Raw genomic sequence first — 208,064 nt, 5'->3', positions numbered from 1 at the left:
GTGAGCATCGAGGCGTCCACCGCGGAGGAGCCCTCGACGACGGTGCCGTCCGTCGCGATCTTCTCCCCCGGACGCACCACGAACCGCATCCCGGGGGTCAGCCGGTCCACCGGCAGCCGGACCTCGGAGCCGTTCCGCAGCACCGCCACGTCCTTGGCGCCCAGCCCGAGCAGGGCGTGCAGCGCGGCGCCGGCGCGGCGCTTGGAGCGGGCCTCCAGGTAGCGGCCGAAGAGGATCAGCACGGTGACCGCGGCGGCCGTCTCCAGGTACAGGGTGGAGGAGGCGTCGGTGGCGCCGATCGACAGCGAGAACTCGTGGCGCATGCCCGGCATCCCGGCCCGGCCCCAGAACAGGGCCCAGCACGACCAGCCGAAGGCGGCCAGCGTGCCGAGCGAGACCAGGGTGTCCATGGTCGCGGCGCCGTGCTTCAGGTTGGTCCAGGCGGCCCGGTGGAACGGCAGCCCGCCGTAGACGACGACCGGGCCGGTGAGGGCGAAGGCCAGCCACTGCCAGTTGGCGAACTGCAGGGACGGGATCATCGACAGCATGACCACCGGCACGCTGAGGACGGCGCTGATCAGCAGCCGGTCCAGCAGCGGGTCGGCCGCGGGCTCCGCCGGGGCGGGGGCCGGCCCGGCGGGCGCGGCGGCCGGTTCGACGGCCGGCGGTGCGGGGAGCTCGGCGGTGTAGCCGGTGTTCTCGACGGTGCTGATGAGGTCGGCGACGCTCACCGCCGGTCCGAAGTCGATCCGGGCCTTCTCGGTCGCGTAGTTGACCGTGGCCTCGACGCCCTCCATCCGGTTGAGCTTCTTCTCGATCCGGGCCGCGCACGCTGCGCAGGTCATCCCGCCGATCGACAGCTCGACGCGGTCGCGTACCGGGGCGGTGCCGTCCTGGTCACGCGGGCCGCCCGGGCCGGCGGCGGTGGTGGCCGGGGTGGCGGTGCTCATGCTGATCAGCTCCTTGGGGAGGGCGTACGGCGGGGGCCGGGGCGAGCGGCCCCCGCCGCACCGCGGGGCTCAGACGGACCGGCCGACCAGCTCGTAGCCGGCCTCGTCGACGGCCGCGCGGACCTGGTCGTCGTCGAGCGGGGCGGCGGAGGAGACCGTCACGGTGCCGGCCTTGGCGTCGGCCGCCACCTGGGTGACGCCGGCCAGCGCGGTGAGCTCCTTGCTGACCGAGCTCTCGCAGTGGCCGCAGCTCATGCCGGTCACGGTGTAGGTGATGGTGCTGGACATCGGGGCCTCCGGGAGGTCTGTTCGGCCGCGGGCGTGCGCCCGGGCTCCCACTCTTGATGACACCATACCCCTGCGGGGTATTCCCCGAAGGGGGTGGTGCGGTGCGGATCGCATCGGGGACGCGGTCCGACAGCAGAGCGTATGCGCCCGGACACGCTGCGCCCGAATCCGCGCCGCGTGGCGCGGGCGCGTCCCGGGCGGCCGCCTCCCGGGGGGTGCGGGCGATGAGCGTCCGTTATGTTCGAGAGGTGTTCCCGATCCGCCGAGCCCAGTCGCCCGCGGCCCCCACCGCCACGGGACTGCCGCCGGAGCGGCGGCGCGGCGCGCTGCTGGCGGCCGACCTCCAGGACGTACCGCTCTGGCGCCGGGCGAGCCCCGCGCTGATCGCGATCGTCCTGGTCGGGCTGGCCGACCTGCTCTCCGGCAAGGACCGCTACCTCGCCCCGCTGATGACGGTCGTCCCCACCATCGCCGCGCTCACCCTGCGGCCGCTCGAACTGCTGATGGTCTGCCTGCTCGGCCTGTTCGCGGTCTTCGGCCTCAGCCACTACGACGAGGTCGACAACGTCAACGACGAGCGCTTCCTCTACGGCGCGATGGTCAGCTATCTGCTGCTCACCGTGTTCTCCGCCTGGGTGGCCAAGATCCGCATGCGGCGGGCCGCCGCCTTCGCGGCCGTCAGCTCCGTCGCGGAGGCCGCCCAGCGCGCGCTGCTGCGGCTGCCCGGACCGGTGGTCGGTCCGCTGCACCTGGCCGTGCGGTACGTGTCCGCCGCCGACGCCTCCCGGATCGGCGGGGACCTCTACTCCGTGCTGGAGACCCCGCACGGCACCCGGGTGGCGGTCGGCGACGTCCGCGGCAAGGGGCTCGGCGCGGTGCAGACCGCCGCCGTGGTGCTCGGCGCGTTCCGGGAGGCGGCCTACGACGAGGCCGGGCTGCGCGGGGTCGCGGCGCGGATCGAGGCCAGCGTCGAGCGGCACGCCCCGGACGGGGAGTTCACCACCGCGCTGTTCGCCGAGTTCCGGGTGCCGGGCGTGATGCAGCTGCTGCAGTACGGGCACGTCCCGCCGATCCGGGTGGACCACGACGGCGGCGCGCACGTGCTGCACGCGCCCGACCCGTGGGTTCCGCTCGGCCTGGGCCGGCTGGCCGTCGGCGAGCCGACCACCTGGGAGCAGCCGTTCGGGCCCGAGGACGTGCTGGTGCTCTGCACCGACGGCGTGATCGAGGCGCGGCACCGCGAGCACGGCGACTTCTACCCGCTGGCGGAGCGGGTCGGCCCGCTGGTCCGGGGCGCGGCCCGCTCCGCGACGGAGCTGGAGGCGGCGGTCGGCCGGGTCTACGCCGACCTGCTGGAGCACACCGGCGGGGAGCTGCGCGACGACGCGCTGCTCCTGCTGATCTCCCGGACGGACCGGTAGGGCCGGGGCCGCTCCGGGGCTACTCCGCGCCGACCACCTCCGCCAGGGCGCGGAAGAGCAGGGCGGTGGAGGTGGCGCCCGGGTCCTGGTGGCCGACGCTGCGCGGGCCCAGGTAGGAGGCGCGGCCCTTGCGGGCCTGGAGCGGCACGGTGGCCAGCGCGCCCTGCTCGGCCGCGTCCGCCGCGGCCCCGACGGCCCGCGGCAGGTCGGCGCCGGCCGCCACCGCCTCGGCGTACGCGGCCAGCGCCGGGGTGTAGGCGTCGACGATGGTCTTGTCGCCCGGCTCCGCCTTGCCGAGGGTCTGGACCGCCCGCAGCCCCTCGGCCAGCGCCTCGCCGAAGGCGGCCGGGTCGGCCGGCCCGGGCAGTGCGGCGCCCAGCGCGCGGAAGGCCTTGCCGTACAGCGGGCCGGAGGCCCCGCCGACCTTGGAGATCAGCGTGCTGCCCGTTTTGCTCAGGACCGCCCCCGGGCTGTCGGGGGCGAGCGAGTCCAGTGCGGTGAGCACGGCGGTGAAGCCGCGCCGCAGGTTGCTGCCGTGGTCGCCGTCGCCGATCGCGGAGTCCAGCTCGGTGAGCCGCCCCTGTTCCTCGTCGACCGCGGCCGCGATCGCGCGGACCCAGGCCTCGGCCAGTGCGGTGTCGAAGTCCATGACCGTCTCTCCTCCGTCAGGCCCGCTTGAGGGCGGGGGTGTCCACCGGGGCGTCCCAGAGTTCCAGCAACCGGGCGTCGGCCTTGGTCAGGGTGAGCGAGAAGCCCGCCATGTCCAGGCTGGTCACGTAGTTCCCGACCAGGCTGCGGGCCACCGTGATGCCGCGCTCGGCGAGCCGGGCGGCGACCTCGCCGAAGACGACGTACAGCTCCAGCAGCGGGGTGCCGCCGAGGCCGTTCAGCAGGGCGATCACCTCGTCGCCGGCGCTCAGGTGGTGGTCGGCGAGCACGGTCTCCACCACCTCGGCGGCGAGCTCACGGGCCGGACGGAGCTTCTCGCGGCGGCGGCCGGGCTCGCCGTGGATGCCGACGCCGACCTCGATCTCGTCCTCCGGCAGGTCGAAGCCGGGCTTGCCGGCGGCCGGGGTGGTCGCGGCGGTCAGCGCGATCGCGAACGACCGGGAGGCCGCGTTGACCCGGGCGCCCATGGCGGTGACCTCCTCCAGCGCGGCGCCGCGCTCGGCCAGCGCGCCGGCGATCTTCTCCACCACCACCGTCGCGCCGGTGCCCCGGCGGCCGGCCGTCCAGGTCGAGTCCTCGACCGCGACGTCGTCGTCGACCAGCACCGTGCGGACCTCGATGCCCTCCTCGGTGGCGAGCTCGGCGGCCAGCGCGAAGTTCATCACGTCGCCGGTGTAGTTCTTGACGACGAAGACCACCCCGGCGCCGGAGTCGACGGCCTTGGCGGCGGCCAGCATCTGGTCCGGCACCGGGGAGGTGAAGACCTCGCCGGGGCAGGCGGCGTCCAGCATCCCCGGGCCGACGAACCCGCCGTGCAGCGGTTCGTGGCCGGAGCCGCCGCCGGAGACCAGGGCGACCTTCGACGCCGCCGGGCGGACCGCGCGGGTGATCACCCGATGCGCGATGTCCACCGTCAACTCCCGGTGGGCGGCGGCGATTCCGGCCAGGGCGTCCTCCAGGACGCTCTCCGGGGTGTTGATCAGCTTCTTCACGGCGCTTCGCTCCCTCGGCAGACGGTGCTGACCCGACGCTACGCCAGACGGGGGTGCCCGGCACGGGGTGCGACACGCCCCCGGGCGGCCCGCGGTACGACACGCGGGGCCGGCCGGCCCCCTCCCGCGGAGCGCCGGGGCGGTCGTAGGGTCGGCGGTATGAGCGACTACGTGGGCATCGTCCTGGTCTCGCACAGCGCACAGCTCGCCGCCGGGCTGCGGGAGCTGCTGGCGGAACTCGCCTCCGGTGCGGTGCGGGTGGTGGTGGCGGCCGGGACGGAGGACGGCGGGCTCGGGACCAGCTACGACCTGATCGCCCGGGCCGTCACGGAGGCGGACGGCGGGGCGGGCGTGGTGGTGCTGGCCGACCTCGGCAGCTCGGTGCTGACCGCCGTCACGCTGCTGGAGGACGAGCCGCGGCCCGGGGTGGTGCTGGTGGACGCCCCGTTCGTGGAGGGCGCGGTCGCGGCCGCGGTGACGGCCTCCACCGGGGCGGGCGTCACCGAGGTGGCCGCGGCGGCCGAGGAGGCGCGGGCGTTCCGCAAGCTGTAGCGGGCGGCCCGCGCGGCTGGCGCCGGTGCGCGGCCGGTCCTGGGCGCGCGGTCCGGCCCCGGCTACTTGGCGTCGGCGTAGCAGTCCACCACGGCGGTGGTGAGCGGGAACCGGACCGGGGTGTCCCCGAAGACCAGCCGGCGGGCCTCGTCGGCGGACTCGGCGACGGCGGCGGCCACCTCGTCGGCGAGGTTCGCCGGGGTGTGCACCACCACCTCGTCGTGCTGGAAGAACACCAGGTGCGGCCGGTCGTCCGGGCCGGTGGCGGGCAGCGCGTTCAGCCGGCGGCGCAGTGCCGCGAGCAGGGCGAGCGCCCAATCGGCCGCACTGGCCTGGATCACGAAGTTGCGGGTGAAGCGGCCCCGGGCCCTCGCCGAGCGGCCGCCGGCCTCCCCGGCCGTCTCCGGCGCCTCGGTGAGGTCGAGCCAGTCGGCCGAGGGCGGCGGGCAGGCCCGGCCGAGCCGGGAGGCGACCACACCGCCGTCCTCGCCGGTCCGGGCGGCCGCCTCGACGTAGCCCATCGCGGCCGGGTAGCGCCGGCGCAGGGTGGCGAGGAGCACGCCGATGTCCCCGCTGGTCTGGCCGTACATGGCGCCGAGCAGACCGAGCTTGGCCTTGTCGCGGTCCCCCTGGAAGGCGGAGGCGGCCAGCGCCTCGTAGAGGTCCCCGCCGGCGGCGGTGCGGGCCAGGCCGGCGTCCTGGGAGAGCGCGGCCAGGACGCGGGGCTCCAGCTGGGCGGCGTCGGCGACGACCAGCAGCCAGCCCGGGTCGGCCACCACGGCGCGGCGCAGGATGCGCGGGATCTGCAGCGCGCCGCCGCCCCGGCTGGCCCAGCGGCCCGAGACCACGCCGCCGACCACGTACTCGGGGCGGAACCGGCCGCCGCGGGCCCAGGCGTCCTGCCAGGCCCAGCCGTGCGCGGCGTGGATCCGGGAGAGCTCCTTGTAACGGATCATCAGCGCGGCGGCCGGGTGGTCCACCGCCTTCAGCTCCCAGGACCGGGTGGATCCGAGCTGGACGCCCCGGTCGGCGAAGGCGCGCAGCACCTGGCTGTGCGAGTCGGGGTTGAACGGCCGGCCGCCGAGGGCCTCCTGGAGCTCGACGGCCAGCTCGGCGAGCAGCCTGGGCTGGGTGTTGGGGACGGTCGGACGGGGGCCGAGCAGCTCGGTGAGCAGCCGGTCGTGGACGTCGGTGCGCCAGGGCAGGCCGTCGTGCGCCATCTCGGCGGCCACCAGCGCGCCGGCCGACTCGGCGGCGACCAGCAGCCGGAACCGGGCGCGGTCACCCGGCTCGGCGATCGCGGCGAGCCGGCGCTGCTGCTCGGCGTGGACGGCCGCCACGGCGGCCAGCGCGTCGGCCCCGGGCGGGAGTTGCAGCCGGTCGGGGGCGAACAGGGTGTCCTGGCCGTCCCCGGAGTCGGCGGAGCCGGGCTCGGGCAGGTCGGCCGGGACGGGCCGCCCGTTCAGCCGGGCCCAGGCGGCGCCGAGCGAGCGGGGCGCGCCGAACCGGCCCTCGTACGCCAGCAGCAGGGCCTCGGTCAGCCGGAGGTCGTGGCAGCGGGCGAGCCGGTCGGGCAGCCGGGGGAGCAGCGGCGCGTAGGCGCTGTCGGCGGCCGCCCAGACCCAGCGCGGGTGCTCGGCGGCCTCCCGCTCGGCGACGGCGGCCGCGAGGTCCGCCACGGCGGCGGGCGGCCCGAGCGGGGCCCCGGCGTCGTCGAGGGGGAGCAGCCGGCCGCCGGGGCCGTGCGGGTCGGGGACGAGGGCGATCCGGGGTGCCACGGGGGCTCCTCCTCTCGGGCGTACGGGCTGCGGACCTCGACGGTAACCGGTGGGTACGACAACCGGCGCAGGCGCGCGTGCCGATCCGTGCGCCCGTGCGCCGACGGTGCGCCGCCCGCCGGGCCGGACGCGTGTGCCCGGCCGTTGCCACGGCGTAGGGTCGGCGAAATGACCGAGAACCCGTTCTTCAAGCCCAGCACCCTGGTCTACGAACTGCCTCCCTTCGCCGAGATCCGGGAAGAGCACTACCTGCCCGCGTTCGAGCGCGGGATGGCCGAGCAGCTCGCCGAGATCGCCGAGATCGCCGCCAATCCGGAGCCGCCGACCTTCGACAACACCCTGATCGCGCTGGAGCGCTCGGGTGCGCTGCTGAAGCGGGTCCGGGCGGTCTTCGACAACCAGGTCTCCTCGGACACCACCCCGGGCGTGGACCGGCTGGACACCGAGATCAGCCCGAGGCTGGCGGCCCACCGGGACGCGATCCACCTGGACGCCGCGCTGTTCGCCCGGATCGAGGAGCTGCACGGGCGACGGGACGGGCTCGGCCTGGACGCGGAGTCGCGGCGGCTGCTGGAGCGGCGGCACACCGCCTTCGTCCGGGCCGGCGCCCGGCTCGGCGCCGCCGACCAGCGGCGGCTGCGCGGGCTGAACGCCGAACTGGCCGCCGGCGCCTCGGCGTTCCGCCGCAACGTGTCGGCGGACTCGAAGGCGCGGGCACTGGTGCTGGACTCCGCGGCCGAGCTGGCCGGGCTCTCGCCGGACGCGATCGCCGGCGCGGCCGCGAACGCCCGGGCGCTCGGCCACGAGGGCAAGTACGTGCTGAACCTGAAGAACTTCTCCAACCAGACCGAGCTGGCCTTCCTCACCGACCGCTCGGTGCGCGAACGCCTGCTGGCGGCCTCGCTGGGCCGGGCGGCCGACTCCAACGGCCCGCTGGCGATCCGGATGTCCGCGCTGCGCGCCGAGCGGGCCCGGCTGCTGGGGTACGACACGCACGCGGCCCACGTGGTGGCGGACGAGACGGCCGGCACCGTCGAGGCGGTCGACGCGCTGCTGACCCGGCTGGTGCCGCCGGCGGTGGCCAACGCGCGGCGGGAGGCGGTCGAGCTGGCCGCGGCGGCGGCCGTCGACGGCGTCGAGGAGATCGCCGCGCACGACTGGGCGTACTACTCGGAGCTGGTCCGGCAGTCCTCCTACCAGGTGGACGCGGCCGCGCTGCGCCCGTACCTGGAGCTGGAGCGGGTGCTGCGCGACGGGGTCTTCTTCGCCGCGAACCTGGCCTACGGGGTGACCTTCACCGAGCGGCCGGACCTCCCGGCGTACCACCCGGACGTGCGGGTCTTCGAGGTGTTCGAGGAGGACGGCGGCTCGCTCGGCCTCTTCCTCGCGGACTTCCACGCCCGGGCGTCCAAGCGCGGCGGCGCCTGGATGGACGAACTGGTCACCCAGTCGCGGCTGCTGGGCCGGCGGCCGGTGGTGATGAACAACCTGAACGTGCCCCGCCCGGCCCCGGGCGAGCCGGTGCTGCTCTCCTGGGACGAGGTGCGCACGCTGTTCCACGAGTTCGGCCACGCGCTGCACGGGCTCTTCTCGGACGTGCGCTACCCGTACTTCGCCGGGACGGACGTGCCGCGGGACTTCGTGGAGTTCCCCTCGCAGGTCAACGAGATGTGGATGGTCCGGCCCGAGGTGCTGGCCAACTACGCGAAGCACCACGTGACCGGCGAGCCGCTGCCGGCCGAGCTGGTCGAGCGGATGGCGGCGGCCGACGGCTTCGGGCAGGGGTTCCGGACCGTGGAGTACCTGGCGGCGGCCCTGCTGGACCTGGCCTGGCACACCGTGGCGCCGGGCCAGGAGATCGCGGACGCCGAGGAGTTCGAGGCGCAGGCGCTGGCGAAGGCCGGGCTCGCGGTGGCGGCGATCCCGCCGCGCTACCGGACGGCGTACTTCTCGCACATCTTCGCCGGCGGGTACAGCGCGGGGTACTACGCGTACATCTGGTCCGAGGTGCTGGACGCGGAGACGGTGGACTGGTTCGAGGGGAACGGCCGGGGGGTGCGGGAGAGCGGCGAGGTGTTCCGCCGGGAGCTGCTTTCGCGCGGGGACAGCCGGGACCCGCTGGACTCCTTCCGGGCGGTGGTCGGGCGTGACCCGAGGACCGGGCCGCTGCTGGCCCGCCGCGGTCTGGCCTGAGCCGGTTCGAGCCCGGTGCCGGGCCTCGCGCGGTGGCCCGTCCCGTGGGCCTGGGTTCTCGTGGTCGGGGCGGGCCACCGGGCCTCAGCGGGGCGTGACGGTCACCGTGACCGGGGTGCCCGGGCGGGTGTGCGGCAGGCGGATCCGGGCGGTGCCGGCCCGGCCGCCGGCCGGCTGGTCGACCTCGACCCGGGCCGCCGGCGTGACGGTGATCCGCGCACCGGCCGGGAAGGTGGCGGCGGGCAGCACCAGGTCGGTGGTCCGGCCGCTGCCGTCGGCGTTCCAGCGCACCACGTGCCCGCCCGCCGCGGCGCCGGTGCGCACGGCCGTCCCGGCGACCGCCGCCGGGTAGGGGCCGAAGACCGGCTCGTCGCCGGGGGCGGGCCGGCCGGCCGGATCGAACGCGCAGTAGCCGCCGTTGCCCCGGCACCAGTACCACATCGTCCAGCCGGCGGCGAAGCCGTCCATGGCGGCGACCTGACGGCGGACCAGCTGGGAGTTGCCCGGGGTCCGCGCGTCCGGCGGGCCCCACTCGCCGACCAGGACCGGCAGGCGGTGCGCGGCGGGGTAGGCGGTGATCGCGGCGGTGTAGTTCTCGACGAAGCCGCCGGAGGGGTCCCAGTCGGCGCCGCCCTCGACCGCGGTGTCGTAGAAGTGCGGCGCGTAGCCGAGCCGGGGCGCGCCGGGGCGCGGGTCGCCGAAGCCGGGCAGCCGGGTGGGGACGCCCTGGCCGACCAGTACCGTCGGCTCGACGAACAGCCAGGCGCGGGAGTCCATGCGGCGCACGGCCCGGATCAGCCGGCGGTACATGTCGGCGAGCCGGCCCTGTTCGAGGGCGGCGGAGGAGGCGGCGAGCACGGCCGGGTCGGTCGGGTCGCCGTCCACCGGGCCGAACGGCTCGTTGAACAGGTCGTAGCCCAGCAGCGAGGGGTGGCCGCGCAGTTCGCGGGCCAGCCGGGTGTAGAAGTCGGCCTGCCAGGCGCGCAGGTCGGGGTCGTCGTAGAGGTGGCGGAAGGCCGCCTGGACGGCGGGCTGGAAGTAGCCGGCGAACCAGTCGTCCGGGTCCGGGGTGAACGGCAGGCCGTCGTCGCGGGTGGCCCAGAGCGGGACGCCGCGGTCCCCGCCGCCGAACTTGGGCCCGTAGACGTCCTGGTGGAAGTCGACCAGGGCCAGCACGCCGTAGCGGTCGGCCCAGTCCAGCACCCGCTGCACGCGGTGCAGTTCGGTCGGGTCGAGGTGCCCGCGGACGGGCTCCAGCCTGGTCCAGGAGACGGCCACCCGGACCAGGGTGAAGCCCTGGGCGGCCAGGGACGCGACGTCCTGTTCGGTGGCCTCGGCGTACTTGTCGAGGTTGAAGCCGCGGAGCCGCAGCCGGCGGCCGGTGGCGTCGGTGAGGTCGGTGGTGCCGTCCGGCGCGGTGGCGGTGCCGGTGGGGAACCCGGCCCGGAACGGGGCCGGTGACCGGGAGGCGTCCGGCGACGCGGCCAGGGCGGGGGTGGGGGCGGCCAGGGCGGCGGTGGCGGCGAGTAGGAGGGCAACGGCGGTGCGGCGCAAGCGCATCGGTACCTCGCGGGAGCTCGCGGAGCGTGGGGGTGGGGCCCGATGATGCCCGAACTGGCATGCACAGCACAAGAGTTCAGCTCGGCGCCGGGTCCTGCGCCGGGGCCGGCAGGGCGGCGGTCGGCAGGTCGGCGGCGGCGGCCAGCCGGCCCCAGAGGAGGTCGGCGAGCGCCTGCACCATCCGGGTGCGCGAGCACGGTCTGGACTCCAGCCACCAGTCCCCGGCGGCCAGCACCATGCCGGTGATCCCCCGGCCCCAGGCCTCCGCGAGGAGTTCCCGGTCGGCCCCGAGGTCCACCTGGCTCTGCACGGCCCAGGTGATCTCCTCGGCGATCTGCCGCAGCGCCGGGGCGAGCGCGTTGCCGACGCCGGACGGGTCGCCGGGCTCGGGGTGGGTGAGCAGCCGGTAGACCTGCGGGCGGGCCTCGATCCCGGCGAGGTAGGTGTCCAGCACGTGCTCGACGCGGTCGCGGCGCTCCAGCGGTTCGCTCAGCGCGGCCCGTACGGCGGTCAGCAGACCGCTGGTGTGGCGCTCGGTCAGTGCCCGGATCAGGCCGTTCCGGTCGCCGAAGTGGCGGTAGAGGATCGGCTTGGTGATCCCGGCCTCGGCCGCGATGGCGTTCATGCTGGCGCCCGGGCCCTCCCGCTGGACCACCCGGTCGGCGGCGTTGAGCAGCTGCTCCCGGCGGGGTGCGTCGGAGGGCGGCATGAGGTCTCCTGGCGGGTCTGGCCGACGGGGGTTGCGGCTACGGGGTGGTGCGGGCGGTCGGGCGGAGCGGTCGGGGGCGTACGGGGGCGTGGCGCGGGGCAGGCGTGCCGCGGAGCTGCCCGGCGGGGGCGTCCACGGCCCCGGGGCGTTGACATTCCTACCTATGAGTAGCAGACTCCCCGCGATGTTACCCCCGGTAACACCTGTCCGACACCCCCACTGCCCGCCCTTGCATCCGCCGCCCCGCCGGGCGGCGAGGGGCCCCTTCGACCGGAGGCATCATGAGCACGTTCTCGCTGGACCCGGGCGCGGACCAGCTCGCCGTACGCGACTGGCTGCACGGCTTCGCCGCCGACGTGATGCGCCCCGCCGCGGCCGAGTGGGACGAGCGCGAGGAGACCCCCTGGCCGGTCATCCAGGAGGCCGCCAAGCTGGGGATCTACTCCCTGGACTTCTACGCCCAGCAGTACTTCGACCCCTCCGGCGTCGGCATCCCGATCGCCATGGAGGAGCTGTTCTGGGGCGACGCGGGCATCGGCCTCTCGATCGTCGGCACCACGCTGGCCGCCGTCGCCGTGCTCGCCAACGGCACCGACGAGCAGATCGGCACCTGGGCGCCGCAGATGTTCGGCACCCCGGACGACCTCAAGGTGGCCGCCTTCTGCTCCTCCGAGCCGGACGCCGGCTCCGACGTGTCCGCGCTGCGCACCCGGGCCGTCTACGACGAGGCCAAGGACGAGTGGGTGCTGAACGGCACCAAGACCTGGGCGACCAACGGCGGGATCGCCGCCGTCCACGTGGTGGTGGCCGCCGTCGACCCGGCGCTCGGCGCGCGCGGCCAGGCCTCCTTCGTGGTGCCGCCGGGCACACCCGGGCTGAGCCAGGGGCAGAAGTTCAAGAAGCACGGCATCCGCGCCTCGCACACCGCCGAGGTGGTCCTGGACGGCGTCCGACTGCCGGGGCACTGCCTGCTCGGTGGCAAGGAGAAGCTGGACGAGCGGCTGGCCCGGGCCCGCGAGGGGGCCAAGCGCGGCGGCGGCCGGGGCAACGCGGCGATGGCCACCTTCGAGGCCTCCCGGCCGGCCGTCGGGGCGCAGGCGATCGGCATCGCCCGCGCCGCGTACGAGGTGGCGCTGGACTACGCGAAGACCCGGGTGCAGTTCGGCCGCCCGATCATCGACAACCAGGGCGTGGCCTTCCAGCTGGCGGACATGAAGACCCGGATCGACGCCGCCCGGCTGCTGGTCTGGCGGGCCTCCTGGATGGCGGCGAACAACCAGCCGTTCACCGCTGCCGAGGGCTCGATGTCCAAGCTCTACGCGGGCGAGACCGCCAAGTGGGTCACCGCGCAGGCGATGCAGATCCTCGGCGGCAACGGCTTCACCCGCGAGTACCCGGTCGAGCGGATGCACCGGGACAGCGCGATCTACTCGATCTTCGAGGGCACCAGCGAGATCCAGCGGCTGGTGATCGCCCGGGCGATCTCGGGGATGCCGATCCGCTGAGTGCGGCGGGGCCGGGCGGCGCGACCGGCGGGTGCGCCCGTGCGTCCGTCCGGCCCGGGCCGGTCAGAACCGGGGCGGCCGGCCCTCCAGGAAGGCGGCGAGACCCTCGCGGACGTCCGGGGCCTCCCGGGAGCGGCGCTCCCAGGGGCGCAGCGCCTCGGCGGCCCGCTCCGGCGGGACGGCCAGCGCGGCCTTGACCGCGCCGATGGTCTGCGACGAGCGGGTGGTCAGCAGCCGGGCGAACTCCAGCGCCCCGGCGTCGAGTTCGGCGCCCGGCAGGACCCGGTCGGCGAGACCGAGCGTGAGGCACTCCCGGCCGGTCACCAGCTCGCCGGAGAAGAGCAGGTACTTGGCCCGCGACGGGCCCACCAGGCGGGCCAGCCGAAGGGTCGGCACCGCCGGGTAGACCACCCCGAGCTTGGCCGGGGTGATGCCCAGCCGGGCGTCCTCGGCGACGAACCGCAGGTCGCAGGCGACGGCCAGCTGACAGCCGCCGCCGACGCAGGCGCCGTGCACCACCGCGACGGTCGGATGCGGGAAGTCCGCCAGCGCCTCCTCGGCCGCGACGTTGACGGCGTGGTAGTCGTCGGCGCGGTCCGGGTCGGCGTAGATCCCGGACAGTTCGGCGATGTCCGCGCCGGCGCTGAAGGTGCCGCCCGCGCCGGTGACCAGCAGGGCCCGCAGACCGGGCTGCTCGGCGAGCCGGAGCAGGACCTTCGGTAGGGCCTGCCAGATCGCCAGGGTGACGGCGTTGCGCCGGTGCGGCCGGGCGAACTCCAGCACCGCGACGCCGTCCCCGCCGGTGTAGGCGTGGAGGCCGTCGACGTGGGTGGGCAGCGGGGAGCGGTCCCGCGTGAGCAGCGGCTGGTCCATGCGCACCTCCGGAGTTCGTGGTGCGGACACTCTCTCAGGCGCGGCCGCGGCCCCGTCGGGCGGACCGTCCGCCGCTGGGCGGCGAACGGTCAGGCGGGCCGGGTGCCGTAGTCGCCGAGGCCGTGCTCGGCCAGGTCGAAGCTGCGCCGGGCGTTCTCCAGGGCCTCCGGCAGCACGTCGGCGGCCCGTTCGCCGGCCAGCATCCGGCGGTGGTTCTCGTTGGTCAGCGCCAGCCGGACGCTCATCAGCTGGGCGGCCGCGACCTGGGCCCGGAGCCGGTCGCCGGCCGGGTCCTGGGCGAGCAGCTCGGCGGCGAGCAGCTCGTTCGCCGCCCGGCCCCACGCGGTGGTCGCGCGCAGGGTCAGTGCCGGTGTCCGGTGGATCAGGCGGATCACGTCGAGCACGAAGCGGTCGTCGCTCAGACCGGTGGCCGGGTCGAACCGCTCCAGGCCCGCCGCGAACCCGGCGCGCAGCGCGGCCACCGCCGAGACGCCCGGGGCACGGTCGCGGACCGCCTCGGCGGCCTCGCCGGTGTGCCGCTCCATCGGGCTCATGACCAGGTCTTCCTTGGACGGGAAGTAGTTGAAGACGGTCATCTTCGAGACGTCGGCCGCCGCGGCGATCTCGGCGACCGACACCTCGTCGAAGCCGCGCTCGGCGAAGAGGGCGATCGCGCTGTGCCAGATCCGACGGGCCGTCTGGCGCTTCTTGCGCTCGCGCAGGCTCAGTGCCGCGTCCGCGGCCGCCTCCACTGCCTCGGGCCCGGTGGTCGTGCTGCGCTCTGCCATGGCATGACTGTACCAGGATCAAAGATCGACCGGGCCTAATGATGGACTGTGACGAACCATTGACTCCAGCAAACAATTGACCGGGTCAAAAATACCTGCCATGGTGAGGGCGTGCCGCCGAGCCGCACCTGTCCGGTGCGGTCCGGTCCGTAGCCGAATGCCCGAATTCCACGATCCCCGGGGGGACTTCCCATGGCCGCCACCGCGCCGGCAGCAGCTCTGATGACGGAGCCCCAGCGCAAGCTGGGCATGCTGCTCTGCCTGATCACGATCGTCCTGGCGGTGCTCGACATGAACATCGTGTCGGCCGCCACCGTGCCGATCGTCCAGGACCTCGACCCCGTCCACGGCGTCGACCGACTGCCCTGGCTGGTGAGTGCCTTCGCCCTGGCGGCGACGGCGCTGCTGCCGCTCTACGGCAAGCTCTGCGACCTCTACGGTGCCAAGCGGGCGCTGCTGGGGGCGGTCGGCGTCTTCCTGCTCGGCTCGGCGCTCTGCGGAGCGGCCCAGTCGATGACCGAGCTGATCGCCTTCCGGGCGGTCCAGGGCATCGGCGGCGGCGGGCTGATGAGCGTGACGATGGTGGTGATGGCGCAGCTCAAGGACCCGGACGACGCCAAGGGCGGCGGTGGCGGCGTCGGCGGCATCGTGGGCGGCGCGGGCATGGCCGTGGGTCCGCTGATCGGCGCGCTCCTGGCGGACCACCTCGACTGGCGCTGGATCTTCTACATCAACCTGCCGCTCGGCCTGCTCGTCCTGGTCGGCTCCGCGCTCGTGCTCAAGCTTCCGCGTTCGGCCGGCCGGCGCGGCCTGGACTTCCTGGGCGCCGCCCTGGCGGCCGCGTTCGCCACCGGGCTGCTGCTGGTGACCGAGTGGGGCGGCAAGACCTACGCCTGGACGTCGCCGGAGATCCTCGGTCTGGCCGCCGCCACCCTCGCGGCCCTCGGCCTCTTCCTGTGGCGCCAGGCCACCGCCGCCGAGCCGGTCCTGCCGCTCTCGCTGTTCCGCATCCCGGAGATCCGGATCGGCTTCGCGGTGCAGGGGCTGGTCGGAATGGGCCTGATGGGCGCGATCATGTACGTGATGCTGTACCTGCAGGTGGCCCGCGGGGTCGCCGCGACCTCCGCCAGCCTCTATCTGATCCCGATGGCGCTCGGCATGACGGCGGTCGGTCTCGCGGCCAACCGGTTCGCCGCACGGGGCTGGTCGGTCCGGGCGATCCTGGCCTCCGGCGCCGCCTGCGCCACGGTGGCCCTGCTGCTGCTCGGGCTGAGCGGCCCGGACACCTCGCTTTGGCTGGTGCGGGCCGAGCTCGTCCTGCTGGGCCTCGGCCTCGGCCAGTTGATCGGCCGCCTCATCACCGTCGTCCAGGAGGCCGCTCCGGCCCACCAGCTGGGTGTCGCCACCACCGGTGTCCGGTTCTTCCAGACGCTCGGCAGCGCGCTGGGCGCCGCGCTCTTCGGCACCGTGCTGGCCCGGGTCTTCGACAGCGGCGAGCCCGGTCCCGCGCTCGGTGCGGTGGGCCGGCTGACCGGCGCCGCCAGGACGCACGCGGTGCACAGCTTCATCGGCGCGGTGGACGTGGTGTTCCTCTCGGCGGCCGGGGTGATGGCGCTGGTCCTCGTCCTGGCCCTGCGGCTGCGGCCGCGCCCGGTGCCCGAGCCGGTGGCGCAGGGGCAGGCGCTGGCCGCCTGAGCGGGGTACGGGGTAGGAGCGGTGCGGCGCGGGAGTGGTGCGGCGCGGGGCCCGGTGGACGACCGTCCACCGGGCCCCGCGCCGTGCGCCGCCGTCAGCCGGTCGGCTGCCACTCGTGGGCGAGCAGCGACCAGATCTCGGAGTCCTGGTGGACGCCGTTGACCAGGTACGACTCCCGCAGGACACCGTCCAGCCGCATGCCCAGCCGCTGCGCGAGCGAGCGGCTGCGGAGGTTGGTCGGGCTGGTGTGCCACTCCAGGCGGTGCAGGCCGCGGGTGGTGAACGCGTAGTCGACCAGGTGGCGGACGGCGGCGCCGACCAGGCCCCGGCCCTCGCCGGCGGGCTCCGTCCAGACGCCGATCTCGGCGACCCCGGCGACGGCGTCGAAGGAGACGAACATCGTGCCGCCGACCAGCGTGCCGTCAAGCCAGATGCCGTAGAGCCGGCCGGCGTCGGCGGCCTGCCGGTCGGCGTAGCCCTGCAGGGTGGCGCGGGCCGACGTCAGGTCGGTGGAGCGGTGGGCCCAGGTGATCCACGGGTTCATGTGGTCGCGGGCGCGGTCCATGTGGGTCAGGAACTCGGCGGCCTGCCACGGTTCCAGAGGGCGCAGTTCGGCACGGTCGGCGAGCGGGACGGCGAACATCGGCGGGCCTTTCGGGCGGGGCCGGGTGGGGGGCGGGGGCGCGGCCCGGCCGTTCCGGCATACATAACAAACGTTTGGTAGATACCATACCGCCTATGACACCAGCCCGGGGAGACCATGAAGCCCGCCGCGAGGACGTCTCCGAGGCGGTCTGGCGGGTGCTCTCCTCGCGCGGCTTCGAGGGGCTGACGCTGCGTGCGGTGGCCGCCGAAATGGGCGCCTCCACCGGTTTGTTGACGCACTACTTCCCCAACAAGCGGGCGCTCGTGGCACACGCCCTCGACGTACTGGACCGGCGTTCCCAGCAGCGGCCGCGCCGGACCGCCCCGGCGGACGGCAGCCCGCCGCCGCCCGCCGGACTGCCCAGGCTGCGGGCGGCTCTGCTCGACATCCTCCCGCTGGACGGGGCCGGCACGGCCGGCAACCGGATCTGGGTCGGCTCCTGGGACGTCGCGCTGGCCGACCCGGAGCTGGCCGCCGCGCACGCGGCCCGCTACGGGCGGGCGCGGGCGCTGCTGGCCGAGTCGGTGGCCGCCGCGCAGCGGCTGGGGGAGCTGCCGGACGGCGTGGACGCCGGGCAGCTCGCCGCGGGGGCGCAGGCCTTCGCGCTGGGGCTGGTGGTGCAGGCGCTGTTCGCCCCGGCGGAGTTCCCGCCCGAGCGGCAGGTGGCGCTGCTGGACGCCTATCTGGCGGGGCTGCCCGGAGCGGCCGCCGGCCAGGGTTGAGCGGCGCCGAGCGGGACCTCGCGGCGCCGGGGACGGCCCGCGGCTGCCGCCCCCGGCGCGGCACCGGAGGCGAGCGGCGTGGCGGCCCCGGGGGGTGTTGTCTGATTCGCCCGTTGTTTCCGTTCGGGCCGTACGACCGGTTCGTACCGGTGTTTCCCCCGGTGTCGTTTCCGCCCCCGCCACGACACGCATTGTCACGGGCTATGCGCGTTCGGTACACGGGATTTTCCGGCGGCCCGGCCGGGCAAAGCCCTCGCTGAGGGCGTGGCCTGCGGGAATTCGGTGCGGTGCCCCCAGCAGGATTCGAACCTGCGACCTACCGCTTAGAAGGCGGGTGCTCTATCCGCTGAGCTATGGGGGCGGGACGGACGGCGCCCTGATGGGCGTGACCGTTGCCGGGATCGGGCGACGAGCGCGCGGGGCGCCCGCTGTCCGGCCCCTGCCTGAGGGTGGGGTGGGGGTTGGCGGGGCCTTGCCCTGTCGGGGACAGGATAAGGGTGTCCAGAACCTCGGCCGGGTGTAACAACACCGTCGCGGGTGTGTCGGCTTCGGTGGAGCGGTCCGATAATCGCAGGTGACGGCCGTGCGTGCAGCGGTCTGGCCCGCTTCGGCGCCGGACGTTGTGCAGTCGTTACGGGGCTGCCGCCCCACCCGTTATGGATTCGGCACGGAGAAACTACCGGCCTCGGCGCGGGTGGGGGGCCGTATTCGGGTTCGTTCGGTCGGATGACGTGGGCGGACGGCCGGGCAGGCCACCCCTGGGGGTGCGCGGGGGCGGCGGGAAGCGGGGCGTTTGTTGTCATGGCCCCGTAGAAGCCAGGCCGAAAGTAGGACCGAAAGGGCCGAAATTCACCCCTGTGAGTGACACCGGTTTTCCACAGGGCCGACTTGTCCACAGGATTTCCGATCTGCCTGGTGCGGATTTCCCGGGAAGCGCACTCTCAACTCGCACCGGTCGATTCCGTACGGTGCATCCGGGAGAACGGAGCGTGTTCTGTGAACGAGACCCAGGTGACGGTCATCGGCAATGTCGCGACCGAGGTGAGCTGCACGCGGACGGCGGACGGGGTGGCGGTGGCCAACTTCCGGCTGGCGTCGACGGAGCGCCGGTACGACCGGCTGCGGGAGGCCTGGGTGGACGGCGAGACGCAGTGGGTGACGGTGACGGCCTGGCGGGCGCTGGCCGCTCATCTGATCGGCTCGCTGTCGAAGGGTGATCCGGTGGTGGTGAGCGGGCGGTTGAGGGTCCGGGAGTGGATGGACGGTGAGGCGCGGCGCAGCAGAGTCGAGATCGACGCCCGGTCGGTCGGGCACGACCTCAGTCGTGGCACCGCCGTCTTCACGTGGGGTGCGGCCTCGCGGGCGGAGCCGGCGGAGGGTCGGGAGGTGTCCGTGGGCGAGGCGGTACCGGGCTGGATCGCGGACGCACTGCAGGCGCGGAGGGCGGCCGTCGACCCGCCGGTGGCACCCCTGTTGGCGGTCGCCGGGGTCGGGGCGCGGGTGGACGGCATGGGAACGGAGGGTGACGCCCTGGCTTCTTCGGTCTGACCGTCGACCGGTCTCAACTGTCGACAAATATGTTGATCGAGACGGTTGTTGCGCTCACGCGTGCAAACATCGGACCGGTTAAGTGAAAGATTGGAAGTTTCTGGCTGATCGTCAGCTTGTGTGGATGATGGGAGCATTGATAACGATACAGATACGGAATCGTCCTGATTTCGCATGGGGGTTTGCGCGCCTCCCTGGCTCAATAGGATTCGTCTGGTTCACACACGTGCAGCGGCGCCACAGGGGGCGCGGCAATGCAAGGCGGGCAGCCCATCGGCATGGCCCGGCCCGGAGGGATCCCAGATGTTCCAGAGGCAGGGGCGGAGTCTTCCGCGCATAACCACTGTCATGCTCACGACCAGCGTAGCGCTGGGCGGGAGCCTGCTCGCAGCCGGTGCGGCGGCTGCGGCCGACGCACCGGGTGCGGGCGTCACGGCGGTGATCCAGCCGACCATGCAGAGCGAGGAGATCGCCATCGAGGGCGGTCACTCCGTTCAGGGCGGTCTGTTCACCCTCAAGACGGCCAACGGCGAGCTTCGTACGTACTGCATCGACATCGACCACCCGGTCAACATCGAGAGCAGGGTCGAGTACCAGGAGTCGGACTGGAAGTCGAGCTCGCTCGGCCGCAAGGAGAAGGCTCAGGACGCCGCCAAGATCCGTTGGATCCTGGAGAACTCCTACCCGCAGGTCACCGACCTCAAGAAGCTGGCCGACGCGGCCGGCATCAAGGACGGTCAGCTCACCGCCGACGACGCCGCCGCGGGCACCCAGGCCGCGATCTGGAAGTTCTCCGACGGCAAGAACGCCACCCCGGTCGACGCGCAGGCCAAGAAGCTGCGCGACTACCTGGTCAGCGACGCCAACAAGGGCATCGCGGCCGAGCCCAAGCCCTCGCTGAGCCTCACGCCGGACTCGGTGTCGGGCAAGCCGGGCAACAAGCTCGGTCCGTTCACCATCAACACCAGCGCCTCCGAGGTGAAGCTCGCGCTCTCCGGCGACGCCGCGGACAAGGCGAAGCTGGTCGACAAGGACGGCAAGCCGGTCACCGGCCTGACCGGCCCGGTCGCCAAGGACACCCAGCTGTTCCTGGACGTGCCGGCCGGCACCCCGGACGGCACGGCCACGGTGACGGCCTCGGCCGAGACCGTCGTGCCCAACGGCCGGGTCTTCCTGAGCAAGGGCTACACCCCCGAGAAGCACAGCCAGACCATGATCCTGGCCGGCTCCACCAAGCTCAGCGTGGTGGACGCGGCCAAGGCCGCGTGGAAGGCCGGCAAGGGCCCGCTGCTGGACAGCAACGCCCAGGTCGAGTGCGACTCCAACGGCGTCCGCGTCAACGTCGCCAACGGCGGCGACGAGGCGGCCTCCGTGACCGTCGCGCCGGGCAAGACGGTCACCGTCCAGCCCGGCAAGATGGAGAGCGTGCTGGTCCAGGTCAACGAGGACACCGCCTACGACATCAAGGTGACCGGCCCGAACGGCTTCACCAAGGAGTTCAAGGGCATCCTGGACTGCAAGGTCACCAGCGTGACCACGCCGACCGCCACCCCGTCGGCCGGCACCAGCGCCACGGCCACGCCGACCCCGAGCGGTACCGGTACGCCGACCGCCGCTCCGTCCAGCTCCTCGGCGCACCCGGCCCCGGCCGCCAGCAGCCCGGCTCCCGGCACTACGGGCGGCCTGGCCGCCACCGGTGGTAACGACGCCACCCCGATCCTCGCCGCCGTCGCCGGTGGCCTGGTCGTGGCGGGCGGTGCCGCGGTCTTCGTCCTGCGCCGTCGCGGTCGCCACGGTCGCAGCGCCGCCTGAGGCAGCGCCGCACCGGTACTGAAGTAGTACTGAACGCAGTGAAGGGCGCCCGGCCTGCTCCGGCAGGGCGGGCGCCCACCACCCGGCCCGGTTCACCGCACTCGCTGCGGGGAGCCGGGCCGCGGTGCGTCCGGCGGGGCCGCGCCGGGCGGTGGTGGCCGGGGCCGGGGCGGGCGTCCGGGGCGGGATACCCCAGTGGGGCAAGGCTGGCGGTTCGGGCTCTCGGCCGGGTGCGGCACAATGGAAGGCTGCAAGCCGAATTACTCCCGACGACGCCGGAGCGATCTCACGTGGCGGAATACATCTACACGATGCGCAAGGTACGCAAGGCGCACGGAGACAAGGTCATCCTTGACGACGTGACGCTCAGCTTCCTCCCGGGGGCGAAGATCGGCGTCGTGGGCCCCAACGGCGCGGGTAAGTCCACCGTGCTGAAGATGATGGCCGGCCTGGAGCAGCCGTCCAACGGCGACGCCTTCCTCTCGCCCGGGTTCACCGTCGGCATGCTGCTCCAGGAGCCGCCGCTCGACGAGACCAAGACCGTTCTGGAGAACGTCGAGGACGGCGTCAAGGAGATCAAGGGGAAGCTCAACCGCTTCAACGAGATCGCCGAGCTGATGGCCACCGACTACTCGGACGCGCTGCTCGACGAGATGGGCAAGCTCCAGGAGGACCTGGACCACGCCAACGCCTGGGACCTCGAAGCCCAGCTGGAGCAGGCCATGGACGCGCTGGGCTGCCCGCCCGGCGACTGGCCGGTCACCAAGCTCTCCGGTGGCGAGAAGCGCCGCGTGGCGCTCTGCAAGCTGCTGCTGGAGGCCCCCGACCTGCTGCTGCTCGACGAGCCCACCAACCACCTGGACGCCGAGTCGGTGAACTGGCTGGAGCAGCACCTGGCCAAGTACGCCGGCACCGTCGTCGCCGTCACCCACGACCGGTACTTCCTGGACAACGTGGCCGGCTGGATCCTGGAGCTCGACCGCGGCCGCGCGATCGGCTACGAGGGCAACTACTCCACCTACCTGGAGAGCAAGCAGTCGCGCCTCAAGGTCGAGGGCCAGAAGGACGCCAAGCGCGCCAAGCGGCTCCGCGAGGAGCTGGAGTGGGTCCGCTCCAACGCCAAGGGCCGTCAGGCGAAGTCCAAGGCGCGTCTGGCCCGCTACGAGGAGATGGCGGCCGAGGCCGACAAGATGCGGAAGCTGGACTTCGAGGAGATCCAGATCCCGCCGGGCCCGCGTCTGGGCAGCATCGTCATCGAGGTCGAGAACCTCAACAAGGCCTTCGGCGAGAAGGTCCTGATCGACGACCTGAGCTTCACCCTGCCGCGCAACGGCATCGTCGGCATCATCGGCCCCAACGGCGCCGGCAAGACGACGCTGTTCAAGATGCTGCAGGACATGGAGACCCCGGACTCCGGCACCGTCAAGGTCGGCGAGACCGTCAAGATCAGCTACGTCGACCAGAGCCGCGCCAACATCGACCCGAAGAAGACGCTCTGGGAGGTCGTCTCCGACGGCCTGGACTGGATCAACGTCGGCCAGGTCGAGATGCCGTCCCGCGCCTACGTCTCGGCGTTCGGCTTCAAGGGCCCGGACCAGCAGAAGCCGGCCGGCGTGCTCTCCGGCGGTGAGCGCAACCGCCTGAACCTGGCGCTCACCCTCAAGCAGGGCGGCAACCTGCTGCTCCTCGACGAGCCCACCAACGACCTGGACGTCGAGACCCTCTCCTCGCTGGAGAACGCGCTGCTGGAGTTCCCCGGCTGCGCCGTGGTCATCTCCCACGACCGCTGGTTCCTGGACCGGGTGGCCACCCACATCCTCGCCTACGAGGGCGAGAGCAAGTGGTTCTGGTTCGAGGGCAACTTCGAGTCGTACGAGAAGAACAAGATCGAGCGGCTGGGCGCCGACGCGGCCCGTCCGCACCGGGCCACCTACAAGAAGCTGACCCGAGGCTGACACCCAGCTGTCACAACGGCCCGGCAGACTGCCCCCCGGGGGGGCGGCCTGCCGGGCCGCGGCCCACCGGCCGTCACCCGCCGGCGGGTCACCGGACATCGAGGAGAACACCCGTGGCACGCCACATCTACGCCTGTCCGCTGCGTTGGTCCGACATGGACGCCTTCGGGCACGTCAACAACGTGGTCTTCCTGCGCTACCTGGAGGAGGCCCGGATCGACTTCATGTTCACCCAGGCCGCCGCGGCCGGTGCGGGGGAGTTCGCGGGCGGCTCGGTGGTGGCCCGCCACGAGATCGACTACAAGCGCCCGCTGGTGCACCGGCCCGAGCCGGTCACCATCGAGACCTGGGTCACCAAGATCGGCGGCGCCTCGCTGACCGTGTCGTACGAGATCAAGGACACCGCCGAGGACGGCACCGAGACGGTGTACGTCCGGGCGTCCACCGTGGTCGTCCCCTACGACCTGGCCGAGGGCCGCCCGCGCCGGATCAGCCCGGTGGAGCGGGAGTTCCTGGGCCGCTTCACGGACGACGACCGCGGCGCGGACGGGCGCAGCCGGGACGGACGCAGCCTGGACGCCGCGGCGGCCTGAGCCCCCGGCCCGGACCACCACCCATCACCGATACACGGATTCGAGCTGAAGCGCGTTGACCCCCACCGCCGCCCTCGCCCTCGCCGACGCCGGGGAGGCCGCCGACCTGGGCGCCTTCCTGGTCCGTCTGCTGCGCTTCGACCGGGCGGCGGCGGTGCGCCTGCAGGCGGTGGCGAAGCAGGCCGGCGGCGACGGCGTGCTGGCCGTCTTCGGCCGGCTGCCGCTGGGGAGCTCCGGCGCGCTGGCGGTCCGGACCGCGCGGCTCGCCGGGCCGGTCGGGCCGGCCGACCGCACGGTCTCGGCGGGGCAGTTGCTGGACGGCCTGGACAGTGCCGGGAACACCGTGGAGCTGCCCGCGCCCGTGACCGGTCCGGCCTGGGCCGGCCTGTTGCCGCCGCGCTCCGGCTGGCGCCCGGTCGGCGAGCCGCCGGTGGCCGAGGTGTACCCCGAACTGATGGCCGGGGTGCGGGAGTTCCGTGAGCGCAGCGAGGCCGTCCCGGCGCACCACCGGACCCGTGCGGTGCTGGACGGGCTGGCCGACGAGATCTGGTCCCGGCCGGTGGGCGCCCTTCCCGAGCTGCCGCTGCGCGCCGCGCACGCGGCCTATGTGATCGGGTTCCTCAAGCCGGGTGCGCCGCTGACCGTGCACCGCGCCGGTGGCTGGCTGCGGTTGAGCGCGCCGGCGGGGTCGGTGGCGGTGCGGACCGCGGCGGCGCCCGGGGCCGGGCTCGGGCTCAGCCCGATGCGCTAGACCCCGATGCGTCGGACCGGATGCGCTGGAAACCGGATGCGCCGGACCTCGATGCGCTAGACCCCGATGTGCGGGGCCAGGGCGCGGGGCCCCAGGCGAAGGGGCCCGGGTCAGCCCTCGGTGTTGACCATCGAGGCGGCGGCGTAGGTGAGGTAGTCCCACAGCTGCCGCTCGGCGTCGGCCGGCAGCGCCAGCTCGTCCACCGCGGCCCGCATGTGCTTCAGCCAGGCGTCGTGCGCCGCGCGGTCGACCCGGAACGGCACGTGCCGCATCCGCAGCCGCGGGTGCCCGCGCTGCTCGCTGTAGGTGCGCGGGCCGCCCCAGTACTGCATCAGGAAGAGCGTGAGGCGCTCCTCGGCCGGGCCGAGGTCCTCTTCGGGGTACATCGGCCGCAGCAACTCGTCCCCCGCGACGCCCTGGTAGAACCGGTGCACCAGTCGCCGGAAGGTCGGCTCGCCGCCGACCTGTTCGAAGAAGGTCTCCTCGCTGAGCGTGCCACGCCGGATCTCTTTCACCCGACCATGGTCGCAGACGGCGGCGGGGCCGTACACCGGGACCTGGGGACCAGGACCGGGGGCGTACGGCCCCGCCGCCGTCAGCGTTCGGCTCAGGCGTCCTCCCAGCGGAAGAACCGCCAGGCGATCGCGGTGAGCACGGCGGCGAACGCCAGCAGCCCGCCCATGGTCGGCAGCGCGTCCATCACGCCGCCGCCCCGGGAGAGCACCGACTGCGCCGCGGTGACCAGGTGCTTGAGCGGCAGCGCCTCGGAGACGGCCTTCAGCCAGGTCGGCATGTCATCGGTCGGGAAGAACGAGCCGGACAGGAACGACATCGGCAGCACGATGATCTGCGAGATGCCGTTGGCGGCCTCCTCGGTCTTCGCCAGCGACCCGGCCAGCAGGCCGATCGACATGAAGGCGATCGTGGCGCAGACCACCAGCGGGATGATCAGCCACCAGTCGCCGGTGAGCTTCAGCCCGAAGAACGGCATGGTGGCGACGACGAGGAAGACGGCGGTCTGGACCAGGGCCGTCAGCACCGAGACGGCGATCCGGGAGGCCACGATCGACCCGGCGCTCACCGGGGCCAGCCGCAGCCGCCGCAGCACCTGCTTCTTCCGCCAGGACACCAGGGTCAGCGAGGCACCGAACACCGCGCCGGTGGCCACCGCCCAGCCGAGCAGGCCGGGGGTGAGGAACTGGATCGGCTTCAGCGAGTTGTCCTCGACCTGGCCGGCGTCCAGGACGAAGGCGGCGGGCTTGCCGCTGGCGGCCTGGTTGGCCTGCTGGACGACCGAGTTGACGATGCCCTGGACGGAGCCGGCGCGGACCTGGTCGGCGGCGCTGAAGCGCAGCACCACCTTGCCGTCCGGGCCCTCCTTGATCATCGCGTCCAGGTCGCCCTTGCGGACCTTCTCCAGCGCGGCGGCCTCGTCGTCGCCGCGGCTGATCGTGAGGACCTTCTCCAGCGCGGCCCGGCCGTCGCCCTGCACCGAGTCCAGCACCTGGACCGCGCCGACCTGCGCCACCTTGGCGTGCGGGCTGGTCGCGCCCTTGAGCAGGGTGCCGAACAGCAGCAGGAACATCAGGGGGAAGAGGATCACGAAGAAGACGGCGGTGCGGTCCCGGAGGAAGGCGACCACCATCACCCGCGAGAGGCTGGCGAACGCGCTCACCCGCTCGCGCTCCGGCTGCCCGGCGGGCGCGCCGGCGGGTTCGGGCGTGCGCTGGGCCGGAACGGCCGCGTCCCGCGTGCGTTCGGCGCTCATGCGCGGTACTCCCGTCCGGTGAGCTGGAGGAAGACGTCCTCCAGGGTGGCGCCGCGGACTTCGAGTCCGCGCAGCGCGTTCTGCTCGGCCAGCACGGCGAGCACCGGGGCCGGCAGGCGGGTCGAGACCGCGAGCGAGACGCCGTCGTCCTCGACCGAGGCGATCTCGGCGCCGGTCGCGTCGAGCAGGTCACGCACCCGCTCGACGGTCAGCAGCCCCGACTCCACGCTGATCCGCACCGTGTCGTCGATCTCGCGGACCAGCGCGGCCGGTGCGCCGGTGCGCAGGACCTTGCCGTGGTCCATCACCGAGACGCGGTCGCAGAGCACCTCGGCCTCGTCCAGGTAGTGGGTGGTCAGCACGACCGTGCGGCCCTCGGCGTTGATGTCCCGCAGGAGGTCCCAGAGATTGCGGCGGGCCTGCGGGTCGAGACCGGTGGTCGGCTCGTCCAGGAAGACCAGCTCCGGGTCGTGGGCCAGCGCGCAGGCGATCGAGAGGCGCTGGGCCTGACCGCCGGACATCTTGTCGGTCATCACCCCGGCCGACTCGGTGAGGCCCACCCGCTCCAGCATCGCGTCGGCCCGCTTGGGGCCGACGCCGTAGAAGGAGGCGAAGGTGCGGATCGTCTCCCGCGCCGTCAGTTTGTTGAAGAAGGACGAAGCCTGGAACTGCACGCCGATCCGCGGCAGCAGTTTCGCGTTGCGCGGCCAGGGCGCCATCCCCAGCAGTTCGATCCGGCCCTCGTCGGGCTTCCGGATTCCCTCCAGAATCTCCAGTGTGGTCGTTTTCCCGGCGCCGTTCGGGCCCAGGATCCCGTAGAACTCGCCGACCTCGACGGTGAGGGACACCCCGTCGACGGCCTGCACATCCCCGTACCGCTGACGGATTCCGTCGGCGGATATAGCTGCAGTCATGTGGCCTGAGCGTAGGGGTACACGGGGTGTGCTGGGGAGACCGGGCGGACGTGATTTGAAGATCATTTTGCCGGGCCGCCGGGCCGCCGACCAGGGGTCCGGACCGTGCGTGTACGGGGTGACGGGCCACTGCGCGCGGTGGCGGACGCCGAGGGGCCCGGGCGGGAGCAGACTCCCGCCCGGGCCCGGGCGTCAGGGGCCCGACCTCGGGGTCAGGCGCGGTGCAGGGTGATGGTGGTCCACGCCCCGATGTGGATCCGGTCGCCGTCGTTCAGCGGCACGGCGGTGTGCGGGGTGAGCGACTCGGCGCCGCCGTTCATCGTGGTGCCGTTGGTGGAGTCCTGGTCGACCAGCACCCAGCTGCCGTCCGACTGTTCGGCGAGCAGCGCGTGCTGGTGCGAGGCGCCCGGGTCCTCCGGCGGGACGGAGAGGTCGATCTCCGGCACGGTGCCGCGGTGCTGGCTGCGCCGGCCGATCCGCAGCTGGCCGCGGCCGGTCAGCGGGATGCGCCGCTCGGGGCAGTACGGGGGGAAGAAGAGACCCGCGGCCTCCGGACCGCTGCGGGCCATCATGTCGGTGAAGTAGTCGCGGTCGGCCGAGACCACGGCGATCCAGTTGGTCCGGACCGGCTCGGGCTGCGCGCCCTGGTACGGCGGCTGGTGCGCCTGCTGCTGGGCCTGCTCCGGCTGCGGGGCGGGCTGGGGCGGCTGCGGGACCTGCTGACCGTGCGGGTGCTGCTGCGGAGCCTGCGGCGGCTGCGGGGCCTGCGGCGGCTGCGGCAGGACCGGCGGGGCCAGGTTGAACGAGGTGCCGAACTCGGCGCCGCGCCCGTTCGGACCGGGCTGGGCGTAGACCGGACCGGAGTCCTCGCGCGGCCGCTCCTGGTAGGGCTGCTGCTCCTGGTAGCCGGACTCCTGGTACGGGGCCTCCTGGTAGGGGCGCTCCTGGTACGCGGCCTCCTGGTACGCGGCCTCTTGGTAGGGCTGCTCCTGGTGCCGTGCCTCCTGGTACGGCTCGCCGCCGAGCTGCGGGTAGCCGTAGGCGGGCCGCTGCTGCTGGGCGTGCGGCGGCTGCGGCTGCTGGGCCGGCGGCTGGGGGCCGCCGTACGCCGCCGGGATGTTCAGCGGGTCGGGTCCGGGCCCGCCCGCCGGTGCCCCGCCGGACGGCGGGGGCTGGCGCCGCGAGGGCGAGGAGAGGTCGTAGTCGTACCCGCACTCCTCGCAGAACCGGCCGGTCTGCGGGCTGCGGCAGATCGGGCAGACCACCAGGCCTTCGGTGAGGTCCGGGAAGCCCTGCGCGCCCGGCGGGACGGCGCCCGCGCCCGGCTGCTCGGGGCGCGGCTGCACCGGCCCGCCGAACGGCGCGCCGCCGTGGCCGGGGTGCCCCTGCCCGCCGTGCGCCCCGGGGCCGCCGAAACCGTCGTGCCCGCCGTGACCACCGTGCGCCGCCGGTGCCCCGGGCGCGCCCGGGTGGGTGCCGGGCGGCGGCGGGATCGGCGGTGGCGGTGTCATCGGAAAGCCGCAGAAGTCGCACCAGTCCTCGGCCTGCGACTCGTGCCCCCTCGGGCAGATCGGCATCAGGTCCCCCCTCGATTTCCAGCCAGCTGGGGCAGCGTCCGGCCGGGCCGCGGCCCCACCGGTACTTCAGCGGTCATTTCTTCACACGGACGGTTTTGGTCGACCGGGTCTCAAGGGTCATCGAGTCGGCCTCACTCACATTCTTACGGAACCGAACCGTACCCTCCTTCGGGTCGACCACGTCCACCACCTTCTGCAGCAGCTTGAAGGTGCCCTCGTTCCCGGTCGCGTGGGCGATCCGGACGGCGGCGCCGAGCTTGGCGGTGGCGCGGTCGACGTCCCCGGCGCGGTGCGCCTCCAGGCCCTCCTGGATCGAGGAGGCCAGCTCGGCCTGCCCGGTGTAGTGGGCGACCTGCGGGCTGATCCGGGTGGACGAGGCCAGGTCGTCCGTCCAGACCGCCTTGACCAGGCCCTGCGACAGCACCTCGGGGGTGCTCCCGGTCTGCGGCGGCAGGACGAGGCTGATCCGGGCGGCGAGCATCTCGTTGCCGACGGCGGCGGCCGGGACCTCCACGCAGACGTGGTAGTCGCGGCTCTCGTCCCCCCAGGAGCCGGTCGGGTAGTCGCCGGCCCGCGGCCCGGCCTCGGTGCGGCGGCCGGTGAGGTCCTCCACGGTGGGGGCGACCTGCTTGACGAAGGTCACCACGGCGTTGGCCGGCGTCCAGATCCGCAGCGCGACGTCGGCGACCTGCTTGCCCATGGCGCCTTCCATCATGGAGCGGAAGTCCTCGGCGAGGCCGGACGGTTCGGCGACGATGTCGACGGTGCCGAGCAGCGCGGAGGAGATCCGGCGCAGTTCGTCCACCCGCCAGTCGGTGCCGACGCCGCGGCAGTCGGCGGTGAAGTGGCCGGTGACGCGCTCGATCACGCGCTCCAGGTCGGCCGCGGACTCGTGCTCGTTCTTGCCGTCGGTGAGCAGGATGGCGTGCCGGATGGCGATGTCACGGCGGGTCAGGAAGAGCGCGTCGGCCTTGGCGAGCCAGGTGCTCATGGCGGTGCCGCCGGCCGCGCTGAGCCGGCGCAGCGCCTCCTTGGCCTGGGCCCGGGTGGCCGGCGAGGCGGTCGCGAGGCCGCCGTCGCCGGGGAAGATCTCCCGGGCCTCGTGGGTGCCGGCCACCACGGCGAAGGCGACGCCGTCGCGGACGGTGTCGATGGCGGCGGCGGTGGCCTCCCGGGCGCCGCGCATCTTGCTGGCCGGGTAGTCCATCGAGCCGGAGCAGTCCACCATGATCACCACGGCGGCGGAGTGCGCTCCCGCGTCCAGCGGCCCGCCGTCGGTCACCCCGAGCGGTCGGCCGCCGGAGGTGCCGCCGCCGGTCGCGGTGACGGTGACGATGGCGTTCACCTCGCGGGCGCCGTCGGCGAGGAACGCGTTCTGGAAGATCTCCACGTCGAACCTGGGCAGGTTCGGCTTAGCCAGTGTTGCCATGGGCCGGTGGCTCCCGTCGGGTGGTCGGATGGTGCGAACGGTCGGTGGAGTGGGCCGCGGCAGGGCGTCAGCCCAGCGGCGGCTGCGGCGGGCGCGGCGGGACGCCGGGCCGCGCGGGGGGAGCCGGCGGGGCCGGCGGCAGGGGCGCGGCGGGCGAGCCGATCACCGGCAGGTCCGGCAGCGTCGGGTCGTGGTCCTCCTCGTCGTCCGCCGGTCCGCCGGCGGGGGCGGCCGCCGGGCGGAGCACCGGCAGGTCCAGGGCGGTGGCGGTGCGCTCGTCCTCGGCGTCCGGCCACGCCGCACCGGCCAGACCGGTCGGCGGGTCGATCGGCAGCACGGCGACGGTGATGTTGTCGTGCCCGCCGGCCGCGACCGCGAACTTCACCAGCGTCCGGGCGGCGGCGAGCGGCTCGGTCCGGGCGTCCTGGCGCACGTAGAACGCGAGGTCGGTGGCGGCCTCGGCGTAGTTCCAGAGGCCGTCGGTGCAGATCAGCAGCACACCGGGGACGTGCGGGGTGAAGTCCAGGGTGTGCGGGACGACCTCCTCGGCGTCCGCGCCGAGCCAGCCGGTGATGGCGTGGGCGCGCGGGTCCGCGTAGGCCTCGGCCTCGCCCATCAGCCCGGCCTCGACCATCCGGGCGGCCCAGGAGTCGTCCTGGGTGAGCCGGAACGGCTCGGCGGCGACCCGGTCGTCCGGGATCCAGTACGCCCGGGTGTCGCCGACCCAGCCGATGGTGACCCGGCCGCCGGAGGCTATGGCGCTGACGTAGGTGCAGGCCGGTGCGTTGACGTCGGGCCGGGCGGGCGCGCCGCCGTCCTCGGCGAGCGCGGCGACGGCGGCGGCCGCGTCGGCGATCGCGTCGCGCATCGCGGCCTCGGGGTCGCGGCCGGCCTCCAGCGCGGTCAGCAGGGATTCCGACGCCGCGTCGACGGCGGTCTCGGAGGCCTGGTCGGGCCGGTCGGAGGAGGAGACCCCGTCGCAGACCACGGCCACCACGACCGGCTCGCCACCGGGCAGCGAGGTGGCGGCGACGGTGAAGGAGTCCTCGTTGCGGTGGTGGCGCAGACCGCGGTCGCTGACCCCGGCGACGCCCCCGAGGGCCTTCTCCATGTGGTCGCGCGGGCGCGGCTGGGCGCCCCCGCAGGCCTCGCAGTAGCCGTCGGAGGTGACCTGCGGCAGGCCGCAGTGCACGCAGCCGGGGCCGCCCTGGGCGGGCACCGCCGCTCCGGGCGCGGCGGCGGGCACCACCGGCACCGGCACGGTCGGCGCGTGGTCCGCCCCGCCGGCGCCCTGGGCGGCGGACCAGCTCGCGGGCATCGCGCCCGGAGCCGGACGGCCGTTCCGGCTCGCCCCGCAGGAGCCGCAGTACGCGTCCTCCTGGTCCAGCGGCTCGGAACAGCTCTGGCACACGGTCTGCTGCGGCATTGCTACACCCACGTTCTGGGGCGGGCGCGGTTGGCCCGCTCCACCATCTCGATCCTGATCTCGGCCCGGTCGGCCAACCGGGCGAGTACCCGGTAGGACTGCTCCAGTGCGAGCCGCAGTTCCCGGTCGGCGGCCGGCCGTCCGAGGACGGTGACCTCGCCGGTCGTCGCGGTCCCACCGGTCCCGTCCGCCCCGCTCGCGCCGGCCGTTCCGCCCGCCTGCCCGGCGCCGCCGGGCGAGCCGGCGGACACCCAGCCGAGCGCGCTGTCGAGCACCTCGACGGAGAGCTCCTCGCGGGTCCGGTCGTCCAGCCGCAGGGCGGTCAACTGCTCGGAGCAGGCGCCGAGGTCGGCGCCGAGCGGGTCGGTGGCGGGCCGTTCGCGCAGCCGGGCCCGGACGGCGGCGATCCGGGCGGCGGTGAACTGGCTGGAGGTGGCCGGTACCGACTCCAGCGCCCGGACGGCGCCGGGGCGGTCCCCGTCGGCGAGGCGGACCCGGGCCAGGCCGAAGGCGGCGCTGAGGTAGGCCTGGTCGGTCGTCCACACCAGGCGGTAGAACTCGGCCGCGTCGCCGCCGTCGCCGAGCAGTTCGGCGCAGATGGCGAGGGCGAGCTTCGGGGCGGATTCGCCGGGGAAGGCGTCGTAGACGGCGTCGAAGGCCTCGGCGGCGGCCCGCAGCCTCGCCTCGTCGGGTTCGCCGGGGGACCCGGGACCGGAGGAGCCGCTGACGGAGTCGACCAGGGCGACGAGGCCGCGGTACCAGACCACCCGCCAGTCGTCCGGGTGGTCCTTCTCCAGGGCGGCGAGCATCCGGTCGGCGTCGGCGCGGCTGCGCAGTTCCAGGTGGGCGCGCAGTTCGCGCAGCCGGCGCTCGGTGGAGACGGCGGGGGCGCCGGCCAGCGCGGCGAGTGCCTCCGCCGGGTCGGCGGCCAGCAGGGCGGCCAGGAAGCCCGCGTTCGGGTCGTTCGGGTCGACCCGGGGGACGGGCAGCGCCAGGGCGGCGGCGGCCGGGTCCAGCGCGGTCACCCGCAGCTCGCCGCGGCGCACCGCGGGGAGCACCAGCTCGGTGTCGACCACCCGCAGTTCCGGGCCGAAGAGGGTGGAGAGGGCGGGGCGGGGCCGCTGGTCCTGGAGCGCCAGCACCTCGCGGAGCACGCCGGTGAGCTGGTCGGCCATCTCCTCGGCGGAGCCGAAGCGGCGGGCCGGGTCCGGGTCGGTGGCGCGGACCAGGAAGCGGTAGTAGGACTCGTACTCGGCGAAGGCCGGCACCGACTCCGGCCCGGGCAGGCTCTCCCGGTAGGTGGTGCTGTAGCCCTGGAAGTCGAAGGTGAGCACGGCCAGCGTGCGGGCCACCGTGTAGAGGTCGGAGGCGGGGGAGGGGCCGTCGGTGGCGATCTCCGGGGCCTGGTAGCCGATGGTGCCGTAGATCGGGCCGTCGTCGTCGAGGCGGCGGACGGCGCCCATGTCGATGATCTTGAGCGCGTCGCCGCTCTGGATCACATTGTCGATCTTGAAGTCGCAGTAGACGAGGCCCCGGCTGTGCAGGTACCCGAGCGCCGGCAGCGCCTCCAGCGCGTACGCGATGCCCTGTTCCACCGGCAGCGGCAGCCGCCGGCCGTCCGGCGCCCGGCGCTCGTTGGCGATGTCCTTGAGCGACTTGCCGCCGACGTACTCCATCACGATGTAGCCGTCGGTGGAGCCGGTGCGCAGGTCCGGGTGCTCGGCGAAGTTGATGATGCGGACGATGTTGGGGTGGTCCACCTCGGCGAGGAAGCGCCGCTCGGCCACGGCCACCGCGAGCGCGTCCTCGTCCCCGGTGTCCAGCAGGCCCTTGAGGACCACCCACTTGTCGTTGACCCGCCGGTCGATGGCGAGGTAGATCCAGCCGAGCCCGCCGTGCGCCAGGCAGCCGACCACCTCGTACTGCCCGCCGACCAGGTCCCCCCGGCGGAGCTTGGGCGTGAACGAGTACGGCGTGCCGCACTTGGTGCAGAAGCCGTCGGGGCGCCCCGGCCGGCCGTTCTTCTCCCGGCCCACCGGGGTCTCGCACTTGGAGCAGAACCGCTTGCGCTCCGGCACCTCCGGGTCGGCCAGCACCGCCGCCGTCGGATCGGCCGCCGGCACGGTCGGCACCGTCACCAGGCCGGCGCCGAGCCGGTGGCGGGTGCCCGCGCTGACGCTGCCCCGGCTGCTGCGCACCGAGACCGAACGACCGCTGCCGGTCCGGGTGGAGCGGTGCGAGCGGGAGCGGCCGGACAGCGAGCGGGACGAGCCGGTCCGGGAGGAGCGCACCGAGTCGGGGTCGACCCGCGCGGACGGCACGTACGGCTGGGTCAGTCCGGTGTCACCGCCGGGGGCGGTCAGGCCGCACTCGTCGCAGTACCCGTCGTCGTCGATGGTTCCGGCGCACTCCCGGGGGCAGGGCGAGCCGGGGCCCGCCGCGGCCGTGCCCACCGGGGCGGCGGCGCCCGCCGGGGAGCCCGCGGCCGCAGGGGAGCCCGCGCCCGTCGGGGCGAGCCCGCACTCGTCGCAGTAGCCGTCCGCGTCGATCGTCCCGTCGCCGGTGCACTCCGGCCGTACGCACGCCTGCGCCATGAACCTCAGCCCCCCAGTCCGTGTTGCTGTGTCTGTCCGTCGACCGGCCCGGCGCCGGGCGGCTCGGCCTGCGCCGGCCGCAGCGACTGCTGGAAGCGGGCCACCGCGCCGGCCGCCGCCCGCAGGTCGCAGGGCGCGCTCCAGAGCAGCCAGCGGGCCTTCTCGTAGCGCTCGATCACGACCGGGTCCTCGGCCACCCGCAGCCGGGCCGCCATCGCCTTGTACGCGTCCAGGCGCCCCCGCAGCTCGGAGCGGACGGCCAGCGGCTGGGTCACCTCGGTCAGCGACTGCCGGGCCCGGCCCAGCTCCTTGGCGGCCGCGTCCTCCAGCGCGTCCAGCAGCGGCGCCAGCCGGTGCCACTGGCCGCTCTGGCGCAACTCCAGGGCCAGCACGATCTGTTCGCGCAGCGCCGAGGCCGGTCCCGGCACGGCCGGCACCTCGGTGGCGGCTATCTTCGCCAGCACCTCGCCGCGCGCCCGGCGGGCCTGCGCCAGCGTGGCGTCGGCTCGCTGCAGCAGGTCGCCGACGCCCTGCAGCCGTTCCTCCGCGTCGTCGCGCAGTCGCAGCAGGTCCTCCAGCTCGACCCGGACGCCGTCCAGCGCCCGGCCGGCCCGGTCGAAGCGCTCGGTGTCCACCACGCCGGACGGTGTGGCGAGCGCGGTGCCGTCCGGGCGGGTGCCGCGCTGGGCCGGTACCCGGGCCGGGCGCCAGAGCGCCAGCGGGTCGCCGCGCACCTCGGTCCGCAGCTCCGTCAGATCGGCTTCGAGCCCGGCCAGGTCGTCGCCGAGCGGGTGGTTGCCGGTGTGCACGCCGAGCGAGGCCGCCAGCGTCTGCACCCGGCGCAGTTCGGCCAGCAGCAGGTCGATCCGGGCGGGCAGCGCCGACCAGACGGCATCGGCGGCGCTCACCACCTCCAGCACGGTGGCGTACCAGGAGTTCATCCTGGTCATCAGGTCGTCCAGGCTGACCCGCTCGACCAGCTTGGCGGGTGCGCCGAGCAGCTGCGGGCCGTCCGGCACCGCGCCGCCGGGCACGGTGACCGCCTCGCCGGTGAGCAGTTCGCTCAGCTCGGCGAGTTCGGCCGCGCCCGGTCTCGACCGGCGGGCGCGCACCGCGCGGGCCGAGGCCAGGGCCTCCGAGTAGCGGTCGAACAGCGACCAGAGCAGCGGCAGGCCCTGCCCGGCGACGGACCAGCGCTCCTGCGTCCGCCCGGTCAGCGCGGCGCCGTCGAGCAGCCGCAGACCCGCGTGGTCCTGGAGCGAGAGCAGCGCCGACTCGACCGCGTCGCGGTCCGCGCCGAGGCGTGCCAGCGCACGGTCGACCTCCTCCCGGCTCAGTACCGGGCCAGCGGAAGCTGCCAACGCCCTCTCTCCTTCTCTGTCCTGGATCGTTCTCGCTGCCCCGGACCGATCCGCCCCGACCCTAGCCTGTGGCCGCGGGGGCGGACCGGGGCCGGGCGCCGACGGGCCGTCATCGGGCCGTCATCGGTTCCTCGGGGGGCGCCGGGGTCGCGCCGGGCCGGTCAACGCTGCGCCGGCCAGTAGTGCTCGGCGTCGTTCAGCATGTACGGCTTGAGCCAGCGGTCGTACGCCGCCCGCCACGCGCCGCTCGCGTGGTAGTCGGCGAGCACCTGGTTCACCCGCGCGGTCAGGTCGGTGCTGTTCTTGAGCATCGCGACGCCCATCACGGCCGGCCGGACCTCGCCGTCGACCAGCCGGACGGTCTGGTCCTGGGCGGCCTGGCTGGCCGCGAGGCCGTCGTCGGTCATGGTCGCGTCGACCTTGCCGAGCTGCATCAGCACCAGGCAGTCCAGGTGGTTCTCCACCGAGACGATCTTCGCGACCTTCGGACGGGACTTCAGCTCGTCCTCGGCGGAGGAACTGGTCGCCGCGCAGACGGTCTTGCCGTCCACCGCCTCGTCGATCGTCCTCGCCGCAGACGCCTTGGGGACCACCACGCGCTGGCTGGTGTTGAAGTACGGCTTGGAGAAGGCGATCTGCTGGAGCCGGTCGCAGGTGATGGTCATGGTCCGGACGATCAGGTCGACCCGGCCCTCCTGGACGAACTTGACCCGCTCGGCGGTCGGGACGGCCTTGAGGGTCACCTTGTCCGGATCGCCCATGATCGCGGCGCCGATCGCCCGGGCGAGGTCGATGTCGAAGCCCTCGATCTGGCCCGTGTTGGGGTTGCGGGAGCCCCAGCGGAAGCTGTTCTGGTCGACGCCGATCACCAGGCTGCGCTTGGCCTTGACGGCCTTCACCGCCGGGCCGTCCTCGCTGCTCGGCGGCACGCTCTGGTAGACGTCGCAGTCGTTGCCGGCCTGCTCCTGCCGGGGCGCCGTGGCCGGCGCGGCGGCGCCCGCCGACAGCACCGCGCCCTGCGGGCCGCCCGCGCCGAGCACCGCCGCGCAGCAGGCGAGCAGCGCCACCGCGGTGGCCGATCCGGCCCGTACCGTTGTCCTGCCCATCGTGTCCGTCCCCCTTCTACCGGTACTCGGCCAGTCGCCGGCCGAGGCCGCGCAGGGCCGCGGCGGCGGCCACCAGGGCCAGCACCGCGACCGCCGCGGCGGCGGTGCGCAAGTCCCCGTCGGTGCCCTCGGCGGCCCGTTTGAACTCCTGGAGCTCGGTCGCGGCGGCCTGCGCCAGCCGCTGGTCGGTGGCGTTGAACGCGGCGTCGGAGGTCTTCGGCACGTCCGCCTCCTTGACGGTCACCGTGGCGTCCAGCGCGCCCTGGTAGTCCGCCTCGACGTTCTCCAGGTTGCTCGCCGCCTGGTGCCGCTCGCGCCACTGGTCGTACTGCCGCACGGCGTCGAGGATGGCCGCGCCGGCGTCCTCGGGCGCCAGCCGCCGGGCCTCGGCCAAGGTCCCGGCCGTCCCGGGGCGACCGGTGTCGGAGCTGAAGAGGTGCTCGGTGGTCTTCGACCAGAGGTCCGCGTACTGGGTGCTGGAGCCGCGGGCCACCAGGTGGAGGTTCTCCGCCAGCCGGGCGGTCAGCACGTCGACCCGGGCGGCGTTGAGGGCCTTCAGCGGGTTGGCGCCGTCGATCTGGCTCTTGCGCAGCGTGGAGTTGGCGCCCGTCCCGGCCACCGTCAGCCAGAGCACCGCGGCCAGTACGGCGGCGGTCGAGCCGAGCAGCCCGATGTTGAACACCCGGTTGGTCCGCCGGTAGAGCGTCGTCTGCACCCAGACCAGCGCGGTGAGCGTCACCACGCCCAGCCCGTACGCGGCCCAGGGGATGGACTGCGCCTCGGCGTAGTCGTCCGCCAGCGCCTGGTTCTCGGCGGCGCTGAGCTGGGCCGCGGCGGGCAGCAGCACGGTGCGCATGTGGTCCGAGGCGTGGCGCAGGTAGGCGCCGCCGAGCGGGAAGCCCTGGCGGTTGTCGGCCCGCGCCGTCTCCACCAGGCCGGCGTACACCGGGACCTGCTGGTTGAGCGTGGCGAGCCAGCCCTGGGCGGGGGAGGAGGTGGTGGTGCGCGCCGCCGCCTCGGCGATCAGCCGGGACGCCGTCGCGAGGTCCTGTTCGTAGCGGTCCCGGACGGCCTTCGGCTCGGCGCCCGCCAGCAGGAAGCCGGTGGCCGCCGTGGTGTCCGCGTCGGCCAGCGAGCGGTGGATGTCGGCGGCCGCCTGGCTCAGCGGCTGGCTGTACGAGACCACCCGTTCCGCCGCCTGTGCGCGGGAGTTGACCTGCCAGGCGGTGAGCGCGCCGAAGGCCACGGTGAGCACCGCCAGCAGCGCACCGGCCAGCCGCAGCCGGCCCGGTGCCGTCCGGGTGGCGCGGCGCAGCCGGCCGAGCGGGCCGGTCTCCCGGGCCGCGGCCGTGCCGCCGGGCCGCGCCGGCGCCACCGTGCGGGGCCGCTCCGTACGTACTGGTGTCGCCACCGGCCTCACCCTCCCCTGTGGCCGGCTCCGTCATCCGGGGCCCGGCCGTTGCCAGCAGTATGGCCGTCACTCCCCGCGGCCACACCCGACTTGCGCCGATCTTGAGCATCGCGGGGGCCCGGTCCAGGGCCCCGCTCCGCGGGCACTGCTGCGATCACTGGTACGAGTGCGGCCGACCACGGGATCGAGCCCTGCCGGCGGCCGCCAGGGCTCGCCGGGGTCCGTCGCCCCGGTGCGCGGGGCGGGTCGGTGATCGGGTCGACGCGGGATGCACCCTATGCGGTTCCCCGGACAGTCGGAGGGGAGGGGTCCGGTTGTGCCGCCCCGGTCTCCGGAAGGGCCGTCCGTACCATGGCGGCATGCGACTTCTGGGAACGATCTCCGCCGACCGTCCGCTGCTCGTCGTCGCCGTCCGGGAGGAGGCCGCGTACCTGGGTGACCGGCTCCCGGTCCTGCTGACGGGCATCGGCAAGGTCAACGCGACCGCCGCGCTGGCGACCGTCCTCGCCCGTGGCGAGCACCCCTCCGAGGTGGTCAACCTCGGCACCGCGGGCGCGTTGCGCTCCGGCTGGGCGGGCACCCACACGGTCGTCCAGGTGATCCAGCACGACCTCGACAGCCCCGCGCTGCTGGAGCTGACCGGCCGTACCTACGGCGCTCCGCTGATGGTCGGCAAGGGGGACGGCCCGGTGCTGGCCACCGGCGACCAGTTCGTCTCCGGCGCGGCCGCCCGTGACCGGCTCGCCGAGCACGCGGACCTCGTCGACATGGAGGGCTACGCCGTCGCCACCGTCGCCCACCGGGCCGGACTCTCCGTGCGGCTGGTGAAGCACGTCAGCGACGAGGCCGGCGAGGGCGCCGTGCACTCCTGGCGGGAGTCCGTCGACGACTGCGCCCGCCACCTCGGGGACTGGGTCCACCACCAGGGCTGGTGACGGGAGGGCTCGTTAGCCTGGCGGGCGTGACCGACAACACCGCCGCGAACGAGCACCGTGACGTCCGCCCGCCGGGCCTCGACGCCGACGAACCGACCACCCTGCTGACCTTCCTGGACTACCTGCGCGAGGCCGTCATCGGCAAGACCGACGGCCTCACCGACGAGGACGCCCGGCGCCCCGGCGTCGCCTCCGGCACCAGCCTGCTCTGGCTGGTCCGGCACCTCACCGCCGTCGAGCTCAACTGGTTCCTCTGGGCCTACCGGGGCGAGGGCGACGAACCGTGGGACGACGAGGCCGCCTCGCCCGGCGACGAGACGGTGGCCGGGTCGGTCGCCGCCTACCGGGCCGCGATCGCCCGCGCCAACGAGGTGATCGCCGCCGCCTCCGACCGGCTCGACCGCCCCGGGGTCCGGTCGCTGCGGCCCGGCGCCGAAGCGCCGTCGATGCGCTGGCTGCTGGTCCACATGATCGAGGAGACCGGTCGGCACGCCGGCCACGCCGACATCATCCGCGAGCAACTGGACGGCTCGGTCGGCCGGTAGGGCCCTGCCCGGACCCCGCTCCGCCCCCGGACCCCGTTGCCGGGCACCCGCCCGCGGCGCGACACCGGGGGCGGGTGCGCCCGCACCTGACGGACAGTGGAATACTCCCCCGCGCACCGCGGCGCCGTCTCGACGGCGCCGCGCGCTTTCACACATGGGGGATTCGGAAGTTCATGTCATCGTCAGCCAGATCCACGCGTTCCGCCCGGGCCGTCCTCGGGGCGTCGGTCCTCGCACTCACCCTGCTCGGCACCTCGGCGTGCGGGCCGGACAACAGCTCGGCGGACACCGCCGCCGCGGCGGGCGCGCCGGCCCTCGGCCTCCCCGCCAACCTCGACGACCTGAAGAAGTGGAAGTTCGAGGACTGGGAGAAGTGGGCGAAGGACTACGCCCTCCCGGCCGCCACCAAGGGGTTCTGGACCCTGGAGAAGCTGCTCCAGGCCAAGCCGAACGAGCCGATCGAGCCGCCGGCGCCGCAGCCCGCGGGCACCCAGGCGCCCGCCCAGCCGTCGGCCCCGGGACCGAGCACCCCGGCGGCGGGCAGCAAGCCGCCGGCCGGCCAGCCCACCCAGCCGGGGCACCCGACCACGCCGGCCGCCGCGACCACCCCGGCGGCGCCGAAGCCGTCCAACACCCAGCAGCCGGCCTCGCAGGCCCCGGCGCCGCCCAAGCAGCCCGCGCAGCAGCCCTCCCAGGCCCCGGCCCAGCCTTCCCAGCCCGCGCAGCCGCCTTCCCAGCCCGGGCAGCCGTCGGCCCAGCCCGGGCAGCCGCCCGCGCAGCCCGCCGACAACGGCAACGACCCGCTGCCGAAGACCGTCAACGCCCAGCCCCTGCAGCACCCGTACACCAAGCTCGCCGTGCACGGGAAGCTGTTCGCGGACGAGCCGGGCGCCGGCGCGGCCGGCGGCGGTCTGGGCCGCTCGCAGTGCTCGGCGACCGTGGTGGCCGACCCGGCCCACCCCGGCAAGAGCAACCTGGTCTGGACGGCGGGCCACTGCGTCCACCAGGGCAAGGGCGGTTCGTTCTACGGCAACATCTCCTTCATCCCGGCCTTCAACAGCAATGCCGCGATGAGCGGTGGCAAGCAGGCGGACGAGTCCCAGTACGCGCCGTTCGGCATCTGGGGCGCGACCCAGGCGGTGACGTCCCCGCAGTGGAAGGCCGAGGGCGGCAAGACCGGTGACGCGGCCACCCACTACGACTTCGCGGTCATCCGGGTGAAGCCCGCGGACGGCGCGAAGTCGCTGGAGGAGACGGTCGGCGGTGCGGTGCCGGTCTGGTTCAACGCGCCGCGCGACCAGCTGAGCGTCACCGAGTACGGCTACCCGGCCGCCCCGCCGTTCGACGGCATGGAGCTGAACCGCTGCGAGAGCGGCAAGCCGGGCCGGCTGTCCTACGAGCCGACCCGCCCGCCGATGCTGGTCATCGGCTGCACCATGACCGGCGGCTCCAGCGGGGGCGGCTGGCTGGCGGTCAAGGACGGCAAGCCGGCGCTGGTCAGCAACGTCTCGGTCGGGAAGCACACCGGCGACCCGATGTACCAGGCCGGCCCGTACCTGGACGACGTCGCCGCGGGGGCGTACGACTTCCTCTCCAAGAAGGGCTGATCCCCCGGCAGCCGCCCCCGCACCCCGGTGTGCGGGGGCGGCCGCCGCCGGGTCCTGTCGGTGCCTGGAGGGACTGCCGGGGCGGGGTTTCGTCCTGCTCGACGCGGTGGAGGGCACGGCCCATGAGGCGCTGATCAGCTGACCGCCGCCGCCAGGACTGCGCCGGTGGTGACCACCTTGGCGAAGCGCATCGCGTGCAGCACCGTCGCGGTGGCCCGGGCGAGTTCGGCGGCCGGCACGGTCACGCCGTCCGGCCCGGCCATGTCGAAGGTGTGCATGGCATCGGTCGGGAAGATCGTGTCGTACCCGAGGTTGCCCGCCATCCGCGCGGTGGTCTCGTTGCACACGTTCGTCATGATCCCGACGATGACGACCTGGCGGGCGCCCCGCTGCCGGAGCCAGGCGTGCAGGTCCGGGGTGCCGTAGAAGGCGCTGTTCACCGGCTTGGTGATGTGCAGGTCCGCCTTGACGTCCGCCACCACGTCCTTCAGCTCGTACCCCGGGGTGCCCGGCGCCAGCGGCCCGGTCTGCGAGGCGTGCTGCACCACCACGACCGGGCGCCCGGTCTCCTGCCAGGTGCCGATCAGCTCGCCGATCCTCCGCTCGGCCTCCGGGTTGTCCCGCTCGCCCCAGAACGCGTGGTCGTCGAAGCCCTTCTGGACGTCGATGACGACGAGTACGGCGTCGGAGTCGATGGTGAGCGGGGCGTCGAATGCGTCGGTGTTCGTCATGCGTCCATCGTGTCGGCGCCCGGGCAGCCCGGGTGAGGGGCGCCGGCGCCACCCGTCGATCGATTCCTGCCACCGCGCCCGGGGCGCCCGGGCGCCCTTCGTCGCTAGATTTCTGCCATGCGGACTGTGGGTTGCCTGATCTTCGAGGGCGTGCGGGCGTTCGACTACGCGGTGATCGGCGAGGTGTGGTCGAACCGGCTGACCCGGCCCGGGCTGCCCGCCTTCGACCTGCGGGTCTGCGGGCCGCAGGGCGCCCGGGTGCGGCTCGGCGGTGGGCTGGAGCGGGTGCCGGACTTCGGCCTGGAGACGCTGCTGGAGTGCGATCTGGTCGTCGTCCCGGGGATGGAGCGGCTGAACGAGCCGCGCGACCCGGCCGTGCCGGCCGCCCTGCGCGCCGCCCACGAGGGCGGTGTCACCGTCGCCTCGCTCTGCGCGGGCGCCTTCGTCCTCGCCGAGGCCGGGCTGCTGGACGGCCGGACCGCCACCACCCACTGGGCGCTCGCCGGCGAACTGGCCCGGCGCTTCCCGGCGGTGGACGTCCGCCCGGAGGTGCTCTTCACCGGTGAGGGCGGGCTCTGGACCTCCGCCGGGGTGGCGGCCGGCATCGACCTCTGCCTGCACCTGGTGCGCGCCGCGCACGGCCAGCAGGCCGCCGCCACGATCGCCCGGGCGATGGTCACCGCGCCCTTCCGGGCCGGCGGGCAGGCGCAGTTCATCCCGTCGCCGGTCCCCGAGGACGCCGGCGGTGACGACGTCCTGGCCCGGGTCCGCGCCGAGGTCCTGGCCGCCCTCGACACCCCGTGGACGGTCCGCGGGATGGCCGGGCTGGCGCTGATGTCGGAGCGCTCGTTCGCCCGCCGCTTCGTCGGCGCGACGGGCACCACGCCGCTGCGCTGGCTGCTGGAGCAACGCGTGCTCCTGGCCCAGCGGTTGCTGGAGGAGACGGACCTGCCGGTGGACGCCGTCGCGGTCCGCTGCGGCTTCGGTGCGGCGGTGTCGCTGCGGCCCGTCTTCGTCGCCCGGGTCGGGGTCGCCCCGCGCGAGTACCGCCGGGCCTTCCGGGGGCGCGAGGGGGATCAAGGGCCGGCGGGCGCCCCCGGGCCGACGCGGGAGGCCAGTCCGTCCAGCAGGTTGGCCAGGCCGAACTCGAACAGGGTGTCCAGGTCCAGGTCGTAGCCGTTCGGGAGGTCGGCCATCAGCCGGCCGAACACCGGGAAGCGGCCGGAGTCGGCGAGCGCGCCGATGACGGGGAGCTGGCGGTCCATCCACTGGTCCTCGGTGACGCCGGTGGCGGCCCGGGCCTGGTCCTCGCGCTCCAGGTTGACGGCGATGCCCTCGATGTAGCTGTACAGCAGCACGTGGATGTCGAGCATGGCCGGCGCGGAGAGGTCGTGGCCGTCGAGCGCGGCGAGCGCCCATTCGGCGTGCACCAGCAGGTTGGGCAGCAGCAGCGGCCGGGTGACCGGGCTGAGCTGCGCGAGCCAGGGGTGGCGGCGGAACAGGGCCCAGAGGGTGCGGGCGCCCAGCTCCAGGCGGGGCCGCCAGCCGGCGGGCGGGTCGGCCGGGTAGCGGGCCTCGCCGAACGCCGCGTCGGCGGCCAGCATGACCAGCTCCTCCTTGCTGGTGACGTAGCGGTACGGCGACATCGCGGACACCCCGAGCCGCCCGGCGACGGCGCGCATCGAGAGCGAGCCGAGCCCTTCGGCGTCGGCCAGCTCCAGCGCGGCCCGGACGATCCGCTCCCGGCTCAGCTCGCCGTCCCCGGCGGGCGCGCGGTCCGGTGCGGGGGTGGTGGCGGCTGCGGTGGGCGGGGCGGGCACGGGCGCGACGGCAGCCGCGGCCGGCGCGACCGCCGGAACCGCCACGCCCGGTCCGGTCGGTCCGGTCGGGCCGCCGGCCACCACGGTGCCGACCCGGGCCCGGGCCTCCACCAGCCCCTCCAGCCGCAGCACGGTCAGCGCCTTGGTGGCGGTGGCGAGGGCGACGCCCCACTCCTGGGCGAGCCGGCGGTTCGAGGGCACCCGCTCGCCCGGGGCGAGCGTGCCGGTGGCGATCCGCCGTCGGAGGTCGGCGGCGATGCGCCGGTAGGGCGGGTCCGGGTCCGTGGCCATGCTGTCGACTCCTCGGAAGATCTTTTCGCGGTCGTCCGCCCTGTACTAGCTCAGAGCCGACCGGCCGAGATGCCTGCCGAAAGGCTTGCTGTACTAGCACAGATGCGGCCTAACCTGCTGGTCAGGCCCTTGTGTGCCTCTGGATTTACGTCGTACATTCAGAGCGTGAGCTGCGCGCGAGTAGCTTGCTTACAGCGTACAGACACAGGCGTCCGGGTGACCGGTCGCGAACAGGGGGAGTTCCTCATGCAGACCGTCCTCGTCTCCGGTGGCGGCATCGCCGGCCTCACCCTCGCCCACTGGCTGCGCCGCAACGGCTTCGCCCCGACGGTGGTGGAGCTCGCCGCCGCCCCGCGCCGTGGCGGCCAGGCCGTCGACATCCGGGGCGTCGCACTCGACGTCGTCGACCGGATGGGTCTGACCGGGCCGATCCGGGCCGCCCGGACCCGGATGCGCGGCATGTCCGTCCTCGACGCCGACGGCAACGAGGTGCACCGCTCCACCGAGGCCACCTACAGCAGTGGCCGGCTCGACAGCGACGACGTCGAGCTGCTGCGCGAGGACCTCGTCGCCCTGCTGCACGAACACGCCTCCGAAGGCGTCGAGTTCGTGAGCGGCGACAGCATCACCGGGCTCCGGGAGGACGAGCACGGCGTGCACGTCACCTTCGTGCACGGCGCGCCCCGCACCTTCGACCTGGTGGTCGGCGCGGACGGCCTGCACTCCGGGGTCCGCAGGCTGGCCTTCGGCCCCGAGGAGCGGTTCCTGCGCCACCTCGGCTCCCACGTCGCCATCTTCGGCGCGGACAACTTCCTCGGCCTGGAGGACTGGCAGGTCTGGCAGCGCGACGGCCACGCCGGCTACGGCATCTACCCGGTGCGCGGCAACCGCGAGCTGCGGATCACCTTCGGCTACGGGAGCGACGAACCGGCCGTGCGCGACATGGCGGTGGCCAGGCGGCAGGTCGCCGAGCGGATGGGCGCGCTGCGCTGGGAGACGCCCCGGCTGCTGGCCGCGCTGGAGCGGGCGCCCGACTTCTACGCCGACGTGATGGCCCAGGTGCACCTCGACCGCTGGTCCGTCGGCCGGACCGCCCTGGTCGGCGACGCCGGGTACTGCGCCTCGCTGCTCTCCGGTCAGGGCACCAGCCTCGCGCTGGTCGGCGCCCATGTGCTCGCCGACGAGCTCGGGCGGGAAAGGGCGGCGGGCGGGGGCCACCGCGCCGCCTTCACCCGCTACGAGGAGCGGATGCGCCCCTTCGTGGCCCTCAACCAGGCGCTGGCCACCGAGAACCCCGGCGGCCCGCCGGCCGAGGAGTCGGTCGAGCGGGCCAAGCACGCCATCGCCCTCGACCGCTGAGCGGCTCGGGCGCCGAGCGGGCGCAGGGGCAGGGGCAGGGGCTCAGGGTCGAGGAGGCCCCTAGAAGTCGCCCGCCCGGCGCAGGACGAGGTCGGCGACGGCCTCCCAGTGCGCGTCCGGCGCGGTCACGACGAGGTGCCCGGCGCCGCACGGCAGCGAGGCGCTGGTGCAGCCGTGGGACCGGTACCCCGCCACCCGGGTGGCGACCCCGTCCAGGCGGAGGGCGACCTCGTGGCGGACGGGCCCGAGGTCCTCCGGGAACGTCCCGTGGTCGATCCTCCCGGAGTTGGCGAGGAAGACCCAGAGCTCGGACTCGGGCGTGCTGAACGGCCGGACCCGGTGGCTCTTCGGCAGCGGCCGGGAGGTCTGGACGGTCGCCATCAGGTCGGTGCCGCGGTGGTAGCCGACGTCGAGGCAGTGGAGGAACCCGTCCGAACTCTGCCGCCCCAGCAGGGTGAACCACCCGGCCGGGGCGTCGCGGAGCACGGCGACCGGCTCGCCGAACTCCTCGGCGGTCTCCCGGTCGGGCGTCCGGATGCCGGGCGGGCGCCGGTCGTCGCTGTGGAACACGGCTCCCCCAAGTGTGTGCTGCACGGGCCGACTTGGCCCAGTACACCACGGCGGTCGGGTCCCCCGGGGCCGGGTCGGGCGGTCACCGGGAGGGCGTGACCAGCCCGGCCTCGTAGGCGGTGATCACGAGCTGGACCCGGTCCCGGGCGCCCAGCTTGGCGAGCAGCCGCGACACGTGCGACTTGGCGGTGGCCACCGTGATGAAGAGGTCCTCGGCGATCTCGGCGTTCGACCGGCCGCGCCCGACCAGGGTCAGCACCTCCCGCTCCCGCTCGGTGATGCCCTCGACCGTCGGGGGCGGGCCCTCCGGGGCGGCCCCGGGGCGGGCGGCCCCCGGGCGCCCGACGAAGTCCGCGATCAGCCGGCGCGTCACGCCCGGCGCGATCAGCGCGTCGCCGTCGGCGACCACCCGGACCGCCGCGAGGATGTCGTCCAGCGCCATGTCCTTGACCACGAAGCCGCTCGCCCCGGCCCGGCTCGTACCGGTGGCGACGACGAAGCCCAGGAGCGCGTCCACCGCCAGGAAGGGCAGGAACTGGCTCTGGTAGGTCAGCGCCAGGTGCGGACCGCCGGAGTTCCCGGTGCCCACCACCACGAGGGCGGAGCCGAGCAGAGCCATCGTCAGCGCCAGCAGCGGCATCCTCCGCAGCACACCGACGAGCAGGCTCACGGCCAGCAGCGACCCGACGGCGTGCAGCGCGTGCGGAGCCCGCGGCGTGGCCCCCGCCAGCAGGGCCGTCGCGAGGACGTAGACGGAGCCGCCCACCCAGGCCGCGACCCGCGTGCCGGTCACCGGCACGGCGCCTCTCGGCCGGGGCGTGGGCGCGGCGGTGCGCGGGGTGATCGTTCCGACGTTCATGCGGCGAGGTTAGCCAGCGGCCGGCCACGCGGCATCGGCCCGGGGGCGTACGCCCGTGGGCGGATCCCGCCGGCCGAGGTGTCGCCCCGGGCCCGATGCCCGGACGAGGTCCGCCCGGGCAGAGTCGACCTCGTGATCGAAGTCAAGGAACTCACCAAGCACTACGGCGGCAGGACCGCCGTCGACCGTCTCACCTTCACCGTGCGGCCGGGCCGGGTCACCGGATTCCTCGGCCCCAACGGTGCCGGCAAGACCACCACCCTGCGGATGATCCTCGGCCTGGACGCGCCGACGGCCGGCACCGCCACCGTCGGCGGCCTCCCCTTCCGCACCCACCCGCGCGGCCTGCGGCACGTCGGCGCGCTCCTCGACGCCAACCAGGTGCACGGCGGACGCAGCGCCGCGGCCCTACTGTCCGCCCTGGCCCGCAGCAACGGCATTCCGCTGCGCCGGGTCGACGAGGTGCTGCGGGAGGTGGGGCTGGCCGAGGCGGCGGCCCGCCGGATCGGCGGGTTCTCGCTGGGCATGAAGCAGCGGCTCGGGATCGCCACCGCCCTGCTCGGCGACCCGCCCGTGCTGGTCTTCGACGAACCGGTCAACGGCATGGACCCGGAGGGCGTGCTCTGGATGCGCCGGCTGTTCCGGCGCCTGGCCGCCGAGGGGCGCACGGTGCTGCTGTCGAGCCACCTGATGTCGGAGATGGAGCACACCGCCGACGACCTCGTGGTGATCGGCCGGGGCCGGCTCCTCGCCGCCGAGCCGGTCGGGGAGTTCGCGGCCCGCAGCACCGGCCGGGGCGTCGTGGTGGGCACCCGGCAGGCCGCCGAACTGGCGGCGGTGCTGACCGCCGCGGGCGGCTCGGTCGCACCGCCGGACCCGGCCGGTACCGGGAGGCTCACCGTGACCGGACTGCCGGCGGACCGGATCGGCGCGCTCGCCCTGGAGCACCGGATCCTGCTGGACGAACTGACCACCCGGAACGCCTCCTTGGAGGAGGCCTTCATGGAACTCACCGCCGACAGCGTCGAATACCTGGCAGGAGAGCCCCGATGACCACGTCCACGGCCGCCCCGGCGGCAGCCCCCGCAGTCGCCCCCGCAGTCGTCCCGGCGGCTGCCTCTCCCGTGCGCTTCGGAGATCTGCTCGCCTCCGAGTGGATCAAGATGCGGTCGCTGCGCTCCACCCCGTGGGCGATCGCGGTCACCACGGTGTTCGTCATCGGCTCCGCCGTCGCGGCGACGATGGCGGCGCACGACGGCGACGCGGTCCCGGGCGCGCCCCGCGAGTTCCTCCCCTTCAACGCCTTTCCGGCGGCCGGGTACTGGACGCTGATGCTGGTCGCCGCCACGATGGGCGCCATCACCGTGGTGAGCGAGTACAGCAGCGGGCTGATCCGCACCACCACGGTGGCCGTCCCCGCCCGTGGCCAGGTGGTCCTGGCCAAGGCGGCCGTCACCGCCGCGCTGTGGACCGCGGTCGGCGCGGTGACCGCCGTCGGCTCCTTCCTGGCCTCCCAGGCCGTGCTGGGCGGGGGAGCCCCGGCCACCCACCCCGGGCTGGCCCGGGCCCTGGTGGCGTGCACCCTGGTGGCCCCGATCTGCGCCCTGGTCGGGCTGGGTCTCGGGGTGCTGATCCGGCACACCGCCACCACCGTGGTCACCGGGGTCTTCACGCTGGTGCTGCTGCCCCCGATGTTCTCGGAGGGCACGCGCTGGTCGGCGGACGTCAACCACCTGATGCCGTCCACCGCCTGGCGGCGCCTGGTCCAGAGCTGGCCGGCGGATCCCGACTCCCTCGCGTACACCGCGACCGTCCCCGGCTCGTGGGCCGTGTACCTGCTCTGGCCGCTCGTCGCCGTCGTGCTCGCGGTGGTCGTCGTGCGGCGCCGGGATGTCTGAGCAGCTGCTGCGGAGACCGTGGATGACGCCGAGTCAGGACAGGCGGCGTCCGAGAATTGACCCATGGAAGTGGGTCGGAAATGCACCCTGGCCCGGGTCTATCGACTGCGTAGAGTCGTAGACACAAGGCCACGGCGAGAGACCGGGGCCCACCACCCGAAACACGGAGAACGACTGTGAACACCGCTGCGAACCTCATCCCGGCCGCCGCCGACCTCAAGCCCGTGCTGACCCGCGCGGCCGAGGCCGAGACCACCAGTGACCCGAGCAGCGTGATGACCCTGCTGGCCGACTGCGGCACCGACGGCAGCTCGATCACCAGCTACCGTTCGACCTTCGCGAAGGGCGCGGTCGGCGCCCCGGCCCACTTCCACACCCGGGCCTCGGAGCTGTTCTTCGTGATCGACGGCTCGCTGCAGGTGCTGGTCGAGAACGAGATCAAGGTCCTCGGCGCCGGCGACCTGCTGCTCGTCCCGCCGCACACCCCGCACGCCTTCGCGGCGGCGCCCGGCTCCGAGGCCGACGTGCTCTTCGTCTTCACCCCGGGCATGCCCCGCTTCGACTACCTGCGCCTGCTCGGCCGGGTGATGCGCGGCGAGGCGAGCCCGCAGGAGATCAAGGACTCCTCCGAGCAGTACGACAACCACTACGTCGACAGCCCGCTCTGGCGCGCCACCCTCGACGCCGCGAAGTAACGGGCAGCGGTAGTCGTCGACCGGGGGAGGAGCGGCGAACGGGGTGGCAGCCCTCAGCGCCGCCACCCCGCCCGGGACTTGCGCCGCATGGGGCATCGGTACGCACGGGCCGATGGGTTGAGCCAAACCCCACGTTGGGGGGAAACCGTTGCGGGGCGCACGGTGAATGCGCCGGGGTGGCGCTGCCGTCAGACGGCGATGACGCCGGGAGCACGACCGAAGGCGGGACCGGTGTACTCGGGCCCGGGGGCGACCAGGGCCCAGACGAACTTGCCCACCCCGCCCGCACGCGGGCGGCAACCCCACCGGTCCGCGAGCTCGTTGACGAGGAGGAGGCCCCGCCCGTGCTCGTCGTCGGTGGCGGAGAGCCGGGCGGTCGGGCGGCCGGTGCCCGCGTCGTGCACCTCGATCCGGAGCCGGTCGGTGATCAGCGCGAACCGGACCTCGATCATGCGGTCCGGCGGCGCGTCACTGTGCTGGACGGCGTTGGCGAAGAGTTCGCCGAGCAGCAACTCGCCGACGTCCGAGTAGCGTTCGCCCTGCGGCATCCCGGCGAGATAGGCCCGCAGCATCAGCCGGGCCAGCGGGGTGCACGCGGGCCGGGAGTCCAGCCGCGCCGCGAATTCACGCGGTCGACGGTGCTGGGGGCCGAACAGCCGGCGGTCTACGCAGTTCTTGGACATGGCGTGGCTACCTCCTGGGGCGATGGGGGAGTGGAAGCGGCTCGCGGGACGGCGCGTGGTCACGCGGTGCAAGCAGAAGATTGCGTTCCGGCATCAATCATCGAGGGGACGGAGGTACGGTGACGACCAATTCGGCGTGACGGGGGGTCCCGCCACGAGAGGGGGCGGGGATGTCACATCGGAAGGGCCGCTCGGGGCCGACCGCCAGTTCGGCCGAACTGTTCGGCGAGGAGCTGCGGTTCGCCCGAGAGGCGGCCGGGCTCACGCAGGAGGAGCTGGGCAGGCTCCTGCACTGCGACCGGACGGTGGTCACCAAGTCGGAGGGCGGTAAGCGCAAGTTCCCGGTCGAGCTGCTGGAGGAGGCGGACAGGGCGCTGCGGACGGGAGGCCTGCTCGCCCGGCTGTACGAGCGGGTCGACTGGAACGCGGAGGTCGAGTACCCTGACTGGTTCCAGAGGTTCGTGGAACTGGAGGCTGCGGCAGTGGCCGAGAGAGTCTTCCAGTACGCCCGGATCAATGGGTTGCTCCAGTGCGAGGAATACGCCCGTGCGCTGTTCAGCCTGGGAGAGGCCCGTGACAATGCGGAGCTGCTTGCCGAGCGTGTGTCAGCTCGGCTGAGCAGGCAGGACCGCTTTCTCGCGTCCGACGGTCCGTTGCTGCTCGTGGTCCTCCATGAGAGCGCCATTCGCAATGTCACTGGAGGGCCGGGTGTCATGCGGGCCCAGATGGAGCACCTTCTCGCGATGAGCGACCGGCCCAACGTCGGCATCCAGGTGGCGCCCTTCCAGAATGCGGGGGTCAGGCTTCCATCTGTCTCAATGTTCCTTCTGGAGATGGTAGATGGGGTCGAGTGGCTCTACTCGGAGAGCCTCGTTCGAGGGCACTTCAGCGAGGAGCCGGCGGTCGTCTCGGAGCATCGGCGCGACTATGATCTCGTGCGCGGGGAAGTACTCTCGGCCAGCGACTCCCGCGCGCTGATCGCCGAGGCGATGGAGGAGTACCGGGATGACGAAGTCCGAGTTCGCCGCAGCCGCTTGGCTGAAGAGCAGCTACAGCGCCGATCACGGCGGCGAGTGCATCGAGGTGGCCCCCGGATTCCCCGGCCTCGTGCCGGTGCGTGACTCGAAGGACCCCGACGGGCCCGCCCTCCTCTTCCCCGCCTCCGCCTGGGACTCGTTCCTCGCCGCCGTCCGGGCCGGCGACTTCCCCGTCTGACCGGTCGGCCAACTCCGGTCATCCGCCAACTGCGGCCGAACAATCTCGATCACTCTGCGTGTTCCGCTGGTGCGGTGCGTGATCAAACCATTACGGTCGCCAACTGTGCGCACGTGATCCCCGTTCGACTGGACCGAGGCGGTAGTCATGACACAGGAACCCCGGATCGACGTAGCCCTGACCCTCAAGGGGGGCCAGGCGGAACCCAGCCAGGCGGAGGTGGCGGAGCTCGCCGCCTCGCTGACGACCGACGTGTGGTTCGCCTCCGCGCTGGAGCGCTCGGCTCCCGGCGGGCGCCAGGCCGACGTGGTCTGGGAGCTGACCGGCGCCGAGTACAAGGGCCAGGCCGCGAAGGGCAAGGCGGCCGTCTACTACGCCAACCCGAAGCTCGGCCTGCGCAAGCCCTTCCTCTTCGCGGACGGCTTCAGCTACGGCCCGAGCAAGCTCCCCGAGCTGTTCGCGTACTTCAACCAGCCCTACGACGACAAGCAGGGGCTCTTCGACCAGCTGCTCGCCCGGGGCTTCGACATCGTCCTGCTCGGCTTCGAGGAGCGGCACACCCACATCCAGGCCAACGCCGAGGTCGCGATCGCGGCGATCCAGAAGCTGATCGACGAGCGGGTGGGCGACGAGCGGCTGACCGTCGGCGGGGTGAGCATGGGCGGGATCGTCACCCGCTTCGCGCTCGCCAAGCTGGAGACGCAGAAGATGGACCACCAGACGGAGACGTACCTCTCCTTCGACTCGCCCCACAACGGCGCGTGGATCCCGCTGGTGCTCCAGCAGATGGCCTACTTCTTCGAGGACTACACCCCGGCGGGCCCGGACGGCGCGAAGCAGGCCGACCTGATCCGCAGCCCCGCCGCCCAGCAGCTGCTCTGGGCCTGGGTGGAGAACTCCAAGTACTCCGGGCCGGTCGCCACCTCCAGCCCGCTGCGCGAGGAGTTCCTGGCGGACCTCAAGCGCTTCGACGAGTTCCCGTCGATCCCGCGCAAGCTGGGCGTCTCCAACGGCCGCCGCGACGGCGTCGGCCGCCCGCTGCCGGCGGGCGAGGTCGCCTTCGACTGGCAGGCCCTGATCGCCAGCGCCACGGCCCGCTTCCAGCCGGAGCGGGGCGAGGAGCAGCCGATCGGCGGCATGCACCTCGGCCTGGCGATGCGCCGCAGCACCACCACCGAGGTCCCGGCGCTGGACGGGGCGCCCGGCGGCACCCTGGACTCCTTCGGCAAGGTCGCGGACGCGCTGAAGGCGAAGATCTCCGAGGACTTCCGCAGCGGCGCCTTCGTGCCGTCCGTCAGCGCGGCGGCGCTGGACTTCGACCCGGTGCGGTGGAACGTCGACGTGAACCTCTCCATCACCGACGCGGACCTCGACCGGGGCCACCTGGACGAGGTCGCCTTCGACGACGACAACACCGTGCACAGCAACGGGTCCCCCGTGCTGCTGGACTGGATCGTGGAGCGCCTCGCCGGCTGATCCCGGCGGCCCCACTGACCTGGTTCGGAGCACCCGCGCGGATGGGCTACGATTTACCTCATCACCCAGATGCGCGGGTGGCGGAATAGGCAGACGCGCTGGATTCAGGTTCCAGTGCCCGAAAGGGCGTGGGGGTTCAACTCCCCCCTCGCGCACACTTGGTCGTCAGACCAGCAGAAGGCCGGTCGGCCCGACTCACGTCGGGCCGACCGGCCTTCTCGTTGTCCCGGGGGTCACCGCCTCGGGCGGCCGGCCTTCCGGACCTCGTCGTGGACGGCCCAGGCGTCGGCGACCGGGCCGAGGTGGCCGAGCTTGTCGGGGTTGAGGACCAGGCGGATGGCCTGGATCCGGCCGTCGAGCACGTCGAGCGACAGCGCCTGCAGCACCCTGCCGTCCCGGTCGCGGAGGATCGCGCCCGGCTGGCGGTTGACCTCGTGCGGCTCGCAGGTCACGTCGACCAGCGCCAGCCGGGGGAAGAAGGCGGCCAGCAGTCGGGCCACGTTCCCGGCGCCGACGATGGCCCTGGCCAGCTGCGGGGTCTTGCCGCCGCCGTCGCCGACCATCGTCACGTCGGCGGCCAGCAGCTCCTGCAGACCGGCCACATCACCCTCGCGCAGGGCCTCGAAGAACCGCGCCGACAGCTCCTCCTGCTCCGTGCGGACCGCCTCGAAGCGCGGCCGTCCGGCCTCCATGTGCCGGCGGGCCCGCACCACCAGCTGCCGGCAGGCGGCCTCGGACCGGCCGACCGTCGCCGCCACCTCGTCGTACCCGAAGCCGAACACCTCCCGGAGCACGAACGCCGCCCGCTCCAGCGGGCTGAGTCGCTCCAGCAGCAGCAGCGCCGCCATCGACACCGAGTCCGCCAGCTCCGCCGACCGCGCCGGGTCCTGGTAGGGGTCGTCCAGCAGCGGCTCGGGGAACCACGCGCCCACGTACGCCTCCCGCCGCACCCGGGCCGAGCGCAGGACGTCGATCGAGATCCGCGTCACCGTCGCCGACAGGAAGGCCCTGACCGACGCGGGCCGGGTCGCCGAGCCGTCGTAGCGCAGCCACGTCTCCTGCACCGCGTCCTCGGCCTCGCTCACGCTGCCCAGGATGCGGTAGGCGATCGAGAACAGCAGCGACCGCAGCTCCTCGAACTCCTCGACCTTGCTCACGCCGGATCCCCTCTCCTGATCGTCCGAACCATCCGCGGGCGGGAGCCCGTCGCCCCCGCCCGTCGCGTACTCAGTGGAACTGACCGACCTCGTACTCGCCGGCGGGCTGCCGGGTGATGACGTTGAGCCGGTTCACCATGTTCATGAGCGAGACCAGCATCGTCAGGGCGGCCAACTGCTCCTCGTCGAAGTGCGCGGCGGCCCGCGCCCACACCTCGTCGTCGACCCCGCCGGCCGCGTCCGCGACCCGCGTCCCCTGCTCCGCCAGCTCCAGCGCGGCCCGTTCGGCCTCGGTGAAGACCGTCGCCTCCCGCCACGCCGCCACCAGGTTGAGCCGCACCGCGGTCTCGCCGGCGGCCGCGGCCTCCTTGCCGTGCATGTCGATGCAGACCGCGCAGCCGTTGATCTGGCTCACCCGCAGCGCCACCAGCTCCTGCGTCGCCGCCGGCAGCGGTCCGTCCTTGAGCGTCCTGCCCAGCGCCATCAGGTGCCTGAAGGCCTTCCCGGCGGCCGGGGTGGCGAACAGGCTCAGTCGCGTCCATGGGGTGCTCCTCCGTTGTCGTCCGTCCCTGCACCCCTTGAGACGGACTGGGCGGCCGGGTTGTGACACGCACGGATGTGACCCGCGTCTCCGCGTCGCCGGTGCGTCCCGCGGGGCGCGAAATTGGCGATCAAGGCGGGGCCGTCGTCGCTAGACTCCGCCTGCCCAGGAGCTGCTGTGACGGTCACGGCAGTCGGGCGTTCCAGACCTTGGGGGGTACGTATGAGCATGCTGCCGTCAGGCAGACGCGTGCGACAGAGACGGAGGGGAGCGGGCATCGCCGCTCCGGGGACCCTGCTGCTCGCCGTGCTGGCCGCACTGGTGGGCCAGATCGCCCCCGCGGCGGCGGCCACACCGCCGGGCGCCTCGGCCTCCGCCGCGCCGTCGGCCGCTTCGCCGGCCACGCCCGCCGCACCGTCCGCGAGCCCGGGCACGGCGCCCGCCGCCGGCCCGAAGGCCGCGCCCACGATGGACCCGAAGACCGAGCAGGCGGCTGCGGCCCGCGAGCTCGCGGAGGCCGGGCCGACCGGCGCCTGCCCGGAGACGCTGACCGCGGGGACGGTGGTCACCTGCACCCTCGGGGGCTACCAGAGCGCCACCCTCTCGTTCACCCTGACGCAGGCCCAGGACCTCGTGTTCGTCCAGGCCGTCGGGTCGAGTGGCGGAGCGGGGATCTACCAGTCCCTGGCCGCCCCGGACGGCACCGCGGTGACCTGCGAGAGCCCGTCGGGCGGGCCCACGTGGGGGAGTTCGCTGCTGCGCTGCGCCACCGGCCAGGCCGGGACGTACAAGCTCACGGCCCGCGACGGCAGCGGTCAGCAGAACGGCCTCGCGGTCTCGTACCTGCCGCTGCTGTCGCCCGGTTCCTGCAAGGCGGCGAGCGGCACCGACCTCGCGCTCGGCGCTCCGACCGCGTTCCACGGTGAGCTGCCGGTCGGCTCGTCGGGGCACTGCTTCGCGCCGGCCGAGCTGGCCGCCGGGGACGTGCTGCGGCTCCACTCGTCGGTCTACCAGACCGCGGAGGACGTCTACGACGCCACCGGCAAGCGGGTCTGCACCACCTACGGCACGAGCGAGTCCACCGAGCTCGACTGCACGCTCGCCGGTCCGGCCCCGTTCCGGGTGACGACGCAGCAGGTCTGGGGCTCGGCCCAGACGTACGACCTCACCCTGGCGCGGCTCACCCGCCCGGAGGGCTGCCCGGTCGTGGACGCCCAGGCGTTCGGCGTCGCCCCGGACCTGAGCCCGGTCGCGCGCTGCCGTGCGCTGCGGTTCACCGAGCAGGCGCCGTACTCGTTCGCCGCGCTCCGGGCCGACGGGTCCGAGCTGTACGGCGGACTGTTCGCCGCCGACGGCACCCAGCAGTTCGGCGGCTGCGCGACGCACGCCGGCTGTCAGCTCCCTCCCGGGACGTACACCTGGGTGGTCGAGGGGCGCAGCCCGAGCGTCGGCGCGTTCGGGATGTCCTTCCGCTCGGACGCGGAGACCCGGGGCTGCACCCCGGCCAAGGACGACGGCCTGGTCTCCGGCCCGGCCACCGGCACCTTCGGCGCCCAGGGCGCACAGGCCTGCCGCACCCTGCCGACGGCCTCCGGGAACGGTCTCTACCTGCTCGACCGGCCACCGACGGGCGGGAGCAGGACGAGTGTCACGGTCTACGACGCGGCCGGTGCGGTCCAGTGCGACCACGTCGTCTGCAAACTGACCGGTACGGCGCCGTTCCGCGCCGTCCTGAGCGGCACGGCGAACCAGGCGTACCAGCTGGTGATCCACCGGACCGGTGAGACGGCCGGCTGCGCCGCCTGGTCGCGGAGCGGGTACGACGGCTCCTGGGGCGCGGAGGTCACGCTGACCAACGAGCTGCCGCAGGCGTGCCTGGCCCTGCCCGCCGATCAGCACTCCACCGCCGAGATGGCCGACTACACCAACACGCAGAACCAGCTGAACGCCGCGCTGGAGATGGTCGACCCGCAGGGCAACGTGGCCTGCTCGACGGCTTCGAGCTCGGTCATCACCTGCCCGCTCACGGCCGGCGTGTCCTACACGGCGCTGCTGACCAACCTGCGGTGGGGCGACAGTTACAAGCTGGTCCGCCGGGACATCTCACCCAGCGCGGACTGCCTCGCACCCGTCTCGACCACGGCCGGTGGCCGCTCCGTCCCGATGGACCTGCACTCCGCGCTGGACGCCCGGTGCGTCCGGGTCACCGCCGCCGCCACGGACAAGTTCTGGCTGGGCTCGCGGCCGACCGGTGGCTCGGTGCAGGCGCAGGTCCTCGACGCGGACGGCAGGAACGTCTGCGTCCAGGGCGGTGTCTCCTGCAAGGTCACGGGCTCCACCTCCTACACCGTGCTGGTGCTCGCGGCCGGCTACCAGGGCAAGGACATCCACGTCAACGTGGACACCTGGAAGGTCGGTACGGCGGACGGCTGGGCCGCGGAGTGCACCGCCCACCCGCTCCCGGCGGACGGCTTCCCGGTGCGGAGCGGGGTGCTCACCGAGTCGTCGTCCGGCTACTGCGCGGTGATCGACATGAAGCCGTCGCAGTCCTTCAGCGTCTTCGGCACCAGTAGCGCCGTCGGTGGGGACCAGCCCTACATCTCCCTCGTGGGACCGGCGATGTGGGACGGCTACGACCTCAGCTACCAGTGCAGCGGCAGCTACGGCCAGTTCGGCACCCGCTGCCAGACCACCCAGAGCGCCGCCGCGGGGCAGGCCGTCCTGGTGGTCAGCGCGGCGAAGGCGGCGACGCCGGTCGAGTACAGCATGCAGGGAGCCTGCGGCGTCTTCGACTGCAGCAGGCCCCGGGTGGAGGTCCTCGGCTCGATCAGTCCCGCGACCGGCGCGGCCGGGACGCAGACCCAGGCCGTGCTGCGCGGCAGCAACCTCACCCTGGGATCCAAGGTGAAGCTGAGCCGCAACGGCTCCTGGAGCAGCACCCAGCCGTTCGTCAAGCCCATCTCGGTCAGCCCGGACAGCACGTCGCTCACCGTCCTGGTCGACACCAACGGCCTGGAGCCGGGGAGTTACGACCTGCTGCTGGACGCGGGCGGCACGGGCAGCGGCCTCACCAAGGCGTTCACCGTGACGCCCGCGGTGGCGGCGGCGAAGGGCCGGTTCGTCCCGGTCACCCCGGCGCGCATCCTGAACACCGTCTCGGGCGTCGGTGCTCCCGCCGGCCGGCTCGGCCAGGGCGGCGTGGTGTCGCTCCAGGTGACCGGCGTGGGCGGCGTCCCCACCACCGGCGTCACGGCGGTCGTGATGAACGTGACGGCGGTCAACCCCTCGCAGAACAGCGCCGTCTCGGTGTACCCGAGCGGCCAGGCGGTGCCCGACCTGCCGACGGTGAGCTTCGCGGCCGGGCAGAACGTGCCCAACCTGGTGACCGTGCCGCCGGCGAACGGGAAGGTGGACCTCCGCAACGCGTGGGGCTCCGTCGACCTCGGCGTCGACATCGCCGGGTACTACACCGACAGCGGGGCCGGCGCCCTGCTGAGCCCGGTCACCCCGGCGCGCATCCTGAACACCGTCTCGGGCGTCGGCGCTCCCGCCGGCCGGGTCGGCGGGGGCGGCGTGGTGCCGCTCCAGGTGACCGGCGTGGGCGGGGTCCCGGCGACCGGCGTCACGGCGGTCGTGATGAGCGTGACGGCCGTCAACCCCTCACAGGTCGGCTATGTGACGGTCTACCCGAACGGTCAGGCGGCGCCCGACGCGTCCAACCTGAACTTCACCGCCGGGCAGAACGTGTCGAACCTGGTGACCGTGCCGGTGGTGAACGGGAAGGTGGACATCCGCAACGCCTGGGGCTCCGTCGACCTCGGCGTCGACGTCGTCGGCTACTACGGCGGTACGGGCGCGAGCTACTCGGCGGCCCGGCTGGTGCGGTTGCTGGACACCCGGGACGGCGAGGGCGCCCGCGCCGGTGCGCTGGGCGGGGCGGAGGACATGGTGAGCCTGAAGGTGGCCGGCGTGGAGGGCGTGCCCGCGACCGGCGTCACCTCGGTGCTGTTGAACGTCACGACGGTCTGGCCCACCGAGACCAGCTTCCTGACGGTCTATCCGCACGGGATCGACCGGCCGGACGCCTCGAACATCAACTACCGGCCGGGCACGGTGGTGTCGGCCCTGGTGATGGTCCCGGTGGTGGACGGCCGGGTGTCGTTCGCCAACCAGTGGGGCTCGACCGACGTGGTCGCCGATCTGATCGGCTACTTCTCGGCCTGATCCCCGGGCTGGTTCCCGGTCTGATCCCCCCGGCCCGCTTCCGCGCGGCCGCACGAGGGCCGGTCGGCCCGACACTCCGTCGGGTCGACCGGCCCTTCGCCGTCCCGGGCCTTCGCCATCCTGGGCCTTCGCCATCCTGGGCGGGCCCGGGCCCGGGCCGGGGTGGCTACGGCAGCTCCTGCTCGGCCCAGATGGTCTTGCCGTTGCGGGTGTAGCGGCTGCCCCAGCGGCTGGTGAGCTGGGCGACCAGGTACAGGCCCCGGCCGCCCTCGTCGGTGAGCCGGGCCCGGCGCATCCGCGGCTGGGTGGCGCTGGGGTCTGAGACCTCGCAGGTCAGCCGCTCCGCCAGGATCAGCCGCACCTCGACCGGGCCGCCGGCGTAGCGGATGGCGTTGGTGATCAGCTCGCTCAGCACCAGCTCGGTGGTGAAGACGAGCTCCTCCAGGCCCCAGTCGCGCAGCCGCGCCGTCGCACTCCCGCGGACCCGGGCGACGGCCGCCGGGTCGGCCCCCACCGACCAGGTGGCGGTGGCGTCGGTCGGCACCGCCCGGGTGCGGGCGAGCAGCAGGGTGACGTCGTCGGCCAGCCGGTGCGCCGGCTGACCGTCGACGATGGCGCGGCCGAGCTCCCGCAGCGGTGCGGCGGCGGCGCCGGGGCGGGCCATCCGGCTGCGCAGTTCGGCCAGCCCCTCGTCGAGGTCGCCCCCGTACCCCACGATCAGCCCGTCGGTGTAGAGCGCCAGTACGCTTCCCGGCGCCAGCTCGACCTCCGCCACCTCGAACGGCAGACCGCTGACGCCCAGCGGCGGGCCCGGGCGCACCGGCACGTACTCGACGGTGCCGTCCGGCGCCGCGACGGCGGGCGGCGGGTGTCCGGCGGAGGCCATCGCGCACCGCCGCGAGACCGGGTCGTAGACGGCGTAGACGCAGGTGGCGCCGAACGGGCCGGTCCGCTGACCGGCGGGCCACTCACCGTCCTCCTCCGGCCTCTCGCCCTCGATCAGCAACTGGCAGACCAGGTCGTCGAGATGGGCCAGCAGCTCGTCGGGTTCCAGGTCGAGGTCGGCGAGGGTCCGGACGGCGGTGCGCAGCCGGCCCATGGTGGCGCTGGCCTCCAGCCCGTGGCCGACCACGTCCCCGGCGACCAGCGCGACCCGGGCCGAGGAGAGCGGGATCACGTCGAACCAGTCGCCGCCGACGCCGCTGGCGGTGTCCGTGGGCAGGTAGACGCTGGCGGTGGTCACGGCGGCGGTCTCGAAGTGCGCGGGCGGCAGCAGGCTGCGCTGGAGGCTGACGGCGGCGCGGTGCTCGCGGGTGTAGCGGCGGGCGTTGTCCAGCGCGAGGGCGGTGCGGGCGGCGATCTCGCGCAGCAGGTCCAGATCGGCCGGTTCGTAGGCGAGGCGGCCGGCGGCGCGGTGGACGGTCACCCGGCCGAGGAGGCTGCCCCGGGCGCGCAGCGGCGCGGTCATCGTGCCGGCCGTGCTCGGGGAGGCGTCCGCGGTGGTCGGGGCAGGAGGGCCGGCGGGGGCGATCGGTGAGCCCTCGGTGTCGAACTCCACGGCAGTCGTCTCCGCCACCCGGTCCAGTCCCGCGTCCTCCAGCAGGTCCGCGTCCCCGGTGACGGCGGTCCGGCGGAGCAGCAGCCGGCCGTCCCGGCCGGGCGCCGGCTCCTCGCCGGTGAACACCGCCTCGGCGATCTCGACCACGGCCAGGTCGGCCAGCCCGGGCGCCAGGACGGCGGCGAGGTCCCCGGCGGTGCCGGTGACCGAGAGCGATCCGCCGACCGCCGCCGTCGCGCGGTGCAGCACGGCGAGCCGCTCGCCGGAGCGGTGGAGCGCGGTGACGTCGGTGAACAGCGCCGTCACCCCGATCACCTGGCCGTCGGCGGCCTGCAGTCGGAAGGCCGAGATCGCCATCGCCGCGCCGCCGCCCGGCTCCTCGATCGTCCGCACCAGCTCCCCGGAGATCACCAGCGGCCGGCCCGTCCGCAGCACCTCGTGCAGTTGCGCTTCGACCGCCTCGGCGCCCTCGGGCTCCAGGAAGTCCCCGAGGCGCCGTCCGGTCAGGTCCGGCGGGAGGCCGGAGTAGGGGAGCAGGTGGGTGTTGGTCCTGACCAGTCGCAGCTGGGTGTCGAACACGGCGAGGCCCACCCGGTCCTGGAGGAACAGCTCCCGGGTGAACGCCTGGTCCTGCCGCCACTGGGTGACGAGTTCGGCGGGGGCGCCGAGCAGGAAGTACCGGGCCGCGCCGGACGGCTTCCGGCCGTCGCTGTCCTCCAGCGGGAGCACCTGGAAGACGATCCCCAGCTCCTCGCCCCGGCCGGAGCGCACCAGCGCGGTGCCGGACCAGGTGTCGGAGGACTGCTCCGGGGACTGCGGCGCCGCCGGCTCGGCGGAGGCCGCCCGCTCAGCTGCCGCCGCGCGCTCGGTCCGGCGTTCGGCCAGCAGGGCGGTCCAGGTGGCCGGGTCGGCCAGCAGCTCACGGACCGGGCGGCCGCAGACCTCGGAGGCGGGCAGGGACAGCAGCTGCTCGGCCTCCCGGGTCCAGCGGACGATCCTGCCGTCCGCGTCCAGCAGGGCACCGGCCGCGCTGTCGACGAAGGGGGGTCGTCGGCTGTCCATGGTGCGCACCTCGGATGTGTCGTGCGGTCTCGGCCGTCTGCGGTTCGTCCGTCCGTCCGATGGTCACCCTCCCTCCGGCCGTCGGGCCGCGTGCCGCCGCAGGCCCCCGTCCGGGTGATGTGCTGCCGCGCCGTCGCCGGGCCGCCGGGTCACCGCCCGCCGGGCAGGGGCGGCGGCAGAGCCGGCGTCCGCCGGGGGGACCGGGTGCCGGGCGCGGCCCACCGGTGACCGGGGGCCGAGGGGGAGGAGGTCCACCGTGCTCATCCGGTCGCTCCTCTCCTCCGGCCGCGAGCGCGCCGGTCCGTACTCCCCGCTGCCTGGCCCGGGGCTTCTCCATCATCCCTCCGGCGCGCGTCGCCGCCAGTCACGGCGGGCTACCGGCGGCGGTCGGGCCGGGGCCTGTGCGGGGCCCGGGCCGAGGTGTCCCGTCAGGCGTTGCCGGGGTGTCCCACGGGCTCGGGGTGTGGTCGGTGCGCCGGGCCGGGGCCCGTCCCGGCCCGCGAGGCCCGGGCCGTCACCGACCGGACACACGAAGGGGCCCGCTGGGCCGAACCGGCGAGTAACACTACGCTGAGCCGCCTCGATCCCGAGCCGTCGTGCCGGCCACCGCGAGCGGCCGGCCCGGGCCCCGACCACGCAGGAGGCACCATGACGATCCCGACCCGGGCACCGGCACCGGCACCGGCCCCGATCCCGGTCCGGGTCCGTGCGCAGGCCGCCGCCGTCCGCGCGGCCTACGCGCTGCCGCGGCCGCTGCGCCGGCTGATCGCCGGGGCGCCCGTCCGACGGGACGGCCAGCGGCTGGCCCTCGACGCCCAACTGCTGCTGAGCCTCCAGCGGATCTCCGGGAACCACCTGGTCAGGCCCGCCGGAGTGGCGGCGTCGCGGGTCGGGCTGGACCACGGCCGCCACCTGGTGAGCGGTCCGGTGATCGAGCCGGTGGCCACCCGCGAGATCCGGATCCCGGTCGAGTACGGCGAACTGCCGGCCACCCTGTACACGCCGGACGGCCTGGCCGCCCCGTCCGGGCTGCTGGTCTTCTTCCACGGCGGCGGCTGGGTGCTCGGCACCCGGACCAGCCACGACAACACCGCGCGCTTCCTCGCCCGGCACGCGGGTGTCCGGGTGCTCTCGGTCGAGTACCGGCTGGCCCCGGAGCACGTCTTCCCGGCCGCCGTGGACGACGCGCTGGCCGCCTTCGACCACGCCCACGCCGAGGCCGCCGACCTCGGCGTGGACCCGGACCGGATCGCGGTCGGCGGCGACAGCGCCGGCGGCAACCTGGCGGCCGTCACCGCCCAGCTGGCGGTCCGGCGCGGCGGGCCCGCGCCCGCGTTCCAGCTGCTCTTCTACCCGGCCGTCGACGCCTCCCGGCACCGGCCGTCCCGGGAGCTGTTCGCCGACGGGTTCCTCCTCACCAGCGCGCACATGGACTGGTTCGCCGACCACTACGCACCCGAGGGCGTGGACCGCTCGGACCCCCGGCTCTCCCCGCTGCTCACCCCCGACCTGACCGGCCTGCCGCCCGCGTACATCGCCACCGCGGGCTTCGACCCGCTGCGCGACGAGGGGGAGGCGTACGCCGAGCGGCTGCGCGAGGCGGGCGTGGTGGTCGCGCTCAGCCGCCAGCCCGACCTGATCCACGGCTACATCAACTACCTGGGGATAGGCCGGCGGTTCCGCGAGGCCACGGCGGAGGCCGCCGGGGCACTCCGGCTGGCGCTCAGCCCGAACGCGTGAAACCCCCAGGAGCCTGAGGGACCGCAACGCCCGAGGGACCACAACGCCTGACGGTCTGCCACGCCTGACGGCCCGCAACGCCCGAGGGGACGCGACGCCTGGCGGGCCGCCGTGCTGACGCGCCGCCCGGGTTCCGCCGGAGGCCGGTGCGCGAGGGCTTCTCGCGCCCGGCCTCTTATTGTACTCTCCGTCTAATAAGCGGGGCGGGCGGGAACCCCGCGCAGGGCACGCACCTGGAGGCAGCCATGGCTCACCCCGGCACGGCAGCAGGGATCCACGCTCACACCTCGGCCGACGACGACGTCTCGAAGCGACTGCTCGACTCGGCCGCGACCCTCTCCTACGACCCGGCGACCGAGATCGACTGGGACGCACCGCTCCCCGAGGACGGCTACGGGCTCAACCCCGAGTGGAGCACGCTCTACGGCACCCGGCTGTGGGACGAGATGACCGAGCGGCAGCGGGTCACCCTCACCCGGCACGAGGTCTGCTCGATCATGACCACCGGCATCTGGTTCGAGATGATCCTGCAGCAGATGGTGCTGCGCGACCAGTACCTGAAGAACCCGGCCAGCGCGGAGTTCCGCTTCGCCCTCACCGAGATAGCCGACGAGTGCCGGCACTCGATCATGTTCGCGCGCGCCTGCGAGAAGATGGGCGTCCCGCAGTACCGGCCGGCCGCGGTGATCGCCCAGGCCGGCCGCCTCTTCAAGGCCACCGCCAAGGGTGAACTCGCCTACGGCGGGATCCTGGTGGCCGAAGAGGTGCTCGACGTCATGCAGCGCGACTGGATGCGCGGCGAGAACGTCCTGGACATCGTCCGCGGGACGTCCCGGATCCATGTCGTCGAGGAATCGCGGCACATGAAGTTCGCCCGCCAGGAGATCCGCGAGCGGCTGCGCGGCGCCGGCCGCGCCCGTCGGCGGGCCGCCGGGACCGGCATCGCGGTGGCGGCCTACGTCATCGTCAGCAGCATGGTCCACCGGGGCGTGTACCGGGCCGCCGGGCTGGACACCGAGCGGGCGCTGGCCGAGGTGCGGGCCAACCAGCACCGCAAGGCGATGATGCGCACCAGCTCCAGCCACCTGATGGCCTTCCTCGGCGAGGCCGGGCTGCTCAACAGCTCCGCGGCCGCGGTCTACCGCCGCGTCGACATGCTCTGACCCGAGCCGACCCGAGCCGACCCGAGCCGACCCGAGCCGACCCGAGCCGGCGCTCGCCGACGCGACCGCGACGCCGCCCCGTCCCGACCCCGTCCCGACCCCGATTCGTCCCCGATTCGTCCCGACCCCGAGAGCCGGCCGACGCCCGCGCCGACCGGCTCGACGCCTGCGCCCGACCCGACCCGGCGTGACCCGACCGCCCCCCCACGCAGCGAGGACCCCACCCGGCCATGGCCTACGCGATCACCCAGACCTGCTGCAACGACGCCTCGTGCGTGTCCGTCTGCCCGGTCAACTGCATCCACCCCACCCCGGACGAGCCGGAGTTCGGCAGTACCGACATGCTCTTCATCGACCCGGTCGCCTGCATCGACTGCGGCGCCTGCGCGGACGCCTGCCCGGTCGACGCCGTCTACCCCGTCGACCGGCTCGCCGGCCCCGACACCGTCTTCGGGGAGCTCAACCGCGACTACTACCGGGACCACCCGGCCGACCACAGCTGGGGGGCGCCGACCTTCCCCCGGAGCCTGCCGGACGACCTCGGGCCGCTGCGGATAGCGATCGTCGGCACCGGCCCGTCCGCGAGCTACACCGCCCAGTCGCTGCTGCGCACCACCGGCGCGGAGATCACCATGATCGACCGGCTGCCGGTCGCCGGCGGCCTGCTGCGGCACGGCGTCGCCCCCGACCACCAGTCGACCAAGCGAATCGCCGAGAGCTTCGCGAGCGTGTTCCACCACCCCCGGCTGCGGGTCCACCTCAACGTCGAGATCGGCAAGGACCTCAGCCACGCCGAACTGGCCGCCCACCACCACGCGGTCGTGTACGCGGTCGGCGCCGCCACCGACCGCCGGCTCGGCCTGCCCGGCGAGGACCTCCCCGGCAGCCTGCCCGCCACCACCTTCGTCGGCTGGTACAACGCCGACCCGACCGTCCCGGCCGAGGCCGTCGACCTCTCCGCCGAGCGGGCGGTCGTCGTCGGCAACGGCAACGTCGCCGTGGACGTCGCCCGGATCCTGCTGCTCGACCCGGACCGGCTCGCCGCGACCGACATCGCCGACCACGCCCTCGCCGCCCTGCGGGACAGCCGGGTGCGGGAGGTGGTGCTGCTCGCCCGCCGGGGGCCCGAGCAGGCGGCCTGGACGCGGTCCGAGTTCCTCGCGCTCCAGCACCTGCCCGGCGTCGAACTCGTCGTCGAGGACCACCCCGAGGTCCGCGCCGCGATCGCCGCCGCGCCGGAGGGCTCGAAGGCCGCGCTGCTCGCCGGGCTGCCGCTGGAGCACGTCGACGGCGGCGAGCCGCCGCGCCCCGGCCGCCGGATCGTGCTGCGCTTCTTCGCCGCGCCCACCGAACTCCTGGGCACGGGCCGCGTCGAGGGCGTCCGGCTCGGCGGGACGGCGCTCGTGGCCGGCCCCGACGGTCCGCGTGCCGAACCCACCGGCGAGCACGGCACCCTCCGGGCCGGGCTGGTGGTGCGGTCCATCGGCTACCGGGGCGTCCCCGTGCCCGGTCTGCCCTTCGACGCCGCCGCCGCGGCCGTGCCGCACCGGGGCGGCCGCGTGATCGACCCGGAGACCGGCCGGCCGCTGCCCGGCACCTACGTCGTGGGCTGGGCCAAGCGCGGCCCGTCCGGCGGGATCGGGGCCAACCGGGCCTGCGCGCAGGAGACCGTGGACGCCCTGCTGGACGATGCCGCGGCCGGTGCGCTGCCCGATTCGTCCGGCACCCGACGGGAGTTGGCCCGGCTGGTCCGCAGCCGGCGGCCGGACGCCGTCGGGCTGAAGCAGCTGCGGGCCATCGACCGCGCCGAACGCGCCCTCGGTGAGGCCGCCGGCCGCCCCCGGGTCAAGTTCGCCACCCTCCCCGCCCTCCTGGCGGCCGGCCGCCGCTGACCCCCGGGCCCGCTCCCGGGCCCGCCCCCGCGCCCGCCCGGGCCCCGGCCAGTCGTCGCCCGGTCCCGCGCGAGGGCGCCCGGCCGCGCGCGGGTTCGCTGTTCCGGCCGCAGCTGGCGCGGGTTGGCGTAGCAAGCCGGTGGTGAGGCGCCCGGCCCGGGAGCCGCCGGCCCGCCGATGGGTCCGCACCGGGCGGGACCGGCCCGCCCGGTGCGGGTCCGCTGATCGGCCTCAACGCCCCAGGACGGCGCCGCCGTTGACACCGATGACCTGGCCGGTGACGTAGCCGGCCTCCGGGGAGGCCAGGTAGGCGACGGCCGCCGCCACGTCCTCCGGGGTGCCGGCCCGGCCGACCAGGGTGGCGGCGATCTTGTCGGCGTGGAACTCCGGCGTCCAGCCGCTGCCGAAGATCTCGGTGGACTCGACGTAGCCGGGGGCGAGCATGTTGACGGTGATGCCCTCCGGGCCGAACTGCCGGGCGAGGCCGAAGCCCCAGCCGTGCAGGGCGGCCTTGGCGGCGGCGTAGGAACCGGCCGAGTGCGGGCCGGCCCCGCCGCGCTGGGCGGCGGCGGAGCTGATCAGGATCACCCGGCCGCCCGGTCGGCGCAGCCGGTCGGCGAGCGCGCCGGTGAGCAGGACGGCGGACAGGAGGTTGGTGTCCAGGTCCCGCCGCCAGGCCTCGGCCAGGGCTTCGAGGGAGGCGTCGGCGGGCGGGGTGATCACCGCGCCCGCGTTGTTGACCAGCACGTCCACCGGGCCGAGTGCCGCGATCGCCTCGGCCGCCGCCGCGACCTCGGCGGCCACCGTGAGGTCGGCCGCGACCGGCACCACGTCGCCCCCGATCTCCCCGGCGGCCTTCGCCAGCACCTCGGCCCGTCGTCCGACGATCGCCACCCGGTAACCGCGTCCGGCGAGTTCGGCGGCGACGGCCCGGCCGATCCCCGTCCCGCCGCCCGACACCACCGCGGTCCGTCGCTGCTCCATCGTGTGCGCCCCCTGCTCCTGCGTCGATCGACGACCCCGGCCCGGATCCTACCGAACGGTAACTTCCCGGCGGGTCCGAACGGCCGGCTCATGCGCCCGATCGGGCCGGCCCGCCGGCCCCGCCCGGGTGGAGCGGCTTGCCGTACACCGTCGAGCCGAGCCGGACGGTCATCCCCACCCGCTGGTACAGCGCGAGCGCGCCGGTCTCCGAGTGCGTCCACAGCGTGCACGCCCGCCGGCCGCGCCGGTGGAACGCGGCGAACGCCTCCCGCAACAGCGCCCGGGCGACGCCCCGGCCGCGGTGGTCCCGCCGGACCGCGACCCGCTCGATGTAGCCCTCGCCGGTCTCCGGCAGGTCCAGCGACAGCACCGCGCCGACCATCTCCCCGGCCGCGAACGCGACCGGCGAGAGCGCGGGCGCGAAGGTGTCCCGCTCGACGGTGTGCCGCGCCCACTCCTCGTAGGGCTTGCGCCGCACCTGCCACTCGTCGAACGCGTCCTCGGTGAGCCGGTACGCGGCCCGCTCGTCGCCGGCGCGGAACGGCCGGACGGTGATCCCGTCCGGTGGTACGGGCGCCGCCGGCCCGGCGGGCAGCGCGATCTCCAGCAGCCACTGCGTGACGAACGGCCCGTACCCGCGCGAACGCAGCAGCGCGTCGGCGGCGCGGTCGCCGTCCCGGACGGTCTGCGAGAGCCGCTCGCTGCCCAGCTCCCGGGCCCGCGCCTCGACCCAGTCGAGCAGCGCGCCGCCCAACCCCTGTCCCCGGTGCGCCGGGTGGACGTCCACCTTGCTCCGCCTACCGCCGTGCACCCAGGCCCGGGCGACCACGGTGCCCGCCGCGTCCAGCACCAGCAGCGTGTCGCGGGCCGGGTCCAGACCGGGCAGGGCCAGGTCGGCGGCCACGCCGTCGACCGCGTTCTCGGCCCCGCCGCCGGCGCCGCCGGGCAACTCGCGTTCGCGGGCGGCGACCAGCCGGTGGATCGCCGGTGCGTCGGCCGGGGTGGCGGCCCGGCTCCGGTAGTGGGCCGGGAGGGACGGCAGCGGAAGTCGGGGCATGCCGCGACTCTGCGCCATCGGCGGCCGCCCTGTCGACCGGATCGGGCGAGCCGACCCGGCCGGACGGGGCCCGGGGCCGCCTCCGGCACGATCGGGTGCGGAGGCGGCCCACTGGCCCGAGGCCGGTCGTCACCCTACGGACGGGGCATCGACCGCGTCGTTCGACCGGCCACGATCCCCGGCGGCGTGCGCCGCCGTCGATGCCCATCCCACACCATGAAGTGCGGTTGAGGTCAAGGCCGTACGGCGCGGGAAGTCGGCCGGTCCGACTTCTCGCGCGGCCGCGGTCACGGTGGCGGAAAAGGCCGCGGCGACGACACGGCTGCGCGGCCGCGGTCGCCGGGAGAAGGCCCGGCACCCGCGCCGCCACCGCCCCCGGCGCCCGCCGCACGAGGACCGCCCCCGACGGGTGTGCGGACCTGTCGGGGGCGGAGTCTCGGGGGCCTGCGATGGGTCATGCGGCGACCGGGTGGGCCGGGTCGTACGCCTCGCGCACCCGGGCCTGGGCCGCCGGCCCGGCCGCGAGGTGGTCGAGGCCGAGCAGCGCGGCGCCCAGCACCGGCGGCGCCACGACGACCCGCGGCTCGGCCAGCGGCGCCGCCGCGGCCAGACGCGCCGTCAGGTTGTCGAGCAGCAGCGGCTGCCGGGAGGAGAGCACCCCGCCGCCGAGCACCAGCGGGGTGGGCTCGTCCAGCAGGTCCAGGCGGCGCAGCGCGACGACGGCGAGCCGGGTGATCTCGTCGGCCTGCCGGTCGATCAGCTCCAGGGCGACCGGGTCGCCGGTCTCCGCCACCGCGAACAGCACCCGGACGATCTCGTGCAGCCGCCCGAAGGGCAGGTGCCCGAGGTGGATGGCCTCGGCGACGGTGCCGGTGTCCGGCAGGCCGAAGTGCTCGGCGATGGCGCGGGCGAGCCCGGTCGGGCCGCCGCGGCCGTCCTCGGCGCGGACGGCGTGCCACATGCTGCTGACGGCGAGGCCGCTGCCGCCGCCCCAGTCGCCGGTCAGCTCGCCGAGGGCGGGGAACCGGGCGGTGCGGCCGTCGGGCAGCAGGCCGACGCAGTTGATGCCGGCCCCGCAGACGACGGCCACGCCGCGCGGGCCGTCGGTGCCGGCCCGCAGCAGGCCGAAGGTGTCGTTGACGACGGTGTTGCTGAGGCCCCAGGGGTGCGACTCCAGGGCGGTGCGCAGGGCGGCCTCCTCCACCGGGAGGTCGGCGTTGGCGAGGCAGGCGCTGACGTGGGTGGTCAGCACACCGCTGCGGAAGGTCAGCCCGGCAGCGGTGGCCGCCTCCTCGACCAGCGGCGCGAGGCCGGCGACGGCCGCCGCGCCACCGATCTTCTGCGGTGCGAAGCCGCCGCCCCGGGCGGCGCCGAGCACGGTGCCGTCGGCGCCGATCAGGGCGACGTCGGTCTTGGAGTTGCCCGCGTCGATGGCGAGAACGCCGGGCAGTAGTGGTTCGGGCTGGTGGGTCATGAGGTCCCCGCGGCTCGTACGTGGCCCGGCCGTTGTCCCCGGCCGGGGGTGGTCGGTCTCCTCGCGGCCCGGCGGGCCGTCGCCGCGGTCGGCGGCGACGGCGGCCGGGGGCGCGGGCCGGACGGAACGGGCACGTCAGGCCCAGGCGAGGTGCTCGCGGTTGTGGGCGAGCAGCCGGTCCGTCAGCTGGTCGGCGAGTTCGATCTGGCCGACCAGCGGGTGGGCGAGCAGGGCGTCGAAGACCCGGTCGCGGCCGCCGTGCAGGGCGGCGTCGAGGGCGAGCCGCTCGTACGAGGTCACCGCGGCGATGAGGCCGGCGTACAGCGGCTCGACGGGGCGCTGCGGCAGCGGGCGCACGCCGGCGGCGTCCACCTCGGCGGGCACCTCGATCACGGCGTCGTCGGGCAGGAACGGCAGCACGCCGTCGTTGCGGGCGTTCACCACCTGCACGGACGTCCCGCCGCCGGTGCCCAGCAGGGCGGAGATCAGCTGGACGGCGGCCTCGGAGTAGAACGCGCCGCCGCGCTGCCCGAGCAGCTCCGGCTTGGTGTCCAGGGCCGGGTCGGCGTACATCTCCAGCAGCTGCCGCTCGATCTCGGCGACCTCGGCGGCCCGGGAGCCCTTGACCTTCAGCTCCTCCACGACCAGGTCGTGCTGGTAGAAGTACCGCAGGTAGTAGGAGGGCACCACGCCGAGGCGCTCGACGACGCGCCGCGGCAGCCGGATGTCGTCCGCGATCTCCTTGCCGAAGCCGGTGAGCAGCTCCGGCAGCACCTCGCGCCCGGTGGTCGCGCCCGGGGCGTCGAGCAGGGTGACGCCGCGCTCCCAGGTGAGGTGGTTGAGGCCGACGTGGTCGAGGCGGATCAGCTCGGGGTCGACGCCGAGGTGCCCGGCGAACCGCCGCTGGAAGCCGATCGCGACGTTGCACAGGCCGACGGCCTTGTGCCCGGCGCGCTGCAGCGCCCGGGTGACGATGCCGACCGGGTTGGTGAAGTCGATGATCCACGCGTCGGGGTTGGTCCGTCGGACCTTCTCGGCGATGTCCAGCACCACCGGCACCGTGCGCAGGGCCTTGGCCAGGCCGCCCGCCCCGGTGGTCTCCTGGCCGACGCAGCCGCACTCCAGCGGCCAGGTCTCGTCCTGGTTGCGGGCCGCCTGCCCGCCGACCCGCAGCTGCAGCAGCACCGCGTCGGCGTCGGCGACGCCCGCCTCGACGTCGGTCGTCGTGGTGACCACGGCGCCGTGCCCCTGCTTGGCGAAGATCCGCCGGGCCAGCCCGCCGATCAGCTCCAGCCGGTCGGCGGCCGGGTCGATCAGGACGAGTTCGGCGATCGGCAGGGTGTCGCGCAGCCGGGCGAAACCGTCGATGAGTTCGGGGGTGTACGTCGAACCGCCACCCACGATGGCCAACTTCAGTGCGGACATCAGCCCTTGACCCCTGTCAGTGTCACGCCTTCGATGAAGGCCTTCTGTGCGAAGAAGAAGAGGACGATCACCGGCGCCATCACCAGCAGGGTGGCGGCCATGGTGAGGTTCCAGTTGGTGTGGTGGGCGCCCTTGAACGACTCCAGGCCGTAGGAGAGGGTCCAGGCGTCGGGCTTGTTGCTGGCGTAGATCTGCGGGCCGAAGTAGTCGTTCCAGCAGTAGAAGAACTGGAACAGGGCGACGGCGGCGATGGCCGGCTTGGCCATCGGCAGCACGACCTTGAGCAGGGTGCGCAGGTCGCCGCAGCCGTCGATCCGGGCCGCCTCGATGTACTCCTTGGGGATGGTCATCAGGAACTGCCGCAGCAGGAAGATGGAGAAGGCGTCCCCGAAGGCCATCGGGATGATCAGCGGCCAGAGCGAGCCGCTCAGCCCGAGCTCCTTCGCCCAGAACAGGTACATCGGGATGATGGTGACCTGCGGCGGCAGCATCATCATCGAGATGACGGCCATCAGCGCCAGATTGCGGCCCCGGAAGCGGAACTTGGCGAGCGCGTAGGCCACCGGCAGGCTGGAGACGATGGTCAGCGCGGTGCCGAGGCCGGCGTACAGCAGGGTGTTGCGCCACCAGGTGAGGAAGCCGGGCGTGTTCCAGACCTTGGCGTAGTTGCCCCACTCCCAGGAGGTCGGCCAGTAGTCCGTGGTGAGCGCCTGGTTGTCCGTCATGACGGAGGTGAGGAAGGCGAAGACGAACGGCAGCAGGAAGAACAGCGTGGCGGCGATGGCGAGCGAGTGCACGGCCACCCAGTTGAGCAGCGCGCGGCGGCGGGCGGCGCGGGCGGCGGCGGTGGGGGCGCCGCGCCTGGCGGGCCCCTTCGCGGGGGCCTGCGCCGTGAGGGTGGAGCTGAGAGTCATGATCGTGTCCTCACTGGGCCCTAGTCGTCGTTCGACATGAAGCCGGACTTGCGGCGGAGCAGGATCGAGGTGACCGCCATCGAGATGGCGAACAGCACCAGGGCGACGACGCACGCCGCGCCGTAGTTGAAGCGCTGGAAGCCGAGGTTGTAGACCATCTGCGGCAGGGTCCAGGTGGAGCCCTGCGGGTAGCCGGGTTCGAACTGCTGCCCGGAGTTGCCCGCGTTGCCGCCGGCGACCTTCCCGGCGACGATCGCCTGCGTGTAGTACTGCATGGTCTGGATGACGCCGGTGACCACCGCGAACATGATGATCGGCGAGATGTTCGGCAGGGTGACGAACCGGAACCGCTGGAGCGGGCCGGCGCCGTCCAGTTCGGCGGCCTCGTACTGCTCCTTCGGGACGTCCAGCAGGGACGCCATGAAGATGACCATCAGGTCGCCGATCCCCCACATGGCGAGCATGGTGAGCGAGGGCTTGGACCAGGACGGGTCGGAGAACCAGCCGGGCTGCGGCAGTCCGATCTCGCCGAGGAAGTGGTTGACCGGGCCGGTGCCGGGGTTGAGCAGGAAGGCGAAGGCGACGGTCGCGGCCACCGGCGGTGCCAGGTACGGCAGGTAGAACGCGGTGCGGAAGAAGCCGGCGCCGGTCTTGACCTTGGTGATCAGCAGGCCGATGCCGAGGCCGAAGGCCACCCGCAGGCCGACCATGATGAAGACCAGCCAGACGGTGTTGCGCAGGCCCTGCCAGAACGCCGGGAGGTCGTTGAAGACGTAGTCCCAGTTCTGCAGGCCGGTGAAGGCCGGCGAGCCGAAGCCGTTGTACTTGGTGAAGGAGAAGTAGACCGTCGAGATCAGCGGGTACAGGAAGAAGACGCCGAAGCCGATCAGCCAGGGGGAGAGGAAGGCGAGGGTGCGGGCCGCCTCCCGGCGGCGCTTCCGGCGCAGCAGGTGCTGCGTGGAGGGCGCCGCCGGGTCGGTCGATCCGGGGCCCTTGCGGGTGCCGAACGCGAGTGACATGGGAGCTCCGTGGGCCGCTGGCTACTTGGCCTGGGCGATGGCGGCGTCGATCTCCTTGGCGGTGGCCGTCAGGCCGGCCGGGAGGTCCTTCTGCTGACCGGACTCGTAGGCGTAGCCGAGGTTCTGCAGCGACACGATGTACGCGCCGCCGTTGACGCTCGCCGGCGTGGTGCCGGAGTGCTGGTTCTTGGCGATGTCCAGGAAGGTCTTGAAGTTCGCGTCGCTGATCAGCTTCGGCGAGTTGAGCGCGTCGAAGGTGCTCGGCACGTTGTGGATCGCGTTGGCGAAGCTGACCACCGCGTCGGTGTCGGTGGTCAGGAACTTGACCAGCTCCCAGGCGGCGGCCTGCTTCTTGCTGGTGCTGGCGATGCCGACGATGGTGCCGGTCTGGTAGCCGCGGCCGTAGGTGTCGACCTGGTCGTCCGGCACCGGGAACGGCGCGGTGGCCCACTCGAAGTCGGGCTTGTTCTCGGCGAGCGAAGCGGTCCGCCACTCACCGTCGATGGCCATCGCGACCTGGCCGGTGTGGAAGGGGTTCTTGGCGCTGAACTCCTCGCCGAAGGTGGCGCGGAACTTGTCCAGCTTGTCGTAGCCGCCGAGCTTGTCGACCAGGCCCTTCTGCCAGGTCAGCATCGAGGCGATCTTGGGGTCGGTGGCGAGGTTCGACTTGCCGGAGCCGTCGAAGTAGCTGGGGCCCCACTGGCCGAGGAAGTGCTCGGTGGTCGACTCGTAGCCGTGGTAGAGCGGCATGAAGCCGAGCTGCTTGTAGCCGTCGCCCTCGGGGACGGTCAGCGCGGCCGCGGCGGCGGCGAACTCGCTGAAGGTCTTCGGCGCGGCGGTGATGCCGGCGGCGGCGAAGGCGGCCTTGTTGTAGTACAGGCCGAAGGCGTCGCCGAGCAGCGGCAGCGAACACTGGTTGCCCTGGTACTGCGTGTAGTTGAGCATCGCGGCCGGGAAGGTCTTGGCCGCGTCGATGTTGTCCTTGGCGAGGAAGGGCTTGAGGTCGGCGAAGGCCTTGGTCGAGCAGAACATGCCGACGTTGTTGGTGGTGAAGGAGGAGACCACGTCGGGGGCCGCGTCGCCGCCGGCCCGCAGCGCCTGGTTGACCTTGTCGTCGGCGATGTTGCCGGTCGTCTTGACGTGGATGTTCGGGTGGGCCTTCTCGAAGGCGGCGATGTTGTCGTTGATCGCCTTCACCTCGGAGTCCTGGCTCCAGCCGTGCCAGAAGCTGATGGTGACGTCCTTGCCGGAGGCGGAGTCGTCGCTGCCGCCGCCGTCGCTGGACCCGGTGCAGGCGGTGGCGAGCAGGGCCAGTACGGCGCTGCCGGTCACGGCGGCGATCGTCCGGCGGCTTCTGCGAGAGGTGGTGGAGTGCACTTCGAGATCCTCCTGGGGGCGCGCGGGCAGGCGTCATTGCCTCTGGTCCCGCGTAAGGGGGTTGGGGGAGAGGTGTGCAGGGGCTTTGGTGCAGGGCTTCGGTGCGGTGGGAACCGGCGGTGGGCGTGCGGCGGGGGCCGCGGTGGGACGGCCTTCAGTGCGTGGAGAAGACCGCCTCGCGAGCGGCTGCCAGGGCGCGTTGCAGTGCGCCGAGCAGGACGGGTGAGCCGGGCAGGGCACTGCTGCGGACCTCCGGCCGGGCGATCGAGATCCGGGCCAGCTCCTCCTCGACGAGGGCGCGCAGCCGCTCGCCGCCCGCGTTCGGCACGCCGCCGGAGACCACCACGAGCTCGGGGTCCACGACGGCGACGATCGCGGCCAGTCCGACGGCGAGCCGGCCGGCCAGCGCGGCGAGGAACTCGTCGCCGGCCCCCGGGGTCGCCAGGGCCTTGGCGAGCGACTCCTCCGCGCTGGGCGCGCCGAGCCCGTACTCGCGGGCCAGGGCCCGGACGGCGGGTGCGCCGGCCAGCTCCTGGAACCCGCCGGAGTTGCGGCGGCGGACGTCCCGCACCACCGGCGAGCCGGGGACGGGCATGTAGCCGACCTCCCCGGCGCCCCCGGTGAAGCCGCGGTGCAGCCGGCCGGCGATCACGATCGCCGCGCCGATGCCCTCGCCGGCCCAGAGCAGGACGAAGTCCTCGAACCCGCGCGCCGCGCCGGAGGCCTGCTCGGCGACGGCGGCCAGGTTCACGTCGTTCTCGATCGACACCGGTGCGCCGATCGCCTCGGAGAGGTCCTGCACCAGTCGCGGGGAGTGCCAGCCGGGCAGGTGGGAGGCGTAGCGGAGCTTGCCGGTGACGGGGTCGGGCGCGCCGCCGACGCCGATCGCCACCGTGCGCAGGGCGCCCTCGGCGAGCCCGGCGGCCCGGACCGTCCCGGCGACGGCCGCCGCGACCCGGGTGACCGTCTCGGCGGCGGTCCAGCCCTTGGTCGGTACGACGTGCTCGGCCAGCGTGACGCCGGTGATGTCGGCGACCGCGATCCGGGCGTGGCTGTTGGTGACGTCCAGGCCGGCGACGTGACCGGCGGCCGGGTTCACCTGGTACAGCTGCGCGTTGGGGCCCGGCCCGCCGGCGGTGGTGCCCACCGGCAGGACGAGCCCGGCCGCCTCCAGGCGGGCCAGCAGCTGGGAGGCGGTGGGCTTGGAGAGGCCGGTCAGGGTGCCGATCTGGGTCCGCGAGAGCGGGCCGTTCTCCAGTAGCAGTTCGAGGGCCGCGCGGTCGTTGATGGCGCGCAGCAGGCTGGGGGTGCCGGCGAGGGGGGCCTTGGCGGATGGTCTGCTCACGACGCGGATCCTCCTCTCCTGACACGTCACGGTGATCACCGGGTGGGCTCGAAGCGAACTGTTAGGAAACTTTCCAGTCGCTTGGACAGGACCGTACGGTCCTCGTCAGGAGGGTGTCAATGGTCCCTCCGGCGGTGGATGCCGAAGCGTTACCGGGCAGCGCGAAGCCCCGCTCCCCGATGTCCGGGAGGCGGGGCTTTGCTCCGGTTCGCGCCGCGCTCCGGCGCCGTCGGCGCCCGGGTGCGCGGGTCGCCCGGGCCGGGCGGCGGGGCCGTCGGCGTCCGGGCGCCCGGGCCGTCAGGGCGCCTTGGAGGCGTCGTCGGCGGGCTTGACGGGAGCCGGTATCGGCGCCGTCGCGAGGTAGCGCGGCGAGGCCGGGTCGGCCAGCGCGGACGGCGGGGCGGTGTCGGCGGACGGTGTCACCGAGGCGGCCGTCAGCACCACCCCGGAGGCCGCCGCCCCGGTGGCCGCGGCGACGCCGGCGGCGGCCGGCGGCTCCTCCTTGACCTTGATCCCGGCCTGGTCGAACGCGGTCTTCAGCCGGTGCCGCAGCGCCCGGGCGACCGACAGCGCCTTGCCCGGGGCGGTGCGCGCCTCGACCCGCAGCACCACCGAGTCCACCGCGACGGACTCCACGCCCAGGATCGAGACCGGCGCCCAGACCAGCTCGTCGAACGGCGCCTCCTTGGCCAGCGTCTCCGCGGTCTCCTGGATCAGCGCCTCGACCCGGGCCAGGTCCTCCTTGTAGCCGACCTGGACGTCCACCGAGGCGGTCGACCAGCCCTGGCTCATGTTGGCGATCCGCTTCACCTCGCCGTTGCGGATGTACCAGATCTCGCCGCCCGCGCCGCGCAGCTTGGTGACCCGCAGGCCGACCTCCAGCACCGTGCCGGTGGCCACCCCGGTGTCGATCTCGTCGCCGACGCCGTACTGGTCCTCCATGATCATGAAGACCCCGGAGAGGAAGTCCGTGACCAGGTTGCGGGCGCCGAAACCGATCGCCACACCGGCCACACCGGCACTCGCCAGCAGCGGCGCCAGGTTCACGCCGAGCGCCGAGAGGACCATCAGCGCGGCCGTGCCCAGGATGCTGAACGACGCGACGCTGCGCAGCACCGAGCCGATCGCCTCGGAGCGCTGCTGCCGACGCTCGGGGTTGACCACCCCGGTGTTGGCCAGCAGCCCGCCGAGCCGGCCGGGCTCCTCGTCGGCCTCGTTCGGCTTGATCATCCGCGCTATCAACTGGGTGATCAGCTTGCGCACCACGGCCCGCAGCACCAGCGCCAGCACGACGATGAAGACGATCCGCACCCCGCCGGCCAGCCAGTCCTGCCAGTGCGAGTCGAACCAGCCGGCCGCCTGCTTGGTGGTGTCGCTGACCTCCTGCGCGCTGGTCGGGATTCTGAGGTCGAACTGCGGCAGCTGCGGGGCCGTGGGGCTCGGGGACGGGCTCGGCGGCGTGGACGAGAGCGTCGTGGACGCGTCGGCGAGGAGACCGGCGGCACCGGACCTGAACACGTGCGGGGACCTTCCTGCAGGGGGCGTGGCACAGCCCGCCGACGCGGAAGCACACCCGGGGCCTGCGGACCGTCCGCCTTAGCCTATCCGCCGTCCGGCCGCGCCCCGGACACGCCGGGCGGCCGCCACCCGCCCGGCGGGAGCCGCTCCGGGGCGCGTGACCACGGGCCGGACGCCCCGTCAACGCCCCGGCACGCCCCGGGTCGGGCCCCCGGGCGACCCCCGCGCGGCCCCCGAACGGTGCCGGGACGGCCCGGGCGCCGTCCGGGCGGCACCCGGGTGGCCCGCTGCTCCGAGCGGGCGAAGGGTCCTCCGGGAGGGCACCCGGGTGCAACCAGTCCTTCGCCCGGGCATATCGGGTATGACAGAACCCACACCCGGAGTTCACATCCGCTCCGTTACACAGGAGTGGTGGCGCCGTACAAAGGCGTAAGGCGACACTGGGGGAGATCACGCACCCGTTGCGCGGTCGAACCGCTCGTCCCGGCGCGAGCCACGCGCCGCAGGCGTCCAAGGAGGCATCCGTGCCGCATGTCCTGGTCCTCAACGCGTCCTACGAGCCGCTCGGCGTCGTATCGATGCGCCGCGCACTCATCCTGGTCCTCAACCACAAGGCGGTCAGCCTGGAGGACTCGGGAGTCACTCTGCACAGCGCCACCAGCGCCCTTCCGGCGCCGTCCGTCGTCCGTCTGACCCGCTTCGTCCGGGTCCCGTTCTGCGGGCCGGTCCCGCTCACCCGCCGGGCGCTGTTCGCCCGCGACCACGGCCGCTGCGTCTACTGCGGGGCCGCCGCCACCAGCGTCGACCACGTCATCCCGCGCAGCCGGGGCGGCCAGCACCGGTGGGACAACGTGGTGGCAGCCTGCCGCCGCTGCAACCACACCAAGGCCGACCGCCACCTCACCGAACTCGGTTGGCGGATGAAGCGCCCGCCCGCCCCGCCCAGCGGCCTGGCCTGGCGCATCATCGGCACCGGGATCAAGGATCCGCGCTGGCGGCCCTACCTGGAGCCGTACGGCGGCGGCGACCAGCTGCACGCCCCGCAGTGGGCCGAGTACGAGCACCACGACCATACCGAGGCCGCGCACGCGCTGCCGCTCACCCGGGCGCACGGCGCCCACGCCGCCCCCGTCCGCCGCGGTGAGCAGGCCGAACCGCTCTCCGCCTGACCCCGCTCCACCAAGGGCTTGCCCGTCATATCTCCGGTACGCCTCATGGGCCGCCGCGCACCCCGTATCGGGGAGCGCGGCGGCCCGCCGTTCGAGGGCCCGTCACGGCGGGCGCGACCTCCGGGCCCGCCCGGCCCGGCACGGCCCCGCGCGGCGGGCTCCGCTACGGCTTCCGCGCGGCTACGGCTTCCGCGTGGCTACGGCTTTCGCGCGGCTACGCCTTCCGCGTGGCCACGGCTTCCGCGCGGCCACGGCTTCCGCGTGGGCTACGGCTTCTGCGAGGGCGATCCGGACGGCGTCACCGGTGCGGTGGTCGCGGGCGGGGCGGCCGGCACCGCGGGCGTGGCCGGTACCGCCGGGGTGCCCGGTGTCGTGGCCGGCTGCCCGGCCGCCGCCGGGTCGGTGACGGCGTACAGCTCCACGCCCCAGAGCGAGTAGCCGTACTTGGTCGCCCGGGCGACGCCCTGGACCCGCAGGAACTTCGCGTCCGGCGCGTCGAACCGCACCGTCTCGTTGCCGCCCTTGCCGTCGTCGACCGTCGCCACCGTCGTCCAGGAGACGCCGTCCGCCGAGGCCTGGATCTTGTACGAGGAGGCGTACGCGGCCTGCCAGTGCAGCACCGCCGAGCCCAGGTGGGCGGCCTTCGGCAGCTCCAGCTGGACCCAGGCGTCGTCCTTGGCGGGGGAGGACCAGCGGCTCTTCGGGTCGCCGTCGGCCACCGCCGAGGCGGGGAAGGCCGAGGTCTCGTCGGCCGAGGAGGCGGCCTTCGCGGTACCGGCGAGGTCCGGGCCGCCGGTCGGCGGCACCACGTGCACCTGCAGCACCTGCCGCACGGTGGTCGAGCCGGTCACGAACTGCACCGGCACCTGGTAGGTACCGGACGGCGTCCCCGGCGCGGCGCTGATCAGCAGCGGCACGCCCACCCGGCCGCCGCGCGGCACGCTCACCCCGGAGGCCGGCGCCACGGTCAGGCCCTTGGCCACGGCCGGCACCTCGGTGCGCAGCTCGCCCACCGCGCCCTCCGGCCGGCCCGCCTCGATCATCGCGCGGGCCTGCACCGGCGCGGCCGCGCCGGTCACCACGTCCAGCGCGGCGTCCGCCAGGCTCAGCCGGGCGGCCGGGGCGTCCGCGTACCAGGGGATCACCTGGTTGACGACCGGCGGCTCCCCGCCGGGCTTCCAGGCCAGCCGGAAGGCGTCCGCGCTCTGGCCGCCGGCCGGCAGCTCGTTGTAGCCGGGCTGCACGGTGCCGATCTCCGCCCAGCTGCCGTCGGCGCGCCGCACCGAGACGGTGGCCGAGGCCCGCACGGTCGGGTCGGTGAGGACGGTCAGCCGGTCCAGCGGCCGGGCCGCGCCCAGCTCGACGGTGAGCGGCTCGTCGGCGGCGGTCGGCGCGGTGGCCGCCCGGTAGGCGGTGTCCGGGTTGCCGTCCAGCACGGCGCCGGCCGAGGCGCCGGGCAGCGCGGCCGGGCCGCCGGTGACACTGGCCGGGGCCTCGTCCGGCGCGGTCACGGTGAACTCGCGGACCGCGACGGCCGTCTTCTGGGCGGCGGTGGCCCGCAGCCGCACCCCGCGCACGACCGCCCCGCCGGGCAGCTGGGCGGTGACGCTCTTCTGGTTCCTCACCTGGGCGAGCTGCTTCCAGCCGCCCTCGCCGGTGGAGTACTCCAGCACCCCGTCGTGGATGTAGTCGTCCAGCGCGTTCTGGCCGTCCGGGCCGCTGCCCCAGGAGCCCATCAGCACGGTGACGCTGCCGACCGGGCGGCCGCCGCCGAGGTCGAGGCCCACCGAGTCGCCGGGCTGCGGCGGCGCCGAGCTCCAGTAGAAGGTGTCGGCCACGCCGTCGGTCATCAGCGCCGGCAGGTGGTCGTGCGCGGTGCCCAGGGTGGTGGTCGGGGCGGCCCCGCCGCCGACCACGCCGGCCCAGTTGTCGGCGGCCCGCACGGCGCGCTCCAGGAACGGGCCGAGCACGCCCGCCCCGACCGTCGCCGGGCTCTGGGCGAGCTGCTCGCGCAGCTTGTTGAGCTCCACCCGGGCCCGCCAGGCCGCCGCGCCGTCGCCGCCGCGCTGGGCCAGCAGCATGTCCAGCGCCGCCTGGCCGGCCAGGCCGTAGTCGCGCAGCGGGGCCAGCCAGGCGCCGGCCTCGGCGGCCAGCGGGGCGGTGGCCGGGGTGGCGCTCAGGGTCTGCTGGGCGCCCGCCATCGCGGCGAAGGACTCCCGCAGCGGGGCCGCCGCCTCTATCAGCCGGGCGAGGTCGGGCGCCGCGCCGGCGTTCGGCTCGGCGGTCGCCCAGAAGCGCTCCAGCAGCGGGTTGAGGTAGCCGGACTCCTCCTTGGACAGCGGTGAGGAGGAGCTGTTGCCGGCCAGCGCGGTGACGGAGGCCAGGACCGCCCCGGCCGGGGCGGCGGTGGCGCCGGCCGGGCCCGCCAGCGAGCGCAGCGCGGCCTGCCAGGAGTCCTCCGGCTTGTACCCGCCCGGGTTCCAGGCGAAGTCCCCGGCGGTCGCCAGGGCGATCCGCGAGGCCACCGGCTGCTCCATCGCACCGGTCAGCATGACGGCCGACCGGGTGGCGACCTCGGCGTCCCGGCCGGTGTAGGCGCCGAGGAAGAGCCTGTCCGGGTTGGCGTCGTTCACCGGGTAGTTGTCCATGGTGACCAGCGGGTGCCCGTACAGCTCGGCGGTCTCGGCGGCCTGAGCGCCCGTGATCTTCTCCGGGATCACCCCGACACCGCTCCAGGCCACCTGCACGCCCGCCGGCAGCGCCGCCGCCAGCGCCTTGCGGTACGGCGTGGAGCCCTGCTGGTGGTACTCGGTCGGCACCACGGACAGCGGCGCCAGCCCCGGGTGCTTCGCGATCAGCCGGTCCTGCACCTTGGCCGCCAGCTCGGCCTGCGCCTTGGCGGCGGCGGCCGGACCGGTGCCGTACTTGGAGCGGTCGTCGCCGCAGTGCCACTCGTCGTAGGAGACGTCCAGGAACTGCAGCTGGAAGGCGGTGAAGCCGAGCGCCCGCAGCCCGTCCAGCTTGGCGACCAGCGCGTCCGCGTCCTTGGCCGAGCTGTAGCAGAACGACTGCCCCGGGTCGATCGCGTAGCCGGCCGTCACGTGGTTCGCCCCGGCCCGGGCGGTCAGCGCCTTGAGGTCCTCGGCCCGGGCCGCCGGGTAGGCGTCGCGCCAGCGGGAGAGCCGGTACGGGTCGTCACCGGGGGCGTAGAGGTAGAAGTTCTGCTTGGAGCGGCCCAGGAAGTCCAGCTGGTCGAGGCGCTGCTGCTGGCTCCACGGGGTGCCGTAGAACGCCTCCGCGGTACCGCGCACCGGTGCGCCGGACGGCCAGTCGCGCAGCGTGATCCCGGGCAGCCCGAGACCGGCCGCGCCCGGCGCCTGCCCCTGTCCGGCCGGTACGGCGGCCAGCAGCTGGCGCATGCTCTGCGCCGCGTAGAAGGTGCCCGCCTGGTCGGCCCCGGCCAGCACCACCACGCCATACGTCCCGCCGCCCGGGGCCGGCAGCTGGCCTGCCGAGAGCACGTACCCGCCGGCCGGCATCCCCGCCGTGGAGGGCGCACCGCCGTCCTTGCCGCCGGCCGCCGCGGTCAGTTCGCGCAGCGCCCGGTCGACCTCGCCGCCGGCCTCCTCGGCCGGTCCGCCGACGTAGACCACCAGCGATCCGGCGGCCGGCGTCCCGGCCTCCGCCTGCGGCGTCACCGTGGTGGCCCCGGCCACGCCCAGCACCTCGCGCACGGTGTCCACCGCGCCGTGGTCCGCCTTCGCCGAGGTCACCAGCGTCACCGCGGCGGGCACCGTGACCGGCCTGCCGGCCACGCTCTGCTCCTGCGGCCGCGGGAAGACCTGAGGGTTGCTCACACTGCCCAGCGGCGTCTGCGCCGCGGTGCTCACCACGTCCGACCCGGGGCTGTAGGCGTACGCGGCCGGGCCGCTCACCAGCAGCCCGCCGACCACGGCCGCGGCCGAGAGCGTCGCCGCCACCTGCAGCGTCCGGCGCCGGCTCGGCGTCCAGGCCCGGGCCCGCTCGGCCCGCACCGACGCCAGCAGCGGCTCCGTGCCCTTGAGATCCGCGATCAGCCGGTCCGCCGTCCGGGGCGCCAGCTGACGGCACGTCCGCGCCGTCGCCCGCCGCGCCGCCAGCGCCGCCGGGTGCTGCAACACGTCCCGCAGCGCCGGACTCTGCTCCAGCTGCTGCCTCAACCGCCGCCCCGCGGCGACGGACACTCGGGCTTGCACAGGAGCCTCCTCGCCAGGCATCGACCACAACGCGCCAAAGCCCACCAGTTGGCCATGCCGGTGTCAACGTCACCGACGGGTATGCCAAGTTTGTCCTTTTTGTACTTTCATCACCCTGCTGCCGGAAACCCCCCGGGTCCGTTCCGCCGATCACTCGGCGGAACGGACCCGGGGGGCTGCTCATGCTCCCGGTCGGGAACCGGGCATCACGACAGCGGTGGGGCGGGGAGGACGGCTGTCCTCAGTGCGGAAACGATCCACTGCTGGGACGCGCCGGGGTGGCAGTCCCAGAGCTGCAGCCGGTTCCCGTTGGTGGCACTCCAGCCCGGCAGGTCCAGACAACGGCCGGAATCCGGGTGGAACAGTGTGTTGTCGGCGAGGGGGATCCACTTCTGCGATTCGGTGCCGTTGCAGGTGCGGTACTCCATCTTCACGCCGTTGTCGCGCCCTGCTCCGACCGGCGTCAAGCATCCGCCCAGCACCCGGACCGTCCCGTCGTTGCCGAGCGAGAACTGCTGGGAGGTGTCACCGTGACAGTCCCAGAGCTGAATCGGGGTGCCGTCGGCGGTCCCGAAACCGGCGTCGTCCGCGCACATCGACGGGTTGACGGCGGACTGGACGGTGCTCCTGGCACCGGAGGCGGCCGGTCCGACCGCGAACGGGTAGACGGCGGTGCTGCTGATGCTCCCGTCGAAGCTGGTGCTCGCGGCCGACTGGTACTTGTACCGGCCCAGCGCGAACGGCCCGGAGGACGGCGGGCTCTCGTTGTCCTTGTGATAGCCCGTCGCGGCGAGCACACCGTCGACGTACAGCGACATCAGTCCGGTGCCCGCGTTGTACGAGGCGGTGAGTCTGGTCCAGACGCCCGGTCGGACCGCCGCTGAGGCGTTCGTCGTGCTCGTCCAGTGATAGGGCCAGTTGTCGTCGTCGCCGTAGGCGAGCGCGAAGACCCAGTTCCGCCCGGCGCCCTCGCTGTACAGCATGAAGTTGCTGCCGTGGGTGGTGTCCTGGCTCGCAACCACACCCCCGCCGGAGCCGGACTTGGCCCAGCTGGAGACGGTGAAGCTCTTGCGGGTGTCGACCACCGGGCCGGACATGGTGATCACCGAGCTGTCCGCAGGGCCGAACCTCGCGACCGTGGTGCTGCGCCCGCCCACGGTGTCCTGAGCCCAACCGACCCGATCGGCGCGGGCGTTCGTCCGGCCTTGGCCGTCGGTGACGGAGTCGGTGCCGTTCGGGGCGGCCAGCCAGTTGCCGATCGGCCGGTTGAGGTTGCCGAGCACGACCGGTTCCGCGGCCAGCCCGGTGACGGTCGGGCCGCTCTTCGGGGTGCCTGCGGACGTGGAGCCGACACCACTCCAGACCACCAACTGCTTGTTGGTGTCGACAGCCCAGAGATCGGGGATTCCGTCACCGGTGAGGTCACCGTCGCTGCCGATCTTCGGGTACAGCTTCGCATCGAAGCCACCGCCGATCCAGCCTTGCGCGGGGTCGGCGAACGCGGCGGCGTCGAACGTGGAGCCGTTCTTCTTGAACGCATACGCGTGGATGGTGCCGTCGACCTTCGAACGGGTCCAAAGGGTAGGCGTGTCCGAACCCTTGGCGGGTCCTGGGGCTATCAGGTCGTAGGAGCTCCAGTCCTGGTTGTTCTGAGAGAGCAGGAATGCCGACCCCAATTGCTGAGTGCCGTCCGCACGAGCCAGCCACAACCTGCCGTTGTCGATGTAAAGCACGGAGGTACGGGGAAGGCCCAGCAGCCCTGTGCCACGCTTGATCGGCGTGTCCCCTTCGGGGGAGCCGAAAGCCGCGATCTGCGTGACGGTCGACCAGTTGGTCCCGGCGCCGTAGTCGGCGCAGGAGATCGGTGTGGCATCCGCCAGCATGCATTCCGTGGGCTTGAGCAGCTCGACGTTGGCCTGACTGTCGAAACGTCCGACTATTCCGTCGTTGGCATACAGGCGGGCGATAGGATCCCCGGGCACGTGTGCGATCAGATCGTCGTAGTTCTGGTCGGTGAACGAGCCGCGGTGGGTGACGTCGACGCCCTCCCAACCGCCACCGCCGGGTGCACCGGCGTTCAGGGCGCCCGCCGCGCTGTGGGGGTCCGTTCCGGCCCCCGTCAGCCGCAGGTTCCCGGCGCCATCGGGAAGCAACACGTCCGGGTTGGAGTCGTAGTCGAGGTCACCGTAGACCGGTGCGGGGCCGGCGGGGTTGTGCGGGACGTAGTAGGTGTACGCGACGGGCTGGGACATGTTGCCGGCGTTGTCCTGGGTTTGCAGGTAGAGGAAGTTGGTGCCCCAGCGCCACGGCGTCAGCGACAGCTGGTAGGCCCCTGCGCCGTTCATCTTGACGATGTTTCCGCCGTCGTTGCAGTTCCATCCGGTGGCCGCGGCCTGGACCGGGTCGGCGGTCCAACGGGCGCACGCCAGACCCGACGACCGACCGCCGGTGGCCGGCGCGGGGTCGGTACCGGTGAGCGTGAACGTGCCCTCCTGGCCGACGAGCTTCGGGTGGCCGCCGAGCGTGCCCGACTCCGGGAAGTCCGTCGAGGTGATCCTGGCGGTCGGCGGCGTCCGGTCGATGCGCAGGAAGCACATGTCGGTGTTCCCGCTGTGCAGTGTTCCGTCGTCGGTCACGCCGTACCAGCCGTACTGGTGGCCGTCGATCAGTGAACCGACGTCGAAGTTGACCCGACCGGAGCCGGCACCCCACCCGGTCTCGTATGTCTTGGACGAGCCGCCGTCGTCGTCGTCCCAGATCTTGAACGTGGTCCAGAGCTGCTGGCCGGTCGGCGACCAGGTGTCGGCGCTGATGTTGATGTCGGTGTTGGCCCCGATCCACCCCGGGTTGTCCCAGGGATTGACGGTGCCGCGGGTCTTGCAGGCATCGAAGACGGCATCCTCGGCGAAGCCGGGCGTGGGGCTGGTCGCCGGCGTGCTGACGAGCGGCGCGATGTCGTAGGTGACCACGACGTGCGGGTTGTTGGCGAACCGCTGCCGGTAGTACTTGTTGGTCTCGTCATCGGGGGAGAAGGCGAAGGTCCAACCTCCCCACTTCTCGGCGGCCGCCCGGGCCATCAGGGAGGTCACGTCGAACTCGACCCCGCCGGCGCCCTTGAGCCAGGTCGTGGTGATTTTGGAGCAGGCGGCCCCGATCGGTCCCTTGCCGCACGGCTGGGCGTTCCAACGGGTCCACTGGTTGATCGGGTTGTCGTTGCCCGAGCCGGTCGAGTACAGGTTCATCGGTGTGGACGTGCTGGGGCTGGACGAGCGCACCACGTTGGCGTAGAGCGTGGCGTTCAGCACCGTGGAGTTCCAGAACTGCGAACTGAGGCCGAGCTGGAAGTAGGCCCGCTCGCGTCCCTTCCGCTCACAGGGGTTGGCGCTGTCGACGTAGTCGCAGTACCCGGCGGCCGGCTTGTCCTGGTCGTAGACGGTGCCGTTGTACTCCGGGTTGTCCGGCCAGCCCTCCTGGACCTGGGCCCAGGCCTGGGCGCCGTTGTCGACGCTCGGGTTCCAACCCGGGTCGATGTACCAGGGGCCGGTGCCCTGTCCGAGAACCGTCGTGTCGGGCACCAGGTCGATCCCGCTGCCGCTCACGGTTGTGGCGACCGGCGCGATCTTCGCATGGTCGCCGGGTGCCTCCGCGCTCGAGGGCACCGGGCCAGTAGTGCTGTCCGCCTGCGGTGCCTCGGCGGATTTTCCGAGGGTCGTCGGCTGCGCGGCGGCCGGTGCGGCTGCGGAGTCCCACATCACCGGGACCGGGGCGGTGAACCTGACCTTGCCCTCGGCGTCCTCGGCCGTCAGGTTGCCGTGTGTGTCGGCCTTGACCATCAGACCGTCGCCGGAGACGTCCAGGTGGAACTGCTTGACCCGAGGGTCGGCCGCCGCCGTCACCGTACGGACGATCAGAACCTGCCGCCAGCCGCCGGCCGCGGTGGCGCTCAGCTGCAGATCGACGTCCGGCAGGACGGACCGGTACAGGGCACTGTCGCCGTCGAGTTGGGGCTTGGGGAGGTCGAAGGGAGCCTTGAACGCGAGCTTCTTCCCGTCCGACGTCGTCATGGTCGCCATCGGACCCTTGCCGCCTCCGGAGAACGTCAGCGCGGAGGGGACGGCGGCAGGAGTCAACGTGCCGTCGGACGCGGTGCGCAGGGTCGCATCGATGGCGCGCCACGTTCCGTCGTTGTTCCTGACGCGTTCCGCCACCGGACTGGAGTCGGTGGTCAGCGTTCCGTCGGGGTTGGCCGAGGTCAGGCTCCCCGCGCTGGTGAGTCTGTCGACCACGACGGGCTTGCCGGTGCTCTTCGCCTGAGCCGTCGCCTTCGCGACGGCCGCCGCCTGCTCGCCCTGCGCCGGCTTGGCAGGGTGAGCGGGCCAGGAGGGATCGGCGGGTCCGTGGTGGCGATCGGACACCGGAGCGGCTGCCGCCGTCTGAGGGGCAACCAGCACGGTGGTGCCGAGGGCGAGGGCCGAGGCGCAGGCGAGTGGGAGAAATGCTGCCCCGAACGTCCGACTTGCCGTAGTTCGCCTGCGAGACATGAGTACGGACGGTTTTGACCTTGGCATGAGTACCTGTCATCCGAGTGAAGTGAGCAGGGTCGTCCGCACGCTGCCTTCACGTCCGCTTCGCTGTCAAAGCGTTTTGTCGACAGGGTGTCCGGGTTGTCTCGGCTGGTGATGCATTGGCCACGAAGTGACTCTGATCACATCCGACGATCCCAGAAAACTACTACCTGTGATCGAACAAGTGCACATAGGGTGCCGGATGTCCTGGGCTGATGCATGGGCCTTTCGGGGCCTCGGCACTCTGTGGGGGGATCAGTTGTCTCGACGTGCAAGTTTGTTCACCCGACCACATCGCTCGCGCGTTGCTGCGGCAGCCGCCTTGGCGGTTCTGATGTCAATCGTGACGATTCCCTCGGCGGAAGCGGTTGCCAAGGCGGTCAAGGACGAGAAGATCTGGGAACCGCCGAACACCCCGGTGCCGGTGACCAAGCCGGTGACGGGCACCGATGCCAAGGTGGCGGGTCATCGGCCCGACCCGGGCGCCAAGTGGACACCGCCTGCCGACTCGAGCCCGCCGTCCGGCAGAGCCGTCGCAGTGCTGGAAAGCACCGCCGGGAAGGCGCTTCCGGCGCAGCCCGAGGCGAACGCCGCCTCCGGGTCCACCGCCTCCTCGCCCGTTCAGGTCGGATCGTTGCCGGTCTGGGTCGCCCGGACACAGACGTCGAAGCAGGCGGCCAAGAGTGTGCCGCTCGCCCCGGCCCCGGGAGGCCCTGCCGCGCTCCAGGTCGAGGTGGCCGACCGCGGCCGAACCGACGCGGCAGGGGTCAACGGCGCGCTGGTCGCCCTCACCGACGCCGGCGAGGGCGGTGCGGCCGGTCGCGTGCAGGTCGGGATCGACACCACCTCCTGGGCGAAGAACGCCGGCGCCGACTGGGCTTCCCGTGTCCACGTCGTGCAGCTGCCCGGCTGCGCCCTGACCACACCCGGCCTGCCCGGTTGCACCAGGCGCACGCCCGTACCCTCCCAGCGTGACGGCGAGTCCGGCCGCCTGCTCGTCGAGGTCGACGTGCCGCAGACCTCGGCCGCCTCGGGTAAGTCGCTCTCCTCCAGCGCCTTCGCCGCGCCGCAGTCGGGAGGCGGCCCGGCGATCGCGCTCGCGGTCGAGGCCGCCTCTGCCGGCAGCGCCGGCGACTTCGCCGCCTCGCCGATCACGCCGTCGGCCTCCTGGCAGGCCGGAGTCAACGCGGGTAACTTCACCTACGGCTACACCGTCGAGCTGCCCTCCGCGCTCGCGGGCGCCGCGCCCAGCGTCTCGCTCGGTTACGACTCCTCCGCATCGGACGGCAAGACGGCATCCACCAATGCCCAGCCGTCCTGGGTCGGTGAGGGCTGGGAGTGGCACCCGGGTTCCATCACCCGCGGCTACAAGGGGTGCAAGGACGCCGGCATCGACAAGTCGGGCGACCAGTGCTGGGGCGGTGACCTGCTCCAGCTCTCCCTCGCGGGCCATGCCGGGCTGCTGGTCCGGGACGACACATCCTGCGAGTGGCACCTCAAGGGCGAGGACGGCACCAAGGTCGAGCGGCTGACCGATCGGAACAACGGTGCCTGGAACGGCGAGGCTTGGCGGGTCACGACCGTCGATGGCACGCAGTTCTATTTCGGTGCCAACCACCTGCCCGGCGGCGACGGTTCGGACCAGGCCAGCAACTCGGTCTCCACGGTGCCGGTCTACTGGCCGGGCGGCCAGGACCCGTGTCTGAGGTCGGGTTCGCCGGCCACCAACTCCTGGTCACAGATGGGCTGGCAGTGGTCACTGGACTACGTCGTGGACCCGCACCAGAACCTGATCAGCTACCGCTACGAGCAGGAGCAGAACCACTACGTCCAGAGCGGGGGCCAGAACGACGGCAACGGCCCCCGGGTCCAGTACCAGCGCGCCAGTTACCCGGTCTGGGTCGGCTACGGTCAGCGACTGCCCGACCAGATCGCGGCGAAGGGCACGGCCAAGCCGGCCGCCCAGGTGTGGTTCCGCACGGCCGAGCGCTGCCTGCCGGGCGGCGACATCACCTGCGAACCGTCCCAGCGGACCAAGTCCAACGCGAAGTTCTGGCCGGACACTCCGATCGACCAGAACTGCGACGCGAGCGGTGAGTGCACCGTCTACTCGCCCACCTTCTGGTCAACCAAGCGCCTGACGAAGATCGACACCGAGGTCTGGGACGGCTCCGCGTTCCGGCCGGTCGACTCCTTCGCTCTCAACCAGTCGTTCCAGGACCCGGGCGACGGCACGTCGCCGGCGCTCTGGTTGGACTCGGTCCAGCGCACCGGGAGCAACGGGAGGGCTCCCATCACGCTGCCCGAGGTCTTCTTCGAGCCGCTGCAGATCGCCAACCGTGTGGACGGCAGGATCGTCCGTCCGGACGGTACCTCGGCATCCGTCGAGCCCTTCAAGCGTCCGCGCATCCAGAAGATCACTACCGAGACCGGCGGTCTGATCAACGTCGTCTACGGACCTGCCGAATGCTCGCGTGCGGCCGGCCGGATGCCGTCGTCCGAGGACGGCAACACGATGGCCTGCATGCCGGTGAAGTGGTACTTGCCGGGGCAGTCCGCGCCGGATCCGGTGAACGACTGGTTCAACAAGATCGTCGTCCAGTCCGTCTCCTCGCAGGACACGGTCGCGGGCGCCGTCTCCGTGGTCACCAACTACGTGTACGGCGGCGGAGCGGCCTGGCACCGCAACGACTCCGAGCTCGCCGACCCGAAGGCGCGCACCTGGGACCAGTTCCGCGGCTACGCCACGGTGACCACCCTCTCCGGCAACGGCAGTGACGTCGAGGCGCCCAGGACCAAGACCGTCTCGACCTTCCTGCGCGGCATGGACGGCGACATCCTGGCCAGTGGGACCACACGGACGGTCGACGTCACTGACGTGCACGGTGGCACGATCAAGGACCAGGACGCTCTCGCCGGGTACATCCGCGACACCGCCAACTACGAAGCGGAGAACGGAAGCATCGTCTCCACGGTGGTCTCCGACCCTTGGCTCGGCGCCGTGACAGCGACCCGCACCCAGTCCGGCGGCATGCCGGCCCTCACCGCGAGGGCGGTCAACACCTCGAAGGTGACCAGTCGCGAGAAGCTGGTGAACGGCTGGCGTACGAGCGAGAAGTCCACCGACTACGACGACACCCTGCTCTCCCGGCCGACCGTCGTGAGGGACAACGGCGATCTGGCCCATCCCGAGCAGTTGCTCTGCACCTCGTTCAGCTACGCCACCGGTCCGGGTGGTGCGTTGAGCCAACTCGCGTCGCGGACCGTCGTACTCAAGGGCACCTGCGGTCCGACGGCCACCAAGGACAACACGGTCGCCGACACCCGGGCCTACTTCGACGGGCTGCCGTTCGGTCAGGCGGGGGCCAAGGCGGAGCAGACCGCGACCGAGGTACTGGAGCGCTACGACACCTCCGGAAAGCCGGTCTACAAGCCCACGGCCCGAGCGAGCTTCGACGCCTACGGCCGAGTGGTCAGCACCGTCGACCCGAGTCGCACCGACGCCACCCATGCCACCGGCGCCGAGACCAGGACGGCCTACTCGCCGGCCTCCGGCCAGCTACCGACCCAGATCACCAACACCAACCCTATGGGATGGCAGACCGTCGCCACCCTGGACGTCGGCCGCGGCTCGGCGCTCAGGATCCGGGACGAGAACGGGCGCGTCTCGGAGCAGGAGTTCGACGGACTCGGCCGTTCGGTCGCGGGCTGGAGCCCCGGCAACGACCGCAGTACGCACCAGAACCGCCCGAACCGGAAGTTCTCCTATGCGGTCAACGGAGCCAACGCACCCTCGCAGGTGCTCACCCAGGCACTGATGGGCGACCTGGAGACCTACACGTCGAGCTACACCATCTATGACGGCCTCGGCCGGATCCGTCAGACCCAGGCCAGCGCTCCATCGGGTGTCGCCGGGCGCATGATCACCGATGCTCTGTTCGACTCCCACAGCTGGCAGACCAAGACCAGCGCCGCGTACTACAACGACCAGGCGGCCCCGAGCGGCCAGCTCTTCCTGCCCAACGGCGGGGTGACCCCGGACAGCAAGATCCCGTCGCAGACCGTGCAGAAGTACGACGGCATGGGCCGCGTCACGGACTCGATCTTCCAGTCCCACGGCATCGAGCAGTGGCGCAGCCGCACCGAGTACGCGGGGGCGGACGAGATCCGCACCATCCCGCCGACCGGGGGGTACGCGACCGCGACCGTCATGGACGGGCGCGGGAACACCGTCGCCCTTCGCCAGTACAAGGCGAACACCCCGACCGGTGCGTACGACGAGACGACGTACGGCTACACGCCTGAGGGCAAGGAGGCCTGGCGCAGGGATGCGGCCGGGAACCTGTGGACCTATGAGTACGACCTGCTCGGCCGCCCGGTGAAGGGCACCGACCCGGACTCGGGAACGGGCACCACGACCTACGACGACAGCCGGAACCTCGTCACGGTCACGGACTCCCGGGGCAAGAGCGCCACCAGCGTCACCGACCTGCTCGGTCGCACCGTCGCGGCCTACGAAGGTCCGGCCGTCGACCCGGCCAAGCAGGTCGCGGGGTGGACCTACGACAGCCTCGCCCTCGGCAAGCCCACCTCCACCACCCGGTATGTCGGCGGTTCGAGCGGAGCAGCGTACAAGTCGGAGATCACCGGCTACGACATCGGCTATCGCGAGTCGGGGGCCAAGACCACGGTTCCGGCGGTCGAAGGCAAGCTGGCCGGTACCTATCTCACCGAGAACACGTACGACAAGGCCGGTCGGCTGGCGAGCACCCTGATGCCCGCCGTGGCGGGCCTGCCCAGAGAGCGGCTCAAGTTCGCGACCGACACCGTCGGTCAGCTGACCGCGATGTCGAGCACGGTCGGTGGCGATCCGTCGACCACCTTCATCGCGGGAGTTCGGTACGACCCCTACGGACGGGCGTTCCGCACGACACTCGGTCCTGGCGGGGCCAATCTCGTCGCCACAACCGTGATCGACGAAGCCACGGGCCGGGTCACCCGCTCGATCCTGGACAAGGAGAACGCTCCGACCGCGAGCGTCGACGTCGTCGACTACACCTACAACGCGCTCGGCCAGGTCACTTCGGCCCGCAACGCCCAGGACGGTGAGGCCGCCGACCTGCAGTGCTTCAACCACGACTACCTCGGTAGGCTGACCCAGGCCTGGACGGACACCGGCACGCAGACGACGCTGTCGCAGCCGAACGTCCCGGCGGTCGGCTCCTGCGCCAACGCCAACGGCCCGGACCTGAATGCCGGCAGGCCGAGTGTGGGCGGCCCGGCTCCGTACTGGCAGCAGTACGAGTACGACCTGATCGGCAACCGCACCAAGCTCGTCAAGAAGGACGTCGACGGCGACACCGGCAAGGATGTCGTCACCACCCAGACGTTCGGCAGCGGTCCGAACACCCCGTCCTCCGATCCACGTACGGGCGGCGGCACCGGCGGTCCGCACGCGCTGATGAAGTCCACGGAAGCCGGCCCGGACGGGACCGCGGTGACCTCCTACACCTATGACGCCGCGGGCAATACGACGTCCGTCACCGACACCCCGGGCACCAAGACCCTGACGTGGAACGCCCAGGGCAAGCTCGATCAGATCACCGGGACCGGGCAGAGCGCCGGCACCAGCTACCTGTACGACGTCTCCGGCAACCAGCTGATCCGCCGGGACCCGGGGAAGACGACCCTCGACCTCGGCGCCGACCAGCTCACGCTGGACACCACGACCGGGGTGGTCACCAACGTCCGCTCCTACGGGGCACCCAACGGCCTCTCCATCACACGGACCACCACCGACGGCACGTCCACGCTCGCCTACCAGAGTTCGGATCCGCACGGCACCAACGGTGTCCAGTTCGACGCCTACGACCTCTCGCAGGTCCGCCGGCCCACCGACCCGTTCGGCAACGAGCGCGGCGCCCAGCCGGGCGCGGGGATCTGGGCCGGTGACAAGGGCTTCGTCGGCGGCACCAAGGAGAAGGCCACCGGCTTCACCCTCCTCGGCGCCCGCGAGTACGACTCGAGGACGGGCCGCTTCATCAGCCCCGACCCGATCACGGACGCCGGCGACCCCCAGCAATGGAACGCGTACGCGTACGCCAACAACAGCCCCATCAACAAGTCGGACGCCAACGGCCTGAAGGTCGGTTGTGACAACCCCGACGAGTGCAGGAACAACCACGAGCCTCGTGCCAACGGCCAGGCGGTCGACGCGGTATTCATCTACAGCCCTCCCGGCCCGATCGAGCCGCCTGACGCAGGGGTGCAGAAGGCTCTGGCGAAGCAGGACGCCGCCGACCAGGTCGTCAAGGAGGGCAAGCGCAAGCGCGACGAGATCGTGCACAAGGTCGTCGACCTGATCGGCGAACTGATCGGCTTCAACGACGCTCGGGACTGCTTCACCAAGGGCGACGTGATGGCCTGCGTCAACACCGCGCTCAACGCGGTGCCCTGGGGCAAGCTCTTCAAGGCCATCAAGGTCGGCATCAAGGCCTTCAAGATCTACAAGGAGATCGACAAGGCCTACGACATGATCCGCTCCGGCGAACGCGCCGCAGCGGAGGCCAGTCAAGCCGTCGTCGCAGCCAGGACGGCGGCCGCAGAAGCGAAGGCGGCGGAAAGAGCCGCAGCCAAGGCCGCAGAAGAGAAGGCGGCGAAGGAAACGGCTTCTGATGCTGCTGGGGTCGAATCGGGAGCAAGTAAGGCAGAGTCGGATGCTGAGGTTTCCCCGAAGGAGAAGGATGGCGGAGCGGAGGTATCGGCCGATACGGAATACGCCGGAGGGCATGAAGGGAATGTATGGGCTGACCGGGCCACCATCGAAGCTGCTACTGGTAAGTCATCCACTTCGCGCACCCGCGCGCTGGCTTCCGTTGTGGCCGAGGATTTTAAGGATCTGAACTTCACTTACATTCCTCAATATAGTCCGACTGCGAATACCGGAATGGCGAAGAAGGGTGTGGGGACGCAGATTGGGCGGAAGAGGTTCTCGAGTCGAAATGACCTAAGGAATACGGTGGTCCACGAGGAACTTCATCACCGATGGTATGCTCGGGGAATAACAGGTCACCATCCGCGTGATGGCTCTGGTGCATCTCAGCGCTTCTATGACACAGTCGACAGGTATATGCAAATGAGGGGATGGGCGGAATGATCGAGCAGGGGGTGCGGGTCAGTCTAAAGTGCACAAACTGTGGCGCTGATGTCCGTGGCTGGAATGCCCAAGTGATCCGGGTGGGTTCACTGGGTTGGGTCTCTGAATGGGAATGTGAGTCCTGTGGGCTTGTCAGTGACGATGGCGGATCTGGGCCTGGCCCGCAGTGGCTGCGCAATTCTGTAATGCGTGAGCATGGCGCAGTGCGGCTTAGGGTTGTCTCTATAGGGCCTCGACGTGCTCTTGTGATCAAAGAGATCAGGCGGGTGCTGGGTCTGACTATCGGCGATGCCGTCGCGCTGCTGGCGGAACTGAATTCTGCGGGGATCACGCAGACCGCAGCCGAGGCTAAGTTTCTCAGGCGGGCCCTCGAGGTTGCTGGGGCAGAATGTTTCGAGGAGCCGATTTTCGCTCGATCATGAGTTGCTGGGATCGGTAGGCCTCAGGTGTCAGGCAGGGCGAGCTGTCTCGCGAGTGCGTGATGGTGCTTCGGGCACGCTGACCCGAGGGGTCGCCGCAGTGTGATGCTTCGTCCGTGTGTCGCACCGGGTGACCGGGGTGTCACGCGGGTAGGACTGTGGCTGTTCTGACCGGGCGTTGCCGAGACATCGCAGGAGCCGCGAGTGGCCGCTTATCTCGACCGTGACGGAGCCGACGGCCTGGAGGTGCCCGCGCAGGACGCGCCGCCGCCTCCCGCCGAGCTGGTCGCGCTGGCGCAGGCGTACGGGGTGGACACGGCCCTCCAGCCGTCGGCGCGGACCCTGGTGGCGGTGCTGGCCGCGCTGGGCGTGGAGGCGGGCACGCCGGAGGCGGCCCGGGCGGCACTGGAGCGCCACCGGGCCGGGCAGCGGGCCCGGCTGCTGCCGCCCTGCGTGGTGGTGCGGGCGGGGCGGCGGACGGCGCTGGACGTGCCGGCGGACGCCCGGCTCAGCGTCGAGCTGGAGGACGGCGGCGTCTGGGAGCTGCCGCGCGGGCACTCGCACTGGCTGCCCGCCGACCTGCCGCTCGGGCGGCACCGGCTCAGCGCGGTGACCGACGGCACGCGCCAGGACGCCCATCTGATCGTCGCCCCGGAGCGGCTGCCGCAACTCCCCGGCCGCGGCTGGGGCTTCCTCGCGCAGCTCTACTCCGTGCTCTCCGACCGCTCCTGGGGCATGGGCGACCTCGCCGACCTCGCCGAACTCACCCAGTGGGCCGGGAGCCTCGGCGCGGGCTTCGTGCAGATCAACCCGCTGCACGCGGGGCTGCCGGGCACGCCCTCCGACCCGTCCCCCTACCGGCCCTCCTCGCGCCGCTTCGCCGACCCCGTCCACCTGCGGGTCGAGGCGGTACCCGGGTACGCGTACCTGACGGGCGAGCAGCGGGCCGAGGCCGAGGAGCTGGGCCGGCGCGCCGCCCGGCTGCGCGCCGAGGTGCTGGGCCACGACGGACTGATCGACCGGGACGCCGTCTGGGCGCTCAAGCGCCGCGCCCTGGAGCTGCTGCACGAGGTGGAGCCCGGCACGGGCGCCCGGGCCGCCTACGAGGCCTACCGGCGGCGGGAGGGCGAGTGGCTGGAGCGGTACGCGCTCTGGAACGCCCTCGCCGAGGTGCACGGCGCCGACTGGCACGCCTGGCCGAAGGGGCTGCGCCATCCGGACAGCCCGCACGTCGTCCTCGCCGCCGAGGAGCTGGCGGACCGCGTGGAGTTCCACCGCTGGCTCGCCTGGCAGGTCGACCGGCAGCTCGCCGGGGCCCAGCAGGCCGCGCGCACCGCCGGCATGGCCGTCGGACTGATCCACGACCTCGCCGTCGGCGTCCACCCCGACGGCGCCGACGCCTGGGCGCTCCAGGACGCGCTGGGCGGCGGCATCTCGGTCGGCGCCCCGCCGGACGCCTTCAACGCCCACGGCCAGGACTGGGGCCTGCCGCCCTGGCGCCCGGACGCCCTGGCCGCCTCCGGCTACGCCCCGTACGCGGAGCTGCTGCGCTCGGCGGCCCGGCACGCGGGGGCGATCCGGATCGACCACGTGATGGGCCTGTTCCGGCTCTGGTGGGTGCCGGCCGGCCACCCGCCGACCGAGGGCGCCTACGTCCACTACGACGCCGAGGCGATGCTGGGCGTGCTGGCCCTGGAGGCGCACCGGGCCGGCACGGCGGTGATCGGCGAGGACCTCGGCACCGTGGAGCCGGGCGTCCGCGAGGAGCTGGCGGCGCGCGGCGTCCTGGGCACCTCGGTGCTCTGGTTCGAGCGGGACTGGCAGGCCGGGGGCGAGATCCTGCCCCCGGAGCGCTGGCGGCCGGGCAGCCTGGCCACCCTGACCACCCACGACCTCCCGAGCACCGCCGCCCGGCTGACCGGCGAGCACGTGGAGCTGCGCCACCGGCTCGGCCTGCTCGCCAGGTCGCTCGACGAGGAGCAGGCGCAGGCGGCGGCCGAGCTGGCCGAGTGGCGGGCCGAGCTGACCCGGCTGGGCCTGCTGGCCGAGGGCGAGGAGCTCTCGGCGGCGGCGCTGTACCGCTTCCTGCGGGCCACCCCGGCCGAGCTGGTCGGCCTCTGGCTGCCCGACCTGGTGGGGGACCCGCGCCCGCAGAACCTGCCCGGCACCTGGGACCAGTACCCCAATTGGCGGCTGCCGGTCGCGGACGGCTCCGGCCGCCCGGTGACGCTGGACGAGCTGGCCGCCGCCCCGGCCGCACAGGCCCTGACCGGCGTTCTGCGGGCCGCCGGCGGGCAGGCCCGAAAGGCCGACCCCGCCGAGCGCGGCGACGTAAGCGGCGGGTAAGTTGAGCAGCGTGGACAAGAGGAACGCTTTGCGAGCCGGCGCGGTCACCGCAACGGTCACGCTGATGATGCTGCTGTCGTCGCCCGCCATGGCCCTCTCCCGGGACGACGGCGACGACCCGGGTAGCGGCCTGAGCGTCGCCCAGACCCTCGGCCTGTACGTGCTGCTGCCGATCGTGGCCTTCGTGGTCATCGCCGGCCTCGCCGGGCTGCCGTACGGCAGCAAGGACAAGAAGAAGTAACCGAGGGCTTCCACCCGAGCCTGGTACAACGCCCGAGGGGGCGCCGGACATCGTCCGGCGCCCCCTCGGGCGTCAGTGGGGTCCCGGGGCTCGGCCCCGGGACCCCGACCGGCTCAGTGCCCCGCTGCCCGGGCGCCCGCCGCCCGGTCGGCGGCCTGCGCCTTGATGGCGCGCTCGACCCCGGCGCGCTGCTCGATCACCCGGCGACGCAGCGCCGGCGCCGGCTCGGCCGTGCTCAGCCAGGCGTCGGTGGCGTCCAGCGTGGCCTGCTCGACCTGCAGCGACGGGTACAGCCCCACGATGATCAGCATCGCGATCTCGTGGCTGCGGCTCTCCCAGATGCCCTTGAGCGCCGCGAAGTACTTCGCGCCGTAGGGCGCCAGCAGCGCGCGCTGGTCGGCCTGCTGGAAGCCGGCGATCACCGCGTCCTGGACGTAGTTGGTGAGCTTGTCCGACTCCATCACCGAGGCCCAGGCCGCGGCCTTGGCCTCGGCGGTCGGCACGGCGGCGCGGCAGCTGGCGGCGTGCTCCTGGCCGGCCGCGGTGTTGTCGCGGGCCAGCTCGGCCGCGATGGCGGCCTCGTCGGCGCGGCCGGTGGCGGCCAGCCGGCCGAGCAGCGTCCAGCGCAGCTCGGTGTCCACGGCCAGGCCCTTGATCTCGACCGAGCCGTCCAGCAGCGCGGCGAGCAGGTCCAGCTGCCCCTCGCTGCGGGCGACGGCGGCCAGCGCGCGGGCCCAGGCCAGCTGGTGGTCGCTGCCGGGCTGGGCGGCGCGCAGCTGCTCCTCGGCGGCCTCGGCCCAGCGGGCGAGACCCTGCTCGCTCCACGCCGGGTCGGTGTAGGCGTCGAGGGCGAGCTTGACCTGGCGGTGCACCGACTGGACGACGCCGATGTCGGACTCCCGGCGGAGGCCCGAGACGGCCAGCTCCAGGTAGTCGCGGGCGGCCATCTCGCCGTCGCGGGTCATGTCCCAGGCGGACGCCCAGCACAGGGCGCGCGGCAGCGAGTCGGTGAAGCCGCCGAGGTGCTCGGTGACGACGGCCAGCGAGTCCTCGTCCAGGCGGACCTTGGCGTAGGAGAGGTCGTCGTCGTTGAGCAGGATGACGGCCGGGCGGTGCCGGCCGACCAGCTCGGGGACCTCGGTGCGCGGACCGTCGACGTCCAGCTCGATCCGGTCGGTGCGCACCAGCGTGCCGTCGGCCAGCTCGTAGAGGCCGATGGCGATCCGGTGCGGGCGCAGGACGGCCTCGCCCTTGGCACCGGCCGGCAGCGCGGGGGCCTCCTGCAGCACGGCGAAGGACTCGATCTCGCCGTCGGTGTTGAGGGTGAGGGCCGGGCGCAGCACGTTGATGCCGGCCGTCTCCAGCCACGCCTTGGACCAGGCCTTGAGGTCGCGCCCGCTGGCCTCCTCCAGTGCGCCGAGCAGGTCGGCCAGGCGGGTGTTGCCCCAGGCGTGCCGCTTGAAGTAGGCCTGCACGCCCTGGAAGAAGGCGTCCTGGCCGACGTACGCCACCAGCTGCTTGAGGACCGAGGCGCCCTTGGCGTAGGTGATGCCGTCGAAGTTGACCTGGACGTCCTCCAGGTCGCTGATGTCGGCCATGATCGGGTGGGTGGACGGCAGCTGGTCCTGCCGGTACGCCCAGGTCTTCATCTGGTTGGCGAAGGTGGTCCAGGAGTGCGGCCACTTCGAACCGGGGGCCTCGGCCTGGCAGACGGCCTCGGCGAAGGTCGCGAACGACTCGTTCAGCCAGAGGTCGTTCCACCACTCCATGGTGACGAGGTCGCCGAACCACATGTGGGCGAGCTCGTGCAGGATGGTCGCGGCCCGCGCCTCGTACGCGGCGTCGGTCACCTTGGAGCGGAACACGTACTGGTCCCGCAGGGTGACGGCGCCCGCGTTCTCCATCGCGCCGGCGTTGAACTCCGGGACGAACAGCTGGTCGTACTTGGCGAACGGGTAGGGGAAGTCGAACTTCTCCTGGAAGTAGTCGAAGCCCTGCTTGGTGACCTCGAAGATCGCCTCGGCGTCCAGGAACTCGCGCAGCGACGGGCGGCAGTACACGCCCAGCGGGACCTTCTGGTCGCCGTTCTCGTAGCTGTCGAAGACCCCGACGTACGGGCCGGCGACCAGTGCCGTGATGTAGGAGGAGATCCGGCCGGTGGGCTCGAACGTCCAGACCTGGCTGTCGCCCTCGCCGACCGGGGTCGGGGTGGGCGAGTTGGAGACCACTACCCAGCCGGTGGGCGCGGTCACCGTGAAGGCGAACGTGGCCTTGAGGTCGGGCTGCTCGAAGGTGGCGAAGACGCGGCGGGCGTCCGGCACCTCGAACTGGGTGTACAGGTAGGTCTCGTCGTCGACCGGGTCGACGAACCGGTGAAGGCCCTCACCGGTGTTGGTGTAGGCGCAGTCGGCGACGATCCGCAGCTCGTTCTCGGCGGCCAGGTTCGGCAGCGTGATCCGGCTGTCGGAGAAGTTGGCGTTGTCGAGCCGCTCGCCGTTGAGGGTGATCTCCTCGACGCTCGGCGCCACGAGGTCGATGAAGGAGGACGCGCCGGGGGTGTTGGCGCTGAACCGGACCACGGTGGTGGACCGGAAGGTGCCTCCCTCCCGGGCCGAGCTCAGGTCGAGCTCGATGTCGTACGCGTCCACGTGCAGGAGGTCGGCCCGGGTACGGGCCTCCTCACGGGTGAGGTTGGTGCCGGGCACTCGCAGGACTCCTTCGTCAGGCTGATGCTTCGCATCCTCCCATGCCCGGCGCGCGGCGCCCGGGGAAATGTTCGAGGGCGGGGCGGAACAGGCGGGTTGGCCTGTTCCGCCCCGCCCTCGACCGGGTCGGGCACCGGGGCGCTACGCCCCCGGCGTCACTTCTTCGCGTACTTGACCACGGGCGCGTCCGAGCCCGCGCTGCGGGCGAAGCCGTACAGCGAACCGTCCGACTGCAGCACGTACTCGGTGGTGCTGGAGCCGATGAAGTCGGAGTTCTTCTGGCTGGTGATGGTGCCGAGTTCGGTCACCGCGCCGTCGGCCGGCGCGAGCGTGACGATCTTGGCACCCTTGCCGTAGCCCATGTCCAGCACGGCCCGGACCTTGCCGTCCTTGTCGGTGCCGGAGACCAGCCGGATGCCGTCGTTGGTGCCGCCGGTGGACGACCAGAGCCGCTTGCCGGTCGTCAGGTCGTAGGCGTTGACGGCGGGCTTGCTCGGGTTGGTCTGGACGTACAGCGTGGTGCCGCTGACGACGTTCTGGGTGAACGCGTCCGCCTGGCCGGAGAGCCGCAGGCTGTCCGCCCCGGGCTCCTTGACCGACATCGGGGTCATCGGCTTGTTGCTCTTGTCGAACGGCAGGATGTAGTCGCCGTTCGGACCGCTGGTCACCAGCAGCACCAGCGGCTGGTCCGAGACGACCTTGTCGATGCGCTCGATGCTGCCGGTGAACGGGACCGGCGCGGGGCTGGTGGTCTTGCCGGTGTCGGTGTCGACCAGCACCAGCTGCGACTTGGGGTTGGCGTTGGAGCCGTAGCAGCGGTCGCTCACCGCGATCTGGGTGCCGGCGACCTTGCCGTAGACGTTGCAGTCCTTGTCACGGGGCTGGAACTGCCAGACCGGCGAGCCGTCGGCGATGTTCACCGCGCCGGCCACGTTGCCGCCGATGCCGATGACCTTCTCGGTGACGGTCAGGGTGGGCGAGGACATCCGCTCGGTGCTGACCTTGGCCGACCAGAGCAGCTTGCCGGTGCTGATGTCGACCGCGCCGACGGTGGAGCAGTCGCTGTCACCGGTGTTGAGCGCGACGGCGGCGATGTGCTTCGAGTTCACCCCGTACGAGACGGCGCAGAACTCCTTGCTGCCGGCCGGCGGCGCGAGCGTCCACAGCTCCTTGCCGTCGGCCGAGTTGAGCGCGCGGATGCCGTAGCTGTCGGCGCGCACCACGGCCTTGTCGGCGCCCCAGATGCCGAGCAGCTGCGAGCCGCTGGCCGCGTTGGCCGGCTTGGCGGCGGTCCAGGCGAGGCTGTAGGAGCCCGCCTTGCCGCCGCTGCCGCCGCCGGTGCCCGCGGAGGGGTCGGTGGTCGAGCTGTCGGTGGTGCCGCCCGTGCTGCTGGTGCCGCCGTCCGCGGACGGGGTGTCCGGGTCCTTCTTGTTCTCGGTGAACAGCACGACCAGACCCGCGACGATGGCGATCGCCAGCACACCGCCGATGATGCCGCCCCAGACCATCACCGGGTTGCGCCGCTTGGGCGGCGCCGGCACCGGCGCGCCGGGGAAGGCGTACCCGGGCTGCTGCTGCGGGTAGCCGTACCCGGCTCCGCCGTCGGCCGGCGGCGGAGCGGTGTAGCCGTACTGCTGGCCGGCGTTGGGGGCCGGGAACGGGGGCTGGGCCGGGTTGTACGGGCCGGCCGGTGCGGCGCCGGGCGGCGGCGGGGCACCCTGGGCGGGGAAGGCGGCGGCGGTGGGCGCGTAGGCGTACTCGCTGCCCGGGGCCGGCGGCTGCCCGGGTGCGGCGCCCGGCGCGGCCGGTCCGCCCTGCCCGGGGACCGGAGCCCCGTCGAGCTGTGTCATCTGGTTCGCCACGGCGGCCGGGTCCACGCCTCCCGGCGTGCGGCCGAGCGAGACGCCCCGATTGTCCTGCGGCCCGGTACCGGGTGTGTCGCCTGCCCCCGGCGTAGGGTGATCCCCTGCCATCTGATGCCCCGTCATGTCTGGAAGCGTCCCCCGGCCGGTCACGTCCGTGGCCGGTGGGACGGGTGAGAATGGGCACCATGGTACGGGTGGGCGGTTTTCGGCCGGTCGCAGGAGCCCGGCAGGCCGCGCGTCGCGGCTCTGAGCTGGGGCCCCGTCGCCGGCGCCCGGCCCCCCGGCGGTACCCCGCCCCGCGCCCGGTGGCACACCTCCCGGCGCCCGGTGGCACACCTCCCGGCGCCGTGCGAGGCCCCCGGAGCAGTCCACCGGGACCACCTTCCCCACCCCTTCCCCACTCCGCCCCCGCGGTAGCCGCGCCACCCGACGCCGTCAGGCCCTAGGCTTCAGGAGTTGAAGGGATCGCCCGGCGGAGGGGTTCCCTCGCCCTTGGAAGGGTGGATCATGGCGACGGACACACCGGGTTCGCAGTCCTCACTGCACCGGGCCAACCTGGAGCGGGTGCTGCGCGCGGTACGGATGGCCGGCTCGCTGACCCAGGCCGAGATCGCCCGCGCCACCGGCCTCTCGGCGGCGACCGTGTCCAACATCGTCCGGGAGCTCAAGGAGAGCGGCACCGTCGTGGTCGCCGACACCTCCTCCGGCGGCCGCCGCGCCCGCAGCGTCTCGCTCAGCGGCGACGCCGGCATCGTGGTGGGGATCGATTTCGGCCACACCCACCTCCGGGTCGCCGTCGGCAACCTCGCGCACCGGGTGCTCGCCGAGGAGAGCGAGCCGATCGACGTCGACGTCTCCGCGGCCCAGGGCTTCGACCGCGCCGAGGCGCTGGTGGACCGGCTGCTCCAGGAGGCCGGCTTCCGCCCGGACAAGGTGATCGGCGTCGGCCTCGGCGTCCCCGGCCCGATCGACGTGGAGACCGGCGCGCTGGGCTCCACCGCGATCCTGCCCGGCTGGACGGGCATCGCCCCGGGCCGGGAGCTGGCCGAGCGGCTCGGCATGCCGGTGCACGTGGACAACGACGCCAACCTGGGCGCGCTCGGCGAACTCGTCTGGGGCGCCGGCCGCGGTCTGAGCGACCTCGCCTACATCAAGGTGGCCAGCGGCGTCGGCGCGGGACTGGTGGTCAACGGGCAGATCTACCGCGGCCCGGGCGGCACCGCCGGTGAGATAGGGCACATCACGCTGGACGAGGCCGGCCCGGTCTGCCGCTGCGGCAACCGCGGCTGCCTGGAGACCTTCGTCGGCTCCCGCTACCTGCTCGGCCTGCTCTCCTCCACGCTCGGCCAGGACCTGAGCGTGCCCCGGGTGGTCGAGCTGGCCCACCAGGGCGACCTCGGCTGCCGCCGGGTGATCGCCGACGCCGGCCGGCAGATCGGCACCGGTGTCGCCACCCTCTGCAACCTGCTCAACCCGCGCCGGGTGATCCTCGGCGGGGACCTCGCCGACGCCGGTGAGCTGGTGCTCGGCCCGATCCGCGACTCGGTGGCCCGCTACGCCATCCCCAGCGCGGCCCGCCAGCTCTCGGTCGTCCCGGGCACCCTGGGCGGCCGGGCCGAGGTGCTCGGCGCGCTCGCCCTGGTGATGAGCGAGATGGACGACTCCAGCCCGATCGGGCGGTCCGTACAGGCGTCCGTCGCCCGGCCGTGAGTGCCGGCCGGTCCGCGGCGGTCCGACCGTCCGTGTCCGGCGCCGACCGGGTCTGCCGCCCTTCGACCGTCCGTGCCCGCCCCCGGACCCTCCGTGGCCGCGGCACGCCGCGAACGGCGAGTACGGGCCGCCGGCACCGGGCACCCCGCTCGGTGTCCGGTAGGCGGACATTAGACTCGACCGGTCGGCGCACCGCCGAGACCGATCGGCGCGACGGCACACGGGCAGCGAGGCCCGTCGGACCGCCCGCGGTCCGCGACTTTGAACGAGGAGGAACGGGTGGCCCTGCTGACCCGCATTCGGGGACCGCGCGATCTCGACCGGCTCACGCCCGGACAGCTGGCCGCGCTGGCCCAGGAGATCCGGACCTTCCTGGTGACGGAGGTCTCCAAGACGGGCGGCCACCTCGGGCCCAACCTCGGCGTCGTGGAGCTGACCGTCGCGCTGCACCGGGTCTTCGACTCGCCGCGCGACCGCATCCTCTTCGACACCGGCCACCAGAGCTACGTCCACAAGCTGCTCACCGGCCGCCAGGACTTCTCCCGGCTGCGGATGAAGGACGGCCTCTCCGGCTACCCCTCCCGCGCCGAGTCCGAGCACGACGTCATCGAGAACTCGCACGCCTCGACCGTGCTCTCCTACGCCGACGGCCTGGCCAAGGCCAACCAGCTCCAGGGGAAGAAGGACCCGGTCGTCGCCGTGATCGGCGACGGCGCCCTCACCGGCGGCATGGCCTGGGAGGCGCTCAACAACATCGCCGACTCCAAGGACCGCCCGCTGGTCATCGTCGTCAACGACAACGAGCGGTCCTACTCCCCGACCATCGGCGGGATGGCGAACCACCTGGCCACGCTGCGCACCACCCAGGGCTACGAGCGCTTCCTCTCCTGGGGCAAGGACGCCCTGCAGCGCACCCCGGTGGTCGGCCAGCAGCTCTTCGAGACGCTGCACGGCGCCAAGAAGGGCCTCAAGGACTTCATCGCCCCGCAGGGCATGTTCGAGGACCTCGGCCTCAAGTACATCGGCCCGATCGACGGCCACGACCTCACCGCCCTGGAGTCCGCGCTCACCAAGGCGCGTGGCTTCGGCGGCCCGGTGATCGTGCACTGCCTCACCGAGAAGGGCCGCGGCTACCACGCCGCCGAGAACAACGAGGAGGACCGCTTCCACGCGGTCGGCGTGATCCACCCGGAGACCGGCCTGCCGATCAAGAGCGCCGGCAAGGACTGGACGTCCGTCTTCGGCGAGGAGATGGTCGCGCTCGGCCGCGAGCGCGAGGACATCGTCGGCATCACCGCCGCGATGCTCCACCCGGTCGGCCTGGCCCCGTTCGCCAAGGCCTTCCCGGACCGGATCTTCGACGTCGGCATCGCCGAGCAGCACGCCGTGACCAGCGCGGCCGGCATGGCCACCAACGGCCTGCACCCGGTGTTCGCGGTCTACGCGACCTTCCTCAACCGGGCCTTCGACCAGGTCCTGATGGATGTGGCGCTGCACCGGCTGGGCGTCACCTTCGTGCTGGACCGGGCCGGTGTCACCGGCACCGACGGCGCCTCGCACAACGGCATGTGGGACATGTCGATCCTCCAGGTCGTCCCCGGTCTGCGGCTCGCCGCCCCGCGCGACGCCGACCAGCTGCGCGCCCAGCTGCGCGAGGCCGTGGAGGTGGAGGACGCCCCGACCGTGGTCCGCTACTCCAAGGGCACGGTCGGCCCGGCCGTCCCCGCGGTCGGCCGGATCGGCGGCATGGACGTGCTGCGCGCCCCCGAGGCCCCGGCCGAGGAGCGCCGCGCCGACGTGCTGATCGTCTCGGTCGGCGCGATGGCCGCGACGAGCCTGGAGGTCGCCGACCTGCTGGCGGCCGAGGGCGTCACCGCCACCGTGGTGGACCCGCGCTGGGTCAAGCCGGTGGACCGTGCCCTGCCGGGCCTGGCCGCCGAGCACCGCGCGGTCGTCACGATCGAGGACAACGGCCGCGTCGGCGGTGTGGGCGCCGCCGTGGCGCAGGCGCTGCGCGACGCCGAGGTGGACGTCCCGGTGCGCGACTTCGGCATCCCGCAGGAGTTCCTGGACCACGCCTCGCGGCCCGAGATCCTCGCCGAGATCGGTCTCACCGCCCCGGACATCGCCCGCAAGGTGACGGCCCTGGTCTCCCGGCTGGACGGGGCGGCCGTCCGGGCCTGAGCCGCCCGGTCCGCCGCCGTTTGCCACAACTGGGCAACAGTTCGCCGCAAGACAGGCTGATAATCGCACTGAAAGGCGGGACCGGCGCTGCCCGCGCCGATCCCGCCCGGTAGGTTGTCATCCGTGCCGACCCCCACCCGCCCCCGCCTCGTCGGGCTTGCCGAGCGCCTGCCCGACCGCGTCCGCCAGGGTTACTGGACGAGGCTGGTGCCGGTGCTGGCCCTGGTCGCGCTCGCCACCCACATCCCCTCCTTCGTCCGGCCGGTCTGGAGCCCCGACGAGGGGTTCCTGGCCACCCAGGCCCGGATGCTGGCGGACGGCGGCGTCCTCTACGACACCGTGGTCGACCGCAAGCCGCCGCTGCTGCCCTGGCTCTACCAGGCCTGCTTCGCCGTCTTCGGCTCCGCCTCGCTCTGGCCGCTGCGCACCCTGGCCGTGGTCGCCCACCTGGTCACCGCGATCCTGCTGGCCTCGATCGCCCGCGGCCGCTGGGGCAACCGGGCGGGCGCCGGGGCGGGTCTGCTCTACCTGCTGGTCTCCATCGGGCTCTCCCCGGAGGACACCCAGGCGGCGACCTTCGAGGTCTTCATGCTGCCCGCCATGGTGGCCGCCTTCCGGTACGCCGAGCGCCGCCGCTGGCTGGCCGCCGGCATCGCGGTGGCACTCTGCTCGCTGACCAAGCAGACCGGCGGCGCCGTCCTGCTGCCGGTGCTCTGGATGCTGTTCCAGGACGCCCGCCGGCGCGGGGTCCGCTGGCCGCCCGCCCTGTTCAAGATCGGATTCGGCTTCACCCTGCCGATAGCGCTGGTCGCGGTGATCCTCACCAAGCCCAAGGGCTTCCTGTTCTGGGTGGTCACCGGCAGCGGGGACTACGCCTCGGTGGGCGGCGCCTGGCTGCAGATGGCCGGCCGCGCGCTGGGCAACTCGGCGATCCTGGTCGGCGCCGGCCTGGGCTTCCTGCTGCCGGTCGGTCGCCGGCTCTGGCTGAAGCACCGCCACCGCCCGCTGCCGGTCGCCGGGGAGGAGCACGGCTCCACCACCGACCTCTGGGTCTGGCTGCTCTCCTCGGTGGTCGCGGTCAGCGTCGGGTTCCACTTCTTCGGCCACTACTACCTGCAGCTGATGCCCCCGCTGGTGCTGCTGGGCACCGGCGCGGTCGCCACCTCGGCGATCCGCTGGAAACCGGTCCTGGTGTACACCACGGCCGCCGCCACGGTGTTCTGGGGCCTCGCGCTGGCCTGGCCGGGGGAGCGGCTCACCCGGACCACCGAGGTGGCCACCGCGGTCGCCGCGCAGAGCAAGCCGCAGGACACCGTGCTGGTCTGGGGCATGCACCCGGAGCTGTACTGGCTGGCCGACCGCAAGCCGGCCACCCGCTACCTGACCGCGGGCTTCCTGACCAACTTCAGCGGCGGCAAGGACGGCAACGCCAACGTCGGCGAGCAGTTCAGCGTCAGCAACGCCTGGCAGACCTTCGACCGGGAGATCGCCAAGGGCCTGCCCGAGATCGTCGTGGACGACTCCGGCCTGGCGCCCTACCAGCCCGGCATGATCCCGAAGATCGAGAACCTGCTGGACACCCACTACGAGATGGTCGGCGTCTTCGCCGACACCGTGGTCTACCGCCTCAAGCGCTGACCGCGCCCGGCGCGCGACAGGGCCCTCGCGCCCGCGCCCCGGGCTCCCCGGGCTCCCCGCCCCGCCGAGAGTGCCCGCCGCGCCCCACCGCCCCCGCCACGACGCGCGGGAGCCCCGGTGACCCTGAGGTCACCGGGGCTCCCGCGTCGTACGGGGCCTACGCCTCAGGCGGGCACCGAGGCCACGCCGGGGGCGAGGAACCGCTTGCCGTTCACCCGCTCCGAGACGCCCTCACGGTCCAGGTACGGGGTGATCCCGCCCAGGTGGAAGGGCCAGCCGGCGCCGGTGATCATGCAGAGGTCGATGTCCTGCGCCTCGGCGACGACACCCTCCTCCAGCATCAGGCCGATCTCCTGCGCGACGGCCTCCAGAGCGCGGTTCAGCACCTGCTCCTCGGTCAGCACGGTGTCGCCGAAGGTGAGCAGCTCCAGCACCTCGGGGTCGAGCACCTGCTTGCCGTCGACCCAGGTGTAGAAGCCGCGCTTGCCGGCCTTGACCACCCGGCCGAGGTTCTCGGAGACGGTGAACCGCTCCGGGAAGGCGCCGCGCAGCGTCTCCGAGACGTGCAGCGCGATGGCCGGGCCGACCAGCTCCAGCAGCACGATCGGGGACATCGGCAGGCCGAGCGGCTCGACGCCCTTCTCGACCGTGGCGATCGGGGTGCCCTCGTCGATGATGTCCTGGATCTCGCCCATGAAGCGGGTCAGGATCCGGTTCACCACGAACGCCGGGGCGTCCTTGACCAGCACCGAGGTCTTCTTCAGCTTCTTCGAGACGCCGAAGGCGGTGGCCAGCGCGGCGTCGTCGGTCTGCTCGCCGCGGACGATCTCCAGCAGCGGCAGGATCGCGACGGGGTTGAAGAAGTGGAAGCCGACGACCCGCTCGGGGTGCTTCAGCTTCGAGGCCATCTCGGTGACCGAGAGGGAGGAGGTGTTGGTCGCCAGCACGCAGGTCGGCGAGACCACGTTCTCCAGGTCCGCGAAGACGTTCTGCTTGACGCCCATCTCCTCGAACACGGCCTCGATCACGAAGTCCGCGTCGGCGAAGCCGGCGGCCTTGTCGAGCGAGCCGGTGACCAGGCCCTTGAGCCGGTTGGCCTTGTCCTGGCCGATCCGGCCCTTGCCGAGCAGCTTGTCGATCTCGGCGTGGACGTAGCCGACGCCCTTGTCGATGCGCTCCTGGTCGATGTCGGTGAGGACCACCGGCACCTCCATCCGGCGGGCGAACAGCAGCGCCAGCTGCGAGGCCATCAGACCGGCGCCCACGACGCCGACCTTGGTGACCGGGCGGGCCAGCGACTTGTCCGGCGCACCGAACGGGCGCTTCGCCCGGCGCTGCACCAGGTTGAAGGCGTAGATGCCGCTGCGCAGCTCGCCGCTCATGATGAGGTCGGCCAGCGCCGCGTCCTCGGCGTCGAAGCCGGCCTGCAGGTCGGCGTCCTTGACCTGCTGGATGATGTCCAGCGCCTTGTAGGCGGCCGGGGCCGCGCCGTGCACCTTGGAGTCGGCGACCAGCCGGCCCCAGGCGACGGCGTCGTCCCAGGCCTTGCCGCGGTCGATCGCCTCGCGCTCGACCACGACGTCGCCCGTGAGCACCTTGGCGGCCCAGAGCAGCGACTGCTCCAGGAAGTCGGCCGGCTCGAAGATCGCGTCGGCGATCCCCAGCTCGAACACGTCCTTGCCCTTGAGCTGCTTGTTCTGGCTCATCGAGTTCTCGATGATGACCTTGATCGCCTTCGAGGGGCCGATCAGGTTCGGCAGGATGGTGCAGCCGCCCCAGCCGGGGACGAGGCCCAGGAAGACCTCCGGCAGCGAGAACGCCGGAACGCCCGCGCTGACGGTGCGGTAGGTGGCGTGCAGGCCGACCTCGACGCCGCCGCCCATCGCCGCGCCGTTGTAGAAGGCGAAGGAGGGGACGGGCAGCGCGGCGATCCGCTTGAAGACCTCGTGGCCGCCCTTGCCGATGGCCAGCGCGTCCGCGTGCTCCTTGAGGATCTCGACGCCCTTGAGGTCGGCGCCGACCGCGAAGATGAACGGCTTGCCGGTGATCGCGACACCGGCGATCGTGCCCGCGGCGGCCTCGGCCTCGACCTGGTCCAGCGCGGTGGACAGCTTCAGCAGCGAGCCCGGGCCGAAGGTGGTCGGCTTGGTGTGGTCGAAGCCGTTGTCCAGGGTGATCAGGGCCAGCCGGCCGGCCTGCAGCGGCAGGTCCAGGTGGCGGACGTGCGCGGTCGTGACGACCTCGCCGGGGAACAGCTCGGCGCCCTGCTGCAGCAGCTCAGTCGTGGTGCTCATGGTCACTTACCACCCTCGAAGTGCGGGTTCTCCCAGATGATGGTGCCGCCCATGCCGAAGCCGATGCACATCGTGGTGAGGCCGTAACGGACGTCCGGGCGCTGCTCGAAGCGGCGGGCCAGCTGGTTCATCAGGCGCACGCCCGAGGAGGCCAGCGGGTGGCCGAAGGCGATCGCACCGCCGAACGGGTTGACCCGCTCGTCGTCGTCCGCGATGCCGTAGTGGTCCAGGAAGGCCAGCACCTGGACGGCGAAGGCCTCGTTGACCTCGAAGGCCTGGATGTCGTCGATGGTCAGACCGGCCTTGGCCAGCGCCTTCTCGGTGGCCGGCACCGGGCCGATGCCCATCACCTCGGGCTCGACGCCCGCGAAGGCGAACGAGACCAGGCGCATCTTGACCGGCAGGCCGAGCTCCTCGGCGACGTCCTCGGCGGCCAGCAGCGACGCGGTGGCGCCGTCGTTCAGACCGGCCGAGTTGCCCGCGGTGATGTTGCCGTGCGGGCGGAACGGGGTCTTCAGACCCGCCAGCGACTCCATCGTCGTGCCCGGGCGCATCGGCTCGTCCGTGGTCGACAGGCCCCAGCCGGTCTCGCCGACCTCGGGGTTGGAGTTGCGGACCGAGATCGGCACCAGGTCGGGCTGGATGTCGCCGTTGGCGTACGCCTTGGCGGCCTTCTCCTGCGAGCGCACGGCGTAGGCGTCGCAGCGCTCCTTGGTGATGTGCGGGAACCGGTCGTGCAGGTTCTCCGCGGTCATCCCCATGAACAGGGCGGACTCGTCGACGAGCTTCTCGGACACGAAGCGCGGGTTCGGGTCGACGCCCTCGCCCATCGGGTGACGGCCCATGTGCTCGACGCCGCCGGCCACGACCACGTCGTACGCGCCGAAGGCGATGCCGCCGGCGGTCGTGGTCACGGCGGTCAGCGCGCCCGCACACATGCGGTCGATGGCGTAACCGGGAACGGACTTCGGCAGGCCGGACAGCAGGGCCGCGGTGCGGCCGATGGTCAGACCCTGGTCGCCGATCTGCGTGGTGGCCGCGATGGCGACCTCGTCGATCCGCTCGACGGGCAGGTTCGGGTTACGGCGCACGAGCTCCCGGATGCACTTGACGACGAGGTCGTCGGCGCGCGTCTCGTGGTAGATGCCCTTCGGGCCGGCCTTGCCGAACGGGGTGCGGACGCCATCGACGAAGACGACGTCCCTCGCGGTACGAGGCACGGGGGCTCTCCTCCCAGGGACCAACAGGTTGAGGTGGGCAGGCTGCCGCCGTCCGTCGCACGGGGGCACGTGAGCGGCGCTGCTTCACCGTCATGCTACCCGCCGGTAACCAACCTGCCCAGGCCCGACGGCCGGTTCACCCCGTGTGTCCCCCGACACGTCCTCCCGGCGGAGCCCGGGAGCGGTGGCGCCGGGGCGCGCGGTCGGCCGCCCGGACACGACGGAGGGGATGCCGTCGCACGACGGCATCCCCTCCGCCGCGGCAGCGTTCCGCCGCTGCCACGGTCTCCGGTCCGGCCCGCGGGCTACTCCGGCTCGACCTCCGCGGCCTTGACGAAGGCCGCGGCCACGACCGGTGCCACCAGGTCGACCTGCCACTGCCGGGCGCCCAGCCGGCGCAGCGCGGCGGCCACGCCGACCGCGCTCGGGTCGGCCGGCGGCTCCCAGGAGACCCGGCGGACGAGGTCCGGCGTGATCAGGTTCTCGGCCGGCAGGTTGCGCGCCTCGGCCAGCTCGCTCACCGCGGCCCGGGCCCCGGACAGCCGGGCGGCCGCGACCGGGTCCTTCTCGGCCCAGGCGCGCGGCGGCGGCGGGCCGTCGTGCGGGGCGGCGGCCGGCGGCAGCTGGTTCTCCGGGACCTCCCGGCCCCGCTGGACGGCGGCCAGCCACTGCTCCAGCTGGCGGCGGTGGACCCGCGGCCCGAAGCCCTGGACGGCCTGCAGGGCGGCGATGTTCAGCGGCATGGCCAGCGCGGCGTTGACGATCGCGGCGTCCGAGAGCACCCGGCCGGGCGAGACGTCGCGCTCCTGCGCCAGCCGGTCCCGGGTCAGCCAGAGCTCGCGCACCACGGCGAGCTGGCGGCGCCGGCGGACCTTGTGCAGCTGCGAGGTGCGGCGCCAGGGATCGGTGCGCGGGGCCGGGCGGGGTGCGGCGGCGATCGCCGCGAACTCCTCCAGCGCCCAGCCGAGCTTGCCCTGGGCGTCCAGCTCCTGTTCGAGTGCGTCCCGCAGCTCGACCAGCACCTCGACGTCCAGAGCGGCGTAGCGCAGCCACGGCTCGGGCAGCGGGCGGGTGGACCAGTCGACGGCGGAGTGCTCCTTGGCCAGGCTCAGCCCGAGCACGCTCTCGGTCATCGGTCCGAGGCCGACCCGGGCGAAGCCGGCGATCCGTCCGGCCAGCTCGGTGTCGAAGAGCCGCTGCGGCCGCATCCCGACCTCGGCCAGGCAGGGCAGGTCCTGGGTGGCGGCGTGCACCACCCATTCGGTGTCCGCGAGGGCGGCGCCGAGCCCGCTGAGGTCGGGGCAGGCGATCGGGTCGATCAGCGCGGTGCCGGCGCCCGCGCGGCGCAGCTGGATGAGGTACGCCCGTTGGCCGTAGCGGTAGCCGGAGGCTCGCTCGGCGTCCACGGCGACCGGTCCGGTGCCCGCTGCGAAGGCGGCGACGGTGGCGGCCAGCGCCTCCTCGTCCGCCACGACTGGCGGGATCCCCTCCTTCGGTTCGAGGAGCGGGACCGGGGCTGCTTCTTCTTGGGTGGCTGCTACGGCGTCGGTCACTCACCAAGGGTACGACGGACCTCGGGGCCAGGAGTGTTGTCGGACTGGTCAGACCGGGTTCGTGACTATGCCACCGGGCGGCCTGCGCCGTCCCCGCTCCCGTGGTCCGGGACCGGGGGCGGTCCGGAGCGGCCGCGGGGGTCGGTGACGCCGCCGCGGGGCCGTCCGGACGCCGCTGCGGCGGTCCTGGAGGAAACGTTCCTCCAGGACCGCCGCAGCGGCCCACCGATCGCTCAGTGGATGATGCCGGTGCGCAGCGCGACGGCGACCATCCCGGCCCGGTCACCGGTGCCCAGCTTGCGGGCGATCCGGGCCAGGTGGCTCTTCACGGTGAGCGCGGACAGGCCCATCGCGACGCCGATGGCCTTGTTGGACTGGCCCTCGGCGACCAGCCGCAGCACCTCGACCTCACGGCCGGAGAGCTCGCGGTAGGCGGACTGCTGGGTACCCGGCGCGCCCGGCGCACCGGGAGCTCCGGGGGCGCCCGGCGCACCGGCGGCACCGGGCATCCCCGGCATGCCGGGGCGGCGCATCCGGCCGGCCAGACCACCCGCGCCGAGCGGCAGGCCGGGGCGACCCGGCATGGCCACGTTGGTGCGGGTGCCGGTGACCACGTAGCCCTTGACGCCGCCGGCCAGCGCACTGCGGACCGCGCCGATGTCGTCGGCGGCGGAGAGCGCGAGGCCGTTGGGCCAGCCCGCGGCGCGGGTCTCGGCCAGGATGGTCAGCCCGGAGCCGTCCGGGAGGTGGACGTCGGCGACGCAGATGTCGCGTGGGGTGGAGACCCGGGGGCGGGCCTCGGCGATCGAGGACACCTCGATCACGTCTCGGACGCCGAGCGCCCAGAGGTGGCGGGTGACGGTGTTTCGGACACGGGGGTCAGCGATGACCACCATGGCGGTGGGCTTGGTCGGCCGGTAGGCGACCACGTTTGCGGGGTGCTCAAGAAGGACCGACACCAGGCCTCCTGCGGGGAGTGGCGGACGGAACCCCGATGGGGCGGTCGGAGTGTTCCGCGTTTGGAAAGGGTCACAGTCTGCTTCGGCAGCTACCGTGCCCGGCTTTAGCGAAAGATCACGATCTAGTGAGTAACAATACGGACAAATCGCGCAGGTGACTGATGCGACATGCCTGGAATTCGTACAAAATCGATCAGAGTCGGCATGAATCGGTCACGTCAGGCATCGCGTCAGGCCGGACAAATCGCCGCAGAGCGGGTCCGAAGCCACACTCCGTCAGCCCTGGGGGTGGCGCTGGGTCCGGTACCGCCGCCGGCGGCCGCGGACCACCCGTCAGTGCGAGCGCGGGCGCCGGCGGGCGGGCATCGGGACCACCCCACCGAGTGACGGCACGTCGACGGCCGGCTGCGGCGCGGGCGCGACCGGCGGCAGACCGGCGCTGATGCACAACAGGTCCCCCCAGGCGGCCAGGTGCCGCTCGAAGCGGCCGTCGGCCGGCGTCCAGGAGGCCCGGATCTCGATCTCGGTGGACGACTCGCGGTCCGCCAGGGCGCCGAAGTACTGCGAGGCGCACCTGGTCACCGTCCCGGACGGCTCCGCGTACCCGGCGCCGTGCGCCTGCAGCGCGTCCATCAGCCAGGCCCAGCCGACCTCGGAGAGCATCGGATCGCCGGCCATCTCCGGCTCCAGCTCGGCCCGGGTCATGGTCACCACGCGGAAGTCCCCGTTCCAGGCCTCCTGCCCGGCCGGGTCGTACAGCAGCACCAGCCGGCCGTCGGCCAGCTCGTCGCCGTCCACCTCCACCGAGGCGGTCAGGGCGAACGCGTGGGGGGCGAGCCGGCGCGGCGCCGGGGCGGGGGAGAGTTCGAGCTCGGGGCGCAGCCGCGCCGCCGTCAGAGCCTCGACCGCGGCCCGGAACTCGCTCGGCGCCGCCCCCCGACCCGTTCCGCCACCTGTTCCGCCACCCTGTGCGGGGTGCCCGCCGACCGCTGCCATGCCCCGAAGACTAGGTCGAAGGCCGGGGTAATCGCCGCAACTTCTGCCCGCGCGGCGTGCCGGGACGGCAAACCGACCAGATCTTGGAGGAACCGACGAGACCGGGCGGGGAGCCGGGTCCGGGGCGCGTGCGAAGATTTGAACCGTGAGCGAGACAACGGCAGACACCACGGCAGTCACTCAGGCAGGCACCCCCACCGGTCAGCAGCCCTCCGTGCGACGCGGCGCCGCGCACGACTCCGCGTTCCTGCGGGCCTGCCGGCACGAGCCGGTGCCCCACACCCCGGTGTGGTTCATGCGCCAGGCCGGCCGCTCGCTGCCCGAGTACCTGAAGGTCCGCGAGGGCATCCCGATGCTGGACTCCTGCATGCGGCCCGAGCTGGTCAAGGAGATCACCCTGCAGCCGGTCCGCCGGCACAAGGTCGACGCGGCGATCTTCTTCAGCGACATCGTGGTGCCGCTCAAGGCCGTCGGCATCGACGTCGACATCAAGCCCGGCATCGGCCCGGTGATCGCCGACCCGATCCGCACCGCCGAGGACCTCCAGCGGCTGCGCCCGCTGGAGCCGGACGACGTCCCCTACATCACCGAGGCGGTCGGCCTGCTCGTCGACGAGCTCGGCGGCACCCCGCTGATCGGCTTCGCCGGCGCGCCCTACACCCTCGCCAGCTACCTGATCGAGGGCGGGCCGTCCAAGAACCACGAGAACACCAAGGCCATGATGTACGGGCAGCCCGAGCTGTGGGCCGCCCTGCTCGACCGGCTGGCCGACATCACCTCCGCCTTCCTGAAGGTGCAGATCGAGGCCGGCGCCTCCGCCGTGCAGCTCTTCGACTCCTGGGTGGGCGCGCTCGCCCCCGACGACTACCGCCGCTCGGTGATGCCGTCCAGCACCAAGGTCTTCGACGCGGTCGCCGGGTACGGCGTGCCGCGGATCCACTTCGGCGTCGGCACCGGTGAGCTGCTCGGTCTGATGGGCCAGGCCGGCGCGGACATCGTCGGCGTGGACTGGCGGGTGCCGCTGAACGTCGCCGCCGAGCGGGTCGGCCCCGGCAAGGGGCTCCAGGGCAACCTGGACCCGGCCGTCCTCTTCGCGCCCACCAAGGCGGTCGAGACCAAGGCCCGCGAGGTGCTGCACGCCGCCCAGGCGCTCGGTACCAGCGGCCACATCTTCAACCTCGGCCACGGCGTGCTGCCCAGCATGGACCCGGACGCGCTCAGCCGGCTGGTCGCCTTCGTGCACGAGGCCAGCGCGCGCTGACCGACGGCGTGGCGGGTCCCCGGGTGCCGGGGGCCCGCCACCGTCGTGCTCAGGCCTCCCGCCGTTGCGCCTCCTCCTCGTTCGCCGTCTCCCCGCTCTCCCCGCTCTCCCCGCGCCGCGGCGGCTCGGTGGGCTTCGGCGGCAGTGCGGGCGTCCGGCGCCGCCGGACCAGCCGGAGCACCGCCACCACCGGCACGAGCACCAGCAGGAACGGCGTCGCCGCCGCGACCGCGACCGTCAGGGCGCGCACGATCGCGACCAGGACGTCCCAGCCGCCGCCGAGGCCGGAGCCGACCGAGTGCCAGAAGCCGTCCTTCTTCGCCGGGGCGGCCTCCCCGTCCGGTGCCCTGGTCTCCGTCCTCTGCCGCACGTCCAGCGTGACCGTGGAGAGCGACGTCTTCGCCGACAGCTCCTTCAGCTGCTTCTGCAGCGACTCCAGATCCGCCTCGCGGCGGCTCAGCTCGCCCTCCAGGCTGGTGATCTCGGCCAGCGTCTTCGCCTGCGCCATCAGCGCCCGGACCCGGTCGACGCTCGCCTGCTGGGTCTGCACCCGGCTGCCGACGTCGGCGACCTGCTGGGTCAGGTCGTCCGCCTGGCTGCGGCGGGACAGCACCTCGCCCAGCCCGGCCAGCTGGTCCAGGGTCTGCTGGAACGCCGCCGACGGCACCTTCAGCGTCAGCTGACCGCTCTGCGGTCCGGCCACGCCGTCGGCGGGCTGCCCGCCGCTGCCGGTCACCGTCTCGCTCGCCACGTACCCGCCGACGGCCAGCGCCAGCTCGCGCGCCCGCGCCAGCGCGGCGTCCGCCTTGGCCACCCGTACCGACAGCTGCGCGCTGTACGCGATCTGCCGGGTGTCCACCACCGGCACCGCGTCCGACGCCCCGGCGGCGGCGCCCGGAGCGGGCGCGGCCTTCGGCGCCGCCGACGCGGCCAGGCCCGGGGCCGCCGCATCGCCCGCCGGGGCCGCGGCCGACCTCTCCCTCGCCCCGCCACCGTCCGCGCCGCACCCACCGGCCAGGACCGCCACCACGGCCACCGCCGCCAGTGCCCCCGCTCCGCGCCGTCCTCGTCCCACGACCCACCCCTCCCAGTCCACGGTTGCGGCACCGCGTCCTCCGGCGCCCGGACCATTCGACGGCCGCCGCCCCCGATCGGACCCGCCCCGGAGGTCGCAGCTCGATCACGACTCGGCCGCACGCCGGTCAAGGCCCCGGCCCGCCGTCGCTCGTTCGGGTCGGCGGAGGGCCGCGGGCCGCCTCCCACACGCCGGCCGGGATCTTCCGGGGGCGGTTGCGGCGGCCGTGCCGTTCGCCGTCGATCTCGACCTCGACGGTCTCGTGCCTGTCCGGAAGCGGGCGGATTGAGGCATTGATGTAAGGACCTGCGAGACTGCGGGGCATGTCGCAAGCACAGGTCGTCGTGATCGGTGGCGGTATCGCGGGGCTGGCCGCGGCCGCTTTTCTCAGCGGGGCGGCCGGCGGGGCCGCGCGGGCGCGGGTGACGCTGCTGGAGGCGTCCGACCGGCTCGGCGGGAAGCTGTACGGGGGAGAGGTCGGCGGGGTCCGGGTGGACCTCGGGGCCGAGTCGATGCTGGCGCGGCGGCCGGAGGCGGTCGAGCTGGCGCGGGCGGTCGGGCTGGGCGGCGAACTGGAGCCGCCCACCACCGCCAAGGCCGCGATCTGGACCAGGGGCGCGCTGCGGCCGCTGCCCGGCGGCCAGGTGATGGGCGTCCCCGGTGACCTGGTGGCGCTCGCCGCCTCGGGGGTGCTCAGCGCCGATGGCCTGGAGCGGGCCCGGCACGAGGGCGCCACCGAGGTCGGGGACGATGTCGCGATCGGGCGGTACGTCGCGGACCGGCTCGGGCGCGAGGTGGTCGACCGGCTGGTCGAACCGCTGCTCGGCGGCGTCTACGCCGGGCACGCCGACGAGATCTCGCTGCGCGCGGCCGTGCCCCAGCTGCTGGAGATCGCGCGCGGCGGGGGCTCGCTGGTCGAGGGCGTGCACGAGCTCGCCAACCGGCCGCGCACCGTCGGCACCCCCGTCTTCCAGGGCCTGCGCGGCGGTCTCGGCACGCTGCCCGAGGCGGTCGCCGAGGCCTGCGCCCGGGCCGGTGTCGAGCTTCGTACCCGTACCGCGGCGGAGGGGCTGCACCGGACCCCGGGGGGCTGGCGGGTGGTGACCGCCGGGGGCGGGGCACTGGGGGCGGACGCCGTGGTGCTCGCGGTGCCCGCGCCCGCCGCCGCCCGGCTGCTGCGCGCGGACGCGCCGGGGGCGGCCGTCGAGCTGGACGCGGTCGAGTACGCGGGGATGGCACTGGTCACCCTGGCGTTCCGGCGGGCCGAGCTGCCCACGCCGCCGGCCGGCAGCGGTTTCCTGGTGCCGCCGGTGGACGGCCGCCGGATCAAGGCGTCCACCTTCTCCTCCAACAAGTGGGGCTGGCTGGCGCGTTCGGCCCCCGACAGCTTCGTGCTGCGCACCTCGCTCGGCCGGCTGCGCGAGGAGCAGCCGCTGGAGCTGTCGGACGAGGAGCTGGTGGCGCGGTCGCTGGCCGATCTGGGCGAGGCGATCGGTCTGACCGCCCGCCCGTACGACACCGCGGTGACCCGCTGGCGGGCCGGCCTGCCGCAGTACCCCGTCGGCCACCTCGACAGGGTGGCCCGGATCCGGGCCGCGGTCGGCCGGGTGGGCGGGCTGGCCGTCTGCGGCGCGGCCTACGACGGCGTGGGCATCCCGGCCTGCGTCGCGAGCGCGCGGGCGGCCGTCGCCGCGCTCGACGAACTGTTGACCCCGGCGACCGGGGAGAACGTCACGGAGAGGACAATGGGCGCATGACTGAGACCGTTGAGCAGCAGCCGGAGCAGCAGCCCGAGAAGAAGAAGGCGCGCGACCTGAACCAGGTCATCCGCTACACCATGTGGTCGGTGTTCAAGCTCAAGGGCGAGCTGCCCGAGGACCGCACCGCGCTGGCCGCCGAGGTCGACGAGCTGTTCGCGCAGCTCGCCGCGAAGGACGTCACCGTGCGCGGCACCTACGACGTCTCCGGTCTGCGGGCGGACGCCGACATCCTGGTCTGGTGGCACGCGGCGGACTCCGACGACCTCCAGGAGGCGTACAACCGCTTCCGCCGCACCGGCCTCGGCCGGGTGCTGGAGCCGGTCTGGTCCAACATGGCGCTGCACCGCCCGGCCGAGTTCAACAAGTCGCACATCCCGGCCTTCCTGGCCGACGAGCGCGCGCGCGACTACGTCTGCGTCTACCCCTTCGTCCGCTCCTACGAGTGGTACCTGCTGCCGGACGCCGAGCGGCGCGCGATGCTCGCCGAGCACGGCCAGATGGCGCGCGGCTACCCGGACGTGCGGGCCAACACGGTCGCCTCGTTCGCGCTCGGCGACTACGAGTGGCTGCTCGCCTTCGAGGCGGACGAGCTGCACCGGATCGTCGACCTGATGCGCGACCTGCGCCCGTCCCGGGCCCGGCTGCACGTCCGCGAGGAGGTCCCCTTCTACACGGGCCGCCGCAAGCCGGTCAGCGAGCTGCTCAACGGCCTGGTCTGACGTCTCCGCCCGAGGGGCCGGCCGTTCCCGTCGAGGGGAGCGGCCGGCCCTCGGCCGTCGGCGGGTCAGCTCCGGTGCGGGCGCAGGGCCGCGCGGAGGCGGGCGTCCGGCAGCGCGACGGAGCCGATCATCGCGACGGCGGTGAGCAGCTCGCGCTCGTCGTCGTCGGTGAGGCCGTGCTGGCGGGGCGGCCGGACCTCGCGCAGCACCTCCTGGCCGACCGGGGAGGCCCAGCGGGTGTAGGGGTAGACGTCGACCCGGGCCATCAGCAGGGTGCCCGCGGTCAGCACCAGCGGCAGGGAGAACCAGGCCAGCGGTGCCAGCGCGTCGCCGCCGGAGAAGCCGCCGACCGCCAGCGCGGCCGCCAGCAGCACCAGCGTGAGCAGCATCGCCTGCCGGACCTGGCGGATCACCAGGACGGTCTGCCGCTGCACCGGCGCCGGGGTGGCCAGACCGGCCAGTGCGAGGCGGCCGCCGATCTCCAGCACGGTCGGGTGGACGGACATCACCCGGCGCAGGTCGTCCGTCCGGCACTGGCCCCCGGGCCCGACGGCGGCGACCACCGCCCGCTCCAGGCGGCTGCGGCCCCTGGGGTCGACGACGGTGGTCCAGCCGGTGTGGGCGAGGTGCAGCCGGCCCCGGGAGGCCATCAGGACCAGGGCCAGTTCGACCACCCGGTCCGGGCCGCCCGCCAGGTAGGCCGTCTCGTACAGGCCGATGCCGACCGCCTCGGGCGGCCGGGGCCCCTCCTGCCCGGCGAGCGCGTCGGCGGTGGCGGTCATCCGGACCAGCCGGATGCAGGAGAGCACCGCGCTGACGCAGGCCGGGATCAGGAAGAGCAACCACATGGGCCCGTTGTAGACCTGCCCCCGCTCCGGGCGGAACGCCTTTCCGGTGCGCGATATCGAACTGTGACTCGGGAGGGCGGTGGGTCTCAGGATCCGCAGCTGCTTCCGCCGCCGCAGCTGGAGGAGGATCCGCAGCTGCTGGAGCCGCCGCCGCAGCTCGACGAGGAGGAGCCACAGCTCGACGAGGAGGAGCCGCAGCTGCTGCCGCCGCAGCTCGACCCGGACGAGCCCGAGCCCGAATCGGAGCCGCTGCCGCACCAGGTGACGCCGCCGCAGGAAGTGCCGGAGGAGCACGAGGTGTAGGTGGAGGACGAGGAACCGCCCGTCGCCGCGGCCTTGGCGGTCGCCAGGTCGGCCGCCGCCGCGGCGAGCATCGTCTCCTGGAGCTCCGCGTCGTCCAGCCCGGAGGCGGCCAGCCCGCTGAGCGCGACCGCGCCGAGCAGGACGCCGCCGGCCGCCCGCGGTGCCAGGCCGGCACTGGGCTTCCACGGCTTGCCGACGGACATCAGGGCGAGCTGACGGCGGCCGGCCGGGGTGATCCGCCCCTTGAACGGCCAGGTCACCAGCAGCGTCACCAGACCGAGGACCACCAGCACGGACGGGAGCCAGAGGACGGGGCGGTCCGCCTCCCCGTGGTCGACCGCGTGGGCGACCACGGTGGTCACCACCACGCTCAGCAGGGCGAGCCAGAGCAGCCGACGGGCCACCTTGGCCCGGTGCATCAGGGCGGGGTTGCGCAGCAGCCCGCGGTTGGCGAGCCCGTCGCCGAGCTGCTGGACGGCGGGGGCGCGCATCACCGCGCGCCGCAGCGGGGCGAGCTCCCGCTGCCCGGTCGGCCCGACCGCCTCGATGATCGCCTCGTCGAGGGCGTCGTAGGCCTTCCGGGTGGTCAGCGTGACCAGGCCGGCCCGGTTGACGACGACGCGGCCGGCCTGGTGCATCCGGACCAGGGCGGTGTCGAAGACCCGGCCGGGGCCGCCGGAGAGGAACGCGGTGTCCAGCAGCGGCAGTCCGCGGCCGGGCAGGCCCTTGACCTGCGGTACCCGCCGGACCCGGCCCTTGGTGTACGAGGCGTACGACGCGGCCGCGACCAGCAGCAGCGCCGGTACGACGAAGAAGGTGTTGTGCCACATGGGCGGTTCCCCCGGAATGGTGTGGGTGGTTCTGGTTCAGTGCCGCGGGCCGGGCCGCAGGGCCCGGCGCAGGCGGGCGAGCGGCCCCTGCGGGCGCTCGGGCGCGGGGCCGTGGAGCCACCGCTCCAGGGCCCGCCGCTGCTCGGGGTCGAGCGTTGGGTCGAGCGCGGGGCCGGGCTCGGGGCCGGGCTCGGAGCCGGGCCGCCCGGAGTCCGGGCGGGTGCCCGGCTCGTCGGTGAGCGCCCACGCGGCGAAGGCGCGGGCGTCGGTGCGGTAGCCGCCGGTCTGCGGGTGCGTCCGCGCGTAGGCGAGGAACAGCGGCCCGTACCGCCGGCCGAGCAGGCGGGGGAGCTCCGGGGCCACCTTGGCGGTGGTGTCCCGGCGCTTGGCGGCCAGACCGGCCGACTGGGCGCGGACCTGGGCCGGGTCGAAGCCGGGCGGGACGGGCCCGCCGGCCACCAGGGCGGTCAGCAGTTCCTCCTGGCGCCGGGCCAGCGCGGCGCGGGCGGCGGTGAGGTCGTGGGCCTCGCCGGTCGGGCCGGTCATCCGGCCCGTCCCCCGTCCAGCACGCGGCGGATGGCGTCCAGTTCGGCCGCCAGCTCGGCGGGCGGCGGGAAGTTGGCGTCCCGCTCCAGCAGGACGCCGGGCGGTGCGACCCGGTCGCAGAGCTCGGCCAGCACCTCCAGCACCGGTTCGGTGACGGGGTGGGCGTGGGTGTCGTGCCAGACGCCGTCGATCATGGTGCCACCGGCGACGTGGACGTAGGCCAGCGCCTCCAGCGGCAGGCGGTCCAGTTCGGCGGCCGGGTCCAGGCCGAGGTTGACCCGGTTGGTGTGCAGGTTGGCGACGTCGATCAGGAGCCGGACACCGGTGCGCTCGACCAGCTCGGCGAGGAACTGTCCCTCGGTCAGTTCGTCGTCCGGCCAAGCCAGCTGGGCGGCGATGTTCTCCAGGGCCAGCGGCACCGGGAGCCGGTCCTGCGCGATCCGGACGTTCTCGGCGACCACCCTGAGGGCGTCGCGCGAGCGGGGCACCGGCAGCAGGTGCCCGGCCTCCAGGCCACCGGCCCGGACGAACGCCAGGTGCTCGGTCACCAGCGGGGAGCCGAGCGCGCCGGCCGCCTCCGCGAGCCGGTCGAGCCGTGCCGGGTCGGGCCGGTCGGCGCCGCCGAGGCCGAGCGAGACGCCGTGCGGGACCACCGTCACGCCGCGGGCCCGCAGGATCCGCAGCGACTCGGGGAGGTGGTCGGCGCAGACGTTCTCCGCGACCACCTCGACCCAGTCCAGGCCGGGCTGGCGCTCCACGACGGTGTCGATCTCGCCGCGCCAGCCCAGGCCGACGCCGAGCGCGGTGGGTGCGGGACCGGCCGTACCCGCCGGTCGTTCGGCGGCCCTGGTCGGAGCGGCGGGCGTCCTGCGCCGGACGGCAGGAGAGGTCATGGGTTCGCCCCCTTCGGAGGGCTGGGTGGGAAGCCGTCGGCCGACGCGGGCATCGTCGCCAGGGTCGGGCCGGGCCGTGCTGCTGAGGATGTCCCCGGTGGGGGCGGCTGCCAAGCCCCATCCGGTCTTCTCAGAGCATTATTTGAGCTTGTCGACCCGGTGATGAGGGACTTTGGTCCCGTCCCTGTCACCGGCCCCCCGGACGGGGCGGAAATTCGGAGGCGAACCGGTCGGCGGGGCGGTTACGGTACCCGCCCATGACGACGCTGACCGTGCGTGACTTCCGCCCCGCCGACGCCGAGGCCGCCGCGGCCGCCCACCGGGCGGGCCGCGAGCACCTGCTCCTCACCCCCGAGGTCTTCACCTGGCTGAACGCCCGCCGGGCCACGGGGGAGCACTTCCGCACCTTCGTCGCCGAGCTGGACGGCGAGGTGGTCGGCTCGGTCCGGTGCGGTGTGGTCGTCGGCACCACCACCCGGGGCATCGGGTACGCCAACGGCAGTGTGCTGCCGGCCTTCCGGCGCCGCGGGGTCTTCACCGCCCTGCTGGCGGCGGCCGAGCGGCACCTGGCCGGGCACGGCGTGGTCGAGCTGCACAGCTGGGTGGACGAGGAGCCGGCGTCACGCGCCTTCGCCGTCGCCCGCGGCTTCACCGAGGGGCGGCTGGCCCACTTCGCCGGCCGGGACCTCGCCCGGCCGCTGCCCGCCGTCCCGGCACTGCCGCCAGGGGTCGAGCTGCGCCCGGCCACCGACTGGGCGGACGACCCGTACCCGATCTTCGTGATCGAGGCGGACGCGGCCCTGGACGAGCCGGGCGAGATCGCGATGGACGCCGCCGACTACGAGGCGTTCCTGACGGGGGACTGGGCCCGCCCGGACCTCGACCGCGAGCTGACCGTGGTGGCGGTGGTCGACGGCGAGCCGGCCGCGTTCAGCGCGGTGCAGACGGACGGCGCGGAACGCTACTGGTCGGCGTTCACCGCCTGTCGGCGGGCCTTCCGGGGCCGGGGGCTGAGCAAGCTGGCCAAGACCGAGTCGCTGCACCGGGCCCGGGCGGCCGGCTACCGGTGGGCCTACACCAGCAACGACGCCACCAACGCGCCGATGCTCGCGATCAACGCGTGGCTCGGGTACGAGCGGTGCGCGAGCGAGCGGAAGTTCACCAAGCGGTCGGAGGGGTGACGGGCCGGGAGGGAGCGGCCGGTTTTGGTCACTCGAAAGAGTGAATCCGGCGCACTTCCCCCGCGCTGCGCCGGGTGGACCGCCGTGTCGGGAGTCCCCGGCGTTCTGTGCGGGCATCACCTCACGGCAGACAGTTCGTGCCCGAGTCTTCCTCGGTGGGGGATGCTATGGAGATCCTGCTTCAGGTCCTGGTCGGGTTCGTTCCGGCCGTGATCGGCTTTCTCGCGGCCCGCTCCCTCGCCCGGACCAGACTGTTCCTGCGGTACGGCTTCCTCCGGGTGCTGCTCGCCCCGTACGGCCGGGTCCAGATCGTCACCCCCAGCATCGAGGCGGCGGCGTTCGCGTTCGCGAAGGACGGCCGCCCGCTGATCAGCCGGGGGCCGAAGAACGTCCTCTTCATGCCGATGGCCGAGGCCCGGGCGATAGCCCAACTCACCGATCTGCTGAGGAAGATCAACCGGAAGGCGACGATAGAACTGGTCACCGCCGGGGCGCAGGACCCGAGGATGCCGACCTTCTCGATCGGCGGACCGAGCGTCAATCCGTACGCGGCGACCGTGCTCGGCGCGGGATTCCCGGACTTCTGCATCGAGTACCCGGACGCGGCCCGGGCCCGCTGGGGCGGAATGACCTTCGAGGCGCAGTACAACGCGGCCGACGAGTTGATCCGGGACCACGGTTTCGTCTTCGTGACCCGGACGTCGCGGCAGGCGCCCTGCGTCGTGCTCTGCGGGGTCTTCGCCTTCGGCTCGGCGATGGCCGTGGAGGCGCTGGCGGCCGCCACCCGGAAGTCGCCGCTGGCGGCGATCTTCCGCGCGGGGGAGAAAGGATTCGTCGCGGTCGAGGGCCGGGTGATCGGTCTGGACACCGTCGATGTGACCGTCGAGGTCTGCCGGTTGCTGCCGGTGGTATGAGCGGACGGCGCCCCGGGTGCGGCGCCGCCGGCCTTTCCGGCAGCTCGGGGCGGCCTTCCCGTCCTGCCCCTTGAGACGAAGTGGTCCAGACCGCACGGGTGCGAAACGGGACAGGTCGGGAGGGTCTGGGGCGCGAAGTGGCTTGAATCGCCGGTGTTTTGCTTCACTGTCATCACATCATCGGCATAATCGCGCCCATGACGATCAGCCGCGCGAACGTGAGCGCGATTGCCGAGGACCTGTATGTGTGGCTTCCGCCGAAGCGCGGCTGGGGCCTGGCCAACTGCGGGCTGCTCACCTCACCGCGGACGGCGCTCTGGATCGACACGCCCTACGATCCCTCCCTCGCCGCGGAGTTCCTCGCGCAGAGCCGGCAGCGGCTGGCCGACGGGGTGGACATCGACCGGGTGATCGTCACCCACGCCAACGGCGACCACCTCTGGGGCGCCGGGGTGGTGCCCGACGCCGAGGTGATCGCCACCCGAGAGGCGCTGGAGCACATCCACTGGGAGCCGACGCCGAAGCAGCAGCACGCGCTGGTCGCGGGCAGCGACCCGGCCTCGCCGCTCGGCGGCTACCTCCGGGAGCACTTCGGCCCGTTCGACTGGTCGCAGACCGATCCCGTCCACCCGCACACCGTCTTCACCGGTGAACTGGAGCTGCGGGTGGGCGAGTACCCCGTGCGGATCACCGGGCTGCCGGCCGCGCACACCGGCGGCGACCTGCTGGTCCACCTGCCGCACCAGCGGGTGGTGTTCACCGGCGACGTGATCTTCGGCTCGACGCCCGAGCAGCCCGGAGACCACCCCTCGCACTGGGCCGGACCGCTGGAGAACATCATCGGCGCCTGCGAGCAGGCGCTGGCCACCGGCGCCGAACTCTTCGTCCCCGGCCACGGTCCGGTGCTCGACCGGTCCGGCGTGGAGGCCCACATCGGTTACCTCGGGTACGTGCGCGGCCGCGCCCACGCACTGCACCGCGCCGGGATACCGGCCCTGGACGCGGCCCGGCGGATCATCGCCGAGCAGCGCCACCCCGAACTCGGCCTGCCCGAGAGGCTGGTGCTCACCGTCGCGGCCGAGTACCGGCACCTGGACGGCAGCGCGGTGCCGAACGTCCTGGAGGCGATGGGCCAGGTCGCCCTGGTGGCGCGGGAGCTGGCCCAGGACGCGGGCCGGGTGTCGACGCCGCGCCCCCGGCGGTTCCCCTCCTCACCGGCCTGACCACCTGTCGCCGAGGCTCCGCCACCGGCACCTCCCCACCCCTTCGAGCGAGGACTTCCGAGGACTTCGATGACCCAGATCGCGCTGCTGGCCCTCGCGGTGGCCACGGTCGCCGCGCTCGCGGCGGCCGCCGTCCTGGCCCGCGGACGCGCCCGGGCACTCGCCCGGGCCACCGCCGCCGAGGCGGCCACCGTCCACAGCGAGGAGCGCACCCGCACCGCCGAGGGCCGGCTGGCCCGGGTCGAGCAGCAACTGCGCGAGGCCCAGACGGCCGCCCGGCGGGCGGACGAGGAGGCCCGCCGGGTCGAGACCAGGGCGCTCGCCGCCGAGGGCCGGGTCCGGGAGGCCGAGCAGCGCACCGCGGCCGCCGACCACCGTGCGGCCGAGGCGGAGCTGCACGCCCGGGCGGCCGAGGACCGCACCGCGGAGGCCGGCCGGCAGCTCGCGGCCGCCCAGGGGCGGTCGGCCGCGCTGCTGGCCGAGGTCGGCCACCTGGCCGAGGAGCGGGTGGCGGCCGCCGCGCTGCGGCTCAGCCACCCCAACGCGCCGGACACCGGGCCGCTGGACGCGAGGGCGGCCGGTCCGGAGGCGGTGCGCGCCCTCCAGGCCGTGCTGGACGCCTCGGTCGCGGCCGTCACCGGTGAGCGCGAGCGGGTCGACGCCGCCGCCCGGGCCGCGATGCGCGGTGCCACCTCCAAGATCCAGACCCTGCTGTACCAGATCCAGAGCCTGGTCCAGCAGCTCCAGCACGACAACGACGACCCGCGGCTGCTGGAGGTCGACTTCCGCAACGAGGTCGCGCTGCGCCGGATCCAGACCATCGCGGTGCTCTGCGAGGCCTGGCCCGGTCTGGCCCGGACCGACTCGCCGCTGGCCGAGGTGGTGGTCGGGGCGCTCTCCCGGGTGCCCGGCTACGCCCGGATCAAGGTGGCCAACCACCTGCGCGAGAACCGGCTCGCCGTGGTCGCCCGGGCCGCCGAGCCGCTCGCCATCACGATCGCCGAGCTGCTCGCCAACGCCGCGTCGTACTCGCACCCGGAGACCGATGTGCCGGTGACCGTCCAGCAGGGCGGCCGCGGCGCCCTGGTGATCATCGACGACAGCGGCATCGGGATGGAGGAGGACCAGCTGCGCCGGGCCCGCCGGCTGCTGGCCGGTCCCTCGGACGTGCTGCTGACGGAGCTCGGCAACCCGCCGAAGACCGGCTTCGCGGTGGTCGGCAAGCTCGCCCGGCAGTACGGGTTCTCCTGTCACATCGAGCCCTCGCCGTACGGCGGCATGCGGACCATCGTGCGGATCCCGGCCGCCCTGCTGACGGTCGTGGACGAGGAGCAGCCGCTCTCGGTGCTCACCCCGCTGCCGCTGCGGGCGGGCGCCGGCCCGGCTCCCGCGCCCACCGTCCAGGCGGTGCCGACCCCGCGTGCGGGATCCGATGATCCCACCGGGCAGGACGTGCCGGAGTGGCACGACGTGCCGGACGGGCACGACACGCCGACCCGGCACCCGGCGCCGGCCATGCACGTCGTGCCGCCGGTACGGGGGGTGACCCCCGAGGACAGCGGTCTGCCGAGCCGGCGCCGGCGCCGACCGCTCGGCCCGCAGGTGCCGGAGGCGGCCCGGCCCTCCGGCGGGGCGGCCGCGCCGGAGGGTGCCGCGGACGGCGCGGCGCGGTCCGCGGCCACCGGCCGGTCCGCCCGGACGCCCGAGCGGGCGGCCGCCTGCTGGGACGCCCTGCAGCAGGGCACGGGCTCAGGCCGCGCCGCCGTCGCGGAGGCGGCCGCCGCGGGCACCTCGCCCGGCGGGGCCCCGGCCCCGACCGCCACCGGAGCCGCCACCGACCCGGCGGGCACCGGCACGACGGGTACCGCCCCCACGAGCGCCGCCACCACGAGCGCCGCCCCCACGAGCACCACTCGCGCCGAGGCCACCGGAGCGGAGGCCGCCGACCACACCGGCTCCGCCGACCGCTCGGACCGGACCGGCCGCCACCCCGCCCAGACCTCCGAAGGAGCCGAGCAGTGAGCACGCCCAGCCCTACCGCCACCGATGAGATCTCATGGGTGCTGACCCCGCTGCTGGAGCTGCCGGGCGTCCTGCACGCGGTGATCGCGACCGGTGACGGCCTCGTCGAGGGCGCCTCGGCCGGCCTCGGCCGAGCCTCGGCGGAGCGGGTCGCCGCGATGACCGCCACCGTGCACGCCGCCGCCCGCGCGTTCACCACCGCCTTCACCGACGTCGAGCAGCCCCGGCTGGCGCAGACGGTGGTGGAGTCCGAGCTGGGCTTCGCCATCGTCGTCCCGGCCGGGGTGAACACCTCACTGGCGGTGTTCACCACGCCGGAGGCCCAACTCGGCAACGTGGCCTACCAGATGCAGGTGCAGGTCGCCGCCCTGGGCCGCGCGCTGGCGAGCCCGGCCCGGCAGCAGGACACCACCGCCCGGTCATGACCGCCGTACCCCGCAGGCGGATGGTCCCCGCCTACCTGGCCACCGGCGGCCGGACCAGGCCCGGCACGGCGGGCTTCGAACGGCTCACCGTCCTGTACGCGGCCGGTGCGGAGCCGCCGCAGGACGTGGAGGACGAACACCGGCGGCTCTGGGAGCTGCTGCGACCGGGCGCACTGACCGTGGTGGAGGCCGCCGCCCACCTGCGCCTGCCGGTCAGCGCCACCGTCTTCCTCGCGGCCGACCTGGTCGAGGCGGGCTGCTTACAGGCCCGTGCCCCGATCCCCCGCGCACAGCAGACCGACCGCTCCATCGTCGAGAGGCTCCTCGTTGGACTCCGCACGCTCCGGTAGCCCGACCGGCCGGACCGACCGGGTGGGCTACCTGCCAGACCGGGACCAGACGCTGATGAAGCTGGTGGTCGCCGGCCCGTTCGGCGTCGGGAAGACCACGCTGATCCGCACCCTGTCGGAGATCCCCACGCTGCACACCGAGGAGGCGATGACCGAGACCGGTGCCCCCGTCGACGACGCGGAGGGTCTGCCGGGCAAGACCACCACCACGGTGGCGGTCGACTTCGGTCGCCTGACGCTGCCCGGGCAGGTGGTGCTCTACATGTTCGGCACCCCCGGGCAGCGCCGGTTCTTCCCGCTCTGGCAGGACATCGCCCGCGGCGCCCTCGGTGCCCTGGTGCTGGCCGACACCCGCCGGCTCGCCGACTCCTTCGAGATCATGGACATGGTCGAGGAACAGGGGCTGCCCTACGCGGTCGCCGTCAACTGCTTCCCGGGCGCGCCCGCGCACCCGATCGAGGTGCTCCGGGCCCACCTGGACCTGCACGCCGCCACCCCGCTGGTGCTCTGCGACGCCCGTGCGCGCGGTTCCAGCCTCGACGCACTGATCGCGCTGACCGAGCACGTGCTGCACGGTCTGCCCGCCACACCCGACGCCGCCCCGGAGCAGCCGTGACCAGCACCGACGAAGCGACCGCCACCGACGCGGCCCCCACCGACGAGGCCCCCACGGCCGCCGGCTCCGGCAGCGCGCGCGGCACCCGGCCGGTGCCGATCTACGGCCCGGCCTTCGCCGCCGACCCGCAACTCGTCTACGAGCGGCTGCGCCGCTACGGCGCCGTCGCCCCGGTGGAGATCTCGCCCGGCGTGGAGGCCCTGCTGGTCACCGACTACCAGGCCGCGCTGGACCTGCTGCGCGACACCGACACCTTCTCCAAGGACTCCCGGGCCTGGCAGCAGACCGTCCCGCCGACCTCCCCGCTCCTGCCGGTGCTCGGCTACCGCCCCACCGCCTTCTTCAGCGACGGCGAGGTGCACGCCCGCTACCGCCAGGTGATCACCGACGGCCTGGCCCTGCTCGAACCGCACCTGCTGCAGCGCCGGGTCGCCGAGGTCGCGCACCGGCTGATCGACGCCTTCGTGGCCACCGGTTCGGCCGATCTGATCGACGAGTACGCCCGGCAGCTGCCGGTGGCCGTGTTCAACACCTGGTTCGGCGTCCCCGAGGAGCACAGCGCCCGGCTGGTGGCCGGCATCGCCGGCATGATGGAGTCCACCGAGAAGGCCGTCGCCGCCTACGGCGACCTCGTCTCCGTGGTCACCGGCATGGTCGCCGAGCGGCGCGAGCGCCCCCGGCACGACCTCACCTCGTGGTTCCTCACCCACCCGGCCGGGCTGGACAACGACGAGGTGGTCCGGCAGATCACCCTCACCATGATCGCCGGGAACCAGCCGACCACCAATCTGATCGGCAACGCGCTGATGCGGCTGCTCACCGACGCCCGGTACGCGGGATCGCTGTTCGGCGGCGCCATGACGGCCTACCAGGCGATCGACGAGGTGCTCTGGCACGACCCGCCGCTGGCCAACCTCTCCGCCCACTACCCGCGCTACGACATCACCTTCCACGGCCGGGAGATCCCCGCCGGCTCGCTGGTGCTGGTCTCCTACGGGGCCGCCAACTCGCAGGCCGCGCCGCCCACCGACGGCACCGAGCTGCGCAGCGGCGAGTCCGCCCACCTGGCCTGGGCGGCCGGCCCGCACGCCTGTCCGGCCCGGGACCCGGCGCTGCTGATCGCGATCACCGCGATCGAGCAGCTCACCAGCCGGCTGAGCGACCTCGAACTGAGCACCGGCGCCGAGGACCTCCTCTGGCGCCCGGGCCCGTTCCACCGCGCCCTGCTCCACCTCCCGGTGCGCTTCCAGCCGGTCGGCGGATAGCCGCGGGCCCGGGCGCCGAACCGGCTCCCGGGCCCGCGTGCCGTGCCCTGCTCAGCTGCCGTCGGCCGGGCGCAGCCTCAGCGAGACGCTGTTGATGCAGTAGCGCTGGTCGGTCGGCGTGCCGTAGCCCTCGCCCTCGAAGACGTGGCCCAGGTGCCCGCCGCAGCGCGCGCAGCGGACCTCCACCCGGCGCATGCCGAGCGTGGTGTCCTCGATGTACTGCACCCGGTCCCCGGCGAGCGGGGCGTAGTAGGACGGCCAGCCGCAGTGGCTGTCGAACTTGGTCTCCGAGCTGAACAGCTCCGACCCGCAGGCGCGGCAGCTGTAGACCCCGACGGTCTTGGTGTCGGTGTACTCACCCGTGAACGGGCGCTCGGTGCCGGCTTCGCGGAGCACGTGGTACTCGTCGGGGCTCAGCTCGGCGCGCCACTCGGCGTCGCTCTTCTCGATCTCGTAGCTCATCGCAGACTCCCGGTCGGCAGGTCTCGGACGTCGGTGCCAACGCTCGCGAGGTGCCGGAGGATTTCCGGCCCGAGGTTGGTGACGTCACCGGCGCCCATGGTGAGCAGCAGGTCGCCCGGGCGGGTCAGGCCCGCCAGCAGGGCGGGGGCGGCGTCGAACGCGTGCTCGGCGGTGACCTCGGCGCCGGCCCGCTTCGCCGCGTCGATGATCAGCTCGCTGGTGACGCCGGGGATCGGGTCCTCGCGGGCGGGGTAGATGTCCAGCACCACCGAGGCGTCGGCCAGGGCGAGCGCCCGGCCCATCTCCTCGGCGAGCTGCTGGGTGCGGCTGAACAGGTGCGGCTGGAAGACCACGAGCACCCGCCCGGCGCCGTCCAGGCCCTCCCGGATCGCCTCCAGGTCGGCGGTCATCTCGGTGGGGTGGTGGGCGTAGGAGTCGATCACCTGGACGCCGGCCGCCTCGCCCTTGAGCTGGAGCCGCCGCCGCACGCCGGTGTAGGCGCCGAGCGCCTTGGCGAGGTCGGCGGCCGGCACGCCCAGGGCGACGCCGGCGGCCAGCGCCGCGACCGCGTTGTGGGCGTAGTGCCGGCCGGGCACCGAGACGGTGAAGGTCAGCTCGGCGCCGTCCAGCCGGACGGTGACCTCGCTGGTCATGCCGTGCGCGACCACCGACAGCACGCGGACGTCGGCGTCCTCGGCCGCGCCGACGGTGACGACGTTCAGGCCCTCGCGGCCGGCCACCCGGGAGGTCAGCTCGCGGGCGCCGTCGTGGTCGGCGGAGACCACCAGGGTGCCGCCGGGGGCGATCCGGCCGACGAAGGTCTCGAAGGACTCGTAGATCTCCTCGATCGAGGCGTAGTTCGCGTGGTGGTCGAGCTCGACGTTGAGCACGATCGCCACCTCGGGCGCGTACTTGTGGAAGCTGCGGTCGCTCTCGTCGGCCTCCGCGACGAAGATCTCGCCGGTGCCGTGGTGGGCGTTGGAGCCGGGCGCGTCGAGGTCGCCGCCGATCGCGTACGAGGGGTCGAGGCCCAGCTCGCCGAGGGCGACGGCGAGCATGCTGGTGGTGGTGGTCTTGCCGTGGGTGCCGGCCACGGCCAGCGCCCGGCGGCCGCCCATCAGCGCGGCCAGCGCGTCGGAGCGGTGGACCACCGGGACGCCCCGCTCGCGGGCGGTGGCCAGCTCCGGGTTGTCCGCGCGGATGGCGCTGGACACGACCACGCTGCTGACGCCGTCCGGCACGTGCTCGGCGGCGTGGCCGATGTGCACGACGGCGCCGAGCGCGCGCAGCGCCAGGACGGTCTCGGACTCCTTGGAGTCGCTGCCGGAGACGCTGGCGCCGCGCACCGCGAGGATCTTCGCCAGGCCGGACATCCCGGCGCCGCCGATACCGATGAAGTGCGGGGCGTGCAGGTCGTGCGCGGCGTCGTTCAAGGCAAGGCTCCGTACGGGCGGGGGCAGACAAGGGGCAGAGCGGGTACAGCGGGTACGTCGGTCGGCGGACCAACGGGCGAATCGTCCTCGCGGACGGGCCGCAAGGACGATTCTGCACCACCGGCGGGTCGGGTCAGGAGTCGCTGGCGAACAGTCGCAGGACGGGGACACCCACCTTGTGCCGGGCCTGGGAGGCCCAGTCGCGGTGGAAGAACTCCTCCACGAAGTGCGGCGAGGTGAGCACCACGACCTCGTCGGCCCGGTGCTCCTCGACCACCGCGCGCAGCCGGTCCAGCGGCTTCTCCTCGACCAGCTCGCCGATCGCCTCCGCGCCGGCCTGGCGCAGGTGGCGCAGGCTGTGGGCGAGCGATTCGCCGGCCACCGTCGGCTCGTGCTCGGACTCGTCGTGCTCGCGCACCACCTTGTCGAGGTGGCCGAGGGCGACGTCGTCCAGCGCCCTCAGCAGCTCGTCCTGTCTGCCGCGCGGCTGCATCAGGACGACGAAGGACACCTTCTCGTCGCTGTGGAGTGTGGTGACGAGCTCCACATCGGCGTCGGAGAGCGCCTTTTCGATCATCAGTACCGTCTTGAACACGTGAGTCCCTTCCAGTGACCGGCCCCCGGGCCCCGGCATCGCATCCCATACTGCCCGGCGGGAAGCTTTCCGCATGCTGCCCCGCGACCCTGCGGGCCACGCGGGTGGAGCTCCTGAAGGAGAGCGGGATCACTGTCCGGCGGTCACGGGGGCCGGTGACGCGGCTTGCGGGTGAAGACGCAGGTAGCGGGTGAAGAGGAATCCTTTCTGCTCGATCAATGAGACCAGTCGCATCCGCTGCACGTCAGGCATTTCCGCATCGTGGATGATGCGCGGCGCGTCGCCGGCCGTGACCAGCGGTGCCACCGACAGGCACAGCTCGTCCAGCAGGTCCGCGGCGGCCAGCTGCCCCAGCAGCCGTGGACCGCCCTCGCTCAGCAGCCTCGTCCACCCCCGCTCGGCCAGGGCCGCGACCGCGGCGGGCAGGTCCACCGAGCCCTTCCCGGCCACCACCACGTCGGCCACCTCGGCCACCGCCCGGCGGCTGTGCGCCGGCGCGTCCTCGGTGGTGATCACCACCGTCCGCACCAGCGGCTCGGTGAACAGCGGCGCCGCGAGGTCAAGCCCCAGCGAGCGACTGACGATCGCGATGACCGGGGCCGGGGCCTGCCCGGCCGCCGCCCGCGCCGCGGCGAAGTCGGCCCGGGCCCGGCCCGGCCGGTACCCCTCGGCGCGGACCGTCTCGGCGCCCACCAGCACCACGTCCGACAGCGCCCGCAGCACTCCGAAGATCCGTTTGTCGGCGTCCCCCGAGAGCCCCTCGGACAGGCCCGCCAGCTTCGCCCCGCCGTCCAGGCCGGCCACCATGTTGGCCCGCAGCCACGGCCGGCCGTGATTCACCTGCTCGGGGTACGCGTAGACGGCGGCGAGCGACTCCAGCGACGCGGGATCGGCGAACGGCCGGGACAGCGGACTGATCAACTGTTGCATGCCGTCCAGTCTCGTCGCCCGGGGCCCGGCGATCCACCGGCGGCCCTCGGCCCGAGCGGTGCGCCGGCAGGCGTACCCTCTAGTACCGTGCCCGCAGCCCCACTCCCCGACGCGCCGACCGAGCCGATAGCGACCGCAGACGTGGCCACCGCTCCCCTCGCGCTCACCGACCGGCGCCCCGTCGTCCCCGCCGAGCGCCTGGTGGCCGAGATGGTCCCGCCACCGCGCTTCTCCCTCGTCAGCTTCGGAACGTACCTCCCGGACCCGAACCAGCCCAGCCAGTACGAGGCGGTCCAGGTCCTGGAGCAGTTCGCCGGCACGCTCAACGCCGGAGACGGCGGCGCCCCCAAGCGCAGCTGGTTCCGCCGTACGGCCCCCGTGCCCACGGGCCCGGCCGGCGTCTACCTGGACGGCGGCTACGGCGTCGGCAAGACCCACCTGCTGGCCTCGCTCTGGCACGCGGCCCCCGGCCCCAAGGCGTTCGGCACCTTCGTCGAGCTGACCAACCTGGTCGGCGCGCTCGGCTTCCAGCAGGCCGTCCGCACCCTCTCCGACCACCGCCTGCTCTGCATCGACGAGTTCGAGCTGGACGACCCGGGCGACACGGTGCTGGTCTCCACCCTGCTCGGCCGCCTGGTCGACAACGGCGTCAAGCTCTGCGCCACCTCGAACACCCTGCCGGAGAAGCTCGGCGAGGGCCGGTTCGCCGCCGCCGACTTCCTGCGCGAGATCCAGGGCCTCTCCGCGCACTTCCGCCCGATGCGGATCGACGGCCAGGACTACCGCCACCGCGGCCTGCCGGCCGCCCCGCCGCCGTACGACGACGAGACCGTCGCCGCCGTCGCCGCCCGCACCCCGGGCGCCTCGCTGGACGAGTTCTCCGCGCTGCTCGACCACCTCTCCGCCGTCCACCCGAGCCGCTACGGCGCGCTGCTGGACGACGTGCAGGCGGTCTGCCTGCGCGGCGTGCGGCAGGTCGACGACCAGTCGACCGCGCTGCGCCTGGTCGTCCTCGCCGACCGGATGTACGACCGCGAGCTGCCGATCACCGCCTCCGGGGTCCCCTTCGACCAGGTCTTCCCCGAGGAGATGCTGCGCGGCGGCTACCGCAAGAAGTACCTCCGGGCGGTCTCCCGGCTGGTCGCGCTGGCCCGGGACAGCGCCAAGTAGGCACCGGTTGTCAGTGGTGGGTCGTACGGTGGACACGTGCGACCCATCACGAGTATTGAGCGCTCAGAGACGCCCTTCGAGGTCGTCAGCCCCTTCCAGCCCAATGGCGACCAGCCAGCGGCGATCGCCGAGCTGGAGCGCCGGATCCGCGCGGGGGAGAAGGACGTCGTCCTGCTCGGCGCCACCGGCACCGGCAAGTCGGCCACCACGGCCTGGATGATCGAGAAGCTGCAGCGCCCCACCCTGGTGATGGCGCCGAACAAGACCCTGGCCGCCCAGCTGGCCAACGAGTTCCGGGAACTCCTGCCGAACAACGCGGTCGAGTACTTCGTCTCGTACTACGACTACTACCAGCCCGAGGCGTACGTCCCGCAGACGGACACCTACATCGAGAAGGACTCCTCGATCAACGAGGAGGTCGAGCGGCTGCGCCACTCCGCGACCAACTCGCTGCTCACCCGCCGGGACGTGGTCGTCGTCGCGTCCGTCTCCTGCATCTACGGCCTCGGCACCCCGCAGGAGTACGTCGACCGGATGGTCCGGCTCAAGGTGGGCGAGGAGATCGACCGCGACGTGCTGCTGCGCCGCTTCGTCGACATCCAGTACACCCGCAACGACCTCGCCTTCACCCGCGGCACCTTCCGGGTCCGCGGCGACACCATCGAGATCTTCCCGGTCTACGAGGAGCTCGCCCTGCGGATCGAGATGTTCGGCGACGAGATCGAGTCGCTGTACACTCTGCACCCGCTGACCGGCGAGATCATCAGCCAGGACGACTCCGTCCACGTCTTCCCCGCCTCGCACTACGTGGCCGGCCCGGAGCGGATGGAGCGGGCGGTCAACGACATCGAGAAGGAGCTGGCCGAGACGCTGGCCCGGATGGAGAAGCAGGGCAAGCTGCTGGAGGCCCAGCGGCTGAGGATGCGCACCACCTACGACATCGAGATGCTCCGCCAGATCGGCACCTGCTCGGGCGTCGAGAACTACTCGATGCACTTCGACGGCCGCGCGCCCGGCTCCCCGCCGAACACCCTGCTCGACTACTTCCCGGAGGACTTCCTCCTGGTCATCGACGAGTCGCACGTCACCGTCCCGCAGATCGGCGCGATGTACGAGGGCGACGCCTCCCGCAAGCGCACCCTGGTCGAGCACGGCTTCCGGCTGCCCTCCGCGATGGACAACCGCCCGCTCAAGTGGGAGGAGTTCCTGGAGCGGACCGACCAGACCGTCTACCTCTCGGCCACCCCCGGCGCGTACGAGCTGTCCCGCGGCGACGGCCAGGTCGAGCAGATCATCCGCCCGACCGGCCTGATCGACCCCGAGGTGATCGTCAAGCCGACCGAGGGCCAGATCGACGACCTGGTGCACGAGGTGCGGACGCGGGTGGAGCGGGACGAGCGCGTCCTGGTCACCACCCTCACCAAGAAGATGGCCGAGGACCTCACCGACTACATGCTCGGCCTGGACATCCGGGTCCGGTACCTGCACAGCGACGTCGACACGCTGCGCCGGGTCGAGCTGCTGCGCGAGCTGCGGGCCGGCCGGTACGACGTGCTGGTCGGCATCAACCTGCTCCGTGAGGGCCTCGACCTGCCCGAGGTCTCCCTGGTGGCGATCCTGGACGCGGACAAGGAGGGTTTCCTGCGCTCCGGCACCTCGCTGATCCAGACCATCGGCCGCGCGGCCCGCAACGTCTCCGGCCAGGTCCACATGTACGCGGACCGGATCACCCCCTCGATGGCGAAGGCGATCGACGAGACCAACCGCCGCCGGGCCGTGCAGCAGGCCTACAACAAGAAGCACGGGATCGACCCGCAGCCGCTCCGCAAGAAGATCGGCGACATCCTGGACACCCTCGCGCGCGAGGAGGTCGACACCGACGAGCTGCTCTCCTCCGGCTACCGGGCGGGGGGCAAGGGCAAGGCCCCGGTGCCGGCGCTGGGCGCGGACCGCAAGCCCGCCAAGAGCCTGCCGGCGGCCGAGCTGGCCGAGCTGATCCAGTCGATGACGGAGCGGATGCACGCGGCCGCGACGGACCTCCAGTTCGAGGTCGCGGCCCGGCTGCGCGACGAGGTCAAGGAGCTGAAGAAGGAGCTCCGCCAGATGCGCGAGGCGGGTATCGCGTAGGGCCGGTCGCGGCCCGCGCCGGGCTTGGCCGGATCCGGTACCGGTCAAGCCCGGCGGTGTCTCAGCCTTGCCACAAACGGGTAGACGCTGACGGACGCGGCCGACCGCAGGCCCTAGGCTGGCCTGCGGTGCCGCCCGGGACGGGCGGTCGCATCAGGGGGCCTCAGCCGGGGGACGGCAAGGGGGTGTTCCACCGTGAAGCCGGCGCGGATACCGACCGCCCGGCTGGGCAGAGAGGACAAGGCCGTGTCGGTGAACCTTGCCAAGGGGCAGCAGGTCAGCCTGCAGAAGGGTTCGGGCGAGTCGCTGACGGTCGTCCGGATGGGGCTGGGCTGGAAAGCGGCGCCCAAGCGCGGCCTCTTCGGCAGCCGGACGCGACAGATCGACCTGGACGCCTCGGCGCTGCTGTACGCCGAGCAGACCCCGTCCGACGTGGTCTTCTTCCAGCACCTGGAGAGCAACGACGGCTCCGTCCGGCACACCGGGGACAACCTGGTCGGCGGCACCGGGGCGGGCGACGACGACGAGTCGATCCTGGTCGACCTGGCCCACGTACCGGTGCACATCACCCAGGTGGTGTTCACGGTCAGCTCGTACACCGGGCAGACCTTCGCCGAGGTGCAGAACGCGTACTGCCGGCTGGTGGACGACTCGACCGGGCTGGAGCTGGCCCGCTACGAGCTGGCCGGCGGCGGCCCGCACACCGGGCAGATCATGGCGAAGGTGTTCCGCGAGCCGTCCGGCGGCTGGGGGATGCAGGCGATCGGCGCGCCGGCCCGGGGCCGGACCTTCCAGGACCTGCTGCCGGCCATCGAGCCCTTCCTCTAGCGGGCGGGGCCCCGGCCGGCGGCAGGCGCCCCGGGTAGTTCTTTACCTTCTTTACCTTCTCTTGGTTCTTCTGTTAGCCTCGTGGGAGCGGAGGGGAGTATTCCCTCGCAGTTGTCCCGTCATCACGGGCGCCCACCTGGCGGCGTCCCGGGGCGCTGGTCCGCGGGCGCCGCACATGCGCCCGGCGGGCGGAAGAGACCTCCGGCAGTGACGATGACTGTCTCGCCTACCTGCCGGAGGAGCAGTAGTGGACGTTTCCGTAAGTTTGTGGATCGGCACGATCGGTGTGCTGTTGGCCCTGATCGTGGCCGACTTCTTCATCGGCGGCCGCAAGCCGCACGAGGTGTCGGTCAAGGAAGCCGGTGTCTGGACCACGGTCTGGATCGTGCTGGCCGCCGTCTTCGGCGGGTTCCTCTGGTGGCACTCCGGCTCCAAGCCGGCCGGTGAGTTCTTCGCCGGGTACATCACCGAGAAGTCGCTCAGCGTCGACAACCTGTTCGTGTTCATCCTGATCATGGGCAAGTTCGCGGTGCCGAAGATCTACCAGCAGCGCGTGCTGATGTTCGGTGTGATCATCGCCCTGGTGCTGCGGGCGGTCTTCATCGCCGGCGGCGCGGCCCTGGTGGCGCAGTTCTCCTGGGTGTTCTTCATCTTCGGCGGCTTCCTGGTCTGGACGGCCTGGAAGCTGATCAAGGAGGCCCGGGCCGACGAGGAGGACGAGGAGTTCGAGGAGAACCGGCTGCTCAAGTCGATCGAGCAGCGCTTCCCGTCGACCGACAAGTACCACGGCACCAAGCTCTTCATCCGGGAGAACGGCCGTCGGCTGATGACGCCGATGCTGATCGTGATGCTCGCGATCGGCACCACGGACGTCCTGTTCGCGCTGGACTCGATCCCGGCGATCTTCGGCCTGACCCAGGACCCGTACATCGTCTTCACCGCGAACGCCTTCGCCCTGATGGGGCTGCGCCAGCTGTACTTCCTGATCGGCGGGCTGCTGAAGAAGCTGGTCCACCTCTCGTACGGCCTGTCGGTGATCCTCGGCTTCATCGGCGTGAAGCTGGTGCTGCACGCGCTGCACGAGCAGGGTGTGCACGTCCCCGAGATCGGCATCCCGTTCTCGCTGGGCTTCATCGTGGTGGTGCTGGCCGTCACCACGGTGACCAGCCTGATCGCCGCGAAGAAGCAGGAGCGGGCCGACGAGGCTCCGGAGAAGATCGACGCCTGATCCCCTGTTCCCCCGGGACCCCCGGGGGGCCAGGGCGGCGGGCCCGCGACCGAGCAGTGGTCGCGGGCCCGCCGTTCGTCGTACCGGGGCTACCAGCCGCGCTCGCGCCACTCCTGGAGGTGCGGGCGCTCGGCGCCGAGGGTCGTGTCCTTGCCGTGGCCGGGGTACACCCAGGTCTCGTCCGGCAGCACGTCGAAGATCTTCTCGTTGACGTCCCGGTAGAGGCTCTCGAAGGCGGCCCTGTCGTCCCAGGTGTTCCCGACGCCGCCTGGGAAGAGGCAGTCGCCGGTGAAGACGTGCGGGTGGCCCTGGGGGTCGTCGTAGACCAGCACGATGGCGCCGGGGGTGTGCCCGACCAGGTGCCGGACGGTCAGCTCGATCTGCCCGAACCGCAGCGGCTCGCCGTCCTCCAGCAGCAGCTCGGTCGGGACGTCGATGCCCTCGGCGTCGTACCGCCCGGCGGCGGTGCGGGCGCCGGTCGCCGCGACCACCTCGGCGAGCGCGCCCCAGTGGTCGTGGTGGCGGTGCGTGGTGACCACGGTGGTCAGCTCGTCACCGACCGTCTCCAGCAGCACCGGCGCGTCGGCGGCGGCGTCGATCAGCAGCTGCTCGTCGGTGGCCCGGCAGCGCAGCAGGTAGGCGTTGTTGTCGTACGGGCCGACGGCCGCCTTGGTGATGATCAGGTGGGCCAGCTCGCGCACGTCCGGCGGCCCGCCGACCTTGACCGCTCCGTGGTACGTCATCCGTCCGCTCCTCGTCGTTCCGGGGCCGCCGTCGGCATCGCCCCTGCTGCCAGCATCGTCGCGCGGCCGGGCCGCGTCTTGTGGATCTTCCCGCGCCGGGGCCCGGCCCGCTGCGGGTGCCCGCCCCGCGTCAGCCCAGCGGCGGGAGCGCGGGCAGCGCGGCGCGGCCGTCGGCGAGCTGGTCGCCGCCGCGGTGGACCTGCAGGCCGTCGCCGTCGGAGCGGCCGGAGAGCCAGGCGGCGAGCGCCCGCACCGGGCCCTCGGCGGTCAGTCCGGGCCCCTCGCCGGCGGTGCCGATCACGGCCCGGTCCTCGGTGTCGTCGGCGACCAGCTCGACCGCGGGCAGGCCCTCGGCGCCCGCCAGCCGGTCGGACAGGCGCCGGAACTCGGCCACCGCGAAGGGCTCCGGCCAGTGCGCGGGGGAGTAGCCGGCGGCCAGGTCGACGTGGTGGTACTCGACCTCCATCAGCCGCTTCCACGGGATGTCGGCGGCCGGGAAGACGTAGCCGGTGCGGTGGCGCACCGAGGCCGTCCAGGCCCCGGGCGCCAGCGCCGCGGCGGCCGCGGCGAACCGCTCGTCGGAGTCGCGCAGGTCGTCGAGCTGGACGTCGAGCGGGCGGTCGGCGCCGTCCTCGATGCCCTGGTCACGGGCCTCGTCGCTGGGGTACTGCGGGATGTCGGTGGCGGTCCGGGCGCCGTCGAGCAGATTGACCAGCGAGTCCGCGTTGCGGGCCAGGTGGGCCAGGACGTGGCCCCGGGTCCAGCCCGGCAGGGCGGAGGGCTCCGCGAGGGCCTCGGGCTTCAGTCCGGCCACGGTGTGCAGCAGGTGCCCGGTGCTGGTGGCGACCAGCCGGAGCCGCTCGTCGGCGAGGTCGGCGGCGGTCTGGGGGTCGGTCATCGGTGGCGGCCTCCGTCGGAGTGGTCGGCAGCGTTGCCCGCACGGGCACTCGCTCGTTGACGAGGGTGACGCTATCTCCGATGTCACGGCTGAGCAGGGCTTTTCTCGAACAGACCCGGTCAACGTCGAGCAGGTCTCTCACTCGATCGGGTGGACTCCGCTGGACAAGGTCGAGAATCGAACGCCTGAGCTATAGGCTGGCAGGCGCATCCTGGAAGAAGTACACCTCTCACGCAAAGCCATCTCGCCCCGGAGAAAGGCGCCAGAAGCAGTGGCCGACCGCCTCATCGTCCGCGGTGCTCGCGAGCACAACCTCAAGAACGTCTCGCTCGACCTGCCCCGCGACTCCCTCATCGTCTTCACGGGCCTCTCCGGCTCCGGCAAGTCCTCGCTCGCCTTCGACACGATCTTCGCCGAGGGCCAGCGCCGATACGTCGAGTCGTTGTCCTCCTACGCCCGTCAGTTCCTCGGGCAGATGGACAAGCCCGACGTCGACTTCATCGAAGGCCTCTCCCCGGCCGTCTCGATCGACCAGAAGTCCACCAACCGGAACCCGCGCTCGACCGTCGGCACCATCACCGAGGTCTACGACTACCTGCGCCTGCTGTTCGCGCGGATCGGCAAGCCGCACTGCCCGCACTGCGGCCGCCCGATCGCCAAGCAGTCCCCGCAGGCGATCGTGGACAAGGTGCTGGAGCTCACCGAGGGCACCCGGTTCCAGGTGCTCAGCCCGGTGGTGCGCGAGCGCAAGGGCGAGTTCGTCGACCTCTTCGCCGACCTCCAGTCCAAGGGCTACGCCCGGGCCCGGGTGGACGGCGAGACGGTCCAGCTCGCCGAGCCGCCCAAGCTCAAGAAGCAGGAGAAGCACACCATCGAGGTGGTCATCGACCGCCTCACCGTGAAGAGCAGCGCCAAGCGCCGGCTGACCGACTCGGTGGAGACGGCCCTGCGGCTCGGCGGCGGCATGGTCGTGCTCGACTTCGTCGACCTCCCGGAGGGCGATCCGGAGCGCGAGCGGATGTACTCCGAGCACCTCTACTGCCCGTACGACGACGTGTCGTTCGAGGAGCTGGAGCCGCGCTCGTTCTCCTTCAACTCGCCGTTCGGCGCCTGCCCGGACTGCTCCGGCCTGGGCAACCGGATGGAGGTCGACCCGGAGCTGGTCGTCCCCGACGAGGAGAAGTCGCTGGACGAGGGGGCCATCCACCCCTGGTCCGGCGGCCACACCAAGGAGTACTTCCAGCGCCTGATCGACGCCCTCGCCGGCGAGCTGGGCTTCCGGACGGACCTCCCCTGGGCCGGGCTGCCGGCCCGCGCCAGGAAGGCGCTGCTGTACGGGCACAAGCACCAGGTCGAGGTGCGCTACCGCAACCGCTACGGCCGGGACCGCTCCTACACCACGGGCTTCGAGGGCGCGGTGCCGTTCATCCAGCGCCGGCACACCGAGGCGGAGAGCGACAGCAGCCGCGAGCGCTTCGAGGGCTACATGCGCGAGGTGCCCTGCCCGACCTGCCGGGGCACCCGGCTCAAGCCGGTCGTGCTGGCCGTCACCGTCGAGGGCCGGTCCATCGCGGACGTGTCGGCGATGTCGATCAGCGACTGCTCGGACTTCCTCGGCGCGATGAAGCTCAACGCGCGGGACAAGCAGATCGCCGAGCGCGTCCTGAAGGAGGTCAACGAGCGGCTGCGGTTCCTGGTCGACGTCGGCCTGGACTACCTCTCGCTGAACCGCGCGGCCGGCACCCTGTCCGGCGGCGAGGCCCAGCGGATCCGGCTCGCCACCCAGATCGGCTCCGGCCTGGTCGGCGTGCTCTACGTGCTGGACGAGCCCTCGATCGGCCTGCACCAGCGGGACAACCACCGGCTGATCGAGACCCTGGTCCGGCTGCGGGACATCGGCAACACCCTGATCGTCGTCGAGCACGACGAGGACACCATCAAGATGGCCGACTGGGTGGTCGACATCGGCCCGGGCGCCGGTGAGCACGGCGGCAAGGTGGTGCACTCCGGCTCGCTCAAGCAGCTGCTCGCCAACAAGGAGTCGCTGACCGGCCAGTACCTCTCCGGCAAGCGGTCCATCCCGATCCCGGCCACCCGCCGCGAGCGGGACAAGAAGCGCCAGCTGACCGTCCACGGCGCCCGCGAGCACAACCTCAAGGACGTCACGGTCGGCTTCCCGCTCGGGACGTTCACCGCGATCACCGGGGTCTCCGGCTCCGGCAAGTCGACGCTGGTCAACGACATCCTCTACACCCACCTCGCCCGGGAGCTGAACGGCGCCCGCAGCGTGCCGGGCCGGCACACCCGGATCACCGGCACCGACCAGGTGGACAAGGTCGTGCACGTCGACCAGTCGCCGATCGGCCGCACCCCGCGCTCCAACCCGGCCACCTACACCGGCGTGTTCGACCACGTCCGGCGGCTCTTCGCCGAGACGCAGGAGGCCAAGGTCCGCGGCTACCTGCCCGGACGGTTCTCGTTCAACGTCAAGGGCGGCCGCTGCGAGAACTGCTCCGGCGACGGCACCATCAAGATCGAGATGAACTTCCTGCCGGACGTCTACGTGCCGTGCGAGGTCTGCCACGGCGCCCGGTACAACCGGGAGACGCTGGAGGTCCACTTCAAGGGCAAGTCCATCGCCGAGGTCCTGGACATGCCGATCGAGGAGGCGATGGACTTCTTCGAGGCCGTCCCGGCGATCGCCCGGCACCTGCGGACGCTCAACGACGTCGGCCTCGGCTACGTCCGGCTCGGCCAGTCCGCGCCGACCCTCTCCGGTGGTGAGGCGCAGCGCGTCAAGCTCGCCTCCGAGCTGCAGAAGCGCTCCACCGGGCGGACGGTCTACGTGCTGGACGAGCCCACCACCGGTCTGCACTTCGAGGACATCAGCAAGCTGATCAAGGTGCTCTCGGGTCTGGTGGAGAAGGGCAACACGGTGATCGTCATCGAGCACAACCTCGATGTGATCAAGACCGCCGACTGGATCGTCGACATGGGCCCCGAGGGCGGCTCCGGCGGCGGCATGGTGGTGGCCGAGGGCACGCCGGAGCAGATCGCGGCGGTCTCCGAGAGCCACACCGGCAAGTTCCTCCGGGACATCCTCCCGGGCGAGTTCACCGACGCCCCGGCGCCGGTGAAGGCCCCGCGCAAGCGGGCGGTCGCCAAGAAGAAGTAGCGCCGCGAGGTCGGCGGCACGACATCGGCCCGGCCGACCCCCGTTCGGGGGGCGGCCGGGTAAGGGCCGCATAGAATCACCGCCGACCGGCGCCGCGGGGGGACCCGCGGCGAACCGCAGCGACTCCAGGAGCGAACCACATGTCCGAGGCCCCCGAGAGCCCGCTGGGCGAGAACCCCGCCACCTCCCGCCGCACCCTGCTCTGCGGTGCCGCGGCCGTCCTCGCCGCAGGCGGCGGCACGCTGGCGGTCGCCGGCTGCTCCTCGTCGTCCTCCTCCACCTCCACCTCCTCCGGGCCCAAGACCCCGGTGGACGTCGGCCCGGCCACCGCCGTGCCGGTCGGCGGCGGCACCGTCTACCGGGACAAGAAGATCGTGGTGACCCAGCCCAACGCCGGTGAGTACAAGGCGTTCAGCGCCACGTGCACCCACGCCGGCTGCATCGTCGACCAGGTCAAGAACCAGAAGATCCAATGCCCCTGTCACGGCAGCATGTTCGCCATCACCGACGGCGCGGTGCTGGACGGACCGGCGCCCACCCCGCTCCCCGCCTACTCCGTGGCGGTCGAGGGCGGCAACCTCAAGGTGACCCCGAGCTGAACCAGTTGATCTCCCCTCCGCAGCCCCGGCCCGACTCGGTACGGTGGACCCATGGCTGACCCGTCCACCTACCGCCCCGCACCGGGCGCGATCCCGACCTCGCCGGGCGTCTACAAGTTCCGCGACGCCCACGGGCGGGTCATCTACGTCGGCAAGGCCAAGAGCCTGCGGCCCCGGCTGTCGTCCTACTTCCAGGACCTCGCCGGGCTGCACCCGCGGACCGCGACGATGGTCACCACGGCCGCCTCGGTGGAGTGGACGGTCGTCGCCACCGAGGTCGAGGCGCTCCAGCTGGAGTACTCCTGGATCAAGGAGTTCGATCCCCGCTTCAACGTCAAGTACCGCGACGACAAGAGCTATCCGGAGCTCGCGGTCACCCTCGACGAGGAGTACCCGCGGGTCCAGGTGATGCGCGGGGCGCACAAGAAGGGCGTGCGCTACTTCGGCCCCTACGGGCACGCCTGGGCGATCCGCGAGACGGTCGACCTGCTGCTGCGCGTCTTCCCCGTCCGCACCTGCTCCAACGGCGTCTTCAAGCGGGCCCGCCAGGTCGGCCGGCCCTGTCTGCTCGGCTACATCGGCAAGTGCGCCGCGCCCTGCGTCGGCAAGGTCTCGGCCGAGGAACACCGCGAGCTGGCCGAGGACTTCTGCGACTTCATGGCCGGCCGCACCGGCAACTACCTGCGCCGGCTGGAAGAGCAGATGCGGGAGGCCGCCGCCGACCTGGAGTACGAGAAGGCGGGCCGGCTGCGGGACGACATCGGGGCGCTGAAGCGCGCGATGGAGAAGAACGCCATCGTCCTCGCCGACGCCACCGACGCCGACCTGCTCGCCCTCGCCGAGGACGAGCTGGAGGCGTCCGTCCAGATCTTCCACGTCCGCGGCGGCCGGGTCCGCGGCCAGCGCGGCTGGGTCACCGACAAGGTCGAGGACGTCGACACCGCGGCCCTGGTCGAGCACGCCCTGCAGCAGCTCTACGGCGGCGGCGACGGCGCCGTGCCGCGCGAGGTGCTGGTGCCCGCGCTGCCGGAGCCCGCCGAACCGGTCCGGGAGTGGCTGACCGGCCTGCGCGGCAGCCAGGTCGACCTGCGGATCCCGCAGCGCGGCGACAAGAAGGACCTGATGGCCACCGTGCAGCGCAACGCCCAGCAGGCGCTGGCGCTGCACAAGACCAAGCGCGCCTCCGACCTCACCACCCGCAGCCGCGCCCTCCAGGAGATCGCCGACGCGCTGGAGCTGGACTCCGTCCCGTTGCGGATCGAGTGCTTCGACATCTCGCACCTCCAGGGCGAGGACGTGGTCGCCTCGATGGTGGTCTTCGAGGACGGCCTGGCCCGCAAGAGCGAGTACCGCCGGTTCCAGATCAAGGGCTTCGAGGGCCAGGACGACGTCCGCTCGATGCACGAGGTGATCGGCCGCCGGTTCCGCCGCTACCTCCAGGAGCGCGAGCAGACCGGGGAGTGGGCCGTTCCCGAGGCGGACGACCCCGGCGCGCCCGCGGAGGCCGGCGCACCCGGGCCGCACGGCGCCGCCCGCGGGTCCGACGACCCCGACGGCCCGGAGGTCGTGGTCGGCCCGGTGGACCCGGAGACCGGCCGCCCGCGCCGCTTCGCCTATCCGCCGCAGCTGCTGGTCGTCGACGGCGGCCAGCCGCAGGTCGCCGCCGCCAAGCGCGCCCTGGACGAGCTCGGCATCGACGACGTCGCCCTCTGCGGCCTGGCCAAGCGGCTGGAGGAGGTCTGGCTGCCCGGCGAGGAGGACCCGGTGGTCCTGCCGCGCAGCAGTGAGGGCCTCTACCTGCTCCAGCGGGTCCGCGACGAGGCGCACCGGTTCGCCATCACCTACCAGCGCAGCAAGCGGTCCAAGCGACTCACCGCCGGGGAGCTGGACTCCGTCCCCGGCCTCGGCGAGACTCGCCGCCAGGCGCTGCTCAAGCACTTCGGCTCGCTGAAGAAGCTCCGGCTGGCCACCGTCGACGAACTCTGCGCCGTCCCCGGCATCGGACGCCGGACGGCGGAGACTGTTGCGGCGGCGTTGTCGTCCCGTCCATCCGCGACACCCGCCGTGAACACCGCCACCGGCGAGATCATCGATGACGGCGCCGTCCCGGCCGGCCCGGCGGCCGGCACCGGGACCGACGCCGCACCCCAGACCGCACCATTCCAGGAGACGCCATGACGGCCGACGCCGTCCGTCAGCCGGCGCGCCCCGCGTTCACTCGCCCGAGTGAGCAGGGGAAGCGTGGCCGTGCCGCGCGCGTTCTCCACAGCAGAACCACCGAGAGCGGGGAACCGAAGTGACGATGTCCGACGATGGCGGCACCGCCCGGCCACTGGCCGCGGGCGAGAACGTGCCGGAGCTGGTGATCATCTCCGGGATGTCCGGAGCCGGCCGGTCGACGGCGGCCAAGTGCCTGGAGGACCTGGGCTGGTTCGTGGTGGACAACCTGCCGCCGGCCCTCATCCCGACCATGGTCGACCTCGGCGCCCGTTCCCAGGGGAACGTCGCCCGGATCGGCGCCGTGGTCGACGTCCGCGGCCGCCAGTTCTTCGACGACCTGCTCACCTCGCTGGACGAGCTGGAGAAGCGCGGCGTCCGGCTGAGCGTGGTCTTCCTGGACTCCTCCGACGACGCCCTGGTCCGGCGCTTCGAGAGCGTGCGCCGCCCGCACCCGCTCCAGGCCGATGGCCGGATCGTGGACGGCATCGCCCAGGAGCGAGACCTCCTGCGCGAGCTGCGCGGCGAGGCCGACCTGGTGATCGACACCTCCAACCTCAACGTGCACCAGCTGCGGGCCAAGTTGGACGCCCAGTTCGCCGACCACGACGAGCCCGAGCTGCGCGCCACCGTGATGTCCTTCGGCTTCAAGTACGGCCTCCCCGTCGACGCCGACCTCGTGGTGGACTGCCGCTTCCTGCCGAATCCGCACTGGGTGCCGGAGCTCCGCGCCCGGACGGGCACCGACGCCGACGTCGCCGACTACGTGTTCCAGCAGCCCGGTGCCAACGAGTTCCTCAACGGCTACGCGGAGCTGCTGCGCATCATCACCGAGGGGTACCGCCGCGAGGGGAAGCGTTACATGACCCTTGCCGTAGGCTGCACCGGTGGCAAGCACCGCAGCGTCGCGATGTCCGAGCGGCTGACCAAGCGTCTGATCGCGGACGGCGTCGAAACGGTGCTGGTCCACCGTGACATGGGACGGGAGTAGCCGCCTCACGCCCTGCCGGGCCGCCGGTGGAGGCCGGCGGCGGGCAAGAGGAACGCGAGGTAGGTGTGACGGGATACGTGCCCGGGCGGCAGCTGCAGAACAAGACCGCCGACCGGACGGGGGTCCCGTCACGCGGCGCGTCGCCCAACCGGCCGCGGACCGGCCAGGTCCGCACCAGCCCGGCCCGTACCAACCAGGCACCCCGCGGCAACCAGGCGCCCCGGATCGCCGCCCTCGGCGGCGGTCAGGGGCTCTCGGCCTCGCTCTCCGCCCTCCGCCGGCTCACCACCGACCTCACCGCCGTGGTCACCGTCGCCGACGACGGCGGCTCCAGCGGCCGGCTGCGCGAGGAGCTCGGGGTGCTGCCCCCGGGCGACCTCCGCAAGGCGCTGGCCGCGCTCTGCGGCGACGACGACTGGGGCCGGACCTGGTCCGAGGTGATCCAGCAGCGCTTCACCGGCTCCGGCGGCCTGGGCGGCCACGCCGTCGGCAACCTGCTGATCGTCGCGCTCTGGGAGAAGCTGGGGGACCCGGTCGCCGCCCTGGACTGGGTGGGCCGGCTGCTGAACGTCCAGGGCCGGGTGCTGCCGATGTCGGCGGTACCGCTGGACATCGAGGCGGTCGTGCGCGGCCACGACCCGGCCAGCCCGGGCGAGCTGTCCGCCGTCCGGGGCCAGGCGAGCGTCGCCGTGACGCCCGGCACCGTGCAGTCCATCCGGCTGCTGCCGGACGGGCCGCCGGCCGTCCCGGAGGCCGTCACGGCCGTCCGGGAGGCGGACTGGGTGGTGCTCGGGCCCGGCTCCTGGTTCACCAGCGTGCTGCCCCACCTGCTCGTCCCCGAGCTCGCCGAGGCGCTCACCGAGACCCGCGCGCGCCGGCTGCTCACCCTGAACCTGGCCCCCCAGCCCGGCGAGACGGAGGGCTTCACCCCGCAGCGCCACCTGGAGGTCATCGCCGACCACGCACCCGCCCTCGCGGTGGATGCGATCCTGGTGGACGAGCGCGCCGTCACCGGCGGCGCCTTCGGCCAGGCGGACCTGGCCGGCCTGGAGAAGGCCGCGGAGCGGATGGGCGCGGCCCTGGTGCTCGGCCGGGTCGCCCGTACCGACGGCACGCCGCGACACGACCCGGAGCTCTTGGCCGCCGCGTACGACCGGATTTTCCGGACACATGGAAGGATCGGGCCATGGCGATGACTCCAGCGGTGAAGGACGAGATCAGCCGGCTCCCGGTCACCCGGGCCTGCTGCCGCAAGGCGGAGGTCTCGGCGATCCTGCGTTTCGCGGGCGGGCTGCACATCGTGAGCGGCCGCATCGTGATCGAGGCGGAGCTGGACACCGGGGCGGCAGCGCGACGCCTGCGCAAGGACCTCCTGGAGATCTTCGGACACTCCTCGGACCTGGTGGTGATGGCGCCCGGCGGTCTGCGGCGCGGCAGCCGCTACGTGGTGCGGGTGGTCAAGGACGGCGAGCTGCTGGCGCGGCAGACCGGTCTGGTGGACGGCCGCGGCCGGCCGATCCGGGGCCTGCCCCCGGCCGTCGTCTCCGGGGCGACCTGTGACGCGGAGGCGGCCTGGCGGGGCGCCTTCCTGGCGCACGGCTCGCTCACCGAGCCCGGCCGCTCCTCCTCGCTGGAGATCACCTGCCCCGGCTCCGAGGCGGCCCTCGCCCTGGTCGGCGCGGCCCGCCGGCTCGGCATCCCGGCCAAGGCCCGCGAGGTGCGCGGCGTCGACCGGGTGGTGATCCGGGACGGCGACGCCATCGGCGCGCTGCTGACCCGCCTCGGTGCCCACGAGTCGGTGCTGGCGTGGGAGGAGCGGCGGATGCGGCGCGAGGTCCGGGCCACCGCCAACCGCCTGGCCAACTTCGACGACGCCAACCTGCGCCGCTCGGCCCGGGCCGCGGTCGCGGCCGGCGCCCGGGTGCAGCGCGCGCTGGAGATCCTCGGCGAGGAGGTGCCGGACCACCTGGCCGCCGCCGGCCAGCTGCGGATGCAGCACAAGCAGGCCTCGCTGGAGGAGTTGGGCGCCCTGGCCGACCCGCCGCTGACCAAGGACGCGGTGGCCGGCCGGATCCGCCGGCTGCTGGCGATGGCCGACAAGCGCGCCTCCGAGCTCGGCCTGCCGAGCACCGAGGCCAATCTGACCGACGAGATGGCGCTCAACTAGCGATCACAGCCAGTGACGACAGACCAGCCGGTGTCCGGATTCCGGGCACCGGCTGTGCCGTGTCCGGACGGTGCGGCCGGGGGGCTCCGGACCGGTCCGCGCGGGCCGTGACCAACTGCCCCCGACGGCAAGGACGGAAGCCCTGCTCGCACCCTCTTGACACGCCACGCCAAGGCGTCCGACCCGGCCTGATGTGCCCTCCCAGGCCTTGGAGAGGTAGGGTCATAGGCGGTCGGGGACCTCCCAAATTCCACCCCGTCGGCATAGCTCCGGCGTACCTAACGAGGAGATCGGTTCGTGACGATCCGGGTAGGCATCAACGGATTCGGCCGCATCGGCCGCAACTTCTTCCGTGCGGTCAAGGCTCAGGGCGCGGACATCGAGATCGTCGGTGTCAACGACCTGACCGACACCAAGACCCTGGCGCACCTGCTCAAGTACGACTCGATCCTGGGTACCTTCCCGGGCGAGGTCTCGCACACCGAGAACAGCATCACCGTCGACGGCAAGACCTTCAAGGTCATCGCCGAGCGTGACCCGGCCAACCTCCCCTGGGGCGAGCTGGGCGTGGACATCGTGATCGAGTCCACCGGCATCTTCACCAAGGCCGAGGCGGCCAAGAAGCACATCACCGCCGGTGCCAAGAAGGTCATCATCTCGGCGCCCGCCACCGACGAGGACGTCACCATCGTGATGGGCGTCAACGACGAGAAGTACGACGCCGCCAAGCACGACGTGATCTCCAACGCCTCCTGCACCACCAACTGCGTGGCGCCGCTGGCGAAGGTGCTCAACGAGAACTTCGGCATCGTCAAGGGTCTGATGACCACGGTGCACGCGTACACCAACGACCAGGTCACCCTGGACTTCCCGCACAAGGACCTGCGTCGCGCCCGCGCCGCGGCCCTCAACATCATCCCGACGTCCACCGGTGCCGCCAAGGCCACCGCGCTGGTCCTGCCGGAGCTGAAGGGCAAGCTGGACGGCACCTCGCTGCGCGTCCCGGTCCCGACCGGTTCGATCACCGACCTGGTCGTCACCCTTGAGCGCGACGTCACCGTCGAGGAGGTCAACGCGGCCTTCCAGAAGGCCTCCGAGGGCTCCCTCAAGGGCATCCTGCAGTACACCGAGGACCCGATCGTCTCCTCCGACATCGTGAACTCGCCGTTCTCCACGATCTTCGACTCGCTGATGACCATGGTCCAGGGCAACCAGGTCAAGGTCTTCGGCTGGTACGACAACGAGTGGGGCTACTCGAACCGCCTCGTCAACCTGACCACCCTCGTCGGCGGCCAGCTCTGACGCAGCGGGAGCTGACGTGAAGTAGGGGGGAGGGCCCGGACACCGCACGCCGTCCGGGCCCTCCGTCTGCGCACCCTCGAAACTCAACTCCCAGGCGGCCCGCCGTTGTGCCGCTGCCAACAGCGCAACCATCTCCCCAGGAGACCGAAGACCGTGAAGACCATCGAAGACCTCGACGTCGCCGGCAAGCGCGTGTTCGTCCGCGCCGACCTCAACGTCCCGCTGTCCGACGGCACGATCACCGACGACGGCCGGATCCGCGCCGTCGCCCCGACCATCGCCAAGCTCGTCGAGCGCGGTGCGAAGGTCGTCGTCGCCTCCCACCTCGGCCGCCCGAAGGGCGAGCCCGACCCGCAGTTCTCCCTCGCGCCGGTGGCCGCCCGCCTCGGCGAGATCCTCGGTACGCCGGTCTCGTTCGCGACCGACACCGTGGGCGAGAGCGCGAAGGCCACCGTCGCCGCCCTGGCCGACGGCGAGGTCACGCTGCTCGAGAACCTGCGCTTCAACACCGGTGAGACCAGCAAGGACGACGCCGAGCGCGGCGCCTTCGCCGACGAGCTGGCCGCGCTGGCCGAGCTGTACGTCGGCGACGGCTTCGGCGCCGTGCACCGCAAGCACGCCTCGGTGTACGACCTGCCGGCCCGCCTGCCGCACGCCGTCGGCGACCTGATCGCCGCCGAGGTGGCCGTGCTCAAGCGGCTCACCGAGGAGGTCGAGCGACCGTACGTGGTCGTCCTGGGCGGGTCCAAGGTGTCCGACAAGGTCGGCGTGATCGAGAACCTGCTCGGCAAGGCCGACCGCATCCTCATCGGCGGCGGCATGGCGTACACCTTCCTCGCGGCCCTGGGGCACGAGGTCGGCATCTCGCTGCTGCAGAAGGACCAGATCCCGGTCGTCCTGGACTACCTGGAGCGGGCGAAGGCGAACGGCGTCGAGTTCGTGCTGCCGGTGGACATCGCGGTCTCCGGGTCGTTCCCCGACACCAAGACCCACAAGCCGGTCGAGGACTTCGCGGTCGTCGACGCCGACAAGATCCCCGCGGACAAGGAGGGCCTGGACATCGGCCCGAAGACCCGGGAGCTGTTCGCGGCGAAGCTGGCCGACGCCAAGACGGTGTTCTGGAACGGTCCGGTCGGTGTCTTCGAGCACCCGACCTTCGCCGAGGGCACCAAGGCCGTCGCGCAGGCCCTGCTCGACAGCGACGCGTTCACCGTGGTCGGTGGCGGCGACTCCGCCGCGGCCGTCCGCATCCTGGGCTTCGACGAGACGAAGTTCGGGCACATCTCGACCGGCGGTGGCGCCAGCCTTGAGTACCTGGAGGGCAAGACGCTCCCCGGTCTCGCCGCCCTGGAAGGCTGAGGCAATGACTGAGCGTCTCCCGCTGATGGCGGGCAACTGGAAGATGAACCTCAACCACCTTGAGGCCATCCAGCACACCCAGAAGCTGGCGTTCGCGCTGGCCGACAAGGACTACGAGTCGGTCGAGGTCGCCGTTCTGGTGCCGTTCACCGACCTGCGCTCGGTGCAGACCCTGGTCGACGGCGACAAGCTGAAGATCAAGTACGGCTCGCAGGACATCTCGCAGCACGACTCCGGTGCCTACACCGGCGAGATCTCCGGCCCGATGCTGTCGAAGCTGAAGTGCACCTACGCGGTGATCGGCCACTCGGAGCGCCGCCAGTACCACGGCGAGAACGAGGAGATCGTCAACGCCAAGGTCAAGGCCGCCTACCGCAGCGGGGTCACCCCGATCCTCTGCATCGGCGAGCCGCTGGAGATCCGCAAGGCCGGCACCCACGTCGAGTACACCCTGGCCCAGCTCGACGGCGCCCTGCAGGACGTCCCGGCCGACCAGGCCGAGTCCGTCGTGGTCGCCTACGAGCCGGTCTGGGCGATCGGCACCGGAGAGGTGGCGACCCCCGAGGACGCCCAGGAGGTCTGCTCGGCCATCCGCAAGCGGATCGCCGAGCTGTACGACGCCCCGCTGGCCGAGAAGGTCCGGGTGCTCTACGGCGGCTCGGTCAAGTCCTCCAGCGCGGCCGGCCTGATGGCCAAGCCGGACGTCGACGGCGGCCTGATCGGCGGTGCCTCCCTGGACGCCGACGAGTTCGTCAAGATCGTGCGGTACCGTGACCAGGCAGTAGGCTAACGCCGCCGCAGCAACGTAGGCTTTGGGGCCGGACCGCATCGTGCGGCCCGGCCCCTTCGCCGAAGATACGAGAGAGTTGGTCCCGCCGTGGTTCTCGGGTTCTCGATTGCCCTGATCATCTTCAGCCTGCTGATGATCCTCCTGGTGCTGCTGCACAAGGGGAAGGGCGGCGGCCTGTCCGACATGTTCGGTGGCGGCGCGATGTCCACCGGCGGCGGCTCGGCCGTGGCCGAGCGCAACCTGGACCGCATCACGGTCATCGTGGGTTTCGCCTGGTTCGCGTGCATCATCGTGCTCGGCCTGGTGCTCAAGTACAAGAGCTGACGTATCTCTGACGCCCTGTCGCCCCGCGGCCTATGCTGGAACGGTCCGGGGCGGAGTCGGTGACGGTGCATCCTTAACTCCTGCTTACACTAGGACGACTTTAGCCACCGACGCGCACCGCGGCGGGTCGGCGCACCAGCACGCAGGGAGTCAGACCGTGGCAAGTGGCAACGCCATCCGTGGCAGCAGGGTCGGAGCCGGCCCGATGGGCGAGGCGGAGCGCGGCGAATCCGCCCCCCGCAACCGGATCTCCTTCTGGTGTGCCAACAAGCACGAGACCCGTCCCAGCTTCGCCGCGGAGGCGGTCATCCCGGACACCTGGGACTGCCCGCGGTGCGGGTTTCCGGCCGGTCAGGACGAGCACAACCCGCCGGCCCCCTCGCGCAACGAGCCCTACAAGACCCACCTCGCCTACGTCCGTGAGCGGCGCACCGACGCCGACGGCGAGGCGATCCTCGCCGAGGCGCTGGCCAAGCTGCGCGGTGAGATCTGAGCACCTGACCGACGCCGAAGGGCGCCACCGTGGAGAACGGTGGCGCCCTTCGTCATGCCGTCGGGCCGAACGCGGTCAGGCCGAGGCCGGCGGGTACAGCTGCGGCGGGAGCTGAGCCGCCGCCGCGCGGTCCAGCAGCCACAGGGTCCGGCTCCGTCCGTGGGCGCCCGAGGCGGGCGCCTGGAGCTCGCCCGGGCCGGACAGGGCCAGTGCCACGGCGCCGGCCTTGTCCTCGCCGGCCGCCAGCAGCCAGACCTCGCGGGCCGCCCGGATGGCCGGGAGGGTGAGCGAGATCCGGGTCGGCGGGGGCTTGGGCGCACCGCGCACGCCGACCACCGTGAGCCCGGTCTCCCGGACGCCCGGGTGCTCGGGGAAGAGCGAGGCGACATGGGTGTCCGGGCCGACGCCGAGCAGCAGCACGTCGAAGGCGGGCACGCCGAGGCGGTCACCCGGACCGGCGGCCTTGGCCAGCTCCTCCGCGTACCGGGCCGCGGCGGCCTCGACGTCCGAGCCGTCGACGCCGTCCGAGGCGGGCATCTCGTGCACCCGGGCCGGGTCGAGCGGGACGGCGTCGAGCAGTTCCGCCCGGGCCTGGACGGCGTTGCGCTCGGCGTTGTCGGCGGCGACGAAGCGCTCGTCGCCCCACCAGAGGTCCAGCCGGGCCCAGTCGACCGCGTCCCGGGCGGGGGAGGCGGCGATGGCGGCGAGCAGCGCGTTGCCGTTGCGCCCGCCCGTGAGCACCACCGAGGCGGTGCCGCGGGCGGCCTGGGCGTCCACGATCCGGGTGATCAGCCGGGCCGCGGCCGCCTGGGCCATCAGCTCCTTGTCCCGGTGGACGACCAGCTGCGGGGTCGCCGCCGTCACGAGGACGCCTTCTTGCCGGTGCGCTTGGCCGGGGCCTTCTTCGCCGGGGAGGCCTCCCCGGCCGGCTCCGACGCGTCCTGGACCTTGGCGGTCACCCGGGTCGGGTTGGCCACCGCGGCCTCGGAGACCACCGCCCGGGTGGCCTCCTCGGCCGCCTCGGTCTCGGCGGTGTCCGGCTGGCTCAGCCGCTCGACCGGCGTGCGGACGGCCGTCGCGTAGATGTCGTCCGGGTCGAGCCGGCGCAGCTCCTCCGCGATCAGCTCGGACGTCTCGCGACGCTTGAGCGCCACCTGGCGGTCCGGCGAGCCGGGCATCGACAGGGTGCCCATCAGGCCGTCCGGGCGGTCCAGGGTGATGTCCCCGTCCTTGGTGCGCAGGTGCACCGCGGTGATGCCCGGGCCGCCGGTGACGACCCGCTCGACCGGCACGTGCAGCCGGTTGTGCAGCCAGAGGCCGAGCAGCTCGACGCTGGGGTTGTACGACTCGCCCTCGACCACCGCGGAGGTGACCTCGGAGGGTCGCTGGTCCAGTGCGGCGGCCAGCATCGAGCGCCAGCCGGTGATCCTGGTCCAGGCCAGGTCGGTGTCGCCCGGGGTGTAGCTCTGGGCCCGCTGGGCGAGCTGGCCCACCGGCGACTCGGCGGTGACGGCGTCGGTGATCCTGCGCTGGGCGATCGAGCCCAGCGGGTCCTGTGCCGGGTGCAGCGGCGCATTCTCGGGCCACCAGACCACCACCGGGGCGTCCGGCAGGAGCAGCGGCAGGACGACCGACTGGGCGTGCGCGGCGAGCTCGCCGTGCATGCGCAGGACGACCGTCTCGCCGGAGCCGGCGGCGGTGCCGACCAGGATCTCGGCGTCCAGGCGGGTCTCCGCGCGCGCCCGGGGCGAGCGCCCGGCGCGCTTGATGACCGCCAGGGTGCGCGAGGGGTGCTCGCGGGAGGCGTCGTTGGCGGCCTTGAGGGCGTCGTAGGCGCTGCCCTCGTCGGTCACGATCACCAGGGTGAGCACCATGCCGGCGGCGGTGGAGCCGCTGGCCCGGCGCGCCTCCATCAGGGCTGCGTTGATCTTGCTGGACGTGGTGTCCGTGAGGTCGATCTTCATGGCCGGCGCCAGCTCCTGCCGTCTCGTGCGAGCATCTCGTCGGCCTCGACCGGACCCCAGGTCCCTGCCGGGTACTGGGCGGGCTTGCCGTGGTCGTCCCAGTACTTCTCGATCGGGTCGAGGATCTGCCAGGAGAGTTCGACCTCCTGGTGGCGCGGGAACAGGTTGGCGTCGCCGAGCAGCACGTCGAGGATGAGCCGCTCGTAGGCCTCCGGGCTGGACTCGGTGAAGGACTCGCCGTAGGCGAAGTCCATCGTGACGTCCCGGACCTCGAAGGAGGTCCCCGGCACCTTGGAGCCGAACCGCACCGTCACGCCCTCGTCCGGCTGGACCCGGATGACCAGGGCGTTCTGCCCCAGCTCCTCGGTCGCGTAGGAGTCGAACGGCAGGTACGGGGCGCGCTGGAAGACCACCGCGATCTCGGTGACCCGGCGGCCGAGCCGCTTGCCGGTGCGCAGGTAGAACGGCACCCCGGCCCAGCGCCGGTTGTTGATCTCCAGCTTGATGGCCGCGTAGGTGTCGGTCTTGGAGTCCGGGTTGATGCCGTCCTCGTCGAGGTAGCCGAGCACCTCCTCGCCGCCCTGCCAGCCGGCCGCGTACTGGCCGCGCACGGTGTGCTTGCCCAGGTCGGCCGGGAGCTTGACGGCGCTGAGCACCTTGAGCTTCTCGGCCACCAGCGCCTTGGGGTGGAACGAGGCCGGCTCCTCGATGGCGGTGAGCGCCATCAGCTGGAGCAGGTGGTTCTGGATGACGTCGCGGGCCGAGCCGATGCCGTCGTAGTAGCCGGCCCGGCCGCCGATGCCGATGTCCTCGGCCATGGTGATCTGCACGTGGTCGACGTACGACCGGTTCCAGATCGGCTCGAACATCTGGTTCGCGAAGCGCAGCGCCAGGATGTTCTGGACGGTCTCCTTGCCCAGGTAGTGGTCGATCCGGAAGACCTCGTCACGGGGGAAGACCTCGTGGACGATCCGGTTCAGCTCCTGGGCGCTCTCCAGGTCGTGGCCGAAGGGCTTCTCGATGACGGCGCGCCGCCAGGAGCCCTGGGGCGGGTCGGCCAGGCCGTGCTTCTTCAGCTGCTGGACGACGGTCGGGAAGAACTTCGGCGGTACCGAGAGGTAGAACGCGAAGTTGCCGCCGGTGCCCTGGGCCTTGTCGAGCTCCTCGATGGTCGCCCGGAGCTTGTCGAAGGCGTCGTCGTCGTCGAAGGTGCCGTGGACGAAGCGCATGCCCTTGGCGAGCTGCTGCCAGACCTCCTCGCGGAACGGGGTCCGGGCGTGCTCCTTGACCGCGTCGTGGACCTCCTTGGCGAAGTCCTCGTCCTTCCACTCGCGGCGGGCGAAGCCGACGAGCGAGAAACCCGGCGGCAGCAGGCCGCGGTTGGCCAGGTCGTAGATGGCCGGCATGAGCTTCTTGCGGGACAGGTCGCCGGTGACCCCGAAGATGACCAGGCCGGACGGCCCCGCGATGCGCGGGAGCCGCCGGTCGGTGGGGTCACGAAGCGGGTTGACGGGAGCGGCGGGAGCGTCGCTCGGGTCCGAGTCCGACGTCAACTCAGGGAAATCAGTGCTCACTGGATGTGCTCCGCTTTCGTGCGCTGGCTGTGAGCAGGGGTCACTTCTCGTCGGCGAACGAGGCGAGCGAGGCGGTGACGGTGTCGAGCAGCTCGTTCCAGGACTGCTCGAACTTCTGGACGCCCTCGTCCTCCAGGACCTGGACCACGTCGTCGTAGTCCACGCCGGCGGCGGCGATGGCGGCCATCACCTCGGTGGCGTCGGCGTAGTTGGCGACGATGGTGCCGCCGGTGATCACGCCGTGGTCGCCGGTGGCCTCCAGGGTGGCCTCGGGCATCGTGTTGACGGTGCCGGGGGCGACCAGCTCGGTGACGTAGAGGGTGTCCGGCAGGGCCGGGTCCTTGACGCCGGTGGAGGCCCAGAGCGGGCGCTGCGGCTTGGCGCCGGCGGCCTCCAGGGCCTTCCAGCGGTCGCTGCCGGCGGTCTTGCCGTCGACGCTGCCGAAGACCTCCTCGTACGCCTGGTAGGCCAGGCGGGCGTTGGCCAGGGCGGCCTTGGAGCGCAGCTGCTTGGCGTCGCCGCCGACCTCGTCGAGGCGCTTGTCGATCTCGGTGTCCACGCGGGAGACGAAGAAGGAGGCGACCGACTCGATCTGCGAGAGGTCCAGGCCCTTGGCCTTGGCGGCCTCCAGACCGGTCAGGAAGGCGTCGATCACCGCGCGGTAGCGCTCCAGCGAGAAGATCAGCGTGACGTTGACGCTGATGCCCTTGCCGATGACCTCGGCGATCGCGGGCAGGCCGGCCTTGGTGGCGGGGATCTTGATGAAGACGTTCGGGCGGTCGACCAGCCACCAGAGCTGCTTGGCCTCGGCGACGGTCGCGGCCGTCTCGTGGGCCAGCCGCGGGTCGACCTCGATGGAGACCCGGCCGTCGCGGCCGTTGGAGGCGTCGTAGACCGGGCGCAGCACGTCGGCGGCGTCCCGGACGTCCGAGGTGGTGATCATGCGGACGGCTTCGTCGGTGGTGACCTTGCGGACGGCGAGGTCGCGCAGCTGGCCGTCGTAGGAGGAGTCCCCGCCGCCGATGGCCTTCTGGAAGATGGTGGGGTTGGTGGTGACGCCCACCACGTGCTTGTTCTGTACCAGCTCGGCGAGGTTGCCGGTGTTCAGTCGCTTCCGGCTGAGGTCGTCCAGCCAGATCGCCACGCCTTCGTCGCTGAGGCGCTTCAGTGCGTCAGTCATGGTGCTCAGTCCTTCTTCTGTCTTCATCTGTCTGTGGGGTCGTCAGACGGGCCGCGTACCCGCTGTGCGGGCGGGCACGCGGCCCAGGCGGTACTAGCGGTTGACGGCTTCGAGCGAGCGCAGGGCGTTGTGCGCCTCCGCGACGACCCGCTCGGCGGTCAGACCGAACTCCTCGAAGAGCACCTGGTAGTCGGCGGAGGCGCCGAAGTGCTCCAGCGAGACGATCCGGCCGTGGTCGCCGACCAGCTCGCGCCAGCCCTGGGCGATGCCGGCCTCGACCGAGACGCGGGCCCGGACCGACGGCGGCAGCACGCTGTCGCGGTAGGCCTGGTCCTGCTCCTGGAACCACTCGAAGGACGGCAGCGAGACCACGCGGGTCGCGACGCCCTCGGCCTCCAGGACCTCGCGGGCCCTGACGGCCAGCTGGACCTCGGAGCCGGTGGCGAGCAGGATCAGCTGCGGGTCGCCGGTCGACGCCTCGGCCAGGACGTAGCCGCCCTTCGCGGTGCCCTCGGCGGAGCCGAAGACCTCGCGGTCGAAGGTCGGGACGTTCTGGCGGGTGAGCGCCAGGCCGACCGGGCCCGGGTGGCTGCTGTGCCGCTCGACGATGGTGCGCCAGGCGACGGCCGTCTCGTTGGCGTCGGCCGGGCGGACCATCGACAGGCCCGGGATGGCGCGCAGCGAGGCGAGGTGCTCGACGGGCTGGTGGGTCGGGCCGTCCTCGCCGAGGCCGATCGAGTCGTGCGTCCAGACGTAGGTGACCGGCAGCTTCATCAGCGCGGCCAGGCGGACGGCCGGGCGCATGTAGTCGGCGAAGACCAGGAAGGTGCCGCCGAAGACCCGGGTCCCGCCGTGCAGCGCGATGCCGTTCATGGTCGAGCCCATGGCGTGCTCGCGGATGCCGAAGTGGATCGTCCGGCCGTAGGGGCTGGCCGACTTCAGCGGGTTGCCCTCGGGGAGGAAGGAGCTGTCCTCGTCGATGGTGGTGAGGTTGGACTCCGCGAGGTCGGCCGAGCCGCCCCACAGCTCCGGGATCACCGCGCCGAGCGCCTTGAGGGTCTCGCCGGAAGCCTTGCGGGTGGCGACGTCCTTGCCGGCCGCGAAGACCGGGACGGCCTTCTTCCAGCCGTCGGGGAGCTCGCCGGCCTGGATGCGGTCGAACTCGGCGGCGCGGTGCGGGTGGGCGGCGCGCCAGGCGTCGAGGGAGCGCTGCCACTCGTCGCGGGCGGCCTTGCCGCGCTTGATCACCTGGCGGGCGTGCTCGATGACCTTGTCGCTGACCTCGAAGGTCTTCTCCGGGTCGAAGCCCAGGACCTTCTTGGTGGCAGCGATCTCGGCGGCGCCGAGCGCGGAACCGTGCGCCTTGGCGGTGTTCTGCGCGTCCGGAGCCGGCCAGGCGATGATGGTGCGCATCGCGATGATCGACGGGCGGGAGGTCTCGGCCTTGGCCGCGGCCAGCGCCTCGGCCACGAGGGCCACGTCGATGTCGCCGTTGGACTTCGGGGCGACCCGCTGCACGTGCCAGCCGTACGCCTCGTAGCGCTTGAGCACGTCCTCCGAGAAGGCGGTCTCGGTGTCGCCCTCGATCGAGATGTGGTTGTCGTCGTAGAGCGCGACCAGGTTGCCCAGCTTCTGGTGGCCGGCCAGCGAGGAGGCCTCGGCGGAGATGCCCTCCTCCAGGTCGCCGTCGGAGACGATGGCCCAGATGGTGTGGTCGAACGGCGACTCGCCGGCGGGGGCGTCCGGGTCGAACAGGCCGCGCTCGAAGCGGGCGGCCATCGCCATGCCCACGGCGTTGCCGATGCCCTGGCCGAGCGGGCCGGTGGTGGTCTCGACACCCGCGGTGTGACCGTGCTCGGGGTGGCCCGGGGTGCGGCTGCCCGCGACCCGGAACGCCTTGAGGTCGTCCAGCTCCAGGCCGTAGCCCGAGAAGTAGAGCTGCGTGTAGAGGGTCAGGCTGGTGTGCCCGGGAGAGAGGACGAAACGGTCGCGGCCCACCCAGGCCGGGTCGGTCGGGTCGTGGCGCAGGAAGCGCTGGAAGATCAGGTACGCCGCCGGGGCCAGCGACATGGCCGTCCCGGGGTGTCCGTTGCCGACCTTCTGGACCGCGTCCATGGCCAGGACGCGGGCGGTGTCGACCGTCCGCTCGTCCAGCTCGGACCACTCGAATGCATTCGTCGGCGTCGTGCTCACCCTGTCTCAGGGCTCCTTCCGTTGTGAAGAGTGACCCCGTGAAGGGGACCGGGTCGGCCACGTCGATGGGGCCGGACGCTGGGTGGTGCCGGTCACGGAGGGTAGATCCCGCTTCTCGGTGCGAGCCTACCGTCCGGGTCGGGGATCACCCTCCGTGCTGAGACAACGGGCATTTCCGTATGGCGATTCCCACGAGGGTTCGAAGGGTTCTTTTGTCCCAGCCTCTCCCGGTTTCACGGCCTCTGCCCGTTCGGGGGCCGGGACGGGGGACCGGTATCGCAGCAGGTCGGCTTCGTGTGTTCGCCCAGGGGTTCACCCAGGGGTGTGCGTTCCGCCCCGCCCGGGGGACCCCGGAGCCGGTGGGGAGATATGGAGCGTCTAAGGTGGCGTGGTACGCGCAGAGCGGACGATTCGGGAACATCGTTCCGGTGGACGCCTGCGAAGATTCATCTTCAGTTGGGGTGTTAGTGACCGCCGTCGAATCCCGTCCCGCCGGGGTCACCGGGGCGACGCCTGCGCACCGGCCGTTCGGGGCCCGTGTCGGCGCATTCGTCGCACTGACCAAGCCTCGGATCATCGAACTGCTGCTGATCACCACCGTCCCGGTGATGTTCCTGGCGCAGCGCGGTGTCCCGGATCCGCTGCTGGTCCTCAAGGTGGTCATCGGCGGCTACCTGTCGGCCGGTGGCGCCAACGCCCTCAACATGTACATCGACCGCGACATCGACGCGGTGATGTCGCGCACCGAGCGGCGGCCGCTCGTCACCGGGATGGTGTCACCGCGCGAGGCGCTGGTCTTCGGCATCGCGCTGGCGGTCGGTTCCACGCTCTGGCTCGGATTCCTGGTCAACGCGCTCTCCTCGCTGCTGGCGCTGTCGGCCCTGCTGTTCTACGTGTTCGTCTACACGCTGGGGCTGAAGCGGCGCACCGCGCAGAACATCGTCTGGGGCGGGATCGCCGGCTGCATGCCGGTCTTCGTCGGCTGGGCGGCGGTCACCGGCTCGGTGTCCTGGTCGGCGCTGGTGCTCTTCCTGGTCATCTTCTTCTGGACGCCGCCGCACTACTGGCCGCTGTCGATGAAGGTGCGCGAGGACTACGAGCGGGCCGGCGTGCCGATGCTCCCGGTGGTCAAGGGCAACCTGGCGGTCGCCAAGCAGATCGTCCTCTACTCCTGGGTGATGGTCGCCGTCTCGCTGGCGCTCTGGCCGCTGGCGGAGACCAGCTGGCTGTACCCCGTCTCGGCGGTCGTGCTGGGCGCGGCCTGGCTGAAGGAGGCGCACGGACTGTACGCCCGGGCCAAGGCCGGGGTGGTCGGCGCGAAGCTCAAGGAGATGCGCCTCTTCCACTGGTCGATCACCTATCTGACGCTGCTGTTCGTGGTGATCGCGGTGGATCCGTTCGTGAAGTAGCCGCCGACGCGGAGAAGGGGCCCCGGTCTTCGGACCGGGGCCCCTTCCGCGTCTCAGTGCGGGGGCAGTTCGGAGGGTCCCACCCGGTCGTCCAGCCAGTCCCGCAGGGGCTGGGAGGCCCGCAGGAAGCCGGTGATCCGGTCGTGGGCGGCCCGGGTGCCGAGCCACGCCGCCGGCGGCCACTCCTGCCAGGCGACCAGCCCCTTGTGGCGGAGCAGCTCGATCCGCGGGTGGTCCCGGGGGTAGCCGCGCGGGGCGGACCTGAGGCTGTCCCGGCCGACCACCTCCGGCCCGGCCGCGCGGACCCGGGCGATCACCCGCTCCAGCTCGGCGCCGCCGACCTCCTCGGCGACGGCGGCCCGGTAGCGCGCCAGCTGGTCCGGGGCGAGCCGGTACAGCCCGTTGCCGCAGGCCAGGCCGTCGGCGGAGAGCTGGATGTAGCCGCCGCTCTCCAGGTGGGCGCCGATGTGCGTCTTGTAGGGGGACTTGTCGGCGCTGAACCGGACGTCCCGGTTGGGGCGGAAGATCTTGCCCGGCCCGAACCCGGGTTCCAGCTCGGCGAGCAGTCGCTCCATCGGCTCCCGCACGGCGTGCTCGTACCGGTCCTTGTGGGACTGCCAGAAGGTCCTGGAGTTGTCGGTCTCCAGGTGCTCGTAGAACTCTAGGGCCTCGGCCGGCCAGCCTTGGAAGGTCACCGCTCCAGTATGTGGTCCGGTGCACAGCCCGGTCCCGTCGCCAGCTCCGCTACCGATCGGTAGCATGCGGGCATGAGCAGCGCAGAGACCGCCACCCCCGCCGCGCCGGACGCCCGCGTCGAGCGCCGCGCCAAGCGCATCGCCAAGCACCTGACCGCCTTCGCCAAGCAGCACGGCGGCAGCGCCGACGGCGTCGTCGAGTACGTGGGCACCGTCGCCACCCGGATCGTCGTGGTCGGCGCGGACGGCGCCTGGGGCGACCAGGTCGCCCCGAGCTACGCCGTCGGCCGCCGGGCCGCCGAGCTGGCCGGGGTCACCCTGCACGACAGCTTCGAGGGCGAGCTGGGCCTGAAGGTCAGGACCGGCCCGTACGAGTGGAAGCGGATGGCCGGTATCCAGATCGGCGGCTGAGGCCGCGCCGAGTACGCGAGAGGGGCCCCGGGTTTCCCCGGGGCCCCTCTCGCACGCTCAGACCGCGGCGGTCCGCGGTGCCTGGGCGGGCAGCGGCGCGGTGGGCGCGGCGCCCTCGCGCACGCGCAGCGCCAGCGGGATGCGCAGGACGGCGATCCAGGTGAGCGTGGCGCCCAGCATGTGGATGCCGACCAGCAGCTCCGGGACGTCCGTGAAGTACTGGACGAAGCCGAGCACGCCCTGGAGCAGCAGCACCGCGAGCAGCTCGCGGGCCCGCGCGCGGGCGGCCGGCGGGGCCTTCACGGCGGCGAACACGAAGAGCACCGCGACCGCCAGGCCGACCGAGACGAACGCCAGGTCGGCGTGCACCTGGGCGAGGCGGTCGTAGTCGAGGGGGATCCGCGGCACCAGCTTGTTGTCCTTGGGCGTCCCGGGGTGGTGCCCGGCGCCGGTCACCAGCGTCCCGGCCGCGACCAGCAGGCCGATCACGGTGACCAGGACGTAGGAGAGCCGGACGATCGGACCGGCCACGGCCGGCCGCGGCGGGCCGTCGCCCTCGCGCGAGCGCTCCCACATCAGCAGCGCGACCCAGACCAGGGCCATCGCGGAGATCAGGTGGACGGCGACCGTGTAGGGGTTGAGGCCGGTCAGCACGGTGATGCCGCCGATCACGGCGTTGCTCATCACCAGCCAGAACTGGGCCCAGCCGAGCCTGCTCAGACCACGCCGCCAGGGCCGGTGGCAGCGGGCGGCGAGGATCGCCCAGCCGACCGCGGCGCTCAGCACGTAGGTCAGCATCCGGTTGGTGAACTCGATGATGCCGTGGAGGCCCATTTCGGGCGTCGGCGTGATGCTCTCGCCGGTGCAGCGGGGCCAGGTGGTGCAGCCGAGGCCGGAGGCGGTGAGCCGGACGGCTCCGCCGGTCACGACGATCACCACGCTCATCACCAGCGCGGCGAACGCGGCGCGCCGGACCATGGCGGCGGACGGCTGCCAGCGGTCGGCGAGCAGGGAGAAGGGGGTAGGCACGGGGTCAATCGTAGGCGGCCTTACAGCCGATCTTGGGGCGGGGCGGGGTCGCGCCGGGCGGGCGCCGTCCGGCCCGTCGCCGGTCCGTCGCCCCGGGGGCCGTCCGACGGGCCCCGGGGCGGGCCGTTCGGCCCGAACGGGACTGTTCGGGCAAGGCGGACATTGGTCTTGACCAATCACTCGGTTGGCCGAAAGAGTGCGGCTTGGTCCATACCTTTTTCCGGGACCGCTCCCACCCCCGCACGTAAGCGGAGATCCTGCACATGCGCATACCCACACCCGCCGCAGCGCTCGCTCTCGGCGGATCCCTCGCCCTGGCCGGTCTGATCGCCCCGGCCGCGCACGCGGCCGAGCCCGGCCGGCAGTGCCAGAGCCTCGGCGTCGCCAATCTCTACGGGGAGTTCATCGAGGGCGACGACACCCACACGCCGGACGCCGAGGGCGCGGTGGCGGTCGGCGGCAACGCGGACTTCACCGGCGGCTTCTCGGTCGGCCAGGAACTGACCGCGGACCAGGTCGCGGCGCTTCCCGGCGGCAACGCGCTGGTCGTCGCCGGCAAGATCACCGGGCACAACACCCAGGTGATGAAGGGCAACGGCGTCTACGGCTCGAAGGCCCCCGGCGCCGTGGTGGACGCCCACCAGGGCAAGATCAGCCAGGGCGCCTCCCCGATCGACTTCAAGGCCGAGTTCGCCAAGCTCCGCTCGGCCGCCACCGCCCTCGCGGCCGGGGCGCAGACCGCCGGCGCCAAGGTCGAGGCGAAGGGCGCGCAGCTCTACCTGAGCAGCGCCGACGCCACGCTCAACAGCTTCACCGTCAGCGCGGCGACGCTCCAGGGCGCCACCGACGTCTTCGTGAAGGTGCCGGTAGGTTCGGTCACCGTCGTCACCGTGACCGGCGACAGCTACGACATGGCCGCCGCCCGGACCACGGGCTTCCACCTGTGGGACGAGGGCAAGAAGGCCTACGTCCTGGACGACAAGCTGCAGAGCGCGTCGGGCGGGGCGGTCCGGGCCAAGCTGCTCTGGAACTTCCCGACCGCCACCAAGGTGGTCAAGAACAGCCAGGCCGCCTGGGCCGGCACCGTGCTGGCGCCGAACGCCGCCTTCGACCTCGGCAGCGGCGGACCGGTCAACGGCTCGGTGATCGCCAAGTCGCTGACCGGCAAGGGCGGCGCGGAGACGCACCACTACCCGTTCACCGGCTGCCTGAACACCGAGGTGCCGCCGACCACCGTGCCGACCGTGCCGCCGGTGGTGCCGAGCGGTTCGCCGTCGCCGTCCTCCACGCCGAGCGCGTCGGTGACCCCGAGCACGCCGGCGACGCCCGGCGCCTCGGTGACCCCGGGCGGCTCCGGCAGCCCGTCCGCCCCGACGACCGGCACACCGGGCCCGGGCGCCACAGGCAGCCCGGCGGCCTCCGCCTCCCCGTCGGCGGCGGTGGTGCCGAGCGCCTCGGCCGGCCCGTCGGCGGAGGCGACCACCGGAGGCGGCCTCGCCCACACCGGCTCCGGCCCGGTCGTCCCGCTGACGATCGCCGGCGCCGTCGTGATCGCCGCCGGTGGCGCGATCGTGGTGGCCACCCGTCGCCGGGCGGCCAGGAAGGCCTGACGGCCCGCCGGGCGACCGTAGTGCTGCCCCCGGTGGTCGGATTCGACCGCCGGGGGCAGTGCGTTTGCGCCACTGTGACGGAATACGTTCAAGTTCGCCGAACGGGTGTCGTGCGAGGTCGCCGCCGTGATGGGCTGCTCCTTGCACAACCGAGGCCGGACGGACAGTCGAAATCCGGTCGTACGGCGGGGTGTGGGGAGGTGAGGGTGTGCCGGTAGAGTCCCCCGGACAGTCGTGGCGGGCCACCGCGAGCCTTTCAACAAGCCTGCTGCGCAAGACCGTTCGGAGGGGACAACGAAATGGCGCGACAGCGGCGGCAGATCGGCATCAGGAACGCGGCACTGGCGGGGACGGCGGCAGCCGCCGTCCTGCTGCCCTTGGCACTGGCGACCAGCGCCTCGGCGCACGCGCCCAAGTGGCAGGTGACCTGCGACAAGATCGTGATCGATCTGACCAACTACAGCGACGCGAGCGGTGTGAAGAACGTCGTCAGCCTGACCGTCGACGGCGAGAAGGTGCTCGACCAGAAGCCGTTCGGCAAGGAGTTCCACGGGACGTTCCCGGTGAAGGACCACGCCAAGCCGGTCAGCGCGACCTTCGTGGTCACCACCACCGAGGACCCGAAGAACGCCGACTGGAACAAGACGGAGACCAAGACGATCGAGGTCTGCCAGACCCCGACGCCCACCCCGACCCCCACCCCCACCCCCACCCCCACCCCCACGGCGACCCCGACGCCGACGCCCACCCAGACCCCTACGCCCACCAGGACCCCGACGTCGACCCCGACGCCGACCCCCACCAAGACCCCCACGGCGTCGCCCACCGCGACCCGGACGCCCACCCCGGCGCCGAGCACCGCCACCCCGGGCCCGGTGCTCGCCCAGACCGGTAGCAGCGACGCCACCCCGATCATCGCCGCGGCCGGCGGCGGCGTCGTCCTGCTCGGCGGCGCGCTCGTCCTGCTGGCGCGCAAGCGCCGCAGCGGCGGCAGCGAGAGCTGACGCCCGCGGCCGATCGCACGGTGGCCCCCGCTCGCACGACGAGCGGGGGCCACCGTGCTCCGTGCTGGGGCCCGCGTGGCCTGCTAGCCCGGGGTGACGGTCGCGAAGACGCCCCGGGCGGGTGTGCCGTCCGGCCAGGTCCACCCGGCGACCAGGCGCGCGGCAGGGCCCTTCGCGGCATCCGCGGCCTCCGTGGGCCGCAGGACGCGGTTGAGCCGGACGTCGAACGCCTCGGCGGCCGGTGCGCCGTGCACGGTGACGCCGGGGTCGGGGGTGTCGCTCAGGCTCTGGTGCTGCGGGACGGCCCCGCCGCGCAGGAGTGCGCGCGACTGCGCCGTCACCACCGGGTCGTGGGCGCCGTCGTAGATCCAGCGGGTGCCGAGCACCCCGTGCTCGGAGGTGCCGATCAGCGCCTCGGCGGGGGCGTCCGCCAGCGCCGTACCCCGGTAGGCCAGCGGCACCAGGTACGCGACCGGTTCCGGCGCGGAGGTGTCCACCACGACCATGAACTCGATCCCGACCTCGCCCGCCGGATCGTCCAGCCGGAACCCGCCGGCCGTCGTCAGTTCCGGGGCGCCTGCGGTGCCCACGTACCAGCTCTGCTTCGGCAGCCAGCCGGTGAGCAGCTCCAGTTTGGCGGGCTTCATGGTGGTGCGGTGGATGGCGGCCATGACTTCCCTCGCGCGTAGATCCGGGCCCGTCCTGCCACGGGATGCGGTCGAACGTACCGGACGGCATCACCCGGTGCGGGCGGGGGCGGTGCCCAACCGGGCCGGGCGCTCGGCGCCGGGCCGAACAAAACGGATTGCCGCCCCTGCGGGGGTGTGCCACTGTTCGGCCGGGACCGAGCAGTTGATCAACGTCGGCAGGTCGGTCGGGCCCCGGGGAATTCGCCGACGGGGCACAGGGAATCACGGGAATCGGTGCCATGGGGAATCAGTACGAGGACGAGTGTCGCCGGGCGTTGGCCGGGGAGCAGGCGAAGAGCCTTGCCGAGACCGACCACTGGGAGCACGTGGACCGGGACCGGGTCCACCAGGACTGGGACGTGCTGTACAAGGAGATCGCGGCCGTTCTGGAGGGCTCCCTGCCCGGGGACCCGCAGATCCAGGAGTTCGTCGGCAGGCACTTCGACATCGCCTGCCGGTTCTACGTCCCCACCAGGAAGGCCTACGTCGGCATGGCGCTCTTCTACGCGGAGAACGACGACATGAGGGACTTCCACAACTCCTACCACCCCAGGATGGTGGAGTTCCTGGGGGAGGCGATGGGCGTCTTCGCCGAACGCGGGACCGGCTTCGCCCCGTAGGGCGGGACCCGCCGGTAAGGCCGCGTCGCGGGCTCCCGCCGACGGCCGGGCGGGCTACGCTCGCAGCCAGCACGGGACCGAGGAGATCCGAGGAGGGCGCGACGGCCCGGACCAGCCGCGAACGCGTCATCAGAACGCTGACGTTCTGGCTTCGCCCGGCCTTCGCCCTGCGCTGCGTCAGCCGTTTCCAGAAGCTCGTGGGCTTCGACCGCTCGATGGCCCTCGCCGCCGGCGCGCTGGCGGCGACCGTCCCGCTCTCGATCCTCACCGGCGGCGTCCTGGCGCGCACGGGGCACGCGGACACGGCGGAGCGGATCATCGGCCGCTACCAGCTCACCGGGGAGGGCGCCGATGCCATCCGGCAGGTGTTCGCGCCCTCGTCCGGCACGGCCGCGACCATCGGTGTCTTCGGAGCGGTGTTCCTCGTGATCTCGGTGCTGAGCTTCGCCCGGGCGGTCCAGCGCCTGTTCGAGCAGACCTGGGAGCTCAGACCGCTCAGTGTGCGCAACACGCTGAACGACCTGTGGTGGGTGGCCGGTCTCACCGGCTACCTGATGGCCACCGGTCTGGTCTACGGCTTCCTCGGCCGGGGGCGCCTGCAGCTGGGGGCGGCCGCGGCCGAGGCGCCGGTGACCGCGGCCTTCCTCGTCTGGGGCGGCTGGATCCTCACCGCGCGGCGGGTCGCCTGGCGGGCCCTGCTCCCGTTCGGTGTCGTCGGGGGCGTCCTGGCGGCGGTCTACTCGGTGGGTGCGACGGTCTACCTGCCGCACCTGTTCAGTTCCTCGGCCGCCCGGTACGGCGCCGTGGGCGCCGTCTTCGCGACGCTCTCGGGACTCTTCGGCGCCATGCTCGTCACCGTCGGCTCGGCCGCGCTCGGGCGGGAGGTGCGTGACGAGCTCGTCGGTATCGCCCGGGGTGAGCGTCCGCCCGACGACGAGATCCGCCGCGAGTGGCACACCGTGATCGAGCAGGCGCGGTCGCGGTGGCACACCACCCGGCGGCAGATCGCCCGCTACCGCCGGTCCAAGGACCCGGACGAGCCGGGCGGGCCCTGACCCTCGGGGCGCGCCCCGAGGGTCACTCCCAGCGGAAGAAGCGGGCGGCGGCGGCCAGGGCCACGACCGCCCAGGCGCCCAGGATGCCGAGGTCGGCCCAGGGCACACCGGCGCCGGTCTGGAGGACCGAGCGGAGGCCGTCCGACAGCGCGGCGATCGGGAGCAGCTCCAGCACCGACTGGACGGCGGCCGGGAACCTGCTCAGCGGCACGATCACGCCGCCGGCCAGCAGCAGCAGGACGAAGACCAGGTTGGCGGCGGCCAGCGTGGCCTCCGCCCTGAGGGTGCCGGCCATCAGCAGCCCGAGGCCGGAGAAGGCCGCGGTGCCGAGGACGAGCAGGGCGACGACGCTGAACGGGTCGCCGTGCGGGGACCAGCCGAGGGCGAGCGCGATCACGCTCAGCAGGGCGACCTGGAGCGCCTCGGTGACCAGCACGCAGCCGGTCTTGGCGGTGAGCAGCGCCCAGCGCGGCAGCGGGCTGGCGCCGAGCCGCTTCAGCACGCCGTAGCGGCGTTCGAAGCCGGTGGCGATGGCCTGCCCGGTGAACGCGGTGGACATCACGGCCAGCGCCAGCAGGCCGGGTGCCAGGAAGTCGACGCGCTTGCCGGGGCCCTCGACGGCGACGATGTCGACGGCGGAGAAGAGCACGAGCAGCACCGTCGGGATGATGACGGTCAGCAGCAGCTGTTCGCCGTTGCGCAGCAGCATCTTCGTCTCGAAGGCGGTCTGCGCGAGCAGCATCCGGCCGACCGGGGCGGCGCCGGGCGCGGGCGAGTAGTCGGTGGTCGTCACGAGCGGAGGTCCCGTCCGGTCAGGTCGAGGAAGACGTCTTCGAGGCTGCGGCGCTGCACGGCGAGCCGCTCGGGGAGGATGCCGGAGGCCGCGCACCAACCGGCGACGGTGGCCAGCAGCCGCGGATCGACGGGCGCCTCGATGCGGTAGCTGCCGGGCGAGGCCTCGGTGGCGGTGGCGCCGTCGGGCAGCTCCTTGAGCAGCGGGGCGAGGTCGAGCCCGGGCGGGCCGTCGAAGCGCAGCGAGGACTCGGCGCCGCCGCGGCAGAGCTCGTCCGGGGTGCCCTCGGCGATCACCCGGCCGCGGTCGACGACGGCGACCCGGTCGGCGAGCTGCTCGGCCTCGTCCATGTGGTGGGTGGTGACGACCACGGTGACGCCGTCCCGGCGCAGGTCGCGGACCAGCTCCCAGGTGGCGCGGCGGGCCTGCGGGTCGAGGCCGGCGGTCGGCTCGTCCAGGAAGACCAGCTCGGGCCGGCCGACCACGGCCATCGCCAGGGCGAGCCGCTGCTGCTGGCCGCCGGAGAGCCGGCGGTAGGTGGTCCGGCCGCAGGAGCCGAGGCCGAGGCGTTCGACCAGGGCGTCCACGTCCAGCGGGTGGGCGTGCAGCTTGGCGGTGTGCCGGAGCATTTCGACGGCGCGCGCTCCCGCGTACACGCCGCCGGACTGCAGCATCACGCCGATCCGCGGGCGGAGCTCGGCGCCCTGGGCGACCGGGTCGAGGCCGAGGACGCGGACGGTGCCGGCGTCGGGGCGGCGGTAGCCCTCGCAGATCTCGATGGTGGTGGTCTTGCCGGCGCCGTTGGGACCGAGCACGGCGGTGACGGCGCCGCGCGCGAGGGTCAGGTCGAGACCGTCCACCGCCGTCTTGGTGCCGTAGCGCTTGACCAGCCCGGTGACCCGGACCGCGGGTTCGGAATGCATACCGGCGAGTGTATGAGGCGCGAACGCGGCGGCCCGGAGCGGGAGGCCGCGCCGGGGGCGGACGCGGCACCGGACGGGCGGCCGAAGGGGTGGTGGGTGGAGCGGTCGACGGCCTGGTCGGCGGGCCGTCCGGAGGGCCCGCCGAGGGGCGAGGAGGGCCGGAACGACCGCCGGAACCGGTGCCAGGTGATCGTTTTCGCAGGTCAGGTAAGGCTTACCTGCGTGACAGATGACACGAGTGAGGCCTGCATCACGGCTTGTCCCGGCGGAAGTAATTACGCAACAATCGTGTTGTGAAAAACATGCGCGAGCACTCCCCGCAGCAGGAGGCCGAGTCGGCCCCCGGCTGCGCCGTGCCCGCGAACGCGACCGAGGTGCTGCTCGACGGTCACCGCGCGACCCGGGACCGGGTGGCCCGGTCGATCCTCGACCACGGTCCGTCCTCCGCCGCCGACCTGGCGAACCGGCTCGGTCTGACGACCGCCGCCGTCCGCCGTCACCTGGACGGCCTAGCCGCCGCAGGACTGGTCGACGCCCGTGAACAGCGGGTCTACGGCAGCCGCGGCCGGGGTCGCCCGGCCAAGGTCTTCGCCCTCACCGAGTCCGGTCGGGACGCCTTCTACCAGGCGTACGACCAGCTCGCGGCCGACGCGCTGCGCTGGATCTCCGACGCGGTGGGCGGCGGCGCGGCGGGCGAGGAGGCGGTCGCCGCCTTTGCCCGCGCCCGGTTCGGCAAGCAGGGTGAGAAGTACCTGGACGCCCTGCGCCAGGCCGAGGCCGGTGAGCGGACCGAGGCACTCGCCCGGGCGCTCAGCGCCGACGGGTACGCTGCCACGGTGCGGCGGGTTCCGTCGGCCGCGGCGAAAGCCCCGGCGGGCGCCCAGCTCTGCCAGCACCACTGCCCGGTCGCGCACATCGCCGAGCAGTTCCCGCAGCTCTGCGAGGCGGAGACCGAGGTCTTCTCCCAACTGCTGGGCACCCATGTGCAACGGCTGGCCACCATCGCCCACGGCGACGGGGTCTGCACCACCTATGTGCCGGCACCCGGTGCCGCATCGTCGCCCTCCCTGCGCAGCGCGGGTCCGGGTTCCGGTGCAGTGCCGACTGCCGGTACGTCCACCGAAGATTCAGCGTCCGCGCGTTAGGAAGCTCGCATGACTGACACCGTTTCGCACCCGGAGCTCGAAGGCCTGGGCACCTACGAGTACGGCTGGGCGGACCCGGATGCCGCCGGCTCCGTCGCCAAGCGCGGGCTCAGCGAGGACGTCGTCCGCGACATCTCGGCGAAGAAGAGCGAGTCCGAGTGGATGCTGAACCTGCGGCTCAAGGGCCTCAAGCTGTTCGGCAAGAAGCCCATGCCCACCTGGGGCTCGGACCTCACCGGCATCGACTTCGACAACATCAAGTACTTCGTGCGCTCGACCGAGAAGCAGGCCGAGTCCTGGGAGGACCTGCCCGCCGACATCAAGGCGACGTACGACCGGCTCGGAATCCCGGAGGCGGAGAAGCAGCGGCTGGTGGCCGGTGTGGCCGCGCAGTACGAGTCCGAGGTGGTCTACCACCAGATCCGTGAGGACCTGGAGGAGCAGGGTGTCATCTTCCTGGACACCGACACCGCGCTGAAGCAGCACCCGGAGATCTTCGAGGAGTACTTCGGCACCGTCATCCCGGCCGGCGACAACAAGTTCGCCGCGCTGAACACGGCGGTGTGGTCGGGCGGCTCCTTCATCTACGTGCCGAAGGGTGTCCACGTCGACATCCCGCTGCAGGCCTACTTCCGGATCAACACCGAGAACATGGGCCAGTTCGAGCGGACGCTGATCATCGTCGACGAGGACGCCTACGTCCACTACGTCGAGGGCTGCACCGCGCCGATCTACTCCTCGGACTCGCTGCACTCCGCGGTGGTGGAGATCATCGTCAAGAAGGGCGGCCGCTGCCGCTACACGACGATCCAGAACTGGTCGAACAACGTCTACAACCTGGTCACCAAGCGCGCCGTGGCGTACGAGGGCGCGACCATGGAGTGGATCGACGGCAACATCGGGTCCAAGGTCACCATGAAGTACCCGGCCGTCTACCTGATGGGCGAGCACGCCAAGGGCGAGACCCTGTCGATCGCCTTCGCCGGTGAGGGCCAGCACCAGGACGCCGGCGCCAAGATGGTCCACATGGCGCCGAACACCTCCTCCAACATCGTCTCCAAGTCGGTGGCGCGAGGCGGCGGCCGCACCTCCTACCGCGGTCTGATCGAGATCGGCGAGGGCTCCAAGGGCGCGAAGTCCAACGTGCTCTGCGACGCCCTGCTGGTCGACACCATCTCCCGCTCGGACACCTACCCGTACGTGGACGTCCGCGAGGACGACGTGTCGATGGGCCACGAGGCGACCGTCTCCAAGGTCAGCGAGGACCAGCTCTTCTACCTGATGAGCCGGGGCATGACCGAGTTCGAGGCGATGGCCATGATCGTCCGCGGCTTCGTCGAGCCGATCGCGCGCGAGCTGCCGATGGAGTACGCGCTGGAGCTGAACCGGCTGATCGAGCTGCAGATGGAGGGCTCCGTCGGCTGACGCACAGCCGCACGCAGTCCAGCCACCAACTTTGAGGAAGAGAGCACTACGACAGCCATGGCTGACACGCCTTTGAATGTCGCTGGGACCACCGCCGGTTCCACCACCGCCGGTTCGATCGAGGTCGGCACCGCCGGGGCGGGCGCGCAGCTCGCCGGCCCCGGCACCGGCCGCGCGACCGTCCAGCAGCCGATCGACGCCCGCGTCGCCGTCAAGCCCTCCTTCGAGGTCGGCGACTTCCCGGTGCCGACCGGCCGCGAGGAGGACTGGCGGTTCACCCCGCTGCACCGCCTGAAGGGCCTGCACGACGGCAGCGCCGCCGAGGCGGAGAAGGGCGCGGACAAGGTCGAGCTGAGCCTGCCGGACGGCGTCACCGCCGAGACCGTCGGCCGCGACGACGCCCGCCTGGGCAAGGCCGGCAAGCCGGTCGACCGGGTCGCCGCCCAGGCGTTCAGCGCCTTCGAGCAGGCGCTCGTGGTCACCGTGCCCAAGGAGACGGTGCTCACCGAGCCGGTGAAGATCGACGTGCACGGCGAGGGCGGCACCCGCTTCGCCCACGTGGTGATCGACGTCAAGCCGTTCGCCGAGGCCGTCGTGGTGATCAACCACACCGGGACGGGCACCCGCGCGGCCAACGTCGAGCTGCTGCTCGGCGACGGCGCCAAGCTGACCTTCGTCTCCGTCCAGGACTGGGACCGCGACGCGGTGCACACCGCCCAGCAGACCGCCCTGGTCGGCCGGGACGCCTCGCTGAAGTCCGTCGTGGTCACCTTCGGCGGCGACGTGGTCCGCATCCACCCGCGGGTCTCCTACTCCGCTCCCGGCGGCGAGGCCGAGCTGTTCGGCCTGTACTTCGCCGACGCCGGCCAGCACCTGGAGCACCGTCTGGTCATCGACCACGACACCCCGCACTGCCGCTCCAACGTCGTCTACAAGGGCGCGCTGCAGGGCCAGGACGCGCACGCCGTCTGGGTCGGCGACGTGCTGATCCGCGCCGCCGCCGAGGGCACCGACACCTACGAGCTCAACCGCAACCTGGTGCTCACCGACGGTGCCCGGGTCGACTCGATCCCCAACCTGGAGATCGAGACCGGCGAGATCGTCGGGGCCGGCCACGCCTCCGCGACCGGCCGCTTCGACGACGAGCAGCTCTTCTACCTGCGGGCCCGCGGCATCCCGGCCGACGAGGCCCGCCGTCTGGTGGTGCGCGGCTTCTTCGCCGAACTGGTCCAGCAGATCGGCGTCGCCGAGATCCAGGAGCAGCTCATGGAGAAGATCGAGGCCGAGCTGGAAGCGGCGGTCTGAGGCCGATGAGTTTTCTCCGTGCCTGCGCGCTGAGCGAGCTCCAGGAGGACGTGCCCCGGCGCGTCGACCTCAACGGCGTGCCCGTCTCCGTCGTCCGCACCGACGAGGGGGTGTTCGCGATCAGCGACACCTGCTCGCACGCGAACGTCTCGCTGTCCGAGGGCGAGGTCGAGGACTGCATGATCGAGTGCTGGCTGCACGGCTCCAGCTTCGACCTGCGCACCGGCAAGCCCTCCGGACTGCCCGCCACCAAGCCGGTCGCTGTCTACCCCGTAAAGATCGAAGGGGACGATGTGCTCGTCTCCGTCAACCAGGAGTCCTGAGTACATATGGCAACCCTTGAAATCCGCGACCTGCACGTCACCGTCGAGGCGGAGAACGGCCCCCGGGAGATCCTGAAGGGCGTCGACCTGACCGTGAAGCAGGGCGAGACCCACGCGATCATGGGTCCGAACGGCTCCGGCAAGTCGACCCTGGCGTACTCGCTGGCGGGACACCCCAAGTACACCGTCACCAGTGGCTCGGTGCTGCTGGACGGCGAGGACGTCCTGGAGATGTCCGTCGACGAGCGGGCCCGGGCCGGTGTCTTCCTGGCCATGCAGTACCCGGTCGAGGTCCCCGGCGTCTCGGTCTCCAACTTCCTGCGCACCGCCGCCACCGCCGTCCGCGGCGAGGCCCCGAAGCTGCGGCTCTGGGTCAAGGAGGTCAAGGCGGCGATGGCGGCCCTCCAGATGGACCCGGCCTTCGCCGAGCGCAACGTCAACGAGGGCTTCTCCGGCGGTGAGAAGAAGCGCCACGAGATCCTCCAGCTGGAGCTCCTCAAGCCGAAGATCGCGATCCTCGACGAGACCGACTCCGGTCTGGACGTCGACGCGCTGCGGGTCGTCTCCGAGGGCATCAACCGGGTCCGCTCGACCGGCGAGGTCGGCACCCTGCTGGTGACCCACTACACCCGCATCCTGCGCTACATCAAGCCCGACCACGTCCACGTCTTCTCGGCCGGCCGCATCGTCGAGTCCGGCGGCGCCGAGCTCGCCGACAAGCTGGAGGAAGAGGGCTACGAGTCCTACGTGAAGGGTGGCGCTTCCGAGTGATCCATACCCCCGAGACGAGTGGCCCCGCCACGGGCCTGCCGGGTCTGCTCGACACCGACGCGATCCGCAAGGACTTCCCCGTCCTGCAGCGCCTGCTGCACGACGACAAGCCCCTGGTCTACCTGGACAACGCCGCCACCTCGCAGAAGCCGCGCCAGGTGCTGGAGGCGCTGAACGCCTACTACGAGCGGCACAACGCCAACGTGCACCGCGGCGTCCACGTGCTCGCCGAGGAGGCCACGGCGCTGTACGAGGGCGCCCGTGACAAGGTCGCGGCCTTCGTCAACGCGCCGAGCCGCAACGAGGTGGTCTTCACCAAGAACGCCTCGGAGTCGCTCAACCTGGTCGCCAACATGCTGACCTGGGCGGACGAGCCGTACCGGGTGGACGCCGACTCCGAGATCGTCATCACGGAGATGGAGCACCACTCCAACATCGTCCCGTGGCAGCTGCTCTCGCAGCGCACCGGCGCGAAGCTGAAGTGGTTCGGGCTGACCGACGAGGGCCGGCTCGACCTGTCCAACATCGACGAGCTGATCACCGAGAAGACCAAGGTCGTCTCGTTCACCCTGGTCTCCAACCTGCTCGGCACGGTGAACCCGGTCGAGGCCATCGTCCGCAAGGCCCAGGACGTCGGTGCGCTGGTCGTCATCGACGCCTCGCAGGCCGCGCCGCACATGGTGCTGGACGTGCAGGCGCTGGAGGCCGACTTCGTCGCCTTCACCGGCCACAAGATGCTCGCCCCGACCGGCATCGGCGTGCTCTGGGGCCGCCAGGAGCTGCTGGAGGACCTCCCGCCGTTCCTCGGCGGCGGCGAGATGATCGAGACCGTCACCATGGGCTCGTCCACCTACGCCCCGGCGCCGCACAAGTTCGAGGCCGGCACCCCGCCGATCGCCCAGGCGGTCGGGCTCGGCGCGGCCATCGACTACCTGTCGAACATCGGCATGGACCGGATCGCCGCGCACGAGCACGCCATCACCGCGTACGCGGTGGAGCGGCTGCTGGAGGTCCCGGACCTGCGGATCATCGGTCCGCGCACGGCCGTGGACCGGGGCGCCGCGATCTCCTTCACGCTGGGCGACATCCACCCGCACGACGTGGGCCAGGTGCTGGACGAGCAGGGCATCGCCGTGCGCGTCGGCCACCACTGCGCGCGGCCGGTCTGCCTGCGGTACGGAATCCCCGCGACCACGCGGGCGTCGTTCTACCTGTACTCGACGCCGGGCGAGGTCGACGCCCTGATCGACGGCCTGCACCACGTCCGGAACTTCTTCGGCTGACGGGACGGCCCACGACATGAAGCTCGACTCGATGTACCAGGACATCATCCTGGACCACTACCGCAACCCGCACGGCAAGGGGCTGCGGGACGGCGACGCCGAGGTGCACCACGTCAACCCGACCTGCGGGGACGAGATCACCCTGCGGGTGCGGCTCGACGGGGCCACGGTCGTGGACGTCTCGTACGAGTCGCAGGGCTGTTCCATCAGCCAGGCCAGTGCCTCGGTGCTGAACGACCTGGTGGTCGGCAAGACCGTCGGCGAGGCGCAGGCCGTCCAGGAGGCTTTCCTGGAGCTGATGCAGAGCAAGGGCCAGGGCGAGGGGGACGAGGAGGTGCTGGAGGACGCGGTCGCGTTCGCCGGCGTCTCCAAGTACCCGGCCCGGGTCAAGTGCGCGCTGCTCAGCTGGATGGCCTGGAAGGACGCCACCGCCAAGGCCCTGGCCGAGCAGCCCGCCGTGCACGACCTGAACGACTGAAGCAGAAGAGGAGGACAGACACATGAGTGACACCGAGACGCCCGCCCCTTCCGCTGAGGAGGGTCCGACCGTCATCGTCGGCACCACCGCCGGCACCGTCTCCGTCGAGGACCTGACCGAGGCCCTGATGGACGTCGTCGACCCCGAGCTGGGCATCGACGTCGTGAACCTGGGCCTGATCTACGGCATCCACATCGACGAGTCCGACGTGGCCACCATCGACATGACGCTCACCTCGGCGGCCTGCCCGCTGACCGACGTCATCGAGGACCAGGCGAAGACCGCCACCGACGGCCTCGTCCAGGACCTGCGCATCAACTGGGTCTGGATGCCGCCGTGGGGCCCGGACAAGATCACCGACGACGGCCGCGAGCAGCTCCGCGCCCTCGGCTTCAACGTCTGACGGACGTCCTGCGTCAACCCACTGCCGCGCGAGTCTCCCCTTCGGGGGAATCATTCGCGCGGCAGTGGTATATCTGCGAGCGGGCGGCCACGCTGGTGCCGCGACCGCGAAGGGAGCGACGGGATGGCTGTGGAAGCGATCGGGCACTGGACGTTGCCCGCCTCGCCGTATGCCATGTGGGTCCGGGGAGAGCTGGAGGCGTACCTGCGCATCCCGGACGACGGCACACGGGTCGAGGTGATCGGAGGGGAGTTCGTCGTGTCACCGGCGCCTGTGTACCTGCACGCGGGGATTCTTACGGACATCCAGGAGGCGGTGCTGTCCGCCGGAGTGCTGGATGCGGCCTTCCCCTGGCGGGCCGTGCAAACCGTCAACCTCGACCTGGTGGAGATCGGCGACGGCTACGTCCCCGACATGGTGGTCGTCCACCAGGACACCGATGCCAGGAGCAGGGCGGAGGACGTGCTCTTCCTGCAGCCGCAGGACCTCGACCTGGTGATCGAGGCGACCTCTCCGTCCGATGCCCGCAACGACCGCCGTCCGCTGCTCGGCCGTCGGCTCAAGCCCACCAAGTGGAGCGGGTACGCGCGGACCGGAGTGCCGTACTACCTCCTGGTCGACCGTGACCCGCGTCAGCCGGGCGTCACCCTGTTCGGTGAGCCGGACCGGAGCGAGGGGAGCTACCGGGTGCTCGGCGAGTGGAAGTTCGGTGAGCCGCTCCGGCTCCCGGAGCCGTTCGGGTTCGAGGTCTCCACGGAGACCTGGAAGCCCTGGGCGGAGTAGGGCTCGAGAACGCCGCTGCCCGGTACGGATCCCGTACCGGGCAGCGGCGTTCCCGTCGGTCAGGCGGTGCGGGGCCGGCGGGCGACGGCGACGGCCAGGGCGACGCAGAGGACGGCGGCGAGGCCGACGAAGCCGCTGGTCGCCGGGAGCAGGCCGTAGCGCTGGACGAGGGCGCCGACGCCGACGATCGGCAGCGAGCTGCCGAGGTAGACGATGACCCAGAGGGAGCTGAGCTCGGAGCCCCGGCGTTCCGGGTTCATCGCGGCCACCGCGCCGGTGAACAGCGAGCGGAAGGCGACCCCCTGGCAGGAGCCGCCGAGGACGCTGCCGATGAACAGCAGCGCCGGTGTGCCGGTGTACTGGGCGGTGACGACCAGGCCGAGGCCGGTCGCCAGACCGGTCATGCCGAGGGCGATGACCAGCCGGTCGGCGGTCGGCGGGACGAGCAGCTGGGCCACGGCGGAGGAGCCGAGCAGCAGCGCGGCCACCACGGCGCCGGTCAGCCGGGAGTCGGTGTGCAGCAGCTTGGCGGAGAAGGCCGGGGCCAGGCTGAGGTAGACGCCGAAGACCGCGTAGGAGATGAACCCGGCGGCCGAGGCCAGCAGGAACGCCCGGCGGCCGGTGGACGGCAGGGCGAGGCGCTGCGGGCGCAGGTGCGCCGGGGTGGTGATGCGCGGCGGGGAGGCCGGCGGGCGGCTGCGGCCGGGCATCCGGGGGTGGACCAGGGCGAGCGGCACACAGAGCGCGAGCAGGGCGACGGCGTGCAGCAGGAAGGGCGTCATCAGCGGGTCGGAGCCGCCGGCCAGCAGGGCGCCGACCACCGGGCCGATCGCCACGCCGCCCGCCGAACAGGCCAGGGTGAGCTTGGCCGCCAGCGTGGGGTGGTCGGGCAGCAGGTCGCCGAGGGCGGCTCCGGCGGCGCCGGTGGACAGGCCCACCGCGACGCCTTGGACGGCGCGGCCGAGGGCGAGCTGCCAGAAGCTGCCCGAGGTGGCGAAGACGACGTCCCCGGCGGCGGCCAGGGCCACGGCGGGCAGGATCAGCGCGCGCCGGCCGAGGTGGTCGGACCAGTGGCCGACCGCGGCGAGCACCGGGACCAGCGCGAACACGTACACCGTGAAGAGGATCGTGGTGTCGAGCGCGGTCAGCGAGAGCCGCTGCTGGAGCAGCGGGTAGATCGGCGTGGCCAGGTTGGCACCGATCAGCATGAGGAGGAGGGCGCCGGCGACGAGGCCGACGCGGACGCCGCGGAGCGCGTTCCATCGGCTGATCGCGGCGAGCTGGAGCTGGGCGCGCGGGGCGAGCTCCAGGGGAAGCAGGGCCTCCGACAGTCGGCGTCCGTCGAACTGCGCGGTGCGCAGGCCGGAGCCGGCAGGGGAGAGGTCCGCCATGGCAGGGGTCTCCTGTGGCCGGGCACCACCAAGGTCGGCGGGGTGTGCCGGCGCGCCCGTCCGGTGGCGCTGTGGTGGTGGCCTCGGTGCGGGGACTTCCTGGTGGAGCGGGTGAGCATGGGACCCTCCGTCCCGGAGCCGGGCGAGGAGGGTGGAGGGGCTTCGTTGCCCGGTGGCCCGCGCGGGGTGTGCACGGTGCCGATTCGAAGGATAAGGGGTGGGCGCACGGTTGCGGCGCGCGCCCCTGGAGGCCGGGCATCGGGGGTGCCCGGCCTATACGCTGAGGTAGTGGACCGGCACAGGGAGCTGATCCACTGCGGCCGGAACGGATCGGCCGACCGCTGGCTGTAGGGAGAACGCGCGACAATGGCCGGACGACGTCGTAAGAACGCTGGGGCTCCGTCGGCGGGTGCGCCGGACGAGGGGGCGGTCGGCGCTGTGCTGCCCGCCGACCTGGAGCTGCAGGACCTCTATGGGGCGTTCGCCGCGCACGGGCTGGACGACGAAGACCTGGACGACGCCGCCGTGCTGGTGCCGCCGGTGCGGCTGCCGGCCGAGTCCGAGCTGGCCGACCAGGCGAAGGCCGTGCCGATGTTCGGGTACGCGCTGAAGCTGGCCCGCTGGACGGCCCCGCACCGGGAGGTGGACGAGTTCGGCGACCTCACCGGTCCGGACCGGGCGCCCGCCGCCCGGCTGCTCGGCCTCGCGCCCGAGCAGGGGGAGGCGCCGGAGGAGGCCGTGGTCGAGGCGATGCGGGCCTGGTCGCTGGCCTGCGACCTGGACCTCATCGAGATCGGCACCACCGCCGCCGGTGAGCACGTGGCCATTCCCGGGCCGGACCTGGAGCCGGCCGAGCGGGGGGACGCGGAGACCGTCCTGGAGCTCTGGCTGACCGCCGCCGGGATCGTCCGGGAGCTGGCCGTGGAGGCCGACTCGCTGCCGGAGGAGGAGGCCGCCGAGGAGGCGGCCGAGCGCGCCGGGGCCGTGGGGGAGCCGGAGCCGGAGTCGGAGGATGACGACGACGAGGAGCGGCTGGCGCGGGTCGAGGAGGCCCGGGAGGAGGCCGCCGAGCTGCTCGACGAGGCGCTCCAAGTGCTCTACGAGACGACCGCCTTCGCCGACCCGGGCACCGAGACCGTGCCGCTGGGCGTGCTGGCCGCGCTGCTGGTCGTCCCGGAGGGCGAGGAGCCGAGCGAGGAACTGCTCGGCGACATCACCGACGTGATGGTCGCGCTGGACCCGATGCTGAACGACCTCGCCGAACTCGGCGTGCTGGACTACCGCCCGATCGACCCGGAACTGTTCGACGAGGAGGAGGGGCAGGAGCCCCTCGGCGGCGGGGTCGGCGACGAGCCGCTGGACGAGGAGGAGTCGGCCCGCTTCGGCCTGGTCCGGCTCACCCCGCTCGGCCAGTACGGCATCCGGCAGTGGCTGCTGGAGGACGGCTACGACGCGCCGCTGGTCGGCGAGCTGGCCCAGGGGGATGCCGCCGAGCTGCTGCGCGGGATCTGCGAGGCCGCCAACGTGCTGCCCGAGGAGGAGCTGCAGGTCTGGGTGACCGACCGGGAGCCGGTGGACGCGGCCCGCGAGCTGCTCGCGGCGTCGCGCGGCAACGACGCGTACGCCCCGATGCGCCGGATGCTCAGCCGGCTGGCGCTGGGCATGATCGGCCGGCCCGCCGAGCCCGCCGTCCGGGAGGTGCTGGACGACCCGGAGCTGGGCGGGGCCGCGCGGGCCTGGCTGGTGGATCTCGGCGCCGCCGATGTGCCCGCGCCGGAGCGGGGGATGGCGCTGTGGACGGTGATCGACACCTTCGCCGCCCAGCTGCTCGACACCGGCGGCGACGCCGAACTGCTTCGCGAGCTGATCGCCGACCTGCCGGTGACCGGCAACCCGGCGAGCTACTTCGGCGAGCTCTGGCGGGTCGACCACCCCTACACGGCGGACGTGCTGGAGGCGGTCGGCGAGCTGCACCTCGACCGGACGGTGGCCAAGGAGGCCCGCAAGGCGGCCTTCAAGGCGCGTTCGAAGAGCTGAGGGCCCGGGGGGCGTGCGGGGCCGGGCCGGCCGGGGCGGGACGCCCGGCCGGTCACGGCAGGTCCAGTGAGCCCTCCGCGGTGAACGGGAAGAACGGGTTGTGGGCCAGCTCCCACAGGTGGCCGTCCGGGTCCTCGAAGTAGCCCGAGTAACCGCCCCAGCTGGTCGCGGTCGGGGGTTTGACCACCGTGGCGCCCGCCTCGACGGCCGTCCGCAGGGCGGCGTCCACGCGCTCGGTCGACTCCAGGTTCACCGCGAGGGTGACGCCCCGGAACGACGGCTCGCCGAGGGCGGGGACCCCGGCGTCGGCGGCCAGCTCGTCGGTCGGGAAGAGGCCGAGCACCGAGTCGGCGGTGCGGAACCAGACGATCTCCGGGCTGGAGACCGACGAACGGCGCCACCCGAGGTCCTCGTAGAACCGGGCGCTGCGGTCGAGATCGGTCACCCCGAGGGTGACGATGCTGATGCGGGCGGGAAAGTCCTGGGTCGCTGTCATGCCCGACAGCGTAGGAAGCGGCACTGACAAACGCGCGTCCTGACACGACGGCGCGGGTGGCGATCCGTCCGGCGGGGCAAAGGAGCTGATGACCCGGCAGGTCGGGCCACGTATCGTGTCCCGCAGGCGGTGTGCGGGCGGCGAGGACACGGGGGTGCGGCGCGGGATGACGCGGGAGAGCGGTGGCAGGCAGGACGGTCTCCGGGGGGACGGCGCGCGGTGGATGGACCCGCGCGGACGGGAGGACCGCTTCACCGACCAGGAGGAGTTCTCCCGCCGCACCCTGGCCGCGGCCGGCTTCCCGGTGTACGGCGTCGTGCGCGGCGCCGACCCGGGCGGCGACGCGCTGACCGCGTTCGAGACCTGTGACGGCCGGCTGTCCTGGGTCGAGGTCTGCTCCGGCGACTGGACCTCCGCCGACGGCCCGTACGTCACCGTGCGCACCTACCGTCCCGGGGCCGACCGGCCGGGCGCGCTGCCCGAGCTGGAGGACGTGGTCGAGGACGAGCGCGACCGGGTCTACGAGCAGCTCGGCGTCGACGAGGGCGACTGCCCCGGCCGGGTCCGGGCGCTGCGCGAGTGGATCACCGTGGACGGCGAGCCGTGCGCGGTGGAGGTCCACGAGGACCTGCGCGACCCCTGGGACCGGCCGGACGCCCCGCTGCCCGGCCTCGGCGCCACCCCCGGTGCCGGCCCGGTCTGGGCGGGCCGGTTCCGGGTGGACGGGCTGACCGTCACGGTCTGCGGGCGCGGCGTGGTGCCGGGCAGCCTCGAACTGGCCCCGATCGAGGACGTCGAGCGGCATCTGCGCGGCCGGACGGCGCTGCTGCGCGGCCTCGCCGCCCGCCGGGCCCGGTACGTCCCGGTCGAGGAGCGCGAACTCCCGCCGACGGTCGGGCTGGAGGCGCACCGGGCGGTGATCGAGCACGGCATCGCCGAGTCCGCGGCGATCGAGGCGCAGGTCCGGGCCGGGCGCACGCCGCGGCTGCCGCGCGGGCTGCGCGGCGAGACCGGCGCGCTGCGCTGGGAGGCCGCGGTCCGCCAGCAGATGCGGCTCGGCTCGGAGAGCCGGGAGGAGGCGGTCGCGGCGGTCACCGCGATGGTCAACCACCTCAACCGGCTGTCCCGGCAGACCCAGTGGGTGGTCGGCACGGTGGAGGGGGTGGCCGCGGTCGAGGAGGTCATCCGCTACACGGTCTTCGCCAGCGAGGTGGCGAGCCTGCCCGCGCAGCGTGCCTGGGAGCAGCTCTGGCGGGACCGGGCGGACGGTGCCGGCGCGGCGGGCGACGGCTGGGAGGAGGAGCGGATCGGCGAGCAGCTCTGGCTCGCGGCCTGGGAGCAGTGGCGGGCGGCCCGCGCGGGGCGGTGAGCGCCGCCGACGGACCGCCGCGCCCGGGTGCCGCTCGGCTCCGCGGCTGTCCTCCGACTCCGTTTCCGCGGCTGTTCGATGGCGCTGTTCGGTGGGCGCTGTTCCGTGGCACTGTTCCGCGGTTCTGTTCTGCGGCGCGGCCGTGACCTGCGGTGCACGGGGCAAAGAACGGGTCATGGATTCGAATACGGTCGGCAAATGAACACCCTGACGCGGTGTCCGCTTCACCGGGCGTTCATCACACCGGCGGAGTCTGCAGGCGTCGACGAGCTACCTCGACACCTCGCACGCCACGTACCGGGCTCCGCTCCGGTCGGCGCCCCACCTCTCAGGAGTGACTCACATGTCGCTGTCCCGTCGGGACTTCGTCAACCGTTCCACCCTCGTCGGGGCCGGCGTGCTGATCGCCGGTAGCGCCGAGGCGCTGGCCAGCGCCCCGGGCGCGATCGCCGCCCCGGTCGGCGGCGAGGTGCGGGACGCCGCGACCGCCGACGCCGAGCGTGCCGCGGTCGGCTACGGCGCGCTGGTCAAGGACCCGGAGAACCTGCTCGCGCTGCCCAAGGGCTTCAGCTACAAGGTGGTGAACCGCGCGGGCGTCACCAAGCTGCGCACCGGCGAGTTCACGCCCAGCAACCACGACGGCACCTCCGCCTTCGAGGACGAGCGCGGCGGCAACCTGCTGGTCGTCAACCACGAGCTGAGCGGCGCCCGCTCCGGCTGGGCGTACCCGGTGCCGCTGACCGAGGGCCACGTCTACGACCCGGGCGCGGCCGGCGGCTGCACCATCGTGCACGCCAAGCGCAACGGCACGGTCGAGCAGTGGGTCGGCATCGCCGGCACCTCCACCAACTGCGCCGGTGGCGTGAGCCCGTGGGGCACCTGGCTGTCCGGCGAGGAGACCGAGGACAAGGCCGGCAAGAACGGCTTCACCAAGGACCACGGCTACATCTTCGAGGTCGACCCGTTCGACGACGAGTACAACCTCGACCCCAAGCCCGTGAAGGCCTTCGGCCGCTACGCGCACGAGGCCGTCGTGGTGGACCCGAAGCGCGGCCACGTCTACCTGACCGAGGACGCCTCGAACCCCAACGGGCTGCTGTTCCGCTGGACCCCGCCGGCCGGCTTCAAGCACGGCCGCTACCAGCTGCGCAAGCTGGCCGACGACGCCGGCACGCTGGAGGCCTTCAAGGTCTTCGACGCGCAGGGCAAGTTCATCGACGACCTGTCGCGCGCCACCAAGGTCGGCACCACCTACGGCGTGGACTGGGTCAAGGTCCAGGACCGCGACGCCAGGACCGTCTCCGTCCGCAAGCAGTTCAAGGACGGCGAGGTCACCCGCGCCCGCAAGCTGGAGGGCATGTGGTGGGGTGACGGCGGCTTCTACTTCGTCTCCAGCTTCGCCCGCTCGGAGAGCCCGCTCCAGCACGACGGCCAGGTCTGGTTCTTCAACCCCGTCCGCCGCACCATCACCCTGAAGGTGCTGCTCGGCGTCAACACCGACGTCTGGGGCGACCACGACAACTTCGACGGCCCGGACAACATCACCGTCTCGCCGTACGGCGGCATCGTGATCGCCGAGGACGGCGAGGGCGTCTCGCACCTGTTCGGTGCCACCGAGGACGGGCTGACCTACCCGATCGCCCGCAACGAGCTCAACATCGGCTCCGCCGAGAAGCCGGAGTTCAGCGAGTTCACCGGCGTCACCTTCTCGGACGACGGCAAGACGCTGTTCGCCAACATCCAGACCCCGGGCATCCAGCTGGCCATCACCGGCCCGTGGCACCGCCTGAACGAGCACAAGCGCGGTCAGGGCTACGGCGCCTGATCAGGCTGAGGCCGGGAGGGGCCCGCTCCGGCGGGCCCCTCCCGGCCTTCCCGGTCGTGCTTTCCCGGTCGTGTTTCCCCGGTCCGGCTTTCCCGAGCCCCCGGACGCGGGCGTCACTCCTCCGGCAGGCGCAGCTGGAGCATGGCCAGCAGGCGCTGCTGCGGCTGCGCGAGGTCGACACCGGTGAGCTGCTCGGCCCGGCGCACCCGGTACCGCAGGGTGTTGGGGTGGATGTGCAGGGCGTCCGCCGCGACCCGGACCTCGCCCAGCGCGTCCAGCCAGGCCAGCACCGACTCCGCGAGCCGGGTGCCGTGCCGGCGGTCGTACGCGGTCAGGGCGGTCAGCCGCGGGTCGCGCAGGCCCGAGCGCTCCTGCAGCAGGGCCAGCATCTCGCTGACCAGGACCTCCGCCTGGACGTCGATCAGTGCGGCGACCTCCAGGTCCACCCCGCCCCGGCCCATGGCGTCCAGGATCCGGTCCGCCTGCGCCCGGGAGTCGGGCACCTGGGCCAGGCCGTCCACCGTGGAGCCGATCGCCGCCCGCAGCGGGACGCCCAGGTGGTCCCGGGCCGCCTCCACCACCTCCTGCGCCCAGTCGCGGACCGTCGTCATCGGCAGGCCGGCCGGCAGCTCGGGCAGCAGCACGTAGACCCGGGACTCGATCGGGGCGAGCAGCGCGCTGCGGTGGCGGGCGGCGGTGTGCACCGAGATCAGGCCGGTCACCTCGGCGCGGGTCAGCGCCTCGGTGGTCGGCGCGCTGTACGCCAGCACGGTGGCGGGCCGGCGCAGGTCCAGGCCCAGGTGGGTGGCGAGCGACTGCGGCCCGGTCGAGCCCTCCAGCAGGCCGGTGAGCAGGGTGCGGGTCAGCCGGACGTCCGCCGACAGCTCCCGCCGCCGCCGGACCAGCTGCGCCGCCGCCACCCGGGCCGCGCCGACCAGCGCCTGCTCGGCGAGCGGCGCCAGCGGCTGGGCGCCCTCCTGCACCCAGATCGTCCCGAGCGGCTGGGCGCCGGTCCGGATGCCGATCGCCAGGCGCCGGCGCAGGCCCAGCTCCGGGTGCGGGTCCACCGCGATGGCCGAGTCCGAGGTGCGCAGGTGCTGGAAGATGCCCCACTCGCGCAGCTTGGAGAGGTAGGGCTCGGGGCCCTGCCAGCCGAGGATGGAGAGCCGGCGCAGGTCGTCCACCTCGTCGGAGTCCGAGGAGCGGGAGTAGGCCAGCACCCGGCTGGAGGTGTCCTCGATCGAGACGATGCCGTGGGTGAGCACGGCGACGGTCTGGGCGAGCGAGAAGAGGTCGCCCGCGTTGTGCTCGGGGGCGCCCGCGGCGTCCGCGGTGTCCGGGCCGGCGATGATCGCCCGGGCGAGCGAGTCCAGGTGCTCCCACCGGGTCTCCCGGCGGACCGAGAGCAGCGCCACCCCCGCCTCGGTGGCCGCCTCCCGCAGCGCGTCGGCCTGGCCTGGGCCGTCCAGCTTCACCGCGACCGCGGCGGCGCCCGCCCGGCCGGCCGCGCGCAGCGCGGGGAGCGCGGCCCGGCCCCGGGCGCCGATGGCGAGCACGAGTTCGCCGGGAGCGGCGGTGGGAGGGTCCTCCGGGTCGAGGATCGCGACGTCGCGCACCGCGACGTCCAGGCCCAGCGGGGCGGCCTGGAGCTCGACCAGCGGTTCGCCGAGGGACATCAGCAGCTGACGGAGCGGGAGGCCGGCGGGCTGCGACACCGGAGGCTCCTTCACGCTCGTGCGAACCGGGGCGGATCAGTGCGAGTGGTGCGGACGGACCGTCGAGCATCGTGCGAACGGACCATCGCGTACCGCCGATTTTAGCGGGGCGGACAGGCCTCGGGAGTGGGCGAGCGGCCCGGCCGGCGGCCGGCGGGTCCGGTGGCCCGCCCGGCGGTGGCCGTGACCGCGCCGTGACCCCTTCGTCGGGCCGGACAACGCCGTACGGGGGACTTTAGCCGCCCGGCCAATCAAGTGGAGCCCGGTGCAGGAATAGCGTTCGTCCTGTGGCCGACGTGCGACCCGCGTCGGCATCCCCCGCATGAACCGAAGGAGAGCGTGCGCTCATGGATGCTGTGACCCAGGTCCCCGCGCCGGTGAACGAGCCGGTCCACAGCTACGCCCCCGGCAGCCCCGAACGGGCCCGCCTGGAGGCCAAGCTGAAGGAGCTGGGCGGCCAGGAGCCGGTCCAGCTGACCATGACGATCAACGGTGAGCGCCGCCTCGGCGGCGGCACCGAGATCCACGTCGTCCAGCCGCACAACCACGCGGCGAGGCTCGGAACGCTGCGCAACGCCACCCAGGCCGACGCGCAGGACGCCATCGACGCTGCCCTCGCCGCCGCTCCGGCCTGGCAGGCGCTCTCCTTCGACTCGCGCGCCGCGATCTTCCTCCGGGCCGCCGACCTGCTGGCCGGCCCCTGGCGCGAGACGCTGGCCGCGGCCACCATGCTCGGCCAGTCCAAGACCGCGCAGCAGGCCGAGATCGACACCCCCTGCGAGCTGGTCGACTTCCTGCGCTTCAACGTGCACTTCGCCCGGCAGATCCTGGCCGAGCAGCCGATCTCCTCGGACGGGGTCTGGAACCGCAGCGACCACCGCCCGCTGGAGGGCTTCGTCTACGCGATCACCCCGTTCAACTTCACCGCCATCGCCGGCAACCTGCCGACCGCGCCGGCGCTGATGGGCAACGTGGTGCTCTGGAAGCCCTCCCCGACCCAGCAGTTCTCCGCGCACCTGCTGATGCAGCTGCTGGAGGAGGCCGGGCTGCCCAAGGGCGTCATCAACATGGTGACCGGCGACGGCCTGGACGTCTCCGCCGTCGCGCTGAAGCACCCGGCGCTGGCCGGCATCCACTTCACCGGCTCCACCCCGACCTTCCAGCACCTGTGGCGCACCGTCGGCGAGAACATCTCCGGCTACCGCACCTACCCGCGGATCGTCGGCGAGACCGGCGGCAAGGACTTCCTGGTCGCCCACCCGTCCGCCGACCCGGCCGTGCTGAAGACCGCGATGACCCGCGGCGCCTTCGAGTTCCAGGGCCAGAAGTGCTCGGCGCTCTCCCGCGCCTACGTCCCGGCCTCGCTCTGGGCCGGCCTCAAGGACGCCTTCCGCGACGAGGTCGAGGGCCTCACCATGGGCGACGTCAACGACCTGTCGAACTTCATGTCGGCCGTCATCGACGACCGCGCGTTCGCCAAGAACAAGGCCGCGATCGACCGGGCCCGGGCGGACGACTCCGTCGAGGTGCTGGCCGGCGGCACGTACGACGACTCGGTGGGCTACTTCGTCCGCCCGACCGTGCTGGTCTGCGCGGACCCGGCGAGCGAGTACTTCAAGGACGAGTACTTCGGCCCGATCCTCGCCGTCCACGTCTACGAGGACGAGAAGTACGAGGAGATGCTGGCCCAGATGGAGTCGGTGTCGCCCTACGGCCTGACCGGCTCGATCATCTCCCAGGACCGCGCGGCCGCCCAGGACGCGATGCACAAGCTGCGGTTCGCGGCCGGCAACTTCTACATCAACGACAAGCCGACCGGCGCGGTCGTCGGCCAGCAGCCCTTCGGCGGCGGCCGGGCGTCGGGGACCAACGACAAGGCCGGCGCCAAGCAGAACCTGGCGCGCTGGACCTCGACCCGTTCGGTCAAGGAGACCTTCGTCCCGCCGACCGACTACCGCTACCCGCACATGGGCTGAGTGCCCCGCCGACGCCCGGTCCCGCAGCCGGGCGTCCCCGCGGGGGCGGGCGGCCCCACCCCCTGGCCGCCCGCCCCCGCCACCCCCTTCTGCCACCCTTAGAAGCACCAGCTCCAGGAGTCACGATGCTCCGTTCCGCCCTTCTCGCGGCCTCCCGCTCCCCGCAGGTCCGCACCGTCGTCGAGAAGTTCCCGCCGACCCACGCGATAGTCGAGCGGTTCGTCGCCGGCGAGGCCCTCGACGACGCCGTCACCGCCTGCGACGACCTGGTCGCCACCGGCCGCAAGGTCACCCTGGACCACCTCGGTGAGGACACCAAGGACGCCGCCCAGGCCGCCGGGACCGCCGAGGCGTACGAGCACCTGCTCGCCGCGCTCAAGGACACCGGCCTGGCGGCCGGCGCCGAGGTCTCGGTGAAGCTGTCGGCCGTCGGCCAGTTCCTGCCGGTGGACGGCGAGAAGATCGCGCTGGAGAACGCCCGCCGGATCTGCGAGGCGGCCGCCGACGCGGGCACCACGGTGACCCTCGACATGGAGGACCACACCACCACGGACTCCACCCTCGCCATCGCGCGGGAGCTGCGGGCCGACTTCCCCTGGCTGGGCGTCGTGCTCCAGGCCTACCTGCGCCGCACCGAGGCCGACTGCCGCGAGTTCTCCGGCCCCGGCTCCCGCGTGCGGCTCTGCAAGGGCGCCTACAAGGAGCCCGAGTCGGTCGCCTTCCAGGGCAAGCACGAGGTGGACCTCGCCTACGTCCGCGCGCTGAAGATCCTGATGGCCGGCGAGGGCTACCCGATGATCGCCTCGCACGACCCCAACATGATCAAGATCGCCGGCCAGCTCGCCCGGTGGAACGGCCGCGAGCGCGACTCCTTCGAGTACCAGATGCTGTTCGGCATCCGCCCCGAGGAGCAGCTGCGCCTGGCCGGCGAGGGCAACACCATGCGGGTGTACCTGCCGTACGGCGAGGAGTGGTACGGCTACTTCATGCGCCGCCTCGCCGAGCGCCCGGCCAACCTGACCTTCTTCCTGCGGGCCATGGCGACCCGCGGCTGAGGCCCCTGCTGTACGGACGGCCCGCACCCCTGGTGGAAGGGGGGTGCGGGCCGTCCGTCGTCGGGTGCGGCGGGGCGGCCTAGGATCGGGGGCGGTGAAGTGTGGTCGGTTCGCGTCGAGTTGGGCAGGTGGCTGAGGTGCTGAAGGCCTTCGCGGAGTTGTCGACGCCGTTGGTGGCGGATGCGTGCGTGCGGGTGGGGGTGGGGTTGCGGGTGGCGCCGGCGGGGGTCGGGCCGGTGGTGGCGGGGCGGCGGGTCGCGGGGCGGGTGCTGCCGGTGCGGCACTACGGGAGCGTGGACGTGTTCCTGGAGGCGTTCGGCGCGGCCGAGCCCGGGGACGTGCTGGTGGTCGACAACGGCGGGCGGGTCGACGAGGCCTGCCTCGGGGACCTCGCGGTGCTGGAGGCGAAGGCCGCCGGGGTGGCCGGGGTGGTGGTGTGGGGCCTGCACCGGGACACGCCTGAGCTGGTGGAGATCGGGCTGCCGCTGTTCAGCTACGGCGCGCTGCCGCTGGGCCCGTTGCGGCTCGACGAGCGGGAGCCGGACGCGCTGGTCACCGCCCGGTTCGGGACGCACCTGGTGAGCGCCGGGGACGTGGTGTTCGGGGACGCCGACGGCGTGCTGTTCGTGCCGGCCGCCCGGGTCGAAGAGGTGCTGGAGGTGGCGGGCGGGATCGCGCGGACGGAGCGCGCGCAGGCCGAGCGGATCCGCTCGGGCGACACGCTGCGCCGGCAGACCGCGTTCGACGACTACCTGGTGCGGCGGGCCGCCGATCCGTCGTACAGCTTCCGGCAGCACCTGCGGCGGGTCGGCGGCGCGATCGAGGAGTAGCGGGCGGCGGGCCGGAGTTCAGAGCGCGCGGTGCATGACGTGCAGGCCGACGTACCCGTGGACGGGGTGGCGGAAGCCCTCGGGGAGGGTCCCCAGGATGTCGAAGCCGAGCGACCGGTACAGCCCCACCGCGCGCTCGTTGCTCGCCACCACGGCGTTGAACTGCATGGCGCGGTAGCCCGCCGCACGCGCCCATTCCAGGGTGTACTCGGTGAGCGCGCGCCCGACGCCCCGGCCGGAGTGCGCCGGGTCGACCATGTAGCTGGCGCTCGCGATGTGCGAGCCGTTGCCCTGGTGGTTGCGGTTCATCTTGGCGCTGCCGAGGACGGTGCCGTCCTCGGCGACCGCGACCACGGTGCGGCTCGGGGCGGGCAGGAGCCACCACTCACGGCCCTGCTCGAAGGTCAGGTCGAGCGGGTAGGTGAACGTCTCGCCCGCGGCGGCGATGACGTGGAAGAACGGCCAGATGGACGGCCAGTCCTCGGGGGTGGCTTCCCTGATCAACATCCGGACAGGATGGCACGCCGACCGGACGCCGGCCAGCGTTTTCGGGTGCCCGGGCGGTGGGCCCGGGCACCCGGGGGGTCAGAGCATCGAGGCGGCGGGCTTGACCATGGCGCGGGCCGTCTTGGCGTCCACGTACTCGCCGATCGCGGTCATCACCCACTCGCCGGAGTACTGGCGGACCAGCTTGCACATCACCACGCCGGTGTGCGGCTCGGACTGGGTGAGGTCGAAGCGGACCAGCTCCTGGTCCGAACCGGCGTCCACCAGGCGGCAGTAGGCGTTCTTGACGTCGGTGAACTTCTGGCCGGAGAAGGAGTTGACCACGAAGACCAGGCCGCAGACCTCGGGCGGCAGGCCGTCCAGGTGGACGGTGATCGACTCGTCGTCACCGCCGCCCGCGCCCGTGAGGTTGTCGCCGGAGTGGGCGACGGCGCCGTTGAAGATCCCCAGCTTCATGAACCACGCGGTGTCCAGCTTCTCCCGCTTGGCGTCGAAGGCGATGCAGGAGGCGTCCAGGTCGATGTTGCGGCCGCGGCCGGCGGGCTCCCAGCCGAGTCCCATCCGGACGGAGGAGAGGAAGGGCTTGCCGTTCTTCTCCAGGGAGACCGAGCCGCCCTTGGTGAGGTTCACCCGGCCCTTGTCCAGGGTGATCTTGGTGAGGGTCGGCGGGGCGGCGGGCGCCGCGGGCGGGGCCGGCGGCATCGGGGGAGCGCTCTGCGGCAGCGGCGGGGCGACCGGGGCCGGGGCGGGAACCGGGGCCGGGGCGGTGACCGGCGGGGCGACCGGGGTGGCGGTGGCGGCCACCGGGGCGGGCTCGTCCTCCACGGTGACGCCGAAGTCGGTGGCGATGCCGGCCAGGCCGTTGGCGTAGCCCTGGCCGACCGCCCGGACCTTCCAGGCGCCGCCGCGCTGGTAGACCTCGACCACGATCAGCGCGGTCTCGCGGCCCAGCTGGGGAGCGGTGAAGGTGACCAGGACCTGGCCGGAGTCGGCGTCCCGGACCGTCGCGGTCGGCTCGATGCCGGCGAAGGTGGCGCCGGCCTCGTCGGGGCTCGCCGTGACGACGATCTTGGTGATGCCGGCCGGGACGGCGGCGGTGTCGATGGTGATCGCGTCCGGGGTCCCGCCGGAGGCCGGGCGGTGGGTGACACCGGGGCCGTGCGGGGCGTTGAAGAACACGAAGTCGGCGTCCGAGCGGACCTTTCCGGCCTCGGTCAGCAGCAGGCCGGAGACGTCCAGCGCCTTGGGTGCGGTGACCTCGACGGTCACCCGCGCGGCGGTCAGCGGGGCGTTGCCGCCTTGGGTCAGGACCGTGGACACGAACTCCTCCTCGGATGCGGTGGCACGGCGTGCGGGACCCGAGTCGGGGGCGCCGTGCCGAGTGGTACCCACAGTAACGAACGGGGTTGTCGAGACGAGCCCGATCAAGGTGGTGACCTGTCGGGTTGTCGGACGGTCGGTCAGTTCGGTCCGACGGCGAACGCCCCCAGCGCGGCGACGGCCCGCGGGTGGTGGATGCCGAACGCCGAGGCGCTCCAGCTCTCGGCCGGGGCGGCCTTGCCGGGGCCGGTGGGCACGCTCTCCCCGCGCCCCGGTGCGGCCGGTGCGGGCGCGGCCCCGGGGACGCCGGTGGTGGGCGCGCCGGTGGCGGGCGCCCCGGCCGGGCGGGTGTGCCGGACACCGAAGGTGTAGCGGCCGGGCGGGACGTCGGTGCCGGGCGGGGTGGTGAAGCGGTAGACCAGGGTGCCGCGTTCGTGGTGGGTGGTGACCACGGCGCCGGCCAGGTCGGTCCAGGCGGTGCCGGAGGGGGCGGCGGCGTCCGGTGCCGGACCGCCCGGGGCCGTCGCGTCCGGCGCGAGCCGGAGTTCGGCCTGCAGCGCGGTGAGCGGCTCGGTGACGGTCAGGGTGAGGACGTGCCGGGTGCCGTCGCGGCCGAGCGACTGGACCAGTGCGGCGCCGGTGAGCGCGTGGTCGACCGTGTCGTCGGGGTCGCCCGGGCCCGGGGCGGTACCGCCGGTCGGGTCCTTGGGGACGGTGGTCGGGTCCTGCGCGCCGGGCGGCAGGCCGGTCCAGCCGTCGGTGGGGTCGGTGGGCGGCCGGACGCCGGGCGCGCCGGGCGCGGGCGCGGGCTCGGGGGCGAGCGGCTTGGGCGGCTCGGGCGATCGGGCCGCGAGCGGTTGGCCGGACTCCACGGGCTCGGGCCGCTGGTAGGACGGCCCGTCGGTGGGCGGCGGCGCGGTGGCGGCGGTCGGGCCGTCCTGCTGCGGGGAGGGGCCGAGGGCCTGGGTCGACGGGGTGTCGGAGGCGCTCCGGCCGCCGGTCCGGCCCTCGGCGAGCGGCACGGCCGAGCCCGGGGCGGGCGAGCGGGGTGCCGGGACGCCGGAGACGGGCGGGTGCGAGGCGTGCGACTCGGACGTGGCGGGGCCGGCGGGGCGGACGGAGGGCCGCCCGGACGGCAGCGGCGCGGCCGGCGCCTGCGAGGAGTCGGGCGCGGAGGCGGCGTCGGCCCGGTCGGCGCCGGGGGTGGGCGGCGGGCTCGACCCGACCTGGGCCACTCCGGCGCGGCGTCCGACGCCCTGCTGCTCGTGGAGCAGCCAGGTGGTGGCGATGCTGATGCCGACCACGGTGGACATCGCCATCGCGGCGCCGGAGAACCGCAGGGTGGGCAGCCGGAGCCGGCCCCCGAACGGCTTCGGCCGGCCGTGCCGGCCGTGCCGCTCGCGCGGCAGGTCGCGCTCGTGCCGCGCGTCCGGCCCGGTCTCCTCGCGCAGAGCCACCCGACCCTCCCTCCCCGAAGCCGTCGCTGAGTCGCCGCATTCTCCCATGCGCTGCCGACAGGCCCGAATCGCCGTCATGGGCGGACTGCCGCCGGTTCACCCGGGTTCGTCCGGGGTCGCTCGTGCGGGTCCGCCGGTGGACGCGCAGGAGCCCGCGCCGGCAGGGGGACGAGCGTACCAGCGGCTGCCCGGGCCCTGGCCAGCCCTCGTGCGGGATCGATCAACTCCGTGGACGGCCCTTCCCCGAACGGAAGTTGACGGTCCGTCTGACAAGGCCTGCGCGGCCCGGGCCGTCGGTGCGCGGATTATTGCAACCTCCTTGCAACCCTTGCCGGTCCGGCCTCCGGTGGCGCAAGGTGGGGGAATCCCACGCCGTCCCGGAGAGCCCGTCATGCCGTCCGACCCGTTGTCAGCACCCTCCAGTGCCCCTCTCGCCGCCACCCCCACGGGCGGCGATGAGGCAGGCTCCACCGCCGCTCCGGCGGCGGTGGAGGAGGTGCTGACACTGCGGATCTCGCTGGGCGAGGAAGTCGTCGGCGAGGTGCGGACGCGATTCCGGTTCGATGCCGAGCGTCCGTACGAGGTACTGCTGACGTTCCATCTGGGGCGGCCGGACGAGGCCGATTGGGTGTTCTCGCGTGATCTGCTGCGCGACGGCCTGCGCTCGCTGAGCGGCCAGGGCGACGTCAAGCTGTGGCCGGCCTACTGTCCGTGCCACGGCTCGACGTTGCACCTGGCCCTCGAATCCCCCCACGGCAGTGCCCTGTTGGAGGTCTCCAAGCCCAGGGTTCAGGCGTGGCTGGACCGGACGTACGCGCTGGTCTCCGAGGAGGCCGAGCAGGCCTACGGCCCGACCGACGCCCAGTTGTCCGCGTTGCTGGCCGGCGGCTGAGGCCGGGACGCCGGGGCGACGTCGTCGCCCGGGGTGCGCGGGGCCGGCAGCGGGGGACCGCCCGGCAGCCGGACGGCGCCCGCGGCCAGAGCCGCCCGCAACCGGCGCACGGCCGGCGCGGAGGAGACCGGCAGCAGGTCGTACGGGTCCTCCGGTCCGTCCACGGTGACCAGGACCGAATCGGCGAACCGGTACGGCCGGTGGGCCAGCAGGCCGCCCAGGTACCGCCGCAGCCGGGAGAGTTCGGCGCGGACCGTCACCGTCCGGGCCGGGTCGCCGAAGAGCGCGTCGGCGAGCTGCGCCGCGCTGTGCCCGGAGCGCTCGGTGGCGAGCAGCAGCAGCAGTTCGGCGTGGCGCGGGCTGAGCGCGTGCGACCAGCTGCCGGCGGCGCCGCGCACCGACAGCTCGGGGCGGTCCGGCCGGCGCAGGTCGAGCCGGAGCCGGGCACCCTCGGCCTGTTCGGCGGTCACCGCGGCGGCGCCGTCCGCCGTCCGTTCGTCTCCCAGCGGCCGGACCAGCCAGCCGTCGGCGAGCGGCTCGACGGAGCACTCGCCGATGCCGGGCAGCCAGTGCACCGCGGCCGGGCTCCAGCCCTCGGCGGGCAGCCGCAGCCGGACCGGTGGCGGCAGGCCGGCCGCGCAGGCGATCCAGCCGGCCGCGTCGACCACCAGGGCCGGGCCGTCCACCCGGGCCAGGAGCGGGGCGGCCAGGGTGCGCAGGTGGTGCAGCGACTCCAGGCGGCGGGCGCGCAGTTCGGTCTCGGCGAGCCGGGCGGCGGTGGCGGTCAGCTGCAGCAGGTACGGGCGGACGTTGTCGGCCGGGCCGCTGAGGTTGATCGCGCCGACCAGCCGGCCGGTGCCCGGGTCGTGCACGGGGGCGGCGACGCAGGTCCAGGAGTGGTGGCTGCGCAGGTAGTGCTCGGCGGAGTGGACCTGCATCGGCCGCTGGGCGCGCAGGGCGGAGGCGATGCCGTTGGTGCCGACGCTCTCCTCGATCCAACGGGCGCCGGTGAGGAACCCGATCCGGTCGGCGCTGCGGCGCAGGCTGCGCTCGCCCTCCTGCCAGAGGATGTGGCCCTCGGCGTCGGCGATGGCGAGGATCAGCGGGACGTGGTCGGCCGGGGCGAGCAGGGTGTCACGCAGCACCGGCAGCAGGATGTCGAGGCCGCTGGCGCGGCGGCGGTGCTCGACCTCGGCCGGCCCCAGGTGGACGGTGGCGGCGCCGGCGTCCGGGTCCAGGCCGAGGCGGCGCAGCCGGGCCCAGGAGTCGCCGATCTCCGGGCGGGGCCCGGGCAGCGGGTCGGTGCCTCCCGGGCCGGCCTCCCGGGCCGGTCCGTGGGTGACGGGTTCGGCCAGGGCGCGGTCGTGCAGCCTGGCGAGCTCCGCCGGGCTCGACGGACTTCGGGGCTCTGGCCGTCGGTTCTGCCGTCCGGTCTGCCGCACTCGGTTTGCTCCTCGCCGCCGATCGAGGGCGCGTCGGGGCCGACGCGCTGACGAAAGCGTACGGGGGCCGCCCGGTCCTGGGGACGGGGTCGGCCAACTAGGGCCGGTCACCGGTATCGGAGTGGACATGCCAACAAGTTATGAGTGCCGCGCGGCCGAAAATCGACCACCGGGGCGGTGCGGTCCGGGGGAGTGGAGCAGGGCGCGGGCCCGGACGCGGAGGACTCGGAGGTGGAGGGCGCGGAGGTGGTGCGCGAGGGCGTGCGGGCGGCGGGTCTCCCGAGCAGCCTCGGGGCGCGCTCGGCGCATGGAGGCGCGCAGGGGGCGCATGTCCACATGCTGGGCGGTGGGGCGGCGGGCCGGCCGGGCGGCGAGGAAGGGCAGCGGCAGCGGCACCCGGACGGTCAGGATCGCGGGGTGACCGGCCCGGTGGCGCCCCTCGGGCCCGCGCTCCCGTCCGGGGGTCCGTCCCCGCCGGTGTCGGCCCTGGCGCCGGTACCGTCGCCGCCGCCGAGGAGCTCGCGCAGCAGCCGCTCGTCCTCGCCGGAGAGGTCGGAGACGAAGCGGGCCAGCACGGTGGACCGGTCCGCCTCCCGCCCCAGCTCGGTGTGCATCCGGCGGGCGGCGAGCCCGGCCCGGTCCTGGACGGTCGGGGTGTACGCGTAGGCGCGCCCCGCCCGGGTGCGTTCCACGGTGCCCTTGTCGTGCAGCCGGGCCAGGATCGTGGCGACGGTGGTCCGCGCGAGGCCGCAGCCGAGGGCCGCCTGGACGTCCTGCGGCGTCAGCGGCTCGCGGGCGGCCCAGAGGGCGGCCAGCACCTCGGCCTCCAGCTCCCCGGCGGGCCGGCGGGCCGGCGGTACGTCGGACATGGCGGCGGTTCCTCCCCGATTCGTCTACAGTCATGTAGACCGTCTACGGCACTGTAGACGATCGAGGGCGGCCGCGCCGCCCTCCCGTACGGGAGGTCCGCCGGCCTTGTTCCAGTCGTCCGCCACTCCGGCCGTTCACGCCCTCGCGGTGAACCCGCTGGACGCCTCGTCGCTGCTCGCCGCCTTCGGGGCGCTCGGGATCGCCGTCGTGCTCTTCGCAGAGACCGGGCTGCTCGTCGGGTTCTTCCTGCCCGGCGACTCGCTGCTGTTCACCGCCGGTCTGCTCTGCGCCCCCGGCGGCGCCGACGGCCCGCGGCTGGAGCTCGCCCAGGTCCTGCCGGCCGCCCTGGCCGGTGCGCTGATCGGCGCCCAGGTCGGCTTCCTGATCGGCCGGCGCGGTGGCCGCGCCCTGCTGCGGCGGACCGAGCGGCAGAGCCTGCGGCACGGGGCCGAGCGGGCCGAGGAGCTGCTCGTCAGGTACGGGTACGGCAAGGCGATCGTGCTCGGCCGCTTCATCCCGGTGGTCCGGACGGTGCTCAACCCGCTCTGCGGCGTGCTGGAGGTGCCGGTGCGCACGTTCACCCTCTGGCAGGTGGTGGGCGGCGTGGTCTGGACCGTCGGCGTGGTGCTGGCCGGGTACGCGCTCGGCTCCTCGGTGCCTGATATCGACCGTTACCTCCTCCCCATCATCGGTCTGGTAGTAGTTGTCTCCGTGATCCCGATCGTTCTGGAAATGTTCCGCGCCCGGAGGGCCCGGCGCCGTGGCGGTGACACCCGGTGACGCCCTCCCGTGCGCTGGCCGTCTACGACGGCAGCGGCATCGACGGCGGCCTCTACAGCCGGGTGATCGGGTGGGCGGACGCCGCGCCCGCCTGGCTGGACCAGGTGATCCGGATCTGGTCCGCGCTGGGGCTGGGGCTGTTCGCCGTCGTCATGCTCCGGGCGTGGTGGCGGGCGCGCGACGCCGGTCCGGCGGTGATGGCGCGGGTGCTGGCCTCGCCGCTGATCGTGGTCGTCGCCTTCGTCCTCAACTCCGGGTTCAAGGGCGTGGTCGAGGAGGTGCGTCCGTGCACCCAGCTCGGTGTGCCCGGCACGCTGGAGACCTGTCCCGGCGCCGGTGACTGGTCCTTCCCGAGCAACCACACCGTGATCGCCTTCGCCGCCGCGACCGCGCTCTGGTTCGCGGACCGGCGGCTGGGCGCGTTCGCGGTGGCCGCCGCCGCACTGATGGGTGCCTCCCGGGTCTGGGTCGGCGTCCACTACCCGCACGACGTACTGGTCGGTGCGCTGGTCGGCGTTCTGACGGCGCCCGCGCTCGCGCTGGCCGCCGGCCGGGCCGCACCGCTGGTCGACCGGGCCCGCCTGGGCGCGCTGCGGCCGCTGCTGGGCGCGGGCGACGTCGCGCCGGCGGCCGGCGGCGGGCCGTCACCGGCGACCCAGCGGCGCCGGGTTCCGTGACCTGCCCGGTCCTTGTGCGGCCGGGGTGGCGGGGAGAGCATGCGAGCCGGGCGCGGGCCTTTCGGACGGGCACCCGCCTGCGGGCGACCGTGGTGCGCTGACCCGGCCTCCCGCCGGCGGGCCCGGCCGGGGCGGGCGCGGCCCGGACCGCCTGAGCAGTGTTGGCTGTACAACTTTTCGGTCGGTTCACCTGCGCGCCGCCGTTCGGACTTCCCTCGGACACCTCGCGGCATCAGCCTGGCCGCATGAGAGTCATCGTCGTAGGAGCAGGCGTGCTCGGCAGCATGCACGCCTGGCAGGCCGTCGAGCGCGGCCACGAGGTCGTCCACCTGGAGCGCGAGTCCGAGGCGCGCGGCGCCTCGGTGCGCAACTTCGGGCTGGTCTGGGTCAGTGGCCGGTCGGGCGGTGAGGAACTGGACACCGCGCTGCGGGCCCGCGAACTGTGGGAGGAGATCGGCGCGAGGGTGCCCGAGCTCGGCTTCCGGGCCAACGGCTCGCTCACCGCGATCCGCACCGAGGCCGAACTCGCCGTCGCCGAACAGGCGCTGACCCGGACGGACGCCGCCGCGCGCGGCTACCGGCTGCTCGACGCGGCCGAGACCAGAGCCGCCAACCCGGCCCTGCGCGGCAAGCTGCTCGGCGCGCTGCGGTGCGACCGGGACGCCGCCGTCGAGCCGCGCACCGCCCAGCCCGCGCTGCGCGCCGCACTGCGGGCCGGCGGTCGGTACACCTTCCTCCCCGGGCGGGAGGTCCGCGAGGTGATCGGTGAGAACGCCGTCCGCGACGACCACGGCGACGTCCACACCGGTGACCTGGTGATCCTCTGCACCGGCGCCTGGCTGGGCGGGCTGGTGCGCGAGCTGGCGCCCGAGCTGCCCGTCCGCAGGGTGCGGCTGCAGATGATGCAGACCGACCCGCTCGGCGAGGAGCTCACCACCTCGGTCGCCGACGGCGACAGCTTCCGCTACTACCCCGCCTTCGCCGGTGACGCGCTGGAGCGGCTGAAGGCCGCGCAGCCGCAGCCGCCGGTCGCCGCCGAGCACAAGATGCAGCTGCTGATGGTCCAGCGCAAGGACGGCGGCCTCACCATCGGCGACACCCACGAGTACGACCACCCGTTCGGCTTCGACGTCGTCGAGGACCCGTACGACCACCTGGTCGGCGTGGCCGAGGAACTGCTCGGCCGGCCGCTGCCCCGGGTGCGCCGCCGCTGGGCCGGGGTGTACGCGCAGTGCGTGGACACCACCCGGGTGGTCCACCGGGAGCGGGTCCGGGACGCCGTCTGGCTGGTCACCGGTCCCGGTGGCCGCGGCATGACCTGCTCGCCGGCCATCGCCGAGACCACCGCCGAACTCGCCAACCTGTAAGGAAAGTGAACATGTCCGCTGACATCCGCCTGATCGTCCTCGACATGGCCGGCACCACCGTCGCCGACGACGGCCTGGTCGAGCAGGCCTTCCGGGCCGCCGCCGGTTCGCTCGGCGTCGAGGCCGGCAGCCCCGAGCACGCCCGCATGCTGGAGCACGTCCGGCTCACCATGGGCGAGTCCAAGATCTCCGTCTTCCGCCACCTGTTCGGCGCGGAGGAGAAGGCGCAGGCCGCCAACACCGCCTTCGAGGCCGCCTACCACGACCTCGTCGACGCGGGGCACTGCGCCGCGCTGCCGGGCGCGGCCGAGGCCATCGCCGAACTCCGGGGCCAGGGCCGCAAGGTGGTCCTCACCACCGGCTTCTCCCGGGCCACCCAGGACCGGATCCTGCGGGCACTCGGCTGGGAGTCGATCGCCGACCTCACCCTCTGCCCGGCCGAGGCCGGCCGCGGCCGCCCGTACCCGGACCTGGCGCTCACCGCCCTGCTGCGGACCTCCACCGACTCCGTCCGCCAGATGGCCGTCGCCGGGGACACCGGCTACGACATGCTGACCGGCACCCGGGCCGGCGCCTCGGTGGTGGCCGGTGTGCTGACCGGGGCCCACGACGAGGCCCGGCTGCGGGCCGACGGCGCGACGCACGTCCTGAAGTCGATCGCCGACCTGCCGGGCGTCCTCGCGGGCTGAGCGTGCGACGGCCGGGCGGGGTGCGCCGACCCGCCCGGCCGGCTTCTCCCCGGGGTGATCCCGCGGTGGGCCCGGGCTCAGTGGGCGGCGAGCAGGCCGGGCAGTTCGCGCATGTCGTGGAAGACGACGGTGCCGGGGCCCGCGAGCCGCTCGGCGGGGGTCAGGCCGCCGGCGTAGCCGAAGGCGCGCATGCCGGCGGCGCGGGCGGCCTCGACACCGGGGCGGCTGTCCTCGACCACCGCGCAGGCGGCCGGGTCGATGCCCGACCGCCGGGCGGCGTGCAGGAAGAGGTCCGGCGCGGGCTTGCCGCGGTCGACCTCGGTGGCACTGAAGATCCGGCCCGCGAAGTGCGCGTAGAGGCCGGTGCGGCCCAGCGTGTGACGCATCTTCTCGTGCGAGCCGCTGGAGGCGACGCAGGTCGGCAGGGTGAGGGCGGCCAGCGCCTCGGGGAGCCCGTCGACCGGGGCCAGCCCGGCGTCCACCTGCTCGCGGTGGAGCTGCTCGAAACGACTGCTCCAGAGCGCCGCGGTGGCCTCCCCGAGCCGGGCGGCGACCTGCTCGCCGATCGAGGCGTGGGAGCGCCCGATGAACCGCTCGACCACCTCCGCCTCGGTGAGCGGCCAGCCCAGCTCCGCGCCCAGGGCGACCTGGACGCGGGCCGCGATGCGCTCGCTGTCGACCAGCACGCCGTCGCAGTCGAAAATCACCAGTTCTATCGGCTTGATCATCCCCGCAGGATAGGGGGCGCCTTCGCCCGCCGGGCGGGTCAGTGCAGGGTGCCCGCGTAGCGCTGGGTGAAGCGGGTGCCGGTGGGTGCGGTGACGGCGCCGACGAAGCGGCGGACGAAGCCGTCGGGGCCGTGGACGGTGAAGTCGTACCGGCCGTCGGTGGTGGCGGCGTCCCAGGTGCGGGTACGGGTGGCGCCGGGGGCGACGGTGGAGGGCGGGCCGGCGAAGGCGTACACGATGTCGGGGTGGACGGTGTCGGGGAGGGGGGACAACTCGCCGTCGATCGCAGGCCGTTGACGAGCGGTGGAGTCGCATCCGGCGCGCCCGGCACACGCGTCGCGGCTACGGCGAAGAGCCACGGCGCCCGCCCCGCCGCCGTGCGCGCGGGGCGGGCGCCGTGGCTCAGTGGGTGCCCTTCAGGTTGAGCACCACCACGCCGACGATGATCAGGGCCAGGCCGAGCCACTGGAGCCGGCCCAGCGACTCGCCGAAGGCGATCACGCCGATGCCCGCCACGGCGGCCGTACCGGCGCCGGACCAGACGGCGTAGGCGACCGAGACCGGTATGTGCTTCAGGGCCCTGCCGAGCAGGGCGAAGGAGAGCACGTAGCCGACGGCGACGCCGAGGCTCGGCCAGAGGCGGGTGAAGCCCTCGGTGAGCTTGAGGGCGCTGGTGGCGCAGACCTCACTGACGATGGCGAGGGCGAGCAGGAGATAGGGCATGGCCGGTCACACCGCGGGTGCGGCGCCGAGCTTCCCCAGCAGCGCGAGGTCGGCGTTCACCAGGCTGTCCAGCAGGGTGACGCGCGATCCCCGGGGGATGGGCGTGGCGGTCGAGGGGACGGCGAGCACCGCGCAGCCCGCGGCGGCGGCCGAGGCGACACCGGTCGGGGTGTCCTCGACGGCCACGCAGTCGGCCGGGTCGAGGCCCAGCCGCTCGGCGGCGGCGAGGTAGGGGTCGGGCGCGGGCTTGGTGCGCGGGGTGTCCTCGGCGGCCAGCGTCACGGCGAACCAGTCGCGGCCGATGGTGGACAGCACGAGGTCGACCACCCGGCGCGGGGAGGCCGACACCAGCGCGGTGGGCACCCGGGCGTCCCGGAGCTCGGCGAGCAGGGCGAGCGCCCCCGGCCGCGGGACGGTCTGGGCGGCGACCTTGCCGGCGAAGGACTCGCCGAGGCGGTCGGCGAGTTCGGCCTCGCTGAGGCTCGTGCCGCTGACCCGGTGCAGGTGGGCGGCGGTGTGCTCGATGGCCTGGCCGAGCACCTCGGGCGCGTCCTGGTCGGTGAGCGGGCGGCGCAGCTCGTCGGCGAGTTCGGCGGCGGCCTGCCACCAGAGGTGCTCGGTGTCGACGAGGGTGCCGTCCATGTCGAACAGGACGGCGGCGGGCGCGGCGGATCCGGGCTTCGCCGGGTCGGCCTTCGTGGGGTCGGGCCGGGCCGGGGCCGGCTGTGCGGAATCGGGCTGTGCGGAATCGGGCTGAGCGGTATCAGGCATGGCGGTACCTTCGGTGGTTCGTCGGACGAGCGGACAGGTCAGACCGTACGACGGTCGACCAGGACCGGGCGCTCCGGCAGCGACAGCGCGGCGCGCGTGCCGACCGGCAGGAGGGCGGCGGCGTCGGTCGGCAGGTCGGCCTTGACCTCGGTGCCGTCGTCGAGCCGGACGGTGAGGCGGGTGACGGCGCCCAGGAAGGACGCGGAGACCACCAGCGCCGGGCCGTTCAGGGCCGGGACCAGCGACACGTTCTCCGGCCGGACCAGCACGTCGAGCGAGCCGTCCGCCGGCGCGGCCCCGTCCACCGCGTGGCGGCGGCCGAGCACCTCGACGCCGTCGGCGGTGCGGGTGCAGGGGATGCGGCTCATGGTGCCGACGAACTCGGCGACGAAGGCGGTGGCCGGGCGGGCGTACAGCTCGGACGGCGTGGCGCACTGCTCCAGCCGGCCCGCGCGCAGCACCGCGACCCGGTCGGCCATCGAGAGCGCCTCCTCCTGGTCGTGGGTGACGAACAGGGTGGTGATCCCCAGCTCCTGCTGGAGGCGGCGGATCTCCTCGCGCAGCGAGAGGCGGACCTTGGCGTCCAGGGCGGAGAGCGGCTCGTCGAGCAGCAGCACGCGCGGCCGCAGGGCGAGCGCGCGGGCGAGCGCGATGCGCTGCTGCTGGCCGCCGGACATCTGGTGCGGGTAGCGGTCGGCGTGCTGCGGCAGACCGACCAGCTCCAGCAGCTCCTGGGCGCGCCTGCGGCGTTCGGCCTTGCCGGTGCCGCGCATCCGCATGCCGAAGGCCACGTTGTCGGCGGCGGTCAGGTGCGGGAACAGGCTGTAGGACTGGAACACCATGCCCGCGTCGCGCCGGTGCGCGGGGATGCGGGTGATGTCCTCGCCGTCCACCAGCACCTGGCCGGAGTCGTGCTGCTCGAAGCCGGCCAGGATGCGCAGCGCGGTCGTCTTGCCGCAGCCGGACGGGCCGAGCAGGGCGAGGAGCTCGCCGGGCCGGACGGTCAGGTCGAGGCCGTCCAGCGCGGTGGTGGCACCGAACGAGCGGCGCAGGCCGAGGAATTCGACGGTCGCGCCGCCGGGTGCGAGGTGGGTGCCGGCGACGGGGGCGGTAACCGTGGTCATGATGGGGATCGCTCCGGGGGCTTCAGGAAGTGGTGGTCTTGTGGCGGCGCTCGCGGCCGACGGTGGCCAGCAGGAGCAGCAGCAGCCAGGTGATCAGCAGGCTCAGGATGGAGACCGCGACCGACATGTGGGCCTGGCTGTTGCCGACCGAGTAGATCCACACCGGGAAGGGCTGGTAGCCGAGGATCGAGGCGGCGGTGAACTCGCCGAGGACCAGGGCCAGGGTGAGGAAGGAGGCGTTCAGCAGCGCGCCGCGCAGGTTGGGCAGCACCACGGTGAACACCGCGCGCGGCCAGCTCGCGCCGCAGTTGCGGGCGGCCTCGACCAGGGTGCGCAGGTCCACCGCGCGCAGACCGGCGTCCAGCGCCCGGTAGGCGAGCGGGAGCGACATCAGCACGTAGGCGATGACCAGCACCAGCGGGAAGTCCGGGTCCTGGATGAACACGAAGGTCTGGAAGAACGGCGTGTCCATCAGGTAGTCCGGGCCCCAGCGCAGCACGCCGATCAGGCCGGCGGTCAGCGCGACCGGCGGGACGACCAGCGGCAGGGTGCAGAGCACGTCGATCACCGGGCGCAGCCTCGGCGAGCCGAGCCGCACCGCGATCAGCGCCGGTACCAGCAGGAGCAGCAGCACCAGGACGGTGACCACGGCCAGGCCCAGGGTGAGCCAGAGGCTGTCCAGGAAGCCGGGGGCGCTGAGCAGTCCGGTGTACGCCTCGAAGGAGTAGCCCTTCGGGTCGTCGATCGAGAAGTAGCCGGCGGCGGCCAGCGGGACGACGAAGTAGACGCCCGCGAGCAGCAGGACGGCGCCGCGCCACCAGCGCACCTTGCGGCGCGGCGAGGAGGGGCGGGCGGAGGTCAGCTGAGCCATCGGGCACTCCGGCGCTGGAGGGGGAGGTACACGGCCATCACCAGGACGGCCACCACGATCATGTTGAGGCTGAGGGCGAGCGCGAGGTTGCCCTGGCCGACCAGCACGTTGCCGGAGAGCGCGTCCGCGATCGAGCGGCTGACCAGCGGCACGGTCGCGCCGACCATGGCCGCGGCGGTGGCGTACGCGGCGAAGGCGCTGCCGAACAGCAGCACGAAGCCGCCCAGCAGGGAGGGCAGCAGGATCGGCAGCGCGACGTGCAGCCAGTACTGGACGGTGGTGGCCCGGTTGTTGTGGGCCGCCTCGCGCCACTGCACCCGCAGGCCGTCCAGGGCCGGGGTGATGGTGAGCACCATCAGCGGGATGAGGAAGTACAGGTAGACGATGGTCAGGCCGGTGAAGGAGTAGAGCGACCAGCCGTGGTCCGTCAGGTGGAGCAGTTTGGTGACCTCGCCCGCGTTGCCGAGGGTGGCGACGAACGCGAAGGCGAGCGGCAGGCCGCCGAAGTTGGCGAGCACGCCGGAGGCGGTCAGCACCGCCTGGCGCAGCCAGGTCTGCCGGGAGGTCACCACGGCCTGCGCGATCGGCAGGCCGATCAGGGTGGCGAGCAGCGCGGTCAGCGCGGACAGCTTGAGGCTGCTGAGCATCGCCGTCCAGTACGCGCCCTGGACGGAGTCCCTGATGTTGTCGAGGGTGAACTGGCCGCCCCCGCCCTCCGCGTCGCTGGAGGTGGTGAACGCGCCGATCACGATGGCGACGGCGGGGAGGCCGAAGCCGATCAGGAAGAAGAGGAAGAGCGGCACCGTGGCGAGCCAGGATCCGCCGCGCGGGCGCCGGCGGGTGGGCCGGTCGGGGGTGGGGGTGGGAGCGGTGGCGGACGCCCCCGCGCCGCCACCGTGAACGGTGGCGGCGGGGGTGGTCGGCACCGGGGTGGGAGCCGTGGTCATGAGTGGGATCAGCCCGTTTCGGGTTGCTGCGGCCGGGTGTCAGCCTGCGATGGCCTTGGTCCAGTTCTCGGTGACGACCTTCTTGGCGGCCGTGATCTGGTCCTGGGTCGGGAAAGTGGTGAACGGCTTCTCGACGGCGGGCAGCTTGGCGGCGGCCGCGGTGTCGAGGGTGCCGTCCTTCTTCAGGGCCTCGAAGGTGGAGGGGGTGGCGTAGCCGCCGAGGAAGAGGTTCTGGCCCTCGGCGCTGAACAGGTACTCCTGCCACAGGCGGGCGGCCGCCGGGTGCGGGGCCCACTTGTTGACGGCCTGGTTGTAGAACTGGGCGTAGCTGCCGTCGGAGGGGACGGAGACCTTCCAGTCGACGCCCTTCTCCTTGAACTCGTCGGTGTAGCCGGCGTTCAGGTACGACCAGTCGATCGAGATCGGGGTCTCGCCCTTCTCGATGGTGGCCGGGGTGGACTCGACGGGGTTGAAGTTGCCCGTGGCCTTCAGCTTGCCGAAGAAGTCGATGCCGGGCTGGATGTTGTCCAGCGAACCGCCGTTAGCGAGCGCGGCCGCGTAGACGCCGCCGAACGCGGAGCCGGACTTGGTCGGGTTGCCGTTCAAGGCGACCTGGCCCTTGTACTCGGGCTTGAGCAGGTCCGCGAAGGTCTTCGGGCAGTTCGGGATCTTCTTGGCGTCGCAGCCGATGGAGACGTAGCCGCCGTAGTCGTTGACGGCGGCGCCGTTCGCGTCCTTCATGGTGTCCGGCACCTTGTCGAAGGTGGCCACCTTGTAGGGGGCGAGCAGGCCGTCCTTGACCGCCTGGAGCGCGAACGCGCTGCCGAGGTCGACGACGTCGGGGGCGCGGTCCTGGCCCTTGCGGGAGGTGATCGCGTTGATCTCGTCCTGGCTGGAGCCGTCCGGGTTCTCGTCCTCGATCTCGATGCCGTACTTGGCCTTGAACGAGTCCATGATCTTGCCGTAGTTGGCCCAGTCCCTGGGCAGCGTGATGACGTGCAGCTTGCCCTCCTTCTTGGCGGCGGCGACGAGGCCGTCCAGACCGCCGAAGTCGGCGAGCGAGGTGGCGTCCTTGGCGTCCTTCGCGCCGGCCTTGGCGGCGT

General features: G+C 73.1%; 166 protein-coding genes, 2 tRNA genes and 1 pseudogene (1 of these 169 running past the window's edge). 86 read left to right on the top strand and 83 right to left on the bottom strand.

Translation table 11 applies throughout. The features are described 5' to 3' along the window. On the bottom strand, window positions 1-950 hold a 950-nt coding region (locus ACZ34W_RS07825; RefSeq protein ID WP_465602479.1), incomplete at its 3' end, for a heavy metal translocating P-type ATPase. Window positions 951-1,019: 69 nt separating this feature from the next. Further along, entirely contained in the window at window positions 1,020-1,238 is a 219-nt protein-coding gene (locus ACZ34W_RS07820; protein WP_329489908.1) for a heavy-metal-associated domain-containing protein, read from the bottom strand. 248 nt (window positions 1,239-1,486) lie between these two features. On the opposite strand from ACZ34W_RS07820, the gene ACZ34W_RS07815 reads away from it, so the two are divergent. Continuing rightward, window positions 1,487-2,659, top strand: coding sequence for a PP2C family protein-serine/threonine phosphatase (locus ACZ34W_RS07815; RefSeq protein ID WP_465602477.1), 1,173 nt, complete (start codon window positions 1,487-1,489; stop codon window positions 2,657-2,659). Between the two features lie 19 nt (window positions 2,660-2,678). Here the strand turns inward: ACZ34W_RS07815 and dhaL are convergent, their stop codons facing one another. Together dhaL and dhaK are read right to left on the bottom strand one after the other, a co-directional pair. After that, window positions 2,679-3,308, bottom strand: coding sequence for a dihydroxyacetone kinase subunit DhaL (gene dhaL / locus ACZ34W_RS07810; protein WP_465602475.1), 630 nt, complete (start codon window positions 3,306-3,308; stop codon window positions 2,679-2,681). A gap of 16 nt (window positions 3,309-3,324) precedes the next feature. Beyond that, window positions 3,325-4,320, bottom strand: coding sequence for a dihydroxyacetone kinase subunit DhaK (gene dhaK, locus ACZ34W_RS07805; RefSeq protein WP_329489911.1), 996 nt, complete (start codon window positions 4,318-4,320; stop codon window positions 3,325-3,327). Window positions 4,321-4,479: 159 nt separating this feature from the next. On the opposite strand from dhaK, the gene dhaM reads away from it, so the two are divergent. Then, window positions 4,480-4,872 carry a dihydroxyacetone kinase phosphoryl donor subunit DhaM gene (gene dhaM / locus ACZ34W_RS07800; protein WP_329489912.1) on the top strand — a complete coding sequence of 131 codons (393 nt, stop codon included), beginning with the start codon at window positions 4,480-4,482 and terminating at the stop codon, window positions 4,870-4,872. Window positions 4,873-4,934: 62 nt separating this feature from the next. Here the strand turns inward: dhaM and ACZ34W_RS07795 are convergent, their stop codons facing one another. Beyond that, a complete protein-coding gene (locus tag ACZ34W_RS07795) occupies window positions 4,935-6,650 on the bottom strand; it encodes a bifunctional 3'-5' exonuclease/DNA polymerase (RefSeq protein WP_465602472.1) in 1,716 nt (571 codons plus the stop codon). Window positions 6,651-6,818: 168 nt separating this feature from the next. On the opposite strand from ACZ34W_RS07795, the gene ACZ34W_RS07790 reads away from it, so the two are divergent. After that, window positions 6,819-8,843, top strand: a complete 2,025-nt coding sequence (locus tag ACZ34W_RS07790; protein WP_465602470.1) for a M3 family metallopeptidase — start codon at window positions 6,819-6,821, stop codon at window positions 8,841-8,843. Between the two features lie 84 nt (window positions 8,844-8,927). On the opposite strand, the gene ACZ34W_RS07785 is transcribed toward ACZ34W_RS07790, so the two are convergent. After that, window positions 8,928-10,403: a cellulase family glycosylhydrolase gene (locus ACZ34W_RS07785; RefSeq protein WP_465602468.1), complete on the bottom strand. Its 1,476-nt coding sequence runs from the start codon at window positions 10,401-10,403 to the stop codon at window positions 8,928-8,930. Window positions 10,404-10,479: 76 nt separating this feature from the next. After that, a complete protein-coding gene (locus ACZ34W_RS07780; RefSeq protein ID WP_465602466.1) occupies window positions 10,480-11,112 on the bottom strand; it encodes a TetR/AcrR family transcriptional regulator in 633 nt (210 codons plus the stop codon). A 281-nt stretch (window positions 11,113-11,393) separates the two neighbouring features. Here ACZ34W_RS07780 and ACZ34W_RS07775 point away from each other — a divergent pair, with 281 nt between their 5' ends. Then, window positions 11,394-12,617, top strand: coding sequence for an acyl-CoA dehydrogenase family protein (locus tag ACZ34W_RS07775; RefSeq protein ID WP_329489917.1), 1,224 nt, complete (start codon window positions 11,394-11,396; stop codon window positions 12,615-12,617). A 63-nt stretch (window positions 12,618-12,680) separates the two neighbouring features. On the opposite strand, the gene ACZ34W_RS07770 is transcribed toward ACZ34W_RS07775, so the two are convergent. Then, on the bottom strand, window positions 12,681-13,490 hold the full coding sequence (locus tag ACZ34W_RS07770; RefSeq protein WP_465602464.1) for an enoyl-CoA hydratase/isomerase family protein: 810 nt from the start codon (window positions 13,488-13,490) through the stop codon (window positions 12,681-12,683). Between the two features lie 89 nt (window positions 13,491-13,579). Beyond that, on the bottom strand, window positions 13,580-14,278 hold the full coding sequence (locus ACZ34W_RS07765) for a TetR/AcrR family transcriptional regulator (protein WP_359810450.1): 699 nt from the start codon (window positions 14,276-14,278) through the stop codon (window positions 13,580-13,582). Window positions 14,279-14,500: 222 nt separating this feature from the next. Between ACZ34W_RS07765 and ACZ34W_RS07760 the strand changes: the two genes are divergently transcribed. After that, complete coding sequence (locus ACZ34W_RS07760; protein ID WP_465602462.1) at window positions 14,501-15,973, top strand: MFS transporter; 1,473 nt, start codon at window positions 14,501-14,503, stop codon at window positions 15,971-15,973. Between the two features lie 94 nt (window positions 15,974-16,067). Here ACZ34W_RS07760 and ACZ34W_RS07755 read toward each other — a convergent pair whose 3' ends face one another. Further along, the gene (locus tag ACZ34W_RS07755) at window positions 16,068-16,616 is read right to left on the bottom strand and encodes a GNAT family N-acetyltransferase (protein ID WP_329489921.1); all 549 of its coding nucleotides are present in this window, start codon (window positions 16,614-16,616) and stop codon (window positions 16,068-16,070) included. 95 nt (window positions 16,617-16,711) lie between these two features. Between ACZ34W_RS07755 and ACZ34W_RS07750 the strand changes: the two genes are divergently transcribed. After that, a complete protein-coding gene (locus ACZ34W_RS07750; RefSeq protein ID WP_329489922.1) occupies window positions 16,712-17,341 on the top strand; it encodes a TetR/AcrR family transcriptional regulator in 630 nt (209 codons plus the stop codon). A 288-nt stretch (window positions 17,342-17,629) separates the two neighbouring features. On the opposite strand, the gene ACZ34W_RS07745 is transcribed toward ACZ34W_RS07750, so the two are convergent. Further along, window positions 17,630-17,702, bottom strand: a tRNA-Arg gene (locus tag ACZ34W_RS07745). Window positions 17,703-18,337: 635 nt separating this feature from the next. On the opposite strand from ACZ34W_RS07745, the gene ACZ34W_RS07740 reads away from it, so the two are divergent. The 5 genes from ACZ34W_RS07740 (at window position 18,338) to ACZ34W_RS07720 (ending at window position 24,000) form a co-directional block, all read left to right on the top strand. Further along, complete coding sequence (locus tag ACZ34W_RS07740) at window positions 18,338-18,889, top strand: single-stranded DNA-binding protein (protein ID WP_465602459.1); 552 nt, start codon at window positions 18,338-18,340, stop codon at window positions 18,887-18,889. Between the two features lie 348 nt (window positions 18,890-19,237). Beyond that, window positions 19,238-20,701, top strand: a complete 1,464-nt coding sequence (locus tag ACZ34W_RS07735; RefSeq protein ID WP_359810464.1) for a Cys-Gln thioester bond-forming surface protein — start codon at window positions 19,238-19,240, stop codon at window positions 20,699-20,701. Window positions 20,702-20,991: 290 nt separating this feature from the next. Next, window positions 20,992-22,656, top strand: coding sequence for an energy-dependent translational throttle protein EttA (ettA, locus tag ACZ34W_RS07730; protein WP_352293832.1), 1,665 nt, complete (start codon window positions 20,992-20,994; stop codon window positions 22,654-22,656). A gap of 113 nt (window positions 22,657-22,769) precedes the next feature. Further along, window positions 22,770-23,249 (top strand): acyl-CoA thioesterase, encoded by a 480-nt coding sequence (locus ACZ34W_RS07725; RefSeq protein WP_465602456.1) that lies wholly within the window; start codon window positions 22,770-22,772, stop codon window positions 23,247-23,249. 55 nt (window positions 23,250-23,304) lie between these two features. Further along, a complete protein-coding gene (locus ACZ34W_RS07720) occupies window positions 23,305-24,000 on the top strand; it encodes a DUF8185 domain-containing protein (RefSeq protein ID WP_329489927.1) in 696 nt (231 codons plus the stop codon). 110 nt (window positions 24,001-24,110) lie between these two features. Here the strand turns inward: ACZ34W_RS07720 and ACZ34W_RS07715 are convergent, their stop codons facing one another. From ACZ34W_RS07715 to ACZ34W_RS07670, 10 genes are all read right to left on the bottom strand, one after another. Beyond that, the gene (locus ACZ34W_RS07715; protein ID WP_329489928.1) at window positions 24,111-24,515 is read right to left on the bottom strand and encodes a globin; all 405 of its coding nucleotides are present in this window, start codon (window positions 24,513-24,515) and stop codon (window positions 24,111-24,113) included. A gap of 92 nt (window positions 24,516-24,607) precedes the next feature. After that, entirely contained in the window at window positions 24,608-25,768 is a 1,161-nt protein-coding gene (locus ACZ34W_RS07710; protein WP_465602454.1) for an ABC transporter permease, read from the bottom strand. Continuing rightward, window positions 25,765-26,682 (bottom strand): ABC transporter ATP-binding protein, encoded by a 918-nt coding sequence (locus ACZ34W_RS07705; protein WP_465602452.1) that lies wholly within the window; start codon window positions 26,680-26,682, stop codon window positions 25,765-25,767. Before ACZ34W_RS07705 ends, ACZ34W_RS07710 begins: the two co-directional genes overlap by 4 nt. A 212-nt stretch (window positions 26,683-26,894) precedes the next feature. Continuing rightward, complete coding sequence (locus tag ACZ34W_RS07700) at window positions 26,895-28,259, bottom strand: FHA domain-containing protein (protein WP_465602450.1); 1,365 nt, start codon at window positions 28,257-28,259, stop codon at window positions 26,895-26,897. A gap of 73 nt (window positions 28,260-28,332) precedes the next feature. Beyond that, entirely contained in the window at window positions 28,333-29,688 is a 1,356-nt protein-coding gene (locus ACZ34W_RS07695) for a vWA domain-containing protein (protein WP_465602448.1), read from the bottom strand. 67 nt (window positions 29,689-29,755) lie between these two features. Continuing rightward, a complete protein-coding gene (locus tag ACZ34W_RS07690; protein ID WP_396489870.1) occupies window positions 29,756-31,114 on the bottom strand; it encodes a PP2C family protein-serine/threonine phosphatase in 1,359 nt (452 codons plus the stop codon). A gap of 2 nt (window positions 31,115-31,116) precedes the next feature. Beyond that, on the bottom strand, window positions 31,117-33,708 hold the full coding sequence (locus tag ACZ34W_RS07685) for a serine/threonine-protein kinase (protein ID WP_465602446.1): 2,592 nt from the start codon (window positions 33,706-33,708) through the stop codon (window positions 31,117-31,119). A 5-nt stretch (window positions 33,709-33,713) separates the two neighbouring features. After that, a complete protein-coding gene (locus ACZ34W_RS07680; protein ID WP_329489935.1) occupies window positions 33,714-35,069 on the bottom strand; it encodes a hypothetical protein in 1,356 nt (451 codons plus the stop codon). A gap of 161 nt (window positions 35,070-35,230) precedes the next feature. After that, a complete protein-coding gene (locus ACZ34W_RS07675) occupies window positions 35,231-36,175 on the bottom strand; it encodes a glutamate ABC transporter substrate-binding protein (protein ID WP_465602443.1) in 945 nt (314 codons plus the stop codon). A 16-nt stretch (window positions 36,176-36,191) separates the two neighbouring features. After that, window positions 36,192-37,586, bottom strand: a complete 1,395-nt coding sequence (locus ACZ34W_RS07670; protein WP_465602441.1) for a hypothetical protein — start codon at window positions 37,584-37,586, stop codon at window positions 36,192-36,194. 359 nt (window positions 37,587-37,945) lie between these two features. Between ACZ34W_RS07670 and ACZ34W_RS07665 the strand changes: the two genes are divergently transcribed. From ACZ34W_RS07665 to ACZ34W_RS07655, 3 genes are all read left to right on the top strand, one after another. Next, window positions 37,946-38,521, top strand: a complete 576-nt coding sequence (locus tag ACZ34W_RS07665) for a nucleosidase (protein ID WP_329489938.1) — start codon at window positions 37,946-37,948, stop codon at window positions 38,519-38,521. 26 nt (window positions 38,522-38,547) lie between these two features. After that, window positions 38,548-39,066, top strand: a complete 519-nt coding sequence (locus ACZ34W_RS07660; protein WP_465602439.1) for a DinB family protein — start codon at window positions 38,548-38,550, stop codon at window positions 39,064-39,066. A gap of 173 nt (window positions 39,067-39,239) precedes the next feature. Continuing rightward, on the top strand, window positions 39,240-40,673 hold the full coding sequence (locus ACZ34W_RS07655) for a trypsin-like serine peptidase (protein WP_465602437.1): 1,434 nt from the start codon (window positions 39,240-39,242) through the stop codon (window positions 40,671-40,673). A 134-nt stretch (window positions 40,674-40,807) separates the two neighbouring features. On the opposite strand, the gene ACZ34W_RS07650 is transcribed toward ACZ34W_RS07655, so the two are convergent. Further along, window positions 40,808-41,404, bottom strand: a complete 597-nt coding sequence (locus tag ACZ34W_RS07650; RefSeq protein ID WP_329489941.1) for a cysteine hydrolase family protein — start codon at window positions 41,402-41,404, stop codon at window positions 40,808-40,810. Between the two features lie 117 nt (window positions 41,405-41,521). Between ACZ34W_RS07650 and ACZ34W_RS07645 the strand changes: the two genes are divergently transcribed. After that, a complete protein-coding gene (locus ACZ34W_RS07645) occupies window positions 41,522-42,580 on the top strand; it encodes a GlxA family transcriptional regulator (protein ID WP_465602434.1) in 1,059 nt (352 codons plus the stop codon). On the opposite strand, the gene ACZ34W_RS07640 is transcribed toward ACZ34W_RS07645, so the two are convergent. After that, window positions 42,481-43,515: a TetR/AcrR family transcriptional regulator C-terminal domain-containing protein gene (locus ACZ34W_RS07640; RefSeq protein WP_465602432.1), complete on the bottom strand. Its 1,035-nt coding sequence runs from the start codon at window positions 43,513-43,515 to the stop codon at window positions 42,481-42,483. The two genes, ACZ34W_RS07645 and ACZ34W_RS07640, sit on opposite strands and share 100 nt — an antisense overlap. A 246-nt stretch (window positions 43,516-43,761) precedes the next feature. On the opposite strand from ACZ34W_RS07640, the gene ACZ34W_RS07635 reads away from it, so the two are divergent. Next, window positions 43,762-44,874 (top strand): FAD-dependent monooxygenase, encoded by a 1,113-nt coding sequence (locus ACZ34W_RS07635; RefSeq protein ID WP_465602430.1) that lies wholly within the window; start codon window positions 43,762-43,764, stop codon window positions 44,872-44,874. 60 nt (window positions 44,875-44,934) lie between these two features. Here ACZ34W_RS07635 and ACZ34W_RS07630 read toward each other — a convergent pair whose 3' ends face one another. Together ACZ34W_RS07630 and ACZ34W_RS07625 are read right to left on the bottom strand one after the other, a co-directional pair. Then, window positions 44,935-45,444: a hypothetical protein gene (locus tag ACZ34W_RS07630; RefSeq protein WP_329489945.1), complete on the bottom strand. Its 510-nt coding sequence runs from the start codon at window positions 45,442-45,444 to the stop codon at window positions 44,935-44,937. A gap of 82 nt (window positions 45,445-45,526) precedes the next feature. Next, window positions 45,527-46,303, bottom strand: coding sequence for a response regulator transcription factor (locus ACZ34W_RS07625; RefSeq protein WP_465602428.1), 777 nt, complete (start codon window positions 46,301-46,303; stop codon window positions 45,527-45,529). 132 nt (window positions 46,304-46,435) lie between these two features. Between ACZ34W_RS07625 and ACZ34W_RS07620 the strand changes: the two genes are divergently transcribed. The 3 genes from ACZ34W_RS07620 (at window position 46,436) to ACZ34W_RS07610 (ending at window position 48,896) form a co-directional block, all read left to right on the top strand. Further along, window positions 46,436-47,356 carry an ABC transporter ATP-binding protein gene (locus ACZ34W_RS07620; RefSeq protein ID WP_465602426.1) on the top strand — a complete coding sequence of 307 codons (921 nt, stop codon included), beginning with the start codon at window positions 46,436-46,438 and terminating at the stop codon, window positions 47,354-47,356. Further along, window positions 47,353-48,201 carry an ABC transporter permease gene (locus tag ACZ34W_RS07615; RefSeq protein WP_465602424.1) on the top strand — a complete coding sequence of 283 codons (849 nt, stop codon included), beginning with the start codon at window positions 47,353-47,355 and terminating at the stop codon, window positions 48,199-48,201. The genes ACZ34W_RS07620 and ACZ34W_RS07615 overlap by 4 nt, the downstream gene beginning before the upstream one ends. Before the next feature lie 176 nt (window positions 48,202-48,377). Then, window positions 48,378-48,896: a cupin domain-containing protein gene (locus tag ACZ34W_RS07610; RefSeq protein ID WP_329489950.1), complete on the top strand. Its 519-nt coding sequence runs from the start codon at window positions 48,378-48,380 to the stop codon at window positions 48,894-48,896. Window positions 48,897-49,084: 188 nt separating this feature from the next. Here the strand turns inward: ACZ34W_RS07610 and ACZ34W_RS07605 are convergent, their stop codons facing one another. Further along, window positions 49,085-49,579, bottom strand: a complete 495-nt coding sequence (locus ACZ34W_RS07605) for an ATP-binding protein (RefSeq protein ID WP_465602422.1) — start codon at window positions 49,577-49,579, stop codon at window positions 49,085-49,087. 170 nt (window positions 49,580-49,749) lie between these two features. On the opposite strand from ACZ34W_RS07605, the gene ACZ34W_RS07600 reads away from it, so the two are divergent. The 4 genes from ACZ34W_RS07600 to ACZ34W_RS07585 all read left to right on the top strand — a co-directional run bounded on the left by ACZ34W_RS07600 (window position 49,750) and on the right by ACZ34W_RS07585 (window position 52,425). Then, entirely contained in the window at window positions 49,750-50,700 is a 951-nt protein-coding gene (locus ACZ34W_RS07600) for a helix-turn-helix domain-containing protein (RefSeq protein WP_465602420.1), read from the top strand. Then, entirely contained in the window at window positions 50,663-50,794 is a 132-nt protein-coding gene (locus ACZ34W_RS07595) for a DUF397 domain-containing protein (RefSeq protein ID WP_380385873.1), read from the top strand. The genes ACZ34W_RS07600 and ACZ34W_RS07595 overlap by 38 nt, the downstream gene beginning before the upstream one ends. Before the next feature lie 147 nt (window positions 50,795-50,941). Further along, window positions 50,942-52,270 carry an alpha/beta hydrolase gene (locus ACZ34W_RS07590; protein WP_465602418.1) on the top strand — a complete coding sequence of 443 codons (1,329 nt, stop codon included), beginning with the start codon at window positions 50,942-50,944 and terminating at the stop codon, window positions 52,268-52,270. Between the two features lie 71 nt (window positions 52,271-52,341). Beyond that, window positions 52,342-52,425 (top strand) — tRNA-Leu (locus ACZ34W_RS07585). 78 nt (window positions 52,426-52,503) lie between these two features. Here ACZ34W_RS07585 and ACZ34W_RS07580 read toward each other — a convergent pair. Together ACZ34W_RS07580 and ACZ34W_RS07575 are read right to left on the bottom strand one after the other, a co-directional pair. Beyond that, the gene (locus ACZ34W_RS07580; RefSeq protein ID WP_465602416.1) at window positions 52,504-53,427 is read right to left on the bottom strand and encodes an RNA polymerase sigma-70 factor; all 924 of its coding nucleotides are present in this window, start codon (window positions 53,425-53,427) and stop codon (window positions 52,504-52,506) included. 70 nt (window positions 53,428-53,497) lie between these two features. After that, entirely contained in the window at window positions 53,498-53,911 is a 414-nt protein-coding gene (locus ACZ34W_RS07575) for a carboxymuconolactone decarboxylase family protein (RefSeq protein ID WP_465602414.1), read from the bottom strand. Between the two features lie 306 nt (window positions 53,912-54,217). Between ACZ34W_RS07575 and ACZ34W_RS07570 the strand changes: the two genes are divergently transcribed. Further along, entirely contained in the window at window positions 54,218-58,192 is a 3,975-nt protein-coding gene (locus tag ACZ34W_RS07570) for a hypothetical protein (RefSeq protein ID WP_465602412.1), read from the top strand. A gap of 166 nt (window positions 58,193-58,358) precedes the next feature. On the opposite strand, the gene ACZ34W_RS07565 is transcribed toward ACZ34W_RS07570, so the two are convergent. Beyond that, a complete protein-coding gene (locus tag ACZ34W_RS07565; RefSeq protein ID WP_465602410.1) occupies window positions 58,359-60,812 on the bottom strand; it encodes a SpoIIE family protein phosphatase in 2,454 nt (817 codons plus the stop codon). A gap of 648 nt (window positions 60,813-61,460) precedes the next feature. On the opposite strand from ACZ34W_RS07565, the gene ACZ34W_RS07560 reads away from it, so the two are divergent. The 3 genes from ACZ34W_RS07560 (at window position 61,461) to ACZ34W_RS07550 (ending at window position 65,607) form a co-directional block, all read left to right on the top strand. Beyond that, a complete protein-coding gene (locus tag ACZ34W_RS07560) occupies window positions 61,461-62,552 on the top strand; it encodes an alpha/beta hydrolase (protein ID WP_465602408.1) in 1,092 nt (363 codons plus the stop codon). 245 nt (window positions 62,553-62,797) lie between these two features. Continuing rightward, the gene (locus ACZ34W_RS07555; protein ID WP_396489911.1) at window positions 62,798-63,715 is read left to right on the top strand and encodes an AurF N-oxygenase family protein; all 918 of its coding nucleotides are present in this window, start codon (window positions 62,798-62,800) and stop codon (window positions 63,713-63,715) included. 230 nt (window positions 63,716-63,945) lie between these two features. Beyond that, window positions 63,946-65,607 (top strand): FAD-dependent oxidoreductase, encoded by a 1,662-nt coding sequence (locus ACZ34W_RS07550; protein WP_465602405.1) that lies wholly within the window; start codon window positions 63,946-63,948, stop codon window positions 65,605-65,607. 231 nt (window positions 65,608-65,838) lie between these two features. Here the strand turns inward: ACZ34W_RS07550 and ACZ34W_RS07545 are convergent, their stop codons facing one another. The 9 genes from ACZ34W_RS07545 to ACZ34W_RS07505 form a co-directional block, all read right to left on the bottom strand. Further along, window positions 65,839-66,591 carry an SDR family NAD(P)-dependent oxidoreductase gene (locus ACZ34W_RS07545; RefSeq protein WP_465602403.1) on the bottom strand — a complete coding sequence of 251 codons (753 nt, stop codon included), beginning with the start codon at window positions 66,589-66,591 and terminating at the stop codon, window positions 65,839-65,841. 88 nt (window positions 66,592-66,679) lie between these two features. After that, on the bottom strand, window positions 66,680-67,648 hold the full coding sequence (locus ACZ34W_RS07540) for a GNAT family N-acetyltransferase (protein WP_465602401.1): 969 nt from the start codon (window positions 67,646-67,648) through the stop codon (window positions 66,680-66,682). A gap of 454 nt (window positions 67,649-68,102) precedes the next feature. Further along, on the bottom strand, window positions 68,103-69,122 hold the full coding sequence (locus ACZ34W_RS07535; protein WP_465602400.1) for an N-acetylglucosamine kinase: 1,020 nt from the start codon (window positions 69,120-69,122) through the stop codon (window positions 68,103-68,105). A gap of 135 nt (window positions 69,123-69,257) precedes the next feature. Further along, entirely contained in the window at window positions 69,258-70,538 is a 1,281-nt protein-coding gene (locus ACZ34W_RS07530) for a 6-phospho-beta-glucosidase (RefSeq protein ID WP_465602495.1), read from the bottom strand. 8 nt (window positions 70,539-70,546) lie between these two features. After that, window positions 70,547-71,461, bottom strand: a complete 915-nt coding sequence (locus ACZ34W_RS07525; RefSeq protein ID WP_465602398.1) for a carbohydrate ABC transporter permease — start codon at window positions 71,459-71,461, stop codon at window positions 70,547-70,549. A gap of 20 nt (window positions 71,462-71,481) precedes the next feature. After that, window positions 71,482-72,480: a carbohydrate ABC transporter permease gene (locus ACZ34W_RS07520; protein ID WP_396489919.1), complete on the bottom strand. Its 999-nt coding sequence runs from the start codon at window positions 72,478-72,480 to the stop codon at window positions 71,482-71,484. 21 nt (window positions 72,481-72,501) lie between these two features. Further along, window positions 72,502-73,812, bottom strand: coding sequence for an extracellular solute-binding protein (locus tag ACZ34W_RS07515; protein ID WP_359809007.1), 1,311 nt, complete (start codon window positions 73,810-73,812; stop codon window positions 72,502-72,504). Window positions 73,813-74,011: 199 nt separating this feature from the next. Next, on the bottom strand, window positions 74,012-75,202 hold the full coding sequence (locus ACZ34W_RS07510) for an ROK family transcriptional regulator (protein WP_329489969.1): 1,191 nt from the start codon (window positions 75,200-75,202) through the stop codon (window positions 74,012-74,014). A 297-nt stretch (window positions 75,203-75,499) separates the two neighbouring features. Continuing rightward, on the bottom strand, window positions 75,500-76,720 hold the full coding sequence (locus tag ACZ34W_RS07505; RefSeq protein WP_329489970.1) for a mechanosensitive ion channel family protein: 1,221 nt from the start codon (window positions 76,718-76,720) through the stop codon (window positions 75,500-75,502). Window positions 76,721-77,244: 524 nt separating this feature from the next. Here ACZ34W_RS07505 and ACZ34W_RS07500 point away from each other — a divergent pair. Beyond that, window positions 77,245-77,889 carry an HNH endonuclease gene (locus tag ACZ34W_RS07500; protein ID WP_329489971.1) on the top strand — a complete coding sequence of 215 codons (645 nt, stop codon included), beginning with the start codon at window positions 77,245-77,247 and terminating at the stop codon, window positions 77,887-77,889. Between the two features lie 266 nt (window positions 77,890-78,155). Here ACZ34W_RS07500 and ACZ34W_RS07495 read toward each other — a convergent pair whose 3' ends face one another. Beyond that, complete coding sequence (locus tag ACZ34W_RS07495; RefSeq protein WP_465602394.1) at window positions 78,156-82,124, bottom strand: beta-N-acetylglucosaminidase domain-containing protein; 3,969 nt, start codon at window positions 82,122-82,124, stop codon at window positions 78,156-78,158. Window positions 82,125-82,330: 206 nt separating this feature from the next. Further along, entirely contained in the window at window positions 82,331-86,539 is a 4,209-nt protein-coding gene (locus ACZ34W_RS07490; protein WP_465602392.1) for a ricin-type beta-trefoil lectin domain protein, read from the bottom strand. A 493-nt stretch (window positions 86,540-87,032) separates the two neighbouring features. Between ACZ34W_RS07490 and ACZ34W_RS07485 the strand changes: the two genes are divergently transcribed. From ACZ34W_RS07485 to ACZ34W_RS07475, 3 genes are all read left to right on the top strand, one after another. Further along, window positions 87,033-93,845, top strand: a complete 6,813-nt coding sequence (locus ACZ34W_RS07485; RefSeq protein ID WP_465602390.1) for an RHS repeat-associated core domain-containing protein — start codon at window positions 87,033-87,035, stop codon at window positions 93,843-93,845. Window positions 93,846-94,510: 665 nt separating this feature from the next. Continuing rightward, on the top strand, window positions 94,511-96,610 hold the full coding sequence (malQ, locus tag ACZ34W_RS07480; RefSeq protein ID WP_465602493.1) for a 4-alpha-glucanotransferase: 2,100 nt from the start codon (window positions 94,511-94,513) through the stop codon (window positions 96,608-96,610). A gap of 10 nt (window positions 96,611-96,620) precedes the next feature. Beyond that, window positions 96,621-96,851 (top strand): hypothetical protein, encoded by a 231-nt coding sequence (locus ACZ34W_RS07475; RefSeq protein WP_380391966.1) that lies wholly within the window; start codon window positions 96,621-96,623, stop codon window positions 96,849-96,851. A 113-nt stretch (window positions 96,852-96,964) separates the two neighbouring features. Here ACZ34W_RS07475 and pepN read toward each other — a convergent pair whose 3' ends face one another. Both pepN and ACZ34W_RS07465 read right to left on the bottom strand, forming a co-directional pair. Then, entirely contained in the window at window positions 96,965-99,556 is a 2,592-nt protein-coding gene (gene pepN, locus ACZ34W_RS07470) for an aminopeptidase N (protein WP_465602388.1), read from the bottom strand. 155 nt (window positions 99,557-99,711) lie between these two features. Continuing rightward, window positions 99,712-101,406 (bottom strand): outer membrane protein assembly factor BamB family protein, encoded by a 1,695-nt coding sequence (locus tag ACZ34W_RS07465; RefSeq protein ID WP_465602386.1) that lies wholly within the window; start codon window positions 101,404-101,406, stop codon window positions 99,712-99,714. 522 nt (window positions 101,407-101,928) lie between these two features. Between ACZ34W_RS07465 and ACZ34W_RS07460 the strand changes: the two genes are divergently transcribed. The 3 genes from ACZ34W_RS07460 to ACZ34W_RS07450 all read left to right on the top strand — a co-directional run bounded on the left by ACZ34W_RS07460 (window position 101,929) and on the right by ACZ34W_RS07450 (window position 106,953). Further along, window positions 101,929-103,131 (top strand): ROK family transcriptional regulator, encoded by a 1,203-nt coding sequence (locus tag ACZ34W_RS07460; protein WP_329489976.1) that lies wholly within the window; start codon window positions 101,929-101,931, stop codon window positions 103,129-103,131. A gap of 279 nt (window positions 103,132-103,410) precedes the next feature. Next, window positions 103,411-105,315, top strand: a complete 1,905-nt coding sequence (gene dxs / locus ACZ34W_RS07455; RefSeq protein WP_329489977.1) for a 1-deoxy-D-xylulose-5-phosphate synthase — start codon at window positions 103,411-103,413, stop codon at window positions 105,313-105,315. A gap of 123 nt (window positions 105,316-105,438) precedes the next feature. Continuing rightward, the gene (locus ACZ34W_RS07450) at window positions 105,439-106,953 is read left to right on the top strand and encodes an ArnT family glycosyltransferase (protein ID WP_352288085.1); all 1,515 of its coding nucleotides are present in this window, start codon (window positions 105,439-105,441) and stop codon (window positions 106,951-106,953) included. Between the two features lie 164 nt (window positions 106,954-107,117). On the opposite strand, the gene ACZ34W_RS07445 is transcribed toward ACZ34W_RS07450, so the two are convergent. The 5 genes from ACZ34W_RS07445 to ACZ34W_RS07425 all read right to left on the bottom strand — a co-directional run bounded on the left by ACZ34W_RS07445 (window position 107,118) and on the right by ACZ34W_RS07425 (window position 113,975). After that, window positions 107,118-109,247 (bottom strand): 3-hydroxyacyl-CoA dehydrogenase NAD-binding domain-containing protein, encoded by a 2,130-nt coding sequence (locus ACZ34W_RS07445; RefSeq protein WP_465602383.1) that lies wholly within the window; start codon window positions 109,245-109,247, stop codon window positions 107,118-107,120. 2 nt (window positions 109,248-109,249) lie between these two features. Continuing rightward, window positions 109,250-110,467, bottom strand: a complete 1,218-nt coding sequence (locus ACZ34W_RS07440) for a thiolase family protein (protein ID WP_329489980.1) — start codon at window positions 110,465-110,467, stop codon at window positions 109,250-109,252. A 305-nt stretch (window positions 110,468-110,772) separates the two neighbouring features. Continuing rightward, window positions 110,773-112,020, bottom strand: a complete 1,248-nt coding sequence (locus ACZ34W_RS07435; protein WP_352288091.1) for a ribonuclease D — start codon at window positions 112,018-112,020, stop codon at window positions 110,773-110,775. 233 nt (window positions 112,021-112,253) lie between these two features. Next, entirely contained in the window at window positions 112,254-112,979 is a 726-nt protein-coding gene (locus ACZ34W_RS07430) for a response regulator transcription factor (protein ID WP_329489982.1), read from the bottom strand. Window positions 112,980-113,312: 333 nt separating this feature from the next. Continuing rightward, on the bottom strand, window positions 113,313-113,975 hold the full coding sequence (locus ACZ34W_RS07425; RefSeq protein WP_465602379.1) for a DUF3000 domain-containing protein: 663 nt from the start codon (window positions 113,973-113,975) through the stop codon (window positions 113,313-113,315). Between the two features lie 145 nt (window positions 113,976-114,120). On the opposite strand from ACZ34W_RS07425, the gene hemE reads away from it, so the two are divergent. Further along, entirely contained in the window at window positions 114,121-115,236 is a 1,116-nt protein-coding gene (hemE, locus tag ACZ34W_RS07420) for a uroporphyrinogen decarboxylase (RefSeq protein ID WP_442906867.1), read from the top strand. A 49-nt stretch (window positions 115,237-115,285) separates the two neighbouring features. Here hemE and ACZ34W_RS07415 read toward each other — a convergent pair whose 3' ends face one another. Further along, window positions 115,286-116,311: a DUF4349 domain-containing protein gene (locus tag ACZ34W_RS07415; protein ID WP_465602377.1), complete on the bottom strand. Its 1,026-nt coding sequence runs from the start codon at window positions 116,309-116,311 to the stop codon at window positions 115,286-115,288. Window positions 116,312-116,634: 323 nt separating this feature from the next. On the opposite strand from ACZ34W_RS07415, the gene hemG reads away from it, so the two are divergent. Further along, window positions 116,635-118,068 (top strand): protoporphyrinogen oxidase, encoded by a 1,434-nt coding sequence (gene hemG, locus ACZ34W_RS07410; protein ID WP_465602375.1) that lies wholly within the window; start codon window positions 116,635-116,637, stop codon window positions 118,066-118,068. Further along, window positions 118,065-118,790, top strand: a complete 726-nt coding sequence (hemQ, locus tag ACZ34W_RS07405) for a hydrogen peroxide-dependent heme synthase (RefSeq protein ID WP_329489986.1) — start codon at window positions 118,065-118,067, stop codon at window positions 118,788-118,790. Before hemG ends, hemQ begins: the two co-directional genes overlap by 4 nt. A 65-nt stretch (window positions 118,791-118,855) precedes the next feature. Here hemQ and ACZ34W_RS07400 read toward each other — a convergent pair whose 3' ends face one another. From ACZ34W_RS07400 to ACZ34W_RS07390, 3 genes and pseudogenes are all read right to left on the bottom strand, one after another. Beyond that, complete coding sequence (locus ACZ34W_RS07400; RefSeq protein WP_329489987.1) at window positions 118,856-119,638, bottom strand: TIGR04222 domain-containing membrane protein; 783 nt, start codon at window positions 119,636-119,638, stop codon at window positions 118,856-118,858. An 86-nt stretch (window positions 119,639-119,724) separates the two neighbouring features. Further along, entirely contained in the window at window positions 119,725-120,771 is a 1,047-nt protein-coding gene (locus tag ACZ34W_RS07395; RefSeq protein WP_465602372.1) for a TIGR04222 domain-containing membrane protein, read from the bottom strand. 36 nt (window positions 120,772-120,807) lie between these two features. Next, window positions 120,808-122,105: pseudogene (locus ACZ34W_RS07390) on the bottom strand (MbnB/TglH/ChrH family RiPP precursor modification enzyme). A 362-nt stretch (window positions 122,106-122,467) separates the two neighbouring features. On the opposite strand from ACZ34W_RS07390, the gene ACZ34W_RS07385 reads away from it, so the two are divergent. The 8 genes from ACZ34W_RS07385 to ACZ34W_RS07350 all read left to right on the top strand — a co-directional run bounded on the left by ACZ34W_RS07385 (window position 122,468) and on the right by ACZ34W_RS07350 (window position 130,206). Further along, complete coding sequence (locus tag ACZ34W_RS07385; RefSeq protein WP_329489989.1) at window positions 122,468-123,391, top strand: GNAT family N-acetyltransferase; 924 nt, start codon at window positions 122,468-122,470, stop codon at window positions 123,389-123,391. Window positions 123,392-123,558: 167 nt separating this feature from the next. Further along, complete coding sequence (locus ACZ34W_RS07380) at window positions 123,559-124,305, top strand: hypothetical protein (RefSeq protein WP_465602369.1); 747 nt, start codon at window positions 123,559-123,561, stop codon at window positions 124,303-124,305. Window positions 124,306-124,502: 197 nt separating this feature from the next. Next, the gene (locus ACZ34W_RS07375) at window positions 124,503-125,528 is read left to right on the top strand and encodes an MBL fold metallo-hydrolase (RefSeq protein WP_329489991.1); all 1,026 of its coding nucleotides are present in this window, start codon (window positions 124,503-124,505) and stop codon (window positions 125,526-125,528) included. Window positions 125,529-125,597: 69 nt separating this feature from the next. Further along, the gene (locus tag ACZ34W_RS07370) at window positions 125,598-127,550 is read left to right on the top strand and encodes an ATP-binding protein (protein WP_465602367.1); all 1,953 of its coding nucleotides are present in this window, start codon (window positions 125,598-125,600) and stop codon (window positions 127,548-127,550) included. Then, entirely contained in the window at window positions 127,547-127,975 is a 429-nt protein-coding gene (locus ACZ34W_RS07365) for a roadblock/LC7 domain-containing protein (protein WP_465602365.1), read from the top strand. The genes ACZ34W_RS07370 and ACZ34W_RS07365 overlap by 4 nt, the downstream gene beginning before the upstream one ends. After that, window positions 127,972-128,325: a DUF742 domain-containing protein gene (locus ACZ34W_RS07360; RefSeq protein WP_329489994.1), complete on the top strand. Its 354-nt coding sequence runs from the start codon at window positions 127,972-127,974 to the stop codon at window positions 128,323-128,325. The genes ACZ34W_RS07365 and ACZ34W_RS07360 overlap by 4 nt, the downstream gene beginning before the upstream one ends. Beyond that, on the top strand, window positions 128,303-128,941 hold the full coding sequence (locus ACZ34W_RS07355; RefSeq protein WP_465602362.1) for a GTP-binding protein: 639 nt from the start codon (window positions 128,303-128,305) through the stop codon (window positions 128,939-128,941). Before ACZ34W_RS07360 ends, ACZ34W_RS07355 begins: the two co-directional genes overlap by 23 nt. A 92-nt stretch (window positions 128,942-129,033) precedes the next feature. Continuing rightward, window positions 129,034-130,206 (top strand): cytochrome P450, encoded by a 1,173-nt coding sequence (locus ACZ34W_RS07350; RefSeq protein WP_329492281.1) that lies wholly within the window; start codon window positions 129,034-129,036, stop codon window positions 130,204-130,206. A 51-nt stretch (window positions 130,207-130,257) separates the two neighbouring features. Here the strand turns inward: ACZ34W_RS07350 and msrB are convergent, their stop codons facing one another. The 4 genes from msrB to ACZ34W_RS07330 all read right to left on the bottom strand — a co-directional run bounded on the left by msrB (window position 130,258) and on the right by ACZ34W_RS07330 (window position 133,626). Continuing rightward, window positions 130,258-130,668, bottom strand: a complete 411-nt coding sequence (gene msrB / locus ACZ34W_RS07345; protein WP_465602360.1) for a peptide-methionine (R)-S-oxide reductase MsrB — start codon at window positions 130,666-130,668, stop codon at window positions 130,258-130,260. Beyond that, window positions 130,665-132,101 (bottom strand): UDP-N-acetylmuramate--L-alanine ligase, encoded by a 1,437-nt coding sequence (murC, locus tag ACZ34W_RS07340; protein ID WP_329489996.1) that lies wholly within the window; start codon window positions 132,099-132,101, stop codon window positions 130,665-130,667. Before murC ends, msrB begins: the two co-directional genes overlap by 4 nt. A 133-nt stretch (window positions 132,102-132,234) precedes the next feature. Further along, window positions 132,235-132,696: an indole-3-glycerol phosphate synthase gene (locus tag ACZ34W_RS07335; protein ID WP_329489997.1), complete on the bottom strand. Its 462-nt coding sequence runs from the start codon at window positions 132,694-132,696 to the stop codon at window positions 132,235-132,237. Window positions 132,697-132,825: 129 nt separating this feature from the next. Further along, window positions 132,826-133,626: a pyrimidine reductase family protein gene (locus ACZ34W_RS07330; protein WP_465602358.1), complete on the bottom strand. Its 801-nt coding sequence runs from the start codon at window positions 133,624-133,626 to the stop codon at window positions 132,826-132,828. Between the two features lie 87 nt (window positions 133,627-133,713). On the opposite strand from ACZ34W_RS07330, the gene zapE reads away from it, so the two are divergent. From zapE to ACZ34W_RS07310, 4 genes are all read left to right on the top strand, one after another. After that, entirely contained in the window at window positions 133,714-134,796 is a 1,083-nt protein-coding gene (gene zapE, locus ACZ34W_RS07325) for a cell division protein ZapE (RefSeq protein ID WP_442906868.1), read from the top strand. Window positions 134,797-134,832: 36 nt separating this feature from the next. Continuing rightward, window positions 134,833-136,923, top strand: coding sequence for an excinuclease ABC subunit UvrB (uvrB, locus tag ACZ34W_RS07320; protein WP_329489999.1), 2,091 nt, complete (start codon window positions 134,833-134,835; stop codon window positions 136,921-136,923). A 246-nt stretch (window positions 136,924-137,169) separates the two neighbouring features. Further along, window positions 137,170-137,751 carry a TerD family protein gene (locus tag ACZ34W_RS07315; protein WP_465602356.1) on the top strand — a complete coding sequence of 194 codons (582 nt, stop codon included), beginning with the start codon at window positions 137,170-137,172 and terminating at the stop codon, window positions 137,749-137,751. 247 nt (window positions 137,752-137,998) lie between these two features. After that, window positions 137,999-138,979: a TerC family protein gene (locus ACZ34W_RS07310; RefSeq protein WP_329490001.1), complete on the top strand. Its 981-nt coding sequence runs from the start codon at window positions 137,999-138,001 to the stop codon at window positions 138,977-138,979. Window positions 138,980-139,068: 89 nt separating this feature from the next. Here the strand turns inward: ACZ34W_RS07310 and ACZ34W_RS07305 are convergent, their stop codons facing one another. Then, complete coding sequence (locus ACZ34W_RS07305) at window positions 139,069-139,722, bottom strand: MBL fold metallo-hydrolase (RefSeq protein WP_329490002.1); 654 nt, start codon at window positions 139,720-139,722, stop codon at window positions 139,069-139,071. Window positions 139,723-139,852: 130 nt separating this feature from the next. After that, window positions 139,853-140,620 carry a maleylpyruvate isomerase family mycothiol-dependent enzyme gene (locus ACZ34W_RS07300; protein ID WP_465602354.1) on the bottom strand — a complete coding sequence of 256 codons (768 nt, stop codon included), beginning with the start codon at window positions 140,618-140,620 and terminating at the stop codon, window positions 139,853-139,855. Window positions 140,621-140,891: 271 nt separating this feature from the next. Here ACZ34W_RS07300 and uvrA point away from each other — a divergent pair, with 271 nt between their 5' ends. The 11 genes from uvrA (at window position 140,892) to ACZ34W_RS07245 (ending at window position 154,037) form a co-directional block, all read left to right on the top strand. After that, complete coding sequence (uvrA, locus tag ACZ34W_RS07295) at window positions 140,892-143,795, top strand: excinuclease ABC subunit UvrA (RefSeq protein ID WP_329490004.1); 2,904 nt, start codon at window positions 140,892-140,894, stop codon at window positions 143,793-143,795. A 140-nt stretch (window positions 143,796-143,935) separates the two neighbouring features. Further along, window positions 143,936-144,394, top strand: coding sequence for a Rieske (2Fe-2S) protein (locus ACZ34W_RS07290; RefSeq protein WP_352288129.1), 459 nt, complete (start codon window positions 143,936-143,938; stop codon window positions 144,392-144,394). A gap of 51 nt (window positions 144,395-144,445) precedes the next feature. Next, the gene (gene uvrC / locus ACZ34W_RS07285) at window positions 144,446-146,572 is read left to right on the top strand and encodes an excinuclease ABC subunit UvrC (RefSeq protein ID WP_329490006.1); all 2,127 of its coding nucleotides are present in this window, start codon (window positions 144,446-144,448) and stop codon (window positions 146,570-146,572) included. A gap of 124 nt (window positions 146,573-146,696) precedes the next feature. Then, window positions 146,697-147,602 carry an RNase adapter RapZ gene (gene rapZ, locus ACZ34W_RS07280; RefSeq protein ID WP_329490007.1) on the top strand — a complete coding sequence of 302 codons (906 nt, stop codon included), beginning with the start codon at window positions 146,697-146,699 and terminating at the stop codon, window positions 147,600-147,602. A gap of 224 nt (window positions 147,603-147,826) precedes the next feature. Then, window positions 147,827-148,798, top strand: a complete 972-nt coding sequence (locus ACZ34W_RS07275; RefSeq protein ID WP_329492283.1) for a gluconeogenesis factor YvcK family protein — start codon at window positions 147,827-147,829, stop codon at window positions 148,796-148,798. Then, the gene (gene whiA, locus ACZ34W_RS07270; RefSeq protein WP_329490008.1) at window positions 148,789-149,769 is read left to right on the top strand and encodes a DNA-binding protein WhiA; all 981 of its coding nucleotides are present in this window, start codon (window positions 148,789-148,791) and stop codon (window positions 149,767-149,769) included. The genes ACZ34W_RS07275 and whiA overlap by 10 nt, the downstream gene beginning before the upstream one ends. A gap of 297 nt (window positions 149,770-150,066) precedes the next feature. Beyond that, entirely contained in the window at window positions 150,067-151,071 is a 1,005-nt protein-coding gene (gene gap, locus ACZ34W_RS07265) for a type I glyceraldehyde-3-phosphate dehydrogenase (RefSeq protein WP_329490009.1), read from the top strand. A gap of 153 nt (window positions 151,072-151,224) precedes the next feature. Further along, entirely contained in the window at window positions 151,225-152,430 is a 1,206-nt protein-coding gene (locus tag ACZ34W_RS07260; RefSeq protein ID WP_465602350.1) for a phosphoglycerate kinase, read from the top strand. Window positions 152,431-152,434: 4 nt separating this feature from the next. Next, window positions 152,435-153,220, top strand: coding sequence for a triose-phosphate isomerase (tpiA, locus tag ACZ34W_RS07255; protein WP_329490011.1), 786 nt, complete (start codon window positions 152,435-152,437; stop codon window positions 153,218-153,220). A gap of 87 nt (window positions 153,221-153,307) precedes the next feature. Beyond that, on the top strand, window positions 153,308-153,544 hold the full coding sequence (gene secG / locus ACZ34W_RS07250) for a preprotein translocase subunit SecG (protein WP_329490012.1): 237 nt from the start codon (window positions 153,308-153,310) through the stop codon (window positions 153,542-153,544). A gap of 205 nt (window positions 153,545-153,749) precedes the next feature. Beyond that, window positions 153,750-154,037, top strand: coding sequence for an RNA polymerase-binding protein RbpA (locus ACZ34W_RS07245; RefSeq protein ID WP_030308030.1), 288 nt, complete (start codon window positions 153,750-153,752; stop codon window positions 154,035-154,037). 75 nt (window positions 154,038-154,112) lie between these two features. Here the strand turns inward: ACZ34W_RS07245 and pgl are convergent, their stop codons facing one another. The 5 genes from pgl to tkt all read right to left on the bottom strand — a co-directional run bounded on the left by pgl (window position 154,113) and on the right by tkt (window position 160,948). Beyond that, window positions 154,113-154,901: a 6-phosphogluconolactonase gene (gene pgl, locus ACZ34W_RS07240; RefSeq protein WP_329490013.1), complete on the bottom strand. Its 789-nt coding sequence runs from the start codon at window positions 154,899-154,901 to the stop codon at window positions 154,113-154,115. Then, window positions 154,898-156,001 carry a glucose-6-phosphate dehydrogenase assembly protein OpcA gene (gene opcA, locus ACZ34W_RS07235; protein ID WP_329490014.1) on the bottom strand — a complete coding sequence of 368 codons (1,104 nt, stop codon included), beginning with the start codon at window positions 155,999-156,001 and terminating at the stop codon, window positions 154,898-154,900. Before opcA ends, pgl begins: the two co-directional genes overlap by 4 nt. After that, the gene (gene zwf / locus ACZ34W_RS07230) at window positions 155,998-157,554 is read right to left on the bottom strand and encodes a glucose-6-phosphate dehydrogenase (protein ID WP_329492285.1); all 1,557 of its coding nucleotides are present in this window, start codon (window positions 157,552-157,554) and stop codon (window positions 155,998-156,000) included. The genes opcA and zwf overlap by 4 nt, the downstream gene beginning before the upstream one ends. Before the next feature lie 61 nt (window positions 157,555-157,615). Continuing rightward, complete coding sequence (gene tal, locus ACZ34W_RS07225) at window positions 157,616-158,755, bottom strand: transaldolase (RefSeq protein ID WP_329490015.1); 1,140 nt, start codon at window positions 158,753-158,755, stop codon at window positions 157,616-157,618. Window positions 158,756-158,848: 93 nt separating this feature from the next. Beyond that, window positions 158,849-160,948 (bottom strand): transketolase, encoded by a 2,100-nt coding sequence (gene tkt / locus ACZ34W_RS07220; RefSeq protein WP_329490016.1) that lies wholly within the window; start codon window positions 160,946-160,948, stop codon window positions 158,849-158,851. A gap of 467 nt (window positions 160,949-161,415) precedes the next feature. On the opposite strand from tkt, the gene ACZ34W_RS07215 reads away from it, so the two are divergent. Beyond that, window positions 161,416-162,357 carry a heme o synthase gene (locus ACZ34W_RS07215; protein ID WP_329490017.1) on the top strand — a complete coding sequence of 314 codons (942 nt, stop codon included), beginning with the start codon at window positions 161,416-161,418 and terminating at the stop codon, window positions 162,355-162,357. 53 nt (window positions 162,358-162,410) lie between these two features. Here the strand turns inward: ACZ34W_RS07215 and ACZ34W_RS07210 are convergent, their stop codons facing one another. Beyond that, window positions 162,411-163,052, bottom strand: a complete 642-nt coding sequence (locus ACZ34W_RS07210; protein ID WP_465602345.1) for a DUF2461 domain-containing protein — start codon at window positions 163,050-163,052, stop codon at window positions 162,411-162,413. A gap of 72 nt (window positions 163,053-163,124) precedes the next feature. Here ACZ34W_RS07210 and ACZ34W_RS07205 point away from each other — a divergent pair, with 72 nt between their 5' ends. Further along, entirely contained in the window at window positions 163,125-163,463 is a 339-nt protein-coding gene (locus ACZ34W_RS07205) for a hypothetical protein (protein WP_329490019.1), read from the top strand. A gap of 57 nt (window positions 163,464-163,520) precedes the next feature. Here the strand turns inward: ACZ34W_RS07205 and ACZ34W_RS07200 are convergent, their stop codons facing one another. After that, a complete protein-coding gene (locus tag ACZ34W_RS07200) occupies window positions 163,521-164,501 on the bottom strand; it encodes a COX15/CtaA family protein (protein WP_380386699.1) in 981 nt (326 codons plus the stop codon). Between the two features lie 254 nt (window positions 164,502-164,755). On the opposite strand from ACZ34W_RS07200, the gene ACZ34W_RS07195 reads away from it, so the two are divergent. Next, a complete protein-coding gene (locus ACZ34W_RS07195; protein ID WP_465602342.1) occupies window positions 164,756-166,102 on the top strand; it encodes a choice-of-anchor A family protein in 1,347 nt (448 codons plus the stop codon). A 299-nt stretch (window positions 166,103-166,401) separates the two neighbouring features. After that, window positions 166,402-167,106, top strand: coding sequence for an LAETG motif-containing sortase-dependent surface protein (locus tag ACZ34W_RS07190; protein ID WP_465602340.1), 705 nt, complete (start codon window positions 166,402-166,404; stop codon window positions 167,104-167,106). Between the two features lie 83 nt (window positions 167,107-167,189). Here the strand turns inward: ACZ34W_RS07190 and ACZ34W_RS07185 are convergent, their stop codons facing one another. After that, on the bottom strand, window positions 167,190-167,777 hold the full coding sequence (locus tag ACZ34W_RS07185) for a maltokinase N-terminal cap-like domain-containing protein (RefSeq protein WP_465602338.1): 588 nt from the start codon (window positions 167,775-167,777) through the stop codon (window positions 167,190-167,192). A gap of 257 nt (window positions 167,778-168,034) precedes the next feature. Between ACZ34W_RS07185 and ACZ34W_RS07180 the strand changes: the two genes are divergently transcribed. Both ACZ34W_RS07180 and ACZ34W_RS07175 read left to right on the top strand, forming a co-directional pair. After that, window positions 168,035-168,415 (top strand): TipAS antibiotic-recognition domain-containing protein, encoded by a 381-nt coding sequence (locus ACZ34W_RS07180; protein WP_329490023.1) that lies wholly within the window; start codon window positions 168,035-168,037, stop codon window positions 168,413-168,415. Between the two features lie 197 nt (window positions 168,416-168,612). Further along, window positions 168,613-169,470, top strand: a complete 858-nt coding sequence (locus ACZ34W_RS07175; protein WP_329490024.1) for a YhjD/YihY/BrkB family envelope integrity protein — start codon at window positions 168,613-168,615, stop codon at window positions 169,468-169,470. A gap of 22 nt (window positions 169,471-169,492) precedes the next feature. On the opposite strand, the gene ACZ34W_RS07170 is transcribed toward ACZ34W_RS07175, so the two are convergent. Beyond that, a complete protein-coding gene (locus ACZ34W_RS07170; protein ID WP_329492288.1) occupies window positions 169,493-170,212 on the bottom strand; it encodes an ABC transporter permease in 720 nt (239 codons plus the stop codon). A gap of 47 nt (window positions 170,213-170,259) precedes the next feature. Beyond that, window positions 170,260-171,186, bottom strand: a complete 927-nt coding sequence (locus tag ACZ34W_RS07165) for an ABC transporter ATP-binding protein (protein WP_465602335.1) — start codon at window positions 171,184-171,186, stop codon at window positions 170,260-170,262. Window positions 171,187-171,488: 302 nt separating this feature from the next. On the opposite strand from ACZ34W_RS07165, the gene ACZ34W_RS07160 reads away from it, so the two are divergent. The 9 genes from ACZ34W_RS07160 (at window position 171,489) to ACZ34W_RS07120 (ending at window position 179,102) form a co-directional block, all read left to right on the top strand. Further along, complete coding sequence (locus ACZ34W_RS07160; RefSeq protein ID WP_329490026.1) at window positions 171,489-172,331, top strand: helix-turn-helix transcriptional regulator; 843 nt, start codon at window positions 171,489-171,491, stop codon at window positions 172,329-172,331. A gap of 9 nt (window positions 172,332-172,340) precedes the next feature. Next, window positions 172,341-173,756 (top strand): Fe-S cluster assembly protein SufB, encoded by a 1,416-nt coding sequence (gene sufB, locus ACZ34W_RS07155; RefSeq protein WP_329490027.1) that lies wholly within the window; start codon window positions 172,341-172,343, stop codon window positions 173,754-173,756. 57 nt (window positions 173,757-173,813) lie between these two features. Beyond that, complete coding sequence (sufD, locus tag ACZ34W_RS07150; protein WP_329490028.1) at window positions 173,814-175,061, top strand: Fe-S cluster assembly protein SufD; 1,248 nt, start codon at window positions 173,814-173,816, stop codon at window positions 175,059-175,061. A gap of 5 nt (window positions 175,062-175,066) precedes the next feature. After that, on the top strand, window positions 175,067-175,384 hold the full coding sequence (locus ACZ34W_RS07145; protein ID WP_329490029.1) for a bifunctional 3-phenylpropionate/cinnamic acid dioxygenase ferredoxin subunit: 318 nt from the start codon (window positions 175,067-175,069) through the stop codon (window positions 175,382-175,384). A gap of 6 nt (window positions 175,385-175,390) precedes the next feature. After that, window positions 175,391-176,155 (top strand): Fe-S cluster assembly ATPase SufC, encoded by a 765-nt coding sequence (sufC, locus tag ACZ34W_RS07140; RefSeq protein ID WP_352288160.1) that lies wholly within the window; start codon window positions 175,391-175,393, stop codon window positions 176,153-176,155. Further along, window positions 176,155-177,438 (top strand): cysteine desulfurase, encoded by a 1,284-nt coding sequence (locus tag ACZ34W_RS07135; protein WP_380386702.1) that lies wholly within the window; start codon window positions 176,155-176,157, stop codon window positions 177,436-177,438. The genes sufC and ACZ34W_RS07135 overlap by 1 nt, the downstream gene beginning before the upstream one ends. 16 nt (window positions 177,439-177,454) lie before the next feature. Next, window positions 177,455-177,916, top strand: a complete 462-nt coding sequence (gene sufU, locus ACZ34W_RS07130) for a Fe-S cluster assembly sulfur transfer protein SufU (RefSeq protein ID WP_329490031.1) — start codon at window positions 177,455-177,457, stop codon at window positions 177,914-177,916. Between the two features lie 22 nt (window positions 177,917-177,938). Beyond that, entirely contained in the window at window positions 177,939-178,319 is a 381-nt protein-coding gene (locus tag ACZ34W_RS07125; protein WP_329490032.1) for a metal-sulfur cluster assembly factor, read from the top strand. 123 nt (window positions 178,320-178,442) lie between these two features. Next, window positions 178,443-179,102: a Uma2 family endonuclease gene (locus ACZ34W_RS07120; protein ID WP_465602331.1), complete on the top strand. Its 660-nt coding sequence runs from the start codon at window positions 178,443-178,445 to the stop codon at window positions 179,100-179,102. Window positions 179,103-179,161: 59 nt separating this feature from the next. Here the strand turns inward: ACZ34W_RS07120 and ACZ34W_RS07115 are convergent, their stop codons facing one another. Beyond that, complete coding sequence (locus tag ACZ34W_RS07115; protein ID WP_352288165.1) at window positions 179,162-180,493, bottom strand: MFS transporter; 1,332 nt, start codon at window positions 180,491-180,493, stop codon at window positions 179,162-179,164. 438 nt (window positions 180,494-180,931) lie between these two features. On the opposite strand from ACZ34W_RS07115, the gene ACZ34W_RS07110 reads away from it, so the two are divergent. Continuing rightward, a complete protein-coding gene (locus ACZ34W_RS07110; protein ID WP_465602330.1) occupies window positions 180,932-182,530 on the top strand; it encodes a hypothetical protein in 1,599 nt (532 codons plus the stop codon). A 52-nt stretch (window positions 182,531-182,582) separates the two neighbouring features. Here ACZ34W_RS07110 and ACZ34W_RS07105 read toward each other — a convergent pair whose 3' ends face one another. Next, window positions 182,583-183,026: a VOC family protein gene (locus ACZ34W_RS07105; RefSeq protein ID WP_329490036.1), complete on the bottom strand. Its 444-nt coding sequence runs from the start codon at window positions 183,024-183,026 to the stop codon at window positions 182,583-182,585. Window positions 183,027-183,249: 223 nt separating this feature from the next. Here ACZ34W_RS07105 and ACZ34W_RS07100 point away from each other — a divergent pair, with 223 nt between their 5' ends. Beyond that, the gene (locus ACZ34W_RS07100) at window positions 183,250-184,395 is read left to right on the top strand and encodes a hypothetical protein (RefSeq protein ID WP_465602328.1); all 1,146 of its coding nucleotides are present in this window, start codon (window positions 183,250-183,252) and stop codon (window positions 184,393-184,395) included. A 343-nt stretch (window positions 184,396-184,738) separates the two neighbouring features. Then, window positions 184,739-186,220 carry an alkaline phosphatase PhoX gene (locus ACZ34W_RS07095; protein WP_329490038.1) on the top strand — a complete coding sequence of 494 codons (1,482 nt, stop codon included), beginning with the start codon at window positions 184,739-184,741 and terminating at the stop codon, window positions 186,218-186,220. A 113-nt stretch (window positions 186,221-186,333) separates the two neighbouring features. On the opposite strand, the gene ACZ34W_RS07090 is transcribed toward ACZ34W_RS07095, so the two are convergent. Continuing rightward, window positions 186,334-187,935 carry a PucR family transcriptional regulator gene (locus tag ACZ34W_RS07090; protein WP_380386645.1) on the bottom strand — a complete coding sequence of 534 codons (1,602 nt, stop codon included), beginning with the start codon at window positions 187,933-187,935 and terminating at the stop codon, window positions 186,334-186,336. A gap of 347 nt (window positions 187,936-188,282) precedes the next feature. Here ACZ34W_RS07090 and pruA point away from each other — a divergent pair, with 347 nt between their 5' ends. The 3 genes from pruA (at window position 188,283) to ACZ34W_RS07075 (ending at window position 191,796) form a co-directional block, all read left to right on the top strand. Further along, complete coding sequence (gene pruA, locus ACZ34W_RS07085; protein ID WP_359804415.1) at window positions 188,283-189,911, top strand: L-glutamate gamma-semialdehyde dehydrogenase; 1,629 nt, start codon at window positions 188,283-188,285, stop codon at window positions 189,909-189,911. A 125-nt stretch (window positions 189,912-190,036) separates the two neighbouring features. Further along, a complete protein-coding gene (locus ACZ34W_RS07080; RefSeq protein ID WP_329490041.1) occupies window positions 190,037-190,966 on the top strand; it encodes a proline dehydrogenase family protein in 930 nt (309 codons plus the stop codon). Between the two features lie 137 nt (window positions 190,967-191,103). Next, complete coding sequence (locus tag ACZ34W_RS07075; protein ID WP_465602488.1) at window positions 191,104-191,796, top strand: RraA family protein; 693 nt, start codon at window positions 191,104-191,106, stop codon at window positions 191,794-191,796. Window positions 191,797-191,814: 18 nt separating this feature from the next. Here ACZ34W_RS07075 and ACZ34W_RS07070 read toward each other — a convergent pair whose 3' ends face one another. From ACZ34W_RS07070 to ACZ34W_RS07060, 3 genes are all read right to left on the bottom strand, one after another. After that, window positions 191,815-192,303 carry a GNAT family N-acetyltransferase gene (locus tag ACZ34W_RS07070; RefSeq protein ID WP_465602325.1) on the bottom strand — a complete coding sequence of 163 codons (489 nt, stop codon included), beginning with the start codon at window positions 192,301-192,303 and terminating at the stop codon, window positions 191,815-191,817. Between the two features lie 78 nt (window positions 192,304-192,381). Continuing rightward, a complete protein-coding gene (locus ACZ34W_RS07065; RefSeq protein WP_465602486.1) occupies window positions 192,382-193,611 on the bottom strand; it encodes a TerD family protein in 1,230 nt (409 codons plus the stop codon). 152 nt (window positions 193,612-193,763) lie between these two features. Then, entirely contained in the window at window positions 193,764-195,080 is a 1,317-nt protein-coding gene (locus ACZ34W_RS07060; protein ID WP_465602323.1) for a hypothetical protein, read from the bottom strand. Between the two features lie 391 nt (window positions 195,081-195,471). On the opposite strand from ACZ34W_RS07060, the gene ACZ34W_RS07055 reads away from it, so the two are divergent. Further along, complete coding sequence (locus ACZ34W_RS07055; RefSeq protein ID WP_329490044.1) at window positions 195,472-195,972, top strand: SsgA family sporulation/cell division regulator; 501 nt, start codon at window positions 195,472-195,474, stop codon at window positions 195,970-195,972. On the opposite strand, the gene ACZ34W_RS07050 is transcribed toward ACZ34W_RS07055, so the two are convergent. Both ACZ34W_RS07050 and ACZ34W_RS07045 read right to left on the bottom strand, forming a co-directional pair. Further along, entirely contained in the window at window positions 195,924-197,414 is a 1,491-nt protein-coding gene (locus ACZ34W_RS07050) for a GAF domain-containing protein (RefSeq protein ID WP_465602321.1), read from the bottom strand. The genes ACZ34W_RS07055 and ACZ34W_RS07050 overlap by 49 nt on opposite strands. 404 nt (window positions 197,415-197,818) lie before the next feature. Next, window positions 197,819-198,283, bottom strand: a complete 465-nt coding sequence (locus ACZ34W_RS07045) for a BlaI/MecI/CopY family transcriptional regulator (RefSeq protein ID WP_465602319.1) — start codon at window positions 198,281-198,283, stop codon at window positions 197,819-197,821. A 106-nt stretch (window positions 198,284-198,389) separates the two neighbouring features. On the opposite strand from ACZ34W_RS07045, the gene ACZ34W_RS07040 reads away from it, so the two are divergent. The 4 genes from ACZ34W_RS07040 to ACZ34W_RS07025 all read left to right on the top strand — a co-directional run bounded on the left by ACZ34W_RS07040 (window position 198,390) and on the right by ACZ34W_RS07025 (window position 201,797). Continuing rightward, window positions 198,390-199,064: a DedA family protein gene (locus ACZ34W_RS07040; protein ID WP_465602317.1), complete on the top strand. Its 675-nt coding sequence runs from the start codon at window positions 198,390-198,392 to the stop codon at window positions 199,062-199,064. Further along, window positions 199,061-199,741 (top strand): phosphatase PAP2 family protein, encoded by a 681-nt coding sequence (locus ACZ34W_RS07035; RefSeq protein ID WP_465602315.1) that lies wholly within the window; start codon window positions 199,061-199,063, stop codon window positions 199,739-199,741. Before ACZ34W_RS07040 ends, ACZ34W_RS07035 begins: the two co-directional genes overlap by 4 nt. A gap of 245 nt (window positions 199,742-199,986) precedes the next feature. Next, window positions 199,987-201,108, top strand: coding sequence for a TIGR03364 family FAD-dependent oxidoreductase (locus tag ACZ34W_RS07030; RefSeq protein WP_465602313.1), 1,122 nt, complete (start codon window positions 199,987-199,989; stop codon window positions 201,106-201,108). A gap of 11 nt (window positions 201,109-201,119) precedes the next feature. Next, a complete protein-coding gene (locus ACZ34W_RS07025; protein ID WP_465602311.1) occupies window positions 201,120-201,797 on the top strand; it encodes a phosphonatase-like hydrolase in 678 nt (225 codons plus the stop codon). A 77-nt stretch (window positions 201,798-201,874) separates the two neighbouring features. Here ACZ34W_RS07025 and ACZ34W_RS07020 read toward each other — a convergent pair whose 3' ends face one another. The 8 genes from ACZ34W_RS07020 to ACZ34W_RS06985 form a co-directional block, all read right to left on the bottom strand. Continuing rightward, window positions 201,875-202,525, bottom strand: coding sequence for an HAD family hydrolase (locus ACZ34W_RS07020; protein ID WP_465602309.1), 651 nt, complete (start codon window positions 202,523-202,525; stop codon window positions 201,875-201,877). 38 nt (window positions 202,526-202,563) lie between these two features. Then, window positions 202,564-202,797 (bottom strand): phospholipase domain-containing protein, encoded by a 234-nt coding sequence (locus tag ACZ34W_RS07015; RefSeq protein WP_329490052.1) that lies wholly within the window; start codon window positions 202,795-202,797, stop codon window positions 202,564-202,566. 130 nt (window positions 202,798-202,927) lie between these two features. Continuing rightward, window positions 202,928-203,248 carry a DMT family transporter gene (locus tag ACZ34W_RS07010; RefSeq protein ID WP_329490053.1) on the bottom strand — a complete coding sequence of 107 codons (321 nt, stop codon included), beginning with the start codon at window positions 203,246-203,248 and terminating at the stop codon, window positions 202,928-202,930. A 6-nt stretch (window positions 203,249-203,254) separates the two neighbouring features. Then, window positions 203,255-204,019 carry an HAD family hydrolase gene (locus ACZ34W_RS07005; RefSeq protein WP_465602307.1) on the bottom strand — a complete coding sequence of 255 codons (765 nt, stop codon included), beginning with the start codon at window positions 204,017-204,019 and terminating at the stop codon, window positions 203,255-203,257. Window positions 204,020-204,057: 38 nt separating this feature from the next. Next, window positions 204,058-205,143: an ABC transporter ATP-binding protein gene (locus ACZ34W_RS07000; protein WP_465602305.1), complete on the bottom strand. Its 1,086-nt coding sequence runs from the start codon at window positions 205,141-205,143 to the stop codon at window positions 204,058-204,060. 22 nt (window positions 205,144-205,165) lie between these two features. Then, window positions 205,166-206,014 (bottom strand): ABC transporter permease, encoded by an 849-nt coding sequence (locus ACZ34W_RS06995; protein ID WP_329490056.1) that lies wholly within the window; start codon window positions 206,012-206,014, stop codon window positions 205,166-205,168. After that, window positions 206,002-206,961, bottom strand: a complete 960-nt coding sequence (locus tag ACZ34W_RS06990; protein WP_465602302.1) for an ABC transporter permease — start codon at window positions 206,959-206,961, stop codon at window positions 206,002-206,004. The genes ACZ34W_RS06995 and ACZ34W_RS06990 overlap by 13 nt, the downstream gene beginning before the upstream one ends. A 39-nt stretch (window positions 206,962-207,000) precedes the next feature. Beyond that, a protein-coding gene (locus ACZ34W_RS06985; protein ID WP_329490059.1) for an ABC transporter substrate-binding protein crosses the window boundary here: on the bottom strand, window positions 207,001-208,064 show its 3' portion. 109 nt of this gene lie beyond the right edge of the window; the window shows 1,064 of its 1,173 coding nt (coding positions 110-1,173); its start codon lies beyond the right edge, outside the window — the gene reads right to left on this strand; it ends in the stop codon at window positions 207,001-207,003.

It is taken from the genome of Kitasatospora sp. NPDC022856, from assembly GCF_055561235.1.
The sequence above is the reverse complement of the archived record's forward strand: the minus strand, read 5'-3'. Positions and strand labels throughout refer to the sequence as shown.

Coding starts and splice junctions, on each gene's coding strand:
- ACZ34W_RS07615 (WP_465602424.1), top strand. CDS start 47,353: ATGACCACGTCCACGGCCGCCCCGGCGGCAGCCCCCGCAGTCGCCCCC.
- ACZ34W_RS07820 (WP_329489908.1), bottom strand. CDS start 1,238: ATGTCCAGCACCATCACCTACACCGTGACCGGCATGAGCTGCGGCCAC.
- hemG (WP_465602375.1), top strand. CDS start 116,635: ATGTCGCAAGCACAGGTCGTCGTGATCGGTGGCGGTATCGCGGGGCTG.
- ACZ34W_RS07115 (WP_352288165.1), bottom strand. CDS start 180,493: ATGGCGGACCTCTCCCCTGCCGGCTCCGGCCTGCGCACCGCGCAGTTC.
- ACZ34W_RS07565 (WP_465602410.1), bottom strand. CDS start 60,812: ATGGACAGCCGACGACCCCCCTTCGTCGACAGCGCGGCCGGTGCCCTG.
- ACZ34W_RS07465 (WP_465602386.1), bottom strand. CDS start 101,406: ATGACACAGCTCGACGGGGCTCCGGTCCCCGGGCAGGGCGGACCGGCC.
- ACZ34W_RS07165 (WP_465602335.1), bottom strand. CDS start 171,186: ATGCATTCCGAACCCGCGGTCCGGGTCACCGGGCTGGTCAAGCGCTAC.
- opcA (WP_329490014.1), bottom strand. CDS start 156,001: ATGAAGATCGACCTCACGGACACCACGTCCAGCAAGATCAACGCAGCC.
- ACZ34W_RS07640 (WP_465602432.1), bottom strand. CDS start 43,515: ATGGCCACGGACCCGGACCCGCCCTACCGGCGCATCGCCGCCGACCTC.
- ACZ34W_RS07020 (WP_465602309.1), bottom strand. CDS start 202,525: ATGATCAAGCCGATAGAACTGGTGATTTTCGACTGCGACGGCGTGCTG.
- ACZ34W_RS07460 (WP_329489976.1), top strand. CDS start 101,929: ATGGCGACGGACACACCGGGTTCGCAGTCCTCACTGCACCGGGCCAAC.
- ACZ34W_RS07005 (WP_465602307.1), bottom strand. CDS start 204,019: ATGCCTGATACCGCTCAGCCCGATTCCGCACAGCCCGATTCCGCACAG.
- ACZ34W_RS07675 (WP_465602443.1), bottom strand. CDS start 36,175: ATGGGCAGGACAACGGTACGGGCCGGATCGGCCACCGCGGTGGCGCTG.
- ACZ34W_RS07705 (WP_465602452.1), bottom strand. CDS start 26,682: ATGACTGCAGCTATATCCGCCGACGGAATCCGTCAGCGGTACGGGGAT.
- ACZ34W_RS07120 (WP_465602331.1), top strand. CDS start 178,443: ATGGCTGTGGAAGCGATCGGGCACTGGACGTTGCCCGCCTCGCCGTAT.
- ACZ34W_RS07735 (WP_359810464.1), top strand. CDS start 19,238: ATGCTCACGACCAGCGTAGCGCTGGGCGGGAGCCTGCTCGCAGCCGGT.
- ACZ34W_RS07105 (WP_329490036.1), bottom strand. CDS start 183,026: ATGACAGCGACCCAGGACTTTCCCGCCCGCATCAGCATCGTCACCCTC.
- ACZ34W_RS07145 (WP_329490029.1), top strand. CDS start 175,067: ATGAGTTTTCTCCGTGCCTGCGCGCTGAGCGAGCTCCAGGAGGACGTG.
- ACZ34W_RS07695 (WP_465602448.1), bottom strand. CDS start 29,688: ATGGCAACACTGGCTAAGCCGAACCTGCCCAGGTTCGACGTGGAGATC.
- hemQ (WP_329489986.1), top strand. CDS start 118,065: ATGACTGAGACCGTTGAGCAGCAGCCGGAGCAGCAGCCCGAGAAGAAG.
- ACZ34W_RS07575 (WP_465602414.1), bottom strand. CDS start 53,911: ATGGCGCTGGGCAGGACGCTCAAGGACGGACCGCTGCCGGCGGCGACG.
- ACZ34W_RS07185 (WP_465602338.1), bottom strand. CDS start 167,777: ATGGCCGCCATCCACCGCACCACCATGAAGCCCGCCAAACTGGAGCTG.
- ACZ34W_RS07555 (WP_396489911.1), top strand. CDS start 62,798: ATGGCTCACCCCGGCACGGCAGCAGGGATCCACGCTCACACCTCGGCC.
- ACZ34W_RS07300 (WP_465602354.1), bottom strand. CDS start 140,620: ATGACCGACCCCCAGACCGCCGCCGACCTCGCCGACGAGCGGCTCCGG.
- msrB (WP_465602360.1), bottom strand. CDS start 130,668: ATGAGCTACGAGATCGAGAAGAGCGACGCCGAGTGGCGCGCCGAGCTG.
- ACZ34W_RS07370 (WP_465602367.1), top strand. CDS start 125,598: ATGACCCAGATCGCGCTGCTGGCCCTCGCGGTGGCCACGGTCGCCGCG.
- ACZ34W_RS07290 (WP_352288129.1), top strand. CDS start 143,936: ATGTCCGAGGCCCCCGAGAGCCCGCTGGGCGAGAACCCCGCCACCTCC.
- whiA (WP_329490008.1), top strand. CDS start 148,789: ATGGCGATGACTCCAGCGGTGAAGGACGAGATCAGCCGGCTCCCGGTC.
- ACZ34W_RS06995 (WP_329490056.1), bottom strand. CDS start 206,014: ATGGCTCAGCTGACCTCCGCCCGCCCCTCCTCGCCGCGCCGCAAGGTG.
- ACZ34W_RS07080 (WP_329490041.1), top strand. CDS start 190,037: ATGCTCCGTTCCGCCCTTCTCGCGGCCTCCCGCTCCCCGCAGGTCCGC.
- ACZ34W_RS07690 (WP_396489870.1), bottom strand. CDS start 31,114: ATGCCGCAGCAGACCGTGTGCCAGAGCTGTTCCGAGCCGCTGGACCAG.
- ACZ34W_RS07100 (WP_465602328.1), top strand. CDS start 183,250: ATGGACCCGCGCGGACGGGAGGACCGCTTCACCGACCAGGAGGAGTTC.
- ACZ34W_RS07645 (WP_465602434.1), top strand. CDS start 41,522: ATGCGGACTGTGGGTTGCCTGATCTTCGAGGGCGTGCGGGCGTTCGAC.
- ACZ34W_RS07650 (WP_329489941.1), bottom strand. CDS start 41,404: ATGACGAACACCGACGCATTCGACGCCCCGCTCACCATCGACTCCGAC.
- ACZ34W_RS07655 (WP_465602437.1), top strand. CDS start 39,240: ATGTCATCGTCAGCCAGATCCACGCGTTCCGCCCGGGCCGTCCTCGGG.
- ACZ34W_RS07125 (WP_329490032.1), top strand. CDS start 177,939: ATGAGTGACACCGAGACGCCCGCCCCTTCCGCTGAGGAGGGTCCGACC.
- sufB (WP_329490027.1), top strand. CDS start 172,341: ATGACTGACACCGTTTCGCACCCGGAGCTCGAAGGCCTGGGCACCTAC.
- ACZ34W_RS07550 (WP_465602405.1), top strand. CDS start 63,946: ATGGCCTACGCGATCACCCAGACCTGCTGCAACGACGCCTCGTGCGTG.
- ACZ34W_RS07560 (WP_465602408.1), top strand. CDS start 61,461: ATGACGATCCCGACCCGGGCACCGGCACCGGCACCGGCCCCGATCCCG.
- ACZ34W_RS07520 (WP_396489919.1), bottom strand. CDS start 72,480: ATGTCACTCGCGTTCGGCACCCGCAAGGGCCCCGGATCGACCGACCCG.
- ACZ34W_RS07760 (WP_465602462.1), top strand. CDS start 14,501: ATGACGGAGCCCCAGCGCAAGCTGGGCATGCTGCTCTGCCTGATCACG.
- ACZ34W_RS06990 (WP_465602302.1), bottom strand. CDS start 206,961: ATGACCACGGCTCCCACCCCGGTGCCGACCACCCCCGCCGCCACCGTT.
- ACZ34W_RS07400 (WP_329489987.1), bottom strand. CDS start 119,638: ATGTGGTTGCTCTTCCTGATCCCGGCCTGCGTCAGCGCGGTGCTCTCC.
- ACZ34W_RS07170 (WP_329492288.1), bottom strand. CDS start 170,212: ATGCTGCTCGCGCAGACCGCCTTCGAGACGAAGATGCTGCTGCGCAAC.
- ACZ34W_RS07750 (WP_329489922.1), top strand. CDS start 16,712: ATGACACCAGCCCGGGGAGACCATGAAGCCCGCCGCGAGGACGTCTCC.
- ACZ34W_RS07030 (WP_465602313.1), top strand. CDS start 199,987: ATGAGAGTCATCGTCGTAGGAGCAGGCGTGCTCGGCAGCATGCACGCC.
- dhaM (WP_329489912.1), top strand. CDS start 4,480: ATGAGCGACTACGTGGGCATCGTCCTGGTCTCGCACAGCGCACAGCTC.
- ACZ34W_RS07395 (WP_465602372.1), bottom strand. CDS start 120,771: ATGTGGCACAACACCTTCTTCGTCGTACCGGCGCTGCTGCTGGTCGCG.
- sufC (WP_352288160.1), top strand. CDS start 175,391: ATGGCAACCCTTGAAATCCGCGACCTGCACGTCACCGTCGAGGCGGAG.
- ACZ34W_RS07765 (WP_359810450.1), bottom strand. CDS start 14,278: ATGGCAGAGCGCAGCACGACCACCGGGCCCGAGGCAGTGGAGGCGGCC.
- ACZ34W_RS07540 (WP_465602401.1), bottom strand. CDS start 67,648: ATGCCCCGACTTCCGCTGCCGTCCCTCCCGGCCCACTACCGGAGCCGG.
- pruA (WP_359804415.1), top strand. CDS start 188,283: ATGGATGCTGTGACCCAGGTCCCCGCGCCGGTGAACGAGCCGGTCCAC.
- ACZ34W_RS07780 (WP_465602466.1), bottom strand. CDS start 11,112: ATGCCGCCCTCCGACGCACCCCGCCGGGAGCAGCTGCTCAACGCCGCC.
- ACZ34W_RS07375 (WP_329489991.1), top strand. CDS start 124,503: ATGACGATCAGCCGCGCGAACGTGAGCGCGATTGCCGAGGACCTGTAT.
- ACZ34W_RS07700 (WP_465602450.1), bottom strand. CDS start 28,259: ATGCCGATCTGCCCGAGGGGGCACGAGTCGCAGGCCGAGGACTGGTGC.
- ACZ34W_RS07635 (WP_465602430.1), top strand. CDS start 43,762: ATGCAGACCGTCCTCGTCTCCGGTGGCGGCATCGCCGGCCTCACCCTC.
- ACZ34W_RS07000 (WP_465602305.1), bottom strand. CDS start 205,143: ATGACCACGGTTACCGCCCCCGTCGCCGGCACCCACCTCGCACCCGGC.
- ACZ34W_RS07525 (WP_465602398.1), bottom strand. CDS start 71,461: ATGACTCTCAGCTCCACCCTCACGGCGCAGGCCCCCGCGAAGGGGCCC.
- ACZ34W_RS07600 (WP_465602420.1), top strand. CDS start 49,750: ATGTCACATCGGAAGGGCCGCTCGGGGCCGACCGCCAGTTCGGCCGAA.
- ACZ34W_RS07380 (WP_465602369.1), top strand. CDS start 123,559: ATGGAGATCCTGCTTCAGGTCCTGGTCGGGTTCGTTCCGGCCGTGATC.
- ACZ34W_RS07010 (WP_329490053.1), bottom strand. CDS start 203,248: ATGCCCTATCTCCTGCTCGCCCTCGCCATCGTCAGTGAGGTCTGCGCC.
- ACZ34W_RS07055 (WP_329490044.1), top strand. CDS start 195,472: ATGCCGTCCGACCCGTTGTCAGCACCCTCCAGTGCCCCTCTCGCCGCC.
- ACZ34W_RS07545 (WP_465602403.1), bottom strand. CDS start 66,591: ATGGAGCAGCGACGGACCGCGGTGGTGTCGGGCGGCGGGACGGGGATC.
- ACZ34W_RS07625 (WP_465602428.1), bottom strand. CDS start 46,303: ATGAACGTCGGAACGATCACCCCGCGCACCGCCGCGCCCACGCCCCGG.
- ACZ34W_RS07755 (WP_329489921.1), bottom strand. CDS start 16,616: ATGTTCGCCGTCCCGCTCGCCGACCGTGCCGAACTGCGCCCTCTGGAA.
- rapZ (WP_329490007.1), top strand. CDS start 146,697: ATGTCCGACGATGGCGGCACCGCCCGGCCACTGGCCGCGGGCGAGAAC.
- ACZ34W_RS07685 (WP_465602446.1), bottom strand. CDS start 33,708: ATGGCGCAGGCGTGCGTACGGCCGGAGTGCACCGGCGACGGGACGATC.
- ACZ34W_RS07070 (WP_465602325.1), bottom strand. CDS start 192,303: ATGTTGATCAGGGAAGCCACCCCCGAGGACTGGCCGTCCATCTGGCCG.
- ACZ34W_RS07245 (WP_030308030.1), top strand. CDS start 153,750: ATGGGCGAGGCGGAGCGCGGCGAATCCGCCCCCCGCAACCGGATCTCC.
- ACZ34W_RS07785 (WP_465602468.1), bottom strand. CDS start 10,403: ATGCGCTTGCGCCGCACCGCCGTTGCCCTCCTACTCGCCGCCACCGCC.
- ACZ34W_RS07330 (WP_465602358.1), bottom strand. CDS start 133,626: ATGCAACAGTTGATCAGTCCGCTGTCCCGGCCGTTCGCCGATCCCGCG.
- ACZ34W_RS07775 (WP_329489917.1), top strand. CDS start 11,394: ATGAGCACGTTCTCGCTGGACCCGGGCGCGGACCAGCTCGCCGTACGC.
- ACZ34W_RS07160 (WP_329490026.1), top strand. CDS start 171,489: ATGCGCGAGCACTCCCCGCAGCAGGAGGCCGAGTCGGCCCCCGGCTGC.
- ACZ34W_RS07025 (WP_465602311.1), top strand. CDS start 201,120: ATGTCCGCTGACATCCGCCTGATCGTCCTCGACATGGCCGGCACCACC.
- ACZ34W_RS07045 (WP_465602319.1), bottom strand. CDS start 198,283: ATGTCCGACGTACCGCCGGCCCGCCGGCCCGCCGGGGAGCTGGAGGCC.
- ACZ34W_RS07305 (WP_329490002.1), bottom strand. CDS start 139,722: ATGACGTACCACGGAGCGGTCAAGGTCGGCGGGCCGCCGGACGTGCGC.
- ACZ34W_RS07195 (WP_465602342.1), top strand. CDS start 164,756: ATGCGCATACCCACACCCGCCGCAGCGCTCGCTCTCGGCGGATCCCTC.
- ACZ34W_RS07205 (WP_329490019.1), top strand. CDS start 163,125: ATGAGCAGCGCAGAGACCGCCACCCCCGCCGCGCCGGACGCCCGCGTC.
- ACZ34W_RS07445 (WP_465602383.1), bottom strand. CDS start 109,247: ATGAGCACCACGACTGAGCTGCTGCAGCAGGGCGCCGAGCTGTTCCCC.
- tal (WP_329490015.1), bottom strand. CDS start 158,755: ATGACTGACGCACTGAAGCGCCTCAGCGACGAAGGCGTGGCGATCTGG.
- ACZ34W_RS07665 (WP_329489938.1), top strand. CDS start 37,946: ATGCGACTTCTGGGAACGATCTCCGCCGACCGTCCGCTGCTCGTCGTC.
- ACZ34W_RS07190 (WP_465602340.1), top strand. CDS start 166,402: ATGGCGCGACAGCGGCGGCAGATCGGCATCAGGAACGCGGCACTGGCG.
- ACZ34W_RS07605 (WP_465602422.1), bottom strand. CDS start 49,579: ATGTCCAAGAACTGCGTAGACCGCCGGCTGTTCGGCCCCCAGCACCGT.
- uvrC (WP_329490006.1), top strand. CDS start 144,446: ATGGCTGACCCGTCCACCTACCGCCCCGCACCGGGCGCGATCCCGACC.
- sufU (WP_329490031.1), top strand. CDS start 177,455: ATGAAGCTCGACTCGATGTACCAGGACATCATCCTGGACCACTACCGC.
- ACZ34W_RS07770 (WP_465602464.1), bottom strand. CDS start 13,490: ATGGACCAGCCGCTGCTCACGCGGGACCGCTCCCCGCTGCCCACCCAC.
- ACZ34W_RS07095 (WP_329490038.1), top strand. CDS start 184,739: ATGTCGCTGTCCCGTCGGGACTTCGTCAACCGTTCCACCCTCGTCGGG.
- ACZ34W_RS07180 (WP_329490023.1), top strand. CDS start 168,035: ATGGGGAATCAGTACGAGGACGAGTGTCGCCGGGCGTTGGCCGGGGAG.
- ACZ34W_RS07710 (WP_465602454.1), bottom strand. CDS start 25,768: ATGAGCGCCGAACGCACGCGGGACGCGGCCGTTCCGGCCCAGCGCACG.
- ACZ34W_RS07360 (WP_329489994.1), top strand. CDS start 127,972: ATGACCGCCGTACCCCGCAGGCGGATGGTCCCCGCCTACCTGGCCACC.
- ACZ34W_RS07425 (WP_465602379.1), bottom strand. CDS start 113,975: ATGGCAGCGGTCGGCGGGCACCCCGCACAGGGTGGCGGAACAGGTGGC.
- ACZ34W_RS07590 (WP_465602418.1), top strand. CDS start 50,942: ATGACACAGGAACCCCGGATCGACGTAGCCCTGACCCTCAAGGGGGGC.
- sufD (WP_329490028.1), top strand. CDS start 173,814: ATGGCTGACACGCCTTTGAATGTCGCTGGGACCACCGCCGGTTCCACC.
- ACZ34W_RS07535 (WP_465602400.1), bottom strand. CDS start 69,122: ATGACCCACCAGCCCGAACCACTACTGCCCGGCGTTCTCGCCATCGAC.
- ACZ34W_RS07385 (WP_329489989.1), top strand. CDS start 122,468: ATGACGACGCTGACCGTGCGTGACTTCCGCCCCGCCGACGCCGAGGCC.
- dhaL (WP_465602475.1), bottom strand. CDS start 3,308: ATGGACTTCGACACCGCACTGGCCGAGGCCTGGGTCCGCGCGATCGCG.
- tpiA (WP_329490011.1), top strand. CDS start 152,435: ATGACTGAGCGTCTCCCGCTGATGGCGGGCAACTGGAAGATGAACCTC.
- ACZ34W_RS07790 (WP_465602470.1), top strand. CDS start 6,819: ATGACCGAGAACCCGTTCTTCAAGCCCAGCACCCTGGTCTACGAACTG.